This window comes from Mycobacterium sp. pUA109 (genome assembly GCF_041287095.1).
Lineage (GTDB): Bacteria > Actinomycetota > Actinomycetes > Mycobacteriales > Mycobacteriaceae > Mycobacterium.
In genome coordinates, this window is the sequence record NZ_JBGGKS010000001.1 from 166,935 (window position 1) to 392,802 (window position 225,868).

A 225,868-nucleotide genomic window follows, 5' to 3' on the forward strand; every position below is an offset into this window, starting at 1 on the left:
CGTGCGGTAGTTCACTTTCCAGATGCCACCGCCCAGCCCGAGGTAATCCGACCGCAGCACCGTCACACCCAGCTGCCCCAAGAAGGTGTGCAACAGCTCGGTGAGTTCTTCGTCGTAGGGCGTGATCACGCAGATCCGTGAAATCTCCAAGGCGATGACGGCCTCGGCCAGCGCGCCCGAGGTGGTCACCGCCGCCGGGGCACCGGCCGCTTCGATCGCGGCGACCAGCGTCTTCTCGTATTCGACACCGTTGACGAAGCTGCCCGAGGCACACAGGTAGGCAACGACTTCCGGCTCCACGTGCAGCACGTCGCGGGTCGCCGCTTCCAGGTGATGGGTGTTGGAGACCAACTCGGCCATCAGCCGGCTCACCGGCACCGGTTCATAGTGAGTGCGGGCCAAGTGCAGCGACACCTCCGCCGGAATCCACCGCCACAGTTCGCGTTCGATCGCCAAATCGAAGGGGGCGATGATGCCGATACCGCGCTGGTCACCAGGCCCGTCGAACTCTGGTAGCGACGACAGATCCATGGGTGGCCCCACACTCACGTAGTTCCACTCCAGGCCAGCCCCTGGATTGTTGACAATCATACGATGCGTTTTTACGGTGTCAATGTGGGCGCGCGTTCGGTCGTCACGATTCAGCATGGCGAGTCCATCCCCGCCCAGCTCTCCACGATCAGCGATGACGCTGAACTGCGGATGGTGCCCTCTCCCCGCCTGGCCGAGGCGCTGCCCGGCGCCGACGTGCTGTTTGTCTACGACTTCTCTTCGCCGGCACTGCGATCCGCCTGGCCGGCCGCCGATGCGCTGCGCTGGGTGCAGGTAGCCTCCGTCGGCGTGGATGCGGTGCTGTTCGACGGGCTGATCGATTCCGAGGTGATCCTGACCAATTCCCGCGGGATCTTCGAGGAGCCGATCGCCGAATACGTGCTGGGCCAGATCCTGGCGTTCGCCAAGGACTTTCACCGGTCGATGCGCGCTCAAGAGGCGCAGCGCTGGCAGCACTTCGAATCCGAGCCGATCGCCGGCAAGTCCGCCACGATCGTGGGCACCGGGCCGGTCGGGCGGGCGATCGCGCGCCTGCTGACCGCGGCGGGGATGCGGGTGCGCGGGGTGGGGCGCCGCGCGCGCACCGACCCCGACTTCGGCGAGATCGGCGCCGACCTGCTCGCGGCGCTCGCCGACACCGACTACGCGGTGCTGGCCGCGCCGTTGACGGCGCAGACCCGCGGCATGATGAACGCCGACGCGCTGGCCGCCCTGCCGCCGCGGGCCCGGCTGATCAACGTTGGCCGCGGCGAACTGGTGGTCACCGACGCCCTGGTGGCGGCGCTGCAGGCCGGGCGGCTGGCCGGGGCGGCGCTCGACGTCGTCGACCCCGAACCGCTGCCCCCCGGCCATCCGCTGTGGACCGCCCCGAACGTGCGGCTGACCCCGCACAACAGCGGCGACGTGGCGGGCTGGACCGATCAACTGCAACAGCAGTTCATCGCCAACTTCCGGCGCTACGTCTCCGGCCTGCCGCTGCACAACGTCGTCGACAAGCACCGCGGATACGCACCGACGGGCTGAGGAGCCGTTATGACTGAACCCACTGATCTGACGGCGCTGCAGTTGATCGCCGCCTATACCTCCGGGGAGCTGTCCCCGGTCGAGGCAACCGCGGCCGCGCTTTCCGTGATCGCCGAACGCGACGGCGAGCTCAACGCCTTCTGCCTGGTCGACGAGGAGGCCGCGCTGGCGCAGGCGCGCAAGTCGGAGGCCCGCTGGGCCGGCAACTACACCAAAGGCCTGCTCGACGGTGTGCCGATCGCGATCAAAGACGTGTTCCGCACCGCCGGCTGGCCGACGCTGCGCGGCTCCCGCCTGACCGATCCCGCCGGGCCGTGGCCCGACGACACCCCGGCGGTGGACCAGATCCGACGCGACGGGATGGTGATCATCGGCAAGACCACCACCCCGGAGTTGGCGTGGAAGGGCGTCACCGACAGTCCGCTGTGCGGGGTCACCCGCAACCCCGTCGATGCCAGCCGGACCTCGGGCGGCTCCTCGGGCGGCAGCGCGGCGGCGGTGGCCGCCGGGATGGCGCCGCTGTCGATCGGCACCGACGGCGGCGGCAGCATCCGGATTCCGGCGGCGTTTTGCGGCGTAGTCGGCTTCAAGCCCACCCACGGCCGGGTGCCGATGTATCCGATCAGCCCGTTCGGCCCGCTGGCCCACGCCGGGCCGATCAGCCGGACCGTCGAGGACACCGCCATGCTGATGGACATCATCGCGTTGCCGTCGCACCGCGACCCGACCTCGCTGCCGGCGACGTGGGCCACCTATCGCGGCGAAATCCACCGCGACGTCGTCGGATTGGATGTCGCCTACTCGCCGACGTTGGGCTACGCCGAGGTCGATCCGCAGATCGCGGCGGCGGCCGCCGCCGCGGTGCGCGCGCTGGCCGATGCGGGCCTGAACGTGGTGGAAGCCGACCCCGGGTTCGCCGACCCGGTCGATGCGTTCGAAACGCTGTGGGCCACCGGGGCCGCGGCCAGCCTGCGCAGCTACGGCGCGGCGGCGCGCGACCAGGTCGACCCCGGCCTGCTGGCCATGTGGGACCGCGGGCTGGCGGTGTCGGGGGTGGAGTATCTCGACGCCCGGCAGGTCTGCATCGAGTTGGGGTTGACCATGGGCGAGTTCCATGAAACGCACAACCTGCTGATCACCCCGACCACACCGATCCCGGCCTTTGCCGCCGGACACGATGTGCCGGTGGATTCCGGAATGCGGTGGTGGGCGCAGTGGACACCGTTCACCTACCCGTTCAACATGACCCAGCAGCCGGCGCTGTCCATCCCGATCGGCACCACGAGCGAGGGGCTGCCGATCGGATTGCAGATCGTCGGGCCGCGGCACAGCGACGATCTGGTGCTGGCGGTGGGCCGCTTCGCCGAGCAGGTGCTGGGCTAGCCAGCAGCTCGGCGAGTGGCACTCCCACGACGTCCAATCAGCGTGTCGCGTCGTGAGAGTGCCACTGGCGGATCGGGGTCAGGCGCGCGCGAAGGCCAACTGTTCGCCGACCGCGCCGGCCATCCACAGGTCGCTGCAGGCGGCGGCGATATCGTCCAAGCCGTCTTCGATGGTCGCGAATACGTTGCCCGGAACCCAGCCGATATCACCGTTGAGCAATAAGTTGTTGCGGCCGTAGAAGATCGCCAGGTCGGTGGCGCCTTGCGGTGAATGCGCTTCGGAGCCTTGCTCATAGCCGTAGGCGGGGTTGCCGATCTCGGCCGCCTCGAAGCCGAAGAAACACACATCGCCCGGAATCGGGGTGACCGTGCAGTTCTCCCGTCCGGGCGCGCCCAGCGGCGCCAACAGGGTGTACACCTCGTTGCGCGCGTACTTGCCGTGGTAGGCCTGCCCGGCGACCGGCAGCGCATCCCAGACCACCGCGCAGGTGCGTGGTGCGAGATCGTCGAGCAACCGTGCCCGACAGGACACCTTGCGTTTGGTGAGCGTGATCGAGATATACCGGGCCACGGCCTCCCCTCTCAGTTCAGCGACGGGGTATCGATTGTCGACAATTCCCAGCATAGTGCGGCCACCGCCGATTACCGTAGCTCGGCTGTTATGTGTTTGATGCCGTCCCGCTCTCGAAATCGCGAACGCCGTTGCGAGACCATGACTTACTGCACCCTTGGGTAAATGGTGTGCACCCGACCGGGCGAGTAGATGGGTAACGCGCATGGAACCTCTTCAGCAGGCCACATCGACGGGGGTCCTCGAACAAATCCGCGTCGACGACAACGAACTTGTCACGGAGTCCATCGAACCCGTCGACCCGCCATCGGACACCACCGCGAACTCCGGGCGACGGCACGTGCATCTGCACATCCCGCTGCGCTGGCTGGTCATTGGTGCGCTGGTTGCCGTTGTCGCCGGAGCGGGCGGCTGGCTGGGCTGGGTGGCCCTCGAACACCATCAACGCGATGTGGCCGCCACCCAGGCGCTGGACGCGGCCAAAAAGTATGCCCTGACGTTGTGCAACATCGATCCCAGCACCGTCGACAAGAACTTCACCGAGCTGTTCAACAGCTCGACCGAGGAGTTCAACGATGCGCACGCCGAACGCGCCGCCAAGCTGCGCCAGGTGCTGATCGACAAAAACGTTAGGGCCCACGGGAGTATCGCCCAGGCCATCGTCGAATCGGTCTCGTTAGACAGCGTCAAGGTGCTGCTGCTGATTGACCAGACGGTGACCAGCACGGATACCCCCAATCCGGCAGAAGAGCACACCCACATCAGGATGACGCTGGAAAAGGTGGATGGCCGGTGGTTGGCCAGCGACGTGAAGCTGCGATGAGGCCGGCCACCGGGGTCGCGGCGCTGTTCGCAGCGGTGTCGATCGCGCCGGCCAGCAGCATCGTGCATGCGTCGCCGGTGGACTGGAACGCCATCGCGCAGTGCGAATCCGGGGGGAACTGGTCGGCCAACACCGGCAACGGCGCCTACGGCGGCTTGCAGATCAAGGAGTCGACGTGGCTCGCCAACGGCGGTGTCGGAAATCCGGCGGAGGCTCCCCCGCAGGAGCAGATCCGGGTGGCGAACAACATCATGGCCAGTCAAGGACCTAAGGCCTGGCCGAAATGTGCGATGAGTACCGGTGCGGCCGTGCCGGGTTCGATCACGCACATTCTGGCTCAATTGGGCGACATTGCCGACGGGTCGTGTTTGAACCCGCTGAAGTGTTTCTGATCCCGATACCTGCAAATCACCAACGGAAAGCATATGTTCACTCGCCGCTCGAATTTGCTCGATACGTCGCCAGCGAGTCGCAATCCCGATACCATCACGCTGGGCTGCGTCGACTGCGTGGCCCGGTCCATTCGAGAGGAAAGCCATGCGTGACGTAACGAAACGAGCAGCGGCATTCTCCGCCGCGATTCTGGGCATTGCAGTCATCGGCACCGGTTGTCAGTCCGAGAAGGAAAAAGGCAGCGAGGCCACCAGCAGCAGCGCCACTTCATCGCTGTCGTCGTCGGTGGTCGCCGAGCCCAGCACCGCAAGCGAAAGCGCGGCGCCGAGCACCACCCAGATGGCCGGCAAGGACGGCAAGGAATACACCGTTTCCGGGCCGATCCTGGCGAAGTACGAATCCCTGGACCAGGCACACAAAGACGACCTCGGCGAACCGAAGGGCGAGCAGAAGGACACCCCCGACGGCGGCGTCTACCAGGAGTTCGAGGGCGGCGTGATCATCCACAAGACCCAGTCCTACGTGGTGTGGGGCGCGATCCGGGACAAGTGGAACGAGTTGGGCGGCTCCCAGGGTGAGCTGGGCTACCCGACCAGCGACGAGACCGACCTCCCCGACGGCGGCAAGCAGTCCACCTTCGACCACGGCACCATCACCTGGAAGCCGGGCGAAGAGGCGCAGGTCACCAAGAGCTGACCTAGTCGGCGCGAGCAGAAGCAAAAGCCCCCATTTCGGCGTCGAAATGGGGGCTTTTGCTGGGGCACCACCCGCACCGGGGACCGCTCGGCGCCCGTTAGCCGATCAGCACCGCGTACCGCGGCTTGATGACCTCGTCGATGATGGCCAGCCGCTCGTCGAACGGGATGAACGCCGACTTCATCGCATTGATGGTGAACCGCTCCAGATCACTCCACCCGTAGCCGAACGTCTCGGCCAGCAACAGCATCTCCTTGCTCATCGTGGTGTCGCTCATCAGCCGGTTGTCGGTGTTGACGGTCACCCGGAACCGGGACCGGGCGAGCAGGTCGAACGGGTGCTCGGCGATGCTGGCGACCGCGCCGGTCTGCACGTTGGAGCTCGGGCACATCTCGAACGGAATCCGCTTGTCCCGCAAGATCGCCGCCAACCGGCCCAACCGGACCCGGCCATCGGGATCCACGGCGATATCGTCGACGATCCGCACCCCGTGACCCAACCGGTCCGCCCCGCAAAACCCGATCGCCTCCTGAATGGACGGCAGCCCGAACGCCTCACCGGCGTGGATGGTGAAGCGGGCATTGTTGTTTCGCATGTATTCGAACGCGTCCAGGTGCCGGGTCGGCGGATAGCCGGCCTCGGCACCGGCGATATCGAAACCGACCACCCCCTTGTCCCGGAACCGGATCGCCAATTCGGCGATCTCCCGGGACAGCGCGGCGTGGCGCATCGCGGTGACCAGGCAGCGCACCGTGATCCGCTGGCCGGCGGCCGCGGCGGCCTTCTCGCCGTCGGCGAATCCGGCCAGCACGGCGTCGACGACGTCGTCGAAGGACAACCCGCCGTCGATGTGCAGTTCGGGCGCGAACCGCACCTCGGCGTACACCACCGAGTCGGCGGCCAGGTCTTCCACACACTCGCGGGCGACCCGGTGCAGCGCTTCGGGGGTCTGCATCACGGCCACCGTGTGGCTGAACGGCTCCAGGTAGCGCTCCAGCGAGCCGCTGTGCGAACGGGTACGAAACCAGGTCGCCAGGGTGGCGACGTCGGTGGCGGGCAGCTCCTCGTAGCCGATGTGCCCGGCGATCTCCAACACGGTGGCCGGGCGCAGCCCACCGTCGAGGTGATCATGCAGCAGGGCTTTGGGCGCCCGGCGGATGGTGTCGGCGGTCAGCGGTGTCGTCATGGCTCAATCCGATCGATGATCAGCGGTCGGGGCGGCGGTGCGGTGTCGCCGACGCGCCAGCCGCCGTGCAGGGCGGCCAGCGCCGGATCGAACCGCTCGGGGGTGTCGGTGTATAGGGTGAACAGCGGCTCGCCGGCGGCGACCGGCTCGCCGGGGCGGCGGTGGATGCGGATACCGGCACCGGGCTGGACCTTCTCACCCGGGCGGGAGCGGCCCGCGCCGAGCCGCCACACCGTCTGCCCTACCGCCATCGCGTCGATGTCTCCCATTGTGCCGCCCCGCGGCGCGGTCACCGTCTCCGAACAGGCACCGATCGGCAACGGAACCGCCAAGTCCCCGCCCTGCGCGGCGATCAGCGCCCGGAACCGGTCCATCGCGGTGCCGTCGGCCAACGTCTGCGCCGGGTCACGCCCGTCGATGCCGGCCAGGCTCAGCATCTCGGTGGCCAGCGCCACCGTCAGCTCCACCACGTCGGCGGGCCCGCCGCCGGCCAGCACCTCCAGCGCCTCGGCCACCTCCACGGCGTTGCCGGCGGTCGCCCCCAGCGGCGCGTTCATGTCGGTCAGCAGCGCCCGGGTCCGCACCCCGGCCGCCGCGCCCAGGGCCACCATGGTGCGCGCCAGTTCGGCGCCCTGCGCCGCCGACGCCATGAACGCCCCGGAACCGATCTTCACATCAAGGACCAGCGCGCCGGCCCCTTCGGCCAGCTTCTTGCTCATCACCGAGCTGGCGATCAGCGGCAGCGACTCCACGGTGGCGGTGACGTCACGCAACGCGTACAGCTTGGCGTCGGCCGGGGCCAGCTGCCCGGCGGCGAAGATCGCCGCGCCGACCTGCCGCAGCTGGTCGGCGACCTGCTGGTTGGACAGGGCGGCGGTGAACCCGGCGATGGAGTCCAGCTTGTCCAGGGTGCCGCCGGTGTGGCCCAGCCCGCGCCCGGAGGCCTGCGGCACCGCACCCCCGCAGGCGGCGATGACGGCCACCAGCGGCAGGGTGATCTTGTCGCCGACCCCGCCGGTGGAGTGCTTGTCCACCGTCACCAGCGGGGTGTCGCCGCGCCGCAGCCCGGAGAAGTCCAGCCGGGGACCGGAGGCCACCATCGCCGTCGTCCACCGCGCGGTCTCCCCCGCGTCCATTCCCCGCAGAAAGATCGCCATCAGCAGCGCCGACATCTGCTCGTCGGCGACGCGGCCGCGGGTGTAGGCGTCGATCACCCAGTCGATCGCGGCGTCGGAGAGCCGGCCCCCGTCGCGTTTGGTCCGGATCACCGTCGGCGCATCGAAGGGCGTCACGAGGTGCCCGGGGCGAGGTCGTCGGGACCGAACGCGTCGGGCAGTAGGTCGCCCAGCCGGCGCGGACCGGCCGGATGGTCGATCAACAGCTCCGGGCCGCCGTGCTCCCACAGCACCTGTCGGCACCGCCCGCACGGCATCAGCGTCGCGCCGGAGGCCTGCACGCACACCAGCGCGACCAGCCGGCCGCCCCCGGTGGCGTGCAGGGCACAGACCACACCGCACTCCGCGCAGAGACCTAGGCCATATGAGACATTTTCCACATTGCAGCCGGTCACCAGCCGACCGTCATCGGCCAGCGCGGCGGCGCCCACCCGGAACCGCGAATACGGCGCATAACCGCGGCCCGCCACTTCGATTGCCTTGTCGCGCAGCATGTTCCAGTCAATGGAGGCGGGCATGCTAGCGATGCCCGGCTTGGTCCGAATACATCCGAAATGCCCTTTTCGTCCGTCGACCACCGTCAAAGGTCACCCTAACTTTTCCGGTCTGGATGCGCTGATGACCGCGGAGTAACTTCGTTCGTCCCCACAATTGGGTCTAGAGTCCACCCGACGGTTCCCCATAGTGATCGCGTTGGAGGCGCTGATGACGACGGCGGCATCTGTAAATCCGCCCACGCCGGCACCGCGTGATGGACAGCGGCGAATACGGCGCACCCTGTACCGGGGCGACCCCGGCATGTGGGCCTGGGTGTTGCACCGCATCACCGGTGCGACGATCTTCGACTTCCTGTTCGTCCACGTGCTGGACACCGCGTTGGTGCGGGTCGGGCCGCAGGCCTACAACGAGGTCATCGCGACCTATAAGACCCCGATCGTCGGGCTCATGGAGCTCGGACTGGTGGCCGCGGTGCTGTTCCACGCGCTCAACGGGGTGCGGGTGATCCTGATCGACTTCTGGGCCCAGGGCCCCCGCTACCAGAAGCTGATGCTGTGGTCGATCATCGTGATCTGGCTGCTGGTCATCGTTCCGGCCACCGTGGTAATCGGCATTCACATGATGGAGCACTTCCGATGAGCGCCCCGGATCTACAACTCGGCCGCGGCCAGCTCGCCCCGGTCCGCCAGTACAGCCCGGACCGTCCCGCCAGCCTGGGCGATCCGCGGTCCCCGCACCGGCACGCCGGCATGCCCAACTTCGAGAAATACGCCTGGCTGTTCATGCGGTTCTCCGGCATCGTGCTGGTGTTCTTGGCGCTCGGGCACCTGTTCGTGATGCTGATGTGGGAAAACGGGGTCTACCGCATCGATTTCAACTATGTGGCGGAGCGCTGGCACTCGCCGTTCTGGCAGACCTGGGACCTGTTGTTGCTGTGGCTGGCGCAACTGCACGGTGGAAACGGGATGCGCACCATCATCGGCGACTACACCCGCAAAGACTCCACCAAGTTCTGGCTCAACACCCTGCTGGCGGTGTCGATGCTGTTCACGTTGATCCTGGGCACCTACGTGCTGCTGACCTTCGACGCGAACGTCTCGTGAAACAAGAAACTTCGAACATGCAGGTGATGACGCGGTGATTCAGCAACATCGATACGACGTGGTGATCGTCGGCGCCGGCGGCGCCGGGATGCGGGCCGCGGTGGAATCCGCGCCGCGCGCTCGTACTGCAGTGTTGACCAAGCTGTACCCGACGCGCAGCCACACCGGTGCCGCCCAAGGCGGCATGTGCGCGGCCCTAGCCAACGTCGAGGAAGACAACTGGGAGTGGCACACCTTCGACACCGTCAAGGGCGGCGACTACCTCGCCGACCAGGACGCGGTGGAGATCATGGCCAAGGAAGCCATCGACGCGGTGCTCGACCTGGAAAAGATGGGGATGCCGTTCAACCGCACCCCCGAGGGCCGCATCGACCAACGCCGGTTCGGCGGGCACACCCGCGACCACGGTAAAGCCCCGGTGCGCCGGGCCTGTTACGCCGCCGACCGCACCGGCCACATGATCCTGCAGACGCTGTACCAGAACTGCGTCAAACACAACGTCGAGTTCTTCAACGAGTTCTACGTGCTGGACCTGGTGCTCAGCGAAACCGCCAGCGGCCCAGTGGCGACCGGGGTGGTCGCCTATGAGCTCGCGACCGGTGAAATTCATGTCTTCCACGCCAAGGCCATCGTGTTCGCCACCGGCGGCTCGGGCCGGATGTACAAGACCACCTCCAACGCGCACACCCTGACCGGCGACGGCATGGGCGTGGTGTTCCGCAACGGACTTCCGTTGGAGGACATGGAATTTCACCAATTCCACCCGACCGGCCTGGCCGGCCTGGGCATCTTGATCTCCGAGGCGGTGCGCGGCGAGGGCGGCCGGCTGCTCAACGGCGAGGGTGAGCGCTTCATGGAGCGCTACGCCCCGACGATCGTCGACCTGGCACCCCGCGACATCGTCGCCCGCTCCATGGTGCTCGAGGTGCTGGAGGGTCGCGGCGCCGGCCCCAACAAGGACTACGTCTACATCGACGTGCGGCACCTCGGTGAGGATGTGCTGGAAGCCAAGCTGCCCGACATCACCGAGTTCGCCCGCACCTACCTGGGTGTGGACCCGGTCAAGGAACTGGTGCCGGTGTACCCCACCTGCCACTACGCGATGGGCGGGATCCCCACCACCATCACCGGGCAGGTGCTGCGCGACAACACCAACACCGTGCCGGGGCTGTACGCGGCCGGGGAATGCGCGTGCGTGTCGGTGCACGGCGCCAACCGGTTGGGCACCAACTCGCTGCTGGACATCAACGTGTTCGGCCGCCGGGCCGGGATCGCCGCCGCGAACTACGCGCTGGGCCACGACTTCGTCGACATGCCGGAGAACCCGGCCGGCATGGTGGTCGGCTGGGTCGCGGACATTTTGTCCGAGCACGGCAACGAGCGCGTCGCCGACATCCGCGGCACGCTGCAGCAGTCGATGGACAACAACGCCGCGGTGTTCCGCACCGAGGAGACGTTGAAGCAGGCGCTGACCGACATCCACGCCCTGAAGGAACGGTATTCCCGAATCACCGTGCACGACAAGGGAAAGCGCTTCAACTCCGACCTGCTGGAGGCCATCGAGCTGGGCTTCTTGCTGGAGCTGGCCGAGGTGACGGTGGTCGGCGCGCTGAATCGCAAGGAATCCCGCGGTGGGCATGCCCGCGAGGACTACCCCAACCGCGACGACGTCAACTACATGCGCCACACCATGGCCTACAAGGAGGGCAGCGAGCTGCTGTCCGACATCCGGCTGGATTTCAAGCCGGTGGTGCAGACCCGCTACGAGCCCAAGGAGCGGAAGTACTGATGACCAGCGTTATCGAGACCGCGGAAGTCGGAGACCCGCCGCTGCCACCGGTTCCCGACGGTGCGGTGATGGTCACCCTGAAGATCGCCCGGTTCAATCCGGAGAACCCCGACGCCGCCGGGTGGCAAAGCTTCCGGGTGCCGTGTCTGCCCAGCGACCGGCTGCTGAACCTGCTGATCTACGTCAAGAGCTACCTGGACGGCACGCTGACCTTCCGGCGGTCCTGTGCGCACGGGGTGTGCGGGTCGGACGCCATGCGGATCAACGGCAACAACCGGTTGGCCTGCAAGGTGCTGATGCGCGACCTGCTGCCGAAGAAGGCCAGCCAGGAGCTGACCATCACCATCGAGCCGATCCGCGGGCTGCCGGTGGAAAAAGACCTGGTGGTCGACATGGAGCCGTTCTTCGACGCCTACCGGGCCATCAAGCCGTTCCTGATCACCAGCGGCAACCAGCCGACCCGCGAGCGCATCCAGAGCCAGACCGACCGGGCCCGCTTCGACGACACCACCAAGTGCATCCTGTGCGCCTGCTGCACCACCAGCTGCCCGGTGTACTGGAGCGAGGGCAGCTACTTCGGCCCGGCGGCGATCGTCAACGCGCACCGGTTCATCTTCGATTCCCGCGATGAGGGTGCGGCCGAACGCCTCGACATCCTCAACGAGGTCGACGGGGTGTGGCGCTGCCGCACCACGTTCAACTGCACCGAGGCCTGCCCGCGCGGCATCGAGGTCACCAAGGCGATCCAGGAGGTCAAGCGCGCGCTGATGTTCGCGCGCTAGCCCGTGCGCGCACGTTGCTCTCGCCGCGCACGTTGAGTTTGCACTGAGGGTCGTGGATTCTCGAAATCCACGACCCTGGCGGCAATTTCAGCGGCACAGCGGCGGCACAGTGGGCGCCTCAAGCGCCGAACAGGCCGACCGTGCGGGCCTGGCCGAGGGCCGCGTCCGCGATCGTGCGGGCGGCCTCGGGTGCCGGCGTCGTCGGCGCGACCGTCACCGGTGTGCCCAGCGCGTACAGCTGGAAGCGGTAGTGGTGCACGCCGGTGCCGGCCGGGGGGCACGGGCCGAAATACTCCGCCTTGCCCGCCGAGTTCTGGCTGACCGTCGCGCCCTGCGGCAGCGGGCCGTCACCGATCTCGGTGCTGGCCGGCGGGATGCCGGTGACCACCCAGTGGATGTAGAGCCCGGCCGGGGCGTCCGGGTCGTCGACCACCAGCGCCAGCGCCTGGGTGCCGGTCGGGACGTGCTCCCAGCGCAGCGGCGGCGGCACGTTGCGGCCCTTACAGGAGTACTCGGCCGGGATCGGGGTGTTGTCGGCGAATGCGGGGCTGGTGAGGGCGAACCCGCCCGGCGTGGTGGTCATCGCGGCGCCGGTGCTGCGCGACGCGGGCGTGGCGTGCGGTTTCCCGCTGCCGCCGCATCCAGGGAGCGCGAGCAGCAGCGCCAGCGCGATCAGCGCCCGTCTCATGGGCGTGTGTATACCGCTGATCGGTCGCGGCGTAAAGGGGGCGTCACATTTTGGCGGGCCGTCTCGTCTCACGGGTATGACACCGAAAACCCGCATCGAGCCCCTGCCCCCCAAGCGCGCCACCTGGTTGACCCGCGCCATGTACCGCTACGCCAAGCGGCGCTTCGGCGAGGTCCCCGAGCCGTTCACCGTCGCCGCGCATCACCCCCGGCTGCTGGTCGCCAACGCCGTGCACGAGATGCTGCTGCAGCGCGGGTCGCGCACGCTGCCGGCCAGCGTGCGCGAACTGGCGGTGTTTTGGACCGCCCGCACCATCGGCTGCTCGTGGTGTGTGGACTTCGGGTCCATGCTGCAACGCCTCGACGGCCTGGACATCGACCGGCTCAAGGAGATCGACAACTACGCCACGTCCCCGGCGTTCAGCGACGACGAACGCGCCGCCATCGGCTACGCCGACGCGGTGACCACCGACCCGCACAACGTCACCGACGAACAGGTGGCCGACCTGCGGGCCCGGTTCGGCGACGCCGGCGTGATCGAGCTGACCTACCAGGTCGGGGTGGAGAACATGCGGGCCCGGATGTATTCGGCATTGGGCATCACCGAGCAGGGTTTCAGCTCCGGGGACGCCTGCCGGGTGCCGTGGGCCTAACGCGTGTCGCCGCCGATGGCTAAGGAGCCGGCGTGATCTCGATATAGGCCATCGGCATGCCGAATGCGCCGGCGCTCTTATCGAAGCTGCGCTCCAACAGCGTCATCGGCAGGCTCCAGTTCGCGGCGATCACCTGGTGGGCGTGGGCGTGCTCGGACTCGGGCAGGATCCGGGCCACCCCGGCGACCGGTTCACCGGTCGGCTTTCCCCGAAGACTGCTCGGCACCACCACCACCCGCGGGTTGTTGCGGATCCGCTTGACCTTCCCGGTGGAGGGGTCGGTGCGGACGTAGATCTTCCCGTCGGCCACCCCGTGGTTGATCGGGCTGGGCATCGGCTCACCGGAGCGCTTGAACGTCACCAGCACGATCTGGCGGGCCTTGTCGAATCCGGTGAAGTCGGTGCCGCTGGGGGCGCCGATGTCGAAGGCGGCGCGGTGGCGCATCTTGTCCATCCCGCGGTTCATCAGCGCGGTCATCTTCTGGGCGGCGGTACCTGCCATGCGCACTCTCCCCTCCGGGCTGGGCTGCTGTCCGCTAGCCTATCGGCGCCGGGATGGTCGCCGCGGTGGTTCGGCGCGCCGAAACGCGTTTGATCCGATCCCCTTCGCCCGGAGGCCGCGGGGACGAACGGCTGACCGTGGTGCCGGTGGCGCGGCCCGAGGCCCCGACAGCGGAAGGCGTGATATGCACTGGTACACCGGCAACACCGTCTACGACACCGTGCTGACCGCGGCCTTCGCGTTCGCCGCATTCGTGATCGTCGGCGGCCTGTTCGCGCAAAGCTCTTACGGCCGGTTCTCGTCGACGAAACTCGGGCTGAACTTGAACCCGAAACTCGGCTGGTGGCTGATGGAAATGCCGGCCACCGTGGTGTTCTTGATCTGCTACCTGAGCGGGCCGGACCGCTGGCGGCCGGCGTCGCTGGTGCTGGCCGCGATCTGGGCGCTGCACTACGCCAACCGCGGCTGGTTCTTCCCGCTCGCGATCCGCCAAGTGCCCGGCAAGCGCAGCACCTTCAACGTCTCGGTGGTCGCGATGGGCATGCTCGTCACGTGCATGCACGGCTACCTCAACGGAACCCTGTTCAGCCACAACTACTTCGGGCAGTACACCACCGGCTGGCTGACCGACCCGCGGTTCCTGGCAGGCCTGGCGGTCTACCTGTGCGGGTTCGTCCTGCTGGTCAACTCCGAGTCGATCGTGCGCAACCTGCGCGACAAGGACAACCCGGGCGCCACCGAGTACCGCATCCCGTTCGGCGGCGGCTTCCGGTTCGTCACCAGTCCGGCCTACCTGGGCGAGCTGATCGCCTGGTCCGGCTTCGCGATCCTGACCTGGGCGCTGCCCGGCGTGGTCATCCTGCTGATCACCGCCGGCAACCTGATTCCGCGGGCGGTGAGCACCCATCGCTGGTACCAGGAGAAGTTCCCCGACTATCCCACCGACCGCAAGGCGTTGATCCCCTACATCTGGTGACGCAGCGGTGAACCGGTGAACTTGTCCGGGTTGGCGACATCCCAGACCGCGCAGACCTTTCCGTCGCGCACCGTCATCGCGGTGACCCGCGGCAGCATCGGCTGGTAGCCCGCCCCGCCGGGCGCGCCCGGTGTGTAGGCCCCCAGTTCGCCGTTGATCAGCGCCAACTGATTCGACGTGACCATCGCCGGCCCGTAGCGTTTCGCCAGCCCGAACAGGAACCGGGCCACCTTGTCCGGCCCGCGAATGACCTGCGCCGCCGTCGGCGCGCGGCGGTTGGAGTCCCCGGTGAACGTCACGTCGGGATGCAGCAGCGCCACCACCTGAGCCATGTCCCCGGCGGCCATCGCGGCCATCAGCTTGCCGACCACCTCGGCGTGCGCGGGATCCGGCGCCGGCGGCGGATCGGCGGCCACCGCGCGACGGGCCCGGGACGCCAGTTGCCGGGCGGCGGCCGCGGTGGTGCCCAGCACCTCGGCCACTTCGGCGAACGGCACCGCGAACCCGTCGTGCAGCACGAACGCCACCCGCTGATCGGGGGAAAGCCGCTCGAGCACCACCATCGCGGCGAACCGGGCATCCTCGCCGGCCACCACCGCCGCCAGCGGGTCGGCGCCGTCGAAGCCGGTCACCACCGGTTCCGGAAGCCATTGGCCCACATAGGTTTCGCGGCGGTGCGCGGCCGAGCGCAACCGGTCCAACCCGAGCCGGCTCACCACCGTGGTCAACCAGGCCCGCAGATCCGCGATCTGATCGCGCTCGGCGGCCGCCCACCGCAGCCAGGCGTCTTGCACGATGTCCTCGGCGTCGGCGAACGTCCCGGTCAGCCGGTAGGCCACCGCCAGCAGATGCGGGCGCAGACCCTCGAAGTCGTCCACACCGGTGCTGGTGGCCATAGAAGTCAGCGTAGGGCCGCGACGCTGCTAACGCGGCCCGGATAGCGGGCGTTACGCTCGGCGGCGATGACCGAGACGACGCCCTCCGCTTTGTCGGCCAAGGCCGATCGTCACCTGTGGGGCCACTTCGCCCGGCACGGCGCGGGCATCACCGCGCCGATCATCACCCGCGGTGACGGCGTCACCATCTGGGACGACCGAGGGAAAAGTTACCTGGACGGGCTGTCCGGACTGTTCACCGTGCAGGTGGGCCATGGCCGCGACGAGCTCGCCGCCGCGGCCGCCGCGCAGGCCCGCACCCTGGCCTACTTCCCGCTGTGGTCGTATGCCACCCCGACCGCGATCGAGTTGGCCGAACGACTGGCCCACTACGCGCCGGGCGAGCTGAACCGGGTGTTTTTCACCACCGGCGGCGGCGAGGCCGTCGAAACGGCGTGGAAACTGGCCAAACAGTACTTCAAGTTGACCGGCAAACCCGGCAAACACAAGGTGATCTCGCGGGCGGTCGCCTACCACGGCACCCCGCAGGGCGCGCTGGCGATCACCGGCGTACCGGCCTACAAGGCCCCGTTCGAACCGCTGACCCCCGGCGGCTTCCGGGTGCCCAACACCGACCTCTACCGCGCCCCGGAGCCGTTGCGCAGCGACGCCAAGGCGTTCGGCGCCTGGGCCGCCGACCGGATCGCCGAGGCGATCGAATTCGAGGGACCCGACACGGTGGCCGCGGTGTTCTTGGAGCCGGTGCAAAACGCCGGCGGCTGCATCCCGCCGCCGCCGGGGTATTTCGACCGGGTCCGCGAGATCTGCGATGCCTACGACGTGCTGCTGGTCTCCGACGAGGTGATCTGCGCGTTCGGCCGGATCGGATCGATGTTCGCCTGCCGCGACTTCGGCTACGTCCCGGACATCATCACCTGCGCCAAGGGCATGACATCGGGGTATTCACCGATCGGCGCGATGATCGCCAGCGACCGGCTGTTCGAGCCGTTTGCTGACGGGACGACGATGTTCCCGCACGGCTACACCTTCGGTGGCCATCCGGTGTCGGCGGCGGTGGCGCTGGCCAACCTGGACATCTTTGAGCGCGAAGGCCTCAACGACCGCGTCGCCCAGTACGCGCCGCAGCTCCGGACGACGCTGGAGCGGCTTTATGACCTGCCCATCGTCGGCGACATCCGCGGCGCGGGCTACTTCTACGCGGTCGAACTGGTCAAGGATCAGCCGACCCGGGAGACCTTCGACGCCGCCGAACGCGCCCGCCTGCTGCCGGCCGTCTCGGCGGCGCTGTATGAAGCCGGGTTGTATTGCCGCGCCGATGACCGCGGCGCCCCGGTGATCGTGCTGGCACCGCCGCTGATCAGCGGCCCCACCGAGTTCGACGCGATCGAGGCCATCTTGCGCGGCGTGCTCGCGGAGGCCTCGGCGCGGCTCTAGGGTCCGCCATCGGTACCCTGATCATGTTCGCACTGACGCGACGATCGCCCGCTGCGTCACCGCGGGCCCGCAGAACAGACTTCCGGCCACGGCCCGGCCCGCCCGGTCGCTGGGTATGCCGAACCCGCGCGACGGAGAGGACGACGGTGGGCGAAATCGCGGAATTGCGGCGCTCCTCCCCGTTGGTGTTGTTGGTCGGCGTGGCCGCGGCCACCGTCGGCATCCTCTACGGCTACGACCCGGTCTCGGGCGCGCTGCTGTTCCTCGGCAACGACTTCGACGTCTCGTCGGCCGACCAAGAGATGGTGGCGACCGTGGTGGTCGTCGGGATGGCCGCCGGGGCGGCCGTGGGGGGCTGGCTGGCCAACACGATCGGGCGCAAGACGTCCCTGGTCGCGGTGGCGGCCGCCTACGGGGTGTTCGCGATTCTCAGCGCGCTGGCGGTGTCGCTGCCGATGCTGCTGGTGATGCGGCTGCTGCTGGGGGTGGCGATCGGCGTGTCGGTGGTGGTGGTGCCGGTATTCGTGGCCGAGTCGGTGCCCGCTTCGGTACGCGGTTCGCTGCTGGTGGCCTATGGGCTGATGTCGGTGGTCGGCATCATCATCGGCTACCTGGTTTCGTTCCTGCTGTCCGATACCCACAACTGGCGCCTGATGCTGGGCTCGGCCGCGGTGCCCGCCGTGCTGATGATCGCGCTGCTGCTCAAGGTGCCGGACAGCGCGCGCTGGTACATGCTCAAGGGGCGGGTCGCCGACGCTCGCCGAACGATGCTGCGGGTGGAACCGCGGGCCGATGCCGAGAAGGAGCTGGCGGAGATCGCCCGCGCACAGCAAGAAGAGGAACGGGCCCACGCCGGGGTGCTGCGCGAGATGCTGCAGCGGTCGCATCTGCGGGCCACGATCTTCCTGATCGTGTTCGGGTTCTTCACCCAGATCACCGGCATCAACGCCATCGTCTTCTACGGCCCGCTGATCTTCAAAGACATGGGCTTCGAAGGAAACTTCAACCTGCTGGTGTTGCCGGCATTGGTCCAGGTGGCGGCCGTGGCCGCGATGTGCGTGTCGCTGGTGCTGATCGACCGGCTGGGCCGGCGCCCGATCTTGCTGTCCGGGATCGCGGTGATGATCGTCGCCAACCTGGCCCTGATCGGTGCATACGCCGAAGGGCCGCTGTTCGGTGCCGCGCTGCCGTACTTCCAGTTCACCGCGGTACTGCTGTTCTCGGTCGGCTACCACTTCGGTTTCGGCTCGGTGGCGTGGGTGTATGGCGGGGAGAGCCTGCCCGCCAAGTTGCGGTCGATCGGGTCGAGCGTGATGCTCACCACGAACTTGACCGCGAACGCGATCGTGGTCGGCGTGTTCTTGACGATGCTCACCACACTCGGCGGTGCAACCACCTTCGCCGTGTTCGGCGTGCTGGCGCTGCTCAGCTTCGGCTTCATCTACCGGTACGCGCCGGAGACCAAGGGCATCCAGCTGGAGTACATCCGGCACTTCTGGGAGAACGGCGGCCGCTGGCCCGCCACAATGCCGACCGCGACCGACGCCGAGTCGTCCGCCCACCGGGTCGCGGAGACCAGGTAGATCGCCCCTGTTTCGCCGAACGTGCGCGCACGGCGACGATCCGGCCGATTTTCCGCCCTGGACGCACGTTCGGCGCGCGAAACATAACTCATTTGTAACTTCTACATCATTAGTCACAGCGTGGCTCCCCGAAATCGGACCGCGGGTTGCCTACTCTGCACCACGATGGCCTCGTTACGTTCTGCATCATGCCTGGCAGCTGCGGTTTTCCTGCTGGCGATGCCCGCTATGCCCACCGCCGTAGCCGAACCCAATGCCGGACCCAACGCGGGGCTGGACACCTGCCCATACAAGGTCGCCACCCCGCCGGCGGTGGACGCCTCGGAGGTGCCGACCGCCGGTGATCCGCCGGTGCCGCTGCCGGTGCCCGCCACCCCGGTCGGCGGTGACGCCCTGGGCGGCTGCGGCATCATTGCCGCCCCCGACACGCCCCCGGTGCCCGGCGACATCTCCGCCGAGGCCTGGCTGGTGGCCGACCTCGACACCGGCGCCGTGATCGCGGCGCGCGACCCGCACGGTCGGCACCGCCCGGCCAGTGTGATCAAGGTGCTGGTCGCGATGGCGGCGATCAACGAACTCAACCTGAACAAGCCGGTTCCCGGCACCGCCGAGGACGCCCACGTGGAGGGCACCAAGGTCGGCGTCGACGTCGGCGGCACCTACACCGTCAACCAGCTGCTGCATGGCCTGCTGATGCACTCCGGCAACGACGCCGCCTACGCGCTGGCCACCCAGCTGGGCGGGATGCCGCTGACGCTGCAAAAGATCAACACGCTGGCCGCCAAGCTGGGCGGTGCCGACACCCGGGCGGCGACCCCGTCCGGTCTGGACGGCCCCGGGATGAGCACCTCGGCCTACGACATCGGCCTGTTCTACCGCTACGCCTGGCAGAATCCCACCTTCGCCGACATCGTCGCGACCCGCACCTTCGACTTCCCCGGACACGGTGATGCCCCCGGCTACCAGCTGGAAAACGACAACCAGCTGCTCTACAACTATCCGGGCGCGCTAGGCGGCAAGACCGGCTACACCGACGACGCCGGGCAGACCTTCGTCGGCGCGGCCGACCATGATGGCCGCCGGCTGGTGGCGGTGCTGCTGCACGGCACCCGCCAGCCGATCCCGCCGTGGCAGCAGGCCGCGCACCTGCTGGACTACGGGTTCGCCACCGCCCCGGGCACCCGGGTGGGGACACTGATCGAACCCGACCCGGCGCTGGCCCCCAAGCCCGCCGCCGACCCCGCCGACCGAGCCGCCAGCCAGGCGGCGGCGCTGGTGGCGCCCGCCGACGCGCTGGCGGTGCGGGTGGGGGTGGCCGTCATCGGCGCGATCATCGTCTTCGGGCTGATGCTGGTGGCCCGCTCGCTGAACCGGCGGCCCCAGCACTAAGCGCATGTCCCTTGGCCGGTGGCACAACCGGTATCCCCTACCGTGGTTGTGGAAACCGATCCCCCCACGGAAGGGTCAGAGTGAGCCCACTCGATGAACTGCGACGCTCCTCACCGCTCGCCCTACTGGTGGGCATCGCCGCGGCCAGCGTCGGCATCATCTACGGCTACGACCTCTCCAACATCGCCGGCGCGCTGCTGTTCATCGAAGACGATTTCCACCTGACCTCGGTCGAGCAGGAGATGGTGGCCACCGCGGCGGTGATCGGCGCCATCGGCGGGGCGGCCGGCGGCGGCTGGCTGGCCAACCTGATCGGCCGCAAAAAGTCCATGGTCGCGGTCGCCGCCGCCTACGCGGTGTTCGCGGTGCTGGGCGCGCTGTCGGTGTCGCTACCGATGCTGGTGGTGGCGCGGCTGCTGCTGGGGGTGACGATCGGGGTGTCGGTGGTCGTCGTTCCGGTGTTCGTGGCCGAGTCGGTGCCCGCCTCGGTGCGCGGCTCCCTGCTGGTGGCCTACGGGTTCACCTCGGTGATCGGCATCATCGCCGGCTACCTGGTGGCCTTCGCGCTGGCCGGCACCCACAACTGGCGGTTGATGCTGGGCCTGGCCGCGATCCCCGCCGTGCTGGTGATCCTGCTGCTGGTCCGGGTGCCCGACAGCGCCCGCTGGTACATGCTCAAGGGCCGGGTCGCCGACGCCCGAGAGACGCTGCGGCGGGTGGAACCCAAATCCGACGCCGAAACCGAGCTGGCGGAGATCGCGCGCGCCCTGCAAGAAGAGGAGCAGGAGCACGTCGGGGTGCTGCGGGAGATGCTGCAGCTCCCGTATCTGCGGGCCACGATCTTTGTGGTGCTGCTCGGCTTTTTCATCCAGATCACCGGGATCAACGCCATCGTCTACTACAGTCCGCGGCTGTTCGAGAAGATGGGCTTCACCGGCAACTTCGCCTTGCTGGTGTTGCCGGCGCTGGTCCAGGTCGCGGCGTTGGGCGTGATGTTCGTGTCGCTGATCCTGGTCGACCGGGTCGGCCGGCGGCCGATCCTGCTGCTGGGCATCACCGTGATGATCGCGGCCAACGGCATCCTGATCGGGGTGTTCGCGGCCGGGTCGCTGTTCGGGGACGCGCTCGCGGTGTTCAAGTTCGTCGGGGTGCTGCTGTTCACCGTCGGGTACACGTTCGGCTTCGGTTCGCTGGTGTGGGTGTACGCCGGGGAAAGCCTGCCGTCGCGGCTGCGGTCGATGGGCTCCAGCGCGATGCTCACCTCGAACCTGGTCGCCAACGCGATCATCGTCGGGGTGTTCCTGACGATGCTGACCCGGCTCGGCGGGGCGGCCACCTTCGCCGTGTTCGGGGTGCTGGCCACGCTGAGCTTCGGCTTCGTCTACCGGTACGCCCCGGAGACCAAAGGCCGCCAGCTCGAAGACATCCGGCACTTCTGGGAGAACGGCGGCCGGTGGCCCGAGCTGGCCATCGAGACGCGCCACGAGGTCACGGAGACGGTGTGACCCTGCTCGGGGCGGCCGCCGTCGTGCTCGCGGGGCGGGTGTGCCGCCCCGGCTGGGTGCAGGTATCCGGCGGCCGCATCGCCGGGTGCGGACCCGGCGCCCCGCCGCAGCCCGCCGACCTGGATTTTCCCGGCGCCGTCATCGTCCCCGGCTTCGTCGACATGCACGTACACGGCGGCGGTGGGGCCTCCTACGCCGCCGCCGACGGCGCCGAGATCGCCCGCGCGGCAACGTTTCACCGGCGCTGCGGCACCACCAGCACGCTGGCCAGCCTGGTCACCGCCGCCCCGGATGCGCTGCGCGACGGGGTCGCGGCGCTGGCCGAGGCCACCCGCCAGCAGGTGGTCGCCGGCATCCACCTGGAGGGCCCGTGGCTGAGCGCGGCGCGCTGCGGGGCCCACCGCGCCGACGCGCTGCGCGCCCCCGACCCGGCCGAGGTCGACGCGCTGCTGGCCGCGGGCCACGGTGCGATCCGGATGGTGACGCTGGCCCCCGAGCTGCCCGGTGCCGCCGAGGCGATTCGACGCTTCGTCGGGGCCGGCGTGGTGGTCGCCGTCGGCCACACCGACGCCGACTACGAGCAGACCCGGCAGGCCATCCGCGCCGGAGCCACCGTCGGCACCCACCTGTTCAACGCGATGCGTCCGCTGCATCACCGCGAACCGGGCCCGGCGCTGGCGCTGCTGGAGGACCCGCGGGTCACCGTTGAGCTGATCGCCGACGGCGCGCACCTGCACCCGGCCGTCATCCGCCGGGTGATCGACACCGCGGGCCCGCGCCGGGTCGCCCTGATCACCGACGCGATCGCCGCGGCCGGCGCGGGCGACGGCGCGTATCGCCTGGGCGGGCTGGACGTCGACGTCGTCGGTGGCGTGGCACGGGTGCGCGGCACCGCGACGATCGCCGGCAGCACCACCACCATGGACCGGGTGTTCCGCGCCGTGGCGGGCGACCTCGGCGCGTCGGATGCGGCGCTGGCCACCGCGGTGCAGGTGACCGCGACCACCCCGGCCCGGGCGCTCGGCCTCGACGACGTCGGTGCGCTGCGGCCGGGTGCGGCCGCCAACCTTGTTGTGCTGGACCAGGATCTGCGGGTGGTTCGGGTCATGACCGACGGCGACTGGCAGCCATTTGCTACCCTCGATCGGGTCAGCACCTGACACCCGACGAGGCGCACCGTACCGGGCCAGCGACAAGACGGCGCACGCGGAGGTGGGTCATGGCATGGCTGATTCTGGTGGCATCCGGTGTGCTGGAAGCCGTTTGGGCAACCGCACTGGGCCGCTCCGACGGCCTGTCCCGCCTGGTTCCCGCGGTGGTGTTCGGCGTCGCGCTCGCCGGGTCGATGATCGGGTTGGGTGTCGCCATGCGCGAGTTGCCTACCGGGACCAGCTACGCGGTGTGGGTCGGCATCGGTGCGGTGCTGACCGTCGTCTCCGCGATGGCGACCGGCACCGAACCCGCGTCGTGGGCCCGGGTGCTGCTGATCGGCGGGGTGGTCGGCTGCATCATCGGGCTCAAGGTGGTGAGCTAACCCGCAGCGACTACCATCCGGATACCACCGGCATTGAGGGGGTGCGCACATTATCTTCCGCAAACGACGCGTGACCGAGCCGAGCGTCACCAACACGGCGAACCAGTACGAGATCAACGTCGACGGTGTCCGGGCTGGGCTGGCCGCCTACGTGGACAGCGGCGGCCAGCGCATTTTTTACCACACCGAAATCGGCGACGAATTCGGTGGCCGCGGGCTGGGCAACACGCTGGTCGCCGCGGCGCTGGACGACACCCGCGCCGCCGGTAAGCGCATCGTCGCGCTCTGCCCGTTCGTCGCCGCCTACGTCGACAAACACGAGGACTACGACGACATCCTGGATCCCATCACGCCGCAGGCACACGCGGCGGTGCGCGCCAAACGGGGCTGATCGGATTCGGCCGGCTATCCGCGCGATCGCTGCGCTTGCCACCGATCCGGGTCGTCTTCGAGGGCGGCACGGTCCCAATTGCCGCGCACCGCTGCAGCCTCGTAGGTGTCCTGTAAGAAGTCCAGCAGCATCTGGTCGGGGTCGGCCGCCTGCCGCACCGCCTCGTAAGGCAGCACGTACTCCCCCATTTGCTTGCTGAAGAACGCGTCGGCCGGGCGGATCGGGTGCTCGGCGAAGCCGTCGGGTTCCGGGTAGGCGTAGGCGTAGAAGGCGCCTTCGTCACCGCCGCCGGGCCAGAAGCCGCAGCTGCTCAGTTCGCGGGAGTACCCCTCCACCATCACCCAGTCGCCGCAGTTGGGTGCGCCGCCGGGGTGGGTGGGCGCTTTGCGCCCGGAGAACCGGGTGCAGGCGAGATCCATTGCACCCCAGAAAAAGTGCACCGGGCTGACTTTACCCACGAACCGGGACCGAAACTGGCCCAGCACCCGGTTGGCCTGCAGCAGCTGGCGCCAGAACAGCTGCGCCGCCTGCGGGTCGTAGGACGCGTGTTCAACGTCGTCGGCGAACGGCACGGCTGGCTCAACTTCGTTGGGGTGCGGCTGGATACGGGTGTCCAGACCCAATTCCTGCAAGGTCGACATCACCGTGGTGTAGAACTCGGCCACCGATTGCGGCGCGAGCGGGATGGATCGGGTTGCGCCGCTACTCGTTCGGATCTGCAACCGGTGGTCGAGGAAGTCGAATTCGATGTCGAAGGTTTCGGACCGATGCGGAATCGCCGAGGTGGTCAGCCCCCGCGGGGTCACATACAGCGTGACCTGCCACCAGTGGTTCACCAGGGGCGCATGGGCCAGCCGCACTTTACCGACGATCTGGGTCCACATGTGCAGCGTGTCTCGGGTTTGGGCCCAATCGTCGACGCGAAGACTGGGCCAGGTATGTTGGCGAACCGCCATCGTGGTGCTCCCCTCGGTTCGGTACTACCGCTGTTCGGGGTCGGCGAGTCGGCGATGCCTGCCGTCGCCCTAGTTCACCCTAAACTGCGAGCACCCGTTTCGGCAGCGAATCACCGGGTCTTGCCGGCCCGCGCCCAGGGCTTACCGCTTGCGTCGCCGCGCGAGCCGGGAAAAGCTCAGCGCACCAACAACTCCCACCGCGGCGGCGGCCAACGCCTGGCGGGCACTCAACCCGTCGTCCAGCCGCACCCGCGGGGTGATCAACGCCGGCTCGGGCGGCTCGACCGGTGCCGCACGCAGGTTTTCGGGGGAGGTCGCCGCCCACGCGGTGGCGAACAGGATCAGTCGTGCGGTGATGTAGGCGAACACCATCACACCCAGCACCGGCCCGAACGCCACCCCGGCCGGGCTGTTGACCACCGACTGCAGATAGATGGAGGCCACCTGTTTGAACACTTCGAAGCCGACCGCGGCGATCAGTCCCGCCCGGATCGAGCTGGCGAAGCTGATCGACTCCCGCGGCAGCCGGGCGATCACCCAGGTGAACAGCAGCCACGACACCAGCAGCGACATCAGCAGCGACACCGCCCGCAGCAGCGCCCCCAGCAGCGGCAGGTCGTGGATGCCCATCCAGCTCAGCACCCGGGCCATCACCGCCGGGTCGGCGAGCACGGTCAAGAAGATGGTGAGGATCATCGCCGCGAACATCGACACCATCGCCGCCAGATCGGACAGCTTGGTGCGGACGAAACCGGCCGGCTCGATGCGTTGTTCCCACATCTCGCTGAGCGCCTCCCGCAGGTTCGCCATCCAGCTCAGCCCTGCCCAGGCCGCCACGGCAAAACCGATGATGCCCACCGAGGTCCGCGATTGGATCGCCGAATCCATCAGGTCGATCAGCTGCTGCCCGAAGTTGCCGGAGACCGCCTCCCGGATCCGGTTTTGGGTTTCGGTCAACAGGCCCGGCGACCGGGACAGCAGGAACCCGGTGACCGCGAACCCGACCATCAGCAGCGGGAACAGCGCAAAGATGGTGAAGTAGGTGAGCCCGGCGGCAAAGAAATTACCTTTGCAGTCGTTGTAGCGCTGCTGGGCGAGCATCACCCGGTCGAACCAGCCGTACCGGGCCCGCAGCCGGTCGAGGATGCCTGGCTTTTCCGGGTCGCTCACGAGGTTTATCTAATCGCCGCGAGCGTGCGTGGCTGTACGGCGACACGCCGCAAAGCGTGGCATTCTGCGCACGCTCGCGCGCACGGGCCCGGGATTAGGGGCGCGGCGGCAGGAACCCGACCCGGTCATACACCCGCTCGACGGTCTTGGCGGCCACCTCCCGCGCCCGGTCGGCCCCGGACGCCAGGATCCGCTCCAGCTCGGAAACGTCGGCCAGCAGCTCGTCGACCCGGGCTTTGACCGGGGCGACGAACTCGGCGACGGCGGCGGCGGTGTCCTTCTTCAGATCGCCGTAGCCGCGCCCGGCGTAGCCGTCGACCAGCTTGTCGATGTCGGTGCCGGTGATCGCGGACTGGATGGTCAGCAGGTTGGACACCCCGGGTTTGGCGTCGACGTCGTAGCGGATCTCGCGTTCGCTGTCGGTGACCGCCGAGCGGATCTTTTTGGCGCTGACCGCCGGATCGTCGAGCAGGCTGATCAGGCCGGCGTCGGTGGCCGCCGACTTGCTCATCTTGGCGGTCGGGTCGGCCAAGTCGTAGATCTTGGCGGTGGCCTTGGGGATCATCGGCTCGGGCACCACGAAGGTGTCCGGGAAGCGGGCGTTGAACCGTTGCGCGAGATCCCGGGCCAACTCCAGGTGCTGGCGCTGGTCCTCCCCGACCGGCACCACGTCGGTGTTGTACAGCAGCACGTCGGCGGCCATCAGCACCGGATAGGTGAACAAGCCGACCGTGGTGGATTCGGTGCCCTGTTTATGCGACTTGTCTTTGAACTGCGTCATCCGCGACGCTTGCCCGAACCCGGTGAAACAGCCCAGCACCCAAGCCAGTTCGGCGTGGGCGGGCACATGGCTTTGCACAAAGACGGTGCTGCGCGCCGGGTCGATGCCCAGCGCCAGATATTGCGCGGCGGTGACCAGGGTGCTGCGGCGCAGCGCCTCGGGGTCCCAGCCCGGAATGGTGATGGCGTGCATGTCGACGACGCAGAACAGGGTGTCGAAGTCGTCTTGCAGTTCCGCCCAGTGGGTGATGGCCCCCAACGCGTTGCCGAGGTGCAGCGAACCCGAGGTGGGTTGCACGCCGGAGAAGACGACGCGACGCGATCCGGTAGCCGTACTCATGATGGTCCGATCTTGTCACGCCCGTATTCGACGGTGACCGGCGCGTGGTCCGACCAGCGCAACGCGTAGGCGTCGGCGCGTTCCACCCGGGCGGCCCGCACCCGCGCGGCGAGCCGCCGATTGGCCAGCTGGTAGTCGATGCGCCAGCCGGCGTCGTTGTCGAAGGCCCGTCCCCGCCACGACCACCAGGAGTAGGGCCCGGCGGTATCGGGGTGCAGGTGGCGCACCACGTCCACCCAGCCGTCGGCGAGCAGGTCGCTCAGCCATTGCCGCTCGCTGGGCAAGAAACCCGACTTTTTGACGTTGCCCTTCCAGTTCTTGATGTCGTTTTCTGTGTGCGCGATATTCCAGTCGCCGCACACCACCACGTCGCGGCGTTGCCGGGACAGCGCGGCCATGCGGGCGGCCAGCCCCGCCATGAAGCGCTCCTTCTCCGCCTGGTGCGGGGTGTCGGCCTCGCCGGTGTGCACATAGACGCTGGCGATGGTCAGGCCGCCGTCGGCGGTGTCGATGTCGGCTTCCAGGTAGCGGCCGTGGGCGGCGAACTCGTCGGCGGTCGGTAACCCGATCCGGATCGCGGTGAACGGTTGGCGGCTCAGCACCGCGACCCCGTTACGCCCCTTGCGGTGGGCGTCGGCCGAGGCCACCGACCAGCCGTCGGCCAGCGCGGGGGCCAGCGCCGCCGCCAGTTGGTCGTCGTCGGCGCGGGTCTCCTGCAGGCAGATGAGGTCGGCGCGGGTCTGGCCCAGCCAGGCCAGCAGGCCCAGGTTGTCCGCCGACCGCTGCTTGACCGCCGCGCGGATGCCGTTGACGTTGATGGTGCTGATGATCACGGGGCACGACCTTAGTCAATGCCGTCGCCCCAGGTGCTCGGCATCATCGGCGCCGCCGCGTCGCCGCCGAACGCGTCTGCGGCCAACGTGGTCAAACCCGCAGGAGCCGCGGCGGCCTGCCGCGCCGCGGTGCCGGTGAAACCCAGCGGTCCCGCCCCGGCGGCGGAGGCGGTCACCCGCGGCGGACCGTCGAGTTCCTGGTCCAAATCCATGTACTCGTGGCCCCGGCCCAGCATTGCGGCCTTGGCGCGCCGGCGACGACGGCGCCCCTGCTGCTCGGGTTCGTCGGCGGCGGCGGCGGCCGTGGCCGCCGTGTCGGGTTCCGGCGCCTTCTTCTTCGCCCGCGCACTGGCGCTGGCCTGGGCCGCCATGCCCATGTTGGCCAGCATGTAGGAGTACAACGGCGGCGGCCCGGCCGGGGTGGGCGGCGGCCCGGGCGGCGGCGGTGCGGCCGGGGCGGGGGCGGGGGTTGACGCCGGGGCCGGTGCGGGAGCCGGCGAGGGCGTGGGCACCGGGGTCGGGGCGGGCACGGTGAGCACCACCGGCGTCGCGGGCGGCGGCGCGGCCGGCGGCAGCACCGGCGCGACCGCCACCGGGGCCAGCTTCGCCAACGCGCCCAGCCCCAGGCCGCCGAGCAGCGCCGGCGGGGCCAGCAGCGTCGAGCTGGCCGCCAGTGTCGCGATCAGGGGCACCAGCACCGTCTGCTGGATCAGGTAATGCAGCAGCTGGACGGTGTTGCCGATCGTGGACCCGATCATCTCCACGGTGGCCAGCGGCACGACGAGGACCAGCGCTTGGGGATTGAACACCGCGGTGTACAGGATCGCCAGCATGTCGTCGACGATGACGATGCCGGTGAACGCGGCGAAGGACCCCGGGTCCAGCGGCACCGACAAGATGTAGGCGATGTTGGCCGGGTTCAGATAGCTCAGCGGGTTGCCGGTAAACCCCAGCCACGACCCGGGTACGCCCGGAGGCGGCAGCCACGACGCCCCGCCGCCGGAAGTGAGCCAATTGAAAAAGCCCTGGAACGGATCGGTGATATCGGTGAAGCCGATCTGGTTGAAGAAGTCCAGTAGCTCCTGATACATCGGGAAGTCGCCGGTGTTGGGATAGGGCGGCTGCTGGAAAAGGCCTTCCAGATAGCTCTGCAGGTCTTCAAACCAGGAGGGCGGTGACGAGGACGACGCGTCGGTGGTGTCGGCTTTCATGATCGTCGGCGCCGCGGTGCTGTCCGGGGCGGCCGCCAACGTCGTGCTGGCCACCCCGTCGTAGCCGCTCATCACGCTGGCCGCCTGAATCCACATCCGCACATAGTCGGCCTCGTTCAACGCGATCGGAATCGTGTTGATGCCAAAGAAGTTCGTGCCCACCAACGCCGCATGGGTGGCGTGGTTGGCGCCCAGCTCCGCCAACGTCGGCATCCCCGCCAGCGCGGCGGTGTAGGCCGCGGCCACCGTCTCGTGCTGGGCGGCCCGCGCCGCGCTATCGGCGCTTTGCTGCAGCAGCCACGCCAGATACGGCGCGTGCGCGGCCAGATACGTCTCGGCCGTCGGGCCCTCCCACGCCCCGGCCTGCACCGACCCCAACAGCGCGGTCAGCTCGTCGGCGGTCTCGGCGTATTCAGTGCTCAGCGACGTCCACGCCCCCGCCGCCGCCAACAACGGCGCCGCGCCGGGACCGCTGGACAGCAACGCCGACCACACTTCCGGCGGCGAGGCCAGCCACAGCGGCGCGGTCACCGGAAGCCGTCCGCGATCGAACCCGACGCTGCGGCGGCCATCCACGAGGTACGTGACACGGGTGATCGTCAGCTCTCTCGGGGTACACCGCCCCGGGTCACAGGACGCGATGACGCCAGTATCCTGGCTCTCGGATCACCGCTCGCCTCGCCTTCCAGCTCGCGCCGTGGCTGATGAGGGTCGCTCCCCGATGACAGTGGCGGGACCGCGCCGGAATCGCACCGGCTTCCTGCAACGTCATCGCCTTACCCGCGAGATTATTGCACGGCGCTAATACGTTCCCGCGGCGAATCGGCCACGCCGACCCGTCACACGCTGGCGCGGCCGGTGCCGTGCGCGGCGTCGACGACGGCGTCGGCCAGGGAGTCGATGTCGGCGGGGTCGAGTGTGGCGATGGTGATCCGGATGCCCGGCGGGGTGCCGATCCGGAACCGGCTGCCGGGCGCCGCCGCCCAGCCCGCCGCCAACAGCCGTGTCAGCGCGGTGGTTTCGTCGGGCACCGGGATCCACACGTTGAGCCCGGATCGGCCGTGCGCCGCCAGGCCGCGGTCGGTCAGTGCCGCGCGCAGACGGACGCGGTTGGCGGTGTAGGCGGCTTCGGCCCGTGCGACCAGTCGCCGCGCGGCGGCGTCGCGCCACAACCCGACGGCCAGCTGCTGCAGCAGGTGGCTGACCCAGCCCGGGCCCAGCCGCAGCCGGCCGTGCACCCGCTCGATGGTGCGCTGGTCACCGGCCACCAGCGCCAGCCGCAGATCCGGCCCCAGCGCCTTGGCCACCGAGCGGACGAACGCCCAGTGCCGCGTCGCCCCGGCCAGCGGCTGCAGCGGCACCCCGGCGATGCCGGCGCAGTGATCATCCTCGACGACCAGGACCTCGCGGGTCGACGCGGCCAACACGCTGCGCAACGCGTCCGCCCGCGCCGCGGAAACCGCGGCGCCGGTCGGGTTTTGCGCGCGGCTGGTCATCACCACCGCCCGGGCGCCGCGGCCCAGCGCCCGGGCCAGGTCGGCGGGCCGCGGCCCGTCGTCGTCGACGCCGACCGGTTCCGGTGAAAGACCCAGTGCGCCCAGCAAATCCAACAGGTTGGCCCAGCCCGGGTCCTCGACGGCCACCCGGTCGCCGGGGTGCAGGTGGGCGGCGAGTACCCGCTCGATTCCGTCCAGGGCACCCGAGGTCACCGCCAGGTGCTCGGCCCGCACACCGTCGGCGCCCAGGCTGGTTTGGGCATAGTCGGCCAATTCCGGCGCGATCGGCGGCTGGCCGTACAGCACCGGCGTGGCGGGCAGCGGCGGCCGGGCGGTCGCGATGGGCAGCAGCCCCGGGTGCGGGTTGCCGGTCGACAGGTCCCGTACCCCGGCCGGGATGGCCAGCCCGCGCAGCGACCGCGGGGTGGTCGCCGGCCGGTCCCGCACCCGGGTGCCGCGCCGCCCCGCGGTCTCCACGGCCCCGCGGTGGCGCAGCAGGCGGTAGGCGGCGGCCACGGTGTTGGGGTTGACGCCCAGCTGGGCGGCCAGTTCCCGGATCGGCGGGAGCGCGGCGCCGGGGGGCAGCGCCCCCGCGGAGATGCCCTCTTCGATATCGGCGGAAATGGCCTCGGCACTGGTGCCGCTGATCCTGTACTGTACTGGCACGAAGTTAATTCTGTACTAGTACGAAGGCAAAGGCAACTGAGATGACGTACTCGCCGACCCCCCGGACCACGCCCACCCGGTACCGGGAGCGGGCGCGCTACGACCGCGGCACCGTGCACGGCATCATCGACGAGGCGGTGATCTGCCACCTGGGCTACCTCAACGGCGAACGCCCGGTGGTGCTGCCCACCACCCACGCCCGCCGCGACGAGACGCTCTACCTGCACGGTTCCACCGGGAGCGGCCCGGCATTGACGGCGGCCGCCACGCCGGAGGGCCTGCCGGTCTGCGTCACGATCACCCTGGTCGACGGGCTGGTGCTGGCCCGCTCGGCGATGCACCATTCGATGAACTATCGCTCGGTGGTGGCGCTCGGTGCGGCCCGGCTGGTCACCGACCGGGCCGAAAAGCTCGCGGCGCTGGCCGCGCTCGTCGACCACGTCGCACCCGGCCGGTCCACCGAGACCAGGCCCCCCAACGAACGCGAACTCGCCGCGACCGCGGTGCTGGCGCTGGATCTGGTCGAGGTCTCCGCCAAGGTGCGCAGCGGAGGCCCGGTCGACGACCCCGAGGATCTTGCGCTGCCGCACTGGGCCGGTGTGGTGCCGCTGGCGATGTCCGCCGGGGCTCCCGAGCCGGCCGACGACCTGGACCCCGCCACCGCGCCGCCGGCGTATGTGGCGCCGTATCGCCGGTAGCCCGACCGCCGCCAATCGTCGAGATCGACGTTTCGGAGACAAAGCGCGAGAAGAGGCCTCCAAAACGTCGATCTCGGCGAAACGAAAAGGGGTCCAGGGTGAGCTATTGCGGTACCGGCGGTATCACCTTAATGTCGGCGGAGTGACGACGCGCGCACCGATCCATGTGGGCTCCGGGGAACCGGTCCTGCTGCTGCACCCGTTCCTGATCTCGCAGCTGGTGTGGGAGACGGTGGCCCGGCAACTGGCCGACACCGGTCGCTATGAGGTGTTTGCCCCCACGATGGCCGGCCACAACGGCGGACCCGACGCCGGCACCTGGTTTCTGAGCTCCCACGTGCTGGCCGACCACGTCGAGCGCCAACTCGACGAACTGGGGTGGGACACCGCCCACCTCGTCGGCAACTCGCTGGGCGGCTGGGTGGCGTTCGAACTGGAGCGGCGCGGCCGGGCGCGCACCGTCACCGGGATCGCCCCGGCCGGCGGCTGGACCCGGTGGAGTCCCACCAAATTCGAGGTGATCGCCAAGTTCGTCGCGGGCCTGCCGGTGTGGGCGCTGGCCACGCTGCTGGGGCCGCGGGTGTTGCGGCTGCCGTGGAGCCGACGGCTGGCCACCCTGCCGATCAGCGGACCGCCGGACGGGGTCAGCGAGAGCGAGCTCGTGGCGATCATCGACGACGTCGCGCACTGCCCGGCCTACTTCCAGCTGCTGATCAAGGCGCTGTTACTGCCGGGGCTGGTGGAGCTGGCGCAGACGGCCGTGCCCGCGCACCTGGTGATCTGCGAAAAGGATCGGGTGTTTCCCGGACCGCGGTCGCACCGCTACTTCCAGGCCCAGCTGCCCGCCGGCAGCCAGATCACCACGCTCGACGGCCTGGGTCATATCCCGATGTTCGAGGCGCCGGGGCGGGTCACCGAAACCATCACCGAGTTCCTCGACCGCTACGTTCCGCCGGCCGAAGCCCCCGCCCCGCCGGCAAGCTAGGCGAGCGCCGTCTTGAGGTTGTCGGCGATCGAGCCGAGGAACTCCTCGCTGGTCTGCCAGGCCTGATCGTCGCCGATGAGCAACGCCAGGTCCTTGGTCATCTGCCCGCCCTCGACGGTGGCGACGACGACCTCCTCCAGCTTCTGGGCGAACCGGGTCACCTCGGGGGTGTTGTCCAGGTCGCCGCGGTGCTGCAGGCCGCGGGTCCAGGCGAAGATCGAGGCGATCGGGTTGGTGGAGGTGGGTTTGCCGGCCTGGTACTGCCGGAAGTGACGGGTGACGGTGCCGTGCGCGGCTTCGGCCTCCACCGTCTTGCCGTCGGCGGTCATCAGCACCGAGGTCATCAGGCCCAGCGAGCCGTAGCCCTGCGCGACGGTGTCGGACTGCACGTCGCCGTCGTAGTTCTTGCACGCCCACACGTAGCCGCCCTCCCACTTCAGGCAGGCGGCGACCATGTCGTCGATCAGCCGGTGCTCGTAGAACAGCCCGGCTGCTTCGAAGCGGTCCTTGAACTCCTCGTCGTAGATGCGCTCGAACTCGTCTTTGAACATGCCGTCGTAGGCCTTGAGGATGGTGTTCTTGGTCGACAGGTACACCGGGTAGTTCTGTTGCAGCCCATAGGCGAACGAGGCGCGGGCGAAGTCCTGGATGGATTTCTTGAAGTTGTACATCCCCATCACCACGCCACCGTCGGTGGGCATGGTGACCATCTCGTGCACGATCGGCTCGCTGCCGTCCTCCGGGGTGAAGGTCAGCGTCACGGTGCCGGGCCTATCGACCTTGAAGTTCGTCGCCCGGTACTGGTCGCCGAAGGCGTGCCGGCCGATGACGATCGGTTTGGTCCAGCCCGGAACCAGCCGCGGCACATTCGAGATCACGATGGGCTCGCGGAAGATGGTGCCGCCCAAAATGTTTCGGATGGTGCCATTCGGCGACAGCCACATGTGCTTGAGATTGAATTCCTTGACCCGGGCCTCGTCGGGGGTGATGGTCGCGCACTTGACGCCCACGCCGTATTTCTTGATGGCGTACGCCGAGTCGATCGTCACCTGGTCGTCGGTGGCGTCGCGGTTCTCGATGCCCAGGTCGTAGTAGTCCAGGTTGATGTCGAGGTACGGGAAGATGAGCATGTCCTTGATGAGCTGCCAGATGACCCGGGTCATCTCGTCGCCATCGAGCTCGACGACCGTGCCGTCGACTTTGATCTTGTTGGACTGCTTCGTCCCGCTCATGACCCAACCCTACAATCGGGACCCGTTTGCGCTGGTCGGGGCGCCGCGGCTCAGCCTCCCGCGGCGTCGAGTGCGGCGTTGAACGTCTTGCTCGGTCGCATCACCGCCGTGGTCAGGTCGGCCTCCGGCGCGTAGTAGCCGCCGATGTCGACCGCCTCCCCCTGGGCCATGTTGAGCTCGGCCACGATGGTGTCTTCGTTCTTCGTCAACGTCTCGGCCAGCGCGGCGAAGCGCTTCTGCAAGTCCTCGTCGTCGCTTTGCGCGGCGAGCTCCTGCGCCCAGTACATGGCGAGGTAGAACTGGCTGCCCCGGTTGTCGAGTTCACCGGTCTTGCGCGACGGGCTCTTGTTGTTGTCCAGCAGCTTGCCGATCGCCGCGTCCAGGGTGGTGCCCAGGATTTTGGCGCGCGCGTTGCCGGTCTTGATACCCACGTCTTCGAAACAGGCGCCCAGCGCCAGGAATTCACCCAGCGAATCCCAGCGCAGATGGTTCTCCTCCACCAGCTGGTGGACGTGCTTGGGCGCCGAACCGCCGGCCCCGGTTTCGTACATGCCGCCACCGGCCATCAGCGGCACGATGGACAGCATCTTGGCACTGGTGCCCAGCTCCAGGATCGGGAACAGGTCGGTGAGGTAGTCACGCAGGATGTTGCCGGTCGCGGCGATGGTGTCCTTGCCGCGGACCAGCCGCTCCAGGGTGTACCGCATGGCCCAGACCTGCGGCATGATGCGGATGTCGAGGCCCTCGGTGTCGTGGTCCTTGAGATAGGTCTGCACCTTTTTGCGCAGCTCGTTCTCGTGCGGGCGTTCGTCGTCGAGCCAAAACACCACCGGCATACCGGAGTTGCGTGCCCGGGTGACCGCCAGCTTGACCCAGTCCCGGATCGGGGCGTCCCGCACGATCGGCATCCGCCAGATGTCGCCGGCTTCCACCTCCTGGGTCAGCAGCACCTCACCGGTGGTGAGGTCGACAATGTTGGCGACCCCGTCCTCGGGGACCTCGAAGGTCTTGTCGTGCGAGCCGTACTCCTCGGCCTGCTGCGCCATCAAGCCGACGTTGGGCACCGTGCCCATGGTCACCGGGTCGAACTGGCCGTTGGTCTTGCAGAAGTTGATGATCTCCTGGTAGATCCGGGCGAAGGTGGACTCGGGGTTGACGGCCTTGGTGTCCTTTTGCCGCCCGTCGGCGCCGTACATCTTGCCGCCGGCGCGGATCATCGCCGGCATCGAGGCGTCGACAATCACGTCGGACGGCGAATGGAAGTTCGAGATGCCCTTGGCCGAGTCGACCATCGCCAGCTCCGGCCGGTGCTCGTGGCAGGCGTGCAGGTCGCGGATGATCTCCTCGTGCTGCGAGGCCGGCAGCGACTCGATCTTGTTGTAGAGGTCGACCAGCCCGTTGTTGACGTTGACGCCCAGCTCGTCGAACAGCTCCTGATGCTTGGCGAAAGCGTCCTTGTAGAAGACCTTGACCGCGTGACCGAACACGATCGGGTGGCTGACCTTCATCATCGTCGCCTTGACGTGCAGGGAGAACATCACGCCGGTCTTGCGCGCGTCCTCCATCTCCGCCTCGTAGAAGTCGCACAGCGCTTTGCGGCTCATGAACATCGAGTCGATGATGTCGCCGGCCAGCAGCGAGACCTGCGGCTTGAGCACGATCGTCTCGCCGCCCTTGGTCACCAGCACCATCTTCACGCCGCGCGCCCGGTCCAACGTCATCGACTTCTCGCCGTGATAAAAGTCACCGTGCCGCATGGTCGCGACGTGGGTGCGCGACGCCATCGACCACTCGCCCATGGTGTGCGGGTGCTTGCGCGCGTACTCCTTGACCGCCTTGGGTGCGCGCCGGTCCGAGTTGCCTTGCCGCAGCACCGGGTTCACCGCGCTGCCCAACACGTTGGCGTAGCGCTTCTTCAGCTCTTTTTCCTCATCGGTCCTCGGGTTCTCCGGGTAGTCCGGCACCTTGAAGCCCTTGCCCTGCAGTTCCTTGATCGCGGCCACCAACTGCGGCACCGAAGCGCTGATGTTGGGCAGCTTGATGATGTTGGTGTCGGCGCGCTGGGTCAGCCGGCCCAGCTCGCCGAGGTTGTCCGGGACCTGCTGCTCGTCGGTCAGGTAATCGGGGAACTCGGCCAGGATGCGCGCCGCGACCGAGATGTCGCTGGCCTCGATCTTGATGCCCGCCGGCTCGGCAAACGCCCGCACGACCGGCAGAAAGGCGTAGGTCGCCAGCATCGGCGCCTCGTCGGTCAGCGTGTAGATGATGGTCGGCTGCTCGGCGCACATGGCATTTCTCCCGGCGTTGGGTCAGATTCTTTTAGGGCTCCGCGTGTGTACGGCGACCAGTATCGCGTACGCAGTCGTTGCGATGGGATTGGCCTCCGGTGCCCTGGGGTGGAGCGGCAATGGCGGGTTTGGCGGCACCGACCCTGCGCCGGCGGCATCGACCCTGCGCTGGCGGTTTCGAGCCTGTAGTGAGCGCTACTTTGCGCGAGAAATCACGCCCTGGTTACAGGCTCGACGCCCTCACCGCGGCCTCGGCGCCATAGGCACAGGCCCGACGCCCTCACCGCGGCCTCGGCGCCGTAGACGCAGGCCCGACGCCCTCACCGCGGCCGATCCGACCTGGAACGCAGCCCCCGAAGCGCCCGGCGTGCTCACCCCACAGGTGGCGACGCATTCACGTCGTGCGATAAGCTGCAAAGCGGTCATGAGCGCCAGCGTCAAGCCCCGGCTTGCTGGCCGGCAACCCTCCAACCGCGGTGGGGTGCCCCGGGTGATGACCAGGTTGAGTAGCCGCCACCGGCTACGCGGCAAGCGCGGGTCCGCCATGACGGGCCCCCCGAGTAGACAGGGGAACCTGATGCGTGCCCATTGCGGGCTGACCAGCATGTGTCTTAGCCGCTGATCCCGTGGCTTGCCCGTCGACGTCCCTTCCGACGCCGGGCTGCCGCGGGTCCCGGCATCCGATACCCGATCGTCTTGAGAGCAGAAAGCACGTCATATGACCGCTGACACCGGGAGCTCCGAAACCGACCCGACCGCGCATTGGTCGTTCGAGACCAAGCAGGTCCACGCCGGACAACACCCCGACCCGGCCACCAATGCCCGCGCACTGCCGATCTACCAGACCACCTCGTTCACCTTCGACGACACCGACCACGCCGCCGCGCTGTTCGGTCTGGAGGTGCCGGGCAACATCTACACCCGGATCATGAACCCGACCACCGATGTCGTCGAGCAGCGCATCGCCGCGCTGGAGGGCGGGGTGGCCGCGCTGTTCCTGTCGGCCGGGCAGGCGGCCAGCACCTTCGCCATCCTGAACCTGGCCGGCGCCGGCAACCACATCGTGGCCAGCCCGCGGCTCTACGGCGGCACCTACAACCTGTTCCGCCACTCGCTGCAAAAAATCGGCATCGAGTTCACGTTCGTCGACGACCCCGACAACCTGGACTGCTGGCGGAAAGCCGTCCGGGACAACACCAAAGCGTTTTTCGCCGAGACCATCTCCAACCCGAAGATCGACATCCTCGACACCCCCGGGGTGTCCGGCGTCGCCCACGACCACGGCATCCCGCTGATCGTGGACAACACCGTCGCCACCCCGTATCTGATCCAGCCGATCAGTCAGGGCGCCGACATCGTGATCCACTCGGCCACCAAGTACCTGGGCGGTCACGGCGCGGCGATCGCCGGCGTGCTCGTCGACGGCGGCACCTTCGACTGGACGCAGGGCCGCCACCCCGGCTTCACCACCCCCGACCCCAGCTACAACGGGGTGGTGTACGCCGAACTGGGGCCCCCGGCGTTCGCGGTCAAGGCCCGGGTGCAGCTGCTGCGCGACTACGGGTCGGCGGCCGCACCGTTCAACGCGTTTTTGGTCGCCCAGGGATTAGAAACGCTGAGCCTGCGCGTTGAGCGGCATGTGTCCAATGCGCAGCGGGTCGCCGAGTTCCTGGTCGGCCGCGACGACGTCTTGTCGGTCAACTACGCCGGGCTACCCAGCTCGCCGTGGTACGAGCGGGCGACCAAGCTGGCGCCCAAGGGCACCGGCGCGGTGCTGGCGTTCGAGCTGGCCGGCGGGGTCGAGGCCGGCAAGGCGTTCGTCAACGCGCTGACACTGCACAGCCACGTCGCCAACATCGGCGACGTGCGGTCGCTGGTGATCCACCCGGCGTCGACCACCCACGCCCAGCTCAGCCCCGACGAGCGGCTGGCCGCCGGGGTCACCCCCGGCCTGGTGCGGCTGGCCGTCGGCATCGAGGGCATCGACGACATCCTGGCCGACCTGGAGCGCGGTTTCGCCGCGGCCGCCGCCCTGGACCCGCAGGCCGCGGCGGCGGTGTGAGGAGCCTGACGTGACGATCTCCGACGCGCCTACGCAGACCCTGCCCGCCGAGGGCGAGATCGGCGTGGTCGACATCGGCTCGCTGCGCCTGGAAAACGGCGCGGTGATCGACGACGTGTGTATCGCGGTGCAGCGCTGGGGGGAACTGTCACCGACCCGCGACAACGTCGTGGTGGTGCTGCACGCCCTGACCGGGGATTCCCACATCACCGGTCCGGCCGGGCCCGGACACCCCACCCCGGGATGGTGGGACGGCGTGGCCGGGCCGGGCGCCCCGATCGACACCAACCGGTGGTGCGCGGTGGCCACCAACGTGCTGGGCGGGTGCCGCGGCTCGACCGGCCCCAGTTCGCTGGCCCGCGACGGAAAGCCCTGGGGGTCACGGTTCCCGACCATCTCGGTGCGCGATCAGGTGGCCGCCGACGTCGCGGCGCTGGCCGCCCTGGGCATCACCGAGGTCGCCGCGGTGGTGGGTGGATCACTCGGCGGGGCGCGCGCCCTGGAGTGGATGGTGGGCCACCCCGACCGGGTCCGCGCGGGGCTGCTGCTGGCCGTGAGCGCCCGGGCCAGTGCCGACCAGATCGGCACCCAAAGCACCCAGATCGCGGCGATCAAAGCCGACCCACACTGGCAGGGCGGCGACTACCACGGCACGGGCCGCTCCCCCGACACCGGGCTAGACATCGCCCGGCGCATCGCGCATTTGACCTACCGCGGCGAGATCGAACTCGACACCCGGTTCGGCAACGACGCCCAGGATGGCGAGGATCCGGGCACCGGCGGCCGCTACGCCGTACAGAGCTACCTGGAACACCAGGGCAGCAAGCTGGTGTCGCGGTTCGACGCCGGCAGCTACGTGGCCCTGACCGAGGCGTTGAGCAGCCACGACGTGGGCCGCGGGCGCGGCGGGGTGGAGCCGGCGCTGCGCGGCTGCCCGGTCCCGGCCGTGGTCGGCGGCATCGCGTCCGACCGGCTCTACCCGCTGCGCCAGCAGCAGGAACTGGCCGATCTGCTGCCCGGCTGTGCGGGGCTGCAGATTGTCGACTCGATCTGCGGGCACGACGGGTTCCTGGTGGAAACCGAGCCGGTCGGCAAGCTGATCCGCCACACCCTCGAACTGGCCGAGACCGAAGGAGACGGCGAGTGAACGCCAGTTCACGAGTAAGGAGCCGAGCAATCGACACCGAAGGCGTGCGGCGGCGGTGACCCGCTCCCGGCAAGATCGCTCGCTGTCGTTCGGCTCGCAAGCCGCCGCGTACGAACGGGGCCGCCCGTCGTACCCGCCCGAGGCGATCGACTGGCTGTTGCCGGCCGGGGCCCGCGATGTGCTTGACCTTGGCGCGGGGACCGGCAAGCTGACGACCCGGCTGGTCGAACGCGGCCTGGACGTGGTGGCCGTCGACCCGATCGCCGAGATGCTGGAGGTGCTGCGCACCGCGCTGCCCGATACCCCGGCCCTGCTCGGCACCGCCGAAGAGATCCCACTGCCCGATAACAGCGTCGACGCCGTGCTGGTCGCGCAGGCCTGGCACTGGTTCGACCCCGACCGCGCCATCCCCGAGGTCGCGCGGGTACTGCGACCCGGCGGGCGGTTGGCGCTGGTGTGGAACACCCGCGACGAACGGCTGGGCTGGGTCAGGGAATTGGACCGCATCATCGGCCGGGAGGACGCCCGCGACGCCCTGGACGGCGGGGTGGCGTTACCGGAGCCGTTCACCGACATCGAACATTTTTCGGTCGAGTGGACGAATTACCTGACCCCGCAAGCGTTGATCGACCTGGTGGCGTCCCGCAGCTACTGCATCACCTCGCCGGCCGAGGTGCGCACCAGGACGCTGGAGCAGGTGCGCGAGTTGCTGGCCACCCACCCGGCGCTGGCCAACGCGAGCGGGCTGGCCCTGCCCTACATCACGGTCAGCGTGCGCGCGACGCTGCCGTAAGACCCGACCGCTTCCGTCGAAGGTGCACCGGCCCGAGCCCGCTCTCAGCGCAGCGCACCGTGCAGATTCTTGGCCGTCGCAGAGGTCGGTACCGTCGACTGATTCGGGTACGTGCCGAGCAGTCGGTCGGCGGTTCCGGTGGTGGTGACGGTGAACCAATAGTGTTCGTTCTTGAAGTGGTGCCGTCGGTGGTTACGCCAAATCGCTCGATACACACTGGTCTTCGGCTTGTACTCGGTGTGGATGAGGTAATGCGTCCACTCGTAGGCCAGCCCGAGGGCGGTCACAAACACCAGATACGTCAGCCCGAGGCCGAGGCGGGGGAAGGCCACCACCGCTACGGCGACGGCGGTCGGGATCACCCAGAGCAACGCCTGCCACGGCATGAAGATGAGCTCAATTTTCCGCGGGTCGTGGTGATGTTCGCGATGTTTGCGCGCCAGCAGAGGATCCACGACGAAGCGGCCGACGCTGCGCGGTCGCCAGTGCAGGATGGCGACATGGATGATCCACTCGAACACCGGAAAGGCGGCGACCATGAGTACCGGCAGCGCGACGTCGGTGAGCTGCCAGTCGCCGACGACGATCCGGGCCGTCAGCGCCCCGGCAAACGTCAAGCAGAGACCCCACGGGGAGGGGTGGCGCCAAAACTCCCGGCCCGCCTCGGACAGGGTGAAAGTGCTGCGTCCCTGTGTGGTCACCGCTGTTCATCCAAACCAGACAGGGCGGTGAGCAGGCCGCGGGTGGCCGGCTCGAGCAGTTCGGTGGCGGCGCGTTTGGCACCCGCCGGATCGCCGGCGGTGATCGCCCGTGCCACCCGACGGTACCGCTCCGGGTGGCTGACCTCGGCGGCCATCACTGTGGCAAGGGCCGACAGCGCGGGTTCGTAGGTAGCACGCAGGGTGTTGAACATCAGCCGGAAGACGATGGAGTCGGCGGCGTCGACGACGTGATCCCAGAACGTCAGCGCGACGCGCTGACGTTCCACCGGATCCTCCTCGGCGGCCAGCGCGTCCACGGCGCCATCGAGAAGGCCGGCGGTATGCGGGCCGCCGCGTGCCGCGGCGAGTTCGGCGACCTTGGGCCCGTTGTGCAGCCGGGTCTCCACAATGCTGCGCACGACCGTGAGGTCCAGCTGGTCAGCCCGATCGCCACCGCGGAGCAACAAACGGGGCAGCAGGTCCAGGCCCGCGTGACGGCGGTAGTCCCGCACGGTGGTGGAGTCCCCCTGCCGAACCTCGATCAGACCGGCGGCGGCGAGGCGTTTGAGGGCCTCACGCACCGCCGGCCGGGACACCCCCAGTACCTCCGCAAGCCTGCGTTCATTGGGCAGCGTCGCTCCGGGCGCCATTTCCCCGCTGAGCACATCGGCCATGATCTGCTCGAAGACGTGTTCAGGTACCGATTGTCGGGTCACCGGCCGCAGAGCCATACGTGCAGCATGCCGGATGATTGGCCAGACATCAAGTGGTCAGACCACTGACTAGGAGATGAGCGCGGTCACGATCGACGCCGTCGCGCGCAGGGCGTCCGCACCGATACTGCCGATCGGTTCGTCGAGCGCCGAGCTCGGCAGCCACTGGACCAGTTCCGGCAGAAGCGTGCCTTCGGGCTGCGTGACCGGAACGACCATCGCCATGGCGTCGTCGGGCCGGACACCCGGGACAAACGGACAGACGATCACCCGGCCAGTGTCAGCGGCAAGGTGCAAGGCGTTGGACAACACCACAACATAGAGTTCGCCAGCGCTGTCACGGCGGGGTGCGATGTCTCCGGGTGCGGTCACCGTCCCGCGGCCCGGTTCACCTGATACACCTGCTCGGCGTAGGCGTCGATGTTGAGCGCCGGGACAGTCCGGGCGGTGTAGGCCTGCAGCGCCATCCGCAGCTGTTCGTTGCGGAGCGCTTGCTCGATCATCTCCGACCGGTTCAAACCGGCAGCCCGGGCGGTGGCATCCGCGGCGGCGAGCACCTCCGCGTCTACCGTGACCGAGATCTTCTCTTTGGGCATATCTAATATCCTACTAATCAGGCGATGACCAGAACGGGAGTTCCGGATCAAATGTCCAATCTGCACATAATGCCTATAGCGGCTAGAATGGCTGCATGCCCACGTCTACCCTGACCTTCCGCAACCGTGACGGCAAGCTGGTCGACGTGCCGACCGTGGCCGCCACCCGGTTCAAGAACGAGTTCGGCACGATTTTCGAGCAGGCCGCCGCCAACGGCGCGGTCGCGATCACCAAACACAACACCCCCAAAGCCGTGCTGCTGTCGGTCGCCGAATTCGAGGCACTGACCCGCTCCAGCGCCCCCGAACTCGATGAGCTCAGCGACCAGTTCGATGCGCTGCTGGAGCGCATGCAGCGACCGGAGTCCCAGGCGGCGGTCGCGACGGCCTTCGACGCCGATCCCGCCCAGTTGGGGCGCACCGCGGTCAAGGCGGCGCACACCACGTCGCGCCGCTGACCTTGGCCCGGCTGTATGTCCTGGCCGGCGTCAACGGCGCCGGCAAGAGCAGCGTCGGCGGTGCCGCGATCCGCGACTTCGGCGGCGACTACTACAACCCCGATGAGGCGGCACGGGCGCTGATGGCCGCCAACCCCGGCCTCGACCAGGTGCGGGCGAATTCCGCGGCGTGGCAGCAGGGTAAACGGCTCCTGGAACGCGCCATTGGCGAGCATCTGGATTTCGTGTTCGAAACCACGCTGGGCGGCACCACAATAGTGCGGCTGCTCACCGAGGCGGCCGCGGCCGGCATCGAGGTGCGGGTCTGGTACGTCGGGCTGGCCAGCGCCGACGCGCATATCCAGCGGGTACGCCAGCGGGTCCGCGCGGGTGGCCACGACATCCCCGAATCAACGATTCGCCGCCGGTACCGGCACAGTCGGCTCAACCTGGTGCAGTTGCTGCCGGTGCTCACCGAACTCCGCGTGTACGACAACTCCGCCGACGCCGACCCGGCGGCCGGACAGGCACCGCACCCGGTGCTGGTGCTGCACGTGCAGCGGGGTGAGATCGTCGGCCCGCCGGACCTGTCCGCCACCCCGCAGTGGGCCAAGCCGATCGTGGCGGCGGCGCTGGCCGCCGCGCCCTGATTTTTGCGGTAAACCGCTGCCCGCGCCGTGCCTAAAATAAGCCGGACGACGGGAGCGGACATGATTTCGCGGGTGGGGCGTGCGCTGGTGGGCGTGACGGTGGGTGGCCTGACGGCCGGGGCAGCGCTGCTCGCCGCGCCGGCGCAGGCCGATTGGCACGACGACCTGTACCTGGACATGCTCACCCACGGCGAAGTCAACTATGGCGATCCCGCCGCAGCGATCGCCACCGGCCACTCCATCTGCTCGATGTACACCCAGGGCAAATCGCAGTCCGACGCGGCAACCAGCTTGGTCACCAACAAGGGCATGGACTATCAAACGGCCTACCTGTATGTGACGGCGGCAACGGTGTACTGCCCGAACGATGTCCCCAAAACCGGCGGGTAGACCGAACGTGCGCAAACCTTGACCGCGCCGTGTCATCGCTGTGACGGCGATGCCGCACTGTTCTGACCAGTGAGTGCCGCACGCGCACTCGAAGGTCGAGGAGTGCGCCATGCCGACGCTGACGAATTTCCACCGCCGGTTTCCCCGAGCACTGGCGCTGTCGGTCGCCCTGGCCGCCGCCGTCGCTGCCCCGGCGCACGCCGACGCGATCGATGACTCGTTCCTGTCGGCGCTCGATGGGGCCGGCGTGAACTACGGCGGCGATCCGCAAGGCGCGGTCGCGCTCGGCCAATCCATCTGCCCGGCGTTGGCCCAGCCGGGCGGGACGGTCGCGTCGGCGGCGTCCGGCCTTACCGGCAGCGGCATGTCCCCGATGATGGCGCAGCTGTTCACCAGCATCGCGATCTCGATGTATTGCCCGTCGATGGTGGATTCGCTCGCCAGCGGTCAGGTGCCCAACCTGCCGCAAGTACCGGGTATGCCCGCGCTGTAACGCAATCGCTGCACCGAAATCGACGAAAGCGCGGAAAAGTGCGAGTGGACGTCACGCTGCCGTCGATCTCGGCGCCCGCCTGAAACGTCGATCTCGGCGCCGGCCGGAACGCCCGGCTGAACCCCGAACTAGACCGCGGTCCCCAGCGGATCGATCGTCGACGCGGTGTAGAGCATCACCGCCGCGACGGTCGCCGTGGTGACGAAGTCGATGCCCTTGTTGCGCACCACCAGCAGACCCGCCCGGTCCTCGGACAGCACCAGCCGCAGCGCCGCCGCGACCCCGACACCGATGCCGATCAGCAGCGCGCCGCGGCGCCAGAAGTTCGCCCCCGCCAGCACGAACGCCACCACGAAGATCAGCCCGACCAACAGGATGGGCCATTGGCTGGCCATGACCCGGCGGGCGTGAGCGGGATGGGCGGGATGTTTCACACCGCGCCCTCGGCCAACTCGACGACGTTGGTCAACAAGAACGCCCGGGTCAGCGGCCCCACCCCACCCGGGTTGGGCGACACGTGACCGGCGACCTCCCACACGTCCGGGTGCACGTCGCCGACCAGCCCGTCGGCGGTGCGGCTGACCCCGACGTCGAGGATCGCCGCACCGGGGCGCACCATGTCGGCGGTCAGCAGATGCGGCACCCCGACCGCGGCGACGATGATGTCGGCCTGCCGGGTCAGTGCGGGCAGATCACGAGTCCGGGTGTGGCACAACGTCACCGTGGCGTTCTCCGAACGACGGCTCAGCAGCAGCCCCAGCGGCCGACCGACGGTGACCCCGCGACCGATGACCACCACGTGGGCGCCGGCGATCTCGACGTCGTAGCGGCGCAGCAGGTGCACGATGCCGCGCGGGGTGCACGGCAGCGGCGCCGGGGTGCCCAGCACCAGCCGGCCCAGGTTGGTCGGGTGCAGTCCGTCGGCGTCCTTGGCCGGGTCGACGCGTTCCAACGCCGCGTTCTCGTCCAAATGTTTGGGCAGCGGCAGCTGCACGATGTAGCCGGTGCAGTCCGGGTTGGCGTTCAGTTCATCGATGGTCGCGTTGAGGTCGGCGGCGCTGACGTCGGCGGGCAGGTCGCGGCGGATCGAGGTGATGCCCACCTTGGCGCAGTCGGCGTGCTTACCCCGCACGTAGGCCTGCGACCCGGGGTCGTCGCCGACCAGCACGGTGCCCAGCCCCGGTGTGCGCCCCGCCGCGGCCAACGTGGCCACCCGTGACTTGAGGTCGGCGAAAATTTCGTCGCGCGTGGCCTTGCCGTCCAACGTGATCGCACCCACCCGGGCATTGTTTCATGCCGGCCGGACGTGGACTGGTGGCACGCCGCGGGGCGCCCGGCGGGCATCACCGCCACACTCGGCCGGTGGGGTTGCGGCAGCCTTATAGGCTGCCGCTATGCCCGCCACCCCCGACGTCTTCAGCCCGGTCAAACTCGGCCCGGTCACGCTGCGCAACCGGATCATCAAGGCGGCGACCTTCGAGGCGCGCACCCCGCACGCGTTGGTCACCGATGACCTGATCGAATACCACCGGCTGCCGGCGGCCGGCGGGGTCGGCATGACCACCGTCGCCTACTGCGCGGTCGCCCCCGGGGGCCGCACCTCCGGGGAACAGATCTGGATGCGCCCGGAGGCGCTGCCCGGGCTGCGCCGGCTCACCGACGCGGTGCACGCCGAGGGCGCCGCGGTCAGCGCCCAGATCGGGCACGCCGGCCCGGTGGCCGACGCCCGCTCCAACCAGGCCACCGCGCTGGCCCCGGTGCGGTTCTTCAACCCGATCGGGATGCGGTTCGCCAAGAAGGCCACCCGCGACGACATCGATGACGTCATCGACGCGCACGCCAACGCCGCGAAGCTCGCCGTCGACGCCGGGTTCGACGCCGTCGAAATCCATTTGGGCCATAACTATTTGGCCAGCTCGTTTCTGAGCCCGTTGATCAACCGGCGCACCGACGAGTTCGGCGGGTCGCTGGCCAACCGGGCCAAGGTGGCCCGCGGGTTGGTGACCGCGGTCCGCCGCGCGGTGCAGGACCAGATCGCGGTCACCGCCAAGCTCAATATGGCCGACGGGGTCCGCGGCGGCATCAGCACCGAGGAGGCGTTGACCACCGCGAAGTGGCTGCAGGACGACGGCGGACTCGACGCGCTCGAACTCACCGCGGGTAGCTCGCTGGTCAACCCGATGTACCTGTTCCGCGGTGACGCCCCGGTCAAGGAATTCGCCGGGGTCTTCAAACCGCCGCTGCGCTGGGGCATGCGGATGACCGGCCACAAGTTTCTCCGCCAATACCCCTACCGCGACGCCTACCTGCTGCGCGAGGCCCGGCTGTTTCGCGCCGAGCTGTCGCTGCCGTTGATCCTGCTTGGCGGCATCACCAACCGCGCCACGATGGATCTGGCCATGGCGGAGGGCTTCGAGTTCGTCGCCATGGCCCGGGCGCTGCTGGCCGAACCGGATCTGGTCAACCGGATCGCCGCCGATCACGAGCCGAACGGTGTCACGTCCGCGTGCACGCACTGCAACCAATGCATGCCCACCATCTACAGCCGCACCCGCTGCGTGGTCACCGGCGCGCCGGACGCGCTGGGCTGACCCTGGCCGCCGCGGCGCCGCGGGCAAACAAATCTCGCCGCGCGCCTTGGCTCACCGCGGTTGGATGAAGCGCAGCGCGCCCGAACAGATACAGTTGAGCCGATGAGTCACCCAGCCCCGCCAGCGCTGACCGTTCGGTATGACGGGTCCGAACGCAGTTTCGCGCCAGGTCACGATGTGGTCGTCGGACGTGATCTGCGTGCCGACCTGCGTGTTGCGCATCCTCTGGTGTCGCGTGCCCACCTGCTGCTGCGGTTCGAGCAGGGCCGGTGGATGGCGATCGACAACGGGTCGCTGAACGGGGTGTTCGTCAACGGTCACCGGGTGCCGGTGGTCGACATCCGCGACGGGCAGGTCATCAACCTGGGCAACCCCGACGGGCCGCCGCTGAGTTTCGAGGTTGGTCGCCACCTCGGCGCCGCCGGCCGGCCGCCGCAAACCGCGATGATGGGGGTCGCGCACCCCGGCGTCTCGCGGCCGTCGCATCCCGGGCCGCCGCCCGGCGGGGGCTGGCCGTCGCATCCCGAACCCGCGCATCACCCGGCGCAGCCGCCGCGGTCGGCGCCCTACTCGCGGCCGCACCCCGCCCCGCCGCCGTCCTACGCCCCGCACACGCAGCGCTCCGGTGCGCATCCGCCCGGCTACCGGTCCCCTGCCCCGCCGCCACCGCCGCCACCGTTGCAGCCGGCAACCCGGATGGCCCCGGCCGCGGCCAAGCCGCCGGAAGCCGGCAACTTCGCGACGAAGATGATGGACATCCTGCGGCCGGGCGCCGCGCCGGAGTCGCCGTCCGGCGCGCTGACCTTGGGCCGCGCCACCGACAACGACATCGTCATCTCCGACGTGCTGGCCTCCCGGCACCACGCGATGCTGGTTCCGACACCGCTGGGCACCGAGATCCGGGATAGCCGCAGCATCAACGGGACGTTCGTCAACGGCACCCGGATCGGGTCGGCGATCCTCAACGAGGGCGACGTGGTCACGATCGGCAACGTCGACCTGACCTTCACCGGCGGCACCTTGGTGCGCCGCACCGAGGCCGCCACCCGCACCGGCGGCCTGGAGGTGCGCGACGTCTGCTTCGACGTCGAGGGCGGCAAGCGGCTGCTCAACAACATCACCTTGACCGCCCGCCCGGGCACCCTGACCGCCATCATCGGCGGGTCCGGCGCCGGGAAGTCCACGTTGTCCCGGCTGATCGCCGGCTACACCACCCCCAGCGCCGGCCAGGTGCTGTTCGAGGGCCACAACATCCACACCGAATACGCCTCGCTGCGCAGCCGGATCGGGATGGTCCCCCAGGACGACGTGGTGCACCGCCAGCTGACGGTGAACCAGGCGTTGGGCTACGCCGCCGAGCTGCGGCTGCCGCCCGACAGCAGCAAAGCCGACCGCGACCAGGCCGTCGCCCAGGTGCTCGAAGAGCTGGAGCTGACCAAGCACGCCGACACCCGGGTGGAGAAGCTCTCCGGCGGCCAGCGTAAACGCGCCTCGGTGGCGTTGGAGCTGCTGACCGGGCCGTCGCTGCTGATCCTCGACGAGCCGACGTCGGGTCTGGACCCGGCACTGGACCGGCAGGTCATGCTGATGCTGCGCGGGCTGGCCGACGCCGGCCGCGTGGTGCTGGTGGTCACCCACTCGGTGTCCTACCTGGACGTCTGCGACCAGATCCTGCTGATGGCCCCCGGCGGTAAGACCGCGTTCTGCGGCCCGCCCGACCAGGTGGAAACCGCGCTGGGCACCCGGAACTGGGCCGACATCTTCGCCAACGTGGGCGCTGACCCCGACGAAGCCAACCGCCGGTTCCGGGAGCGCAGCGGGCACCAGGGGGCCTCGGTCGCGGTCGCCGAAACGCCGCCGGCCGACCTCGGCAAAGCCGCGGCCACCAGCGTACGAAAACAGTTGTCGACGATCGCGCGCCGCCAGGTGCGGTTGGTCATCTCCGACCGCGGGTACACGATCTTCCTGGCCGTGCTGCCGTTCATCATGGGTTCGCTATCGCTGACCGTGAAAGGCAACGGCGGCCTGGGCATGCCGGGGGCCGACGCGCCCACCGAACCGCAGTACATCATGGTGTTGCTCACCATCGGCGCCGTCTTCATGGGTACCGCGCTGACCATCCGCGATTTGGTCGGCGAGCGTCCCATCTTCAAACGGGAACAGGCGGTGGGTCTGTCGACTCCCGCCTACCTGCTGGCCAAGGTCGCGGTGTTCTGCGTGTTCGCGATCGCGCAGGCGGCGATCGCGACCACCATCGTGCTGATCGGCAAGAAGGGGCCCAACCCCGCGAATCCGATGTTCGGCAGCTCCAGTTTCGCGCTCTACCTCACCGTCGCCGGCACCTGTGTGGCCTCGGCGTGCCTGGGGTTGGCGCTGTCGTCCTTCGCGAAATCCAACGAGCAGATCATGCCGATGCTGGTGGTGTCGATCATGTCGCAGCTGGTGTTGTGCGGCGGGATGATCCCGGTGACCGGCCGGCTCGGGCTGAACCAGATGTCGTGGGTGACGCCCGCCCGCTGGGGGTATGCGGCAGGCGCCTCGACCATCGACTTCAACCACCTGCTGCACCACGACGCGATCCCCGCCGATTGCGTGCCCAAACCCACTCCGGCGGCCCCCAACCCCACGGTGCCTGCCGGCTGCACCCCGCCGCTGGACGTCACCCAGATCCCCCAGGACACGCTGTGGAAACACACCCGGGGCATCTGGTTCCTGGACATGGGCCTGCTGGCGCTGCTGTCGGTGTTCTACAGCGGCGTGGTGTGGTGGAACATCCGGCTCAAGCGCTAAGGCGGGCTCACCCGTCGGGTGACGAGTCCAACCGCAGTCCGTGCGCCGCGGCGTACGCCAGCGCTTGGGTGATGTCGATGCGCGCGCCGGTCAGCGACGCGGTGGTCCACAACGTCGGGTCGATACGCGCGCCGCGCAGATCGGCCTCGTCGAGCCGGGTGCCGACGGTGCGGGCGCCGGTCAGGTCGGCGCCCCGCAGCCCGGCTTTACGCAAGTCGGCTTCCACCAAGCCGGTCTCCCGCAGCCGGCAGCCGCTCAGATCGACCCCGCGCAGGTCGTTCCCGCCCAGTACGGCCAGCGTGAAGTCCACCTCGTCCAGCGTCAGCGGCCGCAGCCGGCACTGCACGAACACCGAACCCAGCATGCTGCACTGAACAAACGCGCTGTGCCACAGCGACGTCCGCTCGAACCGGCAATTGCGGAACGCGGAGCCGCGGTGCTGGGATTCGGCGAGATTGACCCCGCTGAAATCACATTCGTCGAACACCGCACGTTCGGTGTGCAGGCCAGACAGGTCCTCGTCGCGGAAATCGTGACCGACAAACTCGCGGTCGGCCCACTGCGGCCCGGTCAGCTGGGCGCCAGGCTGGTCAGCGCGTATTCGCTCACCGCGATCAGGGCGTCGGTCGCGGACTTGCGGTCCCGCGCGTCGACGGTGATCACCGGGATGTGGTCGGGCAGCGTCAACGCCTTGCGTACTTCGGCGACCGGATACCGTGGCGCGCCGTCGAATTCGTTGACCGCGATCAGGAACGGCAGGTTGCGGTGTTCGAAGAAGTCCACCGCGGCGAAGCTGTCCTCCAGCCGCCGACAGTCCACCAACACGATGGCGCCGATGGCACCACGCACCAAGTCGTCCCACATGAACCAGAACCGCCGCTGACCGGGCGTACCGAACAGGTACAGCACCAGGTCCTCGTCCAAGGTGATCCGGCCGAAGTCCATCGCCACCGTGGTGGTGCGCTTGTCGGGGGTCGCCTCCAACGCGTCCACACCGGCCGAGGCATCGGTGACGATGGCCTCGGTGCGCAGCGGCATGATCTCCGAAACCGCTCCGACGAACGTGGTCTTGCCGACACCGAACCCGCCCGCGATGACGATCTTCGTCGAGGCGGCGTCCCGCCTATCCGAGTGCTCGTAGGCCACGGAGCGTCCTTCCTATGAGTTCGCGGCGTTCGTCGCGGGTCGAGCGGTCATCCAACGTCCGGCGTACCCGAAGGTATCCCGACGTGACCAGATCGCCGACCAGGACGCGCGCGACACCCAGCGGCAAATCCAACCGTGCCGAGATCTCGGCGACCGACGGGCTCTTCGTGCACAGCTGGACGATCCTGCCTCGCGTATCGTTCGGTGGCCAACGGTGAAACAGCGCCGACTGCAGGGTTTGCACCGGAGCTTCCAGGGGAAGCTCGACGCTGGTGTTGGTGCGCCCGGCGGTCAGAGTGTACGGGCGGACCAGACTCGCCTCAGGTCCGGGTTCCTCCGGCAACTCGTGGTTGTCCATAGCGGCTCACGAGGGCTTCACGAGTGCAGCGGGGCACGTCGAGACGACTGCACCACGCTGCCTACTCGTTCGACGAGGACCGCCATCTCGTAGCCGATCTGACCGATGTCGCAGGAGGTGGCGGCCAGCGTGGCCAGATGCGATCCGTCACCGACCCGCATCAGCAGCAGGTAGCCGTTTTCCATCTCCACCACCGACTGCAGCACTTGGCCGCCTTCGAACAGCTGCGCGGCGCCGGTGGCAAGGCTGGCCAGCCCCGAGGAGACCGCGGCCAGCTGGTCGGCACGGTCGGGCGGCAGGTGCTCACTGGCCGCGACCAGCAGCCCATCCACCGAGACCAGCACCGCGTGGGATACCCCGGGCACGTCGCGAGCGAAGTTGGAGACCAGCCAATCCAATGAGTTGTCCGATTGGCGCGACGGGTACGTCATTCGTGATCAGATCCTTGACTTGTCTGTCGGGCGTGCGAACGTCCTCTCCGCACACCGCCGAAATGACTGCTGATAGAAGCACGGATCGCGTCGGGGTCTCGGTCCCGGGCCTCGTGCCGAGGTTTGTACCCGGTGCCGAACCCGCCGTTTGATGCTACCGGGTACCGCTGGTCAGCCCCGTTGAGCGTGCCGTTGGCGGCCGGCGCGGGCTCGGGGTTGGCCGCACCGGGCACCAACCGGGCGCCGGGTTCACGTACCGGCAGGCCCTGTTCGGTGTGGGAGGCCACCGGCACGTTCTCCACCTCGGCGGCCACCGACCAGCCGTGGTCCCACACCGTCTTCCAGTCCAAATCGGCGCTGCGGGCCAACTCGTGCGGGTCGACCAGCCATTCCGACAGCATCCGCTGGTAGATCAGGTCCCCGGAGGATCCGGCCGGCGGGGCGGCCAGTTCGGCGGCCAGCGCATCCATATCGCGCAGGTCGGGTCCCGCCGCGGTGTCCGGCTCCTGGGCCGACGCCGCACCGTTGGTGCGGCTGCGCGAGGAGAAGTACGCCGCGGTGTTCGACGGCGCCGCCGCCGCCGGCTCCTCCACCGCCTGTCCGACGTCCTTCTCCCACCACGGCCGCGGCAGCTCACGCTGCGGCTTCGGTTCCTCGGCGGCGGGGCTCGACGGCTGCTCCGGGGCGCCGGTGATGCCGCTGGACCCCGGCCTGCGCTGCGGCAGCAACGACACCGTGGCCTCGCTGGTCGCCACCCCATTGCGCTGGGCGTCGTCGGCCACCGGTGTCGACTCCTCGGCATCGGCAGGAGCCGCGGAGGCCAGCGTCAGCGTGGGCGCGCCCCGGCGCGGAAGCTCCGTCTGGCCGGCGGCACCGACCAGCAGGCTCGGCGGCAGGTACACCTCGGCGGTGATGCCCGAACCGCCCGGGGTCGCCCGCAGTTGCACGTCGACGCCGTGCCGCTGGGCCAACCGGCTGACCACGAAAAGACCCATGTGGCGGGCGTTCTCGGGGCTGACCTCGCTGTCGGCGCCCAACCTCATATTGGCGATGCGCAGATCGGCTTCGGTCATGCCCAGGCCGGTGTCGCTGATCTCGACCCGCACCCCGGCGTCGTCGGTCTGCACGGCCGAAACCCGGACCGGCGACGCCGGCGGCGAATACCGCAGCGCGTTGTCGATCAATTCGGCCAGCAGGTGCACGGTGTCGCCGGTGGCCGCACCGGTCACCGTGGCGTCCGGCACGATCGTGGTTTCGACGCGTCGGTAGTCCTCCACCTCGGAGGTGGCGGCGTCGATCACCGTCGCCAGCGGCACCGACCGGCCCTTCTCGTGGGAGATCTGCGCGCCGGCCAGCACCAGCAGGTTGGCCCCGTTGCGGCGCATGCGGGCGGCCAGGTGGTCCAGCCGGAACAGGCTGTCCAGCCGGTCAGGGTCGTCCTCATTGCGTTCGAGCCGGTCGATGAGCGTCAGCTGCTGGTCCACCAGCGACCGGTTGCGTCGCGACATGGTCTCGAACATGTCGTTGACCAGCAGCCGCAACCGGGCCTCGTCACCGGCCAGCAGCAGCGCCTGGGCGTGCAGCTCGTCGACCGCGTGCGCGACCTGGCCGACTTCCTCGGTGGTGTACACCGGCAGCGGCACCGGTGCGCGGTCATCACCGGCCCGCACCCGGGCGATCTCGTCCTCCAGGTCGGTGTGCGCCACCTTCAACGCGCTGTCCCGCAGGGTGCGCAGCGGCGCCACCAGCGACCGGGCCACCCACAACACGACGCCCAGCGCGATCGCCAGCGCGACCAACACCAGGATGGTGTCCCGGATCGCGGCGTTGCGCCGGTCGGCGGCCTGATCCTCCACCGATTTGGTCACCGCACCGGTGGTTTGCTTGATCACTTGGTTGGCGATCTCGTCGGTGGCGTGGATCGCGTGCAGTAGGTCCGGGTTGCCGGCCAGCGCACTGGTCGGATCCGACATCAGCGTCATCCGGCCCACAAACAGCTGCTGGAGCTTTTTGGCGTCCGGGGAGTCGACCCCGAGCACCTGGCTGATCCCGAACAGCGTCGAGGGCTCGGTGCCGGCGACGGTCATCATCGATGTGCGCAACTGCGGCTCGGGCAGCTCACCGCCCCGGTTCACCAGCAGTTCCTGCATCATCATCTGGCCGCGGGCCCCGACCGCCCGGCTCAGCCCCTCGGTTTCGGCCCGGATCCGCTCGCTGTCGACGCGCACCGACCCGTTAATCGCGTCCTCGGCGGGCAACAGGATCAGCGTGTAGCCGGCCACCAGGTCCCGCAGCGGGACACCGGTCGACATCACCTTGTCCAGCAACGCCTGACCGCCGTCCAGCAGCCGGGTCACCCCGGATTTCACGTCGGTCGCCACGTCGGTGCCCGCCAGCCGCGACTGCAGCTCGTACTTGCGGCTCTCGTAGTTCTTCTTCGCCCCTTGGACGTCACCGCCCGCGGAGCCCACCACCAACGCGTTGCTCAGCGCGGCCATGTAGTTGGTGATCGCCGGGATCATCTCGGCCCGGTCGGCGGCCCGCCGCAGCTGGCTGGCGTCGCTCGTGGCCGCCGAGATCCGCAACCCACCGAACAGCATCGCGAGCACCATCGGCACCAGCGCGATCGCCAACACCTTCCAGCGGACCGGCCAGTTGCTCACCGACCAGCGCGGTGGGCGCTTGACCGGCGCCTCCGGCACCGCCTCGGGCGCATCGTTGCTCTCCCCCGACACCGATTCTTGCCCGGTCGGGTGGGCGAACAGGGTCACCGGCCCACGGTCGCACTACCGACCGCTCCGTTGAATTTCACTGTTAGCGCCGTATTCATACACTTCCTGGAGATTCACCCGCTCGCGTGCACGGCGGGGTGAGATTAGGGCGTGGCAATTCGACGAGTATGACAGTACGCGGCGCGCATTACCACAATCCTTACTGAACAGACAGAGTTAGCGACCCCGCGGCGTGTCGCGAGATGGGGGTGCGAGCAAATTTCTCACGACCTTGTCATGATCGAGCGATGTTTCGGGTGATGTTTTACTCGCCCCGCATCGCGCCTAACACCGGCAACGCAATCCGCATGGTGGCGGGCACCGGCGCGGAGCTGCACCTGGTCGAGCCGCTGGGCTTCGACCTGTCCGAACCCAAACTGCGCCGCGCCGGGCTGGACTATCACGACCTGGCGTCGGTCACGGTGCACCCGTCGCTGCCGGCGGCCTGGGCGGCGTTGCGCCCAGATCGGGTGTTCGCCTTCACCGCTCACGCCGCCACCTCATTTGCCGATGTGCGCTACCGGGCCGGGGACGTGTTGTTGTTCGGCCCGGAACCCACCGGTTTAGATGCCGCGACGCTGGCCGACGACCACATCACCGAACAGGTCCGCATCCCGATGCTGCCGGGCCGGCGGTCACTGAACCTGTCGAACGCCGCCGCGGTGGCGGTGTACGAGGCGTGGCGTCAGCACCGATTTGCCGGCGCGGTCTAGCTCACCACCTGTCCCAGTGCGTCACCTGCGCGGCCGGCAACCGTTTGGCCGGCTTGAATTCGGTGCCCTTGGTGTAGGCGATCGGAAACAGGCCACCTTGGCTGTACTGCTCGTGCGGGATGCCCAGCACCTCGGCGGCCCGCTTCTCCCCGTCGCCGAGCAGGTGCAGCGTCGTCCAGCACGAGCCCAGGCCGCGGGAGCGCAGCGCGAGGCAAAAACTCCACGCCGCCGGGAACAGCGACGCCCAAAACGAGGCGCTGAGCCCCAGCGGCGCCTGCTCCACCCGCCCCTGAAGGCACGGGATCAGCAACACCGGCACCTCGTGCATGTGCTCGGCCAGGTATTTCGCCGAATCGGTGACCAGCCCCATCCGTTCGCTGCGGACGTCGCCGTCGCCGTAGTCCGGTTTGGGCCGGTCCAGGTAGGCGGTGGCGCTGGCGCGGTAGATGTCGGCGATCGCCTTCTTTTTGTCCGGGTCGGTGACAAAGACCCACTGCCAGCCCTGGGCGTTGGAGCCGGTGGGCGCCTGCAGCGCCAACTCGAGGCACTCCAGCAGCACCTGCTGCGGCACCGGCTTGTCCAGGTCGAGGCGCTTGCGTACCGATCGGGTGGTGGTCAGGACGTCGTCGACGGACAAGTGAAGGGCCATGTGCGCAGACTACAGCCGGGTCCGCGGCCCGGGCCTGCCTGCTAACCCGCCGAAAGTGAATCCGGTGCGGCCGCCCGGTGGCTTTTTCTCAGAAGATTCACACTCCCGGGCGCCGCGTCGGGGTGCGGCTCCCAGTAGACATTTCGGGTGCCGGGCCGCGGCACCCGGCAGACCAGGCGGTGCCGCTGCAAGGTGACCAGCGCATGATAGACCTGCTCGGCGACCAGCGGTCGGATGCGCTGCCGGTTGAGCAGATGCCGCACCTCGGTGGTGTTGACCGGCGACCCGAAGTCGCCGATGATCGCCAGGATCTCGGCTTGCAGCGGGCTGATGCTCATCGGACGCCGCCCAGTGCCACGATCAGCCGAGTCGCCCCCACCACGTTCCCCTCTCGTCGTTCGACGCGGTCCGTCCCAGCCGTATCGCCGACAACGCCATAGTGCCCCGGGATCGACGCCCGGCCAGGCAGCGATGATACGAGGTCGCCGACGGCGGCGCTTTCGTGATCTAGGCTGGATTGCCAGAAATGTGTTGAGGTCGTGCGGCGGCAGCGAAAATACACGGTGGCGAAAGTTTGGGACGGTAAGCGGGCGCGCAGTCCCCGCACGCTGTTGGCGCAGCACACCACGACGGTGGGCGAGCTGCAGATGCGGTTCGTCACCGAACGGGTCACCCAACCCACCGACTGGTGCTATCACGAGCCGCATCACGTCATCGTCGTGCACCGGCGCGGGCGGTTGCGGTCGATAGAACTCGAATTCGAGCGCGGCCCGTCCGGGCCCGCGTTGCCGGCGGTGGGCGACGTGTGGGTGATCCCCGCCGAACACCGCTACGCGGCCCTCGGCCACGGCGAACAGATCGAGTTCTGCGAGATCACCGTGCCGCCCAGCGCGCTGGGCGGTCGGGAGGTGCGACCACGGATCAACCATCGAGATCCGCTGCTGCATCAGCTGGTGGAGCGGATGGGCAGCGTGATCGGCCGCGAGGACGTGCTAGCACGCATGCTGGAGGAGTCGCTGGCCGAGACGCTTCGGCTGCACCTCAGTGACGGCTACACCGGTAGGGTGCGGCGGGCACCGCGCCGCGCCCTCGATCCCGCGATGCAGGCCAGCCTGGTGGAGTATCTGGAGCACAGCCTCGACGCCGAGATCAGCGTGGCCGCCCTGGCCGCGCAGGCCGAGATGCCCGTCGCCGATTTCGTCAAGGCCTTCGCTGCGGCGTTTCACACCACGCCGCACCAGTTCCTGCTCGATCGGCGCATGGCCCGGGCGAAAACCCTGCTGGCCACCACCGACCGCTCGATCACCGAGATCGGGGCCGCGGTCGGCTTCGGCACGCCGAGCCACTTTGCCACCACGTTCAAACGCCGCGTCGGGGTGACGCCCAGCGCCTATCGGGCCGGCGGCTGACGGCGTCGTCGCGCGCCGTTGGCGCCGAACGTGCGTCCAGGGCGGGATTTCGGCGCGATTTCCGCCGTGGACGCACGTTCGCGGCCTCAGCGGAAGTCGCGGGACTTCGATCCCGTCGCCAGGGTGAGCCGGCCCAGCCGCTCGGCGACCACGGTGACCGCACCGCTGGCGTTTTGCAGCTGACCGCGGATCAGCAGCGCCGACGCGGTCTGCGCCAGCTTGCGGTGGCGCGCCCACACCCCCGGGGTGCACAGCACGTTGACCATCCCGGTCTCGTCTTCCAGGTTCACGAAGGTCACCCCTTGGGCGGTCGCGGGCCGCTGCCGGTGGGTGACCGCGCCGGCGATCAGCACCCGGGTGCCGTCGGGCACGCTGGTCAACTGGTCGGCGGGGATCACCCCGAGCGCATCGAGGTCGGCCCGCAGGAATTGGGTCGGGTAGCTGTCCGGCGAGATGCCGGTGGCCCACACGTCGGCGGCGGCCAGCTCCAGCTCGCTCATCCCCGGCAGCGCCGGGATGTGCGAGCTGGAGCCCACCCCGGGCAGCCGGTCGGGCCGCCCCGTGGCGGCCGCCCCGGCCGCCCACAGCGCCTCGCGGCGGGTGATCCCGAAGCATCCCAACGCGCCGGCGGTGGCCAACGCTTCGGTCTGCGGCACCGAAAGCCGCACCCGGCCGGTCAGATCCAGCAGGGACGCGAACGGGCCGTGGGCCTGTCGTTCTGCGACCAGCTGCTCGGCCAGTGCGTCGCCGAGGTGCCGAACCGCCGCCAACCCCAGCCGCACCTGGGTGCCGTCACGCTCCAAGGTGGCGTGCGGCAGGCTGGCGTTGACGCACGGGCCGTGCACCACCACGCCGTGCCGGCGGGCGTCGGCCACCAGCGACTGCGGCGAGTAGAAACCCATCGGCTGGGCGCGCAGCAGCGCGGCGCAAAACGCCGCCGGGTGATGCAGCTTGAACCACGCCGAGTAGAACACCAGCGCGGCGAACGACAGCGCGTGGCTTTCGGGGAAACCGAAATTGGCGAAGGCTTCCAGCTTTTCGTAGATCCGCTCGGCGACCTCGCCGGTGATGCCGTGCAGCTCGCGCATCCCGTCGTAGAACCGGGTGCGCAGCCGCCGCATCCGTTCGGTGGACCGTTTGGAGCCCATCGCGCGGCGCAGCTGGTCGGCTTCGGCGGCCGAAAACCCGGCGCAGTCGACGGCGAGCTGCATCAGCTGTTCCTGAAACAGCGGCACCCCCAGCGTTTTCCGCAGCGCCGGCTCCATCGACGGGTGGTCGTAGACGACCGGGTCGATCTCGTTGCGCCGCCGGATGTAGGGGTGCACCGAGCCGCCCTGGATCGGCCCGGGCCGGATCAGCGCCACCTCCACCACCAGGTCGTAGAACTCGCGCGGTTTTAACCGCGGCAGGGTGGCCATCTGGGCGCGCGACTCCACCTGGAACACCCCGACCGAATCGGCGCGGGACAACATCGCATACACCGCCGGCTCGGACAGGTCGATTTTGGCCAGGTCCACCTCGATGCCCTGGTGTTCGGCAACCAGGTCTTTCGCGTAGTGCAGCGCCGAGAGCATGCCCAGGCCAAGCAGGTCGAACTTCACCAAACCGATTGCCGCGCAGTCGTCTTTGTCCCACTGCAACACGCTGCGGTTTTCCATCCGCGCCCACTCCACCGGGCACACGTCGGCGATCGGCCGGTCGCAGATCACCATGCCCCCGGAGTGAATACCCAAATGCCGCGGCAGGTTGGTGATCTGGGTGGCCAGGTCGATCACCGGCTCGGGGATGCCGTCGGTGTCGGGTCCTACCCCACTCCAGCGGCTGATCTGTTTGCTCCAGGCGTCCTGCTGGCCTTGGGAGAACCCCAGCGCCCGGGCCATGTCGCGCACCGCGCTGCGGCCCCGGTAGGTGATGACGTTGGCGACCTGCGCGGCGTAGTCGCGACCGTATTTGTCGTAGACGTACTGGATGACCTTTTCCCGCTGGTCGGATTCGATGTCGATGTCGATGTCCGGCGGCCCGTCCCGGGCGGGCGATAAGAACCGCTCGAACAACAACTCGTTGGCCACCGGGTCCACCGCGGTGACACCGAGGGCGTAGCAGACCGCCGAGTTGGCCGCCGACCCCCGGCCCTGACACAGGATGTCGTTGCGCTGACAGAATGCGGTGATGTCGTGCACCACCAGGAAATATCCCGGAAACGTCAGCTGGGCAATGACGTTCAGTTCGTGCTCGATCTGGGCGTACGCCGTCGCGGCCCGGGACGGCGGGCCGTAGCGCCGCCGGGCACCGGCCATCGTCAGCTCCCGCAGCCAGCTGTCCTCGGTGTGCCCGGGCGGGACGTCAAACGGCGGCAGCTGCGGGGCGATCAGCTGCAGCGGGAACGCGCACTGCTCACCGAGTTCGGCCGCGGCGGTCACCACCTCCGGACACCAGGCGAACAGCCGGGCCATCTCCGCACCGGACCGCAGATGCGCGCCGCCCAGCGGGGCCAGCCAGCCGGCGGCCGAATCCAGGGATTGCCGGGCCCGGATCGCGCCCATCGCCATCGCCAGCCGCGCCCGCGACGGCGCCGCGAAATGCGCGCCGGTGGTAGCGATTACCCCGAGACCGAAGCGCGGCGCCAGCGCCGCCAACGCGGCGTTGCGCTCGTCGTCGCGCGGCTGGCCGTGGCAGGTCAGCTCGACGCTGACCCGCTCCGCCCCGAACCGGTCCACCAGATCGGCCAGCGCCGTCGCCGCCGCATCCGGTCCGCCGTCGGTCAGGGCTTGGCGGACATGGCCTTTGCGGCACCCGGTGAGGATCTGCCAGTGCCCGTCCGCCGCATTCGCCAGCGCGTCGAGGTCGAACCGCAGCTTGCCCTTCTCGCCGCCGGCCAGGTGCGCCGCGGCCAGCTGGCGCGACAACCGTCGATACCCCTCCGGGCCGCGGGCCAGCACCAGCAGATGCGGGCCCGGCGGATCGGGGTGCTCGGTGCGCGCCGCCGACCCCAACGACAGTTCGGCGCCGAACACGGTGGCGATGCCCAGTTCGGCGGCCGCCTCGGCGAACCGCACCACCCCGTACAACCCGTTGTGGTCGGTCAACGCGATGCCGCGCAAATCCAGCCGCGCGGCCTCCTCGACCAGTTCCTCGGGGGTGCTGGCCCCGTCGAGGAAGCTGTACGCCGAATGCGCGTGCAGCTCGGCGTAGGCGACGGTCGAGCGGACCGGCGGGGTGCCGTCGGCGCCGTGGTAGGCCCCCCGTTTACGGGACCGGGGCCCGTCGTCGTGTTCCGGCTCGCCGCCCAGCGGCGTGCCGGCGCGGCGCGGTTTGCCGTCGAGCACCCGCTCCATCTCCGCCCAGCTCGGCGGCCCGTTGCCCCAGCCCACCCCGCCAGTGTATCGAACTCATGTTCGAATAACTCCCGCGCGCCTCTGGCCGCCCTCGAAACCTCCGGGAGAGCGGGCCCAGGGCCACCGTGGCGGCGACGGCAGTGCCGCCGGGCGGCCAACTTGAACGTTCGCACCAAGACCGCTGAACACCCGGGATTGATAACTGCCGCAAACATGTTGCGACACAATTTGTTCCGGTAATCTGACAGCCGATTCCCAGCTGTTTACGTCGGTTTCTGTTTGTTGACATGTATTTAACGTCCTGGACCTATCGCCGTCAGGAGCTAGACCGGATACTCATATTCACCTCCGAGACGGACAGCGGTGACGGGCCATGAATCAACTGACAACGCTCGACGCGAGCTTTTTGAAGGCTGAAGACGCCGATCGGCACGTCAGCCTGGCGATCGGCGGAATCGCCGTGTTAGACGGTTCCGCTCCCGACTACGCCCGGCTGAAGACCACACTGGCCGAGCGGATTCGGACGATACCGCGGTGCACCCAAGTGCTGCGGGTGTTCCCCTTCGACATGGGCGCCCCCGAGTGGGTCGATGATCCGGGATTCGATATCTCCCGTCATGTGCGACGCATCGCCGTCCCCCGCCCCGGCGATGACACCGAGCTGTACCGGGTCGTCGCCGACCTGATGGAGCGCCGCCTGGACCGGACCCGCCCCCTGTGGGAGTGCTGGATCATTGAAGGCCTGGCGGGCAACCGGTGGGCGATGCTGATGAAGATTCATCACTGCATGGCCGACGGAGTGTCGGCGACGCGCATCCTCACCGGGTTGTGTGACGCCACCGGCGGCAACGTGGTCGCGGCTCCCGGCGCTGCGAACCGGGCCACCATCCCGCCATCGCGTCGTCCGCAGCTGCCGGACCTGAACCCGTCGCGGTGGGCGCACAGCGTGTGGCGGGTGGCTTCGGCGGCCGCCGATACCGCCGCACGAGCACTCGGCGGCGCCGCCGAAATTGCCGTCGGCTTGGCCCGGCCGGCGGCCAGGTCGTCGCTGATCGGCCCGGTCACCGCGATGCGCCGCTATCGCGCGGTCCAGGTCCCCCTCGCCGATGTGGAAAACGTCTGTCGCCGGTTCGACGTGACCATCAACGACGTGGCCCTGGCCGCGATCACCGAGGGGTTCCGCACGGTGCTGCTCCATCGCGGCGAGCAGCCGCGGCCGGATTCGCTGCGCACCCTGGTGCCGGTGTCGGTGCGCTCGGCGGACGCGCTCGACACACCCGACAATCGCATCTCGGTCATGCTGCCGTACCTGCCCGTCGACCAGGACGACCCCGTCGAGCAGCTGCGAACGGTGCATACCCGGTTGACCCGGACCAAACAGGGCGGACAGCGTCAAGCGGGCAGGGTCATCGTGTCTGCGGCCAACCACATTCCGTTCATGGTGTCTTCCTGGGCGATTCGGCTGCTGACCCGACTCCCGCAACGCGGCATCGTGACGTTGGCGACCAATGTGCCCGGGCCGCGCCACCGCCTGCAGATCATGGGGCATCGGGTGCTGAGCGTGTTGCCGGTCCCGCCGATCGCGCTGCAATTGCGCACCGGGGTCGCGGTATTGAGCTATGCCGATGAGCTGGTGTTCGGTATCACCGCCGATTACGACGCGGCGGCCGACGTGGAGAAACTCGCCGACGGTATCGCGCTGGCGGTGGCACGGCTGGTTGCCCTGAGCCGCGACTCGGTACTGCTGTTTCCGCACGCCCCCGGGCAGCGACGCGACGCATCGGCGGCCGTCGCGGGCGGCGCGCGGCGCCCCTCCAGCGCCTAAGGGCGGGCGACGATCACCGGCACCCGCGCCGACTGCACCACCGCCGTGCTCACCGAGCCCAACAACATCCCGGTGAACCCGCCGCGACCGTGGCTGCCGACCACCACCAGCTGCGCGGACTGGGACTGCTCGATCAGCTGGTCGGCCGGCCGATCACAGGCCACCACCCGCCGCACGGTGACATCGGGGTAGCGCTCCTGCCAACCCGCCAGCCGCTCGGCGAGCACCAGCTCGCCGTCGGCCTGCATGGCCGCGACGTCGGCGCCGGGGAACTCGAACACGCTGACGTCGTGCCAGGCATACACCGCCACCAACTCCACCCCCCGGAAGGAGGCTTCCTCGAACGCCAGCGCCGTGGCCGCCTCCGACACCGGTGACCCGTCGATCCCGACCACCACCGGGGCCTGGCCAGGGTCGGGCACCAGCGGATCCTCCCAGTCGTGGATGACCGCGACCGGGCAGTGCGCGTGCCGGACCAGGGAGGAGCTGACCGAACCCAGCAGGCTGCGCCGCAACCGACCATGACCGCGGCACCCGACCACGATCATCGCGGCCTGGGTGCTCAACTCGACCAGGGTGGGCACCGTCGATCCGATCATGGTCTCGCCGCTGACCTGCAGCGGCCCGGCCGGCCCGGTACGGCCCTGCACAAGTTCGAGCGCGTCGCGAATATGCCGCTGCCCCTGCTCTTCCTGCCATTCGGCGTAGCCGGGCGGCATCGGGGTCTCCGGGAAGGTCATCACCACCGGCGGGGCCAGGATGTGCACCAACGCCAGCGACGCACCGCGCATCACCGCGTCCCGGGCCGCCCAGTCCACCGCCGCGGCCGACGACGGGGATCCGTCGACACCGACCAGGATGCCGCGATGCGTGACCGGGGCGGACATCTCGTTCTCCTTCTCCGGTTCTGTGGCGATCAGAGCGCTACCGCTACCACGGTACGACGCCGGATCCGCGCCGCGCGCCGTTTGCTGCGGCGCCGCTACCGTAGGTGGAGAAACCCGACGAAAGGGGCCACCACCGTGCCGGTCACCATCGACCCGCGCCGCCACGACGCGGTGCTGTTCGGCCTCGACGCCGTGGTGACCGACACCGGGGCGCCGGTATCCGGCTCGACGGAGGCGCTGCTGCGACAGCTGCGCGACGCCGGCGTCGGCACCGCGGTGTTCACGTCGGACCGCGGGTGCGCCGATGCGCCGGCCGCCGTGGGACTTTCGGGCCTGGTCGATGTCGGCGTCGACGGGCGTGGGCTCGGGTTGGCCGAGGCGGCCCAGCGGGTGGGCGCGCGGCCGGGCCGCTGCGTGGTGATCGACGACGCGGAGGAAACCATCGCCTTGGCGCGCACCGGCGGCTTCGCCCTGGTGATCGGGCTCGACACGACCGGGCGCCACGCGGACGCGCTGCGCGACCGCGGCGCCGATGCGGTGGTCACCGAGCTGGGTGAGGTCGACGTGCGCACCGGCGACCAGCGCATGTCGGCGCTTCCCGACGCGATGTCGGCGCTGCTGGATGACGCGGGGGCCGTCCCGCGGCCCGCGGTGTTCTTCGACTTCGACGGCACCCTGTCCGACATCGTCGACGACCCCGACTCGGCGCGGCTGACCGAGGGCGCCGGCGAGGCCCTGCACCGGTTGGCCGCCCAATGCCCGGTCGCGGTGCTCAGCGGCCGCGACCTGGCCGACGTCCGCGAGCGGATCGGGGTGCCCGGGATCTGGTATGCGGGCAGCCACGGCTTCGAGCTGATCGGCCCCGACGATGCGCACCACCAGAACGACGCCGCGGCGGCCGCCATCCCGGTGCTGACCGAGGCCGCCGGGCAGTTGCGCACCCAACTCGGCGGCATCGCCGGTGTTGCGGTGGAACACAAGCGTTTTGCCGTGGCCGTGCACTACCGCAACGCGGCCCGCGAGCACGTCGGCGCGGTGGCCGCGGCGGTGCGCGCCGCCGGTCGCCACTACGCGCTTCGGGTGACCACCGGCCGAGAAGTAATCGAGCTGCGCCCCGATATCGACTGGGACAAGGGCAAAACGCTGCGCTGGATCATCGAGCGGGTGGCCGCCGGGCCACTGGTGCCGATGTATCTCGGCGACGACATCACCGACGAGGACGCCTTCGACGCGATCCGCCGGGACGGCATCGGAATCGTGGTCCGCCACACCGACGACGGGGACCGCGCCACCGCGGCGCGCTACGCGCTGGACAGTCCCGCGCGGGTCCGCGAGTTCACCCAGCGACTCGCCGACCGGCTCCACGCCCACCGGGCGTAACGGACGCGGGCGACGCTAGGGACGGTACTCGACCGCGCCGTCGTCGAGCACCACCCGCGCCCCGGTGCCGTCGGGTGCGGCGGCTTCGGTGCGGAACACCGCCCGGCCCGGCTCGGTGCGCCAGATCGAGGTGGTCAGCGTCTCGCCGGGGAACACCGGCGCGCTGAAACGCGCGGCGATGCTGGTGATCTTGGCGGCCTCACCGCCGGCCAACTCGGCGAGCAACGCGCGCCCGGCGAAGCCGTAGCTGCACAGCCCGTGCAGGATCGGCTTGGGGAAACCGGCCAGGGTCTGGGCGAACCACGGGTCGCTGTGCAGCGGGTTGCGGTCACCGGACAGCCGGTAGAGCAGCGCCTGGTCGTCGCGGGTGGGGTAGGCGACCCGCGCGTCGGGGTCGCGGTCCGGGATCTCCGGCGCCGCGGGCCGCTGGCCGGGCGCGCCCCCGAAGCCGCCGGCGCCGCGGATCACCGCCGTGGTCAAGGTTTCGGCGATCACGTCCTGCGTGGTGGGATCGGTGCCACGGGCCCGCAGCATGACGATCGCGTTTTTGCCCTCCCCCTTGTCCTGAATGTCGGCCACCTCGGCGACCACGCTGAGGCGACCGGCCGGCGGCAGCGGCGCGAACAACCGGATCTGCTGCGAACCGTGCAGCAGTTGGCTGAAGTCGAAGTCCCCGATCTTGGCGGCCGCCGCAAAGCCCATGCAGCAGATCACCGCGTAGGTGGGCAGCACCTGCTGGGCGATCCCGTGGCTGTTGTCGGTGGTGTAGGCCAGGTCCTCGGTTCCCGCGCCCACCCCGAGCGCGTAGAGCATGGTGTCCCGGTCGGTCCACTCGAACAGCGTCGGTTCGGTGGTGGCGCCGATGGCGGTGGGATCGATCGGCATGGAATCTCCTTTGCGACGGCATCACGTGGACGGGCCGGCTCCATTCCACCATCGGCGCGGGCCGCAGCGTTACCGCCGTCACAAATTCGCCCCAACCGAAACGAATCCGCCCCGCCGGCGTCGCCGGCAAGGCAGGCTATCGCCATGCCCAACCGGACCGTCATCTGGAAAGCGGCGGCGATCGTCGCCGCGGCGATCGTCCTCGCCGCCTGCAGCGGCACCCCGCGCGTGCGCACCATCACCTTGACCTTCATCCGGCACGGTCAGTCGGAAGCCAACGCCGACGGCATCATCGACACCGACATGCCCGGTCCGGGCCTGACCCCGGAGGGCAAAAAACAGGCCGACCAGATCGCCCATCAGCTCAGCCGCAACGGGTACGACGGCGTCTATGCCTCCTCGATGGCGCGCGCCCAACAGACCGCCGCGCCGCTGGCGCACGAGCTGGGTCGCCGGGTGGAGGTGCTGCCGGGCCTGCGCGAGATCGACGCCGGCTGGTATGACGGCGGCCCGTCGGCGCGGGCGGACTCCACCTATCTACTGGCGCCCAAACAGTGGCTGCGCGGCGACCGCGCCAACGCCATCCCGGGTTCGATCGACGGCGACGCGTTCAACGACCAGTTCGGTGCCGCCGTCCAGAAGATCTACGCCAGCGGCGACGCCAAGCCGGTGGCGTTCGCCCACGGCGCCGCGATCATGGTCTGGACGCTGATGAACGTCAAAAACCCCAAGGACAGCCTGCTCAGCGACCACCCGTTGCCGAATGTCGGGCGGGTGGTGATCACCGGCAGCCCGGCCACCGGCTGGACGCTGACCGATTGGGACGGCATCCGCACCTTCAATTAATGGACTACTGCGTCACATCGTGTTGACGTAGGCCCGGCCGGGGGCGACGATGACTCGCATGCGCTATGTCGTTACCGGCGGTACCGGGTTTATCGGTCGCCGCGTGGTGTCCCAGCTGTTGGCCACCCGTCCCGACGCCGAGGTGTGGGTCCTGGTCCGCCGCGGCTCCCTGGGCCGCTTCGAAAAACTGGCCGCGGGCTGGGGTGCCCGGGCGAAACCGCTGGTCGGGGACCTCACCGCCGCCGATCTCGGGTTGACCGACGCGGTGATCACCGAGCTCGGCGCGGTCAGCCACGTGGTGCACTGCGCGGCGATCTACGATTTGACCGCCGGCGAGGCCGAGCAGCGCGCGGCCAATGTGGACGGCACCCGCGCGGTGATCGGGCTGGCCCGTCGCCTGGACGCGACGCTGCACCACGTGTCGTCGATCTCGGTCGCCGGCGACTTCCGCGGCGAATACACCGAGGACGATTTCGACGTCGGCCAGCGGCTGCCGACGCCGTATCACCAGACGAAGTTCGAGGCCGAGCTGCTGGTCCGCTCGACGCCGGGGCTGCGCTACCGGGTCTACCGCCCGGCGGTGGTGGTGGGCGATTCACGCACCGGGGAGATGGACAAGGTCGACGGGCCCTACTACTTCTTTCCGGTGCTGGCCAAGCTGGCGGTGTTGCCCCGGTTCACCCCGATGGCGCTGCCCGACACCGGGCGCACCAACGTGGTCCCGGTCGACTACGTCGTCGACGCGCTGGTCGCGCTGATGCACGCCGAGGGCTGCGACGGGCGGACCTTCCACCTGACCGCACCGACGACGATCGGGCTGCGCGGCATCTACCGCGGTGTCGCCGCCGAGGCGGGCCTGCCGCCGCTGCGCGCGTCGCTGCCCCGCTCGGTGGCCGCGCCGGTGCTGCGGGCCCGGGGCCGGGCCAAGGTGTGGCGCAATATGGCGGCCACCCAGCTGGGGATCCCCCCGGAGCTGCTCGACGTCGTCGACCTGGCCCCCACGTTCACCGCCGAGGCGACCCGGGCGGCGTTGCGCGGCACCGGGATCGAGGTTCCCGAGTTCGCCAGCTACGCGCCGCGGCTGTGGCGGTACTGGGCCGAGCGGCTGGATCCGGACCGGGCCCGCCGCGACGACCCGGCCGGGCCGCTGGTCGGTCGGCACGTCATCATCACCGGCGCGTCCAGCGGCATCGGCCGCGCCTCGGCGCTCGCGGTCGCCGAACGGGGCGCCACGGTGTTCGCGCTGGCCCGCAACGCCGAAGCGCTCGACGATCTGATCGCCGAGATCCGCGCGGCCGGCGGCACGGCGTACGCGTTCACGTGCGACGTCACCGATTCGGCGTCGGTGGACCACACGATCAAGGACATCCTGGGCCGGTTCGACCACGTCGACTACCTGGTCAACAATGCCGGCCGGTCGATCCGCCGGTCGGTGATCCACTCCACCGACCGGTTGCACGACTACGAGCGGGTGATGGCGGTCAACTACTTCGGCGCGGTGCGGATGACGCTGGCGCTGCTGCCGCACTGGCGGGAGCGCCGGTTCGGCCACGTGGTCAACGTGTCCAGCGCCGGCGTGCAGGCCCGCAGCCCGAAATACAGTGCGTACCTGCCGAGTAAGGCCGCGCTGGACGCGTTCGCCGAGGTGGTGTCCACCGAGACGCTGTCGGATCACATCACGTTCACCAACATCCACATGCCGCTGGTGGCCACCCCGATGATCGCGCCGTCACGCCGGCTCAACCCGGTGCCGCCGATCAGTGCCGAGCACGCGGCCGCGATGGTGGTGCGCGGGCTGGTGGAGAAGCCGGCCCGGATCGACACCCCAACCGGCACGCTGGCCGAGGCCGGCAATTACTTCACCCCGCGGCTGTCGCGGCGGATCCTGCACCAGCTGTATTTGGGCTACCCGGATTCGGCGGCGGCGCGCGGGCTGGCACCGGCCGAGCCCGACGTGGCGCCGACGCCGCCGCGCCGACCCAAACGCCCGACCCGGGCCATCGCGCGGGTGCGGGTGCCCCGGCCGGTGCGGCGGGCGGCCCGCCTGGTGCCCGGCGTGCACTGGTGAGCCACCCGGTCTTCGTCGACGTCGACACCGGGGTCGACGACGCGCTGGCGCTGGTGTACCTGCTGGCCAGCCCGGACGCCGAGCTGGTGGGCATCGCCTCGACCGGCGGAAACGTTGCGGTCGACCAGGTTTGCGCCAACAACCTGGGCTTGCTGCAGCTGTGCGGGGTGACCGGTGTTCCGGTGTCCCGGGGTGCGGACGGGCCGTTGCACGGCCCGCTGACGCCCGGTGACGCGCACGGCCCGGCCGGACTCGGCTACGCCGAACTGCCGCCGGCCACCGCTGCGCTCACCTCTTATGACGCGGCCACGGCGTGGGTGCAAGCGGCCCGCGACCATCCCGGCCGGCTGATCGGGGTGGCCACCGGACCGCTGACCAACGTGGCGTTGGCGCTGCGCGCCGAACCGGCGCTGCCCACGCTGCTGCGTCGGCTCGTCATCATGGGCGGCGCCTACGACTACCGCGGCAACACCACCCCGGTGGCCGAATGGAACATCAGCGTCGACCCCGAGGCGGCCGCGCAGGTGTTCGCCGGCTGGGGTGCGGCACCGGAACTGCCGATCCTGTGTGGGTTGGAGCTCACCCAGCGGATCGTCGCGACGCCGGCGCTGTTCGACCGGCTGGCGGCCGCTTCGGGTTCGACCAACAATCCCCTGCTGCGGGTACTGCAGGACGCGATGCGGTTCTACTTCGAGGCCCACCGGGACTGGGGAGACGGCTACCTGGCGTACCTGCATGATCCGTTGGCCGCGGCGGTGGCACTGGACCCGGCCCTGGTGGCCACCCGGCCGGCGGCGGTGGGCGTCGAGCTGACCGGCACCCTGACCCGGGGCATGACGGTCACCGACTGGTCCGGGCGCTGGGGTCAAGAACCCAACGCCCACATCGGGGTCGACGTCGACCCGGCGGCGTTCTTCGACCGGTTCGTGCAGCGGGTCGGCGCGTTCGCGGCCCGGCTGGGCTGACCCACGCGCCGAACGTGCGCTGGCGGCGAGGTTGGGCTGACCCGCGCGCCGAACGTGCACTGGCGGCGGGATTTTCGCCGTTTTTCCGCCCTGGACGCACGCTCGGCGGGGGGCGGGGTCACTCGTAGACCCCCTCCAGATACCAGCGCCGCTGCCGGTAGCACAGCAGCAGCGCGCTGCCGGGGTCGCCGTCGACCAGTACCTGGGCGCGGGCGGTGCGGCCCTTGCCCCGGTCCGGATCCCACCACCGCTCGTCGACCGGCCAGGGCCCGGTCCACCAGCACAGCCGGTCGGTCCGACCGCGGGCCAGCAGCCGCGCCGGGTCGGCGGAGAACAGTCCCCGGCCGGTGACCCGGATCGGGTTGCCGTGGGCGTCCAGCAATTCCACCGGGTCGTCGCACAGCACCGCCGGCGACGGCTCGGGCAGTTGACCCGGCCAGGGCTGGCGCGGGTCGGCGCGCGGCACCGGCTCATCGCCCAGCGGCGTCAAGGTGATGCGTTCGGCCGGCCCGCGGCCCCCGGACAGCACCGGGATCTGCACCGACTCCGGACCGAGCAGGCCCTGCACCCGCACCAACGCCCGGCGGGCGCGGAGCCGATCCTCCTCGCCGAGGCCACCCCACAGCGGCAGTTGCAGCGCCTCGGCGGCGACCACCTCGACCGGCTGCAGCCGCAGCAGCGTCACCGGGGCGGTCGGTTTGGCGCCGGGGGTCCGGGTGTTCAGCCAGCCGTCCAGCTGCCAGCGCACCCGGTCGGCGGTGGCGTCCTCGGTCAACGGCTCGGCGCACCGCCACACCCGGGTCAGTTCCTCGCCGTTGGCGGTGACGGCGTGGATGGCCAGCCGGATGCAGCCCACCCCGGCGTCCAGCAGCCTCTGATGCAAGGCGTCGGCCAGCGAGCGCCCGGCGAACGCGGCGGCGTCCACCCGGTCGATCGGCAGGTCGCAGCGCAGCTCGGCCTCGAGGTCGCGCGGCGGCTCCCGCCCGGACGGTCCGCGTTCCGGCTCGCCGCGGGCGAACCGATGCGCGGTCACCGCGTCGGCGCCGAACCGGGAGGCCACGTCGGTGCGGGACAGCGCGGCGAACTGGCCGATACTGCGAATCCCCATCCGCCACAGCAGATCCGCCAGCTCGTCGCGCCCCGGCCCGGACAGCGCCGGTTCGGCGGCGAGGTGCCGGATCGACAGCCCCGCCAAAAACCGGGCATCACCGCCCGGTTCCACCACGGCGCCGGCGCGCGCGGCGAACACCGCGGTGGACAACTGGTCGGCGATCCCGACCTGACATTCGGCACCGGCGGCGGCCACCGCATCGATCAACCGCTCGGCCGCCGCCTGCTCGGAGCCGAAAAACCGGGCCGCCCCGCGCACCGCCACCACCAGCAGCCCGGACCGCAGCACCTCGGCGCGGGGCACCAGATCGTCCACCGCCGCGATCACCGGTTCGAAGCAGCGGGCGTCGCGGTCGGCGTCCGCGGTCACCACATGCAGCTGCGGGCAGCGGGCCTGCGCCTCGCGGCGGCGCAACCCGCGCCGCACCCCGGCGGCCCGGGCCGTCGACGAGCAGGCGATCACCCGGTTGGCCAGGGTGACCGCGACCGGGGCGGTGGCCGGCAGACCCGCCGCTGCCGCCGCCGCGACCGCCGGCCAGTCCATGCACCAGATCGCCAGTACCCGGGAGGACACCGCACTCACTCGTTCACAATCCGGCCGATCGCCCGCCCGCCCACGCGAATCGCCAACCGCACCTTGCCGATTCGCCCCGACCCGGGGACGGCGCCGGGGGTGGTCTCATAGCCGCAGACCCGGGCCTGTAACCGCAGCGACGCCCCTTGCCAGTCACCGTCGGTGACCAGCAGGGTGCAGCCGCGGTGGCGAGCCCGGGACATCACCGCCCGGGCTCGAGTCAACGGCACCGTGCGCCCACCCAGGCCCAGCACCACCAGATCCATGCCGTCGAGGAGCACCGCGGCGATCTCCACCGGATCGCTGCCGGGATCGGCGATCACCGCGAGCCGGCTCAGATCTGCCCCCATCTCCGCGGCGGCCAGCAGCCCGAGGTCCGGCTGGCCGACGATGGCCGCGTTGCCGCCGGCGGCCGTCACCGCGGCCACCAGGCTCAGCGGCAGCGACCGGGCCCCCGAAGCCACCGCCACCGTGCCCCGCGGCAACCCGGCCGGCAGCGTTTGAGCCAGCGCATCCGGGATCGGCAGCAAAGTTTCCGAGGCCGGCAGCAGGTCCGCCGCGGCCGCCTGGCCGCCCCGGCCCGGGCTCGCCTTCCCGGAGATCTCGGCCATCTGCCGGCGCAGCTGTTTTAGCTGCTCAGCGCGGTTGGTGGGCCGCTGGTCGACAGCTACCGCCGCAGTCATGCTTGTCCTCCGGGTTCACACCTTGTTCGAACTCGTGTTCGATACGCCCAGTGAACACTCACCCACCGACATCGTCAACCGGGTTCGCCTAGCGGCTCACCACCAGTCCCATGCGTCGCAGACGTCTCTGGATCAGCTTGCGCGAGCGTGCGCAGAATGCCAGCTACACCGCCGTCTGGGGGAACAACTACGCACGCTCGGCGGATATGAAGCCGCCCCCGCTCACTCCCACTCGATGGTGCCCGGCGGCTTGCTGGTGACGTCCAGCACCACCCGGTTGACCTCGGGCACCTCATTGGTGATGCGGGTCGAGATCCGCTCCAGCACCTCGTAGGGCACCCGGGTCCAGTCGGCGGTCATGGCGTCCTCGCTGGACACCGGTCGCAGCACGATCGGATGCCCGTAGGTGCGACCGTCGCCCTGCACCCCGACCGACCGGACATCGGCCAATAACACCACCGGGCACTGCCAGATCTGGTGGTCCAGGCCGGCGGCGGTCAACTCCTCGCGGGCGATCTCGTCGGCGCGGCGCAGCGTGTCCAGCCGCGCCGCGGTGACCTCGCCGACGATCCGGATCCCCAGCCCCGGCCCCGGGAAGGGTTGGCGGGCAACGATTTCCTCCGGAAGGCCCAGCTCGCGACCGACCGCCCGCACCTCGTCTTTGAACAGCAGCCGCAGCGGCTCGACCAGGGTGAACTTCAGGTCGTCGGGTAGGCCGCCGACGTTGTGGTGGCTCTTGATGTTCGCGGTCCCCGCGCCGCCGCCGGACTCGACCACATCCGGGTACAGCGTACCCTGCACCAGGAACTTGACCTCGGCGTCGCCCTCCACGACGTCGCGCACCGCCCCCTCGAAGGCCCGGATGAACTGCCGGCCAATGATTTTGCGTTTGCCTTCCGGGTTGGTCACCCCGGACAGCGCCTGCAAGAAGGTGTCGGCGACGTCGACGGTGACCAGCCGTGCGCCGGTGGCGGCGACGAAATCGCGCTCCACCTGCTCACGTTCGCCGGTGCGCAGCAGCCCGTGGTCGACGAACACACAGGTCAACTTGTCCCCGATGGCACGCTGCACCAGCGCCGCGGCGACCGCGGAGTCGACCCCGCCGGACAGCCCGCAGATGGCGTGACCGTCGCCGATCTGCTCGCGGACCTGCTCGACCAGCGCGTCGGCGATGTTGGCCGCCGTCCAACTGGAGTCGATCCCGGCGAACTCGTGCAGGAACCGGCTGAGCACCTGCTGGCCGTGCGGGGTATGGATGACCTCCGGGTGGTACTGCACCCCGGCCAGCCGCCGGTCCACGTTCTCGAACGCCGCGACCGGGGCGCCGTCGGTGGCGGCCACCACCTCGAATCCGTCCGGCGCCGCGGTGACCGCGTCACCGTGACTCATCCACACCGGCCGCGTCTCGGACAGTCCCGAATGCAGCCGGCCGCCCAGCACTTTCATGTCGGTGCGGCCGTACTCGCTGGTGCCGGTGCGCGCGACGGTGCCGCCCAACGCCTGCGCCATGGCCTGGAAGCCGTAGCAGATGCCGAACACCGGCACCTCCAGCTCAAACAGGGCCGGATCCAGTTGCGGGGCCCCGTCGGTGTAGACGCTGGCCGGCCCGCCGGACAGCACGATGGCCAACGGATTGCGGGCCTTGATCTCGTCGACCGTCGCGGTGTGCGGGATCACCTCGGAGAACACCCGCGCCTCGCGGACCCGCCGGGCGATCAGCTGGGCGTACTGGGCGCCGAAATCGATCACCAGGACGGGGCGGGGCGGGGCGGATGACACGCTCCGAAGTCTAATGGCGGCGGCCGACGGGCCCGCGACCGGCGCGAAACCGCCGATCGGGCATGGTGGAGTGGGTATCGCCGCAGAGGATCGTCAGCGCGCAGCGCGGAAAGTGAGGTGGGGAGATGCTGGGCCTGCCCGACACGGTGCGCGCCTGCCTGTTTGATCTCGACGGGGTGTTGACCGACACCGCCAGCGTGCACACCAAGGCCTGGGCGGGCATGTTCGATGCCTACCTGCGGCAGCGCTCGGCGCGCACCGGTGCACCGTTTGTCCCGTTCGACCCGGTCGAGGACTATCTGCGCTTCGTCGACGGCAAGAAACGCGAAGACGGCGTCCGCTCCTTTTTGACCAGCCGCGGGATCGACCTGCCCGAGGGCGGCCCCGCCGATCCGCCCGACGCCGAGACCGTGCACGGCCTGGGCAACCGCAAGAACCAGGTGTTTCAACACACGCTGCACGACCAGGGGGTGCGGGTCTTCGACGGGTCGGCGCGCTACCTGGCGGCGGTCACCGACGCGGGCCTGGGCGTGGCGGTGGTGTCCTCGAGCGCCAACACCCGCGAGGTGCTGGAGGTCACCGGGCTGGACCGGTTCGTCGGCGCCCGGGTCGACGGGGTGACCCTGCGGGAGGAGCATCTGGCCGGCAAGCCGGCCCCGGACTCGTTCCTGCGGGCCGCGCAACTACTGCGGATCGCACCGGCCGCGGCGGCGGTGTTCGAGGACGCCCTGGCTGGTGTGGCGGCCGGTCGGGCCGGTAACTTCGGTTTCGTGGTGGGCGTCGACCGGGTGGGCCAGGCCGAGGACCTGCGCCGCCACGGCGCCGACGTGGTGGTCACCGACCTGGCCGAGCTGCTGTAGGGCGTGATGATGCTCGCCGAAGACGCCTTCCCCGTCGAGCCCTGGCAGGTGCGCGAGACCCGGCTCGACCTGGACCTGCTGGCCCAGTCCGAATCGCTGTTCGCGCTGTCCAACGGCCACATCGGGTTGCGCGGCAACCTCGACGAGGGTGAGCCCTACGGCCTGCCGGGCACCTACTTGAACTCGTTTTACGAAATCCGGCCGCTGCCCTACGCCGAGGCCGGATACAGCTATCCGGAAGCCGGCCAAACGGTGGTCGACGTCACCAACGGCAAGATCCTGCGGCTGACCGTCGACGATGAGCCGTTCGACGTCCGCTACGGCGAACTGATCGACCACGAGCGGGTTCTCGATTTGCGGGCCGGGACGCTCACCCGCCGCGCGCATTGGCGCTCGCCGGCGGGCAAGCAGGTGCGCGTGACCTCGACGCGGCTGGTATCGCTGGCCCAGCGCGGCGTCGCCGCCATCGAGTACGTCGTCGAGGCGGTCGGCGAATTCGCCCGCGTGACAGTGCAATCCGAGCTCGTCGCCAATGAGGACCAACCGCCGACCTCGGGCGATCCGCGGGTGTCCGCCATCCTGGACCGCCCGCTGGAACCGGTCGAACACGAGCACATCGAGCACCGCTCGCTGCTGATCCATCGCACCCGGGCCAGCCAGCTGATGATGGCCGCGGTGATGGACCACGAAGTCGAGGTGCCCGGGCGGGTGGAGGTGACCACCGAGGTCCAAGACGACGTGGCGCGCACCATCGTGATCTGCGGGCTGCGCGCCGGACAGCAGCTGCGCATCGTCAAGTACCTGGCGTACGGGTGGTCGAGTCTGCGCTCGCGACCCGCGCTGCGCGATCAGGCCGCCGCGGCCCTGGCCGGTGCCCGCTACAGCGGGTGGCAGGGCCTGCTGGATGCCCAACGCAAATATCTCGACGCGTTCTGGGATTGCGCCGACGTCGAGGTCGAAGGCGACCCCGCGATCCAGCAGGCGGTGCGGTTCGGACTTTTCCACGTGCTGCAAGCCAGCGTCCGCGCCGAACGGCGCGCCATCCCCGGCAAGGGCCTGACCGGTACCGGCTATGACGGCCACTCCTTTTGGGACATCGAGGGATTCGTGCTGCCGGTGCTCACTTACACCGCACCGCACGCGGCCGCCGACGCGCTGCGTTGGCGGGCCTCGACGCTGGATTTGGCCCGAGAGCGCGCCGGCGAACTGGGTCTGGGCGGCGCGGCGTTTCCGTGGCGCACCATCCGCGGGCAGGAGTGCTCGGCGTACTGGCCGGCCGGCACCGCGGCCTGGCACGTCAACGCCGACATCGCCATGGCGTTCGAGCGGTATCGCATTGTGACCGGGGACGAGTCGCTGGAGCGGGAGTGCGGGCTGGCGGTGCTGGTGGAAACCGCCCGGCTGTGGATATCGCTGGGACACCATGACCGACACGGCGTCTGGCACCTCGACGGGGTGACCGGGCCCGACGAATACACCGCCGTGGTCCGCGACAACGTGTTCACGAATTTGATGGCGGCCCACAATCTGCGCGTCGCGGCCGAGGCGTGCGCGCGCCACCCCATTGCCGCGCACGAGATGGGGGTGAGCACCGAGGAGATGGCCGCCTGGCGCGACGCCGCCGACGCCGCGCACATCCCCTACGACGAGGAACTGGGCGTACACCAGCAGTGTGCGGGTTTCACCACGCTGGCCGAGTGGGACTTCGAGGCCACCACCGCCTACCCGCTGCTGCTGCACGCGCCCTACGTGCGGCTGTATGCATCACAGGTGATCAAGCAGGCGGACCTGGTGCTGGCGATGCAGTGGTGCAGCCACGCGTTCAGCCCCGAGCAGATGGCGCGCAACGTCGACTACTACGAGCGGCGCACGGTACGCGACTCGTCGCTGTCGGCGTGCACCCAGGCGGTGATGTGCGCCAACGTGGGCCATCTGGAGTTGGCCCACGACTACGCCGCCGAGGCGGCGCTGATCGACCTGCGGGATCTGCATGAGAACACCCGCGACGGGGTGCACATGGCGTCGCTGGCCGGAACGTGGACGGCGCTGGTCGCCGGCTTCGGTGGGCTCCGCGACGACGAGGGCGTGCTGTCGCTGGACCCGCAGTTGCCCGACGGCATCTCGGGTCTGCGGTTCGGGTTGCGCTGGAGGTGCTTTCGACTCACCGTGGACATCAACCACGCCGAGGTCAGCTACACGCTGCGCGACGGGCCGGACGCGGCGTTGACCATCCGGCACGCCGGCGACGAGCTGGAGCTCAGCACGGCGGCGCCGTGCACGATTGCGCTGCGCCCCCGTCAGCCGCTGCTGCCGCCGCCGGCGCAGCCGCCGGGCCGCCAGCCCGCGCACCGGCGCACGCTGGGCCGGGTGCCGACGACGTAGCGCTCAGTGCGGTTCGACGATCCGGGCGATCTCGGCCGCCACCACCTGCTTGAGATCGGCGTCGGTGAGGTCGGCGATCCCGGCCGCCGAGCGCAGGAACGGCTCGAACAGCCGCCAACCCAGTTGCAGCGCCACGGCATTGGCCACCGCCAAGCGGGCGCTGCGGTCACTGTCGTGCCGCGGCTGCACCTGCTCGAGCAGCAGCGCCACATTCGGGAAGCGGCTCTGCAGCTGACCGGCGGGATAGCCGTCGAGCAGGGCCCGGGCCATCACCCGCAGGTGCCGGTCCACGGCGCGGTCCACCTCCTGCGGCGACGCCTCGGGCTTCAGTAACTCGGTCAGGCTGGCGCCCAAGTGATCCAGCACCGCCCCGACCAGCCGTTCCTTGGTGCCGAAATGGCGAAACACCAGCCCGTGGTTGACCTTTGCCGCCGCGGCGATGTCGCGAATCGACGTCGCCGCCGGTCCGCGCTCGGCGAACAGGTCCGTGGCGGCGGCCAGGATGGCCGCCGCCACCTGTTCCCGGCCCACCGGCGGCCGCTCGTCGGTGCGCCTTGACCGGGCTGTAGTCATGCGACTACAGTAGCGCACAGCACGGTGTAGTCAGGTGACTACACCTCGGATCGAGAGGATCACCGCGATGACGCTGACCGTGACGAAGCTGACCAGCCGGATCGGCGCGCAGATCGAGGGGGTGCGCCTGGGCGGCGACCTCGACGACGCCACCACCGACGCGATCCGCCAGGCGCTGTTGACCCACAAGGTCATCTTTTTCCGCGACCAGCACCACCTCGACGACGCGCAGCAACTCGCGTTTGCCGGGTTGCTGGGCACACCGGTCGGCCATCCGGCCGCGGCCGCCTTCGGACCGAACGCGCCGGTCATCACCCCGATCAACTCCGAATGGGGCAAGGCGACCGCCTGGCAGACCGATGTCACGTTTGCCGCCAACTACCCGGCGGCCTCGATCCTGCGGGCGGTCACCCTGCCCGACTACGGCGGGGCGACGCTGTGGGCCTCGACCGCGGCGGCCTACACCGCGTTGCCCGACCCGCTGAAGACCCTGGTCGACAACCTGTGGGCGCTGCACACCAACCGCTTTGACTACGTGGTCAGCGAATCGGAGTCACTCACCGACGGCCAGCAGGCGTTCGTGCAGGCCTTTGAGCAGCCGGACTTCCGCACCGAGCATCCGGTGGTGCGGGTGCACCCGGAGACCGGCGAACGCACCCTGCTGGTCGGCAACTTCGTGCGCAACTTCGTCGGCCTGGACAGCCACGAATCCAGCGTGCTGTTCGAATTGCTGCAACGGCGAATCACCCAGCCCGAGAACACCATCCGCTGGAACTGGCGGCCCGGTGACGTGGCCATCTGGGACAACCGGGCCACCCAGCACCGGGCGATCGACGACTACGACAACCAGCCGCGGCTGATGCACCGGGTCACCTTGCTCGGCGATGTGCCCGTCGACGTGCACGGGCAGCGCAGCTGGGTGATCAGCGGCGCGCCGCTGCAGGCGGTTGCGGGCTAACCGGTCGAGCTGGTCGGCGTGATCGGCAGCCAGCGCAGCGCACCGGGCGCGCCGTCGGGCACCACCGGGTTCTTCGGCGCGATCGGGTCCAGCCGCCGATAGGCCTCGCCCTGCGCGGGCCGCAGATCGGCCTCGCCCTTGTTCGGCCACAGCGCCGCGGCGCGTTCGGCCTGCGCGGTGATCGACAGCGACGGGTTGACCCCAAGGTTCGCCGACACCGCCGCGCCGTCCATCACCGCCAGCGTCGGGTAGCCGTACACCCGCTGGTACGGGTCGATGACGCCGTGCTCGGGGCTGTCCCCGATCGCCGCCCCACCCAGGAAGTGCGCGGTCAGCGGGATATTGAACAGCTCCCCCCAGGTGCCGCCGGCCACCCCGTCGATCTTGGCGGCGATGCGGCGGGTGACCTCGTTGCCGACCGGGATCCAGCTCGGGTTCGGCTCACCGTGCCCCTGCTTGCTGGAATAGCGGCGCAGGCCCAGCTTGCCGCGTTTGGTGAACGTGGTGATCGAGTTGTCCAGGTGCTGCATCACCAGCGCGATCACGGTGCGCTCGCTCCACTGTTTGGGGTTCAGCAGCCGCAGGATGTGCCGCGGATCCTCGCGGGCCTGATCGATCAGCTGCCGCCACCGCGGGACGTCGGTGCCCTGCGGACCGGTGCCGTCGGTCATCAGGGTCTGCAGCAGCCCCATCGCGTTGGAGCCCTTGCCGTAGCGGACCGGTTCGACGTGGGTGTCGGAGGTGGGGTGAATCGACGACGTGATCGCCACCCCGTGGGTCAGGTCCAGATCCGGGTTGACGTTCAACGTCGCCGCACCGACGATCGACTCGGAGTTGGTCCGGGTCAGCACACCCAGTTTGTCGGACAGCTTGGGCAGTTTCCCTTTGTCGCGCATCTTGAACAGCAGCTTTTGGGTGTTGTAGGTGCCGGCGGCCAGGATCAGGTAGGTCGCGGTGAAGGTCTTGCGGTGCCGGCGCGGCGACAGCCCGGTGCGCACGGTGCGCACCTGCCACAGGCCGTCGGCCCGCTGCTCGAACCCGGTCACCGTGGTCATCGGATGGACGTGGGCGCCAGCCGATTCCGCCAGGCCCAGGTAGTTCTTCACCAGCGTGTTCTTGGCGCCGTGCCGACAGCCCGTCATGCACTCGCCGCACTCGAGGCAGCCGGTGCGGGCCGGCCCCGCCCCACCGAAATAAGGGTCGGGCACCGTCTTGCCGGGGGCCTTGGTGCCGTCGGGCCCGAAGAACACCCCGACCGGGGTGGGCACCCAGGTGTCGCCGACGCCGATGTCGTCGGCCACCTCCTTGACGATGCGGTCGGCGTCGGTGAATGTCGGGTTTTTGACCACGCCCAGCATCCGCTGCGCCTGGTCGTAGTGCGGGGACAGCTCGGCGCGCCAGTCGGTGATGTGACTCCACTGCTTGTCGTTGAAGAACGGATCCGGCGGCACGTACAGCGTGTTGGCGTAGTTCAGCGACCCGCCGCCGACACCGGCCCCGGCCAGGATCATCACGTTGTCGAGCAGGTGGATCCGTTGGATGCCGTAGCAGCCCAGTTTCGGCGCCCACAGGAATTCACGCAGATGCCAGGAGTTCTTGGCGAAGTCATCGTCGGCGAAGCGCCGGCCGGCCTCCAGCACCCCGACCCGGTAGCCCTTTTCGGTCAACCGCAGCGCGCTGACGCTGCCCCCGAACCCCGAACCGATGATGAGAACGTCGTAATCCGGCTCCATAGCCAGCAGCCTACCGGGGGGTAACTTCGCCGCGCGAGCAGACGCAAAAGTCCCCCAAACCGCCCGGAAAAGGGTGCTTTTACGTCTGCTCGCGGCCAGGTGGCAGGGCGTCAGGACCCGACGGTCAGGCCGACCTTCTGGAATTCCTTGAGGTCGCAGTAGCCGGCCTTGGCCATCGACCGGCGCAGCCCGCCGACCAAGTTCAGCGACCCGAACGGATCGTCGGAGGGGCCGGTCAGCACCTGGGCCAGCGGCGGGCGCTCCCCGACCGCGACCTGCAGCAGCGCCCCGCGCGGCAGCGACGGGTGCGCGGCGGCGGCCGGCCAGAACCAGCCGTCGCCGAGCGCCTCGGCCGCCTCGGCCAGCGGGGTGCCCAGCAGCACCGCGTCCGCGCCGCAGGCGATCGCCTTGGCCAGCTCCCCGGAGGTGTGGATGTCGCCGTCGGCCAGCACGTGCACGTAGCGGCCGCCGGTCTCGTCGAGGTACTCCCGACGGGCGGCGGCGGCGTCGGCGATCGCGGTGGCCATCGGCACCGAAATGCCCAGCACCTCGTCGGAGGTGGTCACCCCGGTGGTGGAGCCGTAGCCGACGATCACCCCGGCCGCGCCGGTGCGCATCAAGTGCAGCGCGGTGCGGTGGTCGAGCACCCCGCCGGCCACCACCGGCACGTCAAGCTCGGAGATGAACGTCTTGAGGTTCAGCGGTTCCCCGTCGTTGGCGACCCGCTCGGCGGACACGATGGTGCCCTGAATCACCAGCAGATCAATGCCGGCGGCCACCAGCGCCGGGGTCAGCGCCTGCGCGTTTTGCGGGCTGACCCGCACCGCGGTGGTCACCCCGGCTTCCCGGATGCGGGCCACCGCGGCACCGAGCAGGTCGGGGTCCAGCGGCGCGGCGTGCAGCTGCTGCAGCAGCCGGATCGCCGCCGACGGCTCGGGTTCCTTGGCGGCCGCCTCGATGACCTGCGCGATCTTGGCCTGCACGTCGGCGTGCCGCCCGATCAGGCCCTCGCCGTTGAGCACCCCGAGGCCACCGAGCCGGCCCAGTTCGATGGCGAATTCCGGCGACACCAAGGCGTCGGTGGGGTGCGCGACGACCGGGATCTCGAACCGGTAGGCGTCCAGCTGCCAGGCCGTGGACACGTCCTGCGAGGACCGGGTGCGCCGCGACGGCACGATGTTGATGTCGGAGAGTTCATAGGTGCGCCGCGCGGTGCGGCCCATGCCGATCTCGACCATGTCACGCATGGGGGATGAACCTCATTTCTCGGCGAGATCGACGTTTTCGGGCAAAAGTGTTGGACGCGACCTCGGAAACGTCGATCTCGGCGCTAACGGAAGCGGGCACAGTCAGCGCACGTAGTAGTTGGGCGCTTCGACGGTCATGGTGATGTCGTGCGGGTGGCTCTCTTTGAGCCCCGCCGCGGTGATCCGCACGAACTGCGCCTGCTGCAGCGCTTCGATGGTGGCCGCACCGGTATAGCCCATGGCGGCCCGCAGGCCCCCGGTGAGCTGGTGGATCACCGTGGTCAGCGGCCCGCGGAACGGCACCCGGCCCTCGATGCCCTCGGGCACCAGCTTGTCCTCGGACAGCACGTCGTCTTGGAAGTAGCGGTCTTTGGAATAGGACTTGCCAGCTCCAGTCGCACCGCGGCCCTGCATGGCGCCCAGCGACCCCATCCCCCGGTAGCTCTTGAACTGTTTGCCGTTGACGAAGATCAGCTCGCCCGGCGATTCGGCGGTGCCGGCCAGCAACGAACCCAGCATCGCCGTCGACGCCCCGGCGGCCAACGCCTTGGCGATGTCCCCGGAGTACTGCAGCCCGCCGTCGGCGATCACCGGCACCCCATGCGGACGACACGCCGCCACCGCCTCCAGGATGGCGGTGATCTGCGGGGCGCCCACCCCGGCCACCACCCGGGTGGTGCAGATCGAGCCGGGTCCCACCCCGACCTTCACCGCGTCGGCGCCCGCCTCGACCAGCGCGGCGGCCCCGGCCCGGGTGGCCACGTTGCCGCCGACCACCTCGACCTTGTCGCCGACCTCGCCTTTGAGCTTGCCGACCATGTCGAGCACCAGCCGGTTGTGGGCGTGGGCGGTGTCGACCACCAGCACGTCGACCCCGGCGTCGGCCAGGGTCATGGCGCGCACCCAGGCGTCGTCGCCGACCCCGATCGCCGCACCGACCAGCAGCCGGCCATCGCTGTCTTTGGTGGCGTCCGGATGCTGCTCGGTTTTGACGAAGTCCTTGACGGTGATCAGCCCGGTCAGCTTGCCGTGCCCGTCGACGATCGGCAGCTTCTCGATCTTGTGGCGGCGCAGCAGGCCCAGCGCGGCGTCGGCGGTGACCCCCTCCTGCGCGGTGATCAGCGGCGTCTTGGTCATCACCTCGGCGACCGGCTTGTTCTGGTCGACCTCGAAGCGCATGTCCCGGTTGGTAATAATCCCGACGAGCGCGCCGGATTGGTCGACGACGGGCAGCCCGGAGATCCGGAACCGGGCGCACATCGCGTCCACCTCGGCCAGCGTGTTGTCCGGGGAGCAGGTCACCGGGTCGGTCACCATGCCGGCTTCGGACCGCTTGACGGTCTCCACCTGGCCGGCCTGCTCGGTGACCGGCAGGTTGCGGTGCAGCACCCCCATCCCGCCGGCACGGGCCATGGCGATGGCCATCCGCGCCTCGGTGACGGTGTCCATCGCCGAGCTGACCAGCGGCACCCGCAACCGGATGTTGCGGGTCAGCTGGCTGGAGGTGTCGGCGGCGGCGGGCACCACATCGGAGGCGGCCGGCAGCAGCAACACATCGTCGAAGGTCAGCCCCAACATGGCGATCTTGTCCGGGTTGTCCCCGCCGGTGGCCATCAGGTCGTCGGGCGGGGCGTGCGGGATGACCATCGGGGCGCGGACGTCGCCAAGGGACATGCGGTGCGGCCTCCATACATACGGGTGAAAGCCCCATCCTAATCGGCGCGCGGAACAAAATCCGGCCCCCTCCGGCTGCCGTTCACCTTCCCGACATCGTGGCTGCTGGCGCGATGGCTGCGCGGCTGCGTACTGTAGGAGGCGTGCGTGACCACCTCCCGCCGGGTTTGCCACCCGATCCTTTTGCTGACGACCCTTGCGACCCGACCGCGGCGCTGGACGCCATCGAGCCGGGGCAACCGTTGGACCCGCAGGAACGTACCGCGGTAGAGGCCGACCTCGCCGACCTGGCGGTCTACGAAGCGTTGTTGGCGCACAAGGGGATCCGCGGCTTGGTGGTGTGCTGCGACGAATGCCAGCAGGACCACTACCACGATTGGGACATGCTGCGCGCCAACCTGTTGCAGTTGCTGGTCGACGGCACCGTCCGCCCGCACGAGCCGGCCTACGATCCCGAACCGGATGCCTACGTGACCTGGGATTACTGCCGCGGGTACGCCGACGCCTCACTCAACGAGGCGACCTCGGAGAGCGACGGGTATCGCTAACCCCGATTGATCACGGTGCCGGCCCGGTTGTGGTGCTCGGCACAGTCTCGGATTGCGCCGCCGACGGCGGCAACACCGACGTACCGGTCGGGGCCGACGGTTGCTGTGCGGGCGCCGAACCGCTCGGCTCGGCGCTCGCGGGCGCCGACGACCACGGTTCGGGGGTGGCCGACGTCTCGGAGCTTGAGGCCGTGGCGGTGTCCGGGTCGGTGGCGCCGGGGGTCTCCGAGGACGGCACCGACAGCATCAGCGACGTCGGTGGGGTGCTGACGGCCGGGAGCTCGGTGGTCGGCGCGGAGCTGGCCGACGGCACCGCGCTGGGATCACGGTTTTGCACCTGCACGTTCAGCCGGTTCCACTGATCGATCAGATCCTGCTTGCGCTGGGTGTCGTTGACCGCCTGCACGGTATCGCCCAGCGCGGTCAGCCGCTCCTGGGCTTGATCCCATTGGCCCTGGGCGATCATCTGCTGGACGTGTTCGAACTCGGTCTTGGCGGTCAACGCGATCCGGTCGTCGTGCACCGACGGCGGCTCACCCAGCAGCATGGTGCGCAGACCGTACAGCGGGCCGCCCGGATGCGCGCCGCCCACCAAGGCGCCGACCCCGCCGAGGGCCAGCACGGTCGCGGCCACCGACCCGATCAATGTCAGCGCGCGGTGGGTGCGCCGCCGCCGGGGCGGCGTCGCCTTGCGCAGCGCGGCCGCGGCCTCGTCCGCCGAGACCAGCTCGGGTTCCGGCGGCCACCGCAGCCCGTCGCGCCAGTCGCCGAGGAGGGCGGCCAGCGCCTCGTCGTTGGGGTCGCGGCAGCTCACCGGCTCAGCGCCGGCGAGCGCGTCGAGGAAGCGGTCGCTGCGGGCCACCGCGTCCAGGTCCGGGGTACGTCCGTTTTCAGACATGACCGGGTCCCGCCGCGATGATTTCGGACTTCAGCCGGGCCAGGGCGCGGTGCTGGGCCACCCGGACCGCCCCGGGGGTGCTGCCGACGGCGGCCGCGGTCTCCTCGGCGGTCATTCCGACGACGACCCGCAGGATCAGGATCTCGCGCTGCTTACCCGGCAGGGCCTGTAGTAACTCGTTCATTCGGGCGGCCGAATCGGCCTCGATGGCCAGCTGCTCGGGCCCCGCCTCCAGTGATCCGCAGTCGGGCACCGAATCGGTGGGGTACGCACGGTCGCGACCGGCGGCGCGATGCGCGTCGGCGACTTTGTGTGCGGCGATGCCGTAGATGAAGGCCAGGAACGGGCGTCCCTGATCCCGGTAGCGCGGCAGCGCCATGATGGCGGCCAAGCACACCTCCTGCGCCACGTCGTCCGCCGAAAGACCGCTCCGCTCGTCCGCGCCGACCCTTGCGCGGCAGTAGCGCACCACAATCGGGCGGATGGTCTCCAGCACCTCCCGGAGCGCGTCCCAGTCGCCGGCGACCGCACGGGCGACGACAGCGTCGAGACGTTCTCCCTGCACTGTCATCGACGGCGATATCTCCAACGTTACGAATCCGGACGCATCCGGCCGGCGGCACAGCTAAGACAATAACGACCTCGTCTAGCGGTTCCGGCGTTAACGGTCGCGCCAGGTGCCACCGCGGCGGCGTACCAGGTCCGCGCAGGCGTCGCGCAGGCCGACGATGTCCGGTGCCGGGTGGGCCGCGCTGCCGATGTCGGCCAACAGGCTGGCCAGTGCCCAGCGCAGCGGGATCAGGCCCAGCCGGCCGGTGTTCTCCAGCGCCGCGTCGGCGACCTGTCGGGCCCGGTCGAGTGCGCCGGTGCAGCACAGCGCGGCGGCCAGCACCACCTCGGTTTTCGCTAGGTGGCGGGCCGAGTCGGCGGTGGCGGTGTGGGCCACCTGCACCGCCTGCTCGGCGTGCCGCAGCGCCGCGGCGCCGTCACCGGCGGCCATCGCCAGCTCGGCGGCCACCCAGGCTTGACGCACCGCCAGCCGCGGCGGTGCGTGCTTCAACATGCCGCTGGAGCGGGTCAGCAGGGTCGCGGCGGCGGCGAAGCGGCCCACCCCCAGCGCGTCGGCGGCCAGCCCGATCAGCGCGTCGGCGGCCGCCTCCGGGTCCTCGCCCGCCAGCGCCAGCGCACGGCCGTCCCATCCCCGTGCCAGGGCGTGCCAGCCGAGCTGACGCAGAAACGAGGCCTGGGTGCTGTGCGCGAGGGAGGCCAGGGACCCGGTGGCGCGCTCGCGCAGCAACACGGCGAGGTCGGCCCGGGCGCTGCCGTACCGGCCCTGCCCGCCGGCGGCGACGGCGCGCAGCCAGCGTTGGTGTGCGGTGGTCGCCCTCGGCAATGGCCAGGTTCCGGGGTCGCCGCCGAAGGCGGCGGCACGCAACGTTTTTTGGCTCATCGATGACGAGGTTTTCCTGACTGTGTCGAACACATCAGTTAATAGTGTGTAGTTTCCACGTTACGGCGATATTAATCGCTGAGCGCCGCTGCTGACTTCGGATCCCGCACGGCCGGAAGTGAGCTGGGAATATCCAATTTCGATGACCACTCCGATGGCCGGATAGCGTCGCCGAAACGTAGTCGCCACGACGTAATGATGAACGCGACGTAAATTCTCACGCTGCGGTTATGCCGTGCCCGCGCGGGGGGCGTGTTGACGGGATTTCCGGCCCTCCCTTAGCTTGTGCGACGTAGTCATCGGTGACTTCGCGAAACATCAGTTGCAGACTCCCGCGCCTAGAGAGGGGTTCCCCCCATGCCCATGCCGGAGCAGCTCCCCGGACCCAATGCTGATATTTGGGATTGGCAACTGCGGGGCGCCTGCCGCGGTGTTGATTCGTCGGTGTTTTTTCATCCCGACGGTGAACGCGGCCGGGCCCGCGCCGCGCGCGAAAGGCGCGCTAAGGAGTTGTGCCGAAACTGCCCGGTGCTGACCGAATGCCGCTCGCACGCGCTGGCCGTCGGCGAAGCCTACGGGATCTGGGGCGGGCTGTCGGAGGGCGAACGCGACATCCTGCTCAAGCGCAACCTGCGCGGCATCCGGCGCAGCGCGTAGCCCCGCGGCGCTTGGCGTCACGTCAGGCGCCGCGCGCGTCCTTTAGGTCGAGCTTGTCGATGGGGTTGGAGCGTTCCAGCATGCCGTAGGTTTCTTCGCCGTCCCAGCGGTAGCGCACGCCGGCCTGCTGCAGCGCCGGGAAGTTGGGGTTTTCCTTCTTCATCTCGCGCACCGAGAAGGTGTTGTCGTTGTGGTGGACGTCGTGGGTGGAAAAGACCGTTTCGCCCTCGATATGTACGGGGCCGTCGGCGGCTTCCAGAACCAATGACACGTCCTCACCTAGCGCCTGCAGCGTGGGCACAGACCGCAGCGGCGAACTTGTGGCCGGTGAGCGGAGCACGTTGCGCAACTGACACCCGGTTAATCCGGTGAGCGACAGCCAGGTGCGGGACAAGTTCGCCTGTCAGTGGTGTGTGCTTGCATGGTTTCCATGACAGCCGCGCCCACCGACACTATGGCCGTAACCAGCGGTGATGAGATGGTGGGTGCGCCGCGACGCCGCGGGAAGTCGAAGGCCCCGAACTTCACGTACGGCGGGCCAGTGTCGGTGATCCGGCTAGAACTGGATCTCGCCGATGAGCACACGCGCCGGCGACTGGAGCGGCAATGGGGGGCGGTGTTTCGGTTGCGGCGGGCGTTGCAGCGTGACGCCGCCGCGCGGTGCCGGGCATATTGGGCAGCTCGCCACGAACGAGCGCATGACCCGAAAGCGGTGCGGGAACGGTTGGGATTGACCCGCAAAGGCATCGAGGCCGCGGCCAAACGCCACATCGAGGCATCCGGGTGGATGCGTGATCACCTCACCAAGGCGGTCGGACTGCATGTGGCCGATGAGGTGTGGAAAACGATCGATCGGCACCTGTTCGCTGATGCGTCGAGGCGCCGGCACGGCCCGCCGCGGGTCGGGTCGTGGTCCGAATTCAGACGTATTCCCGGCCGTGCCCGTTCCCACACCAAAGCCGCGCCGACGTGGGAGACCTACCGTTTGGTGGGCACGCTGGACGGGCACTTGTGCGCCTATCGGCACCGGCAACTACCCGCTCGGGTGCGCACCGCGCATCAGGCCGCCGCTCAATCGGCAGGTAGGTCGATCCTGGCCCAGCCCGCCCGGATGCCGACTCCACCACGGCCCGCGACCAGGTCGTGGCGGGATCACGACGGGGTGTTGGCGGTAGTGTTCACCGGCCTGCCCGCCGGGGATCTCGTATTGCCGGTGCGGCTACCCCAGGGTGCCGGGCAGTGGCCGCACCTGGCCCATTTCCTGGCTGATCAGACCGTGTGGCACAAGATCGACCTGGTGCGGGTGCGTGACCGCAAAGCCCGCGGCGGGTGGCGCTACTATGCGCATCTGCTCATCCACGGCCGCGGATACCAGTCGCCGTCGACGATCGCGCGCCGCGCTGCGATTCCCGACGGCCGGCGGGCCGGGGTGGACGCCAACGTGTCCAACTTGGCGGTCGCCTCCTTCCCCGCCGACCACCCGGAGAGGCTGGTTATCGGGCGGGTCGAGTGCACCCCGGCCCAGCAGCGCACCGCAGCCCGCGCTGCCAAGCGGACCCGTGACCGCCAGCGTGCCCTGGATCGTTCTCGGCGCAACACCAACGTCGGCCAGTACGGGCCGTCCGTTCGGCAGCACAAACGTGCTCAGCGCCGCGCCGCGGCCGGGCTGCCCACCCGACAGGTCACCAACCCGGGTGGGGCGCGGGAGGCCCGAGCGAATGGAGTACCGCGGCGCGCCTACCGCCAAGACGAACTCTCGCGGCGTTATCAGCGCACCCGCTGTGATCACTCCGCCGAGGCGCGCCGCACCAGCGCGGCCAAACAGGCCCGCGCCGCCCACATCGCTGCGGCGATCGTTTCCGCGCACGGCAACACCATCACCATTGAGGATTGCCGTATACCGACGTGGGCGAGGTTGTGGGGCAAACGGATCGCACTGTTCAGTCCCGGCATGCTCGTCGCCGCCCTGCAGCGTGAATGCCGCGCCACCGGCGGCCGGTTCACCCGAGCCAGCACCCACGCCACCGCAATGAGCCAGCACTGCCTATGCGGGGCGCGAGTCGCCAAATCGTTGAAGCAGCGCACCCACCGCTGCGGCCACTGCGGGCTAAAGAGTGACCGCGACATCGTGTCGGCCGCCTTGGCGGCCTGCGTCGACCTCGCTGATCCCGACGATCCCCGCACCGCGGCCGTCGACTACCGACTTGCCCACGCGCTACGCGATGGGTTGGCCTCCCAGCAAGAGTGGGAGGGTTCAGTCAACCGGCACCAGCCACCAACACCACCCGGTGTGGGATCGGCCAGGACCGGCAGCCACCATCACCTGGTGGCCTCTGCTGAACAAGCGGCACCCGGCCTACCCCCGAACAGACCAGGCCAAAAGTCTGGACGTCACGGGACCAGCCAAAAACAACCAGCACCCAAACTGATTGGCGCCGCATGACCCATTGCAGGTCAACTCTTAGTGCGCGTGGCCGTGGTGGCGGCCTGGAAGCTGCTAGCGCAGCGCGGGTGCACCGAGGCCGGGGTTGCCGGCGATCAAGATGTATCCGGCAAGTTCGATCCAGTTGACCAAAAGAATCGCCCCAACCTGAACTGGACGAGTAACCTGGACCCATTTCACCCAACGACATTGGGCGAATCGTACCGATTCCCCGATTAATGAGTTGAGAAAGTTCAATCCACATAATGACATTAGAATTTGAACCAAACTATCTAGTATTCGACACCAGCTATAGAGCGCCGGACGGTACCGTGCCTTCGAAAAACGACGAAGCCATACGAGAGCATGTGGTTTCGGAAGTCGTTGAGGCTAAAGGCTATACGGTCACTTCCCAATTCGAACTCTGGGCCGATGACGACACGCTGAATCTTGAAGTCGAGGTGCGCGGTGGCTTCAGCCTCGACACGTGGCAGGGTGTGGCGCGCGACGTCGCCGAGGCTCTGAAGGTTAAGGGCGTCGTTGTCACTGCCGCCCGCCTCATGGCGCTCACGGAATGCGACGAGGTGGAGGGCACGGCCACGCACACCGAGGTCGCGGAGTATGACTTCGAATTCATGAGGTCCGCTGAGCGGCTAACCGGCTTGTCCGCTGATGAATTCGACGAATTCTTCGGCGTGAAAACCGACGACGAACGACACCAGGTACGGCAGCTGCGCGCCGCATTATTCACTGCCGCAGTGATATTGATCGACGAACTCTTCATGGATCATGAACGGTTGACGGGATCGAAGAGGGTCGCCGATACCGAACCCATGTTCGTACTCGATGAGTTCCCACAGGTGTTCCACCGAAAGATGGATGGGCAAATAGCCCAGAAGTTGATCGTTGCGGCCGTCGATCTGACGACACAATTGACGGCAGGATGGGACGGCCCACGTTGCGTAGCCGAGGAACTCTTGTTCCACTGTCTGCTCAACAGGGTGGAGAGGGTAGCGGACTCGAAACAAGTTGACTTGCCAGGTAATTGGCGGCCCGAAGTTGAGCAATACCTTCTGCAAGACCTCGACTACCAACTCCTGTACCTTCCCCAGTTCGACGGCATCGAATCGAATCCGCCAGAAGGAATGGGCATGGCCAACATGGATATTTCGCATTGGTTTGATTCTTTCCACCGTTGGCCGCTACCACCCTATATCGAGGTCCCCGGTCGTGGTTGGAGCACCGGCGGCGGCGATGACGCCGATGAAGACACCGACGAGTACGAAAGCGAGTAATCAGACGCTGGCCGAGACTGTTGCCGAGTGGACACGCCGATACCGGTTGAGCCTAGACACGCGATAACCCAACTATCCGACTGGCCACGAACAAGCCATGTCGCCCGAATCGTATGGAGGCATCTGTGACACGCTGGGACCACAGGCACATACCGGCCGAGAATCGGCTGAAGCGAAGTCGGCGAGAGGCGGAACCGCATGGCACGCACACCAACAGCCAGCCAGCCCGACAGCGTGATCGAGCACGACGGCATGCTGTGGAGACCAAAACGCGGCGCGACCGCCACGGCCGAAGAGTTCATCACCGCCCGAACGCGCTTCACCGAGCTACTTCACGAAAGCGGTTGGAACCCGTGGGTGCTGGATGACCGCAAGGCCGAGTATGTGCACGCCGTGCAGGTGATTGATCAGTGGAAGCGGGCTGACCCTGGGCACGGCACCCTGACGCAAAAGCAGGTCGAAATCCTGATGGCTAAGCGAGACCGTGAGACAGAACAAGAGCTTGCCGAGCATAAGAAGGAACGCGCTGTTCGGGCCGCGCACTACAGCCCCAAACGAGCCGAGGCCAGGTCGGCACTAGCCGAGCACCAATCCCGACTGCCGCACGAGCTCGGTGAGCTGGCTCGTTTTCGGGATGGGTCGGCGTTCCCGCTGATGGACTGGAAGCGTCGGCAAGAGGAGATCACCAAGCTTGAGGAGTCGATTGAGCACCGGCGAGGAAATATCGGACGCCTGGCCACCATCGTCGGAAACCCGGAGGAGGTCGTCGATGAGCACGGCTGGCTACCTCGGGAGCGACGTGAGCTCATGCTGACGCACTACAAGTACGAGCGCGAAACCAAGGTAAGGAAGCTTCGAGAGGCGCTGCCGGAACTAGAGGCCGAGCTCAGAGCGGCGACTGACCGGAATGAGCGAAGGGAGCTCCGCGGCAAGACAGCGCCGCTCCGCCGCCGGCTGGATAATCTGGTGGCAATACCACCACTGACGCCCAATGACATGTGCAGCGACTGCCCCACGCCGATGTCGAAGCACGGTTGGGTGACACCGCCTTTCGAGGGCCCGTGTCCAGCATGGCCGGGCTGGGCAGCGAGACTGCGGCAAGCACGCGAGATATTGGAGAGCGCTTCACGCGAAGCTCAGGCACAAGCGGAGCCGCCGGCGCGCAAGCCGGAGCCGCTGGCGACCATCCCATCTGGGTTGCCGATCGCCGAAATGATGCAACGACTGTCGAAACTGCAAGAGAAGCACCCCGATGCCGAAGTACGACGGGGACGGGCGAACCGGTTGGAGTTATGGTGACCTGTCAACGTCGCATTTCGCAGTAGGCTCGGTCGAGCATCGCCTCGTAGTCGGCAGTGTCGACGATGTCGTTGCAAACGACCGCCTGGCCATCAGGTGTGAGGGGCCACCCCGGCCAATGCCGGAAGTACTCGGGGAGTTCGCTGTACTCCACGTCGTCGCGGCACGGGGGGTCCGTGCACACTACAGCGATTGAGTCGTCACAAGCGAGAAGGTGGGTGCTGGGCCCCAGGACGCCTTGGACGTCGTCTGTGCGGGACCCGACCAAGCGCCGCTGTGCGGCTGGCGAACCAGTCACTGATCCCCAGCATCCGCGGCGAGCGCGGCTAAGCCTGACCCAGCAGCATCGGCGAGCGCCTGTTCGCGCCGTGTCCCGTCTGGGCATGGGGTTCCTGAACGAGCCCGGTGTGGTTTAGCGCCTACGAGATCGCCTAGACCAAACCCACACGGGCACAACTTAATAGGCAGTAACAGCGCGGAGGAGGCCCGGTCCAACGACCGGGCCTCCTCCGCTGTCCAACATCTATGGCGCTAGAGGGCCAAGCGAGCCCCTCCCGAGAACATAGAGTCGTGGCACTCGATTGCCGAAGGCGCCGCACCCACTGGGATATCGAACGTCACCTCGGTGTTGATGCCTAGGCCGGGATTGATGTCCTCGTTCCACGAATTTGAGTCGAGGAAGGCGGTGGCTTCGTACCTGTTGCCGTCGATGATGAGCTTCTGGTTGGTGGCCGAGAAGCTACGGGCATCATTGCCGATGTTGGCCACCCGGAGCTTCACTGTGAAGAACTCACCCTTGGCCCGCTCGGTGTTGAACACATCCTCCTTCGCGGTCTCCCCGCGCTCGACCCCGAGTACCTGGAACTCGAACTTGCCGTCGCGGACTGAGCAGCCGGCCGGCGCTACCGAAGGCCCAGATGGCATGGCGGCTGGAGTCGCAGATGACTTGGTCGACAGTGTGCCTGAAGTGGTGGACTTATCGTCACTGCCGCTACCGCCACTGGCGATTGCGATGGTGACCACGGCTGCCACACCGACGCCTATGAGCCACTTCTTGTTGATGCCCGACTGCTGGGCGGGCTTAGCGGATTGGGCAGGAAACGGCGCTGGTGCACCGGCGTTGGCGTAGTGCTCGGTCCACCCTGTGCCGTCGAAATACCGCTGGCGGCTCGGATCAGATGGATCGGGATACCAACCTGCTGTCGGCTGGGTCATCAAGTCCCCTCTATTTAGCTGCGCTATGTACAGGTGGATGACAGCATAACCACAGCGTCCGACAAGGTGCGGAGGAATCACGCCACCACTTACCCAACCGCCGTCAAAGCCGGCATCGCTGCCCAGCGACATGCTGCTCAATCGCCCCCCGGCGGCCGCTACCCCGACGCGGTAACCGGCAGCTCCCCCGAGCTGTTCTCCCACCCGGCTCTGGAGCTGGCAGCCGTCTCGGCTGACGGCCCGATAGAGGCCGAGGAGCTGTACGACGACGCCCTAGAGGCTCCCTACGACGCTGTGCGGCAACAGATCACAGTCGAAGTGTCGGCCTACTGCCACAGCATCCGAGAGACTCAGGGACCAAGCCGGGCCTCGTCCCCGTTCCCAGATACCTGGATGAGTTCAAGGGGTGACCGGCTCGGTTTACGCCCGTCTTCCTAGTTGGTGCGTTCGCTCTGCCGCCTAGCGGCGCTCACATACGAAAAGAGCGACACCGCCGAGAGGGTGATGCCGCCCTTCACGTGGAACGGCTACGCGGAATCGCGCGGCGGCGGCCGCAGCAGGAAGTACGCCGTCAGGTCGTTCAGCAGATCGGCGATCTCCTTGCGGCGGGTGATCGTCCGCGTGCCGAACCCGAGCAGCTCGCCCAACAGCGACAGCACTGTAGGGATCGAAGTAGCCTTGGCCATGCTCGGGATGATGTTCCCGAACTCGGCCCGCTCATCCGTCGCTCGCGTCACGACACCGTCGACCGGGTTCACGATGTACGGATCGTCGGTTAGCGCCTTGATCTCGGTGCCCACCGAAACGATCGTCTCCAGGCGCTCGCGACGCTCGTCCTGCGTGCCAATCAGTGCCTCACGGGCGCGCTGAATGTGCCGCTTTAGCTCTTCCCAGTTCTGCATCAGATCCTGCAGCGGGTTCCCGGTGTTGTGCTTCGGCGCCGGATCGACGTCCGCGTTCAACGCCAGGAACTCGTTGACTGCAGTGACGAACCGGGAGATCGGATCGTCCAACGGATCTTTGGGTAACGGTGCGTTCATCTCGAACACGTCCTTCTGGCCGACGACCGAAAGCAAAAGCCCGCATTCCGCAATCTGCCTACGGCGCGGAACTCGCCTCGTGTAGGGTCTGGCCCGAGCATCTTCCACAATGCAGGCATCGCCCCCCGGCTGCGGACTAACCCCGCCAGTCGGGGGCTTTGTCGTTGGTTGTGGATAACACTACCCCTGGGGTCTGACATCAAGTCACAACACAAGGTCTTGTGTGTTGACGTGTCGCGGGAACATTCCGGACAGCACCGCCCCCGCAACGAGAGTGCCCCCGGCCATAGGGCCGGGGGCATCTCCATGTCAACGGTCAGTGCGCGTGGCCGTGGTGGCCGTGGGCGTCCTCGTCCTCCTCGACCGGCTTCTCCACCACCGCGGTCTCGGTGGTGAGCACCATGCGGGCCACCGAGGCGGCGTTGAGCACCGCCGACCGGGTCACTTTCACCGGGTCGATCACGCCGTCGGCGGCCAGGTCGCCGTAGTTCAGCGTGGCCGCGTTCAGACCGTGCCCGGTCGGCAGCTCGGCGACCTTGCTGGTCGCCACCGCGCCGTCCAGGCCGGCGTTGGTGGCGATCCAGTACAGCGGTGCGCCCAGCGCCGCGGAGAACACCTCCACACCCAGCGCCTCGTCACCGGTCAGCGACGACGCCAGCTGGGTCAGCGCCTTGCGGGCCTGCAGCAGCGCGGTGCCACCGCCGGCCACGATGCCCTCCTCCACCGCGGCCTTGGCGGCGTGCACGGCGTCCTCGACCCGGTGCTTACGCTCCTTGAGCGCGGTTTCGGTGGCGGCACCGACCTTGATGACGGCGACCCCGCCGGCCAGCTTGGCCAGCCGCTCTTCGAGCTTTTCCCGGTCCCAGTCGGAGTCGGTGGTCTCGATCTCGGAGCGCAGCTGCTTGGCGCGGGCCGCGATCGCCTCGTCCGTGCCGCCGCCGTCGACGATGACGGTGTCGTCCTTGGACACCACCACCCGGCGGGCCGAGCCCAGCACGTCCAGCCCGGCCTCCCGCAGCACCAGCCCGACGTCGGGGTTGACCACCTGGCCGCCGGTGACGATGGCCAGATCCTCCAGGAACGCCTTGCGCCGGTCGCCGAAGAACGGCGCCTTGACCGCGACGGCCTTGAGTGTCTTGCGGATCGCGTTGACGACCAGGGTCGACAGCGCCTCACCCTCGACGTCCTCGGCGATGATCAGCAGCGGTTTGCCGGCCTCGGCCACCTTCTCCAGCAGCGGCAGCAGGTCGGGCAGCGAGCTGATCTTGTCGCGGTGCAGCAGGATCAGGACATCCTCGAGGACGGCTTCCTGCGAGTCGAAGTCGGTGACGAAGTACGCCGACAGGAAGCCCTTGTCGAAGCCGACCCCGTCGGTGATCTCCAGCTCGGTGCTCAACGTGGACGACTCCTCCACGCTGACCACACCGTCGCCGCCGACCTTGGTCATCGCCTCGCCGACCAGCTCGCCGACCTGCTCGTCGCGCGACGACACCGTCGCCACCTGCGCGATGGACTCCTTACCGGACACCGGGATGGCCGAGGCCAGCAGCGCCTCGGAGACCGCGTCGGCGGCCTTGGCGATACCGGCGCCCAACGCGATCGGGTTGGCGCCGGCCGCCACGTTGCGCAGCCCGCCCTTGATCAGGGCCTGGGCCAGCACCGTCGCGGTGGTGGTGCCATCACCGGCGATGTCGTTGGTCTTGGTGGCCACCGACTTCACCAGCTGGGCACCCAGGTTCTCGAACGGGTCCTCCAGCTCGATCTCGCGGGCGACCGACACCCCGTCGATGGTCACCGTCGGCCCACCGAACGCCTTGGCCAGCACCACGGTGCGGCCGCGTGGGCCCAGCGTTACCCGGACCGCGTCGGCGAGCTTGTTGACCCCGGCTTCCATCGCGCGCCGCGCGGTTTCGTTGAACTCAATCTGCTTACTCATCAGTCTTTCCTGACTCCGCCCGGCGACGACGCAGGTCGCTTACCGACCTGTCCGGGAGCCGGGCAATGGGCGTAACGCATGCCGCCCCGGACATCACCCGTGGTCACGGGGATCTCCGGGGCGGCACACGGTGGTTCGATGGAGGCTTACTTGGAGACGACGGCCAGCACGTCGCGGGCGGACAGGATCAGGTACTCCTCGCCGTTGTACTTGATCTCGGTGCCGCCGTACTTGCTGTAGATGACGACGTCACCCTCGGACACGTCCAGCGGGATCCGCTTGTCGCCGTCCTCGTCCCAGCGGCCGGGGCCGACGGCGACGACGGTGCCTTCCTGCGGCTTCTCCTTGGCGGTGTCGGGAATGACCAGACCGGACGCGGTCGTGGTCTCGGCCTCGTTGGCCTGTACGAGGATCTTGTCCTCGAGTGGCTTGATGTTCACGCTCGCCACGATTGGAGCCCTCCACTATTGGGTGTGGGCTCGGGGCTGCTCCCCGAACCCTTCGGAATTACCAGGTGTTCGGCATTCGTCCGTCCCCTCGCGCCGTCGTCGCGGGTGCCGACACAGGGGTTGGCCGACTGCCACCTAGCACTCTATACACGCGAGTGCTAGCACTCAAGGTCGGGCTGGTGCTTCCCTGGCCGGGCCACGCGCGTGTTTTCCAAAAATTCGCCGCCGACTAATACTGAGTCCATGCTCACCTTCATCCGCACCGCGCGCCGCGCCGTCGCCGTGGCCGCGCTGCTCGTCGCGGCCGGCGTCGGCCTGGCCGCGACCTCGCAGGCCGACCCGGACGGCCAGATGTACGGCGACCCGGAGGCCGCCGCCGCCTACTGGCGCTACCAGCACCAGGAAGACTGCGGCCTGATGGCCGTCGCCGACGTGGTCGGCCAACTCACCGGCCATGAACCCAGCCAGGTCGGGATCGAGCTGCGCGGCGTGTTCACCCCGAGCGAAGCCCACCACGGCAGCATCTATGAGTTCGACGGCACCGCGCCCGAAGACCTGGTGGTGCTGCTGCAGCACTACGGCATCCAATCCGATCTGACCACCGGCAACACCATGGAGGGACTGGAGCAGGACCTGGCCGGCGGCCACAAGGTGATCGCCGGGCTCAACGCCGAAACCATCTGGAACTACCCGCCGGGCCAGGGGCAGCGGACCCAGGCCGACCACGCCGTCGTCGTCACCGGGGTCGACACCGGCGCCGACATCGTCCACCTCAACGACAGCGGCACCCCCAACGGGCGTGACGAGCAAATCCCGATGGCCACCTTCACCCAAGCCTGGGCAACCGGCGACAACCTGCTCATCGTCACGCAGCAAACCGGCACCTGACGACGGCGCGCGGCCGGATTCGGCGGGCCGCGGTTACCCCCGACCGGTACGCTCACGGGCATGCTCAGGGCAAAACCCCGACGACCGGCCAGCCTGATCGCCGCCGCCCTGGTCGCGGCCGTGGCGGGGTGCAGTAGCACGGTGCCGGGTTCGCCGGTCACCGCGACGAACGCGCCCGGCAGCACCGACGGTGTCGATGTTGCGCAGCTGGATCCGGGCAACTACCCGACCAAACCGCAAGCGCCGCTGGGCAACGCCGGTGACGACCGCAAAGGCGCCTGGATTGAGGCGCGCCGGATGGCCAACAACGTTGTCGGCCCCTGGGAAGTGGACCCCGCGCTGATCTCCGCCGAACAAGCGATCGGGGTGGTCGGGGTGGTCAAGGACGGCAACGCGTTGAGCGTCATCCTCGGCGACGGCGAACCGATCGGGGCGGCCGCCACCGCGCACAACTTCGTCGTGGGTTTCAGCAGTAGCCGCAACGCATACACCGGACCGGCGAAGGCCGAGAACCAACAAAAGTCGTTGACCAATCTGGTGTTGCGTTTCCCCAGCGCGGAGGACGCCGCCGCGGCCGCCACCGAGATGACCGCCGCCAGCGCCACCGTCCAGGGGTTCGCCACCACCGAGCCCAAACCGACCCGACCGATGCCGATCCCCCGCAACGCGGCGACGTCCGCGGTGACGTTTGACGCGCTCGCCGGGGCCGACGTGCTGGCCTACACCGCGCACGGCACGTATGTGCTGTGCCAACAGGCGTATTCGAAGGACGGCCCGGACGCCGCGGCCGAGCTGATCGCCACCACGCTGGACAAGCAGGGCCCGCTGATCGACCAGTTCCAACCCACCCCGGTCGACCAGCTGGCGAACCTGCCGATCGACCCGGACGGGCTGCTGATCCGCACCGTGCCGCCGGAGGCGCAGGAGATGACCGTCAACAACGGCGTGTACCAACCGCACGCGGAGTTGCATTTCCACGCCGATCCGCCGCGTTCGCACACCCTGTTCGATGCCACGCACCTGCAGCTGGCCACCCAGGGCAAGGCCAGCGTCTATCAGACCCCGGATGTCGCCTCGGCGCAAAAGATCGTCGACGGGTTCGCCGCCGAAGCCGCCGAAGAAGGCCTGGGCGGTGGCGGGAAATACGTTCCGGCCGCCGGTATCAAGGGGATGCCCGGCGCGAAATGCTTGATGAACGAAGACCGCACGTCGGGTCGCACGTTCTTCTACTGCCTGGCCGTTGCCGACCGGTACGCCATCGAGGCGTCGGCGGTCCAGCAGCTGGCCGCCCACCAGCTGGTCTCGGCCCAGTATCTGATGCTGACCAGCAAGTGACTCAGCGGCTGTCGAACTGGCGCGGGTCGAACATCAGGTGCGCCGAGACGTCCCCGACCATCTCGACGTCGACCCGGCGTTCGGTGAAGTACCAGCCTTGTTCGTCGCGGCTGAAGGTATCGAAATAGCGGCCCACGACAATGGGCTGCAGCGGCACCGACTCGGTGGCCTGCACCACGCAGAACGTGGAACGCGCGGTGGCGGCCCGCTCGGATGCGATCTCGACGATCGGGTTGAGCACCAAATGACGGGTGCGCGGGGTGTTGCCCCGATCCGGGTAGCGGCGGGTGGTGGCCGCGAACAGGTCAGCGATCGCGTCGGCGCCCGACGTCTGCGCTGACCGGGTGCCCGCGAAGCTGGCCCGGCCCAGCAACTTCCCCACCCCGTCGAAGTCGCCGGCGTCGATCAGTTCGGCGTAGCGGTACAACAGCTCGGTGATGGCCAGCCGGTCGGCCACCCGCGTCGCCGAAGTCACGCCACCTGTCCTTGCACCACCGGCAGGCCCGGATCGGTGGCGGCCTCCAGCGCCGACGGCGGCGCGCCGGCGGCCAGCAGGTGCGCGGCGAACGAGGCGATCATCGCGCCGTTGTCGGTGCACAGCCGGGGCGCCGGGATCCGCAACGTCAAACCGGCTGCCGCGCAGCGCTGTTCGGCCAGCTCCCGCAAACGGGAGTTGGCGGCCACCCCGCCGGCAATCAGCAGCGTCGAGACCCCCAGATCGGTGGCCGCCCGCACCGCTTTCATGGTCAGCACATCGGCGACGGCCTCCTGGAAACCGGCCGCCACATCCGCCGTGGAGAAGTCGGGGTGGCTTTCCACATACCGGGCGACGGCGGTCTTCAGGCCCGAGAAGCTGAAGGCGTGCCGCGCGTCGCGGGGGCCGGTCATCCCGCGCGGGAACACGATGGCGTCGCGGTCACCGGTGCGGGCCAGCTCGTCGAGCACCCGCCCGCCCGGATAACCCAGGCCCAGCAGCCGGGCCACCTTGTCGTAGGCCTCGCCGGCCGCGTCGTCCACGGTGCTGCCCAGCTCGAAAATCGGTTCGCCCAGGGACCGCACATGCAGCAGATGGGTGTGCCCGCCGGACACCAGCAGGCCCACGCTTTCGGGCAGCGGCCCGTGCTGGTAGACGTCGGCGGCCAGGTGCCCGCCCAGGTGGTTGACCGCGTAAAACGGCACCCCCCACGCGGCCGCGTACGCCTTGGCCGCGGCCACCCCCACCAGCAGGGCGCCCGCCAGCCCGGGCCCGATTGTCGCGGCGACGACGTCGGGGCGGTCCAGCTGCGCGACGGCCAACGCGCGCCGCATGGTCGGTCCCAGCGCCTCCAGGTGTGCGCGGGACGCGATCTCGGGAACCACCCCGCCGAACCGGGCGTGTTCGTCGACGCTGGAGGCCACCTCGTCGGCCAACAGGGTCACGGTGCCGTCCGCGTCGAGTCGGGCGATACCGACACCGGTTTCGTCGCAGGAACTTTCGATCGCCAAGACTACGGTCATGTTACCTCCCGCCGCATGGTGTAGGCGTCGGCGCCGCTGACCCGGTAGTAGCGTTTGCGCAGCCCCACTTGTTCGAAACCCGCGGCGCGGTACAACGCGATGGCCGCCTGGTTGTCGGTGCGGACCTCCAGGTGCACGACGCCGCCGTCGGCGAAATCCAGCAGGTCGGCCAGCAGCCGCCGTCCGATGCCGCGGCCCTGCCAGGCGGGATCCACGCCGATGGTGTGGATCTCGTATTCGTAGGGCGGGATGAGGCCCAGCCGCGCGATTCCGGCGTAGCCGACGAGTTTGCCGTCGGCCCGCGCCGCCACGTAATGGTTGTGCTTACCGGTAACTTCGTGGAGGAAGGCCCCCACCGGCCAGGGATCGTCGCCCTTGAACAGCAGCGACTCCAGCTCCGCGCACCGGTGCGCGTCGGCGCGGGCCAGTGGGTCGAGGGTGACGGCCGCGGCCGGCGCTTTGGCGTCCGGCCGGCGCAGATACAGCGGCACCAGGGGTTCGGGCGCGGCATCCCAGTCACCCACCGCCGCAACCAATCCCGCGGCGTTCGGGCAGGTGAGGTCGAGCACCGGCAGGCCGAACAGGCCCGTGTGCGGCGGCGACCCGGCCACCGCCCCCGCCGCGCCGGGGTCGACGTCGGCCGGGGCGTTGACCGCCGGGCCCGCGGTGCGGATCCCGTCGCGGTAACGCGCCCAATACACTTCGCGCCGCCGCGCGTCGGTGACCACCAGCACCTCACCGCCGGTCTGCACCCCGATCGCGTCCAGGCTGCACACCCCGTGCACCGGGATGCCCAGCGCGTGCCCGTAGGCGGCGGCGGTGGCCATCCCCACCCGCAGGCCGGTGAACGGTCCGGGACCGCAACCCACCACCACGGCATCGAGATCGGCCATACCCAACCCGGCGTCGGCGAGCGCGGCCAGCACGTTGGGGGTCAGCCGTTCGGCGTGCGCCCGGGCGTCCACGGTCACCCGTTCGGCGAGCACCGTCGGCCCGTCGCCGCGGCGCACAATGCCGGCGGTCACCGCCGGGGTGGCGGTGTCGATGGCCAGGATCACCTGCGTCATGGCCGACTCCACTGCCACACCGCGGTCCGTACCTCGGAGTTGCTGGCGCGCTCCAACCGGATGTCGAGGTGACGCTCGGAGAGCCGCTCGGCCAGCCCCTCCCCCCATTCCACGACGACCACCGCGTCGTCGAGGTCGGTGTCGAGATCCAGCGAGTCCAACTCGGCCAGCAGGTCGGCGCCGGGGTGATCCAGCAGCCGGTACATGTCGACGTGGATCATCGCCGGCGCCCCGGCTTGGCGCGGCCGATGCACCCGCGCCAGCACGAACGTCGGTGACGTCACCGGCCCGTCGACGTCCAGCGCGGCGGCGATTCCCTTGGCCAGCACCGTTTTCCCCGCGCCGAGCGGACCGGTCAGCACCACCACGTCGCCGGCGCGCAACCGCTCACCCAGCCGGGCGCCGAGCGCCATGGTGTCCTCGACCGTGCTCAGGGTCGCTGCGTCTTCAGGCACGGTGTCGGGTCCGATCCCGCAGCCGCCGGGTCAACGCCGCCAACCGGGTGGGGGTGGCCCGCTCCACCAGGCGGACCAATCCGTCGTTGATGGCGTCGGGTTCTTCCAGCTGCACCAGATGCCCGGCGCCGCCGACGACGACGAGTTCGCAGTCCCACAGCGCGGCGGCCATCGCCCGCGAGTACCCGTCCGGGGTGAGCAGATCGTGGTCCCCGCTGGCGATCAGCGTGGGGATCCGCGACAGGATCGGCAACGCCGCGCTTTCGTCGTGCACCTCCAGCGCGTGCAGGAAACCCACCAGGGTGGCGATCGGGGTGTCGTGCATCATCTTCTCGGAGAACGCCACCACAGACGGGCTGATCTTCTCGTTACCGTAGGACGCGGCCCGCAGGATCGGGCCGATCACTGCGCGCGCCGCGCCGCGGCCGCGGTGCACCAGCTTCGGCGCGTACCGGGCGGAGAACTGGACGGCCTCCAGCGCCGGATTCCGCAGGATCTCCCCCAGCGGTGACCGCGACACCCCTTTGGCCGCCGACGCAATCAACGCCGCACCAACGATGCGGCTGCCGTAATGCTGCGGGAACTGCCGGGCATGGGACAGCACCGTCATGCCCCCCATCGAATGCCCGACCAGCACAACCGGACCGCGCGGCGCCGTCGCGGCCAGCACCGCCTCCAGGTCCTCGCCGAGTTGCGGCACCGTGTAGGTGTCGGGGGCCGCCTCGCCGGATTGGCCGTGGCCGCGCTGATCGTAGAAGACCATCCGCACCTGCGGCCCCCACTCCTGGGTCAGCCGCATCCGCTGAAAATGGAAGGCCCCCATCCGAAGACAGAAACCGTGGGCGAACACCACGGTCAACGGCGCATCCGGCGGCCCCACCTCCCGCACCGCCAACGCCACCCCGTCGGTGGTGGTGACCACCGTGCTGCGGTCGCCGTTCAACACCTCGAAGTCTTCGTCGAGGTACGGGTCGTCAAGCGTGGTGCGCCGGGTCATCGAGCGGGCGACGGTGACGCCGGCGACGCTGCCCACCGCGGTCAGGCCGGCCGCCCCGGCCAGCCACCGGCTGCGCCACCGTCCGGTGCGGGCGAGGTCGCGGTCAGCCACGGTAGGTCCTGGTCACCCGACCCCGCGGACTGGTCACCACTTCGTAGTGGATGCTGCCGAGCACGTCGGCCCAATCCTGGGCGGTCGGTTCGCCCTGGGTGCCGGGCCCGAACAGGATTGCCTCGTCCCCTTCGCCGACGTCGACGGGACTCGGTCCCAGGTCGACGACGAACTGATCCATGCACACCCGGCCCACGCTGCGTCGCCGCCGACCGTTGATCAGCACCTCGAAACGTCCACTGAGCGGGCGGAACACGCCGTCGGCGTAGCCGATCGGCAGCAGCGCGACCGTGGTGTCCCGCTCGGCGACCCAATCGTGACCGTAGGACACGCCGTCCCCGGCCCGTATCGACTTGATCAGCGCCACCGGGCATTTCAACGTCATCGCGGGAATCAGGCCGAGCTGACCTCGCTCCGGGATGGGGCTGAGCCCGTACACGGCGATGCCGGGCCGAACCAGGTCGTAGCACAGATCCGGGCGGGTCAGGGTGGCCGCCGAATTCGACAGGTGGGCAACCTGGTAGCGCAGGCCGCGGGCCCGCGACTGGGTCAGCAGCTCGGAAAACCGTTGCGCCTGCAGGTCGATGAAGGGGTGCTCGGGGCGGTCGGCGTGCACCATATGCGACATCAGCCCATGGACCCGGACCATGCCCTCGGCCTGGGCGCGCAGCAGCGCGTCCGCCAGGGCCGGGTAGAGCGCGGCGTCGATCCCGTTGCGGTTGAGTCCGGTGTCGACCTTGACGGTCACCGCGGCGGTGATGCCGGTGCGGCGCACCGCGTCGAGCAGTTCGGACAGTTGCCGCAGCGAGGACACCGCGATGCCCACGTCGGCGGTCAACGCGGGCGCGAAGTCGGTGCCCGGTCGGTGCAGCCACGCCAGCACCGGGGCGCCGATGCCGCCCGCCCGTAACTCCAGCGCCTCGCCGATGGTGGCGACCCCGAGCTCGGCCGCCCCGGCGGCCAGCGCGGCCCGCGCCACCGGCACCGCGCCGTGACCGTAGCCGTCGGCCTTGACGACGGCCATGACCTGCGCGGATCCGGCGTGCTCACGCAGCACCGCGACGTTGTGCGCGATGGCGCCCAAGTCCACCACGGCCTCGGCGATCAAGCCGGACGTCTGGGATGTCGCAGTCATATCACCGGCAATTGTCCCAGAACCGCTGCCGGGCCCCGTCGGCTGCGCCCAACGTGCGTGTATGGCGGAAAAAGCCGCGAAATCTCGCCGTGAGCGCACGTTCGGTGACGGCGCGGCGGCCTCAGTGCGCGAAGTGCTGCTCGGCGTAGTGGCGGCCCGGCTGGAGCTTGTCCAGGCTGGCCACCACCTTGGCCACGTCGTCGTGCAGCGCGCGGGCCAGGTCCGCCGACAGGCCCTCCCGCACCACGATGCGCAGCACCGAGACGTCCGTGGCGTTGTCCGGCATCGTGTAGGCCGGCACCTGCCAGCCGTAGCTGCGCAACTCGTGCGAGACACCGAACTCGGTGTAGCCGGGGTTTCCGGCCAGCCGGGCGGCCACCACCGGGATCGCCGAACCGTCGGAGATCAGCTCGAAGTGTTGGCTCTCGGCCAGTTGGTGGCCCAGCCAACGCGCGGTCTCCGACAGCGACTGCATCACCTGGGTGTAGCCGTCGCGGCCCAGCCGCAGGAAGTTGTAGTACTGGCCGACGACCTGATTGCCGGGCCGGGAGAAATTCAGCGTGAACGTGGGCATGTCACCGCCCAGGTAGTTGACCCGAAACACCAGGTCCTCGGGCAGGTGTTCGGGGCCACGCCACACCACGAACCCGATGCCGGGATAGGTCAGCCCGTATTTGTGGCCGCTGGCGTTGATCGACACCACCCGCGGCACCCGGAAGTCCCATTTGAGGTTCGGGTGCAAAAACGGCACCACGAACCCGCCGCTGGCCGCGTCCACGTGCACCGGCACGTCCACCCCGCCGTCGGCGGCCAGCTTGTCCAGCGCCGCGCAGATCTCGGCGACCGGCTCCAGTTCGCCGGTGTAGGTGGTGCCCAGGATCGCCACCACCCCGATGGTGTTCTCGTCGACGGCGTCGAGCACCTGCTCGGGGGTGATGACGTAACGGCCCTCCTCCATCGGCAGGTAGCGCGGTTCGACGTCGAAGTAGCGGCAGAACTTCTCCCACACCACCTGCACGTTGGAACCCATCACCAGGTTGGGGGTGCGGTCTTTCCAGTCGGCGCCGACCTGCTGGCGCCACCGCCATTTCAGCGCCAACCCGCCCAGCATCACCGCCTCGCTCGACCCGATCGTGGACACCCCGGTGGCGCTGGACGGGTCGTCGTCGCGCAGGCCGGGCGCGTGGAACAGGTCGGCGACCATACACACGCAGCGCTGTTCGATGGCCGCGGTCGCCGGGTATTCGTCCTTGTCGATCATGTTCTTGTCGAAGGTCTCGGCCATCAGCTTCTCGGCCTCGGGATCCATCCAGGTCGTCACGAAGGTGGCCAGGTTCAGCCGCGAGCTGCCGTCGAGCATCAGCTCGTCGTGGATGAACCGGTAGGCCGCCTCGGGATCCATCGACTCGGCGGGCAGGCGCAGCGCTGGCACCGGTGCGGTGAACATCCGGCCGGTGTAGGCCGGGCCGATCGAGCGGGCGGGGACGGACGGGTGCGACGACGACACAACAGAACCTTTCCTAGAGACGAGCGAGGGCGGTGCGGATGTGGGCGAGGATGCGCGACGCCGATGTCGGGGCATCGTGGGGGCCGGGGTCGGCGGCGGACAGGGCCGCCGCGCGGGCGTGCACGAACGCGGCGACGGCGGCGGCCTCGGCGGCCGGCAGCCCGGAGGCCAGCAGCGCGCCGATCATCCCGGACAGCACATCGCCGGAGCCGGCGGTGGCCGCCCACGACGCCCCGGCCGGGTTGAGGTAGACCGGCCGGCCGGGCTCGGCGATGACGGTGACGTTGCCTTTCAGGAGCACAGTGCAGCCCAATTGATCGGCCAGCGTCCGGGCGGCGCCGACCCGGTCGGCACCGGGCGGGTGCCCGGCCAGCCGGGCGAACTCCCCGGCGTGCGGGGTCAGCACGGTGGGCGCGGTGCGGCTGGTGACCAGGTCGGGGTGGGCGGCGAGGATGGTCAGCGCGTCGGCGTCGACGATCACCGGCAGCTCGGACTCCAGCGCGAACCAGAGCGCGGTCGCACCGGCCTCATCGGTGCCCAGCCCGGGACCGACCACCCAGGCCTGCACCCGCCCGGCCGCCGCGGCGCTGGGCGCGGCCACCACTTCGGGCCAGTGCGCCACCACCGCGGCGGCGGCGCTGCCGGCGTAGCGCACCATCCCGGAGGTGGCGGCCACCGCGGCGCCGGTGCACAGGATGGCCGCGCCGGGGTAGGTCGACGAGCCGGCCAGGATGCCGGTGACACCCTGGGTGTATTTGTCGTCGGTGCGGTGCGGCACCGGCCAGCGGGCCTTGACATCGACGGTGTCCATGCCGTGCAGGTCGGTGTCGGGCAGGTCCAGGCCGATATCGACCAGTTCGACGCGCCCGCACTCGCCCAGGGCGTGCACGGGCTTGAGGCCGCCGAAGGTCACCGTCAGCGCGGCGTGCACGGCGGGGCCGTCGACGGCGCCGGTGTGGGTGTCGGCGCCGCTGGGGATGTCGACCGCCACCACCGGGATGCCCTTAGCCTCGACGGCGGCGAACACCTCGGCGGCGTTCGGGCGCAGCGCCCCCTTGCCGGAGATCCCGACCACCCCGTCGATCACCAAATCCGTTCCGGCCGGCACGTTTTGCACCACTTGGCCGCCGGCTTTGCGAAACGCCGCCAGGCCCTTGGCGTGGGCGCGCTCCGGGTTGAGCAGGATCGCGGCGGCGGCAGCGCCGCGGCGGCGCAGGAAGGTCGCCGCCCACAGCGCGTCCCCGCCGTTGTCGCCGGAGCCGACGACCGCGCAGACGCTCCGGCCAGCCACGCCGCCGGTGCGGGCCTTGAGTTCGCCGGCGATCGCGGTGGCCAGCCCGAAGGCGGCCCGGCGCATCAGCGCCCCGTCGGGCAGGCTGGCCAATAGCGGCGCTTCGGCCGCGCGGATGGCATCAACGGTGTAGTAGTGCCGCATCACAGCCAGGATTCCATGCCGGGACCGGATCCGCTCGCACCCGCGGACCTCAAGGCGTCATCCCCGGTGAGGCCACCGGGATGCCGCGCGATCGGGCCAGATTCGCCATGGGTCTGTCGTAGGTGATCAACGCGACGAGTTCCTCACCGAGCGTCTCGGCCGTCGCGACGTGAATCGCATCGAGCGTTTTCAAGGTGCCCGGTAGGTTCGCTGCCCTGTCGCGGATGTCGGCTGTGACCTCGAATTCGTTGTAGTCCCGACGCAGTTGGCTCATGAGGTTCGGGAAGGTGCCCGTCCGGTCGCAGGTCCGCGCTGTTTCGATGAGCCCGATCGTGCTGGTAGCCATCTCAATGCCCGGGCGATCACGTAGGTATCCACGCAATGCCGCGAAGTTCGCGCGTTTCAGGACGTTGGTAACGATCGCCGAAGCGTCCAAGTAGATCACGGCTTCGTATCGTCCGTCGTCCTGCCCTTAAGCTCCAGCTCTTCCCTGAGCTCGCGCTCCCACTCCCGTTCGCCGTAGCGGTCTTCGAAGAGCAGCTGGAGCGGATCTGGCGCACCTTCCGGAAGATCGATCTGTGTGAAGGTATCGAGATCGGAGGTGGTTTTGCCCGACCGGCGGAGCACCCCGGAAGCCTCCAGTTCTTCGACCCGGCTCCGCTTCTTCTGGTGGGCGGGGACCAGCCGGGCGATCACGTTGCCGTGGCGGGTGATCTCGATGGTCTCGCCCTGCTCCGCGCGGGCGAACATCGCGCTGGGGTTATAGGAGAACTCGCGAACAGACACCGTCGTCATGGGGCCTACCGATACCGGTTGTACCTACGTGTACCTACGACAGCGTACCCCGCATCTCGAGCTATGCGGTCTGGCCTACGTGACCGCCACCCGCGCCTAATCGGCGCCCGCGGACCAGCGGGTAGCAGCCCAGGCCACAGAAGATCGCCGAGAAGTGGCCGATCGCGGTGAAGTTCCGGTCGATCACCAGCGGGACAGCGAACACCACGACCAGCGCCGCGAGGTACCCCCAGCGCCAGGGCCGCGCGATGCGGTAGGTCAGCACCGCCATGACGCCGACCATGAAGTAGCTGACCCCGATGTCGCGGGCATGCACCAACCGCTGCGGCTCCAAATGGCGCTGGATCGCCAGATACAGCAGCCCCTCGCTGAGGTAGGTGGCGCCGATGTGCGCGGTCAAACCCACCGCGAGCCAACGGAGTTGGCCGAGCCAACGCTCGGCCGGGGCGAGGAACAGGGTGAACAGCACCAGGTACGGGGTCCAGTACCGGCCGTCGATCCACAGCAGGCTGGCGAACAGCACTTCCAGCGGATCGGTCGCCAAGTGATGGATGTTGGTGGACTGGTGGACGAGCAGCACGTGCAACTGCCGCCGGGTGAGTTCGTGCTGAATGATCGTGGTGATCAGCAACACGGTCAACCAGATGTAGGTCAGCGGTGCGCTGCGGACGAATCGCCACGCCGCGGCCAGCCATCCGCCGATGCGTGCCCCCACGTTCGTCACGACGTTCAGCGGTGCGAGCTACTCGACGGTGACGGACTTCGCCAGGTTGCGGGGCTTGTCGACGTCGTAGCCGCGGGCCCGGGCCACCGACGCGGCGAACACCTGCAGCGGAATCGTCGACAGCAGCGGCTGGAAAAGCGTTGACACCGCCGGGATTTCGATCAGATGATCGGCGTAGGGCCGGACCGTGTCGTCGCCCTCTTCGGCGATCACGATGGTGATCGCGCCGCGGGTCTGGATCTCGCGGATGTTGGACAGCAGCTTGGCGTGCAGCGTGGCCGCGCTCTTGGGTGACGGCATCACCACGATGACCGGCAGATCGTCTTCGATCAGCGCGATCGGGCCGTGCTTGAGCTCGCCGGCGGCGAACCCCTCGGCGTGCATGTAGGCCAGCTCCTTGAGTTTGAGCGCCCCTTCTAGCGCCACCGGGTAGCCGACGTGGCGGCCCAAGAACAGCACGGCCGACGACCGTGCGAACCGCTCGGCCAGCGCGGCGACGGGTTCGACACCGGCCAGCACCCGGGCCACCTGCTCGGGCATGGCCTCCAGCTCCCGGTATTCGCGCTCGACCTCATCGGGGTATTTGGTGCCGCGGGCCTGCGCCAACGCCAGACCGACCAGGTAGTTCGCCGCGATCTGGGCCAGGAACGTCTTCGTCGACGCCACCCCGATCTCGGGCCCGGCCCGGGTGTAGAGCACCGCGTCGCATTCCCGCGGGATCTGGCTGCCGTTGGTGTTGCAGATGGCCAGCACCTTGGCCTTCTGTTCCTTGGCGTGCCGCACCGCCTCTAAGGTGTCGGCGGTCTCCCCGGATTGGCTGATTGCCACCACCAGGGTGCTGCGGTCCAGCACCGGGTCGCGGTAGCGGAATTCGCTGGCCAGCTCCACCTCGACGGGCAGCCGGGTCCAGTGCTCAATCGCGTACTTGGCCAGCAGCCCGGAGTGATACGCGGTGCCGCACGCGACCACGAACACCTTGTCGATCTCGCGCAGCTCCTGATCCGACAGCCGCTGCTCGTCGAGCACGATGCGCCCGTCGACGAAATGGCCCAGCAGGGTGTCGGCCACCGCGGTCGGCTGCTCGGCGATCTCCTTGAGCATGAAGTACTCGTAGCCGCCCTTCTCGGCGGCGCTCAGATCCCAGTCGATGTGAAAGTGGCGGCTCTTGCCGTCCGGGTTGCCGTGAAAGTCGGTGATTTGGTAGCTGTCGGCGGTGAGCACCACCGCCTGGTCCTGGCCCAGCTCGACGGCCTCGCGGGTGTAGGAGATGAACGCGGCCACGTCGGAGCCGACGAACATCTCGCCCTGCCCGATGCCGAGCACCAGCGGGGTGGAGCGGCGGGCGGCAACGATGGTGCCCGGCTCGTCGGCGTTGGTGAACACCAGGGTGAAGTGCCCCTCCAGCCGCCGCAGCACGGCCAGCACCGAACCGACGAAGTCGCCGGCGGTCGCCCCGTGCCGATATGCCTGCGCCACCAGGTGCACCGCCACCTCGGTGTCGGTGTCGCTGGCGAACTCCACCCCGGCGGCCTCCAGTTCGCGGCGCAGCACCGCGAAGTTCTCGATGATGCCGTTGTGGACGACGGCGATCTTGCCGGCGGCGTCACGATGCGGATGGGCGTTGCGGTCGGTGGGCCGGCCGTGGGTGGCCCACCGGGTGTGGCCCAGCCCGGTGGTGCCGGTCAGCGACGCCGGATCCATCTCGGCGACCGCGGCCTCCAGGTTGGCCAACCGACCGGCGCGCCGGCGTACCGTCAGCTCGCCGTTCCCGTCGGCCAGCGCCAGGCCCGCCGAGTCATAGCCCCGGTATTCCATCCGGCGCAGCCCGCCGAGCACAACGTCGCAGGCAGACCGGTGCCCGACGTAGCCGACGATTCCACACATAGCCCACAAGGGTAGTGCAGGCGGCGCCTCCCGCCCGCCCCCGCCGGGCCCACGATGGCCTAAAACAGCCATCCCCTTGGTCCCTGCACACGGGGCCCAAGGGGATGGCGTTCGCACGCCCCGATCTGTTGCGGGGCGTCACGCGGGTGGCAAAAGCTCAGGGGCGCCAGCCTGGGTCGAAGCCGCCCTCACCGTGCCAGTGGCCTTGGTCGCGGGCTTCGCCGTCGTAGAAGTGGTCGTCGTGGCAGCGGCCCTGGTCCCAGTTGTTGCCCCAGCGCGGGTCCCACCGCTCGCCGGGGCACCAGTGGTAGTCGGGGAAAGGCGCCGGGTGCGCTTGCGCGACGCTGGCCGCTCCCAGACCGGCAAGCCCTAGACCTGCGCTGATGACGAGTGTCGCCGCGGCGACGTGCTTAATGTTCTTCACGTCGCTGTTCCTACCACGCGGACACGGTCGGGGATAGATCCCTGCCACGTCCGCCCTCCTCGGGTTTGCTGTCAAAAACCTTGTCGTTGACTGGTAAGTGAATATTGGCCGGGCGGGCTTCCAGCTCCCACCCGGTCATCGCGCCTCCGACGTTGGAAGTGTCGTGGTGATTGCAAGCCTGGTGCATCGCCACAGTGCGCTACGGTCAAGCGGTGGCCAGCACCAAGAAGCTTTTCGCCGCATTGACCCGGCGCGGCCCGCACCGCGTTTTGCGTGGTGACCTGGCGTTTGCCGGTCTGCCGGGGGTGGTGTACACCCCGGAATCGGGGTTGAATCTGCCCGGTATCGCCTTCGGTCATGACTGGCTGACCGGTGTCGGCCACTACGCGCGGCTGTTGGAGCACCTGGCGTCGTGGGGCATCGTGGCCGCCGCCCCCGACACCGAGCGGGGACTGGCGCCGTCGGTGCTGAACCTGGCCTTCGATTTGGGCACCACGCTGGACATTGCCACCGGGGTGCGGCTGGGTCCCGGCAAGATCAGCGTGCACCCCACCAAGTTGGGGGTGGCCGGCCACGGCTTCGGCGGGTCGGCCGCGGTGTTCGCCGCCGCCGGCCTGCCGGTCAAGCCGAAGGCGGTGGTCGCGGTCTTTCCGACCGCCACCAAACCGCCGGCTGAGGAACCGGCGGCCACGCTGCGCGTCGCGGGCCTGGTGTTGGCCGCGCCCGGCGATCCCACCACGTTGCGCTCGAACGCCCTGGAGCTAGCCCAAGCCTGGGACGGCGCGGTGGTGCGCACGGTGAGCAAGGCCAAGACCGCGGGGCTGGCGGAAGGACGCCGGCTGACCCAAGCGTTCGGGCTGGGCGGCTCGGACCGCAAGACGCAGAAGGCGGTGCGGGCGCTGCTGACCGGGTACCTGCTCTACACGCTTGCCGGCGAGAAGACCTACCGGGAGTTCGCCGATCCCGACGCGCCGCTGCCCCGGACCGAGCCGGTCGACGTCGCGGCGCCGCCGATCGGCCTGGAGGACAAGATCGCCGCCCTGTTGAAGTAACGGACTCGGGCCGATGTACCTGGTCTCGAGGTATTCGCCGATACCCTTGAGACACCTTGCCGGCCGATGCCGGACAGCATCACACCGGTGGTCTAACCCGCAGCCCATCGATGCCAAACACTTGATTGCGCATCAGAACAGCGGAAGGCTACTCAACCTATGAGCACGCCGGAAAATGGCGTCCGCACGGCGTTGACGAATACGCGTGTGTTCGACGGGCGTGGGCTGTCGCAACCGTCCACGGTGGTCATCGACGGCACGGTGATCGGCACCGACCCGACCGGGGCCCGGGTCGTCGATGCACACGGCGCGGTGCTGCTGCCCGGATTGATCGACGCCCACATCCACTTACACGGGCGCGACACCCTGGAAACGTTGTGTTCCTGGGGAATCACCACCGCCCTGGACATGGCCACCTGGCCGGCTGAGTTGGTGGCGGCGCTGCGCCACATCAACGGGCTGACCGACATCCGCAGCCCCGGCACACCGGTAATCGGTCCGGGCGGTCCGCACGCGCACTTTCCCGGGATGCCGCCCGAGGCCGTCGTGCACGGCGAAAACGATGCGCGACGTTTCGTCGCCGCCCGGGTCGCCGAGGGCGCCGACTACATCAAGATCGTCCTGGAAGCACCCGGCGACGGCGGCCCAGACCCGGCGACCGCCCACGCCGTGGTGACGGCCGCCCACGAGCACGCGAAAAAGGTGGTCGCGCACGCATCGTCGAACGGCGCCTACGCCCTGGCGCTGGATATACGCGCCGACGTCATCACCCACGTACCCCTCGCGGACCCGTTGCCGGAAGCCGCGGTCGCTCGGATGGCCGCCGAGCGGCGGGTCGCGGTGCCCACGCTGGCGATGATGGAAGCGCTGGCGAACCTGCGGGGAACCGCCGACGCGTTTGATGCGGCCTCGGGCAGCGTCGCCAGGCTGTACCAGGCCGACGTGCCGGTGCTCGCCGGCACCGATGCGGCCAGCATCCCCGGTCTTCCCCCGCTCGTGGCGCACGGCGAGAGCCTGCACCATGAACTCGAACTGCTGGTCGCGGCGGGCATTCCCGCGCTGGACGCGCTGCGGGCGGCCACCATCCTGCCCACCCGCCATTTCGGCCTCACCGACCGCGGCGCCATCGAACCGGGGTTGCGTGCCGATCTGATCCTGATCGACGGCGACCCCCTGGCCGACATCCGCGCCACCCGCAATCTGCAGCGGATCTGGTGCGCGGGTATCGAAACCGCCGTCACTCCAGACGCGTTGAACGGCGGCAGCACGTGACCGCGGCACGCGAGCTCCTCGTCGACGTCCATGCGCACTTCGTCACCGACAGTTACGTGCGGGCGGCGCAGCAGGCCGGGCATCACCACCCCGACGGTATGCCCGGCTGGCCCACCTGGGACGTCGGCAGCCACCTCGCGCTGATGGACGCGGGCGGCATCGGCACCGCGATGCTGTCGGTGTCCTCGCCCGGCACCCATTTCGGTGACGACGCGGCCGCCCGTGCCCTGTCCCGCGAGGTCAACGAATTCGGCGCCGAGCTGGTGCGCTCATATCCAAACCGTTTCGGGCAGTTCGCCAGCCTGCCGTTGCCCGACGTCGAAGGCTCGCTCGCCGAAATCAGCTACGCCCTCGACGTTCTCGGCAGCCACGGCGTCGCCGTCGAAACCAACGCCCACGGCCACTACCTCGGCGATAACCGATTCGAGCCGCTGTGGGCGGAGCTCAACCGCCGCCGGGCCGTGGTGTTCGTGCATCCCACGTCGCCGCCGTGCTGCGACGCCGTGTCGTTGGGCAGGCCGCGTCCCATGCTCGAGTTCATCTTCGACTCCACCCGCGCCGTCAGCGACCTGGTGTTCGGCAGCGTCTTGAACCGCCACCCCGACATTCAGTGGATCTTCACCCACGGCGGCGGCGCGCTGCCACTGCTCGCCGACCGGATGGAACTGTTCCGCACCGCGTTTTCGGGCGCCGGCACCGAGGTTCCCACCGTGCCGGATCAGCTGCGCCGCCTATGGTTCGACATCGCCGGCTCCCCGTTCCCCAACCAGGTGCCGGCGTTAATCGCCGCCTTCGGCAGCCAGCGCCTGCTCTACGGCAGCGACTACTGCTGGACCCCGGCGACCGGTGCCGCCGCACAAGTCGCATCCATCGACGCCGCCCAACAACCCCCCGGCGACACCTGGCGCGCCCTAACCACCCGCAACGCCCACCGGCTGTTCCCCCACCTCCCGCGCGAGCAGCACTGATCGAGTCGGCGCCACTTCGCGGGCGAGCACCGGCTGGCCACCGTCGCACTGACCGGCCGCATCGGGCGGCGGCGCAAAAACCAAAACGACGTTCGCCGCGGCGCCAACACTGTCATAGTCGAACCAACCCAACCCCAGACGAGGCTCCCCGAATATGCCATTGCGCTGGCCGACAGGAGGGTGACAACATGAGCAGCCACACCTACCGCGTGATCGAGATCGTCGGAACTTCCCCCGACGGCGTGGACGCCGCTATCCGCAACGGCTTGTCCCGTGCCGCGCAGACAACACGCAACCTTGACTGGTTCGAGGTCGAGTCCGTCCGCGGCAACCTGAACAACGGGGCCATCGCCCACTACCAGGTCTCGATGAAGGTCGGCTTCCGCATCGACGACACCAACGGCTAACCCCGACGATTCGCACAGCCGCCGACATCAACACGTCGGCTAGCTCCGCAGCACCAGTTCAGTGCTGTGCGTGTTTGCTCGAAATGTGTCTCACCAGCCCTTCAGTTGGCGGTGAGTTGGGCGCGTAGGCCGGCCATGTCGGCCACCGCCCAGTGCTCGACGTATTGCCCGTTTCGGAGTCGGATGATGTCGATGACGCTCCATTCGACGGTGCGTCCGGTGGCGGGGACGCCGAGAAATTCACCCCGATGGGTACCGCGGTAGGACTTACGGGTGACGACCTTGTCTCCTTCGGTGATTTGGTCGTGGATGGTGACTTCGAGGTCGGGGAAGGCCGGCCGCAGCACCTGGGTGAAGAAGTATGCGGCGCTGTCCCGATCGTCAGACCCACCCGGGTGCGGTGTGCGGTTCACGAAGTCGGGGGCAACTGTCTGTTGAAACACCTCCGTGTCGCCGCCTTCCATGAACTTCTTGTTGAAGTTGGCGACGATCGCCTTATTGGTTTCCTGCTGTGTGGTCATGTGACTCGGGCTCCTTTCTTGTTATGCGGGATCTCCGGGGTCTGCCTGCAATCCTCCTGCTTGGATGCCGCGCACGGCGCATTCCTCGTCAGCGTCTGGTAAGTGCCCGCTAACCCCGACGGCACCGACAATGCCGCCGTGCTTGTCGCGAATGAGCACTCCGCCGGGCACCGGCACCAGTTCGCCGTTGGCCAGCGCGACCAGCGCGTTGATGAACTGCGGATGGGAGGCAGCACGGGCAGCAAGCGCCCGGCTGCCTACGCCCATGTTCAGCGCGCCACGGGCTTTGCCACGAGCGATCTCTTCGCGCAGCAGGCTAGAGCCGTCCTGGCGACCGAAGGCCACCAAGTGCCCCCCGGCGTCAAGCACCGCCACAGTCATCGGCGGGAAGTCGCGGCTCCGCGCGTGAGCCAGCGCGGTGTCGACGATCGTGCGAGCCTCGTCGTAGCTGATCATCGGCGGCCTCCCTCATGTCTTTTGTCTCTGAAGCACAAGCCTATGCAGGTGGGTAGGAAAGAGAGCCTCAATGCGATCCAGGCGTCGCGGGCCAGCCCGGGCATAAGCGTGAACAGCGCGGTGGCGACGGCCTCAGTGTCGGCATCGAGAGCAAGATCCCGGTGTCGCACCAGCGCAGGGGCAGACACGTCTTTGGACCCGGCCACGAAGCCCGGCCCGTCACCGCGGTACCACGTCAGATGGACGGTCGAGTCGGGCCAGTAGGCGGCGGCCATCTGGTCCCACCAACCGCGGTCGTGGCCTTGACGCTCACGCAGCACTAACCGCGTGATAACCGAGATATCTTCGCTGCTCGATGCGCTCAGCGCTTTGTCAGACATGTGTGCTGGTAACCTCCAGAGCGTCAGGCGGGCACGTCGACATCAGCAGTCAAAATCCGTTGCGTGCCGACCGGGAACAGGGTGCGGCCGCCGAGTGCGTAGGCGTGGCAGTCGTCGAATTCAATGACCTGCTCGGTTTTTCCGCCTTCGCGTACCCGCACGCAGGTTCCCTGGGCGGGGTCGGCATACCAGATCGCCCCTTCGACGTCGATGCAGATGCCGTCGGGGTTCCGTCGCCCAGGTCGGCCCACACCCGTCGGTTGACCAGGCCGCCGTCGGCGGTGCGCTGGAACGCGGTGTTGTCAAGTCCGCAAAGACGAGGTGGTGCGATGCGGACCAGTGAGGATGACACTCCACTCGAACAAAAACTTGCCGCTGAGAGCCCGGAAAGCGGTCTGTGGTTCGATCCTGCTCCGCGTCGACGGTAGCGGTGGCACCCTTCGCCAGAATCGGCTCGCCGCCATGCTCGGTTGGGACCGAAGCCGACTCTCGCATCAACTCAGCCGGATGGAGGAACGCGGACTGCTCGTCCATCGGCGTCTGGGCAACGGCGTAGCGATCGACATCACGCGGAACGGGCAAAACCTGGTCGGACAAGCGCGTCCGATCCATGCCGACGCGGTCCGTCGGCGCCTGATCGAGCCCCAGGGGCCGAACGGTTATGCCACGCTGTCAGGACATACTCCGACAGCTCACCGATTTCAGCAACACCGGATAGCTGCCCCGAGGCCGGATCATCCCGAAACAACAAGGATCCCAGGCTTATGAAAATTCAGAAAACAGGAGGACGCGTCATGCGCATCATCACCGTCGAAGAACACTTCCAGCATCCCGAGGTCAGTGCGCGGGTGGCTCAGCTGGCCGGGCCGCCGCCGGTGCCCCCCGAGGCGCTCGCCGAGTTCGGCAATGCCTTCTCGCTTGACCCGGACGCCACCTCCCGCCTGGGCGGCAATCGGCTGGCGCACATGGACGAGGTCGGCATCGACGTGCAGGTCGTCTCGCACGGCAACGGCAGCCCCGGCACCCTGCCGCATCCCGAAGCGGTCCAGCTGTGCCGGCGGGTGAACGACGACCTGGCCGCACAGATCGCCGAACACCCGGACCGCTTCCGCGGATTCGCCACGCTGCCCCTCTACGACCCGGTAGCGGCGGCCGACGAATTGCGCCGGTGCGTCGGTGATCTCGGGTTCGTCGGCGCCCTGATCGCCGGCAGCTACGACGGGCTCTTCCTCGACGACGCCCGGTTCGACCCAATCCTGACGGCGGCCGAGGCGGTGGATCTGCCGATCTACGTCCACCCCGGCCTGCCTCAGGGGACCGTGTCCCAGCAGTACTACGCCGGCAGCTGGCCCGCCTCGGTGCAGGTCATGTTCTCCGGGCCCGCCTTCGGGTGGCATGCCGAAGCCGGCATCCACATCGTGCGGCTGATCCTGTCCGGCGCCTTGGACCGCCACCCCGCGCTGAAACTGCTCAGCGGCCACTGGGGTGAACTGGCCGCCTTCTACCTCGAGCGGTTCGACGAAACCCTGGCCCTGGTGCCCAGCGGCCTCGACCGCACCCCCAGCGACTACTACCGCCAGCAGGTCTGGATCACCCCGTCGGGAATGTACAACCACAACCAATTAGCCTTCATGACCGCTGAATTAGGCGCCGAGCGGATCATCTACTCCGAGGACTTTCCCTATCTGGTGCGCGACGACGTCTCGACCTTCCTGGACCAAGCCGAGCTCTCCGAGGCCGACACGCACGCCATCGCCCACGCCAACGCTGAAGCGCTCCTTCGGATCTGACGCATCAGTCGAGTCTCATCGCGGTGCGGTAGATGCCGCGGTGCGCGGTCCAGGTCGAGCTGGTCGCCGAGGCGTAGGCGTCGAGTTCGCTCCGGAACTCCGGTGCGGCGGTGGCCGCCTCGAACTGGTCACGACTTGCCCATTTGCTGACGTTGATCAGTTGGAATCGGGTCGCCGAGTCGGTGGCCCGGTGCAGTTCGGCGGAGATGAAGCCGTCGGCGGTCCGCATCAGCCGGGAGCGATGCTCCCACTGCGCGATGAACGTGTCGATCTCGTCCTCCGGGATATCGAAGACGTTGATGAAGGTTATCGGGCCGTCATCGGCGGATTGGGTAGTCACAGCGGAAACTCCTTGGGCTCTCAGAAGATGGCGATCGGGTTGACCGGCAAGCCGGTCGCGCCGCTGATGCGCGGCGGGGCGAGGACCAACATGAAACTGTGCCGCTGCTCGTCGCGACACACGTCGGCGAGCTCATCGACCGCGGTCAGGTCGACCAGCGGCATCCCCAGCCGCGCCAACGCCACCTGATGCACCGGCAACGGCGGCGCCCACGGCCGCGCGTCACCGATATCCCCGAGGTAAAGGCTGACCCCGTGGTCGTGCAGCCAGCCCACCGCGTCCAGGCTCAATCCGGGCACTGGTTGGCCCATCGGCCGGTTCAGATCCCAGCCGCCCCGCACCACCACCGCATCACCGCTGTGCACGTCGGTGTCCGCCCGCTGCACCGCCTCGTCGAGGTCGGCGCCCTGCACCCGACACTCCGGCCCCAACCGACCGCCGGGCGCCAGATCCAGCAGCACACCGCGGGTGAGAATCCCTGCACCGAAGACATTGCTGGATCCATGCCGCACCCCGCCGGCCGTCACCGCCGCACCCAACGGAACCCCGGGATACACCTTGTCCCCCAATGGCACATGGGAGACGGCGTCCAGATGCGTCAGCGCCGCATTGTGCGTGTTGATCACCAACGTGTCGGTCATCGCCATTGGCGGCACACCGGTGAAATTCATCGCCTGCAGCACCGCCGCGGGCATCGCGGTGCCGACGCCGACGGGTCCACCGCCCGCGAACGGGACCGGGTCAACCATCCGGGCCAAGCTGACGTGCCGGGCGCTGCGGACCTCGGCGGCCGCGCGAGCCCGCGCCGCGGCATCGATCAGATGCAGCGTGCCCATCTCATCGTCGTCGCCCCACCGTCCCCAATTCGTGGGCACACCACCATTAGCCATTCAGCCCCTCCAAATCACCCCAGGCGCCGCCATCTTGCCGTCGTCACCTGATCTCCTCGCCAGACTGCTCGGTCAACGGTGCCCCTGCCGTCAGTACGTTTTGGATTGCCGGTGCGAGGCGCGCGACCAGTGTGTCGGTGTCGGTGTTGGCGAGGATGGGGACGCCGACGATCCGCCGTCCGACCACGACACCGACCAGCATCGCGGATGCCAGTCCGGCGCGCAGCGCTGCATCGTCGTGATTGGTCGCACGGGAGCGGATGCCGTCGAGCAGTCGGGCCTGGATGAACTCGCGCAGCTGTGCACTCGCCTGCTCGTTGACGATGGCACCGCGCAGCATCGCCATCAGCGGCTCGGAGTCCTGCGGCGCTCCTTCCCATACGCCGAGATGGGCGCGAACGACCCGCTCGCCGAGGTGTTCATCGGGCCCGTCGAACGCAGCGCTCAAGCGCGCCAATGCGTCCGGGGAGATCGACATGACCGCGGCGAACAGCTCATTTTTGGACCCGAAGAACTGCATCACCAGCGACGCGTCGACCCCGGCATCGGCCGCGACCCGCCGGATCGTCGTACCGGCAAAACCATCGCTGGCAAACCGGGCCCGGGCCGCGTCGAGGATGGTCTGCCGGGACGTATTCGGTCCTGGCCGACGCCCGCGGCGCGGGCCAGATGGCGGCGTGCCCTTCGCGCTCATGCCCCAAATCTAGCTCGTCATCCGAATTATCTCAACAGACGTTGACTTCTGTCCGGTCGGACCCGTATGGTCGGGGAAGCCCCACAACCGCGGGCTTCTGAAAGGACGCATATGGCTCAGGTGGAGAACGTTTTCGTGCCGTCGCATCCACTGGAACCCGGTGAGCGGTACGGGGTGCTGAGCGGGTTCGATCCCGGCACGCGGACCCTGGAGGCAGGTTTTCGGCTGGCACCACCGTTTCGGGCCCTGCCGGTCGATATCGTGCTCGACAAGGACGTCCCGGTCACCATGCGGGACGGTGTGACGATCTATGTCGATGTGTTGCGGCCAGCGGGCACCGAGAAGGTGCCGGTCATCGTGGCGTGGAGCCCGTATGGCAAGGGTGAGGGCAGCGCCCCGGCCGCGATGGGGGTGTTCGGGCTGGTCGGTCTGGACAACAAGATCGTGTCGGGCCTGCACAAATTCGAGGGGCCGGACCCGGCGTATTGGTGCGCCCACGGCTACGCGATCTGCAACCCGGATCCGCGCGGCGTCACCGACTCGCAGGGCGACAGCGTCTTGTGGGACCGCCAAGAGGGCCAGGACTGCCACGACCTGATCGAATGGCTGGCCGTCCAGGAGTGGTGCACCGGCAAGGTTGCGATGAGCGGCACCTCTTATCTCGCGGTCGCGCAGTGGTTTACCGCGGCCGAACAGCCGCCGCACCTGACGGCGATCAACCCGTGGGAGGGCATCAGCGACGTCTACCGCGATCTGGTGATGCGCGGCGGCATGCCCGACACCGGGTTCGCCCGACAACTGCAGGACAACAGCTACTGGGGCAAGAATCGCAAGGAAGACATCCTTACCGAGGCCCAGCGCTACCCGCTGGTGAATGACCTGTGGGAGAACAAGATCCCGCGCGTTGACCGGATCAGCGTGCCGGCCTACGTGGTGGCCAGCTACTCCAACACGCTGCACACGGCGGGCACGTTCCGGGCCTGGCGTCGGCTCGGGTCGAAGCAGAAATGGCTGCGCATCCACAACAGCCAGGAGTGGCCCGACTATTACGACGAGTCGAACCGGGAGGATCTGCGCCGGTTCTTCGATCACTTCCTCAAGGGCGTGGACAACGGCTGGGAACAGACGCCGCGCGTGCGGTACGCCCTGCTCGACCTGCACGGCGGCGACCAAGTCAACCTGCCCGCCGACCAGTTCCCGCCGGCCGGCGTCGCCTACGCGAAGTACTACCTCGACGGCCGCTCGCGCACGCTGGGCACCCAGGCTCCCGCGGAGGAGATGACCGCGGTCTACGACACGCAAGCCACGGCAAACTTGGTCTCGTTCCTTGTCGCCTTCGACGAGCAGACCACGCTGGTCGGCTACCCCAAAGCACGGTTGTGGGTCGAGGCCAGGGGCGCCGACGACATGGACCTGTTCGTCTTCGTCCAGAAACTGGATGCGCAGGGGACTCCGCTGCAGGCGTTCACCGTGCCCAACCAGGGCGCGATGCTCCACGACGTCACCGAGCGGGGGGCATCGATCCTGCGTTACAAGGGTTCCAGCGGCCGGTTGCGCGTGTCGATGCGGCACCTGGACGCGGCGCTATCGACCCATGAAGTCCCGGCCCACAGCTTCGACCGGGTCGAGAAGCTCGATCCCGGCCAGGTCGTCGACGTTGAAATCGACCTGCTGCCGATCGGTTTGGTGTTTCACCCCGGTGAACAACTTCGGCTCGTCATCAGCGCACGGGACCTGTTTGGCCCGTGGATGCCCGCGCTGCGCGAATACACGCCGCACAACCGCGGGCAGCACGTTGTCCATACCGGGGGATCCCGCGCCTCGTATCTGCAATTGCCGATCAAGACCGGCTAGCCGGTGGAGGTCGCCGATCGTGAAAGGCCTGCGGCTGTGAACTATCGGACCGGCGCCGTGCAGTCGGCGGATGGAACCTCGATCCCGCATCGCGTGTTCGGTGAGCACGGGCCGCCGATTGTGCTGGTACACGGCGGGCTGCAGGCGGCGCAGAATTTTCGGCGTCTCGCCGAACATCTCAGCGCCCACTACACCGTCTATGTCCCCGATCGCCGCGGCCGCCGACCCCAGACGCCAACCGGCCAGGGCTACGGACTCGCACGGGAAGGCGAAGACCTCGATGCGTTGATGCGCGCGGTCGGCGCGCGGCATGTCTTCGGCCTGAGCTCGGGAGCAACCATCGCGCTCTATACCGCCCTTCAGTTTCCGGGAACCGAAAAACTCGCGCTTTACGAGCCGCCGCTGACCATCGACGGCGCCGACCCGGCGGCCTGGGTGTCCCGATACCAACGGGCGCTGGACGCCGGGCACCAGGCATTAGCGCTGACCGAGATCATCAGGGGCACCGGCGGCCGCGAATACTGGACGCGTCTCCCGCGGGTCGTTCTGGCCCCGCTGCTGCGCATGGGCATCGAGATCGAGGCCAAGCTCGTTTCTGGCGGTGACATCGCCATCAAAGACCTCATTCCGACGATGCGTTTTGATTCGATTGTCCAACACGAGTCCATCGCGTTGGTGAATCCGCGGATCGCCGAGCTTGGGTCGGATGTCCTTCTCGTCGGCGGCGCCAAGAGCGCCGAGGCACTCCGGCGGGGGCTGGACTCGATCGCTGCGCGGCTGCCGAGCGCACAGCGCGTCGAATTGGCGGGCGTGGGACATATCGCGGCCGACAACCGCGGCACCCCGGACAAAGTGGCGCGGCTCCTCGACGAGTTTTTCGGTGCGTAAGCAGCGCACCGGTTCACTCACAACTCGAGCGCGCCCAGCGGGGCGCCGACCGGATAGGTCTCGTCGACCTGAACGGCGCCGTGGCGCAGGACGCCGTCGCACGGCGCGGGGATGTCGGTTTCCACCTTGTCGGTGCCGACGGTGTAGAGGTCTTCACCTTCACTCACCTTCTCCCCGTCCGGAACCAGCCAGCCCAAAAAGGTGCCCTCGGTCATCGTGACATCGAGTTTTGGCATCTTGATTTCCATCTGACTCTTCCTAGTCGGTGACGCGCAGCGCCTGGCTCGGGCAGGAGGCCACCGCCTGGGTGGCGGCCTCGCGTTGGTGGCTGGGGATTTCGTCGATCACCGGGTCAACACGGTGCACGCGCTCAGTCCCGGCGCGCCGTAGACGTGGGAGAACGCCACCCGCGGTGCGCCGGTGACTTGGCGGCGGCCCGCGTGACCGCGCAGTTGCAGCACGTTCTCGTGCATCTGGCGTAGCCCCGAGGCGCCGATCGGTTCACCGTTGGCCAGGCAGCCGCCGTCGGTGTTGATCGGCAGCCGGCCGGTCAGCTCGGTGGCGCCGGCATCGATCAGCTCGGTTTGGGCGCCGTGTTCACACAGGCCGGTCTCGGCCAGGTGGATGATTTCCGCGCCGGCGTCGGTGTCCTGGAGTTGGGCCACATCGACGTCGGCCGGGCCGACCCCGGCGGCCTCGAAGGCGGCCTTGGCGGCGTCGACGCTGGGACTGACCCCGCGCCGCACCGACAGCGACGGGCTGAGCACCTCGAAGGATCCCGGACGGCGGGTCCGCACCGCCGCCCCGGCGATGTACACCGGGTCGGCGCGATGCCGCGTGGCGCGCTGCGCGTTGCAGAGCACCAACGCGGTGGCCCCGTCGCCGGGTGAGCACAGCATGTATTGGCGCAGCGGGTCGGACAGCATCATCGAGGCGTTCACGTCGGCTTCCGATAACGGTTTGCGCCGCCACGCATTGGGATTGAGCGCGCCATTCCGGAATGCCTTGCTGGCCACGGTCGCCAGCAGCCGTTCGGGTAGCCCGTGTTCGTGCAGGTAGCGCTGGATCTTTAGGGCAAAGAACTGCGACGTCATCGCCAGGCCGGTGGTGCCGTACCACTGACCCAGGCCCAGCGCCTCGGGACGGATGCTGAACGCGCCCCGCGGATGCGAATCGAAGCCCACCACCAGCGCCGTCTCGGCCGCGCCCGACGCGATTGCCTGCATGGCGCAGACCAGTGCGCTGGTGCCGGTCGCGCAGCCGTTCAAGACGTTGACGAACGGCACCCCGGTCAGCCCGAGGTCGGCGACCAGCGTGTCCGCCGAACCGGCGTCCATGCTGCCCCCCACCGCGTAGTCGATGTCCGGCCAGGACAGTGCGGCGTCCTCGAGCGCTTGGCGCACCGCAGTCACCGCCTCCTTGCGGGCGGTGGTATCCAGGTAGCGACCGAATGGGCGGCAGCCGATCCCGACTACCGCGACCTCACTGGGCATTGGCGTCTTCCTCCTCGGTCGGCGCGAAAGCGAACGTGGTTGCCGAAGCACCGGTTTCGGTGAGTACCTCGATTCCGGTCAGCCGTATCGGCATCCCGATCCGAAGTCGGTCCGGGTCGGACTCGGTGAGCAGGGTTTCGACGATCACTTCGCCGGGCAACTCCACGTAGCCGAGCCCGAACGGGGCGAAGTCCCCACCGCGCGGCGCATAGGGCGGGCTCGGCGGCGGGAACCGCTGAATCGTCCAGCTCCACAGCACGCCGCGGTCGGCCAGCCGCACCGTGGCCATGTCGGTCGCGCCGCAGCCACGGCACGTGTCCTGGCACGGGAAATGCGTCTCACCGCACGCCTGGCAGCGTCCACCGAGCAGGACCACAGCGCCGTCGGCGATCTCCATGATGTCGGTGTCGATGGGGTCAACGGTCATTCGCCGCTCCAATCCTGGGTTTGCGCACACCGCGTTTGAGGACGACGACATCTCCGGCCACGGCCGCCTGGCAGGCCAGCCGGACATGCTCGCCGCGTCCGCCGTGGTCACCGGAGATGCCGCGAACCGCGGCCGCCTCGGCGTCGCTGGGTGCGGCCAGGTGCTCGGGGTGCTCGAGTACCTCGACGTGGCAGACCAGGCATTCCGCGTTGCCGCCGCAGATCGTGGGCCAGCGGTAGCCGGCGGCGTTGGCGGCGGTCATGATGGTCTGTCCCGCCGCGGCGGAGAATTCGATGCCCGAAGGCTTGACGGTAACGGTCGGCATGTCAGCCTCGCCGCAGTTCGCGCCACGGGCGGCCCCGATCGGGGTCCGGTTCGCGGTCCAGCCCGAGTACCCGCTCGGCGATGATGTTGCGCTGTATCTCCGAGGTGCCGCCGGCAACGGTGAGCCGACGGCTGTCCAACAGTCCGTGGGCCTCGACCGACTCGGCGTCGCCGTCCCAGCAAGCAGCGCTGGGGCCGGCCAGTTCGAACGCCAGCTCGCTGATCCGTTGCGACAGTTCGGATTGCAGCAGTTTGGTGATGGACCCTTTGGCATCGGTCGGGTGCAGCCGCCGGTTGGTCAGCGACAGGGCACGGTCCGTGGCGATCAGCGCGGCCAGCCGGTCGCGCAACACCTCGTCGTGCCACGCGCCGGTGCGGCGGGCCAGCGCAAGCACCGGGCCGAGTTCCACCCCGCTCGCATCCGAGGTGTCGGACAAACCGGAGCGCTCGGCGGTCAGGGTGGACAGCGCCACCTTCCAGCCGCCGCCCCGCGGGCCGAGCATGGTGTCGGCGGGCAGCTCGACGTGCTCCAGGAACACTTCGCAGAAGTGCTCGCTGCCGGTCATCTGGCGCAGCGGTCGAACCGTCACCCCGGGGCTTTGCATATCCACCAGAAAGCAGGTGATGCCGGCGTTCTTCGGCTGGTCGGGATCGGTGCGCGCCAACAGCATTCCGTATCGGGAAATGTTGGCGAATGAGCTCCACACCTTCTGACCGTCGACGAGCCAGGTGCCGTTGTCGGCCGGCACGGCTCGGGTCGCCAGGCTGGCCAGATCCGAGCCGGCGCCCGGTTCGCTGAACAACTGACACCACATGTCCTCGCCGGTCACGATGCCCGGCAGGTACCGCCGCCGTTGTTCGTCGGTGCCCCACGCGAGGATGGCCGGTCCGATCAACACCAGCGGCACAAAATGGTGCACCGGCAGCTCGGCGATCCGGGCCCGCAGCGTGGCGAGGTCAATATGGTCAGCCATCGGCACCATCCGATTCGACCAGCGCGGCGAGCCGACGGCGGTGGCGGCTCGCCGCACCGGTCAGTGCGATCACCGCGTGCGCCCGGCGCAGATAGCGATGCGCCCAGTGCTCCCAGGTGATCCCGATTCCGCCATGCAGCTGCACGGCGGCTTTGGTTGCCTCGACGGCGGTTTGGCGGGCCAGCACGGCGGCCACCGCCAGGTCCACCGCGGCCTGGGCGGTCACCGGACCGTCCCCGAACTGCCAGGCCGCCCCGTACACCGCCGACCGGGTCAGCTCCACCTGGGCGAGCAGATCGGCCAGCCGATGTTTGACAGCCTGGAACGACCCGATGGTGCGGCCGAATTGGACGCGCTGGCTGACGTAGTCGACGGTGCCGTCCAACACCCGCTGCGCCACCCCGAGCAGCTCGGCGGCGAGCACCAGGTCGCTGCGGCGCCGGATCGCGGCCAGCACACCCGCGGCCGGCGCCCCCGACCAGACCAGCACCGGCGGCACGTCGCCGCTGCGAATCCGCCCCATGGAGCGCGACAGGTCCAGCCCGGCCAGCTCGGCGCATCCCAGGGTGTCGCCGTCGTAGCCGACGATCGCCGGCTCGCCGTCGATGGACCGGGCGGCGACGACGAACGCGTGCTCGCCGAAATCCCACACCAACTCGACTTCGGGCTGCGCATCGCCGCATCCGGTCAGCGCCACCGCGGCCGACACCAGCCGATCGCCGCGGCGCACTTCGTCGGGCACCGCTGCCCACCCCTCGCCACGGGGCAGCGGCCCCAGTGCGGCGGCCGACAGCAGCGGGCCGTCGAACAGTGCCGCACCCGCCTGCTCCGCCAAGATGGCGAGTTCGACCGAAGTGGCGCCGCCGAATAGGATCTCGTCGGCACCCACCTCGGCGACCAACCGGCGCCACCGCTGACCGCGCTCCAGCGTCACGGTGGCCGCGAAGTAGTTGCGCAGCACCTCGCGGAGGGCGTCGTGTTCGTCGGTGAACTCGAACATGCGCGGCGTGGCGTCGAGTTGGGTGGCCGACATCAGCGGCGCACCGGTTCGCGACGCGCGGCAAGATAGTCGGCGCGCAGCTGACGTTTGTTGACCTTGCCCATGGCCGACCGCAGCTCGAAATCGACCAATTCCACCAGGTGCGGGCATTTGTAGTGGGCCAGCCGATCTCGACACCAGGCGACGAGTTCGGCGGGGTCGGCGCCGGGGGCGGCGGCGACCAAGGCGCACAGCTGCTCGCCGAGATCGTCATGGGGTATCCCGATGACGGCGACGTCGCGGACGGCCGGGTGGGTGCGCAGCACCGCTTCCGACTCGGCCGGGTAGATGTTCACCCCGCCGCTGACCACCATGTCCGAGGCGCGGTCGGTCAGATACAGGTAGCCCGCGGCGTCGAGGTAGCCGATCTCGCCGAGCGCGAAGACCCCGTCGGCGACATAGCTGCGTTGCGTCTTGTCGGGATCGCCGTGATAGCGGGGCCGATGCCCGGTGGTCGATCGCACGCAGACCAGGCCGGGTTCCCCGGTGGGCAGCACGGCGCCGTCGGCGCTGCGGATGCTCAGTTCGTAGCCGGGCAGCGCCGTGCCGACCGAGCCGGGGTGGGCCAGCCAGTCGGTGGAGTCGATGGTGGTGACCGTGCCGGCTTCGGTCGACCCGTAGGCCTCCAGGAACACCGGCCCGAACCAGGCGATCATCGCCCGCTTGACGTGCACCGGACAGGCCGCGCCGGTGTGAATGATGCTGCGCACACTGCTCACGTCGTAGCGGTCCCGCACGTCGGCGGGCAACGCCAACAGTCGGGAAAAATGCGTCGGCACCATCATCGACGCCGCGACGCGGTGCCGCTGGATGCCGGCCAGCACGGTCTCGGCGTCGAACTTTCCCATGATCACCACAGGTGTGCCGGCCAGCAGGCCACGCACCCCCGCGATCGGCGCGGTGTGATGCAGCGGCGCGACGATGAGGTGCTTGCCGGCCGGCCGGAACCGGGATTCGGCGACCAGTCGCACATGCTCGGTCATCGAGTCGCCGCCGGGGTACATCTGCTCGGGCAACTCGACGCCCTTGGGCACCCCGGTGGTACCCGAGGTGTAGTACAGCGGTTTAGCCGGTGCGAAATCGGCCGACGGTTCCTCGTCGGAGTGCGCGCCCAGCAGGCGGTCGAAGTCGCCGACACCGGCGACCTCGGCCTGCCCCCAGGCCACCACCGACACGTCGGGGTCGGCGGCGCGCACCGTCGCGGCGGTGCCCGCGCTGCACAACACGGTGTGCACCGCCGCGTCGCGCAGGATGTAGCCGACCTCCGCCGCGGTGAGGTGGTAGTTCACCGGCACCGCCGACAGTCCCGCATAGGTGATCGCCAGATGCGCCAGCGCGGTCTGGGTGCTGTTCTCGGCCATCACCGCGACCCGGCGGCCGGGCTCGACGGTGGCCGTGAGCCAGTTGACGGTGCGGTTGAGCATCGAATTCAGCTGGGACCAGGTCCATTCCGTAGTCCCATCGGTGATGGCGATCCCGGCGGTATCCCGCTGGGCGCACTGGGCGATCCCGTGAGCCAACCGGCTATCCCCTCGCCTGCACGGCCGCCCGCGACCGCGACACCGCCGCGGTCGCGGCGGCGACGATCTCGTCGCCGCTGGGCACGAACGCATCCTCGAGGACCTTCGCGAACGGGATCGGGGTGTTGGCGCCGGCGACCCGCTGCACCGGGGCACCCAGCTCGTCGAACAGGTTCTCGGTGATCAGGCTGGCCAGTTCGGCGCCAAACCCGCCGCGGCGCACCGCCTCATGGATGACGACCGCGTGCCGGGTGCGGGCCACCGATTCCAGGATCGCGGCCTCGTCCAGCGGTACCAGGGACCGCAGGTCGATCACCTCGGCGTCGATGCCGTCCTGCGCCAGCCGCTCGGCGGCCGCCAGCGCGTCGTGCACCTGCCGGCCGTAGCTGATCAGGGTGACGTCACGGCCCGGCCGCACCGTGGCAGCGCTGCCCAGCGGGACGACGTGATGTCCGGTCGGGACCGGTTGCGGCGGACCGAAATACAGCAGGCTCTGCTCCACCACCACGACCGGGTCCGGGTCGAAGATGGCGGCGGTCAGCAGCCCTTTGGCGTCGGCCGGGTTGCTGGGCACCACGACCTTGAGGCCCGGGATGTGCGTCAGCCAGGCCTCCAACATTTCCGAATGCTGGGCGCCGAACTGCATTCCGGCGCCGGCCGCGCACCGGATGGTGAGCGGCACGGTGGTCTGCCCACCGGACATGTAGCGCAATTTGGCGGCGTGGTTGGACAGCTGGTCCATGCACACCGCGAGGAAGTCCATCAGCATGATCTCGGCGACCGGGCGCATGCCGGCGACCGCCGCACCGATCGCCGCCCCCACGATGGCCTGTTCGCTGATCGGGGTTGCCCGCACCCGGTGGGCCCCGTATTTGGTGGACAGCCCCACCGAGGTTTTGAACACGCCGCCACCGGGATCGGCGATGTCCTCCCCCAGCAGAAACACCGACGGGTCGCGGCCGAGCGCGTCGTCGAGCGCACTGCAAATGGCCTGAAATCCCGACATCGGTTGCTCGCTCATACCAGCGCCTCCTCGTAGACGTCGGTCAACCCCTCGGACAGCTCCGGGGCCGGGCTGTCCAACGCGAACTTGACCGCGGCCGCCACCTCCGCCTTGGCGTCGGCCTCGATCGCCTCGATGTCGGCGGCGGTCAGGACCGCGTTGTCGATCAGCCAGCCCCGGAACCGCAGCACCGGGTCGGCGGTGCGCTCGGCGTCGAGCTCGCCGGGCTTCATGTATTCGTTGCCGTCGGACATCTGGTGCCCGTAGAACCGGAACGTCATCGCCTCGAGCAGGGTGGGTCCCTGCCCGGACCGCGCGCGGTCGATGGCGTGTTGGGCGGCGGTGTACATCGCGACCGGGTCGTTGCCGTCCACCCGGACACCGGGCATGTTGTAGCTGGCGGCGCGGTCGGCGATCCGCTGCACGCTGGTTCCGTCCTCGAACGCGGTGTGTTCGGCGTACCGGTTGTTCTGGCAGCAAAAGATCACCGGCAGCTTCCACAATCCGGCCAGGTTGCACGCCTCGTGGAAGGCGCCGATGTTGGTGGCGCCGTCACCGAAGTTGACCACCGTGACCCGGTCGTCGCCTTGCAGTTGCGCGGCCAGCGCCAGCCCGGCAGCGATCGGCAGGCCGCCGCCGACGATGCCGGTGGTGACCATCAGCCCGGACGCCGGATGGGTGATGTGCATCGGGCCGCCTTTGCCCTTGCACGTTCCGGTGGCCTTGCCCATGAACTCGGCCCACAGTTGCGGCATCGGCACGCCCTTGGCCAGGTGGTCGTGCAGCCCCCGGTAGGTGGTGACCACATAGTCGGTGGGCTTCAGCGACGCCCCGATCGAGGCCGGGATGATCTCCTGGCCGCGCGGCGAATAGTACTGCGCACTGACTTGGCCGGTGAGGATCAGCGAACGAAACTTCTCGTCGCACAGCTTGATCCGGGTGGCGGTGGTGAAGATCCGGGTCAGCGTGGCGGCATCCACGTCCTCGGCGCTGGAGCTGGACACGGCGCCCCCTTCTATTAGTTGGTCCGACAATTAATTTGTAACAGCGGTCACGATTGCTGTCAATGATGCTGGTGGCCGGGGTTCGCGCTAGCGGGGTTTCGTGGGCTGGTCGGCGGATCCGTTGCCGGGATCCAGCAGCAGCGCTTCGAACAGCTCGGTGATCGCGTCCATGGCGGCCGGGTCTCGGCCCGCCGACAGTTCGGCGAAGCCGGCGATGATCGCGTTGACCACATGCGCAACCTGGACGGGATCGTGGTCGGCCGGGATCAGCCCGCCCCGCTGCCCCTCCCGCACCGCCAAGGTCAACGTCTCGGTCACCCGCACGGCCTGCGCGGCAAACGCGTCGGCGAGTTCGGGATGACGGCGTGCATCGATCGGCGCCGCGGCAACGAATCCGGCCAGGTCGGGGGATTCATGGTTGATCCGCATCGACTCGTCCAGCACCACCCGCAGCAGCCCGGAAACCGAATGCGGGCCGGCCAGCGCCCGCGCGGTCCGCGCGATGATCTTGCCGTACACGTCCTCGCACACGGCTTCAAACAGCTTGCTCTTGGTGCCGAAGTGGTAGTACACCGAGCCGGCCGTGACGCCGGCGATCTTGGCGATCAAATTGTTGGTCGTCGGCCCATAGCCGTGCTGCGCGAAACACTGGCAGGCGGCGTCGATTACCCGTTGGCGGGTGTCGCCGCTGTCGGTTCCCGCCGGACGCCCCGGCCCCGACTTGGTGTGCGTGTCGGTCACCCGACCATCATGGCGTACCGCAACGGAATTAGAGCCCTTCCCGCCCAGCCGTGACCCCACGTTCATACATTGACCTCCTCAGTGACCCATGTTACAAATTAATTATTGGACTAGCTAATACTGTCGGGTACCCGGCTGGGCGCGCGGCAGCACCACCGACAAGCGGGGAGTAATTCCGATGGATCTCAGCCTCAAGGGAAAACGCGCGCTGATCACCGGCGGCAGCCGCGGTATCGGTCTGGCCATCGCCCGCACGTTGCTGGCGGAGGGCGCCGCGGTGGGGATCTGCGCGCGCGGTGAACAGGGGCTCACCGCGGCAGCCGGGCAGCTCGCCGAACAGGGCACGGTGTTCCACAAACCGGTCGATGTCAGCAACGCCGAAGCGACCACCGAGTTCGTGGCCGACGTCGCCGACGCCCTGGGCGGTCTCGACATCGTGGTGGCCAATGCGTCGGCGTCGGTCGGCGAGGGCGCCTCGTCCTGGGCCAACAACTTCAGCACCGATCTGATGAGCTTCGTTCACCTCATCGAGGCGGCCACCCCGCATTTGGAGAACAGCGAGTCGGCCTCGGTCGTGGCGATCACGAGTACCTCGGCGCTGGAAGCCGGGGTATTGCCCACCGCCAACAGCTTCGGCGCGCTCAAGGCCGCGATGCTCCAACACGCCGCTGCGCAGGCTCGACTGTTGGGCCCCAAGGGGATTCGGGTGAACGCGGTGTCGCCGGGACCGGTCTACTTCGAGGGCGGGGTGTGGGAGACCATCAAGAACGGGATGCCCGACCTCTACGACGCGGCGGTCGCCTCGGCGGCCCTGGGCAAGCTGGCCTCCGCCGACGACGTGGCCAACGCCGTGACGTTCTTGGCGTCGCCGGCGGCCGGCCACATCACCGGGACGAATCTGGTGGTCGACGGCGCGTTCACGAACCGGTTCGACTTCTGAGCGCTGGTGCCCGACTCCACCCGTCGCGTCCAGGCCGCCCTGGTGTGCGGCGGCCAATGGCACGATTTTGACTACGCGCGGCTGGAGCTGTTGACCGAGCTTGCCGCGTTCGAGCAGGTCCACACCCGGGTATTCGACGACTACGACCGCATCGATGCCCTCACGTCCGCCGATCTGCTCATCACCTACACCTGCAACCGGGTCCCTTCGTCCGACCAGTGCTCGGCGTTGTCGGCGTTTCTGGCCCGCGGCGGTCGCTGGCTGGCCCTGCACGGTACCAACGCGTACATCGTTGCGGCGTCACCGGGGGCGGGCCACCTGTTCACCACACCGGACATCGGCGGCGGTGTTCCCGAGCTGCTCGGCAGCCGGTTTCTCGGTCACCCACCGATCACGCCGTACGCGGTGACCCCCACGGTGCCGGATCACCCGCTGCTGCGCGGCATCGGCTCGTTCGAGGTCACCGATGAGCTCTACATTTCCGAGCTGCATCCCCCGCTGCAGGTGTTGGCGCACACCCGCTTCGTCGGCGAGTCCACCGGCTTCGCCGACGGACACACCAGCGTCGACGAGCCGCGGCCGGTGTTGTATTTGAAACGGCACGGCGCGGGCACGGTTTGCTACTTCACGCTGGGCCACTGCCGCGGCAGATTCGACCTTCAGGATCTCGGTGTCGACGACCTGGGCCAGGTGGACCGGGGCAGCTGGAATGTCCCCGAATACCGCACGATTCTGCGGCGCTGCCTGCGCTGGGCCGTCACCGGAACGCTGGAACCGATGGACTGAGCGGCGCACCTCACTCCGGCTCTTCTCCCGCCCGGAGGACGGCGGCGACACCGTCGACCTCGGCGAGTATGTGTCGCGCGTTGACGACCTTGGCACCCGACAACGTCATCACCACCCCGACCTGGCCCCACTCGATGCCGCGAGCGTCGGGCTCCAGTTCGACCAACTGCCAGTCCCGTTGGCCGCAGATCTGCAGCAGCTTCCGCAGCACACCCCGGCTGTCTTGATAGATGACGTGCAGCCGCACCGTCCCACTCAGCCGTGCGGTGAGATGGCGCTCGGCGGCCATAAAGGCCAGCACGCTGACGAAGTGCAACACCACGACGGTGATCGCGAGCAGCAGCATGCCGGCGCCCGCCGCCATGCCTATCGCAGCCGATTCCCAGACTGCCGCCGCGGTGGTGAGCCCGTGCACCGCGCCACGCCGGGTGATGATGATGCCCGCACCTAAAAACCCGATACCCGAGACGATTTGGGCTGCAACACGGGACGGGTCGAGCGTCACCGTGTTCGTCGACAGAACATCGTTGAAACCGTACTTACTGACCAAAAGGATCAACGCTGCCGAAGTGCCGACGATGGTTTGGGTCCGCAGCCCCGCACTCTTACCTTGCAGCGTTCGTTCCAGGCCGATGAGTGCGGTCAACCCAAACGCGACCACCAGCTCGACGGTTTGCCGGCTGCCCTGCCCGGCGCCGCTGAAGAAGTCCTCATACCACCACTGCATGCGCACAAGCTAACCCATTAACGAGCCAGCGTCGCGCGGTTGCCGGACCTACCCGCCCAGGTAGGCGTCCAGGTCCTGGTGGAACTGGCGGATCCGGATCTCCTGGTAGTTGGCCAGCGTCACCCCGGGTTTGGTCATCGACTTCAACCCGCGCTGCACCCACGCCAGGTTGGACAGGTCCTGGTTGAGCACCGCGCACAGCCCACCCAGCTCGGGTGCGGCACTGTAATCTTCGTCCGGTCCCAACCAGTGCGCCGGTTCGGCTTTCGGTTTCGGCACGCCCGCCGGCAGCGACACCAGCATCATCACGTCGAAGATGCAGCGGTCCGGGTCGTTGCCGTACGGCCGGAACCGATAGGTCAACGGCGCGCCCGCCCCCGCCCACGGAGCCATGTTGGGGAACACGAAATACTCGATGGCGTCCACGATCTCGCTATCGCTGACGGCCGAGAAATCGGCGCCGGTCGCCGCGGCCAGCTGGCCTCGCATCGCTTCGGCGACCACCGGGCGCGCGTCTTGGCCCTCCGGGACCGCGAAGCTGCCGACTCCCTCGGGGTAGAAGTCCCGAAACATCGCCTCCAGCACATCCTGGGGCTCCAGCTGTTCGCCCAGGTGTGGGCTGCTGGTCGCCTGCGGGGTGATCATCCGGTTGAACCCGGGCAACCCGTCGTCGCGACGGTAGATGTCGTACTGAGTGTTGCAGTCGCCGAGATACTCCAGCAACTGCGGATGGGTCGCGATGACATGGTAAGACTCGATAAACGCCTCCAGCGCCACCTTCCAGTTGCATTCGATGATTTTGGCGACATGCACCGCCTTGAAGCGGTCCTGCAGCCGGAACGGCTCAAAGTGCCGGTCCAGGTCACCGATGAACTCCGCCAACGGCACGGCGTCGCGGTCGGGGTTGACGAACACAAAGCCGGCCCAGGTACCGGTCAGCGCTTCCGGCAGCCCGAACTGGTCGTCGTCGATATGCGGGAAGTCCCAGCGGCACGGCACGTCCGCGAGCTCACCATCGAGGCTCCAGGTGAAACCGTGGAACGGGCAGCGCAATTGGTTCGCGTGCCCGGTGTCGTCGCACAACCGGCGGCCCCGGTGCAGACACGCATTGTGGTAGGCCTTGATCTCGCCGGCGGCGTTGCGCACCACGATCAACGACATGTCGGCGACGTCGTAGACGATGTAGTCGCCCGGCTCCGGGATGTCCTCTTCCCGGCAGGCGAACTGCCACACCTTCTTCCAGAGCTTGTCCACCTCGCGTTGGTGAAACTCCGGGCTGATGTAGCGCTGTTTGTCGATGTCGGCCGAGCCGAGGTATTCGTAGGATTCCTCGAGCAGGGGCGCGGGCACCGCGCGGGTGTCGGTGGCCAACAGTTCCTGCACGGTCGGCCCCGGTGAGCGCGCCTCCCCCGGCCCGCTGGGACGCTGCACGCTGGTTTCCGTCATGTTGCCTCCAAACTTACGAGTGGTCTGCCAGGGCCGGCGCCGCGAAGTACTGCTCAATCGCGGTGCCGATGAACGCCGAACCGTTGATCGCCAAGCCGCCGTCGACGTAGAGCACCTGGCCGGTGATATAGGCCGCCGCGTCCGAGGCCAAAAAGGCCACCGCGGCAGCGATATCGTCGGGTTTGCCCAGCCGGCCCAGCGGCATTGCGGCGCCGATCGCGTCCCGCAGGCCGGCGTCGCCGAACTCGCCGGCCGTCCCCTCGGTCAGGACCAGGCCCGGGCCGACCGCGTTGACCCGGAGCTTGCGGCCGGCGTACTCCAACGCCATTTGCTTGGTCAACGCGACGAGGGCGGCTTTGGACGCCGGGTAGATCCCGCGTCCCGCGCCCCCGACGGTGGCGAGCACCGACGCGAGGTTCACGATGGTGCCGCCGGCGGGGCCGAACTTGGGCGCCAGCGCGCGGGTGACCAGCCACGTGCCGCGCACATTGGTGCCCAGCACGGCGTCGATGTCGGCCACCGTGCTGTCGTCCAGCGTCGCCGACCGCCAGATCCCGGCATTGTTCACCAGCACATCCACCGAATCGACCGCCGCGGCCAACTCGGCCACCGATCGTTCGTCGGACACATCGCACACCACCGCGCGCCCGCCGATGGTGTCCGCCGTCCCCCGCGCCGCCTCGGCGTCACGATCCACCACGATCACATCGGCGCCGGCGGCCGCTAGCTGTTGCGAAATCGCCTGTCCAATACCGTTTCCCGCACCCGTGACCACCGCCGTCGGCACCCTGACCTCCACTTCCCAACTGCTATGAGCCGGCCCTTGTGTATGACTCAGCTCACTATTATATTGGTGAACCAATTAGTCAAGTCGAGACACAAGCGCCCGGAGGCGACTTTGACCGAAACAACTGCCAGGTCGGGGACCTACTCAGCCGACGCCTTCGATCCCCTCGACCCACAAACGCTGCAGTGCCCGTTCCCGTGGTATCGCACCCTGCGCGAGCAGGCGCCGGTGCAGTTCGTGGCCAGCCGGGGCATGTGGTTCGTCACCTCGCGGGAGCTGGTCGCGGAGGCGCTGACCAACCATGAGGTGTTCTCGTCGAACTTCGGGGTGCCGCAGTTGCCGGCGCCGGAGTCGATTGCCGCCGAGGTTGCCGAGATCGCCGCCGAGGGCTGGCCGCCGGTCCCGACCTTGCTCACCGCGGACCCGCCCGAGCATCACTACTACCGCCGGATGGTGGCCAAAGCCTTTACCCCGCGGTTCATCGCGCAGCAGGAGCCGGCCATCCGTCGCATCGCCACCGAGGTTGCCGAGCAACTGCCCGCGGGGCAGCCGGTGGAGTTCCTCTCCGGGTTTGCCGCGCCGTTGCCGCTGCGAATCATCGCGCACGTCCTCAACGTCCCCGACGACCGGATCGGCGACTTCAAGCGCTGGTCGGATCAGTTCGCCGCCACGGTCGGGGCCGAACTCGACGACGCCGGCCGGCTCGACCAGGCCCGCGGCCTGCTGGAGTTTCAGCGGTATTTCGCCGCCGAGCTCGACGACCGGCGCGCGACGCCGCGCGGTGACCTGATCACCGGGCTGGTGAACGCGTCCACCGCCGAGGACGACGAGCCGCTTTCCACCGGCGCCTGCCTGAGCATCATCCAGCAGCTGCTGATCGCCGGCAATGAGACGACAACCAAGTTGCTGGGCGGGTCACTGCACCTGCTGGCGCAGTCACCCAAGTGGTGGGATTGGTTGTGCGAGAACCCCGCCGAACGCGCCGAGGTCTTTACCGAAGAAGCGCTGCGGTATTTGACCCCGGTGCAGAGCATGTTCCGGATCACCACCGCCGAGACGCAACTGGGCGGGTACACCATTCCGGCGGGTGCGCTGGTGGTGCTCGGCTTCGGCTCGGCGAACCGCGACGACGCCCAGTTCGACCAGGCCGACGAGTTCAACCCCGAGCGGGCCAACGCCAAAACCCACTTGGCGCTGGGGCACGGCATCCACGCCTGCCTGGGTGCCCCGCTGGTGCGGCTGGAGGCCAGCATCGCCCTGCAAGAGCTGGCCCGCCGATTCAGCAGCGTCCAATTCGCCGACGGCAACAGCTTCGAGTACGAGCCCAGCTTCATGCTGCGCGGCTTCAAACGGCTGGCGCTGATCTTCCAGGCCCGGGACTGACCCGACGATGACGGTGCAGATTACGGCCACCGAGGACGCGTCGAATCCGGCCACCCGCACGGTCGGGCGCTGGTCGAGAGGCTACGTCGACCGGCATCCGCTGGCGGCCCTGCGGACCGTCGGCGGGCAGTGCGTGCTGGCGGTGCGCACGGCGCAGTACCTGTGCACCGACCTGGCCCGGGGGCGCTTCCCGTTCACCGAATTCGTCGAACAGGCCACCTTCATGGCGCGGACCGCGGTGGTGCCGACATTGTTCGTCGCCGTCCCGTTCAGCGTGACACTGGCCATCCAATTCAGCCTGCTGGCAGGGCAACTCGGCGCCACCTCGCTGGCCGGGGCCGCCAACGGCCTGGCCGTCATCCGGCAAGGCGCACCGCTGGTGGCGGCGGTGCTGATGGCCGCGGCGGTCGGCTCGGCGACCGGGGCCGATCTGGGATCCCGGGAGATCCGGGAAGAAACCCACGCCATGGAAGTCATGGGGGTGTCGGTGATCCGGCGGCTGGTGGTGCCCCGGCTGGCGGCCAGCGTCCTGATCGCGGTCGCGCTGACCGGGTTCACCTGCTTCATCGGGTTTTTGGCCGGATACGCGTTCACGGTGATGCTGCAGGGCGGCACCCCCGGCAGCTACACCGCGACGTTCTCGTCGTTCGCCACCGTCGACGACCTGATCCTGACCCTGCTCAAGGCGGTGGTGTTCGGCGCCATCGTCGCGATCATCTCCTGCTACAAGGGTCTGGACACCCGCGGCGGACCGGCCGGGGTGGCCAACTCCGTGAACGCCGCTGTGGTGCAATCGATCCTGCTGCTGCTGCTGATCAACGTGCTGATGAGCCAGATGTATCGGGTCCTGTTTCCGAAAACCAGTTTCTAAGCCATGGCAGCCACCTTCCTTCCCACCGGGGTGCGTCCCGTCGTCGCGGTCGCGAACCAGTCCAGCGACCAGATCGCGCAGGTCGGACACATGGTGGCCTTCTTCTTCCGGACACTGGCCAGCATTCCGCTGGTGCTGCGCCGCTATCGGCATGAGTTCTTCCGGCTGCTCTCCGACGTGACTTGGGGCAACGGTTCCATCGTCGTGGGCGGGGGCACCGCCGGTGTGGTGTTGTTGAACGGCGCCGCCGGCGGGGCGGTCGTCGCGATCGAGGGCTACAACGCGCTCAACCTGCTGGGGCTGGGGCCGGCGACCGGGTTGCTCACCGCGCTGGCCACCGTCCGCGAAATCGCGCCGATGATGGCCGCACTGAGTTTCGCCATCCAAGCCGGCTGCCGGTTCACCGCACAGTTGGGCGCCATGCGCATCTCCGAGGAGATCGACGCGCTGGAGTCGCTGGCCATCCGGCCCATCCCCTACCTGGTGACCACCCGGGTGCTCGCCTCCGCGTTGGCCATCGTCCCGTTATTCATCATCTGCCTGTGCCTGAATTTCCTGGTGTGCCAGTTCGTGATCTATTTGGCCAGCGGACAGTCGTCGGGCACCTACCTGCATTACTTCGGGCTGATGTTGTCCGGTCGCGACATGGTGTTCGCGGTGATCAAGGTCGGGATCTTCGTGGCGATCATGTCGACGCTGCAGTGCTACTACGGCTTCTACGCCGCCGGCGGCCCGCGCGGCGTCGGTATCGCGGCCGGCCGGGCCATGCGGGCCAGCATCACCATCATGGTCGGCGTCAACATGCTGCTGACGATGGCGTTTTGGGGCATCGACTCCGGCGGACGGCTGGGCGGTTAGATGGCTCGCCAGTTCGAGTTCGACGGCCGGGGCCTGTCCACGCCGAAGTTGCTGGCGATGGGCGCGGCCTTCCTGCTGGTCTGTGCGCTGCTGGGCTGGCTGCTGTTGGCCAAATCGCAGGGCAAGCTGGACCCACGGGTTCAGGTCACCGCACTACTCAGCAGCGTCGGCGACGGGTTGCCGCGCAAGTCCGACGTGAAGTTCCGCGGGGTGCTGGTCGGAGCGGTCCGCGAGGTCACGCCGGCAATGAACAACCAGCCCAACGTGGTTGAACTCGATATCAAGCCGGGACGCGCCCGCGGCATCCCGAATACGGTGACCGCGCGGATCGTGCCGAGCAACGCGTTCGCGGTGTCCACGGTGCAGTTGGTGGATCACGGCCCGGCGGCACCGCTGCGCAGCGGCAACGTGATCGCCGAGGACACCACCCTGCCCACCCAGTTGTTCCAGACCACGCTGATCAAACTGCGCGAGCTCGTCGCGGCCGTGACCCGACCTGGCAACGACCAGACCCTCGGGCTCATCCGGGTGCTGGCCGACGCCACCGCCGGGCAGGGACCGGCGCTGGACTCCGCGGCGCAGGGGCTCAACCGGATCGTCGCCGAAATGAACGACCTCAGCGCCGAACAGACCGGGCCGCCCACCCTCAAAACGTGGGAATCGGCCATCGCGGCACTGCGCGGCACCGCGCCCGAGCTACTGGATTCGCTGCACAGCGCGGTCGTCCCGATGCAGACCGTGGCCGAAAAGCAGGTGGCGCTGCAGAACCTGCTCACCGGCGCGCACGGCACCGTCGGCACCGTGCGTACCGCGATGGACAATCACACCGATCAGCTACTGGCCATCAGCACCCAGCTCACGCCGGTGGTCGGCGTGCTGACGGACAGCTCGGCGAAGTTCCCAGCGATCGCGTTGGGGCTCAACAACCTCGTCAACACGTTCTTCGACGAACTGTGGACGCGCACCGGCAACAAGTTGGCCTTCACCTTCAAGCTGGTGGTGGCGCTGGCCCCGCTGCGGCTGTACACCCGGGCGGACTGCCCGGTGTACGGCGAACTGCGCGGGCCCAGCTGCGACACCGCCCCCGAAACGACGCCGGTGGTGGACACCCACGGGCTACCCGACGCCCGCGCCTACATCCCACCGCCGGGCACCACGCTGCCGGCCCCGGGCGCCGAGCTGCCCGCGCCGGGCGGCGAGCTGCCGACACCGACCAACCCGGCCGACCAGATCCTGCTCGGGCCCACCGGGAATCCGCCGCCCGCAGAGACGTTCGAACCCTCCCCCACCGCCCCACCGGCGGGCACCCCGTGACCGCCCACCGGCGCCAGCTCATCTGGCTGGTCCTGTTCCTGGTGGTGTGCTTCTCGCTGACCTCGACCATCATGGTCACCTTGCGTCGCGAGGTCACCGGACCCACCAACGGCTACACCGCGGTCTTCACCGACGTGACCGGGCTGCGGGCCGGCTCCGATGTGCGGATGGCCGGGGTGCGGGTGGGGCGGGTCGACACCATCGACCTGGACCGGGACCTGGCCAAGGTGCGGTTCCGGATACAGCGGGGCCAGCCGGTGTACGGCAACACCAAGGCGTCGGTGGTGTATCAGAACATCATCGGCCAGCGCTACGTCGGATTGTCCCTGGCCGAGTTCGGCCAGCCCCAGAAACTGCCCGACGGCGCCACCATCCCGGTCGAGCACACCGAGCCGTCGTTCGATGTGACCAACCTGCTCAACGGATTCGAGCCGCTGTTCACCCTGCTGGACCCCGACAACCGGGGCAACTTGTCCAATGCGCTGATCAAAGCGCTGCAGGGCGACTCCAACTCGCTCACGGTGCTGATCAGCGAGACCTCGCGGCTGGCGCAGTCCCTGGCCGGACCCGACGACCTGCTCGGCCAACTGGTCACCAGCCTGAGCACCGTCACCCAGAACCTCGCCGACCAAGGCACGAACCTGCAAACCACCCTGACCCAACTGCGCGCGGTGGTGGCGGGACTGAACGTGCACCGCGACGAGCTGGTCGCGTCCGCCGGCTCCATTTCCACGGTGGTCGGCCGCCTTTCGGCGATCCTCACCTCGGTGCGACCCGACCTGGAGGACATGGTCAACCGCCAGCCCGGGCTGCTGGCCACCATGGTCGCCGACCAGGACCAATTCGCCACCTTGGGCGCCAACCTGCCGGCCGTGCTCAAAGGGCTGGCCCGGATCAGCGGGGACAGCACCGCCATGAGTGCGCAGGCGTGCGACTTCAACTTCACCCTGTTCAACTTCCTCAAGCCGATCGTGCCGAGCATCATCAACGCCGCGACCCCGGGCGGTTGGCGCAAGTACTCCCCGCAGTGCAGGTGAACTGACATGGCTAGCAACCACTCCGGGCGTAAACGGGTGCTCGAGGACCGCAGCACAGCGTGGCTGGGCAGCATCGCCGTGCTGACGCTGACCGCGGTGATCGCGGCAACAACGCTGCTGACCTCGCTGCACCTCGGCAAGACCACGTATTACGCCGACTTTCGGCAGGCCGCCAGCATCCGGTCCGGCGACGAGGTGAGCATCGCCGGCATCCCGGTCGGTACGGTCGATCAGACCACGCTGGCCGGCGATCACGTGGTGGTGTCGATGAAGATTCGGCGCGACGTGGTGCTGGGCGCGCAGACCGAAGCGGCGATCAAGTTGACCACGGTGCTGGGCGCCCGCTACATCCAACTCAAGCCGGGTGGCGACGGGACGCTTCCCGATCGGCGGATCACCGTAGCGCACACGTCGGTTCCCTACGACTTGCAGAAGGTGCTGCAGGACTCGACCAGCACCTTCGAGGAGGTCGACGCCGAGCAGTTCGCGCAGTCGATGCAGACCGCGGCCAAGCAACTGCAGGGGGTGCCGTCGATCCTGCCCGACGCGTTGACCAACGTGCAGAACCTGTCCCAGGTGATCGCCGATCGTCGCGATCAGATCGCCGGGTTGCTGCGCAGCACCGCCCAGGTGGCCGACATCCTGGGCGGCCAACAAGCCGACCTCACCACCCTGGTCAAGCAGGGGCAGCAGCTGTTCGGTGAGATCATCGCGCGACGCGACGCCGTGCTGCGGCTGATGGACGCGGCGACGACGCTGGTCAACACCACTCGCGATGTGACGGTGGGTGACAGCGCGCAACTCGACCAGGTGCTGGCCGGCATCCGCCAGGTCACCGCGATGGTGGGCGACCACGATGACCTGCTCCGCAACCTGTTTCAGGCCATGCCGCTGTCGATGCGCAACGTGGCCAACGCCACCGGCACCGGACCGTTCCTGAATTTTGCGCTGCCCGGCGGCCTGATGGTGGATTCGTGGATGTGCGCCATCAGCGGCCGCGCCGAGCAATGGCACTGGCCCGAGCGCTACCAGTACTTCAAGGACTGCGAATGACGACACAACGAATCACCCTGGTCGCGGCGATCGTGCTGGCCGCGGTGGCGGTGCTCGGTGCGGGATACGCGCTGCGGCCCACGACGTCCGCCGAACAGCACACCATCACCGCCCAATTCGACAACGCCATCGGCCTCTACACCGGCAACACGGTGGCGGTGCTGGGCATGCCGGTGGGCCGGGTCACCTCGATCGACCCCAAGGGCGGCTACGTCGACGTTGTTCTCGACATCGACCCGAAGGTCCAGCTTCCCGCCGACGTCAAGGCGGTCACGGTCGGAACGTCGATCCTCACCGACCGCCACGTGGAGTTGACCCCGCCATATCAGGGTGGGCCGACCCTGCCAAGCGGCGCCGTGCTGGGCCTGGATCGCACGAAAACCCCGATCGAATTCGACCGGATCCTCAAGATGGTCGACAAACTCGGCACGGCAATGGGCGGCGACGGCCGCGGTAACGGCCCGATGGCCGACATCCTCACCGCGACGTCGGACATCACCTCGGCCAGCGGACAGCAGATCAAGGATGCGCTGGGCCAGCTGTCGGCGGCGTTGCGCACCGGAGACGACGGCGGCCAGGCCACCCGGCAGAACATCACCACCATCATCTCGAACCTGAGCAAGCTCACCGACGCGGCGGCGCAAAACCAGGGCGTGGTACGCGAATTCGGCTCCGACATTCGCCAGCTCAGCGATATTTTGGCGCAGGAAGGCGTCGGGCAGGGCGACACCGGGCGCCAGCTCAACCAGGTGCTCGATCAGCTCAACACCCTGCTGACCACCAACGGCGACAACCTGCGGGCCACCGTCGGTAGCAGCAACTCCCTCACCCGCGCCCTGGTCGACTACCGCCGCGAGCTGGCCGAGGTCTTCGACGTCGCCCCGCTGGCGATCGACAACGTGGTCAACGCGCTGGACACCGACAACGGCATGCTCCGGGTGAGTGCGCACTTCGACTCGGTGTTTTTCGACAGCTCAATGACCAAGGAAGTCTGTAACATCCTGGGACTGCGCCAATTGGGGTGCCGCACCGGAACGATCCGCGACCTCGGCCCGGATTTCGGGGTCACCTCGGTGCTGGAAGCGATGACGAGGCTGGCGAAGTGAGCGGGCCCGCGCTCTGGCGTCGCCGGCTCGCCGCGGCGCCGATCGCCGCCGCGATGCTGGTCGCCGGGTGTTCGGTCGGGGTGGAGCAACTGCCGCTGCCCGCGCCCGGTCTCGACGGGGACAGCTACCACCTGAGCGCGGTGTTCTCCAACGCGCTGAACCTGCCCGATCGCGCCAAAGTCCGGCTCGGCGGCGCCGATGTTGGCGAGGTGGTGTCGATGACCGCCCAGGACTACACGGCCGTGGTCGACATGCGCGTCCTCGCTCACGTGCGGCTGCCCGCTGGCACCACCGCCGAGCTGCGGTCGGCCACCCCGCTCGGTGACATCTTCATCTCGTTGCGGCAACCGGCCAACGCCGCCGGGCCGGTCCTGCACGACGGTGACCGCATTCCGATCGCGTCCACCCAAGCCGCCGCCACCATCGAGGAGGTGCTGGCCTCCACGTCGATGCTGGTCAACGGCGGTGTCTTCGGGAACCTGACCCGGGTGCTCAACGGGGTGGGTTCGGCGGTCGGCCACGACGGCGAGGGCCTGGCCGCGATGATCCGGGAATCGCGCGCGTTGGTGACGACGATGACCGCGCGCACCGACGACATCCGGGCGGTGATGGGCCAGACCGCCGAGCTCGCCGACACGCTGAACAGCCGGCGCGATTCGATCAACGACCTGCTGGGGTCGTCGGCGCCGGCGCTGGCCGTCATCGCCGACAACACCGCGACGATCGTCGACCTGGTCAACCAGATGGCCGCCGTCACCCGCCAACTGGAGCGGTTCCCGTCGTTCGCCGGCACCGACACCCGCAGCCTGGTCCGCGACCTCAACGAACTGTCCCGCGCTTTCAACGAGACCGCCGTCGACCCCCAGGTCACCATGAACAATCTGCTGCGGGTGTTTCCGCCGGTGTTGAAACTGTTCAGCGCCAGCGCGACCCACTCCGATGTCGATCTGCAGCAGCTGGCGCTCGGGCACATCCCGGACAAAAACCATCTGGGCGACCCGGAATTCCACGGCCCGAAGTGGGCCGACTGGGACAACCTGGTCGGGTCGCTGCGGTTCGTCATCACCCAGTTGGGTGACCGGGTGTGGGGCCCCGACCGCGAGCGAATCTGGGGTCCGCACCAATGAACGTCGTCGAACCGGTCGCCGCGGTGGCGGTGCGGGCCGTGCGGTTCGGCGTCGCGCGCCGGCTCCTCATCTCCGGGGTGGCCCAGATTGCGTTGGTCGTCGTCGGCGCGTCCTACCTGCTGTTCGGCGCGCTGCGCGACAATCCGTTGGCCGACCAGATGACGGTCACGGTGCAGTTGAGCGAATCCGGCGGGCTGCTGGCCCACCAGGACGTCACGCTGCGGGGGGTACCGATCGGGCGGGTCTCCTCGGTCGACTTCACCGCCGAGGGGGTGCGTGCCACCGCCCGCATCGACGCCCACGCCCGGATTCCGCGCGACGGCACCATCGTGCGGGTGTCGGGGCTGTCACCGGCCGGCGAGCAATACCTCAACTTCGAGCCCACCGATGCCGCCGGACCACTGCTCACCGACGGTGCGGTGATCGGCCAGCAGCAGACCACGATCCCGACCCCGATTTGGCGGCTGCTGAGCAACATCGACGGCGTGTTGGCACAGACCGATCCGGTCAAGCTGCAAGCCGTGATCGACGAGCTGGGGGTGAGCGAGCAGGGGCCGCAAAAGCTCCGCGATCTGCTCACCGGCGGCCAGCTGCTGATCTCCACGCTGGATGGCGTGTTGCCGCAAACCATGACGCTGTTGCGCAGCAGCCGCCCGGTGTTCGGAATCCTGGACGATTCGTCCAGCGGCATTCGCACGATGGCCGATAACCTCGGCACCACGCTAGCCGGTGTCGGCGCCAAAGACGCCGGGCTACGCCGCATGCTCGACGACACCCCCACGACGCTGGCCACCGTCGATCAGCTGATTGCCGACAACTCCCCCGCCATGGTGCAACTGCTGGGCAACCTGACCACGGTGGCGCAGTTGTCCTACGTCCGGGTTCCGGCGCTCAAGCAGCTGTTCCGCGACGACCGGCCGCCGCTGCTGGACGGCGTCACCAGCCTCATGCACGGTGGCGCCATCTGGGCCATCGCCGACATCTACCCCCGCTATGTGTGCGATTACCCCCATCCGCGGGACGTGCCGTTCATCCCGAACTACCCGGAGCCCTACCTGTACAGCTACTGCCAAAACGACGACCCCGGGGTGCTGATCCGCGGGGCCCGCAACGCGCCACGCCCGCCCGGCGATGACACCGCCACCCCGCCGCCGGGGTCGGATCCGTTGCGCCGCACCGATCCCACCCCGGTGGGGCCGCACACCATTCCGCTGCCGTACGGCGGGCCGGCCATGCCGCCGGAGTCCGAGCCGCAACGGCAGGGCATTCCGTGGAACTGAGAGGAGACGACATGGGCAACACCGACGTACTCGAGGAACTCGCTACCGACAGCGACGACTCGCTCACCGCCGACGAGGGCGAGGCCGAGGCGCCACCCGACGACCCGCCTCGGACGCGACGAAAGTGGCCCAGCCGCGTGACGATCGCCGTCCTGGCGCTCCTGGTGGTCGGCCTGGCGGCGTTGAGCGGCTATCTGGGCTGGCAGGTCAAGAACACCCGCGACATCGACGCCGCCAAGGAGGCGGCGCTGCGCGCGGCCAACAGTTACGCGGTGACGCTGACCTCGGTGGACAGCGGCAACCTGGACGCCAACTTCACCGCCGTCCTCGATGGGTCCATCGGCGAATTCCACGACATCTACACCAAATCCAGCGCACAGCTACGCCAGTTGCTGATCGACCACAAGGCCACCGGACACGGCGTGGTGCTCGACTCCGCGGTCAAATCCGCGACCAAAGACCAGGTGGTGATCCTGCTGTTCGTCGACCAGACGGTGACCAATACCGAGGTCCCGGACCCGCGCGTCGACCGTAGCCGCATCGAGTTGACGATGCAGAAAATCGACGGCCAGTGGAAGGCCGCGAAGGTGGAGCTGCCATGAGCCGGTTCACCGCGCTGCGCGACGATTGGATCATGCGCTCGATGTTGGCCAAGGTCGGCGACATCCCCGAGTCGGTGCTGGTGCCCATGCTGCGCCTGGTGACCGACGACCGCCCGGCCGTCGACGCCGGCTGGGAAGCGGTGACCGCCACCCGCGGCCGCCACCGGCTGCTGGAATCCCCGCGGAAGTCCTGGCAACGGCGCTACGGTCAGTTCGTCCGGGAATTGGAGTGGACGACAACGGAATTAGTGCGCACGCTGCCCCGCGACGACGTCGAAGAACTGGTCTCCGATACGGTGGCCACCCGGCTGCGGCGCTGGCTGCGGTTCATGCTGCCGGGCTTCAACGCCGTCAAGCTGGTTCCGCCGGGAATGTATCCGGGCGTCATGGACACCGGCGTCAGCGTCGCGACGTTCCTGGTCGGCCCGATCCACCGCACCGGCGTCGAACCCGACGGCACCCTGGTGTACGAGATCCCGGAATGCGCGATGCACACCTCTGCCGGATCAGGCGCGGCGCAAGAGAATTCGTGCCTGATGGCCTGCAAGGCCGCCTGCGAGAAGGTGTTCGACCAGGCTTCGGCGATGCCGCTGGAGTTCGACCCCCACCTGCCCGGACTGTCCTGCACGCTGCGCGTTCACCCGAAGAGTTAGGACCCATCATGACCAAGCCCGATTTCGCGGCCTACACCCCGCTCTACGACGAATACGACTACACCATCGACGACGTCGCCGGTGCGCTGCCCGCCGAACTGCAAGGAACCCTGTACCGCAACGGGGCCGGCAAGCTCGACGCCGGTGGCCAGCCGCTAGGTCACCTGTTCGACGGCGACGGCATGCTGTCGATGTTTTCGATGGCCGACGGGGCGGTGCACTACCGCAACCGGTACGTCAAGACCAAGCACTACCGCAAGTCGCTGACCTCCCACGGTGCGCCGTATCGGGCGCTGGGCACCATGCGTCCCGGCGGGATCCTCACCAACGCGCTGCGGTTCCCCGCCAACGTCGCCAACACCAGTGTGGTGATGCACGCCGGCAAGTTGCTGGCGCTGTGGGAGGGTGGCCCGCCCACCGAGCTCAACCCCGACACGCTGGACACCGTCGGCGTACACGACTTTGACGGTGAGCTGAAGTGGTTGGGCGCGTTTTCCGCGCACCCCAAGTGGGACCCGGACACCAAGGAGATGTTCAACTTCGGGTTGGCGATGGTGCCGTTCCCCAAGCTGATCTGCTACCGCGTCGACCGGGCCGGCAAGCTGCACCGGCTGGGTCAGCTGAATCTGCCGGTGGCGATGTTCAACCACGACATGGGGTTGACCAGCAAGCACATCGTGTTCGCCATTCCGCCGCTGGTCTTCCCGACCAGCAAGCTACTGGGGGCCGGATTCGCGTTGCGTAACTTCATCGACGCCATCGACTACGACGCGTCGCGGGGGACAATGATCGGGCTGGTACCGCGCGACGGCGGCAAACCCCGGGTGCTGCACACCGACCCGCTGCTGCACCTGCATTTGGCCAACACCTACGAGGACGGCACCGACACCGTGGTCGAACTGGTGCACTACCACTCGTCGTGGGAGGAGCTCAACGGTCAACTGTCCACGCTGAGCACCGATAAGGCCAGCGAGGTGGGCGGCTTCGGCGGGACGCTGCTGCGGCTGCGGATCACCGCCTCCGACAAGGTGATCCACGAACCGCTCACCGACCTGCCCGGCGAGTTCCCGTCGTTCAACATCACCCGCACCGGCCGGCCCAACCGCTACACCTATCTGTCCGCCGACGCCGACGGCAGCGCCTACCCCAACGCGGTGGCCAAGGTGGACAACACCACCGGCACCGTGACCACCCACCAGTTCCCCTACGGTCACCAGCCGCACGAGGCGGTTTTCGCGGCCCGCCCCGGCGGCACCGCCGAGGACGACGGTTGGCTGCTGGTGGCCACCCAGGATGGGGTGAACAACATCGCCAGCTTGGCGGTGTTGGACGCCCAGCACATCGACGCCGGACCGGTCTACACCGGCAAGCTGCGACACCATTTGCCGCTGACCTTCCACGGCAGCTTCACCCCGCGGATCGCCCGTCCCGCGTAGCGGGGCGGGCCACCGGTCACGTCATGATCGGGGCGAACTCCGGGGCGATCAGATCGGCCACCGCACCCCACGGCACGGTGATCACCGGCAGGCCACGACCGAACTGATAGTCCGGGAAATGCAGCTCGATCCCCTGGGCGGTGGGGAGCCAGTGTTTGAAGTTGTCGTCGATCGGCGCGATCTCGCTGCCGAACTGCCACACACCCGGCCGCGGCGCGGCGTATACGGTGGGCAGAATTTTCTTGGTCTGTTCGGATAACCGGGTCAGGCCCGCACGTTTATCGGTGAATAGATTATCCCAGTCGATAAGAATTCCGCTGCGGGCGTCGAACACGCGCGTGGCGACCGCGCGGAAAGGCATATTCGGCATATCGGTGTCGTAGTCACCGACGAATAGCTCGGCCACCGTGATCGGACGAAACGATAGGGTGCCGGCGGAGTGAAATGTCCAGTTATGGGTTTTGGTCGCGCTGGGCTCGTAGGTGGCCACTTGACCGCGGGCCTCGGCGTCGATGACGTCGTTGATCGCGGCGGCGATGTCCGGGTCCCCGCCCGCGACCCGCTCGTACTGAACGGTCCAGTTGCCCAACCCATCCGGACTGGCGCCGGCGATCGTATCCGGGGTGGCCGTAAAGCCACCGGCAACATCTGCCGACACCCCGCCCGCCGCGGCCAGCGACACCGTCGCCGCGAGCACCGTGGCCAGCGCTGCCGTGCGGATTCCCCGTAAATTCATTACGCTTCCTAACGTGGGTACTGGTGACGCAAATAATAGTCGGAAATCGACCACGGCTGGCATACTTCTGCGTTTTCAACGGAGATATTGTCAAATCAGGGAATGCTGGCAACGGTGCGCCGGAGCTTTTCCTTATTTGGTGACCCGCCAAAGCCGATTACCGCCACACCCGCGCGTGCGGTGTCCGCGTGGCAGCAACTCGTGTGAGCGCAGGCGCCGCACCCCCCACTCGACCGACCAACCAGTTGGATGGTATACATCGATGATGCGCACCGGCATCTTCCTCAACTACGCCGGCGGCTTCAAGGAAGCCGTCGCCCACGTCGTCGAACTCGAGAAGGTCGGTGTCGACATCGCCCTGGTCGCCGAGGCCTACTCGTACGACGCGATCAGCCAGCTGGGGTATCTGGCGGCGAAGACCTCGACGATCGAGCTGGGCTCGGGTGTCGTCCCGATCTATATCCGCACGCCGTCGCTGCTGGCGATGACCGCCGCCGGCCTCGACTACGTCTCCGACGGCCGGTTCCGCCTCGGCATCGGCACGTCGGGCCCCCAGGTGATGGAGGGGTTCCACGGGGTCCCGTTCGACGCGCCGCTGGGCCGCACCCGGGAGGTCGTCGAGATCTGCCGGCAGGTGTGGCGCCGGGAGAACGTCTCCTACGACGGCAAGTACTATCAGCTGCCGTTGCCCGCCGACCGCGGCACCGGGCTGGGCAAGCCGCTACACCTGATCAATCACCCAGTGCGCGAACGGATCCCGATCACCATCGCCGCGCTGGGACCCAAAAACGTCGAGCTGACCGCCGAAATCGCCGAGGGCTGGCAGCCGGTGTTCTTCTACCCGGAGAAGGCCGACGCGGTCTGGGGTGCATCGCTGCGCGCCGGGTTCGCCAAACGCGATCCGGCGCTGGGGCCGCTGGATGTCATGGTCAGCGCCAGCCTGGCGATCGGCGACGACGTCGCCGACCGGCTGGCCTGGGTGAAGCCGCAGCTGGCACTCTACATCGGCGGCATGGGCGCCAAGGGCCGCAACTTCTACCACAACCTGGCCACCCGGTACGGGTTCGGCGAGATCGCCGACCGCATCCAGGAGCTGTATCTGGCCGGGCGCAAGGCCGAGGCGATCGAGGCCGTGCCCGACGATTTGGTGCGCCAGGTGTCGCTGATCGGCCCGCGCGGTTTCGTCGCCGAGCGGGTGGCGGCGTTCGCCGCGGCCGGGGTGACCACACTGCTGGTCAACCCGCTGGCCACCGAGCCGGCCGAATCCGTGCGCTATGTGGAGGAGCTGCGGCAGCTGCTGCCCGGCTGATGCCTCACTGCCCGGCCTGCGGCAATTCCTCGGCGGCGATCTGGCACGGCGTTGCCGCGGCCTCCTCGGCCGGGGGCTGCGGCGCCGCCGGTGGCGGCGAATCCGCCAGCGCCTCGGTGTGTTCGGGCTCCGCGGGCGGGTCGGCGGCAGGCACGGCGCCGTCCTGGGTCTGAGCAGCGTCGTCCTCGACGGGTGCCCGGTCGGTGGCCGCGTCCACCGGCTCGTCCTGCTCGGGTTCCTCGGTGTCCTCGGTGTTCTCGGGGTCCTCGTCGGGGTCGTCGGGTTCCTTCGCGAGTTCGTCGTCGATGCCCGTCGCGTCGTCGGCCAGCGGGTCGAGCCCGTCGTTCGGTGTTCCCAGCAGCGCTCCGATCGCGTTGGCGATCTGTCCGATCAGTCCGGACAGAGCGCCGCTGCCGGTGGGGATTTCGGCACCGAGCGGAGATCCGGCGGCCGGGTCGCCGTACGGCCCCGACGCCGAACCGTCGATGGTGGGCTCCGGCGGACGCGGCGGCGCCGGGTCGGGCGCGGGCGTCACCGGCTGCGGCGCGGGCGGCGGGTCGTGGCGTGGGGGCAGCGCAGCGGCCGGGGCCACCGGTACCGCGACCGCCGGTTGTGGGTAAGGCGTTGCGAGCTCGCCGGGAAGCGCGAAATACGGTGCCGGCGCCGCCATCGTCTCGGCGGCACCGTCGTAGGCCGCCGCCACCGCGGATCGGGTGGCCCGCATCGCGGTGAGCCAGTCAACGCGAATGTCGTTGTCCACGTACGGCGTTACCTGCCGCTCGACGACCTCGTGGGCCGCCGCCCGGTCCCCCACACCGGTCGCCACGGTCTGCGCGGCGGCCAACCACACCGGACGCTGGGCGGCGCAGCGATCATCGATGTCTATTGCGGTGGCCACCTTGTCGTCCACCAACCGCCACAGGGTGTCGATTAGCGCCGCGTAGCTGTCGGCGGCGGCGTGGACGGCGGCCGCCGCCTCGGCCCCGGCAGCACAATGCCGGCGCAGGAACGCCGTCGCCGCGTCGCCGCCCGATCCCGCCCAGGCCGCCGCCAGGTCGCCGAGCTGGGTGCGCTGCAGGCGCAGCGCCTCCTCGGCGGCGGCGGCCGTCGCCCGCAGCGCGGCGCCGTCACCGTCGAGCGCCGGCAGGTCGAGCCCGGTTTCGCCGTCGTACCAGTCGTGAACCTGCGCGTCGTGCGCGGTGAGTTCGGGATGCTGATAACCGAGCAGGTGGGCGGCGCGCACGTAGTGCTGGGTGTGGTCGACGGCAAGCTGGCCCGTGGCCAGTCGGGCGGCGACATCAGGGTGTGTCATCGTCACCCGATCCGGGCCGCGCCGTACAGTTCAACGTCGGCGTAGTGATCTGCGCTGGCCCGCAACGCCAGCGCGATTTCCGCGCTGGCCCGGGACCACTGCGTCAACTGGGCGGCCAACCGGTCGACCGCGCGGCGCAGCGCGTCACCCTGAGCAACGTAGGCGCGTCCGGCGCTGGCCCCGTCGAACCTCAGCCCGCCCAGGTGGGCGCGCACCGCCGTGGTGAGGATCTCGGCGGTGCCATCAAACTGGTTGGCGGCGGCCCGCATCGCGGCGACATCGACCCGGGTGGTGTCTTGGTGTCCCACGACCGCTTGGACGTGGCGGCGCCCATTCCGGTTCCACTACCTCCCGCAAGGGTGCGCAGATGTACAGCCCAAAGGCCGAAAACCCGTGCAACTGCGCACGCTCGCGGCTAAGGCTAAGGCTAAGGCTAAGGGTAACGGGAGTGGGCGCCGCTGACCGACTTGGCGACTCGCTGCGCGAGCTGACGCGCGGTGTCCTCGTCGGCGGCTTCCACCATGACCCGGACCATCTGCTCGGTTCCGGACGGACGCAACAGGATTCGCCCGGTGTCGCCGAGTTCCTGCTCCACCTGCTGCACCACGCTGCGCACCGAGGGCGCGGCGGCAACGGTCGCCTTATCGTCGACCTCGACATTGATCAGCACCTGCGGCAAGGTGCGCATCGCCGACGCCAGGCCCGCCAACGGCAGCCCGGTTTGGGCCATCCGGGACATCAACCGCAGGCCGGTGATGATGCCGTCACCGGTGGTGGCCAGCGCCGGCAGCACGATGTGGCCGGACTGCTCCCCGCCGAGCATGAACCCGCCGGCGCGCAGTTCTTCCAGGACGTAGCGGTCACCGACGCCGGTGGTGCGCACCGTGACGCCGGCCGCGCGCATCGCCAGGTGCAGCCCCAGGTTGCTCATCACCGTGGTCACCAACGTGTTGGCGGCCAATTCCCCGGCGTCGCGCAGGGCCAGTGCGAGCACCACCATGATGGCGTCGCCGTCGATGACGGCACCGTCGGCGTCGACGGCCAGGCACCGGTCGGCGTCGCCGTCGTGCGCCAGGCCCAGGTCGGCGCGGTGCGCCAGCACCGCCGAGCGCAGCCCATCCAGGTGCGTGGAGCCGCAGCCGTCGTTGATGTTCAGCCCGTTGGGTTCGGCGTTGATCGCGATCACCCGGGCACCGGCGGCCCGGTAGGCGCGCGGCGCCGCCGCCGACGCCGCGCCGTGCGCGCAGTCCACCACCACGGTGAGCCCGTCGAGCCGCACCGTCGCGGCCTTGCTGACCTGGCGCAGGTAGCGGTCCAGGGCGTCCTCGGCGTCGACGACGCGCCCGATGTCGGCGCCGACCGGACGCGGCCCCGGCGCCGCGGCGAGCAGGGCCTCGATCTGATCCTCGGTGGCGTCGTCGAGCTTGTGCCCGCCCGGCCCGAAGATCTTGATCCCGTTGTCGGGCATCGGGTTGTGCGACGCCGAGATCATCACCCCGAAATCGGCGTCATAAGCGCTGGTCAGATAGGCCACCGCCGGGGTGGGCAGCACCCCCACCCGCAGCGCGTCGACCCCCTGGCTGGTCAGCCCGGCGATCACCGCGGCCTCCAGCATCTCGCCGCTGGCCCGCGGGTCGCGGCCGACCACCGCGACGCGGCGGCCGGTGCGGCGGGTGCCCGCGAGCCGGCGCGCCGCCGCCGCACCCAAGGCGAGCGCCAACTCGGCGGTCAGCTCGCGATTGGCGACCCCGCGTACGCCGTCGGTGCCGAACAGTCGACCCATAGCTATCCTTTTCTGCCGCGAGCGTGCGGATTTGTCCGTCGACACGCCGAATGGCGCGTACAACGATGCACGCTCGCGGCCAGAATGTGACCGCCGATCAACGCTTGCTGTACTGCGGGGCCTTACGGGCCTTCTTCAGACCGTACTTCTTGCGCTCGGTGGAACGCGGGTCACGGGTCAAAAAGCCGGCCTTCTTCAACGCCGGCCGGTCCTCGGGCTGCGCGACGATCAACGCGCGGGCGATGGCCAGGCGCAGGGCGCCGGCCTGCCCGGACGGGCCGCCGCCGTCGAGGTGGGCGTACACGTCGAAGTGGTCGACCCGGTCCACGGTGACCAGCGGGGCCTTGATGAGCTGCTGGTGCACCTTGTTGGGGAAGTAGTCCTCCAGGCTGCGCCCGTCGAGGTCGAACTTGCCGGTGCCGGGCATCAACCGCACCCGCACCACGGCTTCCTTGCGGCGGCCGACCGTCTGGATCGGACGCTCGAGGTACACCGGTTCGGCGGCGACGGCTTCGGGGCTCTCGGCAACCGCGTCGACGGCGCCGGCCTCCTCGGTCACGGTCTCGGTCATTGCGTCACCTGCTTGATCTCGTACGGAATCGGCTGCTGGGCGGTGTGCGGATGCTCCGGGCCCGCGTAGACACGCAGCTTGCGCTGGATCTGGCGGCCCAGCTTGTTCTTGGGGAGCATGCCGGTGATCGCCTTTTCGACGACGCGGTCGGGGTGACGCTGCATCAGATCGCCGACGGTGCGCTTGCGCAGCCCACCGGGATATCCCGAGTGGCGGTAGACCCAGGTGCGTTTCGGTTTGTCACTGCTGATGGCAACTTTGTCGGCGTTGATGATGATGACGAAGTCGCCACCGTCGACGTTGGGCGTGAACGTCGGCTTGTGCTTGCCGCGCAGCAGGGTGGCTGCCGCGACGGCGAGACGGCCGAGCACCACGTCCGTGGCGTCGATGACGTACCACGACCGCGTGGTGTCACCCGCCTTCGGCGCGTAGGTAGGCACAGCGCTCCTTTTCTCGGGTTGAATCCCGGTTGGTGACCGGGTGCCGGTCCGGCGTCGACGGCCGGGTTGTTCTCGGCGACCGACAGTGACCCGAGACCCGTGCGTACCGCACGCCAACGAGGCAGCTTACCGGCGGGCATCGGTGCAGGTCAAAACGGGGCTATGTGCGCGTCTTGACCCGCGAGGCAATGGCCTCGGCCGCGTTGTCCGAGTCCAGGGTGAGATCCCAAGCGGTGTGATCAACCAAGTAGTCGTAAATATGACGAGCGAGTGCCCGCTGATCATCGTCGTCGACGTGATAGACCTCGACCACCGTGACTCCGGGCTGCCAAGAGCGCGGCCACACACTCACCTCAGCGCGCTCATCGCCCGTGCGCAGACGCGTATAGCGGCGTTCCTTCTCCACCTGGACTACGCTGGGCGCGGTCTGCACAGCTTGCGTGACATCGGCAGGCGACGGTCCGGCGCCGACGATCACATAGTCGACATTCGCCATCACTCACCACCGTTGCGAATCGTGACGTCCAGCGGGCCCTCCGGAGTGTCTCGCCCGATCAACCGGATCGCCGTCACACCAGGGTAGTTGTCGACCGCATACCGGGCCAGGTCCTTTGCTGCGTCTATCGACATGGGAGTCCGCGCCAGATCAAGAATGAAGTTTCTTTTGCCGCGGTCCGCCGCATCCCTGATCTTGGTGAGGATTGTGTTGCGGTTACCACCGGCAGGCGATTTGATCTCCCACCGCCCACCACTCGATAGTTCGACGTCCGGACGCGGCCAATCTGACGTCGGTATGAACGTGACGCGTTCGCCGAGTTCCGCAAGCCGATTGGCGGTATCCAATTCATGTTGCTTGACACGTTTGACGTGGCTGCGCGCGACTGGGTGGTCCCGACGGCTCCCCTCCATCGGGACCACCCAGCCCGCTTATCTCCCCCACACCCCGGCGGCCCGATGGTCGGTGGCCGCCATGTCGGCGGCGCCGTCGCGCACGGCGTTGCCCAGCTCGAACAGGATGCCGGTGAGCGCGGTCGCCGCCTGATGCCATTTCAGCTGTTCGGCGCGGTAGGCGCCGGCGGCCTCCCGGGTCCACACCTCCTGCAGCGGCGCGATCTGGGACCTCAGATCCTCCAGCGCGGCGTTGAACCGCGCCGAGGTGACGTGGATCTCCTGGCGCACCGAATACTCGATCTCGTCGAAGTTGTAGGCCAACACCGGGTCCATGGCGTCTCCGTTCAGCTCAGGTGGTCGCCGGCGGCCGCGATGCGGCGCGAATGCTGGTGCGCGGCGTCGCGCAGCGTGCGCTCGTTGTAGCGGATGGTCTCGGCGATGCCGTGCAGGGCATGCACCAATTTCGCCGACTCGGCGTCCCAGCGATCCATCACATCCTTGAACCGGGTGGCCGCGATCCCGCCCCACACGCCCGGCGGCACAGTGCGCATCCGGCCGACGAAGCCCTGCAGCATCGCGCGGATCTCCTCGCTGCGGGCGTCGAGGGTGGCGGCGACCGCGCGCATCAGCTCGAAATCGGTGCTCAATGCGTTCACACCTGGTTGGACTGCGGCGCCGCCGGTTTGGTTCCGGTGCGTTTCGCCGACGGTTCAGCCCCACCGGTGCGCCGAGCGCACCGCCCGCTCGCAGACGTCGCGCACCGCGTCCTCGTCGCCGGGCGGGCTTTGGCAGCCGATGCTGATCCGCACCGTGTCGTCGACCAGGATGACCCAGCCGATGTCGTGTCCGGGGCGCACTTCGCGGTAGGTCACCGCCGGCCGGTCGGCGTACCGCCCCGCGGGGTCGAAGTCGACGAAGACGCCGGGCGGCTGGTCGGCCAGCGCCCGCTGCAACGACGCCGCGGTGGCGCTCAGGGCCGGGTCGGCCAGCGGCGACTGGGTGACGTGCAGCGCGAGCTGCGGGTTGCCCGGCGCACTCAGCACCACCCGCGCCGACCCCGGCCCGGCGGTGACCCGCTGCATCGGCCACTGCGCGGGAACCTGCAGCGTGATCTGGCCCTCGACCAGAAACGTCGGCGGAGACACCGCGGCCACCGGGGTGTGGTGGCGCCCGCAGGTGGCCACCCCGCACAGCGCGGCGGCCAGCACCACGGCCGCCCCGGGCAGCGCCGCACGCCGGGGGCGGCGCGCCGGGGGTGGCGGACCGGGTTGGGGCTGGGTGTCGGTGATCGCGGTGGCCAGCGCGGTGTCGTCCAGCACGTCCACCGCCGCAGCGGTCGCGCGGAGGCGTGTGGCGATCATGGCGGCCAACGCCGGTGCGCCGCCCACCGTCGCCGGCGCGTCGATCAGCACCGTCGCGGGCGCCTCCGAGGTCATGGCGGTGAGGCGCCCGGCGACCGCCGCGGCGACCCGGTCCGGGGGGCCGGTGCGGGGCACGGCGGCGACGGTGGTTGCGGTGATGGCCACCAGCTGCGGCGCGATCTCCACGACGACGGCCGGTCCCGGTGCGGCCGCGGCCAGCACCCGGGCCCGGCACCGGGTGGTGACGTCCGCGGTGAACGCCAGCGCCGCGGTGCGCACCCGCCGCACCCGCGCCGCCGCCCACCAGGACGGGTGCACGATGAGCACCGCGGGCGCGGTGCCGCACAGGTTGCGCAGCATGGTGCGCCACAGCGCGTCGACGCCCACCGGCTGCGCGTGCACCAGCGCTACCGGATCGTCGAGCGCGTCCAGGGCCGCGGCCGCCGTTTCCGCGTCGACACCCGGCGGGTCGGCGGCGCCGCGGCCGAGCCGGCGGATGGCGCCGGGGCCGGCCTCGATCACCGCGGGCCGCGCGGTCACGGCGGCGGGGTCCACGCCACCTGGATGCGTTGGGCGCCGCCGCGGGTGAGCAGGGTGCCGCGGCCGGGCGGCAGCGGCACCGGTCGCACCGACCCCAGCAGCGGGCCGTCGTCCGGGTGTCCGCTGAGCATCAACCCCATCGCGCCCAGATCGCGCAGCCCGGCCAGCAGCGGCTCGAACATCGCCCGCGCGGCGCCGCCGGTGCGCCGCGCGAGCACGATATGCAGTCCGAGATCGCCGGCGTGCGGCAGGAATTCCAGGATCGGTGTCAGCGGGTTGCCGGCGGCGGTGGCCACCAGGTCGTAATCGTCGATCACCAGATACACCTCCGGCCCCGACCACCACGACCGGGTCCGCAGCTGCGCCGCGGTGACGCGGGCTCCGGGCATCCGCCGCACCAGCACCTCCAGCAGACCGGGCAGCAGGTCCGCCAGCGCGGCCGCCGACATCGCGTAGCCGCGCAGCCGGTCGCCCGCGACCACCCCCAGCAGGGCCCGCCGATAGTCGACGACGACCAGCTGCGCTCGCTCGGCCGTCGCGGTGCGGGTGATCTCCTGGCACACCGTGCGCAGCACCGACGTCTTGCCGCTGGCGGTGTCGCCAAGCACCAACAGATGCTGCTGCTGCCCGAACTCCAGTGCGACGGGGCGTAATTCGCGTTCGTCGAGCCCCACCAGGATGGTGTCGCGCCGCTGCTCGTCGGCCGCCTGCAGCACGGTGTGCCGGTCGATGAGGGTCGGCAGCAGCCGCACCGGCGGCGCCGCGGGGGTGTTGCGGTGGGCCCGCACCCGGTCGGGCCGCGGGACCGCGATCACCATGTGCAGCCCGTCGCCCGTCAGCCCGTGCCCGGCCTGGGTCGGCACCCGCTGCGCGCGACGCCGGTCCACCTCCGATTCGGCGGGATCACCCAACCGCAGCTCGATGCGGGTGCCGATCTGATCCTTCAACGCGGGCCGCAGATCCGCCCACCGGGCCGCGGACAGCATCACGTGCACCCCGAACGACAGACCGTGCCCGGCCAGCGCGGTGATCGCGGCGTCCAGCGCGTCGAAGTCGTGTCGTAGCCGCGCCCACCCGTCGACAACCAGGAACACGTCGCCGAACCGGTCGCCGGCGCAGCCGGGGTGGCCGTCCGCGCGCGCCCGCCGGTACTGGGCCATCGAGGCGATCCCGCAGGCCCGGAACCGGGCTTCTCGGCTGCCGACGATCGCCTCGAGTTCGGTGACCACCCGCTCGACCAGGTCGGGTTCGGCCCGGCCGGCCACCGCCCCCACGTGCGGCAGCGCACGCACCGATTCCAGTGCCCCGCCGCCGAAGTCCAGGCAGTAGAACTGCACCCGGGTGGGGTCGTGGGCGGTGGCCAGCGCGGTGATCACGGTGCACAACGCGGTCGATTTGCCCGACACCGGTGCGCCGATCACCGCGACATTGCCGGCGGCGCCGGACAGGTCGACCCGCAGCGGGGTGCGGCGCTGCTCGAGCGGCCGGTCGACGAGACCGATCGGCACCGCCAGACCGGCGGCGGGGTCCGCGGTGAGCAGGCTGTCCAAGGCCGGTGCCGCCCCCAGCGGCGGCAGCCACACCCGATGCGCCCGCGCGCCGTGCCCGGCCAGCCGGTCCAGCACGGTGTCCAGCAGCGTCTGCCCGCTGCCGCTGTCCGGTCGCCGCCGCACGGGTCCGCTGGCGGCGGCGGTGAAGGGGCGCACCGCGTCGGGCTGGCCGGTCGGGCGCGCGGCGACCACGGGGCAGGGCCCGGACACGTAGGCGCTCTGGAAGCGGATCAACTCCCCGGCCGCGGTCCGCAGGTAGCCGGCACCCGGGGTGGCGGGCAGCTCATGGGCGTCCGGGGCGCCCAGCACCAGCCGGGATTCGCTGGCGGACAGGGTTTTCAGGCAGATCCGGTACGACAGGTGCGAGTCCAGTCCGCGCAGCCGGCCCTCGTCGAGCCGTTGACTGGCCAGCAGCAGATGCATCCCCAACGACCGGCCGAGGCGACCGAGCGCACCGAACATGTCGACGAAGTCCGGGTGCTGGCTGAGCAGTTCGGAGAATTCGTCGACAATGATGAACAACGTCGGCAGCGCCGCCCGCCGGGCCCCCGCCCGGCGGGCGGCGTCGTAGGCGGCGACGCTGACGCAGCCGGCCGCCCGCAGCAGTTCTTGTCGCCGGGTCATCTCACCGGCCAGCGCGTCACGCATCCGCGCCACCAGCGGCGCCGCGTCGGCGAGGTTGGTGATGACCGCCGCGACGTGGTGGGCGCGCTCCAGCCCGAGAAATGTGGCGCCGCCCTTGAAGTCGACCAGTACCAGGTTCAGCTCGTCCGGGGAGTGGCGGGCGATCAGCCCCAGCGCGACCGTGCGCAGCAACTCGGACTTGCCCGATCCGGTGGCGCCCACGCACAGCCCGTGCGGACCCATCCCCTGCTCGGCGGCCTCCTTGATGTCGAGGTGCACGGTGGCGCCGGCGGCGGTGGTGCCGATCGGCACCCGCAGCCGGTCGTGCCGGGTGCGGCCGCGCCACGCCGCGGTCGGGTCGAATCCGGCGGGATCACCGAGGCCGAGCAGCGCCGGCCAGCTCGACCCGCCGGGCCCGCCGCCGGCCCGGTATCCGGCCAACCGCCGCGCGCACACCAGCGCATCGTCGGCGTCCAGGTGGTCCGGCCGGGCCAGGACGCGGTCGGTTGTGGCGTCGCCCAGCTCGGTCAGCGTCGCGCCGTCCACCCGCAGCCGCAGCCCGGCGATGCGCTCGCCGCCGGGGCCCACCTGCAAGACGGTCCGGCCGCCGCCGGTCAGCACCGGCTCACTGGGGTCGACCGTGACCCCGTCGAGCAGCACCACCAGGTGCGGCGACGGGGGCCGCAGCTCCCCCAGTGCGGCCTGCGCGCAATCCAGCGTCGGGTACATCATCCGGGCGGGTCCCGCGTCGTCGACCATCGTCGGATGCTGGTGGTGCGGCAGCCATTTCAGCCAGTCCCAGTCGTCGCGGCACCGGCCGGCGACCACCCCGGCGATCAGCAGCTGGTCCGGTCCGTGCCACACGGCGAGCTGGCAGAGCATCGCCCGCAGCAGGCCCCGCACCCGGGCGGGGTCGCCGGCCACCGCCACCGCGGCCAGCCCGCGCAGCGTGATCGTGATCGGGGTGTCCGGGACCGTCGCGTGGGTGTCCACGAAGCGCCGCACCGCGGCGGCGGTGACCGGATCGCGCCGGTGGGCGGGTCGGCTGCGCGGCGCGATCAGCCGGGTGGCCAGCGGCCGGGCGCCGACCCCGACCCGGATTTCGGTGAAATCCGGGTCGTCGCCGCGCCGCTCCCACATCCGGTCCCCGCCCACCACCGTCCACAACGCGGTCGGGTCGGGGTGGCGCCGCCGCAGCGCGGCGCGTTGTGCCGCAGCGGTGGTGGCCACCGTGCGGCGCAGCTCGCTCAGGTAGTCCAGGTAGTCGCGGCGGTCATCGTCGAGGCCGCCGCGGCGGCCGCGGGCGGATGCCGCGGCGACGCACACCGAGATCAGCATCAGCGCCGGGAAGATCGCGAACATCGGGGTGCGGGGGGTGACCGACCCGGAGCGGTACAGCGCCGCCGTCGCGCCGATCATGGCGACTCCCAGCACCACCGGCAGCAGTCGGGTCAGCAGCGCGCCCTGGGCCGGCGGCGGCACCTCCGGCGGTGCGGCGACCTCGAGGTCGCCGGCGGCGACCGTTGGTGCCGGGGTCCGCGCGGCCGGCACGAACTCGATGGTGGCGGGCGAGGTCATGGTGGCGCACACCGTAGGAACCGCCACCACTGCCCGCAAGTCAGCTGTGGATCGGCGCACACGCGGCGGGCTCGAACGGACTAGCGTGCCGAAAATCCGCATCGCGAAGGAGAACACGCTGGTGCCCGCCAACTCGAGCCTGCGTCGCATTTCGGTGCACGCCGACGCCGTCCACGTCGACCTGGCCGTGCCGGCCCAGCTGTCGATCGCCACCCTGCTGCCCGCGATTGTCGACATCGTGGCGGCCCGCGGTTACCGCCGCGACCACCCGACCGCGGCACCCTACCAGCTGACCCGGCCCGCGGTCGGCGCCCTGGATGCATCGAAAACCCTTGCCCAGCACGGTATCCTCGACGGAGCGGTGTTGGTGGTGACGCGTCCGGCGGACGCGCCACCGGCCCCGCGGTACGACGACGCCGCCGAGGCGGTCGGGGCGGCCGTGCACACGGTGACGCATCCCTGGACCCCGCGGACCGGGCGGCTCTGCCGCGCCGTGGTCGCCAGCTGGCTCGCCGCTGCGGGAGCGGCGCTGCTGGTGACCGCGGGGATCGTGCCGTCGGGCGGCCGAAACCTCGCGGCGGCAACCGGTGTCGCCGCCGGCGCCGCGGGCGTCGCGGTAATGGCCGCGGTGATCGCGTACCGGGCCCGACGCGATCCCCTGACCGGGGCCGCGTTGAGCCTGTGGGCGAGCGGGTTCGCCGCCGTCGCCGGGTTTCTGGCGGTGCCCGGCGGTCCGGGGCCGCCCAATGCGCTGCTGGCCGCGATGGCCGCGGCGGCGGTGTCGGCGTTGGTGGGCTGCCTGGCGGGCTGCGGCTCGGTCGCGGTGACGGCGGTGTCGGGGCTGGCGGTGCTCGTCGCCGTCGCGATGTTGGCCGCGGTGGCCGTCCGGGTGCCGCTGCAGGTGATCGGTGCGGTCACCGCCGCGGTGGCGGTGGGGTTGCTGCAGGCCGCCGGCTGGGTGTCGGTCGCGGCCGCCGGGCTCGCGCCGCGACTGGACACCGCGCCGCCGACGAATCAGCTGACCGCCCAGACGATTCGCGCCCACGGCACCCTGACCAGCCTGGTCGTCGCACTGTCGGTGGCGGCCGCGCTCGGGGCGATCGGGGCCGTGGTCGGGGTGCACGGCACCGGCCCGCCGCGCACCGCCGGGCTGCTGTTCGCGGCGGTGATCGGCGCGGCGCTGGTGCTGCGGGCGCGCACGCACACCGACCGACGTCAGGTGGTGGCCTTGCTGGCGGCGGGCACCGCCGCGGTCGGCGCCGCGGCCGTCGCGGCAGCGGCGGCGGTACCGCACGGGAGTTGCGTTGCCGCAGCTGGACTCGTCGCCGCCGCGCTGTGCATTTGCTGCGTTCCGGCGCCGTCGTGGTCGCCGGTGCTGCACCGGGTCGGGGAACGGGCGGAGTATCTGACGCTAGCCGCGCTGGTCCCGCTCACCTGCTGGGTGTGCGGGCTGTTCGGTGCCGCGCGCAGCATGGCCCTGCTGTGACCCGCTGGTGGGCCCCCGCCGCGGTGCTGCTCGGGCTGGCGCCGTGCCTGGCGACGCCCGGCTACGCGGTGTCGCCACCACCGATCGACGACACCTGGCTGCCCGCGCCGGCGCCGCCCGCACCGCCGCAGCCCACCGTGCAGCGCGAGGTGTGCACGGTGCCGGCCTTCGACCCGCAGCGCGGTGAGCAGCCCGGCCAGCTCGACGGCCTCGGCCTGCCGCAGCTGTGGCAACTGTCCCGCGGGGCCGGGCAGCGGGTCGCCGTTATCGATACCGGGGTGGCGCGGCATCGTCGGTTGACCCACCTGGTGGCCGGCGGCGATTACGTGTTCACCGGCGACGGCACCCAGGACTGCGACGGGCACGGCACCGTGGTGGCCGGGATCATCGCCGCCGCACCGGATTCCGGTGACACCTTCGCCGGGGTGGCCCCGGAGGCGACCCTGCTCAGTATCCGTCAGTCCAGCACCAAGTTCGGGCCGCTCGCCGACCCGGGGCGCCCGGGGGTCGGCGACGTCAACACGCTGGCGCTGGCGGTGCGCACCGCGGCCGATCTGGGTGCCACGGTGATCAACATTTCGTCGGTGGCGTGCGTGTCCGCCGAAGCGGGGCTCGACGACCGTGCGCTGGGCGCCGCATTGGCCTACGCGGTCGACGTGAAGGACGCGGTCGTGGTCGCCGCGGCCGGCAACACCGGCGGGCCGGGGCAATGTCCGGGGCAGCGGACCGCGCCGGGTTCCGACGGCGCCGCCGTGGCGGTGAGCCCCGCCTGGTACGACGATTACGTGCTGACGGTCGGCTCGGTGACCGGCGAGGGTGCGCCCTCCTCGTTCACCCTGGCCGGACCGTGGGTGGACGTGGCCGCCCCGGGCGAGGCGGTGCTGTCGCTGAGCCCGGTCGGCGACGCGATGGTCAACGCGGTCGGCGGCCACGCCGATCGGGGGCCGATTACCGGCACGAGCTACGCCGCCCCGGTGGTGAGCGGGCTGGCGGCGTTGATCCGGGCCCGCTTCCCCGCCCTGACCGCGCGGCAGGTGATGGCGCGGATCGAAGCCACCGCCCACCAGCCGCCCGGCGGCTGGAATCCCGTGGTCGGCACCGGCGTCGTCGATGCGCAGGCGGCGCTGAGCGCCGAGGCACCGACCGCGGCCGCGCCGCCCCGGTCGGCCGCGGTCCCGGTGCCGGTGACCCCGGCGCCGGCGCCCGCCGCGACCGACCGCCGCCCGCACGACACCGCGGTCATCGGCGCGGCGGTCTGCCTGACCGTGCTGGTGGTGGCGCTGGTCACCAGCCGGCTACGCCGGGTCGCTCGGCACGACGTCGCGGGCGACTAACGCGTGTTGGCGACTCAGCTCGGGCCCCTGCGGCAGTCCCACCAGCATCGGCCACGGCGCCGGGGTCGGCGGCGCCGTCAGGCCCAGGCTGCGTGCGGTGGCGTCGTCGGGGATGGCGAACCGGACGCCGGTGCCGGCGATGAGGTAGCGCACCCCGCTGGCGCGCACGTAGGCGGTGTTCCCCGGCGGCAGATACACCGCGTCCAGGGCCGGGCCCGCTCCGTCGGCCTGGGCCAGCGCCACCGGCGCCGCGCCGGGCGGCAGCGGCAGCGCCGCACCGGCGGACACCGTGGTTTCGGGGCCGCCCGAGGGCGGCTGCGCCCAGGTCACGCACAGCGTGGTGGCGCCGCCGACCGGGAACTCGGGCAGCGTGGCCGCCCCGGTTACCCGCGGCGCGGTGATCGGCGGCGCCTCGGGGACGGCGTTGAGCAACAGCGCGGACACCGTCGGCGGCGGCTGTCCGTCCCAGCGCAGCGCCCGCGTCACCGCCGGGTCGGTGAGGCTCACCGCCGCGCGCCGCCCGCCGTAGAGCAGGTAGGTCCGGCCCGCACCGCCGGGACCCGTCGTGACCAGCAGGCGACGCTCGGCGGCCAGCGGCTGCAACGGCCGGACCGGTCCGGCGATCACCGTGGTGGTCGGCGGCGAGCCGGCGTCACACACCGTCCAGCCCGATTCGGTGTCCGACAGCGGCGGCGCCAGCGCCGGGGGCGCGCCCGGAATACCCAGCAGCGGACCGCGTTTGGCGTGGTCGATGTCGGATTGGCGCACCCTGCGCGGACTGGCGGCGGTGGCCGCGATCAACCGCGCCGAGGCCAGGTTCAGCACCGGATGCAGCGTGTCGTCCACCCGGACGTACAGCGCGCCGGATTCGGCAGCCATCACAATGGGCGCACCGTCCAGTCCCGGGTGTGGCCGGACGAAGGCCAGTGCGGCGCCACCGAACACCATCAGTGCCGCCAGCAGACACCCGGTGGCCAATGACCGGACCCGGGCGGGCGGCTCCGCGGTCGCCACCTCACCGCCCCGCAGCGCCTGCTCGATCCGGCGCGACGCGAAGCGGTAGCCGCTGACCTGCAGCCGGGTGGCGGGTCGGCTCGTCACCGCCTAACCGTAGGCCGGCCGCCAGCACCGGGCCCGGCGTCGATCCACAGGTCAGTTGCTGCAGAGTTTCCGGCCGTTGGCGCCGCGCCGGAACGGAAAGTGCAGCGTGCGCCCCCGCACGTTCACCGGCGGCGCCATCATCAACAGATTTTCCAGCCGTTCTCCCGGACCATGTGATACGGCGCGTTGACGGTGACCCGTTGGGTCATCACCGTGGTCGCGGTGGCGGTGTCACCGGTGACGGTCACCGCGGTGACCGTCACCTGCATGGGTCCCCGCTCGGCCCGCTGATTCTTGATCATGTCGAGGTTGAAATTGCCCGCCCTGGCCGAGCAGATCTGGGCCATGAAACCGTCCCAGTCCTCCGCGTTGTAGGCGCCCGTCGACGCCACCACGACCTGACGGATCGCCGCGTCGTCGGCTCCGGTGTTCGACGCCGGTGCCGGTGGCTGCACCGGCCGGGGCGCCGGCGGCGGCGGTGGCGGGGCTTCCATCGGCAGCAGCGTCGCCGGGGCCGGTGGCGCTGGCTCGGTGGTTTGGGCCGCGGCGGGGGTGCCGGCGACCGCGCACGACGTCACCACGCTGGCCACCGCCACCGCACCGGCCACGCCCGCCGCGACGCCAGCAAATCTGCGCAAAGACCCGTTCAACCCCAACCCTCCCTGGCGGTGACGAGCACCGGAACACACAACCCACCCAGCCTAGCAACGCGCCGACCAGGCAGATACCGCATTCTGCGACCGCGCCGGGCCCCCGGTAATATCTGGCTGTGCACATCGACCAGATCGTTTCCGCGAAGCCCGGCCGCCGCGCCCGGCGGCGGTCCCGCAGTGTGCGTTGGACCGGCCTCGGCGCGCTGACCCTGCTCAGTGCCGGCACCCTGCTCGTCGCCCCGAGCACGGTTCCGTCGGCGGCCGCCGACGACTGCCCGGACGCCGAAGTGATCTTCGCCCGCGGCACCAGCGAGCCGCCCGGCGTCGGGCGGGTCGGTGACGCCCTGGTCGGGTCGCTGCGGGCACAACTCCCCGGCGAGAACATCGGGGTGTACGCGGTGAACTATCCCGCCGGCCGCCTGCAGTTGGGCGGCGGCGACGGCGCTAACGACGTGATTCGGCACGTCAAGGACATGGCCGGCAAGTGCCCGGACACCAAACTGGTGTTGGGCGGCTACTCGCAGGGCGCCTCGGTGATCGACATCGTCGCCGGTGTCCCGGTGGTCGGCGTGACCTGGGGCAGCCCGCTGCCGCCCGAATACGCCGACAACATCGCGGCGGTCGCGACGTTCGGCAATGCCGCCGACCGCGGCGGCGGCTCGCTGGCCAGCCAAAGCGCGCTGCTGGGTTCCAAGGCCATCGACATGTGCAACGCCAGCGATCCGATCTGCCACGAGGGCCCGGGCAACCAGTGGGAATCGCACACCGACGGCTACATCCCGGCGCTGACCGATCAGGCCGCCACCTTCGTGGCCGGCAGGATCCGGACCGGCCAACCGCATATCCAACCGCCCGAAGAACACATCAACTAAACTAGTTGCATCCCCTAATATTTTGATCCGCTAATATCAGAGCGTGACAAGACACCGGATGTTTGGGCGGTCCTTCAGCCGCAGCGTTGTGTTAGCGGGCGCCGTGGCCCTGGCCGCGGTGGTGATCGCACCGGCGGTGATGCCCGCGTCGATGCTGCCCCGCGCGGCGGCGGCCTGCCCCGACATCGAGGTGGTGTTCGCCCGCGGCACCAACGACTCACCCGGGGTCGGACGGGTCGGCAACGCCTTCATCGGGGCGCTGCGGTCCCAGGTCGGCGGCCGATCCGTCGGCGCCTACGGGGTGAACTATCCGGCCAGCTACGACTTTCGGGCCGCCGCGGATGGTGCGAACGACGCCAGCGCCCACATCCAGGACATGGCCAACAACTGCCCGGACACGCGGCTGGTGCTCGGCGGCTACTCCCAGGGTGCGGCGGTGATCGACGTGGTCGCCGCAGCGCCGGTGCCCGGCCTCGGGTTCAGCGCGCCGCTGCCCCCCGAGGCCGCCGATCACGTTGCCGCGGTGGCGGTCTTCGGGAACCCGTCGAACCGGTTTGGGCAACCGCTGACCAACAGCCCGGTGTACGGCGGCCGGACCATCGACCTGTGCTCCGACGGCGACCCGGTCTGCTCGGACGGGCAGAACTTCAGCGCGCACAGCGCCTACACCCCCGTGCTGACCAATCAGGCCGCCGCGTTCGTCGCCGGCCTGGTCTGACAAGCGACGCGGCGGTGAGATTGCGGCCGGGGTCGTGGATGCGGCCGGATCCGCAGCCCTGAACGCAATTTCGACGGCGGCGCGGGGTGCCGCGCCATCTCACCGGCGGCGCAGGTCGCGGGTGATCACGGTGCGCGCCGCCAACTCGCCATCGGGCGGGTAGTCGACACCCACCAGGGTCAGGCCGTGCGCCGGGGCGGCCGCGAAGTCGCTGGACCGGTGGGTGGCCGCCAGCAGCGCGGCGCACCAGTCCGGGCTGCGGCGACCGGCGCCGACCGCCAGCAGCGCCCCCACCAGGGAGCGCACCATCGACCAGCAGAACGCGTCGGCGGTGACATACGCGGTGACCTGGTCGCCGTCGTGGGTCCACTGGAGGCGCTGCAGGTCACGAATCGTGGTGGCGCCGGCGCGGTGTCGGCAGAACGCGGCGAAATCGTGCAGCCCCAGCAGGTTTCGTGACGCCGCGTTCATCGCGTCGACGTCCAGGGCCCGCGGCCACACCGTGACGTAGCGGGCCTGCTGCGGGTCCACCCCGTAGGGCGCCGTCGATAACCGGTAGACGTAGTGGCGGCGCAGCGCCGAGAACCGGGCGTCGAACCCGGCGGCGGCGCGGGCGATCTGGCGCACCCGGACGTCGGCGGGCAGCAGCCGCCCCAACCGGCGCACCAGCGGCAGGAATTCGGGGTCACCGCTGCGCGGGGTGCGCGGATAGGCATGGGTCACCGCGGCCGACGGGATGTCGACGTGGGCGACCTGACCGGTGGCGTGCACGCCGGTGTCGGTGCGTCCCGCGGCGAACAGCCGCACCGGGGTGCGGAACACCGTGGACAGCGCCTCGTCGAGCACGCCGGCCACCGTGCGCTGGCCGGCCTGCACCGCCCAGCCGGCGAACTCGGTGCCGTCGTAGGCGATATCCAGCCGCAGCCGAACAGCCCCGTCGGTCACGAGATCAGGACTTGTCAGCGTCCCCGTCGGTGTCCGCGGTCGCCTCGGCCGGCGCCTCGACGGCCTCGGCCTCAACGGCCTCGGCGGGCTCCTCCACCGGGGCCTCGGCGGCCGGTTCGGGTGCCTTCTCCGCCGCCGGCTGCGACGCCGCGACCCGCCGCGCCCGGTCGGCCTCAGAGGTCACCGTCTTCTCCCGCACCAGTTCGATGACGGCCATCGGGGCGTTGTCGCCCCGGCGCGCCTCGACCTTGATGATGCGGGTGTAGCCGCCGTTGCGGTCGGCGAAGTGCGGGCCGATCTCGGCGAACAGCGCGTGCACGACGTCCTTGTCGCGGATCTTCTTGAGCACCTCACGCCGGTTGTGCAGCGCGCCCTTCTTGGCGTGGGTGATCAGCTTCTCCGCGTACGGCCGCAACGCCCGGGCCTTGGCCTCGGTGGTCTTGATCCGGCCATGCTCGAACAGCGACGTGGCCAGGTTCGCCAGGATCGCTTTCTGGTGCGAGGACGACCCGCCGAGGCGAGGGCCCTTGGTGGGCTTGGGCATTGCTGGCTTCTCCTAAATGGGGCCGGCCCCCGTATCAGGTAGGGCCGGGACGGAATTGCGTTACAGCTGTTCGGTTTCGGCGTAGTCCTGGTCATCGTAGCCACCGTCGGCCGACCAGGTGCCGGTGGCGGCGTCGTAGCCGGCGACCTGCGACGGGTCGAAGCTGGCCGGGCTGTCCTTGAGCGAAAGACCCAGCTGGTGCAGCTTGATCTTCACCTCGTCGATGGACTTCTGGCCGAAGTTGCGGATGTCGAGCAGGTCGGACTCGGTCCGGGCCACCAGCTCGCCGACGGTGTGCACACCCTCCCGCTTGAGGCAGTTGTAGGAGCGCACGGTCAGGTCCAGGTCGTCGATGGGCAGCGCGAACGAGGCGATGTGGTCGGCCTCGGCCGGCGAAGGCCCGATCTCGATGCCCTCCGCCTCGACGTTGAGTTCGCGGGCCAGGCCGAACAATTCGACCAGGGTCTTGCCGGCCGACGCCAGCGCATCGCGCGGGCTGATCGAGTTCTTGGTCTCCACGTCCAAGATCAGCTTGTCGAAGTCGGTGCGCTGCTCGACGCGGGTGGCCTCCACCTTGTAGGTGACCTTGAGCACCGGCGAGTAGATGGAATCCACCGGGATGCGGCCGATTTCGGCGCCCGACGCCTTGTTCTGCACGGCGGGCACGTAGCCGCGGCCGCGCTCCACGACGAGCTCGACCTCCAGCTTGCCCTTGTCGTTGAGGGTGGCGATGTGCATGTCGGGGTTGTGCACGGTGACCCCGGCCGGCGGCACGATGTCGCCCGCGGTGACCGCACCCGGACCCTGCTTGCGCAGGTACATGGTGACCGGCTCGTCCTCCTCGGAGGACACCACCAGCGCCTTGAGGTTCAAGATGATGTCGGTGACGTCTTCCTTGACGCCGGGCACGGTGGTGAACTCGTGCAGCACGCCGTCGATGCGGATGCTGGTGACCGCCGCGCCGGGAATCGACGACAGCAGCGTGCGCCGCAACGAGTTACCGAGGGTGTAGCCGAAGCCGGGCTCCAACGGTTCGATGACGAACTGGGACCGGTTGTCGGCGATGACCTCTTCGGACAGGGTGGGTCGCTGAGAAATCAGCATTCTTTTCCATCTCCTTCTCGGCACCCGCTATTTGATGCCGGTCGGTCCTGCACCGGTCTGGTGCAGGGGTACTACTTCGAGTAGAACTCGACGATCAGCTGCTCGGTGAGCGGGACGTCGATCTGCGCCCGCTCCGGCAGCTGGTGGACCAGGATGCGTTGCCGCTCCCCCACCACCTGCAGCCAGCCCGGGATGGGCCGGTCGCCGGCGGTCTCGCGGGCGATCTGGAACGGCAGCGTGTTCAGCGACTTGTCCCGCACGTCGATGATGTCGTACTGCGACACCTGGTAGCTGGGGATGTCCACCTTGACGCCGTTGACGGTGAAGTGGCCGTGGCTGACCAGCTGGCGCGCCATCCGCCGGGTCCGGGCCAGCCCGGCCCGGTAGATCACGTTGTCCAGCCGGCTTTCCAGGATGCGCAGCAGCTCCTCGCCGGTCTTGCCGCCGCGGCGCACCGCCTCGGCGTAGTAGCGGCGGAACTGCTTTTCCAGCACACCGTAGGTGAAGCGGGCCTTCTGCTTCTCCTGCAGCTGCAGCCGGTATTCGCTTTCCTTGATCCGCGCGCGGCCGTGCTGGCCCGGCGGGTAGGGACGCTTCTCGAATGCTTGGTCACCGCCGACCAGGTCGACGCCCAGCCGGCGCGACTTGCGGGTGGCGGGTCCGGTGTAACGAGCCATCTTCTCCTGTACCTCCTAGACCCGGCGCCGCTTGGGCGGACGGCAGCCGTTGTGCGGCTGCGGCGTGACGTCGGAAATCGCGCCGACCTCCAGACCGGCGGCCTGCAGCGACCGGATGGCGGTCTCCCGGCCCGAGCCGGGACCCTTCACGAACACGTCGACCTTCTTCACGCCGTGCTCCTGCGCCTTGCGGGCGGCGTTCTCGGCGGCCAGCTGCGCGGCGAACGGGGTCGACTTGCGCGATCCCTTGAAGCCGACGTGGCCCGACGACGCCCAGGCGATGACGTTGCCCGACGGGTCGGTGATCGTCACGATCGTGTTGTTGAAGGTGCTCTTGATGTGCGCGGCACCGTGCGGGATGTTCTTCTTTTCCCGCCGCCGCGTCTTCAGGGTCTTCTGCCCCTTCTTGGCGGTGGCAGCTGCCTTCTTCGGTGGCATGGGTTACCTGGCCTTCTTCTTGCCGGCGATGGTGCGCTTGGGGCCCTTGCGGGTGCGCGCATTGGTCTTGGTCCGCTGGCCACGCACCGGCAGGCCGCGGCGGTGCCGCAGGCCCTGGTAGCAGCCGATCTCGATCTTGCGGCGGATGTCGGCCTGCACCTCGCGACGCAGGTCACCCTCCACCTTGAGGTTGGCTTCGATGTAGTCACGCAGGTGCGTGAGCTGATCGTCGGTGAGGTCCTTGCTGCGCAGGTCCTTGTCGATACCGGTGGCGGCCAGGATCTCCCGCGAGCGGGTCCGGCCGACGCCGTAGATGTAGGTCAGCGCGATCTCCATGCGCTTATCGCGCGGGAGATCGACGCCCACAAGTCGAGCCATGGGGGCATGCCCTCTTTCGTCTTCGTCACGGAGGATCTGGTCCCAGTCCGTCCCGGCCAACCGCTCCGGGGCCCGGCCTCCGGTCCGGGCGTGTGTGGGCGGCCTATCCGCTCACTGGTACTGGGAGGTCTGCATTCAGTTGTGGTGGGGCGGCGGCTGGCCCTGATCAGCCCTGCCGCTGCTTGTGCCGAGGATCGGAGCAGATCACCATGACCCGCCCATGCCGGCGGATCACCCTGCACTTGTCGCAGATCGGCTTGACGCTCGGGTTCACCTTCACGGCTGTAGTGGTCCTTCGTTATCGCTGGTTGACGTTGGTGTTGGCGGGTTCGCTACTTGTACCGGTACACGATGCGGCCCCGGGAGAGGTCGTAGGGCGACAACTCCACCACCACCCGGTCCTCGGGCAGGATCCGGATGTAGTGCTGGCGCATCTTGCCGCTGATGTGCGCGAGCACCTTGTGGCCGTTCTCCAGCTCAATGCGAAACATCGCATTGGGCAGTGGCTCGACCACGCGGCCTTCGACCTCGATGGCGCCGTCTTTTTTGGCCATAACTTTCCGGCGATCCTCTTCTGTCCTGTACGTTGCGCCCGGTTCGGCGCAGAATTCGCTCCGACTGCAAAACGTGAGCCGGTGGCAGGAAATTCCTCGAATTCCAGAACAGGGCACGCAAAGAGCCGGCGCGGATGCCGCACCGGTGCTCCACGATACCCGCCGCGCCGCCCTGCGCCAAAATTCCGCACCTGACCCTCCCCGCGGGATGCGAGGATAGCTCTACCAGCCCGAACAGGACCGGGGGCACGGGCTGAGCAGAGAGGAGTCCGGTGTCGGCTGTGTACCTGGCGGCGTTTGTCGTCGGCGCGGTTGCGGTGCTGTCGGCGCTGCTGCTGACCGACTTCGGTCACGACGGGATGCCGTTTCTGAGCCTCACCAGCGTGTCGGCGGCGTTGCTGGGCGCCGGCACCGGCGGGCTGGTCAGCACCTGGGCCGGGCTGGATGCCGCCGCCGCCGGCGCCGTGGCGCTGGTCAGCGCGGTGCTGCTGGTGGCGACCCTGCAGGGCCTGGTGCTGCCCTACCTGCGCAAACAGCAATCCAACTCGCAGCGGGGACGGTCGTCGTACATCGGCCTGCTGGGCACCGTCACCCTCGACGTTCCCGTCGACGGGTGGGGCGAGGTCGCCTTCGTCGACGGCGACGGTAACCGGGTGCGGTCCCGCGCCATCACCACCGAACCGGCCGCCTTGGCCAAATCCACCCGCGTCTACATCGCCGATGTGGACCCCGACTACGTGCACGTCGTCGCGGTACCCGAGCACTAAGGAGAAAGGCTCCCGCCATGTCGCTCGTCTTGATCGTCGTCGTTGCGGCCGTCGCCGCACTGTTGCTGCTGGTCGGCCTGCCGGTCATCTACGTGAAGAACTACATCAAGGTGCCGCCCAACGAGGTGGCGGTCTTCACCGGCCGCGGCCAGCCCAAGGTGGTGCGCGGCGGGGCCCGGTTCCGGGTGCCGGGCATCGAGCGGGTCGACGTGATGTCGCTGGAACCGTTCAACGTCAGCATCAAGCTGCAAAACGCGCTGTCCAACAACGGGGTGCCGGTCAACGTGGAGGCCGTCGGCCTGGTCCGGATCGGGTCGGCCGACGAGGCGGTGCAAACCGCGGTGCAGCGCTTCTTGACCTCCGACCTCGACGACCTGCAACACCAGATCAACGACATCCTGGCCGGCAGCCTGCGCGGGATCACCGCGACGATGACGGTGGAGGACCTCAACTCGAACCGGGACAGCCTGGCCCGCAGCGTGGTCGAGGAGGCCGGCGCCGACCTGGCCCGCATCGGCATGGAAGTCGACGTGCTCAAGATCGCCGGGATCTCCGATTTCAACGGCTACCTGGAATCGCTGGGACAGCGCCGCATCGCCGAGGTCAAGCGCGACGCCGCGGTGGGTACCGCCGAGGCCGAACGCGACGCGCAGATCCAGTCGGCCAAGGCCCGCCAGGAGGGCTCGGTCGCGCAGGCCCAGGCCGACACCGCGATCGCCACCGCCAACCAGAAACGCGATGTCGAACTGGCCCGGCTGCGTGCGCAGACCGAGGCCGAGAACGCCCAGGCCGACCAGGCCGGGCCGCTGGCGCACGCCCGCGCCGAAAAGGACGTCGGCATCGCGATCGAGCAGGCCGAGGCCGCCCGGGTGCAGGCCCGCATCGAGGTGGAGCAGCGCCGCGCCGAGCAGGCCCAGGCCGCGCTGCAGGCCGACGTGATCGCGCCGGCCGAGGCGCAACGCCAAGCCGATATCGCCCGCGCCGAAGGTCAGCGCCAGTCCGCGATCCTGACCGCCGAGGCGCAGGCCGAGGCGGCGCGGCGGGCCGGGCAGGCCGACGCCGACGCCCGCAAGTCCGCGGCCGACGCGCTGCGCGTCGAACGCCAGGCCGAGGCCGATTCCCTGCAGGCCAAGCTGGTCGCCGAAGCGGCCGGCAAGAAGGAGCTCGCCGACGCGCTGCGGGTCGAACAGCAGGCCGAGGCCGACGGCATCAAGGCCAAGCTGGTCGCCGAAGCGGCCGGTAAGAAGCAGATCGCCGACGCGCTGAACAGCTACAGCGCCGAAGCGGCCCGGATGCTGATGCTGCCCGACGTGCTGTCGTCGGTGGTCGAGGCCACCCAGGCGGCGGCGTCCCCGCTGTCGGACATCGAGCGGTTGTCGATCATCGGCGGCGCCAACGACACCCGGGACGCGCTGGGCGGCCTGCTCGGCATCAGCCCGCTGAGCCTGGCCAAGGTGCTTGAGACGCTGAAGGCCTCCGGGATCGACGTGGCCGCGATGCTGAACCGGACGCCGAATTCCGAGCAGCCGGTCACCAATGCGCATGCGGTGGTGCCCGTCGACGGGGACGGCCCGCCGGAAAACTGACCGCCCGGAATAGCCGAGCACGCCCGGATGGTTGGAGCGACCATGACAGACACGGTTGCGCACAAACCCAATCTCGGTCGGTTCGGCTCGTTCGGCCGCGGCGTCACCCCCGAGCAGGCCAAGGACATTGAGGCGCTGGGCTACGGAGCGGTCTGGGTCGGCGGCTCACCGCCGGCCGAGCTGGACTGGGTGGAGCCGATTCTGGCGGCGACCAGCACACTGCAGGTGGCCACCGGCATCGTCAACATCTGGTCGGCACCCGCCCCGGCCGTCGCCGAGTCGTTTCACCGCATCGATCGGGCCTATCCGGGCCGGTTCCTGCTCGGCATCGGCGTCGGGCACCGGGAGGCCGTCGCCGAATACCGCAAACCGTATGACGCGCTGGTGGACTACCTGGACCGCCTCGACGAGGACGGGGTGCCCGCCGAGCGTCGGGTGCTGGCCGCGCTGGGCCCCAAGGTGCTGGGGTTGTCGGCGCGCCGCAGCGCGGGCGCCCACCCGTACCTGACCACCCCGGAGCACACCGCGCACGCCCGTGAGCTGCTCGGCCGGGCGGCGTTTTTGGCGCCCGAACACAAGGTGGTGCTGACCACCGACGCCGAGCAGGCCCGCGCGGTGGGACGCAAGGCGCTGGGCATCTACCTCAACCTGGCCAACTACCTGAACAACTGGCGGCGGCTGGGTTTCACCGACGACGACCTCGCCGCGCCGGGCAGCGACCGCCTGGTCGACGCCGTGGTCGCCTACGGCACCCCGGAGCAGATCGCGGCCCGGCTCAAGGCGCACCTCGACGCCGGCGCCGACCATGTCCCTGTCCAGGTGCTCACCGGGCCTGACAAACTGGTTCCGGCGCTGGCCGAACTGGCCGGCCCGTTAGGACTGACCCCGGCGTAGCTACCTACGGAGGACCATGACGGACTCGATGTCGCTCAAGCCCGACCTGGGCTCCTACGGCGTGTGGACGATGGGGCCGGTTCGGCCCGAGCAGGCGGTCGAGATCGAGCGGCTGGGCTACGGCACGGTCTGGGTGGGCGGCTCCCCCGCCGCCGACCTGGCGTTCGTGGAACCGCTCCTGGAGGCGACCTCGGCCCTGCAGGTGGCCACCGGCATCGTCAACATCTGGTCGGCGCCGGCGGCGCCGGTCGCCGAGTCCTACCACCGCATCGAACAGGCGTATCCGGGCCGGTTTTTGCTGGGGGTCGGCGTCGGGCACCCCGAACACACCCAGCAGTACCGCACGCCGTATCAGGCGTTGGTCGACTACCTCGATGAGCTGGACGCCGCCGGGGTGCCGACCAGCCGCCGCGTCCTGGCGGCGTTGGGCGCCAAGGTGTTGCAGCTGTCGGCGCAGCGCAGCGCCGGGGCGCACCCGTACCTGACCACCCCGCAGCACACTGCGCAGGCCCGCGAACTGGTCGGCAACACCGTGCTTTTGGCGCCCGAGCACAAGGTGGTGCTGACCACCGACACCGCCGAGGCCCGCGCGGTGGGGCGCAAGGCGGTCGGCTTCTACCTCGGCCTGTCCAACTACGTGAACAACTGGAAGCGGTTGGGGTTCACCGACAATGATGTCCGCGAGCCCGGCAGCGACCGGCTCATCGACGGCGTGGTCGCGCACGGCACCGCCGACGCCGTCGCCGCACGCCTGGCCGAACACCTCGACGCCGGCGCCGACCATGTGGCGATTCAGGTGCTGGGCGGCTGGGACCAGCTGCTGCCCGCGCTGACCGACTTGGCCGCGCCGCTGGGGCTGGGGCCCGCCGGCGGTTAGCGCGGCGGCTCGATGGGCAGCGGCGGCCCGCCGTAGGGGGTCGGGATGGTGTAGCGGCCCGGCGGTGTCGGGTCGGCGGTGGCGCCGAGGTCGGCGCCCGGCGCCGGGCCGGCGGTGTCGTCCCCGGCGGGGCGCGGGGCGTTCTTGGCGCCGCGGACCAGGACGGCGGGATCGTCGTCGCGGCAGTAGGTGTGCAGAAACGGTTCGGGATAGTCGGCCGCCGACGGTGGGCGGCGCGGCACGCCGTAGTCGCAGGCGTACCGGGGGTACAGGTCGGCGGTCACCCACAGCCCGTGGTCGTGCATGGTGCTGATGAATGCCTCCAGCGCCGAGCCACGGTAGTCCGGGAACAGCGCCTGCAGCGCCGGCACCCGCACATAGGACAGCTGTGCGTTGGTGGCCAGGTTCGCCAGCAGCTGCACCATGGTGTCGGAGTTGTCGGTGAACAGCTTGTCGGTGGCCGACAGCACCCGCGGCGACGTCGCGACCAACCGCCGATACCCGCCGTCCATCGCCGCGACACCGGTCAGGGTGTGCCGGATGTTTTGGGTGGTGGCGGCGATTCCGGCGTTGACGTCGACCGCGGCCGACAGCACGATCCGGCTGTCTTTGATGATGCCGACGGTCTCGGGCAGCACCGAATCCAGGGTGGCGAGCAGGAATACACCGCCGTCGACGAGTGCGGCGAGCTTACCCGGACCGGCGGCGCTGACGCTCAGCTCCGTCCGGATGCGCTCGAGTTTGGCCGGATCCAGTTGGGCCAGTAGCCCGTCGGCGTGCGCCAGCAGTTGCGCCGGGGTCACCGGCGTGCTGGACCGGTCGCGGGTGATCACGTCACCGCCGGACAGAAACGGGCCGGTGTCGGAGCCCGCGAAGTCCAGGTACTGCTCGCCGGCCGGGGACAGCGCGGAGACCCGGACCGTGCTGGATGCCGGGATGCGCACGCCGGCATCGATGTTGACCGCGGCGTCCAGCCCGTGCGCGGTGAACGTGACCGACTCGACCCGGCCGATCCGCACCCCGTGCAGGGTCACGTCCTGGCCGGGTAACAGTCCCCCGGATTCGGACAGTCGGACGGTGACCCGGTAGGTCGAGGTCAGCGGCCTGATGTGCAGCACCCCGACCAGCAGGTAGCCGATCGACACGGTCAGGGTGAGGATCAGCGCGAGCCCCGATGCCCAGGTCCGCGCGCCCGGGTTCCTCACTGCTGCGGGCCCTTTCCGACGACCCGTTCCTGCAGCCGCCACAGCGTGTATTTGATCGACCCGACGAGCTTGTTCCAGTCGTAGCGTTTGGGGCCGTGCAGTCCGGGATCTCCGGCGAAGCCGGCGTCGGGAATCGCTCCCAGCACCAGCCGGTCGATCCCCACGCTGCCGGAGATCGCCGATCCGGCGGTGATCTTGATGAACGGCGCGTACAACCGGTTCAGCGCGGCCAGGTTGGATTCGGGGTCGAGCGCGACGTCGTTCCAGGATGCGGCGATGGTGTTGGCGTCGGCGATGATGCTGCGGCCGCTGCGGTCGGTGCCCGCGATGGACGGAAACTTGCCGAGCTGACCGGCGGTGTCGCCGAGCAGCCGCACCAGCTCCGCGATCTGGTCGGTGTTGTCGGCCAGGGTGGCGGTGGCCGGGCCGGCGGCGGCCAGCACCTCGGTGAGCTCGTGGTGGTGGTGATCCAGCTGGTCGGCCAGGGTGGCGGTCTGGGTCAGGGCGGCCTCGATCTGCGCGGAGCGCTCGTTGAGCACGCCGAGCAGCTGATTGGCTTTGCCGAGCATCTCGCCGAAGGCCCGACCGTCGTCGCCGGCGGCCCGGCCCACCCCGTTGACGATGTTGGTCAGGTTGCGCACCGCCCCGCCGTTGATCAGGATCGCCGCCGAGCTGAGCACGGATTCCACCGTGGCGGCCGCCGTCGTCGCGCCCAGTCCGAGGGTGTCGCCGTCGCGCAGCGGCGCGGCGTCGGCGGCCGCCGGCGGGACGATCGACACGAACACGTCGCCCAGCGGTGTCGCGGACCGCAGCTCGGCGGTGCTGCCGACCGGCAGCCGCACGTCGCGGGAGATGCGCAGCGTGGTCACCGCGGTGAAGTCGCGGGCCACCATCTGCTCGACCTGCCCGATGTCGGCGCCGGCGAGCTTCACCTTGGCGTGGTCGGGCAGGTTGAGCGCGTTGCTGAACACCACCGTCAACCGATAGCCGGCCGTGCCGACCGCGGGCGCCGGCAGCGGCAGGTCGGCCAGCCCGGTCGTGGCGCATCCGGCGACGATCATCACGGTCGCCGCCAGCGCACCCACCGTGCGCCCCCGCGCGGCCATCACTTCTGCCCCATGGCCGTCAGACCGTCGAGGATGTAGGTCAGCCCGAAGTCGGGGCCGTAGTCCTGCAGGGTTCCGGTGCTGCAGCCCAGTTGCCGCAACCGCATCAGGTTGCAGATCTCCTTGGCCATCTGCCCGTCGAACACCATCTTGTCGGCCAGGAAATGCGCCCGCAGCGCGCCGTTGCCCTGGTCGATGGTGTTGTACAGGTTGTCGACCATCAGCGGCAGCGTGTCGAAGAACTCGGCGACGTCGCGTTGGTGGTCGACGACGGCTTGAACGCTGGTGTCGCCGTTGGTGATACCGCGGCGAACGGCGTCGCGGTTGGCCTCCAGGATCGCGCCGGTCTGCTCGATCACGTCGTTGAGTTGCGCGCCGGTGTCACCGGAGCCGAAGTCTTCGTCGGCCAGGATCTGGCTGAGTTCGCGCACGGTGGACCCGAATCGGCGCAGCGTGGCGTCGTTGCGGGCGGCGGCGTCCAGCAGCGAGCCGACGTTGTGGACGATCGCGGTCAGCTGGGCGCGGGTGGTGGCCCCGCCGTCGGCGCTGAGCCGCAGCGCTTTCGACAGCTCGTCGAGTGCCGCTTTGATCGTCTCGCCGTTGCCGGCCACCACGTCCTCGCCGGCGCCGAGCAGGCCGGCGACCGGCCCGCCGCCCCGGCCGTCGCCGCGTAACGACGTGGCTAGTTTGTCGAGCATGCCCAGCACCCGGTCGAATTCGACCGGGGTCTTGGTCCGGGGCAGGCCGATGGTGTCGTGGCTGCGCAGCACCGGGCCGCCCCGGTAGGGCGGTGACAGCTCGATCTGCCGGTCGGTGAGGATGGAGGTCGACAGGGTCACCGCCTGCACGTCGGCGGGCACCGGCACATTCTGGTCCACGGTGAACTCCACCTCGGCGTAGCCCGCTTTGGCCGTCACCTTGGTGACTTGGCCCACCGGGATGCCGACCACGGCCACCGCGTTGCCGACATAGAGTCCCGCGGCGCTGTCGAATTGCGCTGTCACGGTGATGGTTGCGTGCCGCGACGGCCACCGACTCCAGGCCGCACCGGCCGCCACCGCGGCCACGGCCAGCACCGCGACCAGCGCCCACAGCCGACGTGTTTGCGTCACTGGCAGTCCTTGAAGTACTCGATCATCCCGAACTGGCGGGCACGTCCGCTGATGGCGCACATCCAGGAGTCCAGCAGGGCGCCGGCCGGGGCGTTGGTCTCGATCGCGTTGCCGAACCCGGTGGCGTTGGCGATCTCCCGGATGGGGACCGGCGCGATCTGCAGCAGGTTGCGAAACAGCGCGTCCTGGCCGGCGAGTTTGTCGCTGAGCTCGGCCAGGGTGGCGATGACGTGGTCGAGGTCGCCGCGGTGGGCCACCACGATGCCGTTCAGCGTGCCGACGATATCGTGCAGGGCCCGCATCAGCGCGTGGAACGCCGCCGAGCGGGCCACGAATTCCCCGACCAGGTCTTGCCCTTGGCGGACCAGCAGGCCGAGGTCGGATTGCTGTCGGCGCAGCATGCTGGTGACGTTGTCGGTGCTGGTGAGCAGCGTCCCCAGCTGGTCGCGCCGCGCCGCGATCACCGACGACAGCGCCCGCACGTTGTCCATCGCCTGCGGAACCACGGCGGGCAGCCCGTCGAGCTGGGTGTGCAGCACCCGCAGGGAGGAGGCGATGCGGTCGGCGTCGACCTGTTCGAAGGTTCGCGTCGAGTCGGCCAGCGCGGCCTGCAGATCGTAGGGGACCTCGGTGTGGGCGCGGTCGATGGTTCGGTGTGCGGGTGCGCCGCCGCCGGCCGGACGCAAGTCGACATATCGGGAACCCAGCAGCGTCGTGACCTTGATCGCGGCGCGGGTGTCCTGGCCCACCGCCACGCCGTTGCGGACCTGCAGCCGGGCGGCGGCGTGGTCGCCGGAAAGCTGCACCGACAGCACCGTTCCCACCGGCACCCCGGCGACGGCGACGACGTTGCCCGGACGCAGCGCCGCGGCCTGCACGAATTCGGCGGTGTAGCGGCGGTATCCGATTCCCGCGTGCTTGACGACCAGCAGCGTCGCGACCACGGCGGCCGCGATGGCCACCGCGGCAAAGCCGAGCCACGCCTTGGGGTAGGAGTCCAGCGGTCGGCGACGAAAGCCGCTGCGGGGCAGCCGGTCAGCCATCGGCGGTGTTCCGGCAGCGCGGCGTATGCGTCGCCTTCCCGCCCGGGGTGGCGGCGTCGACGATGATCGGGACGATGTCGTTGAGTCCGGGGAAGAATCCGTAGATGTTGGCGTCGCAGCCGTAGACGTTCATGTAGGCGCCGTCCCCGAAGATCCGAGCCAGGCCCTTCAGCAGCAGCGGGGTGTTGCGGCCGGTGTAGGCGGCCTGCGGTTCGGTGTCCAGCATGCGCCGGGTGTAACCGGGCTCGCGGGCGAGCATCTCGCGGACCGGCGGGTCCACGTCCGCGGCGATCTCGGCGAGCCGCCGGAGCACCTTCGTCATCTTGCCCGCCGAGGACACCAACGCCGGGCGGCGGCCGTCGAAGGCGCTGACCACCCGCCGGGTTTGGGCGATGGTGTCGGCGAAGTCGTCGTTCTGTTCGGCCAGGGCCCCCACCACCTGGTCCAGGCTGGCGATCACGCTGTCCAGGGCATTGTCGCGGCCGGTGAAGGTCTTTGTCAGCGTTGAGGTTTGAGTGACCAGCGTGGTCAGCGACGCGGTGTCGCCCTGCAACGAGCCGATCACCGCGGCGGTCAGGTTGTTGACCTGATCGGGATCCAGCACGGCGAACAGCGGTTCGTAGCCGTTGAGCAGGGCGCCGATGTCGAAGGACGGTTCGGTGTGTTCGACGGGGATGACGCTGCCCGCGGCCAGCGGACCGGACCGCCCCGAATGTCCCGCTGCCAGCGCGAGATACCGCTGGCCGACGATGTTCTGGTAGGTGACCGATGCGACGGTGTCCGCCGGCAGCCGCTGGTCGCCGGCGACGACGAACGACACCCGCGCCAGCGTCCCGTCCAGTTCGATGCGTTGCACCCGCCCGACCCGCACCCCGGCGATCCGGACATCGTCGCCGTCCCGCAACCCGAAGACGTCGGTGAACACGGCGGCGTACGGCACGGTGGGGCCCTTGACGTCGCGTCGCAGCGTGCCATAGACCAGCCAGGTCAGCGCGGTGGTGACCACCAGGAACAGGGTCAGGCCCAGCCACGGGCCGCGGCGTCGCCGGGTGCGGAAACCGGTCATCGCGCACCCTGCTGGGGGAGCTGCGGGGTCCGGGTGACCACGGTTCCGCGGGCGATCGGGCCGAGCATCAGCTGGGTGGCGACCGACGCGGGTGCTCCGGTGATCCAGCCCAGCTGGTCGCGTTCCCGGGCGCTGCCGACCGGGCCGACATTGCCCCCGAAGGAGGCCGGGGCCGCCGGGATGTCGCCCGGATCGGCGGTGCCGGGCACCGGGGGCGCCGGGCTCAGTCCGGGCGGAATCGGCGGGTTGGGGTCGTTGAGGTTGGGGTCGGGGTTGACCAGCGGGGGCCCGACCGCGACGAGGTTTCCGTCGTCGCCGACGACGCTGCCCGGCGGCGGGGCGAGGTCGGCGGGCGGCTGGTAGTTCTGCGGCAGCAGCACCTCGGGAAGGTCGGGTCGCACGGCGATCTGCGGCGCGGTGAAGCAGCTTGGCCCCGGCAGCCCCGCATAGCGCGGGCAGTCGGCCCGCGTGTAGGTGTAGGACGGGGTGAACGACAGGTTCAACCGCGCGTGCGGGGTGGCCAAATCCGGATCCCAAACCTCGGCGAAGAAGGCGTCCGAGAACCGGGTGATCCGCCGGGTGATCGGGACGAAATGCCGGGCGTTGTCGGCCAGTACACCGAACACCGGCGTCAGGTCGGTGGTGATCGCGATGAGCTGATCGGTGTGGTTGGTCAACGCGTCGGCGGTGGTGCCGGCGGTGCGCACACCGCCGGCAACGAAGGTGTGCAGCTGCTGTCGCTGCTCGGCCAGGGTGCGCATCGGCGCCACGGCCTGGTGCAGCGCGTCCAGCAGGTCCGGGGCGGTCTGCGACAGGCCCCGCGCCGCGTCCACCAACGCCGAGACCGTCGACGGCCCTTGGTCGGTGGCGACCACCGCGTTGAGTTGGTCGAGGAGCCGGTTGAGCTGGGCGGCGCTGGTCAACAGCTGGCCGCGGCGGTGGTCGGTGGCCGCGCCCACCGCGGCCAGCAGGCCCACGGTGTGGTCGTCGCGACCGCGACCGACCGCCGCCAGGACGTCGCGCAACTTGCTGACCGTGGTCTGGAACAACACCGTCGGCAGCGCCGCGTCCTCACCGATGCGGGCACCGTCCCGGATCGGTGCGCCCGGCGCGTGCTCGACGAGTTGCAGCGCGGACACCGCGAAGACGTTGCTGGGCACCACCCGGGCGGTGACGTTCGCCGGGATGCCGGCCGCGTGCTCGGCGGCGAGCCGCAGGTGCACCTGGTTGGGCTGCGCCCCCGAGCCGGGCGTGACGTGCTCGACGGCGCCGACCAGCACGCCGCGGTATTTCACGTCGGAGCGGGCCGGCAGGCCGTCGCCGACGTTGTGCAGTTCGGCGACCACCCGGACATACCGGTTGAGCAGCCCCGTCGACTTGGCCAGCAGCGCGGCGGTCGCGGCCGCGATCACGATCAGCGCGACCGCCCCGCGGGCCACCAGCTGCGACCGGGTGAAGTGGTTGCCGTCCAGGTCAAGGTATTTCATCATCCGCCGAACCTGGCCCCGGAGCCCACGCTCCATAACGCCATCGTGAGCAGCATGTTGACGATGATCACCACGGTGACGCTGGCGCGCATCGCGTGCCCGGCGGCAATGCCGACGCCCTCGGGGCCCCCGTCCGCGCAGAAACCGTAGTAGCACTGCACCGTCGACGCGATCCACACGAACACGACCGCCTTGACGATCGAGTAGGCGATGTCGGTGCCGCTGACCAACAGGGTGAAGTAGTGCAGGTAGGGGCCCAGCGAGCCGCCGCTGACCACCCGCACCATCACCTGACACGACAGGTAGCTGATGGTCAGGCAGGCCGCGTACAGCGGGACGATGGCCACCACCGAAGCCAGCAGCCGGGTGCTGACCAGATACGGAATCGACCGGATCGCAAGGGAGTTCAACGCGTCGATCTCCTCGGCGATCCGCATCGAACCGAGCTGGGTGGTGAACCGGCAGCCGGCCTGGATCGCAAACGCCAGCGCGGCCATGATCGGGGCGAGTTCACGGGTGCTCACCAGCGAGGAGATGACGCCGGTGGCCGGCCCCAGCCCCAGCAGGTTCAAAAAGTTGTATCCCTCGATCGCGACCAGGGCACCGGTGGTGGTGCCCAGCACCAACACCACCCCGGCGGTACCGCCGCCGACCACGATCGACCCGTTGCCCCAGGCGATGTCGGACAGCAGCCGGAAAAACTCGCGGCGATAGCGGCGCAGCGCGACCGGCGTCGCAAGCAAGGCGTGGCCGAAAAAGGCGACCAGGTGCCCGAACCGCGCGACCGGCCCGCCGAGTGCGGCCGGACGCGCCGCTACCCGGCGAACATTCGCCAGCGCCAACGTCACAGGCCGGTCCTGGGGAACAGCATCGCGTAAACCTGGCTGACGACGACGTTGACGATCATCAGCACCAGGACCGACTCCACGACCGCGGCGTTGACCGAGTTGGCGACGCCGGTCGGGCCGGCTTGCGCGGCGAGCCCCTTCTGGCAGGACACCACCGCCACGATCGCCCCGTAGGCCGCGCCCTTGGCCAGGGCGAGGAGCAGATCGCCCGGGGTGGCGAACGACGAAAAGGTGGCGACGAAACTGCCGGGCGCACCGCCCTGGACGTAGACGTTGAACAGGTAGCTGGCCAGGAAGCCAACGAAGCACACCACCCCGGTCAGGGCGACGCCGACTAGGATCGCCGCCGCGAACCGGGGCACCACCAGGCGGCGGATCACCGACACGCCCATCACCTCCATGGCGGCGGTCTCTTCCCGCATGGTCCGGCAACCCAGGTCGGCGGTCATCGCCGAGCCGACCGCCGAGGCCAGCAGCACCGCCGACACCAACGAGGCGGCCTGGCGCACCACGGCCAGGCCGCTGGCCGCCCCGGCCAGCGACGTCGCGCCGACCTGCCCGGCCAGCAACGCGAACTGGATGGACAGGGTGACCCCGATCGGCAACGCAACCAGCACCGTCGGCGTCACCGCCGCACCGGCCATGAAGGCGGCCTGCCGACCGAACTCCGCCCACGGGAAACGGCCCGTCACCAGGTGGCGCAGGGTGCGCACGCCGAGCACGAATTGCTCACCGACGGTGGCCAGCGAGGCCACCGGATGGCGGCGCAGGTATCCGGTGCCGCGCTGCGCGAGCCGCAGGCCGGTGATCCGGAGCTGCGCGGGGTGCGTGGTCATCGGGCTGGTTCGCGGTGTCGCAGCCGCTCGGCGGTCTCTTGCCGGCGCAGCTTGCCCGAGGAGGTCTTGGGTATCCAGCCGGCCGGGACCACGTGCACGCCGCGCGGGCTCACCCCCAGCCGCCGGAAGACGCGGTCGGCGATCTCGGCGCGGATCCGTCCGCTCTCGGCGGTGTCGGCGTGCGACGTCGATTCGGCCACCATGGTGAACCCTTCGCCGGCCGCCGCCGCGGATAGCCGCACCGCGGCGACACCACCGGGGCGCACCCCGGCCACCCCGTGCACCGACCGCTCGATGTCCTCCGGGTGCACGTTGCGCCCGGAGATGATCAGGATGTCCTTTTTGCGGCCGCAGATCACCGGCTGGCCGTCGTCGGTCAGATACCCGAGATCGCCGGTGGGCAGCCACCCCGCGGCGTCGGTGGCCGGCTCAAAGCCGGCCTCGGTGCGGTACCCGGCGGTCACGTTGTCGCCGCGGATCTCCAGTTCGCCGATCGGCGACCGGTCGTCGGCCGCCACCCGCACCTCGCACCCGGGCAGCGGGCGGCCCAACGCCACCCGTCGCTCCCCCTGGGCGGCGGCCGGGTGCGGCGGGCAGATTCGGTAGCCCTCCCCGGGCCGGACGAAGGACACGGCCAGGGTGGCTTCGGCCATGCCGTAGGCGGGGATGAGCGCGTCGGCGCGCAGCCCGAACCGCGCGCCTTCGGCGGCGACGCGGTCCAGGGTCGCGACGTCGATGGCCTCGGCGCCGCTGAGCGCGAACCGCAGCGACGACAGGTCGAACGTCCCGTCCGAGGCTTTCCGCAGCCGGCGCGCCAGCAGTGCGTACGCGAAGTTGGGGGCCGCCGTCATGGTGCCGCGGTGGGTGGTGATGAGTTCGGCCCACAGCAGCGGATTAGCAAGGAAATCCACCGGGGTCACGCTGACCGTGTCCAGGCCGTAGCACATCGGGGCGATCAGGTAACCCATCATGCCCATGTCGTGGAACAGCGGCAGCCAGCTCACCACCACATCGGATTCGGCGTCGGCGCGCGAGGCGGCGATCATGGCCGCCATATTGGCGTCGATGTTGCGGTAGCTGATGCACACCGCCTTGGGCCGGCCGGTCGACCCGGACGTCAACTGCAGGAAGGCGATCGCGTCGTCGGCGGCGGTCACGATGCGCCCCGGGCTGCCGGCCAGCAGCTCGGGCAGCAGCAGGCTGCGGGCGGTGACCGCCGAAACGTCGTGCGCCGCCGATAAAAACGGGTCACCGACCACCACGGTCGTCGCCCCCACCGCCGCCAGCGCCGAGCCGGTGTCGGCCAGCCAGGCCGCCATATCCGACCGGTGCGTCGGGTGATGCAGCATGGTGACCGAGGCCCCGCACATCCAGATCCCTTGCACCAGGGGGGCGATCTCGCCGGGGGCGCCGGCCAGCACCGCGACCGCGTCACCGGGCGCCACCCCAGCCGCCTGCAATGCGCCGGCGACATTGCGGCCCAGCCGATGCACCTGCGCCCAGGAAGTTGTGGTCAGTTCATCGAGTCGCGATCGGCCGTCTTCACCGACCGGTGCGGCGGTCAGGCCGCGGCCGGTGATGTCCACGCTGTCGCGCAGTCGGGCGATGACCGCGTTCACGGCGCCCCCGACCCGGTCGGAGCGCCGCTCACCGCATCCGACGCGGCGGGCCGGCGCCGTTGCACCAACTCGACGAGCGCGCCCAGTGTTTTGCAGTCGAAGACGTCGTCTTTGCTCAGCACCACACCGAATTCGCGTTTGATTTCGGCCACACCCAGCGCGAACGACAGGGAGTCGAAGCCCAGATCCCCGACCAGTTCGGAGAAATCGTTGACGTCGCCGGCCGGCATGTCGAGCTCGTCGGCGATGAATTCGATGAGGAAATCGCGAACTTCTGACACTTACTTTCCGATCTTTCGACGGATGACCAGTTGGATGGGGATCTGCAGCAGCGCGAACATGCCGACGGCCACCAGGGCGCCTTTGACGACGACCATCAGGTCGAAGTCGCCGTACATGATGGTCTGCGCCGCCGACACGATGTGGGAGAACGGGTTGGCGTTGATGCTGATCCGCAGCCAATCGGATAGGAACACCGAGGGCATCAGCGCCTGGCTGATGAACAACACCGGCAGCGCCAGCGGCAGCATGGCCACCGGGGCCTGCGGGTTGAGGGTGCGCAGCGCCACCAGATAAAACAGCGAACTGTAGGCCGCCGACCACGCGAACATCAGCACGATCAGCAGCGCGGCGGTGAGCGCTCCGGCCCGCAGCGGGGCGTCCAGCAGTGCCAGCAAGCCGATCACGATCAGACCCGCCGGCAGGATGCGGAACATCTCAAAGCCGATCTTGGCCGCCATGATCTGGCCGGTGGACACCCCGTAGAGCCGCAGCCGGTCGGTGAAACCCGAGCGGATCTCGTCGATGAGCGTTCCCGCACCGTATCCGGATCCCAGCATCGGGATGAGCATGATGAGCCCGGGCGCGATGTAGGCCGTGTAGGAGGCCAACGGAAACCCGGGCAGGTCGGCGACCCGCTGGAACATCGACCGCACGAAGATCACCAGCACCACCGGGAAGACGATGGGAAAGATGAACCCGAAGACCGGTTGGCGCAACCCCACCACGACGTAGCGGCGGAAGAGCCGGGCGGTATTGGCCCACGCGGCGGCGGTCATTGGGTGGCCTCCAGGAATGCGTCACGCAGCGACGTCGACCGTATTTCGAGGTCCGCGTCGGACAGGTCCAGCCGGGCCAGCGCAGCGGTCAACGCGCCCAGCGCCGACGCCGAGGCATCCCGCAGCGACGCCGACAACGTGGTGGTGTTGGTGCGCTGCACCGGATAGCCCGCCCCGGTCAACTGCTGCACGGTGTCGTCGGGGATCGGCTGCGGCGCCGTGATCGTGGCCGCGAAGCCGTGGCTGCGGGTGAATTCTGCGGTCGATCCCGACGCGACCAGCCTGCCGTCCTTGATGATGCCGACCTCGTCGGCCAGTGAGACGGCTTCGTCCATGTCGTGGGTGGTGAGCACGACCGTGCGGCCCTCCGAGCGCAGTAGCCGGATCACGTCGGAGACCTCTTGTTTGCCTTCGATATCCAGACCGCTGGAGGGTTCGTCGAGAAACAGCATCTGCGGGTCGTGGGCCACCGCCAACGCCACGTCGACGCGGCGGCGCATGCCGCCCGACAGCGCGCCCACCTTCCGGTTCAGGTACTTGCCGAGACCGAACTGCTCGACGAGTTCGTCTTGGCGGCGGCGCCGGTCGGCTTTCGGCCAGCGCGCCATGGCCAGGCTCATCCGGATCTGTTCCACCGGCGACATCCACAGGTCCAGCGCCACCTCCTGCAGCGCCACCCCGATGCGCGGACGCAGCTCCCTGGTTTTCTGCACGGGGATGCCGAGCACTTCCAGCCGCCCGCTGGTCGGCCTCAGCAGTGTGGTCGCCATCCGGATGGTGGTGGTCTTACCGGCCCCGTTGCGGCCCAGCAGGCAATAGACCACCCCGCGGGGCACGGTCAGGTTCAGCCCGTCGACGGCGCGTGACTCGGTGCCCGGGTACGCCTTGACGACGTCGGTCGCGGTCAGCGCCGGTGCAGCCTGTTGATCTGTCATCTATCGGTCCTGGATCTTGGGAAGGACATGGCGTTGCAGGTCTTCGGACAACGTGATTCCCTGCGCGGTCATCTCGACGTCGAGGGCGGTGTAGAGCGGAAAGTTGCCGCCTTTGGGCATCTCGGTGACTTGGTGGATCGTGCCGCTGCTGACCCCCGACACGGTCAGGTCGACGACGGTGCGCACCAGCTCCACGGGTTTCTCGCGCCAGGTCGCGTGCCGGGTTCCCTCACCGTGCGCCGCACCGCGGACGGTGGCGCCACCGCCGCAGGATCCGCTGAGCTGGCGGGGTTCATCGATGCCTTCAAGGGCGATGCCGCCATCGACGGCGCATTGCAACGTGACGCGCGAATCGAGCGGGTTGACGATCGTGATCGCATTCAGCGTGCTGGTGGTACCGCGCCGAGACACCAGGCCGGTTTCGTAGGGGAAGCGGTCCCCGTCGTAGTACTGCTGGACCTGCAATTCGCCGTCGCGCGGCCCGGGACCGATGGTGACGACACCGGCCCGCGGCAACGCGTGCGTATCGTCGAGATAGCGCACCGTTCCCGAGATCTCTTCGGGGTAGCCGCCGAACGGTGAGCCGGCCCGGGGTTCGGCCACGGCCGGCTCGGCGGCGTCCGGGTACTTCAGCAGCGCGAACGCCTGGCCCACCGGTTCACCGGCTTCGGGGTTCACCGCCGCGCAGCCGCCGACCGCGGCCGTCACCGCGACCAGGATCGCCGCGGGGGTCAGCGCTGACCTCACTGGGACGCACCGGGGACGGTCAGGCTGCGGCTCAGCCGGCGGTGACGGTGGGTGAAGAAGGCCGACAGCACCGCGCTTAACAGCTTGCCCCAGCCGGGGACCAGACCCATCGGCGCCTGCGGCGCCAACGTGATCTCGTCGGTGACGATGGTCTTGTCGCCGCGGGGTTCCAGGGTCCGGTGGTGCACCCAGATCCGCATGCCGGTCATCACCGACTCCTCCCGAAACATGCGCCCGGGGTCGATCTTGGCGATGGTGATGTCGTCGAATCCGAACGGCACGATGCCGAGCAGCAGCAAAAAGCTCTTGCCGATCCGCGTGCCGGGCGTCACATCGGCGATGGATTTCCCCCGGAACTGCCGCGGCATGGTCATTTTCAGGTAGGGGCCCATCTCGTCGTTGATCCCCTCTTGGGTGGTGACCCGCTCCCAGACCCGCTCGATCGGGCAGTCGATCTCGCTGACCTTGCGGAACACATGCTCTGCGGTGTGAATTGATCTCATCTCGCTCTTCCTTCGTTGGCTGCCGATCCGGTGGTCGCGGCCAGCAGCGAGCCCCGATCCCGGTCGAGACTGCGCACGGTGTCGGTGACGAATGATCCGCTGATGTCGACGACGGCCGGCACGCTGTCGGCACCGATGTAATTCGGCAGGACGTCACCGATCTGGTGAATCCGGTCTCCCAGCAGTTGGCGATACCAGTCGAACAGCGGCACCACTAGCGCCACCGTCACGAACTCGACACCGTCGGCGGCGAGGCTGCCGAAGAAGGACTGCCAGATCTGTTCGATCATCCCGGCCCGGCGATACCTTTTGCGCACCCCCTGGGTGGCGAGTTCGGCGATCCGGGTACCCGCGACGCCGTCGAAGAACGACCGCCACTGCGGATACAGGAAATTCCGGGTGCTGTGCTCATCGACGGGGTAATTGCGGGCGTCCCGCAAGGTGCTGAAGCTGTTCAGCCCGAGCTCGGGATCCCAACGCAGCGCGCGTAACACGCCGACCGGTGCGTCCGGGGAGTCGTCGGCGAAGCTCACGAACATCTCCGAGGAGCGTTCCCAGGCGCGGTAGTGCACCATTTCCCCCGCGGCGATATCGGATTCGTCCGCGAAGTTGTTCTCCAGACCGAAAATCGTGTACTCGACGTTTTTCGCCCACGGAAATCTGGCGTCGGAGGCCGGTATCCGTTCGACGCGTGCCACCTGGTTCGTCATGCGGTGGTGTGCTCCGTTCCGATGCGCCCGCAGCATCCGCTCCCCCTGTGCGGCGATGTCGGCGATGATCCCGGCACCCGTCTCGGCGGTGACCAGTGGATTGACGAAGGTGAGTTTGATGGCCTGGCCGCCGGCGGCCCGGGACCGGCCGACGAGGGCGCGGCCGGCGCGCGCCAGGCCGGCGCGAATCGCGTTGTTGACCTCATCGCATTCATGGTCGGTCAACGCCGAATGTTGCCAGCGCACCACCACGGTGTTGGTGGCGACCGGTGCCGTCACCACGAGGTGGGGGTGCGCGGTCGCGGCCGCGGCGGCCCCGCTGGCCGCCGCACAGGTGGCGTCGATCATCGCGCCGATCCGCTGCTGCCCGAGGGCCCGCACGGTGACCAAGACCTTGAGCGCGTCGAAGCGGCGGGTCGTCTGCACCGACTTGCCCACCAGGTTCAGTACGTCCTGGTCGGCGTCGTCGGCGGGGTTGAGGTAGTCGGCGTGCCCGCCGGTGGCATCAAACGATTCACGCCGCCGCACCAGCAGCGCGCTGCAGCTGATCGCCTGGAACAGCAGTTTGTGGAAGTCGACCGCAACCGAGTCGGCCAACTCCACCCCGTCCAGCAGGTGCCGGTGCCGGTCGCTGAACATCAGGCAGCCGCCCGCGCAGGCGTCGACGTGGGTCCACACCCCGTGGCCGCGGGCCACGGTGATCGCCTGGCGCAGCGGGTCGATCGCGCCGTAGTCGGTGGTTCCGGCGGTCAGGACCAGCGCGAAGATCGGCGTCGCCGCGCGAGCGGCCGCCGCCAGGCACCCGGTGAGCGCGTCGATGCGCATCCTTCCGCTGGTGTCGGTGGGCACCTCGATCGCGGCGTCGGCGCCCAGACCGAGCAGGCGCAGCGCCTGATGCACCGAGAAGTGGGTCTGTCGGGTGCACAGCACCCGCCAGGAGCGGGCCTGCGGCGGTAGGCCCCGGGTGCCGACGTCCCAGCCGAGGGTCCGTTGGGCGAACAGGTCGCGGGCGATCAGCAGCGCTTGCAGGTTCGACTGCGTTCCGCCGCTGGTGAAGGTACCGTCCGCACCGGAGTCATATCCGATTGTGCTGCACAGGTATTCCACCACCCGCTGCTCGATCGCGGTGGCGGCCGGCGCCTGATCAAACGAGTCCAGCGATTGGTTGAAGGCGCTGATCAACACCTCGGCGGCCAGCGAGGACACGGTCGGCGGACAGTGCAGATGCGCCAGGTAGCCCGGGTGGGTGACGACCGCGGAGTTCCCGGTCAGCAGGGTGACGGCCTCGTCTAGCGCTTGGGGCAAGCCGACACCGGCCGCGCCGTCCAGGGGAAGGCCGTCGACGGTCGCTTTCAGGGCCGCGTAGCCGTCCACCAGTCCCGGCGCGGTCGGTTCGCCCAGCTCGGCTCCGACCCGGGCGGCGGCCAGCGTGATCGCCTCCCGGTATGCGGCCAGGCCTTGCCCGGTCAGGAAATCGCCCGCGAACGGGCTGCTGTCGGTCACGCGGCCTCCTTCGCGGCAGAGCGCGACGGCGTTGCGGCCGGGCGGGGATGGGCGAGCAGACGGCGCAGCGACGCGGCCAGGGAGCGGTCCTCGGTGGTCCAGTACCCGCCTTCGCGCGGGATCGCCGACACCAGCCGCCGGCGGGCCTGGCCGAGCCGGTGGTACGGCAGCTTCGGGAAGAAGTGATGTACCGCGTGGTAGCGCAGCCCCAGCGGGGCCCACAGCGCGCCGAGCAGCGGCAGCGAGGGATGATCGATGGAGTCGAGAACCTGCTCCGGGAACGTCATTCGCTGGTTGCCGCTTTCATAGCGGTGCGCCGCCAGTACCCGAATCCAGTTGACGAACAACACCACCGCGATCACGAGGTATGCCTCCAGCAGCCGGATGGGGGCGCAGACGTGCGCGGTAAGCAGCGCGAGCATGCTGGCAAGGTAGGCGAAACAGGCCACCTCCTGGACCAGCCAGGTGCCGGGAACACCGGTGGCCGGCAGCGGGCGGTGGAAGTCCGCGTCGATCATCAGCGCCGACGCCCGGGTCAACACGTACGACCGCAGCGGCGGGATCAGCCAGCTCAGCGGTGCCAGCACCAGGAAGCGGATCACGAACACCGCGGGCCCAAGCAGCGCGGTGAACGGCAGCGCGATCACCCGCCACCGCGGCTGGCTGGTGTAGGCGACGTATTCCCCGTCCGCGGCGGTGCCGTAGGACCGGGAGGCGTGATGCTCGTGGTGGAACTCGTAGGTGAATTGCGGCACCAGCAACGGAATTCCGCACACCACGTGCCACACCACCGCGAACCAGCGCAGCTCGTCGCCGGCATGCACGATCTCGTGCACGAATAGCACCGCCCGGTACAGCGCGAACGCGGCGACCAGGACACAACCGGCGGCCAGCGGCGTCAGCGGATCGCCGACCGGGCACAGCAGGAACGCGGCGTAGCCGAGGGCGACGCAGCCGGTGAGATCCACCCAGTAGACCCATTGCCGCCGGTCGGCGAGGTCGGCCACCAGCGACCGCGCCTCGGCCATCGAGATGCCGAGCGCGTGCTTCGAACCGTTGCTCATCGGACAAACTCCGCTATCAGCTCTGGCGTGGAAATCCGGGGTATGCCCAGTTCCCGCACCGCTCGATCGGGGGTGTAGTACACCGTGCGGGCCATCAATTCGACGTTCTCCGGAACCAACGCGTCGTCGGGCCGCACCCTGTCGGTCAAATCGCGCACCATCCGGTTGCCGCGGCCCAGCGCGCGAAACACCCCGATGGGCACGCACCGCACGGTGTGTTGCCGCCCGACTGCCCCAACGAGCAGTTCGGCGATTCGGCGATAGCTGAGGTTGACGGTGCTCAGGATGTAGCGGCGGCCCGGCGCTCCCCGACCCATCGCGGCCGTGGCCCCGGCAACGAAGTCCCGCGCCGAACACACCGCGGTGCCGCCGGGCGGAACGATGCGCAGCACGCCCTTGCGGGCGGCGACCAGCAGCCCCTGCCACGACCGGGCCGGGCCGGCACCCGGGGCGAACACGGCGGCGGGATTGACCACGACCACGTCCAGACCGCGTTCGGCGAAGTCCAGCATCACCCGTTCGCTGGCCCGTTTGGTGGCCGCGTAGACGTTGTCGAGCACCGAGTCGCGCTGATCGAAATCCTCGTCGGCCACCACCCCGTCGGGGGGATATCCCACCGCGGCGGTCGACGACACGTGCACCACCCGTTGCACGCCGTGTCGCGCCGCCGCCCGCGCCACGTGGTAGGAGCCGAGCACGTTGGTGCGCCAAAGCAGGTCGCCCAGCCGCGAATTCGGGGACGCGATGCCGGCAAGATGGTAGACGCGCGTCACGCCGCGCATGGCCGCGTCAACGCGGTCCGGGTCGGTGACATCACCGGCGACGGCCTGCACCTTCGCACCCAAGTCGGCGCGCAGCGCGGTGTGGTCTTGCGGGTTGGTCAAGATCCTGACGCGTTCACCCGCGCCGATCAGCGCGGCGACCAGCGTGGAGCCCAGGTACCCGGTTGCCCCGGTCACCAAAATCCGGTCGGTCATCACAGTGCCTTCTGGTAGACCCGGTGCACCTTCTCCGGCGCCGTTTTCATCTGCGCGGTCAGCGAATTCGACCACATGTTGTCCTCGTGGACCCAGGTGGTGGCGACCGACGAATAGCCCCTGGCGGTGATCGTCCGGATGATCTCCCCCGCCAGGATCCGGCCGATCCCGGCACCGAACTGCGTTTGGATGGCCCCGATGAGGACCACGACGGCGGTGTGCACCCCACGGATGCGCCCGCCGCGACGGCTAGCGATGCGCCACAACGCGGAAGCGGTGAGCCGGCCGGATTGCCCGGTGATTTCGTTCACGTCCGGCAGCATGAACAGGAAGCCGATCGGGGTGCCGGCAGCTTCGACGATCCTGATCAGGTCGGGGTCGATCAGCGGTCGCATCTCGTCGGCCATGCCGGCGAACACCGGTCCACTGAGCGGCACATTTTCCGGATGTTTGGCAAAGGAGTCGTTGTACAGCCCGCGCAGCGTCTCCAGCTCGGTCTCGTAGGCCGACATCCGCACCGGCCGGACCGTCACGCCTTGGGCGCTCATCACCTCGTCGGCCCGTTTGAGCAGTCGCCGCTGCACCGCGCTGCCGTCGTCGGCATGCCAACGGTAGGAGGCGGTATCGAATCTCTTCGAATACCCGGCCGCCTCGATGAGCATCGGATAGTACTGCGGGTTGTACGGCTGCATCACGGTCGGCGCAGCGTCGTATCCGGAGATCAGTAGCCCCACTTCCTCCCGGGAGGTGTAGCTGAACGGCCCGATGATCTTGGCCATGCCGCGCTGCCGCGCCCACGCCTCTGCGGCCTCGAGTAACGCGGCCGCGACGTCGAGGTCGGGTGGGCTTTCGAAGAAGCCGAAGAACGCGCAGTCGCCGTAGCGATGGAGGTATTGCGAGTCAATGCTGGCCGACACCCGCCCGACGGGGCGGCCCCGGCGGTAGGCGATGAAGTTGGCGATCTGAACCTCGTGGTGCAGCGGGTTGCGCCGCGGATCCATTTTGGCGCGCATCACCCGACGAAGCATCGGCCGCCACAACGCGTCCCCGCGGTAAATCCGCCACGGCAGCTTGATGAACGCGGTGAGGTCCCGACGCGACTGGACCTCGCGGACCGTGACGGACCCATGGTCGGCCGCGCGTGGCCGCGCCGAGCGCTGATCAAGCACGAACGATTCCCAGGTCGTAGGCGAGTTCGGGGTTGCCCTTGCTCTTCCACAGTGCGCCGTCCATGTAGAAGTGGTGCAGCACGAAGGTCAACGGGACGGCGAAGATGATGGTGTCGAGTTGTCCGGCCAAGATTCCCAACCCTGCGAAGAAGGCCACGTACAGCGGCAGCGCCTTGCGGGTCGAAAGCCGGGCCAACAGCAGCCTTTTCTCGCTGGGACTGTCCGTGCGCGCGAATCGGGTGTTGTTCCTGGTCCAATTGATCAGGTGGTACTGCAAGCTGTGCGTGGTGGTGGCGATCAGGATGAGCGCGAACAGATCGGACACCAACAGGTAGGACAGGTTGTAGGACAGCACCGCGATCACGAAGGTGGCGACCGACATGGCCGGCAGGCCGCGCTGCCCGGCGCGCCGCAACGCGACCTGCTCGGCGACCGCCATTCCGACAAGCACGACGGCGCAGGCGTATCCACCAACGACGACCGCGGCCGGGATCGGCGGCACCGGGACACTCAGGTTCGAGAACGGCAGCCGATGGCCCAGCACTTCGTAGTCGGAGAAGCGCAACCCGTGCCGGGCGCGATACAGCACCGGTGCCAGGCACAGCGCGTACAGCGCGTACTTGATTCTGGTTCGGGGCCCCTGGTACCCGTTCTTGGCGGCGTAGATGTTGATGATCCCGAAATGCTGCTTGAGCACGTGAAACACCTGCCAGTAGGCCCAGATGGCGAGCAGCGGCACCAACCAGCCGCCACCCCACAGCACGGCGACCACCGTGCCGACCACCGCGAAACTGATCAGGTAGTGCGCCCAGTATCGCGACCGCTCCCGCGGGTCCAGCCAGATCCGCGCCGAGGTCGTCAACACGTGCGGCAGATCGGAGAGCAGCGAAAACCCCACCGCACCAACGAGAAAAATCCCCTTGTGGCTTCCGGACGCGAACAGGATCGCCGACAACAACGCACCGAGTCCGAAGACGAACACGATGTCGACACGCTCACTGACGAACCAGCCGGGTCGGTGCCGTCCGTCCGTCGCCGGCATCGGGGAATCGGCGGCATAGCTAGCCATCGCGGCCTTCCTCCAGTCGCGTCGGTGCCCACTTAATGAAAATGATTTTCGTTATCGGTAGCGTAGGGTTGGTCGCTGCCGGTGTCAACACGTCCGCGCCTTCACCTCAAATAACCCGTGGAACACGCTGTCCCCCAGCATATCTCGACGTTATCGGCAGGCTGGGGCTTTTCGTGCTCACACAAGAGTTGGTCGGTGCACGGGACGCCGCGGTTCCCGTCATCACCGTGATCCAGGCCACACCGTCGCACCGAGCCGGCGGCGCCCGCTCGGCGACGCAGGTACGTCTTGACAACGCCCCGGGTCGCCGACTACAACCCCCATGGACCGTAATGACTTGAGCTGCCGCAAAATTCGGAATCGCGGAGCCGCGCCTGCGGTCGGTTCGGTAACGCCGCCAAGCCGGGCGTGAAGCATGAAGCGCCCGGCGCGATTACAGACCCGGCGGCCAGCACGGTTGCACCGCCCGGGTTTGCTGGAAGGAACGTCTGTGATGCGAGAACGATTAGAGGCGGCCGGCATCCGCCTTTTCACCGGGCTGCTTCGCGTGATTGCGATCTGCGCCGAACTATTGCCCGTGCCGATCCGGGACCCACCGCCCCCGGCGAGGACCACCCGCCCGGAGGCACCCGACGCGCGCTGATGCCGGGCCGCCGCCCGATGACCGATGGCGGCCGTCGCGGACGCGGCTCGGCTAAAGTTGCCTCATGCGGCTGCTGGTGACCGGTGGCGCCGGATTCATCGGCGCCAACTTCGTGCACAACGCGGTGCGGGAACGCCCCGAGGATTCGGTGACGGTACTCGACGCGTTGACCTATGCCGGCAGCCACGAATCTCTGGCCGGCGTGCAGGACGACATCCGGCTGGTGCAGGGCGACATCACCGACGGCGAGCTGGTCGCCAAGCTGGTCGCCGAGGCCGATGCGGTGGTGCATTTCGCCGCCGAAACCCACGTCGACAATGCGCTGGCCGACCCGGAACCGTTCCTGCACACCAATGTGGTCGGCACATTCACGGTGCTGGAGGCGGTGCGACGGCACGGGGTGCGGCTGCACCACGTCTCCACCGACGAGGTCTACGGCGACCTGCCGCTCGACGGTGCGGATCGCTTCACCGCGTCGACCCCCTACAACCCGTCCAGCCCGTACTCGTCGACCAAGGCGGCCGCCGACCTGTTGGTGCGGGCCTGGGTGCGGTCCTACGGCGTGGCCGCGACGATCTCGAACTGCTCCAACAACTACGGGCCGTACCAGCATGTGGAGAAGTTCATCCCGCGCCAGATCACCAATGTGCTCACCGGGCGGCGCCCCAAGTTGTACGGCAGCGGCGCCAACGTGCGCGACTGGATCCACGTCGACGACCACAACGCGGCGGTGTGGCGGATCCTGGCCGCCGGCCAGCCGGGCCGGACCTATTTGATCGGCGCCGACGGCGAACGCGACAACCGGTCCGTGCTGCGCACGATCCTGCGGCTGATGGGCCGCGATCCCGACGATTTCGACCAGGTGACCGACCGGGCCGGCCACGACCTGCGTTACGCCATCGACCCGTCGGCGCTGCGCGACGAATTGGGCTGGGCGCCCAGCCACACGGACTTCGAGGAGGGCCTGCGCGCCACCATCGCGTGGTACCGCGCCAACGAATCCTGGTGGGCGCCGCTGAAGGACGCCGTCGAGGCCCGCTACGAACAGCGCGGTCAGTGACGTGACGGCACGCGAGCTCGCCATCCCCGGCGCCTGGGAGATCACCCCGCGGCTGCACGCCGATTCCCGCGGCGTGTTTTTCGAATGGTTCACCGACCGCGAGTTCACCGGGTTCGCCGGTCACCGGTTCGACCTGCGGCAGGCCAACTGTTCGGTGTCGGCGGCCGGGGTGTTGCGCGGCCTGCACTTCGCGCAGCTGCCGCCCAGCCAAGCCAAATACGTGACCTGCGTGTCTGGTTCGGTGTTCGACGTGGTGGTTGACATCCGGGTGGGCTCCCCGACCTTCGGCCGCTGGGATGCGGTGCTGCTGGACGCCGCGGATCGCCGCTCGGTGTACCTGTCCGAGGGGTTGGCGCACGGCTTTCTTGCGCTGCAGGACAACTCGACGGTGATGTATCTGTGCTCGGCGGGATACGACCCGCAGCGCGAGCACACCATCGCCGCCACCGATCCGGCGTTGGGCATTGACTGGCCGGTGTCCGCGGGTGAGCTGGTGGTGTCCGAGCGAGATGCCGCGGCGCCCAGCCTGGCCGAGGTCCAGGCGTCCGGGCTGCTGCCCAGCTGGGACGAGGCGCGGTCCTTCGTCGATGGGTTGCGCTGACCCTGCGCTGGGCGGGGGCCGCCAAACTGTCCCGTAGGCTGGGGTGAATCGACGTCTATCCGGTACGGGAGGGACATGAAGACCAGCACATTCGGCAAGACGGGCCTTGAGGTCTCGCGGCTGGCCCTGGGCACCTGGGAGTTCAGCGGGGCCTGGGGGCACGTCGACGAAGATAAGGCGATAGCGATCATTCGCCGTGCGCGCGACCTCGGCTTCAACGTCTTCGATACCGCCCATGAATATGGTTTCGGAACCGCCGAGCGCCTGCTCGGGCAGGCGCTTCGCCCCGATCTGCAGCGCAACCGCGACGAGATTGTCATCGCCACCAAGGGCGGGCTGCGCGAAACCGACAACGGGCCGGTCCGGGACGCTCGACCCGAGTGGCTGCGCCGCGACATCGACGACAGCCTCGGCGCGCTGGGTATCGACCATATCGACGTGTACCAGGTCCACTGGCCCGATCCGGCGGTCCCGGCCGCCGAGACCGCCGGCGCCCTGGCGGACCTGGTCGCCGCAGGCAAAATCCGGCACGTCGGCGTGTCCAACTACACCACCGCCCAAGTGAAGGAGTTCTCGGCCACGCTTCCGGTGGAAACGGTGCAGCCGCCGTACAACATGCTTCGCCGTGACATCGAGGACGAGCTGCTGCCGTACTGCCGCGCGAACAACATCGGGACGCTGGTATACGGGTCGTTGGCCCACGGCCTGCTCACCGGAACGGTGAGCCCCGATGTCCGCTTCGCGGCGACGGACTGGCGGGGCAACAGCGACATCTTCAACGGTGACGGTTTCTTGCGCAACCTGGAAGTCGTTGGGCGGCTTGAACGTTTGGCCGCCGATCTGGGGATCACGGTCAGTCAGCTGGCGTTGTCCTGGGTCTTGGCGCAGCCCGGTGTGCACGTCGCCATCGTCGGCGCGCAGCATCTCGGCTATCTCGAAGAAAGTGCCGGTGCCGCCGAGGTCACGCTGTCGGAGGCCGACCTTGCGGCCATCGAGGAGATTTTGGCCTCGGCGAGCCCGATCGGCGGTCCCCGCCCGGAGATGTGGCGGGAAAGTTAGATATCGGGGCGTTCCCCTGTGCACTGGGCTCATTGCGGCATAGATTGAGGCGTGGGGCTCAGCAGGCTCGAGGGCCGCCTGCGCCGTTGCAAGGAACTGGCGCTCGCACCGAATGCGGGACCGCTTCGGGTCCTTGTGGTGGGCGCCGGCGTGGGCGGTATTTCCGTTGCCCGGGCCTTACTGCACGACGGCCATGACGTCACCGTCTACGAACAGCGCCCCCAGGTGCGCGCCGCCGGTGGCGCCGTCACCATTTGGCCCAACGGCGCGGCGGTGTTGCGGCAGCTGGGCGTCAACATGGACGGCGCCGGTCAGGCACTGTCCACGGTGCGGGTGGTGACCGCCGCGGGGCGTCGGCTCACCACCCTTGATGCGGCCGCGATCGCTGCCCGGATGGGCGCGCCGGTGCGGATGGTGCCGCGTCGAATCCTGTTGGCCCGCCTGCTGGACGGCTTTCCGACCGAGCGCATCCGCTGCCATGCCCGGGCGGTCGGGGTGACCAGTACGCCCACCGGCGTGCAGCTGGAGTTCGAGGACGACAGCTGGGCCGAGGGCGACCTGTTGATCGGCGCCGATGGCCTGCATTCGATGGTGCGCGACGTCATCGGCGGACCGGATGCGGTGCCGACCGGCTGGTGCAGCTGGCAGGGGCTGATCACCCTGCCGGAGATCGCCGATCAACAGATCGCCACGGTCATGGTCGGCGACCACGGAAACCTGGGCCTGTGGCCGGCCGGCGGCCGCGATCTGCAGTTCTGGTTCGACCTGCCCTGGTCGTTCGACTTCGTCCGCCCCAACGATCCGCTCTCGCTGATCCGGTCCAGTTTCACCGGCTGGTCGGAGCGGGCCGACCGGGTGCTGGCGGCGTTGACCGACGACGACCTGGCCCCGTCGCCGTATCCGCATTTTCGGCATCCGATCCCGCGGTCGCCGGGCCTGGGCGCGGTCACCTTGCTCGGGGACGCGGCGCACACGATGCCGCCCACCCTGGCGCAGGGCACCAATCAGGCGCTGCTCGACACCATGGTGTTGCGCAAGGCGCTGTCGGGTTGCCGCACCGACGATCTGGTGGCCGCTGTGCGCTGGTACGAGAAGACCCGGCGGCGCAAGGTGCGGGCGGTGTCCTGGGTGGCGTCGCGGCAGGTGTCCCACGGTGAAGCCGTCCTGCGGCCGGCGGCGATGCTGTCCGATCGGTTCATGACCTGGACGCTGACAACGTTTTTGCGCGCGGTCAGCCACCGCCGGATGTGGACGACCGGCGAATGACCCCACCGGACGATCCGGTACGCGTGCGCGCCGAGGTCGATGCGCCGTCACGCTGGCTGTGGCTGGTGAAGTGGTGTGTGCTGGCCGTCCCGCACTACCCGATCCTGATCGGGCTCTATCTGGTGTATCCGCTGCTGACGATCGTCGCCGGCGTGGCGATTGTGTGCACCGGTCGGTATCCGCGGCCGATCTTCGATGTCACGGTCGGGACACTGCGCTGGTCCTGGCGCGTGATGAATTACCGGTTTCCGATGAACAGCACCGATAAGTACCCGCCGTTTAGCCTCGCGTCGCGGCCCGGCTACCCGGCCGACCTGGAGGTCGACTACCCGCACCGGCTCAGCAACCGGGCCGCCCCAGTCAACCGATGGCTGTTGGCGATCCCCCAGATCCTGCTCTGCTGGGCGATGGAGCCACTGCTGCAGGTGCTGTGCGTGATCGCGGCCCTGGGGTTGTTGTGCACCGGGACGATCCCGCGCGGCATGTACGACCTGCTGCTGGGCATCGTGCGGTGGCGCTACCGGGTAGCCGTCTACGTTTCGTTGATGCGCGAGGAGTATCCCCCGTTCCGGCTGGATCTGGGCGGCCGATGACGCGCCGTAATCCGTTGTTCCCGTATGTGTATCGACTGGGCATGCCGGTCTTCGACCGGCTGTTCTACCACCGGTATCGCCGCGCGGCGATGAGCCACACGACCGGCCGGCTACTGCTGGTCGGTCTGGGTCCGGGCACCGACTTGATGTTCCTGCCGGCGGCGGTCACCTCGGTGGCCGCGGTGGAGCCGGACGCGGCGATGCGGCGGATGGCCCGCGCTTGTGCCCGCCGCCACGGCGTCGCCGCCGACATCGTCGCGGGTGCCGGTGAGTCGATACCGTTCCCGGACAACAGTTTCGACTCGGTGCACGTCGGGCTGGTGTTGTGTTCGGTCGACGATGTGGCCGCTACCCTCCAGGAGATCCGGCGGGTGCTCGTCCCCGGCGGCAGGCTGGTGGTGCTGGAGCATGTGCGCGGCGACGGCGCGATGGGGTGGTTTCAGGACCGCATCGCCCGGCCCTGGTCGTGGCTGGCGTCCGGGTGCCAGCCCAACCGCCGCACCGTCGACGCCATCGCCGCGGCGGGTTTCGATACCAGTGCGCTGCGCAGCATTCGACGGACCCTGGTGCCCCCGCCGTGCACACCCCATCTGCAGGGCGTTGCGACGATGGTCGAGCGGTGACACCGTCTATTCGACGCCGACGGCGTCGATGATGTTCAGCCGCGCCGCCCGGCGCGCCGGCGGCAGCGCGCCCAGTAGGGTGATCGCCAACGCACCCGTGGTCAACGCGAGCGCCGTTGGGCTGGGCCGGAAGTCGACGTCGAAACTCATCACGTCGCCGCTGACCAGGCTGTACAGCCACTGATCGGTGAGTCCGCACAGCAGGCCGGCGACGCCGCCCAGCACCCCGATGCTGGCCGCCTCGACCACGACCATCTGCAGGGTGAACCGGCGGCTTGCCCCCATGGCCCGCAGCACCCCGATCTCGCGGCGCCGTTCCAGCACCGACAGCGTCAGGGTGTTGAGCAGCGCGACGGCGGCCACGAACACCACGATGATCCAGACCGCGTTGGCGATGAACATGCTCTGGTGCAGCGGCGCCTCCAGCCCGGCCAGCCCGGCGCGACCGTCGTACACGTAGTTCGGTGTGGGCACCGCGCGGCGCACCTCGGTCAGCAGGCGGCGCGGATCCGTGCCGGCGGCCGCGGTGATCTGCAGGGTGGTCGCCGCCGGCCGGTCGAACCAGGTCCGCATCTGCTCGAGGTTGATCCCCACGGTGCCGATGACCGTGGAGAAATACGGCACCAAGGCCAGCACCTGCGGGCGCCGCGGGCCGCGGGGCGTGTGCAGCCGCAGCTGGTCGCCGACCCGGACGTGCAGGGCCTTGCCCAGGTTCTGGGACAGCACCACGCCGCGACCGGCGAGCACCGCGGTGCGCACCGGTTCGTCCAGCGCGCGGTAGAGCGCATCGGCGGTGCCGGGGGTGAATCCGTCCAGCAGCACGCGGGTGCCGCCGACCACGGCGAACGCGAAGGCGCCCTCGGTAACCCGGGCCACGCCCGGCACCGCGGCCAGCTTCTGGCGCAGGCCGGACGGCAGCGGGTCGGTGGGATAGCGGTCCGGCGGATCGGCGCTCACCCACACGTCGACGTCGGCGACCGGCGCGAAAACCGCGCGGGCCGAACGGATCATGTCGGTGTTGGTGCCGGTGATCACGATGGTGGTGACCACGGCGATGAGCACGGTCATCACGGTGGCCCACACCCGCCGCGGCGCCCGCTCGATCGTCGCGGCCGCCAGCGCCCCGACCGACCCGAACAGCCGAGCGGTGGCGGCGGTGGCGGCGACGATCGGCCGGGTCAGCGCGAAACCGCCGGCGATCTCGGCACCAAACAGCGCCCCGATCGCGGCGAACGCGAACGAGCCGTGCCGGTCGACGATCAGCAGGATCGACACCACGATCGCCGCGACGGCGCCCGCCCCCGCCGCGATCCGCAACCAGTGCGGCACCACGTCCGCGGCGGACGCCCCGACCGGTGCCAACGCCTCGATCGGTGACACCTTGTAGACCTGCCGCGCGGCCATCGCCGACGCGGCCACGCTGGTGGCCACCGTCGCGGCCAGCGCGGCCGGGATCGCGTAGCCGGGCAGCCCGTACTCGACGCGGGCTTCCAATCCTTGAGTCATGGCCGGCGGTAGCCGCCCAATCGCCGTGCGGCCGGCCAGTATTCCCAGGCCCGACCCGACACCGCCACCGACCAGGCCGAGCAGGGCGGCCTCGGCGAGCATGTCGCGCACCAGGGTGACGCGTCGGCCGCCGATCGCGCGCAGCAGCGAGATGACCGGCCGCCGTTGGGTGATCGCCATGGTCATCGTGGTGTAGATCAGGAACGCGCCCACCACCAGCGCGACGGCCGCGCCCAGCAGCGCCATGTAGTTCATCAGTTTGACGCCGTCACCGGCCCGGGTGGCCCGCCCACTGGGCTCGGCGACCAGGGCGCGCCCGCGCACCGCGGCGCTGACCCCGGCGCGAACGGCGGCAAGATCCGTGCCGGGCCGGGTGGTGATCAGGATCGAGTCCAGCTGGCCCTGCCGCCCGGTGACCTGCTGCGCCAACCCCAGTGCGGCCAGGACGTAGTGCCCGCCGTTGAGCTCGGCGAGCCGCTTGCCGCCCAGCACCGCGGCCACCGTGACCGCACCGGAGCCCAGCTGGAACCGGTCGCCGGCGGCGTAGCCGAGGCCCGGTCCCACCCGGACCCCGTTGGGCACCGCGGGCGGCGCCGCGAGGCGACCCCCGACCGCGTTCGCCAGCGCCCCCTCCAGGGCGGCGCTGGTCTCGTCGGCGCCCAGCAGCAGCACCGGCCCCGCCGGCGTGGTCGCCGACATCCGGATCATGGGTGCGGCGGCCGCAACCCCGGGCACCGCGGCCACCTGCGCGGTGATCGTGTCGGGAAACCCGGCGTCGGTAATCCCGGACACCTCCAGCGCGGCGACGCCGGCGATCCCGTCGGCCAGCCGGTTGACCGATCCGGTGATCGAGCCGAAGATGCCGAACACCGCCACCACATACAGTGCGGAGACGGCCATTACGGCGATCGACGCGCCGGTGCGCCGCCGGTGCACGACGAGCTCGCGCAGGCTGAACACCCGCAGCCGGCTGCCCGCGGCGGCCACCACCCGGGCCGGGTTCACCGCCCGACCGCCATCAGGTCGGAGCCCAGCCGACCGTCCTGCAGGGTGATCACCCGATCGGTCGCTGCGGCGGCGTCCGCGTTGTGGGTCACCATCACCACCAACCGGCCGCGGCCGTCGTCGTGGGCGACCTCGGCGAGCAGCGCCAGGATCGACGCGCCGGTCGCCGAATCGAGGTTGCCGGTGGGTTCGTCGGCCAGGATCAGCGGCGGATCCATCATCAGCGCCCGCGCCACCGCGACGCGCTGCATCTGGCCGCCGGACAGTTCCGCCGGCCGGTGCTCGGTGCGGTTACCCAGCCCCACCCGCTCCAGCAGCCGCACCGCATCGGCTCTGGCCTTGCCCAACCGGACGCCGTCGAGCAGCTTGGCCACCGCCACGTTCTCCCACGCCGACAGCGTCGGCAACAGGTTGAAGAACTGGAAAACGAAGCCCACCCGGTGATGCCGAAACTCCGACTGCTGCTCGTCGGCGAGCCGGCCGATCTCGTCGTCGTCGAAGGTGATCGACCCGGAGTCCGGCGAATCCAACGCGCCCAACAGATGCAGCAATGTGCTCTTGCCCGCCCCCGACGGCCCGACGATCGACACGAACTGCCCGCCGTGCAGCCGCAGGCTGATCGCGTCCAGCGCCCGCACCGACTGGCCGCCGACCCGGTACTCGCGCACCACGTCGGCCAGTTCGATGGTCAGTGCGCGGTGACGCGGCGGCGACTCCTGGTGTCGGCTGATGATGACCTCCCGCAGGTGCGCACTACCCGATATCGGGTACAACGCGGCCGGCCCGCCCTCGGTTCGACACGGCGCGCCCGGGCTGGCGTGCCGGCCGGTTTTTGCCGCGTCGGACCCGACCCGGGCCGCCTTAGGGTGGTCGTCATGACCATCCACCGCGGATCGGCGTCGCGAGCGCTGCTGATTGGCGTGGCCTCGATGCTGATCGTGCTGGTCGCGGGCTGCGCGGGGCAGCGGCCGGCGTCCAACAGCATCAACCCCGCGCCCGCGGCGCCGGCGAGCCCCGCGAATCAGCCGCAACAGCGCGACATCGTGACGACCGGCAGCCTGGGTATCACGGTGGCCGATGTCGGGGCGGCGACGGATCGGCTCGTCGAGCTCACCACCGGGTTGGGCGGCCGCGTCGACGATCGCACCGAACGCACGTCCGGGCAATCCCGCACCGCCGAGCTGACCGTGCGCGTCCCGTCCCCGAAAATCGACGAATTCCTCAGGAACACCACGCAACTGGGTGATGTCACGTCGGTGTCGCTGAAGCACGAAGACGTCACCACCGGACGCGTCGACCTGGACGCCCGGATCGCGGCGCTGCAGACGTCGGTGGACCGATTGACCGCGCTGATGAAGACCGCCACCAGCACCGCCGATCTGCTGCAGGCCGAGGAGGCCCTGTCCAAACGGCAGGCCGACCTCGACAGCCTGCGGGCCCAGCGCACCCAGCTCGGCGACCAGATCAGCTACGCGACGATCACGGTCACCGTGTCCTCCGAGTCGGCGCCGCCCTCGACCGGATTCGTGGCCTCCGTCCGCCACGGCTGGCACGCCCTGGTGTCGGCCACCCACGGCGCGATCACCGTCGTCGGCTTCCTGCTGCCCTGGTTACCGGTGCTGCTGCTGATCGGGGGCGCCGTCGTGGTGTTGCGCCGCAGGGTCCGGCGGCGTCCCTAGCAGGAGCCCGCCAAGCCGCGCCCCCTTGCCAACCCGCACCGACATTTACTAGGATATGCAAGTATTCTGGGCGTTGCCCTCCACACGCGAACTTCACGGGATAAGTCATGACGACACAGATTTCGCATTTCATCGACGGTCAGCGCACCGCTGGACGGTCCACCCGCACCGCCGACGTGCTCAACCCCAGCACCGGCCAGGTGCAGGCGACGGTGCCGATGGGCTCCGCCGCCGACGTCGACGCGGCGGTGGCCTCGGCCGCCGAGGCCCAGAAGGGCTGGGCGGCCACCAACCCGCAGCGCCGGGCCCGGGTGATGATGCGGTTCATCGAGCTGGTCAACGCCAACATGGATGAGCTGGCCGAGTTGCTGTCACGGGAGCACGGCAAGACGGTGGCCGACGCCCGCGGCGATATTCAGCGCGGCATCGAGGTCGTCGAGTTCTGCGTCGGGATCCCGCACCTGCTCAAGGGCGACTACACCGAGGGCGCCGGACCCGGTATCGACGTGTACTCGCTGCGTCAGCCGCTCGGCGTGGTCGCCGGCATCACCCCGTTCAACTTCCCGGCGATGATCCCGCTGTGGAAGGCCGGCCCGGCGCTGGCGTGCGGAAACGCGTTCATTCTCAAGCCTTCCGAGCGGGACCCGTCGGTGCCGGTGCGGCTGGCCGAACTGTTCATCCAGGCCGGTTTGCCGCCGGGGGTGTTCCAGGTGGTGCACGGCGACAAGGAGGCCGTCGACGCCATCTTGCACCACCCCGACATCGCCGCGGTCGGGTTCGTCGGCAGCTCCGACATCGCGCAGTACATCTACGCCACCGCCGCGGCCAACGGCAAACGCGCGCAATGCTTCGGCGGCGCCAAGAACCACATGATCGTGATGCCCGACGCCGATCTGGATCAGGCCGTCGACGCATTGATCGGCGCCGGCTACGGCAGCGCCGGCGAGCGCTGCATGGCCATCAGCGTGGCGGTGCCGGTCGGTGAGCAGACCGCCGACCGGCTGCGGGCCCGGCTGGTGGAGCGGATCAACAACCTGCGGGTGGGCCACAGCCTGGATCCCAAGGCCGACTACGGACCGCTGGTGACCGCCGCCGCGCTGGCCCGGGTCCGCGACTACATCGGCCAGGGCGTGGCCGCCGGCGCCGACCTGGTCGTCGACGGCCGCGAGCGCGCCAGCAACGACCTGACGTTCGGTGAGGAGAACCTGGAGAGCGGCTTTTTCATCGGGCCCACCCTGTTCGACAACGTGACCACCGACATGTCGATCTACACCGACGAAATCTTCGGGCCGGTGCTGTGCATCGTTCGGGCCAAGACCTACGAGGAGGCAGTGGCGCTTCCTTCTCAGCACGAGTACGGCAACGGGGTGGCGATCTTCACCCGCGACGGCGACAGCGCCCGGGACTTCACCGCCCGGGTGCAGGCCGGGATGGTCGGGGTCAACGTGCCCATCCCGGTGCCGGTGGCCTACCACACCTTCGGCGGCTGGAAGCGCTCCGGGTTCGGCGACCTCAACCAGCACGGGCCGGCGTCGATCCAGTTCTACACCAAGGTCAAGACCGTCACCCAGCGCTGGCCGTCGGGCATCAAGGACGGTGCCGAATTCCACATCCCCACCATGGAATAGGGCCGGCATGCGATTTTTTGGTCTCGATGACGACGAACGGGTGATCACCGAAACGGCCGCCGCGTTCGCCGACAAGCGGTTGGCCCCCCACGCCCTGGAATGGGACGCCACCCACCACTTCCCCACCGACGTGCTGCGGGAGGCGGCCGGGCTGGGGATGGCGGCGATCTACTGCCGGGAGGACGTCGGCGGCAGCGGGTTGCGCCGGCTGGACGGGGTGCGCATCTTCGAACAGTTGGCCACCGGGGATCCGACCACCGCCGCCTACCTGTCCATCCACAACATGTGCGCGTGGATGGTCGACACCTTCGGCACCGAGGAGCAGCGCAAGACCTGGCTGCCGCGGCTGGCGTCGATGGAGCTGATCGCCAGCTACTGCCTGACCGAGCCCGGTGCCGGCTCGGACGCCAGCGCGCTGGCCACCCGGGCGGTCCGCAGCGGCGCCGACTATGTGCTCGACGGTGTCAAACAGTTCATCTCCGGGGCCGGGGCCTCCGACGTGTATGTGGTGATGGCGCGCACCGGCGCCGACGGTCCGCGCGGCATCTCCACGTTCATCGTCGAAAAGGACACTCCGGGGCTGAGTTTCGGTGCCGCCGAGGAGAAGATGGGCTGGAACGCCCAACCGACCGCGCAGGTCATCTTCGATCGCGTGCGGGTGCCGGCCGAGGCGATGCTGGGCGGCGCCGACGGGGAAGGCGCCGGCTTCGGTATCGCCATGCAGGGCCTCAACGGCGGCCGGCTCAACATTGCGGCGTGTTCGCTGGGCGGCGCGCAGGCGGCGTTCGATAAGGCGGCCCGCTATCTGGCCGACCGGGAGGCGTTCGGGTCGGCGCTGCTCGACGAGCCCACCATCCGGTTCACCCTGGCCGATATGGCGACCGCGCTGGAAACCTCACGAATGTTGTTGTGGCGGGCCGCGTCCGCGCTGGACGACGACGCCGACGACAAGGTCGAGCTGTGCGCGATGGCCAAACGCTACGTCACCGACGCGTGTTTTGACGTCGCCGATAAGGCCCTGCAGCTGCACGGCGGCTACGGCTACCTGCGCGAGTATGGTCTGGAAAAGATCGTCCGCGACCTGCGGGTGCATCGGATCCTGGAAGGCACCAACGAGATCATGCGGGTGGTGATCGGCCGCGCCGAGGCCGCGCGGGTGCGGGCCTAGCAAGGCCCGAGTGTAGGAGGACAGATGACGACGATCGCGTTCTTGGGGTTGGGCCACATGGGCGGCCCGATGTCGACGAACCTGATTGCCGCCGGGCACCCGGTGCGCGGCTACGACCCGGTGCCGGCCGCCGCGGCCGCCGCCGCCGAGCACGGGGCCGCCGTCTTCGACAGCGGCACCGAGGCGGTCGCCGAGGCCGACGTGGTGATCACCATGTTGCCCAACGGGGAGCTGGTCAAGCGGTGCTACACCGAGATCCTGCCGGCCGCCCGAGCCGACACCCTGTTCATCGACAACTCCACCATCTCCGTCGACGACGCCCGCGCGGTGCACGCGCTGGCCGGTGAGCACGGTTTCGCCCAGGTCGACGCCCCGGTCTCCGGCGGGGTGCCCGGCGCGGCCGCCGGCACGCTGGCGTTCATGGTGGGCGGTGAGCAGGCGGCCTTCGCCCGGGCCCGCCCGGTGCTCGAACCCATGGCCGGCAAGATCATTCACTGCGGCGACGCGGGCACCGGTCAGGCCGCCAAGATCTGCAACAACATGGTGTTGGCCATCCAGCAGATCGCCGTCGGCGAGGCGTTCGTGCTGGCCGAGCGGCTGGGGTTGTCCGCGCAGGCGCTGTTCGACGTGATCACCGGCGCCACCGGCAACTGCTGGGCGGTGCACACCAACTGCCCGGTGCCCGGCCCGGTGCCCACCTCACCGGCCAACCACGACTTCAAACCGGGTTTCGCCACCGCGCTGATGAACAAGGACCTCGGTCTGGCGATGGACGCGGTGGCCTCGGCCGGGTCGGCGGCGCCGCTGGGCCGCCACGCCGCCGAGATCTACGCGGCGTTCACCGCCGAGCACGCCGACGAAGATTTCAGCGCGGTGATCACGACGCTGCGCGGCAGCTGAGCTGGGCGACCCCCCAGCGTCGGCACAGCTCGCGACAGCCATCGACCAACAGCCCGTCGTAGCCGGCGCGGACCTGCACCGCACCCGGGAACCCCGGGTGCGCGGACCCGGCGCCGGTGACCACCACGGTCCCCAGCTCGGCGGCCGCCGCGGCGCGCAACCCGCGGGTGGAACCCACCACCGCCAGCGCGCTCGCGGCGCCGATGCCCAGCTCCCACAACGCCAGCCGATACAGCTCGGCGGTCGAGGCGGGTTGGGGCAGGTCGTCGGCGCTGACGATGGTCTCCGCCAGTCCCTCCCCGAGCAGCTGCCGGGCCTGGGTCTGGGCCACGTCGCGGGCATCGGTGCTGATCACCGCGACCCACACCCCGGCCACGAACAGGCTCATGACCAGGTCGGCCAGCCCGGACCGGGGCATCCGGTCGCCGTCGTGGTCGAGCTCGCCGAGCGCCTCGGCGTCGAAGATCACCGCACGCAGCGGGCTGAGGTCGGCGTCGAGCGGACGCGCCCGGTCCCACCAAAACGTGCGCGCCGGTCGGGTCCGCCGTGATGTGAGGTACATAACAGCAGGGTGCCGGGAGCCGGTCGGTCCTGCCTCCCCCGAATGGGGGGTCTGCGCGGGTGAACCGGCCGCCGCGGCGATCGCCAGCTCGGCGCACCGGGCCGCCACCAGGCCTTACAGTGTTGCCATGACCCACCCCGGGGATCCGGTGCGCCTTGTCCTGGTCGACGACCACGAAATGGTCATCGAGGGGCTCAAGGCGATGCTGACCGCGTTCCGCGACCGGGTGCAGGTGGTCGGCCAGGCGATCGGCGCGGACAAGGCACTCGATGTGATCGCCGAACTGGACCCCGACGTGGTGCTGTGCGATGTGCGGATGCAGGGCGCCAGCGGCCTGGATTTGTGCCTGGCGCTGCGGGAGCGCGACCCGCACCGCAAGGTGGTCATGTTGAGCGTGTACGACGACGAGCAGTACCTGTTTCAGGCGTTACGGGTCGGGGCGCGCGGCTACCTGTTGAAGAGCATCAGCAGCGACGATTTGGTCCGCCAGATCGAGTCGGCGCACCGCGGCGAAACCGTGATCGACCCGGGGATGGCCGCGCGGGCCGCCGACACCGCGGCTCGGCTGCAGCGCGACGAGTTCTGGCCCGGGGCCCGGCAGGGGCTGACCCAGCGGGAAAGCGAAATCCTGTCCTACATGGTGTCCGGGCTGTCCAACCGCGGGATCGCCACCAAGCTGGTGATCGGCGAGGAGACCGTCAAAAGCCACCTGCGGTCCATCTACCGCAAACTCGGGGTGTCCGACCGGACCGGGGCGGTGGCCACCGCGCTGCGCGAAGGGATCTACCAGTGAGCGCGCGGCGCCGGTCCAACGCGGTGCGCGACTTCGTCGACGCCGACCACGAACTGGTGTTGCTGCGCGAACTGATCCAGGCCGCCTCCACCGGGCCCGGCGTCGAACCGCTGGCGGCCGCCGCGGCCCGCATCATCACCGCGGCCACCGGCACCGATGTCTGCTTCGTGCACGTGCTCGACGACACCGACCGGTCGCTGACGCTGGCCGGGGCCACCCCGCCGTTCGACGGGCAGGTCGGCAAGATCCGGTTGCCGTTGGGGTCCGGGGTGTCCGGGTGGGTGGCCCGGCACCGCGAACCGGTGGTGATCACCGACGACAAAGAGGCCGATCCGCGGTATCTGCCGATCTCATCGCTGCGCGGGCGGGACTTCACCTCGATGGTGTCGGTGCCGATGGAAACCGATCCCGGCGGTCTGGTCGGCGTGCTCAACGTGCACACCGTCGAGCGGCGCGAGTTCAGCGCCGGCGACGTCGAATTACTGTGTGTGATCGGGAGATTGATCGCCGGCGCCATGCATCAGGCCCGGCTGCATCGCCAGCTGGTGGCCCGCGAACGCGCCCACGAGTTGTTCGTCGAGCAGGTGATCGAGGCCCAGGAGATCGAGCGTCGCCGGCTGGCCGGCGACATCCACGACGGGATTTCGCAACGGCTGATCACCCTGTCGTATCGGCTCGACGCCGCCGCGCGGGCGGTCGGCGATGACCCCGCCGAGGCCTCCCAGCAGCTCGACGAGGCCCGCGAGCTGGCCCGGCTGACGTTGGCCGAAGCCCGCGCGGCGATCAGCGGGCTGCGCCCGCCGGTGCTCGACGACTTGGGGTTGGCCGGCGGGCTGGCCAGCCTGGCCCGGTCCATTCCGCAGCTGAACCTGGAGCTGGAGCTGGCCGACATCCGGCTGCCCGAGCACATCGAGCTGGCGCTGTATCGGATCGCGCAGGAGTGCCTGCAAAACGTCGTCAAGCACGCCGAGGCCAGCGTCGCGCGGCTGCGGTTCGGGGTCGAGGAGAACGTCGCCCGCCTCGAAATCATCGACGACGGGGTGGGTTTCGACACGTTCGAGAATCCGCTGGGCGGCGACGAGATGGGTGGCTACGGCGTGCTGTCGATGGCCGAGCGCGCCGAGCTGGTCGGCGGCCGGCTCAACATCCGGTCGCGTCCGGGCGCCGGCACCGCCGTCACCGCCACCATCCCGCTGTCGTCCTCCCCCTCCGCGCGAGCGTGCGTGTCCCCGGCCGACACGCCGGGCTAATTCCCGGATCTACGCACGCTCGTCGCCGGCGCGTCCCGTTTTGCCGGCCGCCCAGACCAGGCCGAAAACGATGTGGGCCGCAGCGTCAGCGAGGGCGTCACGATCGACATCGAGGCGACCGTCGACCCAGTTCACGTATAGCGAGACCAGGGCTCCCGACATCGCGGTGGCGATGACCGAGCGATCGGTTCCGGCGGCCCCCCATTCATCGCCGAGCACCGGGCCGACCACGTCGATGACATCGGTGGAGCGGCGCAGGCTGTGTGCGCGCAACACGTCGTCGGCCAGCGGCTCGCGCAACAGAATGCGGGCCCGGCCAGCGTCTTCCTCGAAGTACGCCGCACACGCTTCCAGCAGTGTGCGCACCGTCGCGAACGGATCGGCGCCCGGCCCGACGGTCAGCAGCCGCTCCATCAGACCGTCCTGCACCCGGTCGTAGACGGCGACCAGCAGGGCCTCACGACTGTCGAAACTCTCGTAGAAATACCGCGGGCTCAGGCCGGCGGTGCGGCAGACCGCCCGCATCGTGACCGCGTTGACGCCTCCACCGCCCAAGAGTTCCTGCCCGGCCGCCAGTAACTCGGCGCGGCGTAACGCGGACCGGTCGTCGAAGGTCTGGCCGCGCCACCGCTTGCCGCTGTCCATGCGGCCATCATCGCAGCCATCGCGGGTTGGCTTGACACGATCACGCACTACGTGAATCATACGATTCCAGTTCGCTACAGGAATCACCCGATTCCTATGCGGGATCCGGTGACGAGAGATGCGGGGTACCAGGTGTTCGATGAAGCGCAGTTCCAGCGGGCCCTGGGGCAGCCCCGCCTGCAGGGCCACGTCCCGACGTTCCTCAAATCGAACCGGGCAGAACCGATTCGGGTGATCCCGGAGCCGGAACTGCAGGCCACCACGCGTCAGTGGTTCGTGGACTTCGAGCGCAAACTCGAGCACTTATCGGCAAAGCTGGGCCAGGATCTGTCCTGGGTGATGGTGTGGGCCAAGAAGTACTGGTGGAGTTTCCTCGCGCGCGATATGTCGCTCAACGCCGAGCTCTACGCCCCGGATATGACCTACATCGACCCCACGACGTTCGGCCGCACGATCGTCGGCAACGACGAATTCGTCACCTATAACTTCGCCTTCTTCGACGCGATCCCGGACTGGCGGTACGATCCGCTGCCCGACCAGGTGTACGTCGACGTGACCCCGGAAGGCAAGGTGCGCACGGTGATCCGGTACCTCGGCAGCGGTCACTGGACCGGTCCGCTGAAGCTGTATCCGTATGACGACAGCGCGCCGAAGATCCACGGCGACGGCCGGTTCATCCAGGCGCCGGCCGTCGACCGCTACCACTTCAACGACGACGGCCTGATGGAGCACGGTGAAACGCTCTACGACGCCTTCGATGTCCTGCAGCGCGCCGGGGTGATGCCGCGCGATGACAGCTGGCAGGTGCACACGCTGTTCGGCGCGTCGCGGGTCCTCGCCACCGCGACCAGGCTGAAGCGACGGCTCGGACGGGCGTGATAGGGGACGGTCACTGCGCGAGCGTGCGCAGATCCGGCGACACGCTCGGCGTGTCGGCCGGGGACGCGCACGCTCGCGGGAAGAATCAAAAGTCGCCGGCGTGGTGGCGCAGGGTGTCGATCGACGACGCCAACGCCCGCGACTCCTGCGGCGACATCCCGATGTCGGCGAACACCTGCTCGTTGAGCGTCACGGTGGCGTCCTCGACGGTGGAGCGGCCCAACTCGGTGATCTGCACCAGCGTGGTGCGCCCATCGGTGGGGTGCGGCAGCCGCTGCACCAGGCCGTGGGCCTCCAGCCGGCGAATCGCGTGGGTGACGCTGGTGACGTGCACCTGCAGCCGGTCGGACGCCTTGGTGATCGGCAGCGCGCCGGTGCGGCTGAACGCCAGCAGCCGCAGCAGCTCGAAGCGGGAGAAGCTCAGGTCGTAGGGCCGCAGCGCGGCCTCCACCCGGGCCAGCAGGATCTGATGGGCCCGCATCACCGAGGTCACCGCGACCATGCCGTCGGCGACCTCGCCCCAGCCGGCGCGTTCCCAGTTGGTCCGGGCCGCGGCGATCGGGTCGCGGTTATCGGGGTCCGAAGCAGCCACGCCTCTTCTTACCGCACTTGGCGGCGGGACCGGGTCACCGCGACGTGTTTGCCGCCGATTTTCCCACCGCGGCCAGCACCGCCCGGCTCGAGGCGCGGCTGCCCACCGTGATCCGCACCCCACCGGTGGCGTAGTAGCGGGCCCGCACCCCGGCGCCTTCGAGCACCTCCCGCCACGGCGCCCCGGCCGGCGGCAGGTAGACGAAGTTGGCGTGCCCGTCGGTGGCGTAGACGCCCACGGCCCGCAGCCGTCGACACAGGTAGTCGCGTTCCCCGGTGATGCGCAGGACCCGTTGCCGCAGCTGGTCTTCGGCGTCATAGGAGGCGGCCACCGCCACCGCGGCGGTGACCGGCATGCCGAACGGCAGTTGCATCGTCCACAGCGCCCGGGCCACCTCGGAGCAGCCGAACCCGTACCCGATGCGCAACCCGGCCAGCCCGTAGGCTTTGGAGAAGGTCCGGACCACAACCACATTCGGGAACCGCCGCACCAGCGCCGGGCCGGGGATGCGGTGCTGGGCGGCGACGAACTCGATGTAGGCCTCGTCGAGCAGCACGACGGTGTCGTCGGGCACCCGCCGCAAGAAGCGCAGCACCTCGGCGACCGGCTCCACGGCGCCGGTCGGATTGTGCGGGCGACACAGCACCACCACCCGAGCGCGTTGCGCGGCATCGGCCATCGCCGGCAGGTCGTGATGGCCGCGGCGGTCCAGCGGAACCGGGACCGAGACCAGCCGGGCCAACTGGGTGAAGATCGGGTAACCGTCGAAGGTGGGATAGCTCAGCACAATCCGATCGCCGGGCCGGGTGAGCCCGTGCAGCACCTGCATCACCACCCCGGTCGCCCCCGCCCCCAGCACCACCTGCTCGACACCGACCCCGACATGGCGGGCGACCAGCGCACGCAGCTTGGCCGGCACAAACTCCGGATACCGGTTGGCCGCCTCGATCGAGCGGATCAGCGCCGAGCGCACCGCGGGCAGCGGCGAGTACGGATTCTCGTTGAGCGATAACGCCAGCGGATCGACCGCCTCCGGCAGCCCGTCGAGGACGGCGGCGGTGCCGGGTTTCGCCGGCGCCGGCGACGCCATCAGCGTCCGCCCCAGCGCACCGCCGCCGCGCCGGCGAAGTCGCCGGCATGCGCGAACCCCGCCATCAGCACCACGCCACCTGGACCCACCCGGCCCTCGTCGATGGCGCGAGCGAAGTTGATCGGGATCGCGGCCCCGAACAGGTTGCCGCACTCGTCAAACGTGTCGACGTGCCGTTCGGTGGGCAGTTCTAGCGCCTCCCGCCAGTTACGCAGAAACACCCGGTTCGGCTGGTTGGTGACCAGCAGCCCGATATCTTTGGGCCGCACCCCGATCCGGTCACAGACCGCCCACGCCACCTCGGGAACCTGCCGGTTGCCGCGGGCCAGCACCTTGGTGATCTTGGACTCGGTGAACCCGATGCACGCCTCGCCGGGCCCGGCTTGCCACCATTTGCGCGGCGGGTCCATCGTCAGCGTCATATCGCCGGCGTACTCGCCGTAGGTGCGGCACACCACGTCGAGGATCGGCGAGCGCTCCGACACGGTCACCAATCCCACCGCGGCGCCGTCGCCGGGCACCGCGGCCTGCGCCTTGCGCCGCACCCCGGGTTGGTCAAACACCTGGCCGGCCGCGTTCTGCGCGACCGCGATCAGCGCGCTGCGCCCCGCCCCGGAGCCCAGCAGCTGGCGGGCCACCCGCAGCCCCAGCACGAACGCCGCGCAGCCGCCGTTGTGCAGGTCCAGCACCCAGTCGGGCCGCATGCCCAGCCGGTGCGCGATGCCGCCGCCGGCGCCGTAGAACGGCAGGTCCGGGACCTGGGTGTGGGTGATCAGCACGTCGACCCGCTCCAGGACGTCGTGACCGTGCCGCTCGATCAGGCCGGCGGCGGCGCGTTCCACCATGTCGATCGCGGTTTCGTCGGGCCCGACGTGGTGGCGGTACCGCGGCGCCCGAAACATCACGTTGTCGCGCAGCGCGTCGGTGTCGGCGAACTGGGCGTAGTAGTCGGCGCCGAGAGGTTTTCCGGGCAGGTAGGTGGCGATATCGGTCAGGCTGACGGTCGGGGTACCCATGGCCGGCCTCAGCGCATCCAGACCGGGGTCACCGGCAGGCCGTTGCGGTGCCGATATTCGGCAATCGCCTTGAGGTTCTGCAGTTCGAGCAGGTGGCCCGCGCCGAACATGTCCCAGAAGTCGCCGACCCAGACCGGGCGCTGCGGCGGCGCGGTCTGCGGATAGGGATTGTTCTCGTAGAACGGGTGGTGGCAGTTCGTCCACAGCACCACCGAGCCGGGCTTGTCGAACACCAACTGCGCGTCGACGACCCGCATCAGATAGATCATCCACAGGTGCGTGCCCTGATCCCAGGCGCAGTGGTAGTCGACGGTGCGCGCGTCGGCGTTGGTCACGGTGCGGGTGAAGATCTTGGTCTCCGACCCCAGCCGGTCGTGGGCCAGCCACAGCCCGGGTTCGTCGGTGGGGGTGAACCCGCGCAGGCTGTAGGTCCACTCCTCCAGGCTGCGGGTGTCGGCCATGTACTCGAACAACTCGTCGGGCGGGCAGTCGATGTGGCTGTTGACCGTGCAGAATTCCCCGAACACCTCCTCGTGCGGGTACACCGACCGCATCATCTCCATGATGATCGGGGTGGCTTTTTCGCGGGGCGACGTCTCGATGCGGACCAGACCCTCGATCGGGTCGGTGCTTCCGGTGTGGGCGACGATATCGTCAAGCGCGGACAACGACACGGTGGTCCTCCTTCAGTGCGGAAACCGGTGCGGCATTCAAAAATGGTGCGAACGGCGGCATCTCGTCGGCCGAGCAGGCGATGCTGAGCACCGACGGCCCGTCGACACCGAGCGCGGCCACCAGCGCCGGTGACAGCTCGCCGATGTCGGTGATGTCGCTGGCCGGCAGGCCGGGAAACATCGCAGCCAACCCGGCCCCCAACGTGCTGGGCCGGAATCGGTTGTAGCTGTACAGGTCGTCGTAGTACAGCTGCTCGCGGGTCACGCACATGGCGTGCGCGTTGTTGTTGAACAGCACGAAGGTGACCGGCAGCCGGTACTGCAGGGCGGTGTGGATCTCCAGGCCGTGCATGTAGAACGCGCCGTCGCCGGCGATCACCACGGTGCGCCGGCCGCGGCCGAACGCCATCCCGAGCCCGGCGCCGAAGCTGTAGCCCATCCCGCCCATGCCCAGCGCGACCAGGAACCGGCCGTCGCGGCGCACCGGCAGGTGATGCAGCGCGGCGGCACCGGTGTTGCCGGCGTCGACGACGATGTCCACCCCGGCCGGTAACACCCTGTCCAGCACGGTCATCGCGTCGCGGTAGCGCACCCCGGGGCCGGTGTGGTGGTGCGGGGTCAGTTCGGTGCGCGGCAGCGTCTCGGGCACCCGGACGCCGGTGGGCCGTCCGGGCCCGTGCAACGCCGCCACCAGCCTGCGCAGCGAGGCGCGCAGATCCTCGGTGTGCACATGCAGGCAGGGCAGGTGCGGTGGCGCCGAGCCGATCGAGACCGTGCGGACGGCGGCCAGCGCCTGATCGAGTCCGGCGCGGGCGGTGATCGGCAACCGGGTGCCCACCACCAGGCACACCGCGCTGCCCGCCACCGCATCGGCCACCCCGGGGTGGCCCACCACCCCGGTGACGCCCAGCGCCGAGGAGGCACCGAAACCCGGTGTGCCGCTAGTGTCTTTGGCGTCGGGCACGCACGCCACCTGGGCGCGCAGCAGCGCGCGCAGCGCGGCGAGCTCGGCGCGGGCGTCGTCGCGGGCGACCTGTTCGCCGGCGATGATGGTCACCGGCCCGCTCGCCCGGCGCAACACCCGCGCGATCGGCTGCGGGTCGCCGGCGCGGCCCCGGATCGGCGCACCGTTGCGGTGGCCGGCCACGGCCACCGGCGCCTGCTGAACATCCTTGGGTAACAACAACACCGCCGGCCCGCCGGTGCGGGCCGCGGCGATCGCCCGCGGCAGTGCGGTCGCGATCTCGTCGGGAACGGTGATCCGCTGGCACCACACCGAGGCGGCGGCGAACAGCTGCTCGGCGTTCAGCGCGCCGTTGCGGCCGCTGAGGTCCTGAAAGCTGCCCCGGCCGTCCAGCGCCGTCGGCGGCTGCCCCACCAGCGCCAGCACCGGCACCCGGCTGGCCAGCGATTCCCCCAGGCCCGGAACGAGGTTCAGCGCTCCCCCACCCGACGTCGCCGCGACCACCCCCAGCCCGGGAAGGCTGCGGGCGTACCCGTCGGCCATCGTCGCCGCGGAGAATTCGTGCTTGGCCAGGATCGCGGTGACACCGGAGCAGAAATGCGCTGCGTCGTAGAGGTCTTCGATATTGGCACCGTCGACCCCGAACAGGTAGTCGACGCCGATTCCGGCGAGGTGTTCGACGATGTGGTCGACCACCCGGTGCTGCCTGGCCATCTGCTCCCCTAACTCGGGACGATGCCAGTAACACGACGCGGCCGCGGGTTCAGTTCACCGCGCCGCGTCGGCCGCCTACCCGGCGGTCAGGATCCGCGGCCCGTCCTCGGTGGCGGCCACGGTGTGTTCCCAGTGGGCGGCCCGCGAGCCGTCGGCGGTTTTGACGGTCCATTCGTCGTCGAGCACGACGGTCGCGGTGGTGCCCAGGGTCAGCATCGGTTCGATGGCCAGCACCGAACCCGCAGCCAGCAGCGGCCCGCGGCCCGGGGCGCCCTCGTTGGGCAAAAACGGGTCCATGTGCATCTGCCGACCGATCCCGTGCCCGCCGTAGCCGGCGACGATGCCGAACTTGCGGCCGTGGCTGGCCTCGGCGGCGCGGGTGCCGCACTCGATCGCGTGCGAGACGTCGCTGAGCCGGTTGCCCGGCAGCATCGCCGCGATCCCGGCTTCCATCGACGCCCGGGTCGCCGCCGACAGCGCCTCGTCGGCCGGGTCCAGCGGCCCCACCCCGAAGGTCAGGGCGGCGTCGCCGTGCCAGCCGTCCAGGATCGCGCCGCAGTCGATGGACACCAGGTCCCCGGACGCCAGGATCTCGGTGGCGGACGGGATGCCGTGCACCACCCGGTCGTTGACCGAGCTGCAGATCGACGCCGGGAACCCGTGATAGCCCAAAAACGACGGGGTCGCACCGGCGTCGCGGATCACCGATTCGGCGACCTCGTCGAGGTCGCCGGTGGACACCCCGGCAGCGGCGGCGGCCCGGACGGCGGCCAGCGCGGCGGCGACCACCGCGCCCGCGGCGGCCATCGCGTCGAGTTCACCGGCGCTGCGTTGGGCGACCACCCGTTTGCCGCGCAGCCGGGGCAGCGCCATCATCGGCTAGCGGCCCAGGGCGTGCAGGGCCCGGGCGAACACCTCGTCCAGGCTGCCCACCGCGTCCACGGCGTGCAGTTCGTGCTCGTGCTGGTAGTAGTCCAGCAGCGGCGCGGTCTCGTCGCGGTAGACGTTCATCCGGTTGTGGATGACCTCGGCGGTGTCGTCGGCGCGGCCGCGCTCGGAGAGCCGCTTGAGCAACTCCTCCTCGGACACCCGGAACTCCAGCACCGCGTCGAGTTTGGTCTGCCGGTCTTCGAGCATGTCGTGCAGCGCCTCGGCCTGCTCCACCGAGCGGGGGTACCCGTCGAGGATGAAGCCGTTGGCGGCGTCGGGCTGGTCGATGCGGTCGCTGACCAGCGCGTTGGTCAGCTCCGGCGGCACCAGGTCGCCGGCGTCGAGGTAGCGCTTGGCCTGGCGGCCCAGGTCGGTGCCCTCGGCGATATTGCTGCGGAACAGGTCGCCGGTGGAGATCTGCGGAACGCCGAGCTTCTCGGCCAACTTCGCCGCTTGGGTGCCCTTGCCGGCGCCGGGCGGTCCCAGTAGTACGACTCTCACTTCAGGAACCCTTCGTAGTTGCGCTGCATCAGCTGGCTCTCGATCTGTTTGACGGTATCCAACCCGACACCGATCATGATCAGGACCGCGGTGCCACCGAACGGCAGATTCTGCACCGTGCCGGTATTGCCGATATGCAGGAACAGGTTGGGCAGCACCGAGATCAGGCCCAGGTAGATCGAGCCCGGCAGGGTGATGCGGCTCAGCACGAACCGCAGGTAGTCGGCGGTGGGCTTGCCCGGGCGGATACCGGGGATGAAGCCACCGAACTTCTTCATCTCGTCGGCGCGTTCGTCGGGGTTGAACGTGATCGAGACGTAGAAGTAGGTGAAGAAGATGATCAGCCCGAAGTAGATGGCGATGTAGACCGGGTTGCTGGGGTCGGACAGGTAGCTGCCGACGAACTTGTCCCACCACCCGTTGCCGAGGCCGCCGCTGCCGCTTTTGACCAGCTGGGTGACCAGCTGCGGGATATAGATCAGCGACGACGCGAAGATCACCGGGATCACCCCGGCCTGGTTGACCTTGAGCGGCAGGTAGGTGGAGGTGCCGCCGTACATGCGTCGGCCCACCATCCGCTTGGCGTACTGCACCGGGATGCGGCGCTGGCCCTGCTCGACGAACACCACGCCGACGATGATGACCAGCGCGGCCACACACACCGCGGTGAAGATCAGCCCGCCGCGGCTCTGCAGGATGGATTTGCCTTCGATCGGGATCCGGGCGGCGATACCGACGAAGATCAGCAGCGACATGCCGTTGCCGATGCCGCGCTCGGTGATCAGCTCACCCATCCACATCACCAGGATCGCGCCGGCCGTCATCACCAGCACGATCACGATCAGGGTGAAGATGCTCGGGTCGGCGATGATGTCGTGGGCGACGGTGCAGCTTTGCAGCAACCCCCCGTTGGCGGCCAGCGCCACAATGCTGGTGGCCTGCAGGACCGCCAGCGCGACGGTCAGGTACCGGGTGTACTGCGTCATCTTGTTCTGGCCGGACTGGCCTTCTTTGCGCAGCTCCTCGAACCGCGGGATCACCACGGTGAGCAGCTGCACGATGATGCTGGCGGTGATGTAGGGCATCACACCGATCGCGAACACCGACAACTGCAGCAGCGCGCCGCCGGAGAACAGGTTGATCAACGAGTAGACCTGCGCCGCCTCACCGCCGGTGACCTCGGTGATGCACTGCTGCACCTTCGGGTAGTCCACCCCCGGCGAGGGGATCGCCGCCCCCAGCCGGTACAGGACGATGATGCCCAGCGCGAACAGGATCTTCCGTCTCAGGTCGACTGTTCGCAGTGACGAGATGAAAGCCGAGAGCACTCTTCCTCCTGCGCAGCCGAGCTGAGAGCGGCGTGCCAAATGGGCTGGTCTGGCCAGCGTCGGTTAGTCCTGCGTTGCGCGCGCCGACCCGCAAGGAGGTGGAATGCGACCCACTTTGGCCAGCGCGCGTCAAGCAGTCTACGAGAGTAACAGCTGGCACCGGCAGCCCCGTAATGGTGAGGCGGCCGCCGACCCGCCGCAGCACCCTCAGCCAACGTTCAGGCGGCGGGCGTACAGTTCGAGTGGCTGGTTATATTGGCTAAGTAACGAGTTGTCCTCGTTCCCTCTCCACGTAAAAAGGGGTCTTAACATGGCGCGCACGCATAACGACACCTGGGATCTGGCCTCCAGCGTGGGCGCGACCGCCACCATGGTCGCCACGGCCCGCGCATTGGCCACCCGCGCCGAACACCCGCTGATCACCGACCAGTTCGCCGAGCCGCTGGTCCGCGCGGTCGGGGTGGACGTGTTCACCCGGTTGGCCACCGGCGAGCTCACCGCCGCCGACATCGCCACCGACGGGTCGGCCGGGCCGGGCCTGCAGCGGATGACCGACAACATGGCGGTGCGCACCAAGTTCTTCGACGAGTTCTTCACCGACGCGACCCGGGCCGGGATCCGGCAGGCGGTCATCCTGGCGGCCGGGCTGGACTCCCGGGCCTACCGGCTGGCCTGGCCCGCCGGCACCACGGTCTACGAAGTCGACCAGCCCGAGGTCATCGAGTTCAAGACCCGCACCCTGGCCGAGTGCGGCGCCGAGCCCACCGCGGATCGCCGCGCGGTGGCCATCGACTTGCGCAACGACTGGGCGGCCGCGCTGCGGACCGCGGGTTTCGACCCGGCGCAGCCCACCGCCTGGAGCGCCGAGGGGCTGTTGGGCTACCTGCCGCCGGAGGCGCAGGACCGCCTGCTGGACACCATCACCGCCCTGTCGGCACCCGGCAGCCGGTTCGCCACCGAAAGCACGCCGCGGCGCGATCCGGCCGAGCAGGAGGAGCGGGAAGCCAAGGTGCGCGAGCGCATGCAAAGCGTGGCCGAGCAGTGGCGCAACCATGGCCTGGATCTGGACCTGACCGAGCTGGTCTACTTCGGTGACCGCAATGAGGCCGCCGCCTACCTGGCCGATCACGGCTGGCAGGTCAGCGGCCACCGCGTCAACGACCTGTTCACCGCCAACGGGCTGGAGCCGTTGCCCGATGACGGCAGCGGTTTCACCGACCTGATGTATGTCAGCGGGGTCTTGGGGTCACGAGCATGACCCGTTCGGAAGGCGACAGCTGGGACCTGGCCTCCAGTGTGGGGGCGACGGCGACGATGGTCGCGGCCGCGCGGGCGTTGGCCAGCCGGGAAACCGACCCGCTCATCGAGGACCCGTACGCCGCGCCGCTGGTGCGCGCGGTCGGGGTCGACCTGTTCACCCGGATCGTCGACGGCGAGGTCGAACTGCCGGACGAGGACGCCGCCGCCGCGCCCCGGGTGATGACCGCCGTGATGGCGGTGCGCACCCGGTTCTTCGACGACTTTTTCACCGGTGCCGCCGACGCCGGGATCCGGCAGGCGGTGATCCTGGCGTCCGGGCTGGATTCCCGGGCCTACCGGTTGGCCTGGCCGGCGGGCAGCGTGGTCTACGAGATCGACCAGCCCAAGGTGATCGAGTTCAAGGCCGCCACCATGGCGTCGATCGGCGCAACCCCCACCGCCGAGTTGCGGCCGGTGAGCATCGATTTGCGCGACGACTGGCCGGCGGCGCTGCGGGGGGCCGGGTTCGACTCCTCCCAGCCCACCGCCTGGAGCGCCGAGGGGCTGCTGGCGTATCTGCCGCCGGAGGCGCAGGACCGGCTGTTCGACAACATCACCGCGTTGAGCGCGCCGGGCAGCCAACTGGCCACCGAATACCATCCCGACGGCGGCGCGGCGATGGCCGAACGCAGCCGGGCGATCGGCAACCACTGGCGCGAGCTCGGGTTCGACGTCAACCTGTCCGACCTGTTCTACACCGGTGAACGCAACCCGGCCGGGGATTACCTGCGCGATCGCGGCTGGGAGGTGGCCGCGCGCTCCCGGTCGGCGGTGTTCGCCGAGTACGGCCGCGCCTATCCCGACAGCGAATTGCTGGCGGCGATGCGTAATTCCATGTCCATCATCGCCACCTTGAGCTAGGAGCCGTCGCCGTGGCCCGTACCGATAACGACACTTGGGATCTGGCGTCCAGCGTGGGCGCCACCGCCACCATGGTTGCGGCCGGCCGCGCCATGGCGAGCAAGGATCCGCGCCAGCTGATCGACGATCCGTTCGCCGAGCCGTTGGTCCGTGCGGTGGGCGTGGACTTCTTCGTCAAGATGCTCGACGGCGACCTGGACCTGTCGCTGCTCGAGGACGCCGCCCCCAACCGGGTGCAGGCCATGATCGACGGGATGGCGGTGCGCACCAAGTATTTCGACGACTATTTCGTCGACGCCGCCGGCGCCGGGGTGCGCCAGGCGGTGATCCTGGCGTCCGGGCTGGATGCGCGGGCCTACCGGCTGGCGTGGCCCGCACAGACGGTGGTCTACGAGGTGGACCAGCCGCAGGTGATCGACTTCAAGACCGCCACCCTGGCCGGTCTGGGCGCCGAGCCCACCGCGACGCGACGCACCGTCGGCATCGACCTGCGCGGTGACTGGCCCGCGGCGCTGCGCGCGGCCGGGTTGGACACCGCCGCGCCGATCGCGTGGTTGGCCGAAGGGCTGTTGATCTACCTGCCGCCGGAGGCGCAGGACCGGCTGTTCGACAACATCACCGCGCTGTCGGTGCCGGGCAGCACCATCGCCACCGAATACGTGCCGGGCATCGCCGATTTCGACGCCGAGCAGGCCCGGGAGGCCTCCCGCCCGCTGCGCGACCACGGGGTGGACATCGATATGGCGTCGCTGGTGTACGCCGGTGAGCGCAATCATGTGGTGGACTACCTGGGCGCCAAAGGGTGGCAGGTGACCGGGGTGCCCCGCGCGGAGCTGTTCGTGCGCAACGGCCTGGAGGTGCCCGCGCCCGGCGACGACGATCCGCTCGGCGAGATCATCTTCATCTCCGGCACGTTGCGGTAGCCTGTCGCGTCTCCGCGCCGGGTCGCGTCTCCGCGCCGAACGTGCGCTCACGGCGGCTTTTTGGCCGAAATCCCGCCCTGGACGCACACTCGGCGACTAGCGGGCCACGCTCGGCGGCCTAACGGAACGCTCGGCGGCTAACGGGGTCGGTCGGCCAGTTCCCGGAAGCGGCCGTAGCGGTCCGCCGTCGCGCTGGCCCAGGCCGGGTCGGGGTCGACGGTCCGTTCGATGCCGGCCCAGCGGGCGGCGTCGGTCATCGACGACTCCAGGCCGACCGCCATCCGAGCCAAAAACGCCGCGCCCAGCGCGGCGCCTTCGGCCACGGCGGACACCTGCACCGGCCGGCCGGTGGCGTCGGCGAGGGCCTGCAGCCACGGCTGCACCCGGGTGCCGCCGCCGCTGGCGATGATCCGCGCCGCCGGCACCGCGCTGAGCTCGATGAGTTGGCGGACCACAAAACCCGACGCCTCGTAGGCGGCGCGGCGCAGTGCGGCCGCGTCGTGGGTGAGGTCCAGCCGGTCCAGCACGCCGCGCCGGTCCGGGTCGTGGTACGGGGTGCGCTCGCCGCGCAGGTACGGCGACCACACCGGTACCCGCCGCGGATCCACGGCGGCCGGATCCCCCGGCGCCAGCACCCGATCCACCCAGCCGAGGAACAGTCCGCCGGCGTTGCTGGCCCCGCCGATGCGGGATTTGCCGGGCGCGGTGTGCGGAATGGTCCACAACCCCGGCACCCGCGGCGTCCCGGGCGCGGTCACCCACACGATCAGGGTGGTGCCGCACAGCACCAGCACGTCGCCGTCGTGATCGGCGCCGGATACCAGCTGTTCGCACAGGGCGTCGATCGCCCCGACACCGAGCACGGTGTCGCCGCCGCGGACCCGTCCGACCGCGGTCCCGGCCGCGGCGACCGCGGGCATCGCCTCGACCGTCGCGCCGTGGTCGGCGCACGCCGGCTGGCTCCATCCGGTGCCGTCGAACAGCGGCAGCGACGTGTAGGCGGTGGCGAAATCGACCACCGCCTCCCCGGCCACCGCGTGATTGGCCACCGCCATCGCCGGCCAGTACCCGGCCGCCTCCGGGGCGGTAGCCGCCGTCCAGCGCACGAATTCGGCGGCCTCCCCGGTCGGCGGCAACGACGCGTCCGGGCGGGCCGGGACCCGGCCGCGGCAATCGCCGTAGAGCAGCCCGGGGGTCAGCGGCGTGCCCGCCGCGTCCACGGCGGTCAGCGAGGGCACCATCGCCGACACCGCCACCGCGGCCGCGTCGGGGCGGGCCAACCGGTCCAGCGCCGCGCGCGGGCCGCGCCGCCAGGCCGCCTCGGCGTCGTGCTCCAGCAGCTCCGGGGCCGGCACCCGCAGCTGATGCGGGATGCGGGCCCGCGCGGCCACCCGGCCGTGCTCGTCGACGGCCACCGCCTTGACGGCCGCGGTGCCGACGTCGATGCCGATCGTCACCGCTTCGCCCGACCCGGCCGTCACCGTGCGCTAACCCGACGGGCGGTCGGTGGCGGGGCCGCGCGGCGGCGCCGAACGCGGATCGTGCAGCAGCGCCCGCACCAGCGGGCGGGGCCCCACCGAGCGCAGCATCTGGCTGGCCGGGCGGACCCGGACCTTTTTCGGCCACCAGAACCAGCGGCCCAGCAGGGCGGCGATCGACGGGGTGATCAGCGAGCGCACCACCAACGTGTCGAACAACAACCCGATGCCGATCGTGGTGCCGAACTGGCCGATGGACCGCAGATCGCT

Annotated in this window: 225 protein-coding genes, 5 pseudogenes and 3 riboswitches (2 of these 233 only partly in view); of the genes and pseudogenes, 93 read left to right on the forward strand and 137 right to left on the reverse strand. The window is 69.4% G+C overall.

Annotation, left to right across the window (positions count from 1 at the left end; translation table 11 throughout):
• On the reverse strand, nt 1–531 hold the 5' portion of the coding sequence (locus tag ACAG26_RS00850; protein WP_370478794.1) for an Asp/Glu/hydantoin racemase. Its footprint begins 228 nt before the window's first position; the window shows 531 of its 759 coding nt (coding positions 1–531); its start codon is at nt 529–531; its stop codon lies beyond the left edge, outside the window.
• A 63-nt stretch (nt 532–594) separates the two neighbouring features.
• Here ACAG26_RS00850 and ACAG26_RS00855 point away from each other — a divergent pair, with 63 nt between their 5' ends.
• Entirely contained in the window at nt 595–1,575 is a 981-nt protein-coding gene (locus ACAG26_RS00855; protein WP_370478184.1) for a D-2-hydroxyacid dehydrogenase, read from the forward strand.
• 9 nt (nt 1,576–1,584) lie between these two features.
• The gene (locus ACAG26_RS00860) at nt 1,585–2,958 is read left to right on the forward strand and encodes an amidase (RefSeq protein ID WP_370478187.1); all 1,374 of its coding nucleotides are present in this window, start codon (nt 1,585–1,587) and stop codon (nt 2,956–2,958) included.
• 78 nt (nt 2,959–3,036) lie between these two features.
• Here ACAG26_RS00860 and ACAG26_RS00865 read toward each other — a convergent pair whose 3' ends face one another.
• On the reverse strand, nt 3,037–3,528 hold the full coding sequence (locus ACAG26_RS00865) for a DUF3830 family protein (RefSeq protein WP_370478189.1): 492 nt from the start codon (nt 3,526–3,528) through the stop codon (nt 3,037–3,039).
• 205 nt (nt 3,529–3,733) lie between these two features.
• Between ACAG26_RS00865 and ACAG26_RS00870 the strand changes: the two genes are divergently transcribed.
• The 3 genes from ACAG26_RS00870 (at nt 3,734) to ACAG26_RS00880 (ending at nt 5,440) form a co-directional block, all read left to right on the forward strand.
• Entirely contained in the window at nt 3,734–4,351 is a 618-nt protein-coding gene (locus tag ACAG26_RS00870) for an Mce protein (protein WP_370478191.1), read from the forward strand.
• Complete coding sequence (locus ACAG26_RS00875) at nt 4,348–4,743, forward strand: transglycosylase family protein (RefSeq protein WP_370478194.1); 396 nt, start codon at nt 4,348–4,350, stop codon at nt 4,741–4,743. The genes ACAG26_RS00870 and ACAG26_RS00875 overlap by 4 nt, the downstream gene beginning before the upstream one ends.
• Nucleotides 4,744–4,888: 145 nt before the next feature.
• On the forward strand, nt 4,889–5,440 hold the full coding sequence (locus ACAG26_RS00880) for an LGFP repeat-containing protein (protein WP_370478196.1): 552 nt from the start codon (nt 4,889–4,891) through the stop codon (nt 5,438–5,440).
• A gap of 97 nt (nt 5,441–5,537) precedes the next feature.
• On the opposite strand, the gene ACAG26_RS00885 is transcribed toward ACAG26_RS00880, so the two are convergent.
• Genes ACAG26_RS00885 through ACAG26_RS00895 form a run of 3 tightly spaced genes read right to left on the reverse strand, consistent with a single transcriptional unit; the run spans nt 5,538 to nt 8,319 of the window.
• Complete coding sequence (locus ACAG26_RS00885; protein ID WP_370478199.1) at nt 5,538–6,626, reverse strand: adenosine deaminase; 1,089 nt, start codon at nt 6,624–6,626, stop codon at nt 5,538–5,540.
• Entirely contained in the window at nt 6,623–7,918 is a 1,296-nt protein-coding gene (locus ACAG26_RS00890) for a thymidine phosphorylase (RefSeq protein WP_370478201.1), read from the reverse strand. Before ACAG26_RS00890 ends, ACAG26_RS00885 begins: the two co-directional genes overlap by 4 nt.
• Entirely contained in the window at nt 7,915–8,319 is a 405-nt protein-coding gene (locus tag ACAG26_RS00895) for a cytidine deaminase (RefSeq protein WP_370478204.1), read from the reverse strand. The genes ACAG26_RS00890 and ACAG26_RS00895 overlap by 4 nt, the downstream gene beginning before the upstream one ends.
• Nucleotides 8,320–8,599: 280 nt before the next feature.
• Here ACAG26_RS00895 and sdhC point away from each other — a divergent pair, with 280 nt between their 5' ends.
• Genes sdhC through ACAG26_RS00915 form a run of 4 tightly spaced genes read left to right on the forward strand, consistent with a single transcriptional unit; the run spans nt 8,600 to nt 11,973 of the window.
• Nucleotides 8,600–8,938 (forward strand): succinate dehydrogenase, cytochrome b556 subunit, encoded by a 339-nt coding sequence (gene sdhC, locus ACAG26_RS00900; protein WP_370478796.1) that lies wholly within the window; start codon nt 8,600–8,602, stop codon nt 8,936–8,938.
• A complete protein-coding gene (locus tag ACAG26_RS00905) occupies nt 8,935–9,402 on the forward strand; it encodes a succinate dehydrogenase hydrophobic membrane anchor subunit (protein ID WP_370478206.1) in 468 nt (155 codons plus the stop codon). Before sdhC ends, ACAG26_RS00905 begins: the two co-directional genes overlap by 4 nt.
• A 34-nt stretch (nt 9,403–9,436) precedes the next feature.
• Nucleotides 9,437–11,191 carry a succinate dehydrogenase flavoprotein subunit gene (sdhA, locus tag ACAG26_RS00910; RefSeq protein ID WP_370478209.1) on the forward strand — a complete coding sequence of 585 codons (1,755 nt, stop codon included), beginning with the start codon at nt 9,437–9,439 and terminating at the stop codon, nt 11,189–11,191.
• Nucleotides 11,191–11,973 (forward strand): succinate dehydrogenase iron-sulfur subunit, encoded by a 783-nt coding sequence (locus ACAG26_RS00915; protein WP_370478212.1) that lies wholly within the window; start codon nt 11,191–11,193, stop codon nt 11,971–11,973. Before sdhA ends, ACAG26_RS00915 begins: the two co-directional genes overlap by 1 nt.
• Nucleotides 11,974–12,091: 118 nt before the next feature.
• Here the strand turns inward: ACAG26_RS00915 and ACAG26_RS00920 are convergent, their stop codons facing one another.
• Nucleotides 12,092–12,661 (reverse strand): YbhB/YbcL family Raf kinase inhibitor-like protein, encoded by a 570-nt coding sequence (locus ACAG26_RS00920; protein ID WP_370478216.1) that lies wholly within the window; start codon nt 12,659–12,661, stop codon nt 12,092–12,094.
• Nucleotides 12,662–12,701: 40 nt separating this feature from the next.
• Here ACAG26_RS00920 and ACAG26_RS00925 point away from each other — a divergent pair.
• Nucleotides 12,702–13,313: pseudogene (locus ACAG26_RS00925) on the forward strand (carboxymuconolactone decarboxylase family protein); the annotation flags it as partial.
• A 19-nt stretch (nt 13,314–13,332) separates the two neighbouring features.
• Here the strand turns inward: ACAG26_RS00925 and ACAG26_RS00930 are convergent.
• Nucleotides 13,333–13,815 (reverse strand): PPOX class F420-dependent oxidoreductase, encoded by a 483-nt coding sequence (locus ACAG26_RS00930; RefSeq protein WP_370478219.1) that lies wholly within the window; start codon nt 13,813–13,815, stop codon nt 13,333–13,335.
• Between the two features lie 184 nt (nt 13,816–13,999).
• Here ACAG26_RS00930 and ACAG26_RS00935 point away from each other — a divergent pair, with 184 nt between their 5' ends.
• Nucleotides 14,000–14,791 carry a 3-oxo-5-alpha-steroid 4-dehydrogenase gene (locus ACAG26_RS00935; protein WP_370478224.1) on the forward strand — a complete coding sequence of 264 codons (792 nt, stop codon included), beginning with the start codon at nt 14,000–14,002 and terminating at the stop codon, nt 14,789–14,791.
• Here the strand turns inward: ACAG26_RS00935 and ACAG26_RS00940 are convergent.
• Nucleotides 14,779–15,687, reverse strand: coding sequence for a sigma-70 family RNA polymerase sigma factor (locus ACAG26_RS00940; protein ID WP_370478226.1), 909 nt, complete (start codon nt 15,685–15,687; stop codon nt 14,779–14,781). The genes ACAG26_RS00935 and ACAG26_RS00940 overlap by 13 nt on opposite strands.
• Before the next feature lie 66 nt (nt 15,688–15,753).
• Here ACAG26_RS00940 and ACAG26_RS00945 point away from each other — a divergent pair, with 66 nt between their 5' ends.
• From ACAG26_RS00945 to ACAG26_RS00975, 7 genes are all read left to right on the forward strand, one after another.
• Entirely contained in the window at nt 15,754–17,121 is a 1,368-nt protein-coding gene (locus ACAG26_RS00945; protein WP_370478229.1) for an aspartate aminotransferase family protein, read from the forward strand.
• A 23-nt stretch (nt 17,122–17,144) separates the two neighbouring features.
• A complete protein-coding gene (locus ACAG26_RS00950) occupies nt 17,145–18,704 on the forward strand; it encodes a sugar porter family MFS transporter (protein ID WP_370478232.1) in 1,560 nt (519 codons plus the stop codon).
• A gap of 165 nt (nt 18,705–18,869) precedes the next feature.
• Nucleotides 18,870–20,093 (forward strand): D-alanyl-D-alanine carboxypeptidase family protein, encoded by a 1,224-nt coding sequence (locus ACAG26_RS00955; RefSeq protein WP_370478234.1) that lies wholly within the window; start codon nt 18,870–18,872, stop codon nt 20,091–20,093.
• Between the two features lie 80 nt (nt 20,094–20,173).
• The gene (locus ACAG26_RS00960) at nt 20,174–21,598 is read left to right on the forward strand and encodes a sugar porter family MFS transporter (RefSeq protein ID WP_370478237.1); all 1,425 of its coding nucleotides are present in this window, start codon (nt 20,174–20,176) and stop codon (nt 21,596–21,598) included.
• Complete coding sequence (nagA, locus tag ACAG26_RS00965) at nt 21,595–22,758, forward strand: N-acetylglucosamine-6-phosphate deacetylase (protein WP_370478240.1); 1,164 nt, start codon at nt 21,595–21,597, stop codon at nt 22,756–22,758. Before ACAG26_RS00960 ends, nagA begins: the two co-directional genes overlap by 4 nt.
• A riboswitch (guanidine-III (ykkC-III) riboswitch) is annotated at nt 22,742–22,805 on the forward strand. (Overlaps the previous gene by 17 nt.)
• A gap of 12 nt (nt 22,806–22,817) precedes the next feature.
• Nucleotides 22,818–23,132 (forward strand): multidrug efflux SMR transporter, encoded by a 315-nt coding sequence (locus tag ACAG26_RS00970; RefSeq protein ID WP_370478242.1) that lies wholly within the window; start codon nt 22,818–22,820, stop codon nt 23,130–23,132.
• A 70-nt stretch (nt 23,133–23,202) separates the two neighbouring features.
• The gene (locus tag ACAG26_RS00975) at nt 23,203–23,523 is read left to right on the forward strand and encodes a GNAT family N-acetyltransferase (protein ID WP_370478245.1); all 321 of its coding nucleotides are present in this window, start codon (nt 23,203–23,205) and stop codon (nt 23,521–23,523) included.
• Between the two features lie 14 nt (nt 23,524–23,537).
• Here the strand turns inward: ACAG26_RS00975 and ACAG26_RS00980 are convergent, their stop codons facing one another.
• From ACAG26_RS00980 to ACAG26_RS01005, 6 genes are all read right to left on the reverse strand, one after another.
• Nucleotides 23,538–24,479: a DUF5996 family protein gene (locus ACAG26_RS00980; RefSeq protein ID WP_370478248.1), complete on the reverse strand. Its 942-nt coding sequence runs from the start codon at nt 24,477–24,479 to the stop codon at nt 23,538–23,540.
• A gap of 141 nt (nt 24,480–24,620) precedes the next feature.
• Nucleotides 24,621–25,649, reverse strand: coding sequence for an inner membrane protein YhjD (gene yhjD, locus ACAG26_RS00985; RefSeq protein WP_370478250.1), 1,029 nt, complete (start codon nt 25,647–25,649; stop codon nt 24,621–24,623).
• Between the two features lie 94 nt (nt 25,650–25,743).
• Nucleotides 25,744–26,769, reverse strand: coding sequence for a tryptophan--tRNA ligase (gene trpS, locus ACAG26_RS00990; RefSeq protein WP_370478253.1), 1,026 nt, complete (start codon nt 26,767–26,769; stop codon nt 25,744–25,746).
• Nucleotides 26,766–27,602, reverse strand: coding sequence for an exodeoxyribonuclease III (locus tag ACAG26_RS00995; protein ID WP_370478256.1), 837 nt, complete (start codon nt 27,600–27,602; stop codon nt 26,766–26,768). Before ACAG26_RS00995 ends, trpS begins: the two co-directional genes overlap by 4 nt.
• Nucleotides 27,603–27,613: 11 nt before the next feature.
• Nucleotides 27,614–29,344, reverse strand: a complete 1,731-nt coding sequence (locus ACAG26_RS01000) for a PPE domain-containing protein (protein ID WP_370478258.1) — start codon at nt 29,342–29,344, stop codon at nt 27,614–27,616.
• 95 nt (nt 29,345–29,439) lie between these two features.
• Nucleotides 29,440–29,599: riboswitch (cobalamin riboswitch) on the reverse strand.
• Nucleotides 29,600–29,652: 53 nt separating this feature from the next.
• Complete coding sequence (locus tag ACAG26_RS01005; protein WP_370478261.1) at nt 29,653–30,975, reverse strand: aminotransferase class I/II-fold pyridoxal phosphate-dependent enzyme; 1,323 nt, start codon at nt 30,973–30,975, stop codon at nt 29,653–29,655.
• 41 nt (nt 30,976–31,016) lie between these two features.
• On the opposite strand from ACAG26_RS01005, the gene ACAG26_RS01010 reads away from it, so the two are divergent.
• Complete coding sequence (locus tag ACAG26_RS01010; RefSeq protein ID WP_370478263.1) at nt 31,017–31,673, forward strand: pyridoxamine 5'-phosphate oxidase family protein; 657 nt, start codon at nt 31,017–31,019, stop codon at nt 31,671–31,673.
• Between the two features lie 187 nt (nt 31,674–31,860).
• On the forward strand, nt 31,861–32,658 hold the full coding sequence (locus tag ACAG26_RS01015) for an alpha/beta fold hydrolase (protein WP_370478798.1): 798 nt from the start codon (nt 31,861–31,863) through the stop codon (nt 32,656–32,658).
• Here the strand turns inward: ACAG26_RS01015 and ACAG26_RS01020 are convergent.
• Both ACAG26_RS01020 and ACAG26_RS01025 read right to left on the reverse strand, forming a co-directional pair.
• Entirely contained in the window at nt 32,655–33,890 is a 1,236-nt protein-coding gene (locus ACAG26_RS01020) for an NADP-dependent isocitrate dehydrogenase (RefSeq protein WP_370478266.1), read from the reverse strand. The genes ACAG26_RS01015 and ACAG26_RS01020 overlap by 4 nt on opposite strands.
• A 50-nt stretch (nt 33,891–33,940) precedes the next feature.
• On the reverse strand, nt 33,941–36,178 hold the full coding sequence (locus ACAG26_RS01025; protein ID WP_370478268.1) for an NADP-dependent isocitrate dehydrogenase: 2,238 nt from the start codon (nt 36,176–36,178) through the stop codon (nt 33,941–33,943).
• 420 nt (nt 36,179–36,598) lie between these two features.
• Nucleotides 36,599–36,718, forward strand: a riboswitch (SAM riboswitch).
• A gap of 178 nt (nt 36,719–36,896) precedes the next feature.
• Between ACAG26_RS01025 and ACAG26_RS01030 the strand changes: the two genes are divergently transcribed.
• From ACAG26_RS01030 to ACAG26_RS01040, 3 genes are read left to right on the forward strand one after another with little or no spacing between them, the layout of a single operon-like run.
• Nucleotides 36,897–38,240 carry a bifunctional o-acetylhomoserine/o-acetylserine sulfhydrylase gene (locus ACAG26_RS01030; RefSeq protein WP_370478271.1) on the forward strand — a complete coding sequence of 448 codons (1,344 nt, stop codon included), beginning with the start codon at nt 36,897–36,899 and terminating at the stop codon, nt 38,238–38,240.
• A 10-nt stretch (nt 38,241–38,250) separates the two neighbouring features.
• Entirely contained in the window at nt 38,251–39,387 is a 1,137-nt protein-coding gene (locus ACAG26_RS01035; RefSeq protein ID WP_370478273.1) for a homoserine O-acetyltransferase, read from the forward strand.
• Between the two features lie 55 nt (nt 39,388–39,442).
• Nucleotides 39,443–40,180: a class I SAM-dependent methyltransferase gene (locus tag ACAG26_RS01040; RefSeq protein WP_370478276.1), complete on the forward strand. Its 738-nt coding sequence runs from the start codon at nt 39,443–39,445 to the stop codon at nt 40,178–40,180.
• A gap of 44 nt (nt 40,181–40,224) precedes the next feature.
• Here the strand turns inward: ACAG26_RS01040 and ACAG26_RS01045 are convergent, their stop codons facing one another.
• From ACAG26_RS01045 to ACAG26_RS01060, 4 genes are read right to left on the reverse strand one after another with little or no spacing between them, the layout of a single operon-like run.
• A complete protein-coding gene (locus ACAG26_RS01045) occupies nt 40,225–40,881 on the reverse strand; it encodes a sterol desaturase family protein (RefSeq protein WP_370478279.1) in 657 nt (218 codons plus the stop codon).
• Nucleotides 40,878–41,612: a FadR/GntR family transcriptional regulator gene (locus tag ACAG26_RS01050; RefSeq protein WP_370478281.1), complete on the reverse strand. Its 735-nt coding sequence runs from the start codon at nt 41,610–41,612 to the stop codon at nt 40,878–40,880. The genes ACAG26_RS01045 and ACAG26_RS01050 overlap by 4 nt, the downstream gene beginning before the upstream one ends.
• 51 nt (nt 41,613–41,663) lie before the next feature.
• Complete coding sequence (locus tag ACAG26_RS01055; RefSeq protein WP_370478284.1) at nt 41,664–41,966, reverse strand: toxin; 303 nt, start codon at nt 41,964–41,966, stop codon at nt 41,664–41,666.
• Complete coding sequence (locus tag ACAG26_RS01060; protein ID WP_370478286.1) at nt 41,963–42,190, reverse strand: ribbon-helix-helix protein, CopG family; 228 nt, start codon at nt 42,188–42,190, stop codon at nt 41,963–41,965. The genes ACAG26_RS01055 and ACAG26_RS01060 overlap by 4 nt, the downstream gene beginning before the upstream one ends.
• Nucleotides 42,191–42,285: 95 nt before the next feature.
• On the opposite strand from ACAG26_RS01060, the gene ACAG26_RS01065 reads away from it, so the two are divergent.
• The 4 genes from ACAG26_RS01065 to ACAG26_RS01080 all read left to right on the forward strand — a co-directional run bounded on the left by ACAG26_RS01065 (nt 42,286) and on the right by ACAG26_RS01080 (nt 44,160).
• Entirely contained in the window at nt 42,286–42,648 is a 363-nt protein-coding gene (locus ACAG26_RS01065) for a type II toxin-antitoxin system Phd/YefM family antitoxin (protein WP_370478290.1), read from the forward strand.
• A 2-nt stretch (nt 42,649–42,650) separates the two neighbouring features.
• A complete protein-coding gene (locus tag ACAG26_RS01070; RefSeq protein WP_370478294.1) occupies nt 42,651–43,277 on the forward strand; it encodes a zeta toxin family protein in 627 nt (208 codons plus the stop codon).
• A 60-nt stretch (nt 43,278–43,337) separates the two neighbouring features.
• The gene (locus tag ACAG26_RS01075; RefSeq protein ID WP_370478298.1) at nt 43,338–43,667 is read left to right on the forward strand and encodes a DUF732 domain-containing protein; all 330 of its coding nucleotides are present in this window, start codon (nt 43,338–43,340) and stop codon (nt 43,665–43,667) included.
• Between the two features lie 109 nt (nt 43,668–43,776).
• Nucleotides 43,777–44,160 (forward strand): DUF732 domain-containing protein, encoded by a 384-nt coding sequence (locus tag ACAG26_RS01080; protein WP_370478301.1) that lies wholly within the window; start codon nt 43,777–43,779, stop codon nt 44,158–44,160.
• Between the two features lie 128 nt (nt 44,161–44,288).
• Here the strand turns inward: ACAG26_RS01080 and ACAG26_RS01085 are convergent, their stop codons facing one another.
• Together ACAG26_RS01085 and ACAG26_RS01090 are read right to left on the reverse strand one after the other, a co-directional pair.
• Nucleotides 44,289–44,555, reverse strand: coding sequence for a DUF3017 domain-containing protein (locus ACAG26_RS01085; RefSeq protein WP_370478303.1), 267 nt, complete (start codon nt 44,553–44,555; stop codon nt 44,289–44,291).
• Nucleotides 44,556–44,590: 35 nt separating this feature from the next.
• On the reverse strand, nt 44,591–45,439 hold the full coding sequence (locus ACAG26_RS01090) for a bifunctional methylenetetrahydrofolate dehydrogenase/methenyltetrahydrofolate cyclohydrolase (RefSeq protein ID WP_370478305.1): 849 nt from the start codon (nt 45,437–45,439) through the stop codon (nt 44,591–44,593).
• Nucleotides 45,440–45,554: 115 nt separating this feature from the next.
• Between ACAG26_RS01090 and ACAG26_RS01095 the strand changes: the two genes are divergently transcribed.
• Together ACAG26_RS01095 and ACAG26_RS01100 are read left to right on the forward strand one after the other, a co-directional pair.
• A complete protein-coding gene (locus ACAG26_RS01095) occupies nt 45,555–46,751 on the forward strand; it encodes an NADH:flavin oxidoreductase (RefSeq protein ID WP_370478307.1) in 1,197 nt (398 codons plus the stop codon).
• A gap of 102 nt (nt 46,752–46,853) precedes the next feature.
• Entirely contained in the window at nt 46,854–49,541 is a 2,688-nt protein-coding gene (locus ACAG26_RS01100) for an ATP-binding cassette domain-containing protein (RefSeq protein WP_370478310.1), read from the forward strand.
• A gap of 7 nt (nt 49,542–49,548) precedes the next feature.
• Here ACAG26_RS01100 and ACAG26_RS01105 read toward each other — a convergent pair whose 3' ends face one another.
• Genes ACAG26_RS01105 through ACAG26_RS01125 form a run of 5 tightly spaced genes read right to left on the reverse strand, consistent with a single transcriptional unit; the run spans nt 49,549 to nt 54,247 of the window.
• Complete coding sequence (locus ACAG26_RS01105; protein ID WP_370478801.1) at nt 49,549–50,115, reverse strand: pentapeptide repeat-containing protein; 567 nt, start codon at nt 50,113–50,115, stop codon at nt 49,549–49,551.
• Nucleotides 50,112–50,687 carry an ATP/GTP-binding protein gene (locus ACAG26_RS01110; RefSeq protein ID WP_370478313.1) on the reverse strand — a complete coding sequence of 192 codons (576 nt, stop codon included), beginning with the start codon at nt 50,685–50,687 and terminating at the stop codon, nt 50,112–50,114. The genes ACAG26_RS01105 and ACAG26_RS01110 overlap by 4 nt, the downstream gene beginning before the upstream one ends.
• Nucleotides 50,665–51,045: a DUF742 domain-containing protein gene (locus ACAG26_RS01115; RefSeq protein WP_370478316.1), complete on the reverse strand. Its 381-nt coding sequence runs from the start codon at nt 51,043–51,045 to the stop codon at nt 50,665–50,667. Before ACAG26_RS01115 ends, ACAG26_RS01110 begins: the two co-directional genes overlap by 23 nt.
• A 17-nt stretch (nt 51,046–51,062) precedes the next feature.
• Nucleotides 51,063–51,476: a serine protease inhibitor gene (locus tag ACAG26_RS01120; RefSeq protein ID WP_071026595.1), complete on the reverse strand. Its 414-nt coding sequence runs from the start codon at nt 51,474–51,476 to the stop codon at nt 51,063–51,065.
• Nucleotides 51,473–54,247, reverse strand: a complete 2,775-nt coding sequence (locus ACAG26_RS01125) for an ATP-binding protein (RefSeq protein ID WP_370478323.1) — start codon at nt 54,245–54,247, stop codon at nt 51,473–51,475. The genes ACAG26_RS01120 and ACAG26_RS01125 overlap by 4 nt, the downstream gene beginning before the upstream one ends.
• A 248-nt stretch (nt 54,248–54,495) precedes the next feature.
• Here ACAG26_RS01125 and ACAG26_RS01130 point away from each other — a divergent pair, with 248 nt between their 5' ends.
• Complete coding sequence (locus tag ACAG26_RS01130) at nt 54,496–54,960, forward strand: tRNA (cytidine(34)-2'-O)-methyltransferase (protein ID WP_370478326.1); 465 nt, start codon at nt 54,496–54,498, stop codon at nt 54,958–54,960.
• A gap of 1 nt (nt 54,961) precedes the next feature.
• Here the strand turns inward: ACAG26_RS01130 and ACAG26_RS01135 are convergent, their stop codons facing one another.
• Complete coding sequence (locus ACAG26_RS01135) at nt 54,962–55,609, reverse strand: nitroreductase family protein (protein WP_370478329.1); 648 nt, start codon at nt 55,607–55,609, stop codon at nt 54,962–54,964.
• A gap of 41 nt (nt 55,610–55,650) precedes the next feature.
• Nucleotides 55,651–55,947: a hypothetical protein gene (locus ACAG26_RS01140; protein ID WP_370478331.1), complete on the reverse strand. Its 297-nt coding sequence runs from the start codon at nt 55,945–55,947 to the stop codon at nt 55,651–55,653.
• 201 nt (nt 55,948–56,148) lie between these two features.
• Here ACAG26_RS01140 and ACAG26_RS01145 point away from each other — a divergent pair, with 201 nt between their 5' ends.
• A complete protein-coding gene (locus tag ACAG26_RS01145; protein WP_370478333.1) occupies nt 56,149–57,018 on the forward strand; it encodes an AraC family transcriptional regulator in 870 nt (289 codons plus the stop codon).
• Nucleotides 57,019–57,104: 86 nt separating this feature from the next.
• Here the strand turns inward: ACAG26_RS01145 and ACAG26_RS01150 are convergent, their stop codons facing one another.
• A complete protein-coding gene (locus ACAG26_RS01150; protein WP_370478335.1) occupies nt 57,105–60,389 on the reverse strand; it encodes an error-prone DNA polymerase in 3,285 nt (1,094 codons plus the stop codon).
• A gap of 337 nt (nt 60,390–60,726) precedes the next feature.
• On the opposite strand from ACAG26_RS01150, the gene ACAG26_RS01155 reads away from it, so the two are divergent.
• Nucleotides 60,727–62,178 carry a wax ester/triacylglycerol synthase family O-acyltransferase gene (locus ACAG26_RS01155; RefSeq protein WP_370478338.1) on the forward strand — a complete coding sequence of 484 codons (1,452 nt, stop codon included), beginning with the start codon at nt 60,727–60,729 and terminating at the stop codon, nt 62,176–62,178.
• Here ACAG26_RS01155 and ACAG26_RS01160 read toward each other — a convergent pair.
• Nucleotides 62,175–63,065 carry a universal stress protein gene (locus tag ACAG26_RS01160; RefSeq protein WP_370478340.1) on the reverse strand — a complete coding sequence of 297 codons (891 nt, stop codon included), beginning with the start codon at nt 63,063–63,065 and terminating at the stop codon, nt 62,175–62,177. The two genes, ACAG26_RS01155 and ACAG26_RS01160, sit on opposite strands and share 4 nt — an antisense overlap.
• Before the next feature lie 135 nt (nt 63,066–63,200).
• On the opposite strand from ACAG26_RS01160, the gene otsB reads away from it, so the two are divergent.
• The gene (gene otsB, locus ACAG26_RS01165) at nt 63,201–64,445 is read left to right on the forward strand and encodes a trehalose-phosphatase (RefSeq protein WP_370478343.1); all 1,245 of its coding nucleotides are present in this window, start codon (nt 63,201–63,203) and stop codon (nt 64,443–64,445) included.
• Between the two features lie 15 nt (nt 64,446–64,460).
• Here otsB and ACAG26_RS01170 read toward each other — a convergent pair whose 3' ends face one another.
• The gene (locus tag ACAG26_RS01170; RefSeq protein ID WP_370478345.1) at nt 64,461–65,330 is read right to left on the reverse strand and encodes a MaoC/PaaZ C-terminal domain-containing protein; all 870 of its coding nucleotides are present in this window, start codon (nt 65,328–65,330) and stop codon (nt 64,461–64,463) included.
• A 144-nt stretch (nt 65,331–65,474) separates the two neighbouring features.
• On the opposite strand from ACAG26_RS01170, the gene ACAG26_RS01175 reads away from it, so the two are divergent.
• From ACAG26_RS01175 to ACAG26_RS01185, 3 genes are read left to right on the forward strand one after another with little or no spacing between them, the layout of a single operon-like run.
• Nucleotides 65,475–66,176, forward strand: coding sequence for a histidine phosphatase family protein (locus ACAG26_RS01175; protein WP_370478347.1), 702 nt, complete (start codon nt 65,475–65,477; stop codon nt 66,174–66,176).
• Between the two features lie 58 nt (nt 66,177–66,234).
• Nucleotides 66,235–68,244 carry an SDR family oxidoreductase gene (locus ACAG26_RS01180; protein WP_370478350.1) on the forward strand — a complete coding sequence of 670 codons (2,010 nt, stop codon included), beginning with the start codon at nt 66,235–66,237 and terminating at the stop codon, nt 68,242–68,244.
• On the forward strand, nt 68,241–69,209 hold the full coding sequence (locus ACAG26_RS01185; protein ID WP_370478352.1) for a nucleoside hydrolase: 969 nt from the start codon (nt 68,241–68,243) through the stop codon (nt 69,207–69,209). The genes ACAG26_RS01180 and ACAG26_RS01185 overlap by 4 nt, the downstream gene beginning before the upstream one ends.
• A gap of 118 nt (nt 69,210–69,327) precedes the next feature.
• Here ACAG26_RS01185 and ACAG26_RS01190 read toward each other — a convergent pair whose 3' ends face one another.
• The 3 genes from ACAG26_RS01190 to guaA all read right to left on the reverse strand — a co-directional run bounded on the left by ACAG26_RS01190 (nt 69,328) and on the right by guaA (nt 73,370).
• Complete coding sequence (locus ACAG26_RS01190; protein ID WP_370478804.1) at nt 69,328–70,863, reverse strand: DNA polymerase Y family protein; 1,536 nt, start codon at nt 70,861–70,863, stop codon at nt 69,328–69,330.
• 35 nt (nt 70,864–70,898) lie between these two features.
• On the reverse strand, nt 70,899–71,576 hold the full coding sequence (locus tag ACAG26_RS01195; RefSeq protein ID WP_370478355.1) for a hypothetical protein: 678 nt from the start codon (nt 71,574–71,576) through the stop codon (nt 70,899–70,901).
• Between the two features lie 222 nt (nt 71,577–71,798).
• On the reverse strand, nt 71,799–73,370 hold the full coding sequence (guaA, locus tag ACAG26_RS01200) for a glutamine-hydrolyzing GMP synthase (RefSeq protein ID WP_370478806.1): 1,572 nt from the start codon (nt 73,368–73,370) through the stop codon (nt 71,799–71,801).
• Nucleotides 73,371–73,480: 110 nt separating this feature from the next.
• On the opposite strand from guaA, the gene ACAG26_RS01205 reads away from it, so the two are divergent.
• Together ACAG26_RS01205 and ACAG26_RS01210 are read left to right on the forward strand one after the other, a co-directional pair.
• Complete coding sequence (locus tag ACAG26_RS01205; RefSeq protein WP_370478357.1) at nt 73,481–74,215, forward strand: beta-phosphoglucomutase family hydrolase; 735 nt, start codon at nt 73,481–73,483, stop codon at nt 74,213–74,215.
• A gap of 9 nt (nt 74,216–74,224) precedes the next feature.
• On the forward strand, nt 74,225–76,597 hold the full coding sequence (locus ACAG26_RS01210) for a glycoside hydrolase family 65 protein (protein ID WP_370478360.1): 2,373 nt from the start codon (nt 74,225–74,227) through the stop codon (nt 76,595–76,597).
• Nucleotides 76,598–76,600: 3 nt separating this feature from the next.
• On the opposite strand, the gene ACAG26_RS01215 is transcribed toward ACAG26_RS01210, so the two are convergent.
• On the reverse strand, nt 76,601–77,170 hold the full coding sequence (locus ACAG26_RS01215) for a TetR/AcrR family transcriptional regulator (protein WP_370478363.1): 570 nt from the start codon (nt 77,168–77,170) through the stop codon (nt 76,601–76,603).
• Nucleotides 77,171–77,237: 67 nt separating this feature from the next.
• Between ACAG26_RS01215 and ACAG26_RS01220 the strand changes: the two genes are divergently transcribed.
• Complete coding sequence (locus ACAG26_RS01220) at nt 77,238–78,128, forward strand: TauD/TfdA dioxygenase family protein (RefSeq protein WP_370478808.1); 891 nt, start codon at nt 77,238–77,240, stop codon at nt 78,126–78,128.
• Here the strand turns inward: ACAG26_RS01220 and ACAG26_RS01225 are convergent.
• The 3 genes from ACAG26_RS01225 to guaB form a co-directional block, all read right to left on the reverse strand.
• Nucleotides 78,125–79,861 (reverse strand): GMC oxidoreductase, encoded by a 1,737-nt coding sequence (locus ACAG26_RS01225; RefSeq protein WP_370478365.1) that lies wholly within the window; start codon nt 79,859–79,861, stop codon nt 78,125–78,127. The genes ACAG26_RS01220 and ACAG26_RS01225 overlap by 4 nt on opposite strands.
• Before the next feature lie 110 nt (nt 79,862–79,971).
• Entirely contained in the window at nt 79,972–81,099 is a 1,128-nt protein-coding gene (locus ACAG26_RS01230; RefSeq protein ID WP_370478811.1) for a GuaB3 family IMP dehydrogenase-related protein, read from the reverse strand.
• A 111-nt stretch (nt 81,100–81,210) separates the two neighbouring features.
• A complete protein-coding gene (gene guaB, locus ACAG26_RS01235; protein WP_370478368.1) occupies nt 81,211–82,782 on the reverse strand; it encodes an IMP dehydrogenase in 1,572 nt (523 codons plus the stop codon).
• Between the two features lie 143 nt (nt 82,783–82,925).
• Between guaB and ACAG26_RS01240 the strand changes: the two genes are divergently transcribed.
• On the forward strand, nt 82,926–83,330 hold the full coding sequence (locus tag ACAG26_RS01240; RefSeq protein ID WP_370478371.1) for a DUF5319 domain-containing protein: 405 nt from the start codon (nt 82,926–82,928) through the stop codon (nt 83,328–83,330).
• A 10-nt stretch (nt 83,331–83,340) separates the two neighbouring features.
• Here ACAG26_RS01240 and ACAG26_RS01245 read toward each other — a convergent pair whose 3' ends face one another.
• The 3 genes from ACAG26_RS01245 to ACAG26_RS01255 all read right to left on the reverse strand — a co-directional run bounded on the left by ACAG26_RS01245 (nt 83,341) and on the right by ACAG26_RS01255 (nt 85,678).
• On the reverse strand, nt 83,341–84,228 hold the full coding sequence (locus ACAG26_RS01245) for an anti-sigma-D factor RsdA (RefSeq protein ID WP_370478373.1): 888 nt from the start codon (nt 84,226–84,228) through the stop codon (nt 83,341–83,343).
• A complete protein-coding gene (locus ACAG26_RS01250) occupies nt 84,221–84,799 on the reverse strand; it encodes a sigma-70 family RNA polymerase sigma factor (RefSeq protein WP_370478375.1) in 579 nt (192 codons plus the stop codon). The genes ACAG26_RS01245 and ACAG26_RS01250 overlap by 8 nt, the downstream gene beginning before the upstream one ends.
• 90 nt (nt 84,800–84,889) lie before the next feature.
• Nucleotides 84,890–85,678 (reverse strand): hypothetical protein, encoded by a 789-nt coding sequence (locus ACAG26_RS01255; RefSeq protein WP_370478377.1) that lies wholly within the window; start codon nt 85,676–85,678, stop codon nt 84,890–84,892.
• A gap of 357 nt (nt 85,679–86,035) precedes the next feature.
• Between ACAG26_RS01255 and ACAG26_RS01260 the strand changes: the two genes are divergently transcribed.
• Nucleotides 86,036–86,335 carry a WhiB family transcriptional regulator gene (locus tag ACAG26_RS01260; protein ID WP_370478379.1) on the forward strand — a complete coding sequence of 100 codons (300 nt, stop codon included), beginning with the start codon at nt 86,036–86,038 and terminating at the stop codon, nt 86,333–86,335.
• A 22-nt stretch (nt 86,336–86,357) separates the two neighbouring features.
• On the opposite strand, the pseudogene ACAG26_RS01265 reads toward ACAG26_RS01260, so the two are convergent.
• Nucleotides 86,358–86,627 (reverse strand): annotated as a pseudogene (locus ACAG26_RS01265) (hypothetical protein); the annotation flags it as partial.
• Between the two features lie 138 nt (nt 86,628–86,765).
• Here ACAG26_RS01265 and ACAG26_RS01270 point away from each other — a divergent pair.
• The 3 genes from ACAG26_RS01270 to ACAG26_RS01280 all read left to right on the forward strand — a co-directional run bounded on the left by ACAG26_RS01270 (nt 86,766) and on the right by ACAG26_RS01280 (nt 91,351).
• Complete coding sequence (locus ACAG26_RS01270) at nt 86,766–88,778, forward strand: zinc ribbon domain-containing protein (RefSeq protein WP_370478381.1); 2,013 nt, start codon at nt 86,766–86,768, stop codon at nt 88,776–88,778.
• A gap of 245 nt (nt 88,779–89,023) precedes the next feature.
• Entirely contained in the window at nt 89,024–90,052 is a 1,029-nt protein-coding gene (locus ACAG26_RS01275) for a hypothetical protein (RefSeq protein ID WP_370478383.1), read from the forward strand.
• A 198-nt stretch (nt 90,053–90,250) separates the two neighbouring features.
• The gene (locus ACAG26_RS01280; RefSeq protein ID WP_370478385.1) at nt 90,251–91,351 is read left to right on the forward strand and encodes a hypothetical protein; all 1,101 of its coding nucleotides are present in this window, start codon (nt 90,251–90,253) and stop codon (nt 91,349–91,351) included.
• A gap of 531 nt (nt 91,352–91,882) precedes the next feature.
• Here the strand turns inward: ACAG26_RS01280 and ACAG26_RS01285 are convergent.
• From ACAG26_RS01285 to groES, 4 genes are all read right to left on the reverse strand, one after another.
• Nucleotides 91,883–92,566: a DUF4352 domain-containing protein gene (locus ACAG26_RS01285; protein ID WP_370478387.1), complete on the reverse strand. Its 684-nt coding sequence runs from the start codon at nt 92,564–92,566 to the stop codon at nt 91,883–91,885.
• Between the two features lie 527 nt (nt 92,567–93,093).
• Complete coding sequence (locus tag ACAG26_RS01290; protein ID WP_370478389.1) at nt 93,094–93,642, reverse strand: hypothetical protein; 549 nt, start codon at nt 93,640–93,642, stop codon at nt 93,094–93,096.
• Between the two features lie 280 nt (nt 93,643–93,922).
• Nucleotides 93,923–95,542 carry a chaperonin GroEL gene (gene groL / locus ACAG26_RS01295; protein WP_370478391.1) on the reverse strand — a complete coding sequence of 540 codons (1,620 nt, stop codon included), beginning with the start codon at nt 95,540–95,542 and terminating at the stop codon, nt 93,923–93,925.
• 146 nt (nt 95,543–95,688) lie between these two features.
• Nucleotides 95,689–95,991 (reverse strand): co-chaperone GroES, encoded by a 303-nt coding sequence (groES, locus tag ACAG26_RS01300; protein WP_370478395.1) that lies wholly within the window; start codon nt 95,989–95,991, stop codon nt 95,689–95,691.
• A gap of 243 nt (nt 95,992–96,234) precedes the next feature.
• Here groES and ACAG26_RS01305 point away from each other — a divergent pair, with 243 nt between their 5' ends.
• Together ACAG26_RS01305 and ACAG26_RS01310 are read left to right on the forward strand one after the other, a co-directional pair.
• Entirely contained in the window at nt 96,235–96,879 is a 645-nt protein-coding gene (locus tag ACAG26_RS01305) for a C39 family peptidase (RefSeq protein WP_370478397.1), read from the forward strand.
• A gap of 60 nt (nt 96,880–96,939) precedes the next feature.
• Nucleotides 96,940–98,214: a hypothetical protein gene (locus tag ACAG26_RS01310; RefSeq protein ID WP_370478399.1), complete on the forward strand. Its 1,275-nt coding sequence runs from the start codon at nt 96,940–96,942 to the stop codon at nt 98,212–98,214.
• A gap of 1 nt (nt 98,215) precedes the next feature.
• Here ACAG26_RS01310 and ACAG26_RS01315 read toward each other — a convergent pair whose 3' ends face one another.
• The 14 genes and pseudogenes from ACAG26_RS01315 to ACAG26_RS01380 form a co-directional block, all read right to left on the reverse strand.
• Nucleotides 98,216–98,689, reverse strand: coding sequence for a nuclear transport factor 2 family protein (locus ACAG26_RS01315; protein WP_370478401.1), 474 nt, complete (start codon nt 98,687–98,689; stop codon nt 98,216–98,218).
• Nucleotides 98,686–99,711, reverse strand: coding sequence for a tRNA (adenosine(37)-N6)-threonylcarbamoyltransferase complex transferase subunit TsaD (gene tsaD / locus ACAG26_RS01320; RefSeq protein WP_370478403.1), 1,026 nt, complete (start codon nt 99,709–99,711; stop codon nt 98,686–98,688). Before tsaD ends, ACAG26_RS01315 begins: the two co-directional genes overlap by 4 nt.
• Nucleotides 99,708–100,067 carry a ribosomal protein S18-alanine N-acetyltransferase gene (rimI, locus tag ACAG26_RS01325; RefSeq protein WP_370478814.1) on the reverse strand — a complete coding sequence of 120 codons (360 nt, stop codon included), beginning with the start codon at nt 100,065–100,067 and terminating at the stop codon, nt 99,708–99,710. Before rimI ends, tsaD begins: the two co-directional genes overlap by 4 nt.
• 81 nt (nt 100,068–100,148) lie before the next feature.
• Nucleotides 100,149–100,778 (reverse strand): annotated as a pseudogene (gene tsaB, locus ACAG26_RS01330) (tRNA (adenosine(37)-N6)-threonylcarbamoyltransferase complex dimerization subunit type 1 TsaB); the annotation flags it as partial.
• Entirely contained in the window at nt 100,775–101,191 is a 417-nt protein-coding gene (gene tsaE / locus ACAG26_RS01335; RefSeq protein ID WP_370478816.1) for a tRNA (adenosine(37)-N6)-threonylcarbamoyltransferase complex ATPase subunit type 1 TsaE, read from the reverse strand. The pseudogene tsaB and the gene tsaE, both read right to left, overlap by 4 nt.
• Nucleotides 101,192–101,225: 34 nt before the next feature.
• Nucleotides 101,226–102,341 (reverse strand): alpha/beta fold hydrolase, encoded by a 1,116-nt coding sequence (locus ACAG26_RS01340; protein ID WP_370478405.1) that lies wholly within the window; start codon nt 102,339–102,341, stop codon nt 101,226–101,228.
• The gene (alr, locus tag ACAG26_RS01345) at nt 102,334–103,476 is read right to left on the reverse strand and encodes an alanine racemase (RefSeq protein WP_370478407.1); all 1,143 of its coding nucleotides are present in this window, start codon (nt 103,474–103,476) and stop codon (nt 102,334–102,336) included. Before alr ends, ACAG26_RS01340 begins: the two co-directional genes overlap by 8 nt.
• A 121-nt stretch (nt 103,477–103,597) precedes the next feature.
• A complete protein-coding gene (locus ACAG26_RS01350) occupies nt 103,598–104,983 on the reverse strand; it encodes a glutamate decarboxylase (RefSeq protein WP_370478410.1) in 1,386 nt (461 codons plus the stop codon).
• Nucleotides 104,984–104,996: 13 nt separating this feature from the next.
• On the reverse strand, nt 104,997–106,418 hold the full coding sequence (locus ACAG26_RS01355) for an NAD(P)H-hydrate dehydratase (RefSeq protein ID WP_370478412.1): 1,422 nt from the start codon (nt 106,416–106,418) through the stop codon (nt 104,997–104,999).
• 49 nt (nt 106,419–106,467) lie between these two features.
• Entirely contained in the window at nt 106,468–106,863 is a 396-nt protein-coding gene (locus tag ACAG26_RS01360; protein WP_370478414.1) for a type II toxin-antitoxin system VapC family toxin, read from the reverse strand.
• Nucleotides 106,860–107,213 carry a type II toxin-antitoxin system Phd/YefM family antitoxin gene (locus ACAG26_RS01365; protein WP_370478416.1) on the reverse strand — a complete coding sequence of 118 codons (354 nt, stop codon included), beginning with the start codon at nt 107,211–107,213 and terminating at the stop codon, nt 106,860–106,862. Before ACAG26_RS01365 ends, ACAG26_RS01360 begins: the two co-directional genes overlap by 4 nt.
• Nucleotides 107,214–107,274: 61 nt before the next feature.
• Nucleotides 107,275–107,916 carry a rhomboid-like protein gene (locus ACAG26_RS01370; protein ID WP_370478819.1) on the reverse strand — a complete coding sequence of 214 codons (642 nt, stop codon included), beginning with the start codon at nt 107,914–107,916 and terminating at the stop codon, nt 107,275–107,277.
• A 39-nt stretch (nt 107,917–107,955) separates the two neighbouring features.
• A complete protein-coding gene (gene glmS / locus ACAG26_RS01375) occupies nt 107,956–109,821 on the reverse strand; it encodes a glutamine--fructose-6-phosphate transaminase (isomerizing) (protein WP_370478418.1) in 1,866 nt (621 codons plus the stop codon).
• Between the two features lie 157 nt (nt 109,822–109,978).
• Nucleotides 109,979–110,245, reverse strand: a complete 267-nt coding sequence (locus ACAG26_RS01380) for a hypothetical protein (RefSeq protein ID WP_370478420.1) — start codon at nt 110,243–110,245, stop codon at nt 109,979–109,981.
• 212 nt (nt 110,246–110,457) lie between these two features.
• On the opposite strand from ACAG26_RS01380, the gene ACAG26_RS01385 reads away from it, so the two are divergent.
• The 4 genes from ACAG26_RS01385 (at nt 110,458) to ACAG26_RS01400 (ending at nt 113,944) form a co-directional block, all read left to right on the forward strand.
• Nucleotides 110,458–111,297: a dienelactone hydrolase family protein gene (locus ACAG26_RS01385; protein WP_370478423.1), complete on the forward strand. Its 840-nt coding sequence runs from the start codon at nt 110,458–110,460 to the stop codon at nt 111,295–111,297.
• A 159-nt stretch (nt 111,298–111,456) separates the two neighbouring features.
• Nucleotides 111,457–112,569: an amidohydrolase family protein gene (locus ACAG26_RS01390; protein ID WP_370478426.1), complete on the forward strand. Its 1,113-nt coding sequence runs from the start codon at nt 111,457–111,459 to the stop codon at nt 112,567–112,569.
• The gene (locus tag ACAG26_RS01395; RefSeq protein ID WP_370478428.1) at nt 112,566–113,537 is read left to right on the forward strand and encodes an amidohydrolase family protein; all 972 of its coding nucleotides are present in this window, start codon (nt 112,566–112,568) and stop codon (nt 113,535–113,537) included. Before ACAG26_RS01390 ends, ACAG26_RS01395 begins: the two co-directional genes overlap by 4 nt.
• Nucleotides 113,538–113,725: 188 nt before the next feature.
• Complete coding sequence (locus ACAG26_RS01400) at nt 113,726–113,944, forward strand: dodecin (protein WP_370478431.1); 219 nt, start codon at nt 113,726–113,728, stop codon at nt 113,942–113,944.
• 101 nt (nt 113,945–114,045) lie between these two features.
• Here the strand turns inward: ACAG26_RS01400 and ACAG26_RS01405 are convergent, their stop codons facing one another.
• The 4 genes from ACAG26_RS01405 to ACAG26_RS01420 are packed head-to-tail and all read right to left on the reverse strand — an operon-like array spanning nt 114,046 to nt 115,552.
• Entirely contained in the window at nt 114,046–114,465 is a 420-nt protein-coding gene (locus ACAG26_RS01405; protein ID WP_370478433.1) for an ester cyclase, read from the reverse strand.
• Nucleotides 114,466–114,486: 21 nt separating this feature from the next.
• Nucleotides 114,487–114,921 (reverse strand): heme-binding protein, encoded by a 435-nt coding sequence (locus tag ACAG26_RS01410; RefSeq protein WP_370478436.1) that lies wholly within the window; start codon nt 114,919–114,921, stop codon nt 114,487–114,489.
• On the reverse strand, nt 114,918–115,301 hold the full coding sequence (locus tag ACAG26_RS01415) for a hypothetical protein (RefSeq protein ID WP_370478438.1): 384 nt from the start codon (nt 115,299–115,301) through the stop codon (nt 114,918–114,920). The genes ACAG26_RS01410 and ACAG26_RS01415 overlap by 4 nt, the downstream gene beginning before the upstream one ends.
• A 23-nt stretch (nt 115,302–115,324) precedes the next feature.
• Nucleotides 115,325–115,552, reverse strand: coding sequence for a hypothetical protein (locus tag ACAG26_RS01420; protein ID WP_370478441.1), 228 nt, complete (start codon nt 115,550–115,552; stop codon nt 115,325–115,327).
• Nucleotides 115,553–115,763: 211 nt separating this feature from the next.
• Between ACAG26_RS01420 and ACAG26_RS01425 the strand changes: the two genes are divergently transcribed.
• Complete coding sequence (locus ACAG26_RS01425) at nt 115,764–116,069, forward strand: hypothetical protein (protein ID WP_370478822.1); 306 nt, start codon at nt 115,764–115,766, stop codon at nt 116,067–116,069.
• A 26-nt stretch (nt 116,070–116,095) separates the two neighbouring features.
• Nucleotides 116,096–117,091, forward strand: a complete 996-nt coding sequence (locus tag ACAG26_RS01430; protein WP_370478444.1) for an amidohydrolase family protein — start codon at nt 116,096–116,098, stop codon at nt 117,089–117,091.
• Between the two features lie 4 nt (nt 117,092–117,095).
• Here the strand turns inward: ACAG26_RS01430 and ACAG26_RS01435 are convergent, their stop codons facing one another.
• Genes ACAG26_RS01435 through ACAG26_RS01445 form a run of 3 tightly spaced genes read right to left on the reverse strand, consistent with a single transcriptional unit; the run spans nt 117,096 to nt 119,015 of the window.
• Nucleotides 117,096–117,431 (reverse strand): antibiotic biosynthesis monooxygenase, encoded by a 336-nt coding sequence (locus ACAG26_RS01435; protein ID WP_370478446.1) that lies wholly within the window; start codon nt 117,429–117,431, stop codon nt 117,096–117,098.
• Between the two features lie 20 nt (nt 117,432–117,451).
• Nucleotides 117,452–118,321: a cyclase family protein gene (locus tag ACAG26_RS01440; protein ID WP_370478449.1), complete on the reverse strand. Its 870-nt coding sequence runs from the start codon at nt 118,319–118,321 to the stop codon at nt 117,452–117,454.
• A 43-nt stretch (nt 118,322–118,364) separates the two neighbouring features.
• Nucleotides 118,365–119,015: a TetR family transcriptional regulator gene (locus ACAG26_RS01445; protein WP_370478451.1), complete on the reverse strand. Its 651-nt coding sequence runs from the start codon at nt 119,013–119,015 to the stop codon at nt 118,365–118,367.
• A 111-nt stretch (nt 119,016–119,126) separates the two neighbouring features.
• Here ACAG26_RS01445 and ACAG26_RS01450 point away from each other — a divergent pair, with 111 nt between their 5' ends.
• Together ACAG26_RS01450 and ACAG26_RS01455 are read left to right on the forward strand one after the other, a co-directional pair.
• Nucleotides 119,127–120,869 (forward strand): CocE/NonD family hydrolase, encoded by a 1,743-nt coding sequence (locus tag ACAG26_RS01450; protein WP_370478454.1) that lies wholly within the window; start codon nt 119,127–119,129, stop codon nt 120,867–120,869.
• 36 nt (nt 120,870–120,905) lie between these two features.
• Complete coding sequence (locus tag ACAG26_RS01455; protein ID WP_370478456.1) at nt 120,906–121,757, forward strand: alpha/beta fold hydrolase; 852 nt, start codon at nt 120,906–120,908, stop codon at nt 121,755–121,757.
• A 17-nt stretch (nt 121,758–121,774) separates the two neighbouring features.
• Here ACAG26_RS01455 and ACAG26_RS01460 read toward each other — a convergent pair whose 3' ends face one another.
• The 11 genes from ACAG26_RS01460 to ACAG26_RS01510 all read right to left on the reverse strand — a co-directional run bounded on the left by ACAG26_RS01460 (nt 121,775) and on the right by ACAG26_RS01510 (nt 130,282).
• Nucleotides 121,775–122,005 carry a lipoyl domain-containing protein gene (locus tag ACAG26_RS01460; protein ID WP_370478459.1) on the reverse strand — a complete coding sequence of 77 codons (231 nt, stop codon included), beginning with the start codon at nt 122,003–122,005 and terminating at the stop codon, nt 121,775–121,777.
• A gap of 10 nt (nt 122,006–122,015) precedes the next feature.
• A complete protein-coding gene (locus tag ACAG26_RS01465) occupies nt 122,016–122,105 on the reverse strand; it encodes a ferredoxin (RefSeq protein WP_370478461.1) in 90 nt (29 codons plus the stop codon).
• A complete protein-coding gene (locus ACAG26_RS01470; protein WP_370478463.1) occupies nt 122,102–123,250 on the reverse strand; it encodes a thiolase family protein in 1,149 nt (382 codons plus the stop codon). The genes ACAG26_RS01465 and ACAG26_RS01470 overlap by 4 nt, the downstream gene beginning before the upstream one ends.
• Nucleotides 123,240–123,677 carry a Zn-ribbon domain-containing OB-fold protein gene (locus tag ACAG26_RS01475; protein WP_370478466.1) on the reverse strand — a complete coding sequence of 146 codons (438 nt, stop codon included), beginning with the start codon at nt 123,675–123,677 and terminating at the stop codon, nt 123,240–123,242. The genes ACAG26_RS01470 and ACAG26_RS01475 overlap by 11 nt, the downstream gene beginning before the upstream one ends.
• Nucleotides 123,667–124,002, reverse strand: a complete 336-nt coding sequence (locus ACAG26_RS01480; RefSeq protein ID WP_370478468.1) for a 2Fe-2S iron-sulfur cluster-binding protein — start codon at nt 124,000–124,002, stop codon at nt 123,667–123,669. The genes ACAG26_RS01475 and ACAG26_RS01480 overlap by 11 nt, the downstream gene beginning before the upstream one ends.
• 1 nt (nt 124,003) lies before the next feature.
• A complete protein-coding gene (locus ACAG26_RS01485) occupies nt 124,004–124,975 on the reverse strand; it encodes an acyl-CoA dehydrogenase family protein (RefSeq protein ID WP_370478471.1) in 972 nt (323 codons plus the stop codon).
• Nucleotides 124,968–126,008, reverse strand: coding sequence for an acyl-CoA dehydrogenase family protein (locus ACAG26_RS01490; protein WP_370478473.1), 1,041 nt, complete (start codon nt 126,006–126,008; stop codon nt 124,968–124,970). Before ACAG26_RS01490 ends, ACAG26_RS01485 begins: the two co-directional genes overlap by 8 nt.
• A complete protein-coding gene (locus ACAG26_RS01495; protein WP_370478476.1) occupies nt 126,008–127,534 on the reverse strand; it encodes an AMP-binding protein in 1,527 nt (508 codons plus the stop codon). The genes ACAG26_RS01490 and ACAG26_RS01495 overlap by 1 nt, the downstream gene beginning before the upstream one ends.
• 4 nt (nt 127,535–127,538) lie before the next feature.
• The gene (locus tag ACAG26_RS01500) at nt 127,539–128,555 is read right to left on the reverse strand and encodes an alpha-ketoacid dehydrogenase subunit beta (protein WP_370478478.1); all 1,017 of its coding nucleotides are present in this window, start codon (nt 128,553–128,555) and stop codon (nt 127,539–127,541) included.
• The gene (locus ACAG26_RS01505) at nt 128,552–129,541 is read right to left on the reverse strand and encodes a thiamine pyrophosphate-dependent dehydrogenase E1 component subunit alpha (RefSeq protein ID WP_370478481.1); all 990 of its coding nucleotides are present in this window, start codon (nt 129,539–129,541) and stop codon (nt 128,552–128,554) included. Before ACAG26_RS01505 ends, ACAG26_RS01500 begins: the two co-directional genes overlap by 4 nt.
• Before the next feature lie 87 nt (nt 129,542–129,628).
• Nucleotides 129,629–130,282, reverse strand: a complete 654-nt coding sequence (locus tag ACAG26_RS01510) for a TetR/AcrR family transcriptional regulator (RefSeq protein ID WP_370478483.1) — start codon at nt 130,280–130,282, stop codon at nt 129,629–129,631.
• Nucleotides 130,283–130,460: 178 nt separating this feature from the next.
• Here ACAG26_RS01510 and ACAG26_RS01515 point away from each other — a divergent pair, with 178 nt between their 5' ends.
• On the forward strand, nt 130,461–131,222 hold the full coding sequence (locus ACAG26_RS01515; protein WP_370478485.1) for an SDR family NAD(P)-dependent oxidoreductase: 762 nt from the start codon (nt 130,461–130,463) through the stop codon (nt 131,220–131,222).
• Nucleotides 131,223–131,228: 6 nt separating this feature from the next.
• Nucleotides 131,229–132,008, forward strand: a complete 780-nt coding sequence (locus tag ACAG26_RS01520) for a ThuA domain-containing protein (protein WP_370478489.1) — start codon at nt 131,229–131,231, stop codon at nt 132,006–132,008.
• Nucleotides 132,009–132,018: 10 nt separating this feature from the next.
• Here the strand turns inward: ACAG26_RS01520 and ACAG26_RS01525 are convergent, their stop codons facing one another.
• Genes ACAG26_RS01525 through ACAG26_RS01535 form a run of 3 tightly spaced genes read right to left on the reverse strand, consistent with a single transcriptional unit; the run spans nt 132,019 to nt 134,980 of the window.
• Nucleotides 132,019–132,735 (reverse strand): MgtC/SapB family protein, encoded by a 717-nt coding sequence (locus tag ACAG26_RS01525; RefSeq protein ID WP_370478491.1) that lies wholly within the window; start codon nt 132,733–132,735, stop codon nt 132,019–132,021.
• Between the two features lie 48 nt (nt 132,736–132,783).
• A complete protein-coding gene (locus tag ACAG26_RS01530) occupies nt 132,784–134,181 on the reverse strand; it encodes an SRPBCC family protein (protein ID WP_370478494.1) in 1,398 nt (465 codons plus the stop codon).
• Between the two features lie 13 nt (nt 134,182–134,194).
• Nucleotides 134,195–134,980 carry an SDR family NAD(P)-dependent oxidoreductase gene (locus tag ACAG26_RS01535; protein ID WP_370478496.1) on the reverse strand — a complete coding sequence of 262 codons (786 nt, stop codon included), beginning with the start codon at nt 134,978–134,980 and terminating at the stop codon, nt 134,195–134,197.
• Between the two features lie 99 nt (nt 134,981–135,079).
• Between ACAG26_RS01535 and ACAG26_RS01540 the strand changes: the two genes are divergently transcribed.
• The 12 genes from ACAG26_RS01540 to ACAG26_RS01595 are packed head-to-tail and all read left to right on the forward strand — an operon-like array spanning nt 135,080 to nt 147,688.
• Nucleotides 135,080–136,351, forward strand: coding sequence for a cytochrome P450 (locus ACAG26_RS01540; protein ID WP_370478499.1), 1,272 nt, complete (start codon nt 135,080–135,082; stop codon nt 136,349–136,351).
• A 7-nt stretch (nt 136,352–136,358) separates the two neighbouring features.
• A complete protein-coding gene (locus ACAG26_RS01545) occupies nt 136,359–137,222 on the forward strand; it encodes an MlaE family ABC transporter permease (RefSeq protein WP_370478501.1) in 864 nt (287 codons plus the stop codon).
• Between the two features lie 3 nt (nt 137,223–137,225).
• A complete protein-coding gene (locus ACAG26_RS01550) occupies nt 137,226–138,080 on the forward strand; it encodes an MlaE family ABC transporter permease (RefSeq protein ID WP_370478503.1) in 855 nt (284 codons plus the stop codon).
• Nucleotides 138,081–139,394, forward strand: a complete 1,314-nt coding sequence (locus ACAG26_RS01555) for an MCE family protein (protein ID WP_370478505.1) — start codon at nt 138,081–138,083, stop codon at nt 139,392–139,394.
• Nucleotides 139,391–140,431 carry an MCE family protein gene (locus tag ACAG26_RS01560; RefSeq protein ID WP_370478507.1) on the forward strand — a complete coding sequence of 347 codons (1,041 nt, stop codon included), beginning with the start codon at nt 139,391–139,393 and terminating at the stop codon, nt 140,429–140,431. Before ACAG26_RS01555 ends, ACAG26_RS01560 begins: the two co-directional genes overlap by 4 nt.
• 6 nt (nt 140,432–140,437) lie before the next feature.
• Nucleotides 140,438–141,484 (forward strand): MCE family protein, encoded by a 1,047-nt coding sequence (locus ACAG26_RS01565; protein WP_370478509.1) that lies wholly within the window; start codon nt 140,438–140,440, stop codon nt 141,482–141,484.
• Entirely contained in the window at nt 141,481–142,590 is a 1,110-nt protein-coding gene (locus tag ACAG26_RS01570; RefSeq protein WP_370478511.1) for an MCE family protein, read from the forward strand. The genes ACAG26_RS01565 and ACAG26_RS01570 overlap by 4 nt, the downstream gene beginning before the upstream one ends.
• On the forward strand, nt 142,587–143,717 hold the full coding sequence (locus ACAG26_RS01575) for an MlaD family protein (RefSeq protein WP_370478514.1): 1,131 nt from the start codon (nt 142,587–142,589) through the stop codon (nt 143,715–143,717). The genes ACAG26_RS01570 and ACAG26_RS01575 overlap by 4 nt, the downstream gene beginning before the upstream one ends.
• Nucleotides 143,714–144,997 carry an MlaD family protein gene (locus ACAG26_RS01580; RefSeq protein ID WP_370478517.1) on the forward strand — a complete coding sequence of 428 codons (1,284 nt, stop codon included), beginning with the start codon at nt 143,714–143,716 and terminating at the stop codon, nt 144,995–144,997. The genes ACAG26_RS01575 and ACAG26_RS01580 overlap by 4 nt, the downstream gene beginning before the upstream one ends.
• 11 nt (nt 144,998–145,008) lie before the next feature.
• Nucleotides 145,009–145,599, forward strand: a complete 591-nt coding sequence (locus tag ACAG26_RS01585; protein WP_370478519.1) for an Mce protein — start codon at nt 145,009–145,011, stop codon at nt 145,597–145,599.
• Nucleotides 145,596–146,252: a hypothetical protein gene (locus ACAG26_RS01590; RefSeq protein WP_370478521.1), complete on the forward strand. Its 657-nt coding sequence runs from the start codon at nt 145,596–145,598 to the stop codon at nt 146,250–146,252. Before ACAG26_RS01585 ends, ACAG26_RS01590 begins: the two co-directional genes overlap by 4 nt.
• A gap of 8 nt (nt 146,253–146,260) precedes the next feature.
• A complete protein-coding gene (locus tag ACAG26_RS01595) occupies nt 146,261–147,688 on the forward strand; it encodes a carotenoid oxygenase family protein (RefSeq protein ID WP_370478523.1) in 1,428 nt (475 codons plus the stop codon).
• 16 nt (nt 147,689–147,704) lie between these two features.
• On the opposite strand, the gene ACAG26_RS01600 is transcribed toward ACAG26_RS01595, so the two are convergent.
• A complete protein-coding gene (locus ACAG26_RS01600; RefSeq protein WP_370478525.1) occupies nt 147,705–148,487 on the reverse strand; it encodes a DUF3298 domain-containing protein in 783 nt (260 codons plus the stop codon).
• A gap of 202 nt (nt 148,488–148,689) precedes the next feature.
• Between ACAG26_RS01600 and ACAG26_RS01605 the strand changes: the two genes are divergently transcribed.
• Entirely contained in the window at nt 148,690–149,733 is a 1,044-nt protein-coding gene (locus ACAG26_RS01605) for an LLM class F420-dependent oxidoreductase (protein ID WP_370478527.1), read from the forward strand.
• A 4-nt stretch (nt 149,734–149,737) separates the two neighbouring features.
• Here ACAG26_RS01605 and ACAG26_RS01610 read toward each other — a convergent pair whose 3' ends face one another.
• From ACAG26_RS01610 to eccCa, 11 genes and pseudogenes are all read right to left on the reverse strand, one after another.
• On the reverse strand, nt 149,738–151,045 hold the full coding sequence (locus tag ACAG26_RS01610) for a hypothetical protein (protein WP_370478530.1): 1,308 nt from the start codon (nt 151,043–151,045) through the stop codon (nt 149,738–149,740).
• A 2-nt stretch (nt 151,046–151,047) separates the two neighbouring features.
• Nucleotides 151,048–151,353, reverse strand: a complete 306-nt coding sequence (locus ACAG26_RS01615; RefSeq protein WP_370478532.1) for a type VII secretion target — start codon at nt 151,351–151,353, stop codon at nt 151,048–151,050.
• A gap of 125 nt (nt 151,354–151,478) precedes the next feature.
• Entirely contained in the window at nt 151,479–152,828 is a 1,350-nt protein-coding gene (glmM, locus tag ACAG26_RS01620) for a phosphoglucosamine mutase (protein ID WP_370478535.1), read from the reverse strand.
• A 97-nt stretch (nt 152,829–152,925) separates the two neighbouring features.
• Nucleotides 152,926–153,356: pseudogene (gene rpsI / locus ACAG26_RS01625) on the reverse strand (30S ribosomal protein S9).
• A gap of 39 nt (nt 153,357–153,395) precedes the next feature.
• Nucleotides 153,396–153,839, reverse strand: coding sequence for a 50S ribosomal protein L13 (rplM, locus tag ACAG26_RS01630; protein WP_370478537.1), 444 nt, complete (start codon nt 153,837–153,839; stop codon nt 153,396–153,398).
• Nucleotides 153,840–153,999: 160 nt separating this feature from the next.
• Complete coding sequence (locus tag ACAG26_RS01635; RefSeq protein WP_370478539.1) at nt 154,000–154,335, reverse strand: hypothetical protein; 336 nt, start codon at nt 154,333–154,335, stop codon at nt 154,000–154,002.
• Nucleotides 154,335–154,682, reverse strand: a complete 348-nt coding sequence (locus tag ACAG26_RS01640) for a hypothetical protein (protein ID WP_370478541.1) — start codon at nt 154,680–154,682, stop codon at nt 154,335–154,337. Before ACAG26_RS01640 ends, ACAG26_RS01635 begins: the two co-directional genes overlap by 1 nt.
• Nucleotides 154,683–154,766: 84 nt before the next feature.
• Complete coding sequence (locus ACAG26_RS01645; protein WP_370478543.1) at nt 154,767–155,063, reverse strand: WXG100 family type VII secretion target; 297 nt, start codon at nt 155,061–155,063, stop codon at nt 154,767–154,769.
• 11 nt (nt 155,064–155,074) lie between these two features.
• On the reverse strand, nt 155,075–155,377 hold the full coding sequence (locus ACAG26_RS01650) for a WXG100 family type VII secretion target (protein ID WP_370478545.1): 303 nt from the start codon (nt 155,375–155,377) through the stop codon (nt 155,075–155,077).
• A 63-nt stretch (nt 155,378–155,440) separates the two neighbouring features.
• The gene (locus ACAG26_RS01655; RefSeq protein WP_370478548.1) at nt 155,441–156,646 is read right to left on the reverse strand and encodes a type VII secretion-associated protein; all 1,206 of its coding nucleotides are present in this window, start codon (nt 156,644–156,646) and stop codon (nt 155,441–155,443) included.
• Entirely contained in the window at nt 156,628–160,383 is a 3,756-nt protein-coding gene (gene eccCa, locus ACAG26_RS01660) for a type VII secretion protein EccCa (protein ID WP_370478550.1), read from the reverse strand. Before eccCa ends, ACAG26_RS01655 begins: the two co-directional genes overlap by 19 nt.
• An 85-nt stretch (nt 160,384–160,468) precedes the next feature.
• Between eccCa and eccD the strand changes: the two genes are divergently transcribed.
• Together eccD and mycP are read left to right on the forward strand one after the other, a co-directional pair.
• Entirely contained in the window at nt 160,469–161,869 is a 1,401-nt protein-coding gene (gene eccD, locus ACAG26_RS01665; RefSeq protein ID WP_370478552.1) for a type VII secretion integral membrane protein EccD, read from the forward strand.
• Nucleotides 161,866–163,203 (forward strand): type VII secretion-associated serine protease mycosin, encoded by a 1,338-nt coding sequence (gene mycP / locus ACAG26_RS01670; protein ID WP_370478554.1) that lies wholly within the window; start codon nt 161,866–161,868, stop codon nt 163,201–163,203. The genes eccD and mycP overlap by 4 nt, the downstream gene beginning before the upstream one ends.
• On the opposite strand, the gene eccB is transcribed toward mycP, so the two are convergent.
• Together eccB and ACAG26_RS01680 are read right to left on the reverse strand one after the other, a co-directional pair.
• A complete protein-coding gene (gene eccB, locus ACAG26_RS01675; protein WP_370478556.1) occupies nt 163,165–164,304 on the reverse strand; it encodes a type VII secretion protein EccB in 1,140 nt (379 codons plus the stop codon). The genes mycP and eccB overlap by 39 nt on opposite strands.
• 140 nt (nt 164,305–164,444) lie before the next feature.
• On the reverse strand, nt 164,445–164,954 hold the full coding sequence (locus ACAG26_RS01680) for a hypothetical protein (protein WP_370478558.1): 510 nt from the start codon (nt 164,952–164,954) through the stop codon (nt 164,445–164,447).
• 182 nt (nt 164,955–165,136) lie between these two features.
• On the opposite strand from ACAG26_RS01680, the gene ACAG26_RS01685 reads away from it, so the two are divergent.
• Nucleotides 165,137–165,829 carry a cutinase family protein gene (locus ACAG26_RS01685; protein ID WP_370478824.1) on the forward strand — a complete coding sequence of 231 codons (693 nt, stop codon included), beginning with the start codon at nt 165,137–165,139 and terminating at the stop codon, nt 165,827–165,829.
• Between the two features lie 58 nt (nt 165,830–165,887).
• The gene (locus ACAG26_RS01690; RefSeq protein ID WP_370478826.1) at nt 165,888–166,547 is read left to right on the forward strand and encodes a cutinase family protein; all 660 of its coding nucleotides are present in this window, start codon (nt 165,888–165,890) and stop codon (nt 166,545–166,547) included.
• Between the two features lie 99 nt (nt 166,548–166,646).
• On the opposite strand, the gene truA is transcribed toward ACAG26_RS01690, so the two are convergent.
• The 8 genes from truA to infA all read right to left on the reverse strand — a co-directional run bounded on the left by truA (nt 166,647) and on the right by infA (nt 171,187).
• Complete coding sequence (gene truA, locus ACAG26_RS01695) at nt 166,647–167,510, reverse strand: tRNA pseudouridine(38-40) synthase TruA (RefSeq protein ID WP_370478829.1); 864 nt, start codon at nt 167,508–167,510, stop codon at nt 166,647–166,649.
• Entirely contained in the window at nt 167,497–168,036 is a 540-nt protein-coding gene (gene rplQ / locus ACAG26_RS01700; protein ID WP_370478560.1) for a 50S ribosomal protein L17, read from the reverse strand. The genes truA and rplQ overlap by 14 nt, the downstream gene beginning before the upstream one ends.
• 60 nt (nt 168,037–168,096) lie before the next feature.
• Nucleotides 168,097–169,164 carry a DNA-directed RNA polymerase subunit alpha gene (locus ACAG26_RS01705; protein ID WP_370478562.1) on the reverse strand — a complete coding sequence of 356 codons (1,068 nt, stop codon included), beginning with the start codon at nt 169,162–169,164 and terminating at the stop codon, nt 168,097–168,099.
• Between the two features lie 47 nt (nt 169,165–169,211).
• Nucleotides 169,212–169,817 (reverse strand): 30S ribosomal protein S4, encoded by a 606-nt coding sequence (rpsD, locus tag ACAG26_RS01710; RefSeq protein WP_071028452.1) that lies wholly within the window; start codon nt 169,815–169,817, stop codon nt 169,212–169,214.
• Nucleotides 169,818–169,832: 15 nt separating this feature from the next.
• Nucleotides 169,833–170,255, reverse strand: a complete 423-nt coding sequence (gene rpsK / locus ACAG26_RS01715) for a 30S ribosomal protein S11 (protein ID WP_071028453.1) — start codon at nt 170,253–170,255, stop codon at nt 169,833–169,835.
• Between the two features lie 3 nt (nt 170,256–170,258).
• A complete protein-coding gene (gene rpsM, locus ACAG26_RS01720; protein ID WP_071028454.1) occupies nt 170,259–170,633 on the reverse strand; it encodes a 30S ribosomal protein S13 in 375 nt (124 codons plus the stop codon).
• A 166-nt stretch (nt 170,634–170,799) separates the two neighbouring features.
• Complete coding sequence (rpmJ, locus tag ACAG26_RS01725; protein WP_003879483.1) at nt 170,800–170,913, reverse strand: 50S ribosomal protein L36; 114 nt, start codon at nt 170,911–170,913, stop codon at nt 170,800–170,802.
• Between the two features lie 52 nt (nt 170,914–170,965).
• Entirely contained in the window at nt 170,966–171,187 is a 222-nt protein-coding gene (gene infA, locus ACAG26_RS01730) for a translation initiation factor IF-1 (RefSeq protein WP_003418601.1), read from the reverse strand.
• A gap of 272 nt (nt 171,188–171,459) precedes the next feature.
• Here infA and ACAG26_RS01735 point away from each other — a divergent pair, with 272 nt between their 5' ends.
• The 4 genes from ACAG26_RS01735 to ACAG26_RS01750 are packed head-to-tail and all read left to right on the forward strand — an operon-like array spanning nt 171,460 to nt 175,311.
• Nucleotides 171,460–171,954 (forward strand): hypothetical protein, encoded by a 495-nt coding sequence (locus tag ACAG26_RS01735; RefSeq protein WP_370478567.1) that lies wholly within the window; start codon nt 171,460–171,462, stop codon nt 171,952–171,954.
• A 17-nt stretch (nt 171,955–171,971) separates the two neighbouring features.
• Entirely contained in the window at nt 171,972–173,540 is a 1,569-nt protein-coding gene (locus ACAG26_RS01740) for a flotillin family protein (RefSeq protein ID WP_370478569.1), read from the forward strand.
• 42 nt (nt 173,541–173,582) lie between these two features.
• Complete coding sequence (locus ACAG26_RS01745; RefSeq protein ID WP_370478571.1) at nt 173,583–174,434, forward strand: LLM class F420-dependent oxidoreductase; 852 nt, start codon at nt 173,583–173,585, stop codon at nt 174,432–174,434.
• Between the two features lie 16 nt (nt 174,435–174,450).
• Entirely contained in the window at nt 174,451–175,311 is an 861-nt protein-coding gene (locus ACAG26_RS01750; protein WP_370478574.1) for an LLM class F420-dependent oxidoreductase, read from the forward strand.
• Here the strand turns inward: ACAG26_RS01750 and ACAG26_RS01755 are convergent.
• The 19 genes and pseudogenes from ACAG26_RS01755 to ACAG26_RS01845 form a co-directional block, all read right to left on the reverse strand.
• On the reverse strand, nt 175,308–176,516 hold the full coding sequence (locus ACAG26_RS01755; protein WP_370478576.1) for an MlaD family protein: 1,209 nt from the start codon (nt 176,514–176,516) through the stop codon (nt 175,308–175,310). The two genes, ACAG26_RS01750 and ACAG26_RS01755, sit on opposite strands and share 4 nt — an antisense overlap.
• Complete coding sequence (locus tag ACAG26_RS01760) at nt 176,513–177,622, reverse strand: MlaD family protein (RefSeq protein ID WP_370478579.1); 1,110 nt, start codon at nt 177,620–177,622, stop codon at nt 176,513–176,515. The genes ACAG26_RS01755 and ACAG26_RS01760 overlap by 4 nt, the downstream gene beginning before the upstream one ends.
• Nucleotides 177,622–178,740 (reverse strand): MCE family protein, encoded by a 1,119-nt coding sequence (locus tag ACAG26_RS01765; RefSeq protein WP_370478832.1) that lies wholly within the window; start codon nt 178,738–178,740, stop codon nt 177,622–177,624. Before ACAG26_RS01765 ends, ACAG26_RS01760 begins: the two co-directional genes overlap by 1 nt.
• Nucleotides 178,731–179,777 (reverse strand): MCE family protein, encoded by a 1,047-nt coding sequence (locus ACAG26_RS01770; protein ID WP_370478582.1) that lies wholly within the window; start codon nt 179,775–179,777, stop codon nt 178,731–178,733. The genes ACAG26_RS01765 and ACAG26_RS01770 overlap by 10 nt, the downstream gene beginning before the upstream one ends.
• Nucleotides 179,770–180,843, reverse strand: coding sequence for an MCE family protein (locus ACAG26_RS01775; RefSeq protein WP_370478584.1), 1,074 nt, complete (start codon nt 180,841–180,843; stop codon nt 179,770–179,772). The genes ACAG26_RS01770 and ACAG26_RS01775 overlap by 8 nt, the downstream gene beginning before the upstream one ends.
• The gene (locus tag ACAG26_RS01780) at nt 180,840–182,333 is read right to left on the reverse strand and encodes an MlaD family protein (protein WP_370478834.1); all 1,494 of its coding nucleotides are present in this window, start codon (nt 182,331–182,333) and stop codon (nt 180,840–180,842) included. The genes ACAG26_RS01775 and ACAG26_RS01780 overlap by 4 nt, the downstream gene beginning before the upstream one ends.
• Nucleotides 182,330–183,172: an MlaE family ABC transporter permease gene (locus ACAG26_RS01785; RefSeq protein ID WP_370478837.1), complete on the reverse strand. Its 843-nt coding sequence runs from the start codon at nt 183,170–183,172 to the stop codon at nt 182,330–182,332. Before ACAG26_RS01785 ends, ACAG26_RS01780 begins: the two co-directional genes overlap by 4 nt.
• 2 nt (nt 183,173–183,174) lie before the next feature.
• Nucleotides 183,175–184,014: an MlaE family ABC transporter permease gene (locus tag ACAG26_RS01790; protein ID WP_370478586.1), complete on the reverse strand. Its 840-nt coding sequence runs from the start codon at nt 184,012–184,014 to the stop codon at nt 183,175–183,177.
• Entirely contained in the window at nt 184,011–185,633 is a 1,623-nt protein-coding gene (locus ACAG26_RS01795; RefSeq protein ID WP_370478589.1) for a fatty acyl-AMP ligase, read from the reverse strand. The genes ACAG26_RS01790 and ACAG26_RS01795 overlap by 4 nt, the downstream gene beginning before the upstream one ends.
• Nucleotides 185,630–185,914: an acyl carrier protein gene (locus tag ACAG26_RS01800; RefSeq protein WP_370478591.1), complete on the reverse strand. Its 285-nt coding sequence runs from the start codon at nt 185,912–185,914 to the stop codon at nt 185,630–185,632. Before ACAG26_RS01800 ends, ACAG26_RS01795 begins: the two co-directional genes overlap by 4 nt.
• A complete protein-coding gene (locus ACAG26_RS01805) occupies nt 185,915–186,691 on the reverse strand; it encodes an ABC transporter permease (RefSeq protein ID WP_370478594.1) in 777 nt (258 codons plus the stop codon). It lies immediately after the preceding gene.
• Nucleotides 186,688–187,626: an ABC transporter ATP-binding protein gene (locus ACAG26_RS01810; RefSeq protein ID WP_370478596.1), complete on the reverse strand. Its 939-nt coding sequence runs from the start codon at nt 187,624–187,626 to the stop codon at nt 186,688–186,690. The genes ACAG26_RS01805 and ACAG26_RS01810 overlap by 4 nt, the downstream gene beginning before the upstream one ends.
• A 743-nt stretch (nt 187,627–188,369) precedes the next feature.
• Entirely contained in the window at nt 188,370–188,876 is a 507-nt protein-coding gene (locus ACAG26_RS01815; protein ID WP_370478598.1) for a hypothetical protein, read from the reverse strand.
• Nucleotides 188,873–189,586, reverse strand: a complete 714-nt coding sequence (locus ACAG26_RS01820) for a hypothetical protein (RefSeq protein WP_370478601.1) — start codon at nt 189,584–189,586, stop codon at nt 188,873–188,875. The genes ACAG26_RS01815 and ACAG26_RS01820 overlap by 4 nt, the downstream gene beginning before the upstream one ends.
• Nucleotides 189,583–191,089, reverse strand: a pseudogene (locus tag ACAG26_RS01825) (aspartate aminotransferase family protein). The gene ACAG26_RS01820 and the pseudogene ACAG26_RS01825 overlap by 4 nt, the downstream one beginning before the upstream one ends.
• Nucleotides 191,086–192,153 (reverse strand): fatty acid desaturase, encoded by a 1,068-nt coding sequence (locus ACAG26_RS01830; RefSeq protein WP_370478604.1) that lies wholly within the window; start codon nt 192,151–192,153, stop codon nt 191,086–191,088. The pseudogene ACAG26_RS01825 and the gene ACAG26_RS01830 overlap by 4 nt, the downstream one beginning before the upstream one ends.
• A complete protein-coding gene (locus ACAG26_RS01835; protein WP_370478606.1) occupies nt 192,150–193,130 on the reverse strand; it encodes an NAD-dependent epimerase/dehydratase family protein in 981 nt (326 codons plus the stop codon). The genes ACAG26_RS01830 and ACAG26_RS01835 overlap by 4 nt, the downstream gene beginning before the upstream one ends.
• A complete protein-coding gene (locus tag ACAG26_RS01840) occupies nt 193,130–194,299 on the reverse strand; it encodes an N-acetyltransferase (protein WP_370478609.1) in 1,170 nt (389 codons plus the stop codon). Before ACAG26_RS01840 ends, ACAG26_RS01835 begins: the two co-directional genes overlap by 1 nt.
• Entirely contained in the window at nt 194,292–195,368 is a 1,077-nt protein-coding gene (locus ACAG26_RS01845; RefSeq protein ID WP_370478611.1) for a hypothetical protein, read from the reverse strand. The genes ACAG26_RS01840 and ACAG26_RS01845 overlap by 8 nt, the downstream gene beginning before the upstream one ends.
• A 707-nt stretch (nt 195,369–196,075) precedes the next feature.
• On the opposite strand from ACAG26_RS01845, the gene rfbB reads away from it, so the two are divergent.
• The 6 genes from rfbB (at nt 196,076) to ACAG26_RS01875 (ending at nt 201,213) form a co-directional block, all read left to right on the forward strand.
• Nucleotides 196,076–197,071 (forward strand): dTDP-glucose 4,6-dehydratase, encoded by a 996-nt coding sequence (rfbB, locus tag ACAG26_RS01850; protein WP_370478614.1) that lies wholly within the window; start codon nt 196,076–196,078, stop codon nt 197,069–197,071.
• A gap of 1 nt (nt 197,072) precedes the next feature.
• On the forward strand, nt 197,073–197,672 hold the full coding sequence (gene rfbC, locus ACAG26_RS01855; RefSeq protein ID WP_370478616.1) for a dTDP-4-dehydrorhamnose 3,5-epimerase: 600 nt from the start codon (nt 197,073–197,075) through the stop codon (nt 197,670–197,672).
• 75 nt (nt 197,673–197,747) lie between these two features.
• A complete protein-coding gene (locus ACAG26_RS01860) occupies nt 197,748–198,731 on the forward strand; it encodes an aldo/keto reductase (RefSeq protein ID WP_370478619.1) in 984 nt (327 codons plus the stop codon).
• A 135-nt stretch (nt 198,732–198,866) separates the two neighbouring features.
• Nucleotides 198,867–199,997, forward strand: coding sequence for an FAD-dependent oxidoreductase (locus ACAG26_RS01865; protein ID WP_370478839.1), 1,131 nt, complete (start codon nt 198,867–198,869; stop codon nt 199,995–199,997).
• A 23-nt stretch (nt 199,998–200,020) separates the two neighbouring features.
• Nucleotides 200,021–200,590, forward strand: coding sequence for a DUF4389 domain-containing protein (locus ACAG26_RS01870; protein WP_370478842.1), 570 nt, complete (start codon nt 200,021–200,023; stop codon nt 200,588–200,590).
• A complete protein-coding gene (locus ACAG26_RS01875) occupies nt 200,587–201,213 on the forward strand; it encodes a class I SAM-dependent methyltransferase (protein ID WP_370478621.1) in 627 nt (208 codons plus the stop codon). Before ACAG26_RS01870 ends, ACAG26_RS01875 begins: the two co-directional genes overlap by 4 nt.
• Before the next feature lie 6 nt (nt 201,214–201,219).
• Here the strand turns inward: ACAG26_RS01875 and ACAG26_RS01880 are convergent, their stop codons facing one another.
• Both ACAG26_RS01880 and ACAG26_RS01885 read right to left on the reverse strand, forming a co-directional pair.
• Entirely contained in the window at nt 201,220–203,619 is a 2,400-nt protein-coding gene (locus ACAG26_RS01880) for an ABC transporter permease (RefSeq protein WP_370478844.1), read from the reverse strand.
• A 101-nt stretch (nt 203,620–203,720) separates the two neighbouring features.
• Nucleotides 203,721–204,416, reverse strand: coding sequence for an ABC transporter ATP-binding protein (locus ACAG26_RS01885; RefSeq protein ID WP_370478847.1), 696 nt, complete (start codon nt 204,414–204,416; stop codon nt 203,721–203,723).
• A gap of 183 nt (nt 204,417–204,599) precedes the next feature.
• Between ACAG26_RS01885 and ACAG26_RS01890 the strand changes: the two genes are divergently transcribed.
• The 4 genes from ACAG26_RS01890 to mmsB all read left to right on the forward strand — a co-directional run bounded on the left by ACAG26_RS01890 (nt 204,600) and on the right by mmsB (nt 209,099).
• Nucleotides 204,600–205,403, forward strand: a complete 804-nt coding sequence (locus ACAG26_RS01890; protein WP_370478624.1) for a DUF4349 domain-containing protein — start codon at nt 204,600–204,602, stop codon at nt 205,401–205,403.
• A gap of 107 nt (nt 205,404–205,510) precedes the next feature.
• Complete coding sequence (locus tag ACAG26_RS01895; protein ID WP_370478626.1) at nt 205,511–207,031, forward strand: CoA-acylating methylmalonate-semialdehyde dehydrogenase; 1,521 nt, start codon at nt 205,511–205,513, stop codon at nt 207,029–207,031.
• 7 nt (nt 207,032–207,038) lie between these two features.
• Nucleotides 207,039–208,199 (forward strand): acyl-CoA dehydrogenase family protein, encoded by a 1,161-nt coding sequence (locus ACAG26_RS01900; protein WP_370478629.1) that lies wholly within the window; start codon nt 207,039–207,041, stop codon nt 208,197–208,199.
• 24 nt (nt 208,200–208,223) lie between these two features.
• Nucleotides 208,224–209,099: a 3-hydroxyisobutyrate dehydrogenase gene (mmsB, locus tag ACAG26_RS01905; RefSeq protein WP_370478632.1), complete on the forward strand. Its 876-nt coding sequence runs from the start codon at nt 208,224–208,226 to the stop codon at nt 209,097–209,099.
• On the opposite strand, the gene ACAG26_RS01910 is transcribed toward mmsB, so the two are convergent.
• Nucleotides 209,077–209,661, reverse strand: coding sequence for a haloacid dehalogenase (locus ACAG26_RS01910; protein ID WP_370478634.1), 585 nt, complete (start codon nt 209,659–209,661; stop codon nt 209,077–209,079). The two genes, mmsB and ACAG26_RS01910, sit on opposite strands and share 23 nt — an antisense overlap.
• 127 nt (nt 209,662–209,788) lie before the next feature.
• On the opposite strand from ACAG26_RS01910, the gene ACAG26_RS01915 reads away from it, so the two are divergent.
• Both ACAG26_RS01915 and ACAG26_RS01920 read left to right on the forward strand, forming a co-directional pair.
• A complete protein-coding gene (locus tag ACAG26_RS01915) occupies nt 209,789–210,454 on the forward strand; it encodes a response regulator (protein WP_370478637.1) in 666 nt (221 codons plus the stop codon).
• The gene (locus tag ACAG26_RS01920; RefSeq protein ID WP_370478639.1) at nt 210,451–211,704 is read left to right on the forward strand and encodes a GAF domain-containing protein; all 1,254 of its coding nucleotides are present in this window, start codon (nt 210,451–210,453) and stop codon (nt 211,702–211,704) included. Before ACAG26_RS01915 ends, ACAG26_RS01920 begins: the two co-directional genes overlap by 4 nt.
• Before the next feature lie 9 nt (nt 211,705–211,713).
• On the opposite strand, the gene ACAG26_RS01925 is transcribed toward ACAG26_RS01920, so the two are convergent.
• Complete coding sequence (locus ACAG26_RS01925; protein WP_370478642.1) at nt 211,714–212,349, reverse strand: TetR/AcrR family transcriptional regulator; 636 nt, start codon at nt 212,347–212,349, stop codon at nt 211,714–211,716.
• A gap of 108 nt (nt 212,350–212,457) precedes the next feature.
• On the opposite strand from ACAG26_RS01925, the gene ACAG26_RS01930 reads away from it, so the two are divergent.
• A complete protein-coding gene (locus ACAG26_RS01930) occupies nt 212,458–213,228 on the forward strand; it encodes a nuclear transport factor 2 family protein (protein ID WP_370478644.1) in 771 nt (256 codons plus the stop codon).
• An 85-nt stretch (nt 213,229–213,313) separates the two neighbouring features.
• Here the strand turns inward: ACAG26_RS01930 and ACAG26_RS01935 are convergent, their stop codons facing one another.
• The 8 genes from ACAG26_RS01935 to secY form a co-directional block, all read right to left on the reverse strand.
• Nucleotides 213,314–213,820, reverse strand: a complete 507-nt coding sequence (locus tag ACAG26_RS01935; protein ID WP_370478647.1) for a MarR family transcriptional regulator — start codon at nt 213,818–213,820, stop codon at nt 213,314–213,316.
• A gap of 34 nt (nt 213,821–213,854) precedes the next feature.
• Nucleotides 213,855–214,910, reverse strand: coding sequence for an aminotransferase class I/II-fold pyridoxal phosphate-dependent enzyme (locus tag ACAG26_RS01940; protein ID WP_370478649.1), 1,056 nt, complete (start codon nt 214,908–214,910; stop codon nt 213,855–213,857).
• Nucleotides 214,910–215,926 (reverse strand): 3-oxoacyl-ACP synthase III family protein, encoded by a 1,017-nt coding sequence (locus ACAG26_RS01945; RefSeq protein ID WP_370478652.1) that lies wholly within the window; start codon nt 215,924–215,926, stop codon nt 214,910–214,912. Before ACAG26_RS01945 ends, ACAG26_RS01940 begins: the two co-directional genes overlap by 1 nt.
• Before the next feature lie 8 nt (nt 215,927–215,934).
• Entirely contained in the window at nt 215,935–216,600 is a 666-nt protein-coding gene (locus ACAG26_RS01950; RefSeq protein ID WP_370478654.1) for an SRPBCC family protein, read from the reverse strand.
• A complete protein-coding gene (locus ACAG26_RS01955; RefSeq protein ID WP_370478657.1) occupies nt 216,581–218,278 on the reverse strand; it encodes a thiamine pyrophosphate-binding protein in 1,698 nt (565 codons plus the stop codon). The genes ACAG26_RS01950 and ACAG26_RS01955 overlap by 20 nt, the downstream gene beginning before the upstream one ends.
• Nucleotides 218,279–218,353: 75 nt before the next feature.
• Entirely contained in the window at nt 218,354–219,154 is an 801-nt protein-coding gene (gene map / locus ACAG26_RS01960) for a type I methionyl aminopeptidase (RefSeq protein WP_370478659.1), read from the reverse strand.
• Between the two features lie 3 nt (nt 219,155–219,157).
• Nucleotides 219,158–219,709 (reverse strand): adenylate kinase, encoded by a 552-nt coding sequence (locus ACAG26_RS01965; protein ID WP_370478663.1) that lies wholly within the window; start codon nt 219,707–219,709, stop codon nt 219,158–219,160.
• Nucleotides 219,706–221,037 (reverse strand): preprotein translocase subunit SecY, encoded by a 1,332-nt coding sequence (secY, locus tag ACAG26_RS01970; RefSeq protein ID WP_370478665.1) that lies wholly within the window; start codon nt 221,035–221,037, stop codon nt 219,706–219,708. Before secY ends, ACAG26_RS01965 begins: the two co-directional genes overlap by 4 nt.
• A gap of 310 nt (nt 221,038–221,347) precedes the next feature.
• Here secY and ACAG26_RS01975 point away from each other — a divergent pair, with 310 nt between their 5' ends.
• Genes ACAG26_RS01975 through ACAG26_RS01985 form a run of 3 tightly spaced genes read left to right on the forward strand, consistent with a single transcriptional unit; the run spans nt 221,348 to nt 224,120 of the window.
• A complete protein-coding gene (locus ACAG26_RS01975) occupies nt 221,348–222,295 on the forward strand; it encodes a class I SAM-dependent methyltransferase (protein WP_370478667.1) in 948 nt (315 codons plus the stop codon).
• The gene (locus tag ACAG26_RS01980) at nt 222,292–223,197 is read left to right on the forward strand and encodes a class I SAM-dependent methyltransferase (protein ID WP_370478669.1); all 906 of its coding nucleotides are present in this window, start codon (nt 222,292–222,294) and stop codon (nt 223,195–223,197) included. Before ACAG26_RS01975 ends, ACAG26_RS01980 begins: the two co-directional genes overlap by 4 nt.
• Nucleotides 223,198–223,208: 11 nt before the next feature.
• Nucleotides 223,209–224,120 (forward strand): class I SAM-dependent methyltransferase, encoded by a 912-nt coding sequence (locus tag ACAG26_RS01985; protein WP_370478672.1) that lies wholly within the window; start codon nt 223,209–223,211, stop codon nt 224,118–224,120.
• 137 nt (nt 224,121–224,257) lie between these two features.
• On the opposite strand, the gene ACAG26_RS01990 is transcribed toward ACAG26_RS01985, so the two are convergent.
• Both ACAG26_RS01990 and ACAG26_RS01995 read right to left on the reverse strand, forming a co-directional pair.
• On the reverse strand, nt 224,258–225,601 hold the full coding sequence (locus tag ACAG26_RS01990; protein WP_370478674.1) for an FGGY-family carbohydrate kinase: 1,344 nt from the start codon (nt 225,599–225,601) through the stop codon (nt 224,258–224,260).
• Nucleotides 225,602–225,607: 6 nt separating this feature from the next.
• On the reverse strand, nt 225,608–225,868 hold the 3' portion of the coding sequence (locus ACAG26_RS01995; protein ID WP_370478676.1) for an RND family transporter. Its footprint extends 2,646 nt past the window's final position; 261 of the gene's 2,907 nt are visible here — the last part of the coding sequence; its start codon lies beyond the right edge, outside the window — the gene reads right to left on this strand; its stop codon occupies nt 225,608–225,610.

Excerpts from the sequence above, each read along its gene's own strand:
- ACAG26_RS00855 (WP_370478184.1), top strand. The coding sequence starts at position 595 with ATGCGTTTTTACGGTGTCAATGTGGGCGCGCGTTCGGTCGTCACGATT.
- ACAG26_RS00860 (WP_370478187.1), top strand. The coding sequence starts at position 1,585 with ATGACTGAACCCACTGATCTGACGGCGCTGCAGTTGATCGCCGCCTAT.
- ACAG26_RS00870 (WP_370478191.1), top strand. The coding sequence starts at position 3,734 with ATGGAACCTCTTCAGCAGGCCACATCGACGGGGGTCCTCGAACAAATC.
- ACAG26_RS00875 (WP_370478194.1), top strand. The coding sequence starts at position 4,348 with ATGAGGCCGGCCACCGGGGTCGCGGCGCTGTTCGCAGCGGTGTCGATC.
- ACAG26_RS00880 (WP_370478196.1), top strand. The coding sequence starts at position 4,889 with ATGCGTGACGTAACGAAACGAGCAGCGGCATTCTCCGCCGCGATTCTG.
- ACAG26_RS00885 (WP_370478199.1), bottom strand. The coding sequence starts at position 6,626 with ATGACGACACCGCTGACCGCCGACACCATCCGCCGGGCGCCCAAAGCC.
- ACAG26_RS00895 (WP_370478204.1), bottom strand. The coding sequence starts at position 8,319 with ATGCCCGCCTCCATTGACTGGAACATGCTGCGCGACAAGGCAATCGAA.
- sdhC (WP_370478796.1), top strand. The coding sequence starts at position 8,600 with ATGTGGGCCTGGGTGTTGCACCGCATCACCGGTGCGACGATCTTCGAC.
- ACAG26_RS00905 (WP_370478206.1), top strand. The coding sequence starts at position 8,935 with ATGAGCGCCCCGGATCTACAACTCGGCCGCGGCCAGCTCGCCCCGGTC.
- ACAG26_RS00915 (WP_370478212.1), top strand. The coding sequence starts at position 11,191 with ATGACCAGCGTTATCGAGACCGCGGAAGTCGGAGACCCGCCGCTGCCA.
- ACAG26_RS00920 (WP_370478216.1), bottom strand. The coding sequence starts at position 12,661 with ATGAGACGGGCGCTGATCGCGCTGGCGCTGCTGCTCGCGCTCCCTGGA.
- ACAG26_RS00930 (WP_370478219.1), bottom strand. The coding sequence starts at position 13,815 with ATGGCAGGTACCGCCGCCCAGAAGATGACCGCGCTGATGAACCGCGGG.
- ACAG26_RS00935 (WP_370478224.1), top strand. The coding sequence starts at position 14,000 with ATGCACTGGTACACCGGCAACACCGTCTACGACACCGTGCTGACCGCG.
- ACAG26_RS00940 (WP_370478226.1), bottom strand. The coding sequence starts at position 15,687 with ATGGCCACCAGCACCGGTGTGGACGACTTCGAGGGTCTGCGCCCGCAT.
- ACAG26_RS00945 (WP_370478229.1), top strand. The coding sequence starts at position 15,754 with ATGACCGAGACGACGCCCTCCGCTTTGTCGGCCAAGGCCGATCGTCAC.
- ACAG26_RS00950 (WP_370478232.1), top strand. The coding sequence starts at position 17,145 with ATGTTCGCACTGACGCGACGATCGCCCGCTGCGTCACCGCGGGCCCGC.
- ACAG26_RS00955 (WP_370478234.1), top strand. The coding sequence starts at position 18,870 with ATGGCCTCGTTACGTTCTGCATCATGCCTGGCAGCTGCGGTTTTCCTG.
- ACAG26_RS00970 (WP_370478242.1), top strand. The coding sequence starts at position 22,818 with ATGGCATGGCTGATTCTGGTGGCATCCGGTGTGCTGGAAGCCGTTTGG.
- ACAG26_RS00980 (WP_370478248.1), bottom strand. The coding sequence starts at position 24,479 with ATGGCGGTTCGCCAACATACCTGGCCCAGTCTTCGCGTCGACGATTGG.
- trpS (WP_370478253.1), bottom strand. The coding sequence starts at position 26,769 with ATGAGTACGGCTACCGGATCGCGTCGCGTCGTCTTCTCCGGCGTGCAA.
- ACAG26_RS01010 (WP_370478263.1), top strand. The coding sequence starts at position 31,017 with ATGACGTACTCGCCGACCCCCCGGACCACGCCCACCCGGTACCGGGAG.
- ACAG26_RS01020 (WP_370478266.1), bottom strand. The coding sequence starts at position 33,890 with ATGAGCGGGACGAAGCAGTCCAACAAGATCAAAGTCGACGGCACGGTC.
- ACAG26_RS01025 (WP_370478268.1), bottom strand. The coding sequence starts at position 36,178 with ATGTGCGCCGAGCAGCCGACCATCATCTACACGCTGACCGACGAGGCG.
- ACAG26_RS01030 (WP_370478271.1), top strand. The coding sequence starts at position 36,897 with ATGACCGCTGACACCGGGAGCTCCGAAACCGACCCGACCGCGCATTGG.
- ACAG26_RS01050 (WP_370478281.1), bottom strand. The coding sequence starts at position 41,612 with ATGGCTCTGCGGCCGGTGACCCGACAATCGGTACCTGAACACGTCTTC.
- ACAG26_RS01060 (WP_370478286.1), bottom strand. The coding sequence starts at position 42,190 with ATGCCCAAAGAGAAGATCTCGGTCACGGTAGACGCGGAGGTGCTCGCC.
- ACAG26_RS01065 (WP_370478290.1), top strand. The coding sequence starts at position 42,286 with ATGCCCACGTCTACCCTGACCTTCCGCAACCGTGACGGCAAGCTGGTC.
- ACAG26_RS01075 (WP_370478298.1), top strand. The coding sequence starts at position 43,338 with ATGATTTCGCGGGTGGGGCGTGCGCTGGTGGGCGTGACGGTGGGTGGC.
- ACAG26_RS01080 (WP_370478301.1), top strand. The coding sequence starts at position 43,777 with ATGCCGACGCTGACGAATTTCCACCGCCGGTTTCCCCGAGCACTGGCG.
- ACAG26_RS01085 (WP_370478303.1), bottom strand. The coding sequence starts at position 44,555 with ATGGCCAGCCAATGGCCCATCCTGTTGGTCGGGCTGATCTTCGTGGTG.
- ACAG26_RS01095 (WP_370478307.1), top strand. The coding sequence starts at position 45,555 with ATGCCCGCCACCCCCGACGTCTTCAGCCCGGTCAAACTCGGCCCGGTC.
- ACAG26_RS01100 (WP_370478310.1), top strand. The coding sequence starts at position 46,854 with ATGAGTCACCCAGCCCCGCCAGCGCTGACCGTTCGGTATGACGGGTCC.
- ACAG26_RS01115 (WP_370478316.1), bottom strand. The coding sequence starts at position 51,045 with ATGGACAACCACGAGTTGCCGGAGGAACCCGGACCTGAGGCGAGTCTG.
- ACAG26_RS01120 (WP_071026595.1), bottom strand. The coding sequence starts at position 51,476 with ATGACGTACCCGTCGCGCCAATCGGACAACTCATTGGATTGGCTGGTC.
- ACAG26_RS01130 (WP_370478326.1), top strand. The coding sequence starts at position 54,496 with ATGTTTCGGGTGATGTTTTACTCGCCCCGCATCGCGCCTAACACCGGC.
- ACAG26_RS01135 (WP_370478329.1), bottom strand. The coding sequence starts at position 55,609 with ATGGCCCTTCACTTGTCCGTCGACGACGTCCTGACCACCACCCGATCG.
- ACAG26_RS01140 (WP_370478331.1), bottom strand. The coding sequence starts at position 55,947 with ATGAGCATCAGCCCGCTGCAAGCCGAGATCCTGGCGATCATCGGCGAC.
- ACAG26_RS01155 (WP_370478338.1), top strand. The coding sequence starts at position 60,727 with ATGAATCAACTGACAACGCTCGACGCGAGCTTTTTGAAGGCTGAAGAC.
- ACAG26_RS01160 (WP_370478340.1), bottom strand. The coding sequence starts at position 63,065 with ATGTCCGCCCCGGTCACGCATCGCGGCATCCTGGTCGGTGTCGACGGA.
- ACAG26_RS01170 (WP_370478345.1), bottom strand. The coding sequence starts at position 65,330 with ATGCCGATCGATCCCACCGCCATCGGCGCCACCACCGAACCGACGCTG.
- ACAG26_RS01175 (WP_370478347.1), top strand. The coding sequence starts at position 65,475 with ATGCCCAACCGGACCGTCATCTGGAAAGCGGCGGCGATCGTCGCCGCG.
- ACAG26_RS01180 (WP_370478350.1), top strand. The coding sequence starts at position 66,235 with ATGCGCTATGTCGTTACCGGCGGTACCGGGTTTATCGGTCGCCGCGTG.
- ACAG26_RS01190 (WP_370478804.1), bottom strand. The coding sequence starts at position 70,863 with ATGGACTGGCCGGCGGTCGCGGCGGCGGCAGCGGCGGGTCTGCCGGCC.
- ACAG26_RS01195 (WP_370478355.1), bottom strand. The coding sequence starts at position 71,576 with ATGACTGCGGCGGTAGCTGTCGACCAGCGGCCCACCAACCGCGCTGAG.
- ACAG26_RS01205 (WP_370478357.1), top strand. The coding sequence starts at position 73,481 with ATGCTGGGCCTGCCCGACACGGTGCGCGCCTGCCTGTTTGATCTCGAC.
- ACAG26_RS01210 (WP_370478360.1), top strand. The coding sequence starts at position 74,225 with ATGCTCGCCGAAGACGCCTTCCCCGTCGAGCCCTGGCAGGTGCGCGAG.
- ACAG26_RS01215 (WP_370478363.1), bottom strand. The coding sequence starts at position 77,170 with ATGACTACAGCCCGGTCAAGGCGCACCGACGAGCGGCCGCCGGTGGGC.
- ACAG26_RS01220 (WP_370478808.1), top strand. The coding sequence starts at position 77,238 with ATGACGCTGACCGTGACGAAGCTGACCAGCCGGATCGGCGCGCAGATC.
- ACAG26_RS01225 (WP_370478365.1), bottom strand. The coding sequence starts at position 79,861 with ATGGAGCCGGATTACGACGTTCTCATCATCGGTTCGGGGTTCGGGGGC.
- ACAG26_RS01230 (WP_370478811.1), bottom strand. The coding sequence starts at position 81,099 with ATGGTCGAGATCGGCATGGGCCGCACCGCGCGGCGCACCTATGAACTC.
- guaB (WP_370478368.1), bottom strand. The coding sequence starts at position 82,782 with ATGTCCCTTGGCGACGTCCGCGCCCCGATGGTCATCCCGCACGCCCCG.
- ACAG26_RS01245 (WP_370478373.1), bottom strand. The coding sequence starts at position 84,228 with ATGTCTGAAAACGGACGTACCCCGGACCTGGACGCGGTGGCCCGCAGC.
- ACAG26_RS01250 (WP_370478375.1), bottom strand. The coding sequence starts at position 84,799 with ATGACAGTGCAGGGAGAACGTCTCGACGCTGTCGTCGCCCGTGCGGTC.
- ACAG26_RS01255 (WP_370478377.1), bottom strand. The coding sequence starts at position 85,678 with ATGAGCCAAAAAACGTTGCGTGCCGCCGCCTTCGGCGGCGACCCCGGA.
- ACAG26_RS01260 (WP_370478379.1), top strand. The coding sequence starts at position 86,036 with ATGCCCATGCCGGAGCAGCTCCCCGGACCCAATGCTGATATTTGGGAT.
- ACAG26_RS01270 (WP_370478381.1), top strand. The coding sequence starts at position 86,766 with ATGACAGCCGCGCCCACCGACACTATGGCCGTAACCAGCGGTGATGAG.
- ACAG26_RS01275 (WP_370478383.1), top strand. The coding sequence starts at position 89,024 with ATGACATTAGAATTTGAACCAAACTATCTAGTATTCGACACCAGCTAT.
- ACAG26_RS01280 (WP_370478385.1), top strand. The coding sequence starts at position 90,251 with ATGGCACGCACACCAACAGCCAGCCAGCCCGACAGCGTGATCGAGCAC.
- ACAG26_RS01285 (WP_370478387.1), bottom strand. The coding sequence starts at position 92,566 with ATGACCCAGCCGACAGCAGGTTGGTATCCCGATCCATCTGATCCGAGC.
- groL (WP_370478391.1), bottom strand. The coding sequence starts at position 95,542 with ATGAGTAAGCAGATTGAGTTCAACGAAACCGCGCGGCGCGCGATGGAA.
- ACAG26_RS01305 (WP_370478397.1), top strand. The coding sequence starts at position 96,235 with ATGCTCACCTTCATCCGCACCGCGCGCCGCGCCGTCGCCGTGGCCGCG.
- ACAG26_RS01310 (WP_370478399.1), top strand. The coding sequence starts at position 96,940 with ATGCTCAGGGCAAAACCCCGACGACCGGCCAGCCTGATCGCCGCCGCC.
- tsaD (WP_370478403.1), bottom strand. The coding sequence starts at position 99,711 with ATGACCGTAGTCTTGGCGATCGAAAGTTCCTGCGACGAAACCGGTGTC.
- tsaE (WP_370478816.1), bottom strand. The coding sequence starts at position 101,191 with ATGGCGCTCGGCGCCCGGCTGGGTGAGCGGTTGCGCGCCGGCGACGTG.
- alr (WP_370478407.1), bottom strand. The coding sequence starts at position 103,476 with ATGACTGCGACATCCCAGACGTCCGGCTTGATCGCCGAGGCCGTGGTG.
- ACAG26_RS01355 (WP_370478412.1), bottom strand. The coding sequence starts at position 106,418 with ATGCGGCACTACTACACCGTTGATGCCATCCGCGCGGCCGAAGCGCCG.
- ACAG26_RS01365 (WP_370478416.1), bottom strand. The coding sequence starts at position 107,213 with ATGACGACGGTGTCTGTTCGCGAGTTCTCCTATAACCCCAGCGCGATG.
- glmS (WP_370478418.1), bottom strand. The coding sequence starts at position 109,821 with ATGTGTGGAATCGTCGGCTACGTCGGGCACCGGTCTGCCTGCGACGTT.
- ACAG26_RS01390 (WP_370478426.1), top strand. The coding sequence starts at position 111,457 with ATGAGCACGCCGGAAAATGGCGTCCGCACGGCGTTGACGAATACGCGT.
- ACAG26_RS01400 (WP_370478431.1), top strand. The coding sequence starts at position 113,726 with ATGAGCAGCCACACCTACCGCGTGATCGAGATCGTCGGAACTTCCCCC.
- ACAG26_RS01405 (WP_370478433.1), bottom strand. The coding sequence starts at position 114,465 with ATGACCACACAGCAGGAAACCAATAAGGCGATCGTCGCCAACTTCAAC.
- ACAG26_RS01410 (WP_370478436.1), bottom strand. The coding sequence starts at position 114,921 with ATGATCAGCTACGACGAGGCTCGCACGATCGTCGACACCGCGCTGGCT.
- ACAG26_RS01415 (WP_370478438.1), bottom strand. The coding sequence starts at position 115,301 with ATGTCTGACAAAGCGCTGAGCGCATCGAGCAGCGAAGATATCTCGGTT.
- ACAG26_RS01425 (WP_370478822.1), top strand. The coding sequence starts at position 115,764 with ATGCTCGGTTGGGACCGAAGCCGACTCTCGCATCAACTCAGCCGGATG.
- ACAG26_RS01430 (WP_370478444.1), top strand. The coding sequence starts at position 116,096 with ATGCGCATCATCACCGTCGAAGAACACTTCCAGCATCCCGAGGTCAGT.
- ACAG26_RS01440 (WP_370478449.1), bottom strand. The coding sequence starts at position 118,321 with ATGGCTAATGGTGGTGTGCCCACGAATTGGGGACGGTGGGGCGACGAC.
- ACAG26_RS01445 (WP_370478451.1), bottom strand. The coding sequence starts at position 119,015 with ATGAGCGCGAAGGGCACGCCGCCATCTGGCCCGCGCCGCGGGCGTCGG.
- ACAG26_RS01450 (WP_370478454.1), top strand. The coding sequence starts at position 119,127 with ATGGCTCAGGTGGAGAACGTTTTCGTGCCGTCGCATCCACTGGAACCC.
- ACAG26_RS01460 (WP_370478459.1), bottom strand. The coding sequence starts at position 122,005 with ATGGAAATCAAGATGCCAAAACTCGATGTCACGATGACCGAGGGCACC.
- ACAG26_RS01470 (WP_370478463.1), bottom strand. The coding sequence starts at position 123,250 with ATGCCCAGTGAGGTCGCGGTAGTCGGGATCGGCTGCCGCCCATTCGGT.
- ACAG26_RS01475 (WP_370478466.1), bottom strand. The coding sequence starts at position 123,677 with ATGACCGTTGACCCCATCGACACCGACATCATGGAGATCGCCGACGGC.
- ACAG26_RS01480 (WP_370478468.1), bottom strand. The coding sequence starts at position 124,002 with ATGCCGACCGTTACCGTCAAGCCTTCGGGCATCGAATTCTCCGCCGCG.
- ACAG26_RS01485 (WP_370478471.1), bottom strand. The coding sequence starts at position 124,975 with ATGGCTGACCATATTGACCTCGCCACGCTGCGGGCCCGGATCGCCGAG.
- ACAG26_RS01490 (WP_370478473.1), bottom strand. The coding sequence starts at position 126,008 with ATGTCGGCCACCCAACTCGACGCCACGCCGCGCATGTTCGAGTTCACC.
- ACAG26_RS01500 (WP_370478478.1), bottom strand. The coding sequence starts at position 128,555 with ATGAGCGAGCAACCGATGTCGGGATTTCAGGCCATTTGCAGTGCGCTC.
- ACAG26_RS01515 (WP_370478485.1), top strand. The coding sequence starts at position 130,461 with ATGGATCTCAGCCTCAAGGGAAAACGCGCGCTGATCACCGGCGGCAGC.
- ACAG26_RS01525 (WP_370478491.1), bottom strand. The coding sequence starts at position 132,735 with ATGCAGTGGTGGTATGAGGACTTCTTCAGCGGCGCCGGGCAGGGCAGC.
- ACAG26_RS01530 (WP_370478494.1), bottom strand. The coding sequence starts at position 134,181 with ATGACGGAAACCAGCGTGCAGCGTCCCAGCGGGCCGGGGGAGGCGCGC.
- ACAG26_RS01545 (WP_370478501.1), top strand. The coding sequence starts at position 136,359 with ATGACGGTGCAGATTACGGCCACCGAGGACGCGTCGAATCCGGCCACC.
- ACAG26_RS01550 (WP_370478503.1), top strand. The coding sequence starts at position 137,226 with ATGGCAGCCACCTTCCTTCCCACCGGGGTGCGTCCCGTCGTCGCGGTC.
- ACAG26_RS01555 (WP_370478505.1), top strand. The coding sequence starts at position 138,081 with ATGGCTCGCCAGTTCGAGTTCGACGGCCGGGGCCTGTCCACGCCGAAG.
- ACAG26_RS01565 (WP_370478509.1), top strand. The coding sequence starts at position 140,438 with ATGGCTAGCAACCACTCCGGGCGTAAACGGGTGCTCGAGGACCGCAGC.
- ACAG26_RS01570 (WP_370478511.1), top strand. The coding sequence starts at position 141,481 with ATGACGACACAACGAATCACCCTGGTCGCGGCGATCGTGCTGGCCGCG.
- ACAG26_RS01580 (WP_370478517.1), top strand. The coding sequence starts at position 143,714 with ATGAACGTCGTCGAACCGGTCGCCGCGGTGGCGGTGCGGGCCGTGCGG.
- ACAG26_RS01585 (WP_370478519.1), top strand. The coding sequence starts at position 145,009 with ATGGGCAACACCGACGTACTCGAGGAACTCGCTACCGACAGCGACGAC.
- ACAG26_RS01590 (WP_370478521.1), top strand. The coding sequence starts at position 145,596 with ATGAGCCGGTTCACCGCGCTGCGCGACGATTGGATCATGCGCTCGATG.
- ACAG26_RS01595 (WP_370478523.1), top strand. The coding sequence starts at position 146,261 with ATGACCAAGCCCGATTTCGCGGCCTACACCCCGCTCTACGACGAATAC.
- ACAG26_RS01600 (WP_370478525.1), bottom strand. The coding sequence starts at position 148,487 with ATGCCAGCCGTGGTCGATTTCCGACTATTATTTGCGTCACCAGTACCC.
- ACAG26_RS01605 (WP_370478527.1), top strand. The coding sequence starts at position 148,690 with ATGCGCACCGGCATCTTCCTCAACTACGCCGGCGGCTTCAAGGAAGCC.
- ACAG26_RS01610 (WP_370478530.1), bottom strand. The coding sequence starts at position 151,045 with ATGACACACCCTGATGTCGCCGCCCGACTGGCCACGGGCCAGCTTGCC.
- glmM (WP_370478535.1), bottom strand. The coding sequence starts at position 152,828 with ATGGGTCGACTGTTCGGCACCGACGGCGTACGCGGGGTCGCCAATCGC.
- ACAG26_RS01635 (WP_370478539.1), bottom strand. The coding sequence starts at position 154,335 with ATGGCGAATGTCGACTATGTGATCGTCGGCGCCGGACCGTCGCCTGCC.
- ACAG26_RS01645 (WP_370478543.1), bottom strand. The coding sequence starts at position 155,063 with ATGGACCCGGTGTTGGCCTACAACTTCGACGAGATCGAGTATTCGGTG.
- eccCa (WP_370478550.1), bottom strand. The coding sequence starts at position 160,383 with ATGACCTCGCCCGCCACCATCGAGTTCGTGCCGGCCGCGCGGACCCCG.
- ACAG26_RS01690 (WP_370478826.1), top strand. The coding sequence starts at position 165,888 with ATGTTTGGGCGGTCCTTCAGCCGCAGCGTTGTGTTAGCGGGCGCCGTG.
- rplQ (WP_370478560.1), bottom strand. The coding sequence starts at position 168,036 with ATGCCCAAGCCCACCAAGGGCCCTCGCCTCGGCGGGTCGTCCTCGCAC.
- rpsD (WP_071028452.1), bottom strand. The coding sequence starts at position 169,817 with ATGGCTCGTTACACCGGACCCGCCACCCGCAAGTCGCGCCGGCTGGGC.
- rpsK (WP_071028453.1), bottom strand. The coding sequence starts at position 170,255 with ATGCCACCGAAGAAGGCAGCTGCCACCGCCAAGAAGGGGCAGAAGACC.
- rpsM (WP_071028454.1), bottom strand. The coding sequence starts at position 170,633 with ATGGCTCGACTTGTGGGCGTCGATCTCCCGCGCGATAAGCGCATGGAG.
- infA (WP_003418601.1), bottom strand. The coding sequence starts at position 171,187 with ATGGCCAAAAAAGACGGCGCCATCGAGGTCGAAGGCCGCGTGGTCGAG.
- ACAG26_RS01740 (WP_370478569.1), top strand. The coding sequence starts at position 171,972 with ATGTCGCTCGTCTTGATCGTCGTCGTTGCGGCCGTCGCCGCACTGTTG.
- ACAG26_RS01745 (WP_370478571.1), top strand. The coding sequence starts at position 173,583 with ATGACAGACACGGTTGCGCACAAACCCAATCTCGGTCGGTTCGGCTCG.
- ACAG26_RS01750 (WP_370478574.1), top strand. The coding sequence starts at position 174,451 with ATGACGGACTCGATGTCGCTCAAGCCCGACCTGGGCTCCTACGGCGTG.
- ACAG26_RS01760 (WP_370478579.1), bottom strand. The coding sequence starts at position 177,622 with ATGGCCGCGCGGGGGCGCACGGTGGGTGCGCTGGCGGCGACCGTGATG.
- ACAG26_RS01770 (WP_370478582.1), bottom strand. The coding sequence starts at position 179,777 with ATGGCTGACCGGCTGCCCCGCAGCGGCTTTCGTCGCCGACCGCTGGAC.
- ACAG26_RS01775 (WP_370478584.1), bottom strand. The coding sequence starts at position 180,843 with ATGACCGGTTTCCGCACCCGGCGACGCCGCGGCCCGTGGCTGGGCCTG.
- ACAG26_RS01780 (WP_370478834.1), bottom strand. The coding sequence starts at position 182,333 with ATGATGAAATACCTTGACCTGGACGGCAACCACTTCACCCGGTCGCAG.
- ACAG26_RS01790 (WP_370478586.1), bottom strand. The coding sequence starts at position 184,014 with ATGACCACGCACCCCGCGCAGCTCCGGATCACCGGCCTGCGGCTCGCG.
- ACAG26_RS01805 (WP_370478594.1), bottom strand. The coding sequence starts at position 186,691 with ATGACCGCCGCCGCGTGGGCCAATACCGCCCGGCTCTTCCGCCGCTAC.
- ACAG26_RS01810 (WP_370478596.1), bottom strand. The coding sequence starts at position 187,626 with ATGACAGATCAACAGGCTGCACCGGCGCTGACCGCGACCGACGTCGTC.
- ACAG26_RS01815 (WP_370478598.1), bottom strand. The coding sequence starts at position 188,876 with ATGAGATCAATTCACACCGCAGAGCATGTGTTCCGCAAGGTCAGCGAG.
- ACAG26_RS01820 (WP_370478601.1), bottom strand. The coding sequence starts at position 189,586 with ATGACGAACCAGGTGGCACGCGTCGAACGGATACCGGCCTCCGACGCC.
- ACAG26_RS01830 (WP_370478604.1), bottom strand. The coding sequence starts at position 192,153 with ATGAGCAACGGTTCGAAGCACGCGCTCGGCATCTCGATGGCCGAGGCG.
- ACAG26_RS01835 (WP_370478606.1), bottom strand. The coding sequence starts at position 193,130 with ATGACCGACCGGATTTTGGTGACCGGGGCAACCGGGTACCTGGGCTCC.
- ACAG26_RS01845 (WP_370478611.1), bottom strand. The coding sequence starts at position 195,368 with ATGGCTAGCTATGCCGCCGATTCCCCGATGCCGGCGACGGACGGACGG.
- rfbB (WP_370478614.1), top strand. The coding sequence starts at position 196,076 with ATGCGGCTGCTGGTGACCGGTGGCGCCGGATTCATCGGCGCCAACTTC.
- ACAG26_RS01860 (WP_370478619.1), top strand. The coding sequence starts at position 197,748 with ATGAAGACCAGCACATTCGGCAAGACGGGCCTTGAGGTCTCGCGGCTG.
- ACAG26_RS01875 (WP_370478621.1), top strand. The coding sequence starts at position 200,587 with ATGACGCGCCGTAATCCGTTGTTCCCGTATGTGTATCGACTGGGCATG.
- ACAG26_RS01880 (WP_370478844.1), bottom strand. The coding sequence starts at position 203,619 with ATGGCCGTCTCCGCACTGTATGTGGTGGCGGTGTTCGGCATCTTCGGC.
- ACAG26_RS01890 (WP_370478624.1), top strand. The coding sequence starts at position 204,600 with ATGACCATCCACCGCGGATCGGCGTCGCGAGCGCTGCTGATTGGCGTG.
- ACAG26_RS01895 (WP_370478626.1), top strand. The coding sequence starts at position 205,511 with ATGACGACACAGATTTCGCATTTCATCGACGGTCAGCGCACCGCTGGA.
- ACAG26_RS01900 (WP_370478629.1), top strand. The coding sequence starts at position 207,039 with ATGCGATTTTTTGGTCTCGATGACGACGAACGGGTGATCACCGAAACG.
- mmsB (WP_370478632.1), top strand. The coding sequence starts at position 208,224 with ATGACGACGATCGCGTTCTTGGGGTTGGGCCACATGGGCGGCCCGATG.
- ACAG26_RS01910 (WP_370478634.1), bottom strand. The coding sequence starts at position 209,661 with ATGTACCTCACATCACGGCGGACCCGACCGGCGCGCACGTTTTGGTGG.
- ACAG26_RS01915 (WP_370478637.1), top strand. The coding sequence starts at position 209,789 with ATGACCCACCCCGGGGATCCGGTGCGCCTTGTCCTGGTCGACGACCAC.
- ACAG26_RS01925 (WP_370478642.1), bottom strand. The coding sequence starts at position 212,349 with ATGGACAGCGGCAAGCGGTGGCGCGGCCAGACCTTCGACGACCGGTCC.
- ACAG26_RS01940 (WP_370478649.1), bottom strand. The coding sequence starts at position 214,910 with ATGGCGTCGCCGGCGCCGGCGAAACCCGGCACCGCCGCCGTCCTCGAC.
- ACAG26_RS01945 (WP_370478652.1), bottom strand. The coding sequence starts at position 215,926 with ATGGGTACCCCGACCGTCAGCCTGACCGATATCGCCACCTACCTGCCC.
- ACAG26_RS01955 (WP_370478657.1), bottom strand. The coding sequence starts at position 218,278 with ATGGCCAGGCAGCACCGGGTGGTCGACCACATCGTCGAACACCTCGCC.
- map (WP_370478659.1), bottom strand. The coding sequence starts at position 219,154 with ATGATGGCGCTGCCCCGGCTGCGCGGCAAACGGGTGGTCGCCCAACGC.
- ACAG26_RS01975 (WP_370478667.1), top strand. The coding sequence starts at position 221,348 with ATGGCGCGCACGCATAACGACACCTGGGATCTGGCCTCCAGCGTGGGC.
- ACAG26_RS01980 (WP_370478669.1), top strand. The coding sequence starts at position 222,292 with ATGACCCGTTCGGAAGGCGACAGCTGGGACCTGGCCTCCAGTGTGGGG.